Source organism: Curtobacterium sp. MMLR14_010, assembly GCF_001865015.1.
In the GTDB taxonomy this organism is placed as follows: Bacteria; Actinomycetota; Actinomycetes; order Actinomycetales; family Microbacteriaceae; genus Curtobacterium.
Genome location: NZ_MJGV01000046.1, coordinates 1 through 175,478 on the forward strand (window position 1 = coordinate 1; position 175,478 = coordinate 175,478).

Below are 175,478 nucleotides of genomic sequence, written 5' to 3' on the forward strand. Positions count from 1 at the left end.
CGCTGTCGTACGACCTCGACGGTGTCGCAACAGGCGGACGCAGCAGATGTGCGTGCATGTTCCGACACGACAGCCGACGAACGACTCGTGCGGTGTCGGACCATGCGGACGCGGGAGATGTGCCTGCATCGAGCGACACGGCGTGCGTCGTTCGACTCGTGCGGTGTCGGAACTTGCGTGCGCATGACTCGACCGACCCGCAACGACCCGACCTGACCCGCCCGCGCGACACCATCGAGGTCGTACGACATCGAGGTTGTCGCGCGAGCCACACGCGGTCGCGAGGGTCCTGCCGCGCCTGACTCGGAACGACATCGTCGCTGTCGTACGACCTCGACGGTGTCGCATCGAATCGGAAGCGGGCCACGACCCCGCCAGCCAGGCGCCCTACGGCAGCGTCGGCGCCGCCTCCACCAGGGCCCGCGTCAAGGGGTGCACCGGCGCATCGAGCAGGGACACCGGTCCGTGCTCGACGATGCGCCCGGCCGACATCACCGCGACGGTGTCGCACAGCCGCTGCACCACGCCGATGTCGTGCGACACGAGCACGATCGTCAGGCCGAGCTCCGACGCCAGCGACTGGAACAGCTCGATCACCCGCGCGCGCACGACCACGTCGAGGGCGCTCATCGGCTCGTCCCCGAACAGGATCCGCGGCCCGTGCACGATCGCCCGCGCGATCGCGATGCGCTGTCGCTGCCCGCCGGAGAACTCGTGCGGGTACCGGTCCACCGCGTCCGGGGGCAGGTCAACGCGCTCGAGTGCCGACGCAACGAGTGAAGGGTGCTGCCCAGGCACCCGCATCGCCCGCAGCGGCTCCTCGACGATCTGCCCGACGCGCATCCTCGGGTCGAGCGACGCGTAGGGATCCTGGAACACCACCCCGGTCTCCCGCCGGAACCACCGCATCGCGGCAGCGGAGGCGGACGCGACCACCGGACGACCGGCGGCGGTCACGGTGCCTGCGGTAGGGGCCTCCAGGCCGGCGAGGAGCCGGACCAGGGTCGACTTGCCGGACCCGGACTCCCCGATGACCCCGAGCCGGGAACCGGCCGGGACCACCAGGTCGACGCCGTCCACGGCGGTACGGACGGGCCCGGGCTCGAAGGGGCCGCGGCGGGGGAGTCGGTACGTCCGGTGCAGGCCGACGGCGGTGAGGGCGTCGGTCACGGGGTCCTCCTGGCGGTGGCGCGGGCTGCCTCGACGAGCGCCCGCGTGGTGGGGTGCTGCGGCCGGGCGAGCAGGTCGGCGACGGAACCGGCCTCGACCACGCGCCCGGCGTCGAGCACGACGACGGAGTCGGCGATCTGCGCGAGCACCGCCAGGTCGTGCGTGACGAACAGCAGCGACACGTCGAGGCCGCGGAGCAGGTCGAGGATCCGCGCCTCGGTCGTGACGTCGAGCGCCGTGGTGGGTTCGTCCGCGACGATGAGCTCCGGCGACCCGGCCATCGCCATCGCGATGCAGATCCGCTGCCGCTGCCCACCGGAGAGCTGATGCGGCCACTGGCGCAGCAGGGACTCCGGGTCGGGCAGCCCGACCGCCACGGCGAGCTCGAGCGCCGCCGCGTCCGCCGTCCGCCGGTCGAGTCCGCGGTGCAGCCGGAGCGGTTCCGCGATCTGCCGGCCGACACGGCGCAGGGGGTCGAGGGCCGTGCCCGGCTCCTGGAACACCATCCCGATGCGCGCCCCGCGGTACGCCGCGCGTGCCCGGTCCGGCAGTCCGAGCAGCTCCTCGCCGTCGAGTTGCACCGACCCCGTCACGTCGGCGCCGGTCGGTTCCAGCCCCATCAGGGCCAGGGAGGTCATCGACTTCCCGGAACCGGACGCGCCGATCACGCCGACACGACCGCCGGGAGGCACGGTGAACGTCACGTCGTCGAGGACCGTCCGCCCCGCGATCCGGACCGACAGGCCACGCACCTCGAGTCCGGTCGCTGCGGCGGTCATGCGGTCACCCCCGGCACGTCGGCGGTGCGCGCGGTGTCGCTCGCTCGGTCGCCGGTCGTCAGCCGCGGGTCGGAGGCGTCGCGGATGGCGTCCCCGAGCAGCGAGAGCGCCATCACGACCAGGGCGATCGCGGCGCCCGGCCAGGTCGCGCTCCACGGGTGCACGCCGATGTAGGTCTGCAGGTCGGACAGCAGGGTGCCCCACGACGCCGTGCCCGATCCCGCGCCGTAGCCGAGGTACGAGAGCCCCGCCTCGGCGAGGACCGCCGTGGCCATCGCGAGCGAGAGCTGCACGGTGAACAGCGGCGCCGCGTTCGGCACCAGGTGGCGCAGCAGCACCCCGCCGGGTCCGACGCCGGAGGCCCGGGCAGCGGTGACGTAGTCGCTCCTGGCGATGCGGCGGATCTCCCCGCGGGCGACCCGGGCGATGGTCACGCCGAACGCCAGCCCGACGGACACGATCACCACGCCGAGCGAACCGCCGAACACCGCGGTGAGGAGCATCGCCGTCAGCAGCGTGGGGAACGCGACGAGGATGTCGAGGAGCACGGCCGTGCCCTCGCGGACCCAGCGGGCGGTGAGCGACCCGATCGCGGTGAGCACGATGCCGACCACGCTCGCGATGACCCCGGAGCCGACCGCGACGAGCACCGTCGTCCTGGTGCCCGCGAGCAGGTAGCTGGCGATGTCGCGGCCGATGCCGTCGGTGCCGAACCAGTGCGCGGCGCTCGGCGGGTCCCACTGGTGGAACGGGTCGGCGCGGAACGGGTCCTGCGGTGTCCACACGAGCGACACGGCGGCGAGCACCACGAGGAGCCCGAGGACGACCACGGCGAAGACCCCGGTGGGGCGGCTGAGGAGTCGGCGGATGCTGGCTCCGGGCATCAGGTGGCCTCCCGCTGCCGGGGGTCGAGCGCGCGGTGCACGACGTCGACCGCGAAGCCGACGAGCAGCACGAGGCCGGTGAGCACGAGCAGCTCCGACTGCACCTTCGTGACGTCACGGCGGCCGACGTCGGTGACGAGCATCCGTCCGACCCCGGGCAGCGAGAACAGCTGCTCGACGACGACCGCGCCGACCAGGAGCCCGGCGATCTGCACACCGAGGACCGCGAGCACGGTCAACGCCACCGACCCGAGTCCGTGCCGGAGCAGCGCCTGGGTGCGCGTGAGCCCGACGGCGGCAGCGGTGCGGAGGTGGTCGGCGTCGAGCACGGAGAGCGTCGCCGACCGGGTGAAGCGGAGGATCACGGCACCCTCGACGGCGCCGATCGTCAGCGCCGGCAGCACGAGCGACGAGGCCGCCCGCCCGGGTTCCGACCAGCCGTCGAGCGGGAAGCCCTGCGTCGGCAGCCAGTGCAGCGTCACGGCGAACAGCGCGACGAGGAGCATGCCGGCCCAGACGACCGGGACCGCGGCGACGGCCTGGGCCACGAACGCGATGACCGCCCCGCCCGCACGGCGCCGGAGCACCGCGGCGAGGACCCCGAGCGGGACCCCGAGCACGAGCGCCGCGGCGAGCGACATGCCCGCGAGCGGCAGCGTCACACCGAGCTTCGCGGCGATCTCCGGGCCCACGGCACCGTTCGTCACGAGGGATCGGCCGAGGTCGCCGGTGACGACACCGCCGATCCAGTCGAGGTACTGCAGGACGACGGGGCGGTCGAGGCCGAGCTGCCGACGGAGCTCCTCGACCTGCGCCGGCGTCGACTGGGTGCCCGCGACGACCTGGGCGACGTCGCCGGGCAGCACGCGGAGCGTGGCGAAGATGATGACGCTCGCCACGAGCAGGCCGACGACGAGGAGCAGCACCCGCCCGATGAGGAACCGGGTCACGGCACCCGCGCTTCGTCGGGACGAGGGGACCGGGTCACGAGACGATGCTAGTTGCCCTGCGCCACGGCGAGCCCCGACAGGTCGAGCCGCGAGTTGCCGCCGTCGTACGGGAACCCGGTGACGCCCTTCCGGATCGCCGTGATCTCCGTCGCGGTGTACAGCCACTCGCCGGCCGCGTCCTCGCTGACGATCCGCGCGGCCTTCTTGAGCGCTGCCGCCTTCTCGGACGCGGACGTCGTCGCGACGGACTCGGCGTAGAGCGCCTGCACCCGGGCGTTGTCGTACCCGAAGTAGTAGTCCGGGTTCGCCCAGTTGCCGAAGTCGCGGGCCTCGACGTGGTCGACCATCGACAGGTCGAAGTCGCGGACGCCGGACTTCGGCGCCTGGAACACCGACGACAGCCAGGTGGCGAAGTCGACGCGCTTGACCGTCAGGGTGATGCCGACGTCGGCGAGCTGGGACTTCAGCACGTCGCCGATCGTCGCCGGGTAGACGTTCGCGTAGGTCAGGGTGAGCTTCAGGTCCGACGCGTCGGCCGCGGCGAGGAGCTTCTTCGCGTTCGACGGGTCGTACGCGTCGATGTCGGTGAGGTCCTCGTACCCGGGGTCGAGCTCCGGGATCGGGCCGCCCTGCTCGACGCCCGTGCCGCCGATGGCCTTGATGAGCGCCTTCGGGTCGATGGCCTGCCGGATCGCCTGGCGGACCCGCTTGTCGGTGAAGGGTGCCTTGGCGTCGTTGAACGCCAGCGTGTACTTGTCGGTCGTCTTGCCGGCGTGCAGCGCGATGTCCTGGTTGCCCTGCAACTGGCTCTTCAGCGTGCCGTCGACGGGGTTCAACACGTCGACGTCGCCGTTCGCCATGGCGTTGACGGCCGTGGACGGGTCGGTGATGTAGCGGAAGACGATCGTCTTGACCTTCGCCTTCGTGCCCCAGTAGTCCGCGTTCCGGGTGAACGTCAGCGAGTCGCCCTGCTTCCAGTTCGTGACCTCGAAGGGACCGGTGCCGTTCGCGCTGTCGGACAGGTCGTTCTTCGCGGCCTTCTCGAGCACGAGCCCGGCGCGACCGGTCAGGTTGAACAGCAGGTCGGAGTCCGGCTTCGCCAGTGTCAGCACGACGGTGTCGGACGACGGTGACGAGATGGCGCTGACGCCGGCGAGCTTGGCCGAGTCGACGTAGGAGTCGTTGCCCTTGACCTGCTCGAGCGACCAGACGACGTCGGCGGCGGTGACCGGCTTGCCGTCCTGGAACGTGATGCCCTTGCGCAGCGTGAACGTGTACGTCCGGCCGTCGTCGGAGACCTCGTGCTCCGCCGCCAGCACGTCGCGGATCCCGCCCGTCGGAGTCCGGCCGACGAGTCCCTGGTAGACGTTGTCGATCAGGACCTGGTCGAGCGCCGCCCCGGACTGCGTCCGGATGTCGAGGCTCGTCGGTTCGAGGACCAGCCCGACCCGAACGGTCGCGTCGGCGCCGCCCGTGGGCGTGGTCGAGCCGGTGCACCCGGCGAGGGCGATGGTCGCCGCCACGGCGATCGCGGTCGCGGCGAGGACCGAGCGACGGACGTGCTGCCGACCGACGCGGGGGAGGGAGGGGCGCATGGGTGGTGTGTTCCTTCCGGGCGCACGGGGAGCGACGGTCGTCGCGCGCGCTCGGAAGAATCTACCGGCGCTCCGAGCGCTGTTCGACGCCGTACAACAATTCGTTACGGACGCCCCATTCCCGGATGGCGGCCGCCAGGTCGAGCGGCGCCTGCGTCTGGACGGCGTGCCGTGCCTCCACCGTGACGATCGTCGCTGCCGGCAGCCGGTCGGCGAAGGTCGTGACGAGCCTCGGGGAGACGTAGCCACGGTCACCGCGGACGAGCAGGACCGGCACGTCGAGCGACTCCAGGTCCGGCCACGCGTCCGCGAAGCGTCCGACCGACGAGGTCCGTCCAGCAGGCAGGTGCGGGAAGTGGTGGCGGCGGACCAGTCGGCCGTCAGCGCCGAGCCGTGTGGTGTGCCGGGCCTCGCGCAGGAGGACCTGGCGGTCGTCCCCGACCCTGGCCTCGATCGCCCGGTCGACCACCTCGTCGAGGTCCTCGAACGGCGGTTCGGACTCCAGCGCCCGGGCGATCCGGTCCACGGCGCGCTGGGCGAAGTCCGGCGACATGTCGACCAGCACCAGGCCGGTCACGCGCTCCGGCGCCGTCGCCGCGATCCGGGCCGCCAGGATCGCGCCGAGCGAGTGCCCCACGAGCACGCCGGGCGGCACCGCCAGCGCGTCGAGCGCGGCGAGCACCGCCGGCGCGGTCGCGGACGCCGCGTAGTCGGCGTCGTCACGCCACGCCGACCGGCCGTGGCCGGGCAGGTCGAGCGCGACCGCGGGCTCGCCGACGGCGATCGCCGTCTGGTCGAAGCTGTGGGCGTCGATGCCGAGCCCGTGCAGGTAGACGACCCGGGCCTCCCGTCCGGTGTCCGTTGGGTCCTGCCAGCGGATCGCGGAGACGGCGCCGTGGCCGTCGGGTCCCGGCGTGGCCGGGATCTCCTGCCGGGAGGCTCGGAGCGGCTCCGCCACGCCGCTCGCGCGGGCCAGGTCGGCCAGGTCCCGGAACTCGTCGTCGTCCTCGTGCACGGGGTCAGTCTCGCACCGTTGGTTTCCCTGGTCGGCTTAGGTAAGGCATGCCATACTTCTCCTGTGGCAGCCCGGTACCGTGTGTTCTCCGTCCGCGTGGCAGCCGTGTCCTCGCTCACGCCCCACTTCGTCCGGGTGACGCTGACCGGCGACGAGCTCGGCGCGTTCTCCTCGGTCGGGCTCGACCAGCGGATCAAGGTCGTCCTGCCGATCCCCGGACACGGGTTCACCGACCTGCCCGACGGCGAGGACTGGTACGCCGCCTGGCGCGCGCTTCCCGACGACACGCGGAACCCGCTCCGCACCTACACCGTCCGGTCCTTCCGCCCCGACGCCCACGAGCTCGACATCGACTTCGTCGCCCACGGTGACACCGGCCCCGCGTCCCGCTGGGTCGCCGGGTGCCGCGTCGGCGACGAGCTCCGCATCGTCGGACCCGCCGTGCCGTCCTCCCCGGACGAACTGCCCTCGGGTGCTGCCGAGTTCGCCCCGGGTGCGGCGAACCGGATCCTGCTCGCCGGCGACGAGACCGCCGCGCCGGCCATCTGCGCCATCCTCGAGGCGCTCGACGTCACCACCGTCGGACACGTCTTCATCGAGGTCCCGACCGACGCCGACCGGCTGCCCGTGACCGCGCCCGCCGGGGTCGAGGTCCGTTGGATCGCCCGCAACGGTGCCTCGCACGGGGTCCGGATGACCGACCACGTGCACGCGTGGGCGTCGACCGCCGTGGCGCCCCTGTCGACGTCGGGTCTCGCGCCGGTCGCCGGGGCGGCGGTCGCCGGGGCGTCCGTCGCCGGGGTGGACGTCGCGGGGGCGTCAGTCGCCGGGGTGGACGTCGCCGACGTGGAGCTCGCGGACGTGGACGTCGACCACCAGACGCTCTGGGACGTCCCCACCGCCGATTCGCACCGCCCGGTGTACGCCTGGATCGCGGGCGAGGCCGCCTGCATCAAGGAGCTCCGCCGCCATCTGGTGCGCGGTGTCGGGCTCGACCGCAAGCAGGTCGCCTTCATGGGCTACTGGCGACACGGCAAGGCCGAGAACTAGCACGTGTCCGCTCCCGTCGCGCCCGCCGTCGGCGCCGTCCCCACGACGGCGCTCGGTGCCCGCGGCCTGACGCTCGCCTACGACGACCGCGTCGTGGTGCAGGGTCTCGACGTCGACGTGCCCGACGGGGAGCTCACCGTCATCGTCGGCCCGAACGCGTGCGGCAAGTCCACGCTGCTGAAGGCCTTCGCGCGCACGCTGAAGCCGAGCGCCGGCACCGTGTTCCTCGACGGCGCCCCGCTCGGGTCGTACCGCCCGAAGGCCGTCGCGCGCCGCGTGGCGATGCTCCCGCAGACGCCGATCGCCCCCGACGGCATCACCGTCCGCGACCTCGTGACCCGGGGACGCTTCCCGCACCAGGACCTGTTCCACCCGTCCTCAGGGTCCGACCGTGCCGCCGTGCAGCTGGCGTTGGCGCAGACCGACACGGTGGGGCTCGCGGACCGCGGCGTCGACGAGCTCTCCGGCGGGCAGCGGCAGCGCGTCTGGATCGCGATGGTCCTGGCGCAGGAGACCGACATCGTGCTGCTCGACGAGCCCACGACGTTCCTCGACATCGCGCACCAGTACGACGTGCTCGAACTCGCGGCAGCGCTGCACGCGGCCGGTCGCACGGTCGTCGCGGTCCTGCACGACCTGAACCAGGCAGCGCGGTACGCGACCCACGTCATCGCGATGCGCGAGGGCTCCATCGTGGCGCAGGGCCCGCCGGCCGCGGTGCTGACGGCCGACCTCGTCGAGGAGGTCTTCGGCCTGCCCTGCGTCGTCGTCCCCGACCCCGAGACCGGCACGCCCCTCGTGGTGCCTCGCCGCGCGCGCTGAGGTCGCGCCGGGCCCGCTGAGGTCGGGCCGGGCTCGACTGGTCACGACTCCCCGCTCACGTTCCGCGAGTGGTCGCGTTCCGTCGGCCGGGAGGCCGCCGGCCGACAGGCCGTGACCGGTCGGCGGTGCACCGTCGGGGTGTCGTGACCACTCGGCGGACGGGAGGCGCGGTGCGGGGCCGTGACGAGCCTCCAGTCCGGTGCGTGCGGTGAAGTCGCACTTGGCGTCGGGTCGGCTGGCGCCGAGCCGATACGAACTGCGACCTCACCGGGCCCGACTGGTCACGACTCCCCGCTCACGTTCGGTGAGTGGTCGCGTTCCGTCGGCCGGGAGGCCGCCGGCCGACGGTTCGTGGCCGGTCGGCGGTGCGCTGGCGGGGTATCGTGACCGCTCGGCGGACGGGAGGCGCGGAACGGCGGTGAGGTCACACCTCGTGTCGGGTCGGCTGGCGCGAGCCGACCCGAACTGCGACCTCACCGGGCCTGACTGGTCACGACTCCCCGCTCACGTTCCGCGAGTGGTCGCGTCCTGTCGGCCGGGAGGCCCCCGGCCGACGGGCCGTGGCCGGTCGGCGGTGCGCCGTCGGGGTGTCGTGACCAGTCGGCGGACGGGAGGCGCGGGGCGGGGCCGCCACGAGCCTCCAGTCCGACGGGTGGCGCGGAACGGCGGTGAAGTCGCACTTGGTGTCGGGTCGGGCGGCACCGAGCCGACACGAAGTGCGACCTCAGCGGTAGCCGCCGTCCTCGAGGCCGGCCTCGACCTCGAAGCGGTTGCGCAGGGGGTCCCGGCCGGCGGCGGCATAGAGCACGGGCATGAGCATGCCGTACCGCCGCCACTGCGCCACGTGCACCCGCTCGTGGCGGAGCACCCGGGGGCCGTCGTTGTCCCGTGTCAGGTAGACGGACCCGACGCAGGTGCCGCCGCGCCGGAACACCCAGCGCGGCAGCCCCGTGCAGACGATCAGCCCGTCGACGACCCGGACCGGGCCGGTGGACAGGGGCAGTCCGACGGCGAGGCCGACGAGCGTGCCGAACAGCCAACCGACCCGGGAGATGGGGGAGTCGAGCAGGGGGTTGCGCACCCGCTACTCCGGGCGGCCGTAGGTCTCGAGCAGTCGCAGCCAGATCTCGTTCATCGTCGGGTAGGCGGGGACGGCGTGCCACAGGCGGTCGATCGGGACCTCGCCGACGACGGCGATGGTCGCGCCCTGCAGCATCTCGGCGACGTCCTGGCCGACGAAGGTCATGCCGACGACGACCTTGCGGTCCTCGTCCACGACCATGTTCGCGCGGCCGACGTAGCCGTCCGCCTGCAGTGCGGCGCCGGCGATGCTGCCGAGTTCGTACTCGACGACGCGGACGTTGAGTCCCTGCTGCTTGGCCTTCTCCTCGGTGAGGCCGACGCTGGCGACCTCGGGGTCGGTGAAGGTGACCTGCGGGGCGGCGGCGTGGTCGGCGGTCGCGACGTGCGCGCCCCACGGCTCGGTGTGCAGCGGCGTGCCCTGGAAGCGGGCGGCGATGGCCTCACCGGCGGCGCGGGCCTGGTACTTGCCCTGGTGCGTGAGGAGGACGCGGTGGTTCACGTCACCGACGGCGTAGAGCCAGTCGGTGCCGGTGACGAGCATGGTGTCGTCGACGTCGAGCCAGTCGCCCGCGGTCAGTCCGACGGTGTCGAGGCCGAGGTCCTTCGTGTGGGCGGCGCGGCCGGTGGCGGCGAGGACCTCGCTCGTGATGACGGTGGTGCCGTCGTCGAGGGTCGTCGTGACCAGGCCGTGCTCGTCGCGGTCGACGCGGGTCGGGTTGACGCCGGTGCGGACGTCGATGCCGGCCTCGCGCATCGCGTCGGCGACGAGCTCCCCGGCGAACGGCTCCATGCCGCCGAGCAGGCCGTGGCGGGCCACGAGCGTGACCTTCGCGCCGAGCGAGGCCCAGGCGGTGGCGAGCTCGGAGCCGGCGACGCCGCCGCCGATGACCATGAGGCTCTCGGGGACCTGGCGGGCGCTGGTGCCCTCGCGGGTGCCCCACGGCTTCGCGTCGGCGAGGCCGTCGATGGGCGGCAGGGTGTGCAGCGAGCCGGTGACGACCGCGACGGCCGCGCGGGCGGTGTGGGTCTCGACCTGGCCGTCGGGGCCGGTGACCTCGAGCGTCTTCGGGCCGGTGATCCGGGCGTGGCCACGGAGCAGGGCGATGTCGGCGGACTCGAGCCAGGCGACCTGGCTGCTGTCGTCCCAGTCGCTCGTGAACGAGGTGCGACGGGCCAGCACGGCGGCGGCGTCGAGCGTCCCGGTCACGGCCTGCTTCGCGCCGTCGAGCCGCCGGGCCGCTGCCAGGGCGTGGCCACTGCGGAGGAGCGCCTTCGAGGGCATGCACGCCCAGTAGGAGCACTCGCCGCCGACGAGCTCCGCCTCCACCACGGCGACCGACAGGCCGCGCTTGTGGGCGTAGTCCGCCACGTTCTCGCCGACAGCGCCGGCTCCGATCACGATGAGGTCGTAGTCCGTCATGTCGCCGAGCGTACGCGGGCCGGCATGAGCCGCGCCGAGCGGTCTGTGCCCCGGTGGTGGTCAGAGGTGGGCAGGAGCAGGCAGGGGTGGTCAGGGGCAGGGAGGAGCGGGCTGGAGCCTCAGGACACGCGGGAGGCGGCCGACAGTGCGCCGACTGCCCGCAGGATGACGCCCATGTCGTCGACTGCTCGGTCCGGGTCGACCGGGGCGAAGCCGGTGATCGCCGCACCGACGAGCCGACGGCCGCGGGTCGCCGCGTGGATCCGCTCGACGAGCCCGGCGCCGTCGAGACCGAACGGCACGGGTTCGAGCAGGCCGTCGACCTCGGACGGGTCGAGGACGTCGAGGTCGGCGTGCACGTAGACGGAGTCCGCTCCGGTGGCCTCGACCGCCGCGGCGAGGGCCTCGGGGGTCGCGGCGTCGACGTCGAGGTGGCGGATCCCCGCGCGGGTGACGGCGTTCACCTCGGCGTCCTCGACCCCGCGGGTGCCGGCGAGGACGACCGACCCGGCGGCCACGGACGGCAGGTCGGGGAAGAGGTCGGCCGGGCGGTCGACCAGCAGCCGGAGCGCCGCGGTCTCGGCGGCGATGGGCTGCGCACGGTTGAGCGGACGGTACCCGCTGGAGCCGGAGATGCGCACGAAGGCGGTGCCCGGTCCGAGTGCGACGCTGCCGCCGAGGGCACTGGCGCCGTCCCCGCCGATGACGAGCACCGGCTCGGTGGCGATGGCGATCTCCTGCGCGACACGGTCCGCGACCTGCAGGACCGAGGTGTACCGGGCGACGGCGGTCTCGAGGCGGTCACCCGCTCCGACCGGGACGTCGACGACGGTGGTGGCGGCACGGGGGAGGTCGGCTGCGATCGCGGACGCGCCGTCGCCGAGGCGCATCGCACGCGACGACGCCGAACCCTGCCACTGACCGACGACGAGGAACTGCATGTCCTCATCCTGTCAGGCGGGTCCGGCGTCGTCGCGGATGTTGCGCTCAGACTGGCCGATCCGTCGAGATCGGCCGGCCGGTCTCGACTAGATCGTCGAGGAGCCGCCCGACTTCAGCGCGGCGAGACGGGCCTCGACCTCGGCGTCGCGGCCGACGTCCTCGAGGCTCTCGAACTGGGCGTCGAGGCTCGACGCCTGCAGCTCCTGCTGGCCGATGACCTTGGCCTCTTCGCGACGGACCTTCTCCTCGAAGCGTGCGAGGTCACTCGTCGGGTCGGTGACGTCGATGTTGCCGACGGCGTCGTTGACCTTGGACTGGGCCTCGGCGGTCTTGGCGCGCGCGACCAGGCTGTTGCGCTTGGCCTTGAGCTCCTCGAGCTTCTGCTCCATGCCGGCGAGGCCCTGCTTGAGCTTGTCGACCTGCTCGTTCTGCGTGGCGAGCGGTGACGCGTTGTCCTTGACCTCTTGCTCGGCGGCGATCTGCTTGCCGATGGCGATCTTGGCGAGGTTGTCGAACTTGTCGGCGTCGGCGGACTTGCCCTCGGCGCGGTACTTGTCGGCGGCGACGGACGCGTTCGCGGCCTTCTGGCCCCACTCCTGCGCCGCGCGGACGTCCTCCTCGTTGTCCTGCTCGAGCAGGCGGAGGTTGCCGATGGTCTGCGCGATGGCGCTCTTGGCGTCGGCGATGTTGTTCGTGTAGTCGCGCACGAGCTGGTCGAGCATCATCTGCGGGTCTTCCGCGTTGTCGATGAGCTGGTTGACGTTCGCCCGGACGAGTCCGGAGATGCGACCGAAGATGGACTGCTTTGCCATTGCTGTTCCCTTTCCTGGGGTGGTCTGCTGGGTGTTCGTGGGGGAGCCGGGGGAGCCGGGGGAGCCGGACGAGCGCTGCTGGGTCAGAACCGGCCGCCGCCGGAGAAGCCGCCGCCGCCCCCGCCGCCGCCACCTCCGCCGAAGCCTCCGCCCCCGCCGAAGCCGCCGCCGCCGCCGCCGAAGCCGCCCCCGCCGAACGAGCCGCCGCCGTAGCTGCCGCCGCGTCCTCCGAGGAGTCCGCCGAGCACGATGCCGGTGACGAGGCCGCCGAGCTGGGCGCCGTTGCCGCCGCCGCCCGCGCCGGGCCAGCCGCCCATGTCGTTGCCGGCTTCGTCCATGGCGGCGGCCGCGTACTGCTCCGCCGCACGGGCGGCCTGAAGGGCCTGTTGCGGGTCGTGGGTGGCGAGCTGCACGGCGTCGTCGAGCGCGCGCTCGGCCTCGGACAGGCGGGTGCGGGCCGTGGGACCGACACCGCCGCGGCGCAGCGAGATGAACTCGCGCGCCTGGCTGATCCGGGTGCGGGCGTCGCGGAGGGCGGCATTCAGGGCCTGCTGCGCGCGCTGCTGCTGCTCCTGCGCGGTGCGTGCGGACGCCAGGGCCGCGTCGATCTCGGTGTTCGCACGGGTGAGGGCATCGACCGCGGCGATCGGGTCCTTCGGGTCGAGGCGTTCGCGGAGGACCGTCTCGGCGGTCACCACCGCGGAGGCGAGCTCGGGGGTGGTCGTCCGCATGGCGCGTGCCGCGGCGACGTCGCCCTGGATGTCGAGGCGCATGGCCTCGACGCGGGCGGACGCTTCGCGGAAGGTGGTCTCGGCGCCGGTGGCGCTGGCCGTCAGCTGCTGGACCTGGGCCAGGGCGTGCTGGGCGTCGCGGACGGCGACCACGGCCTGGCCCTTGTCGCCGCTGGCGATCGCGGCGTCGGCGGCCTGGGAGCGTTCCGTGGCGAACGTCAGGACCTGGTGCGCCTGGTCCACGGCGTCGGCGACGGACGCCAGGGTGCGCCCGCCGTAGGCCGCGCGGACGCGGTCGAGGGCGGTGGCGGCAGCGGCGAGCTCGGCCGGGGCTGCCCGGACGGCGTCGCCGAGTGCCGACGCGGCGCCCTCGACGCCGTCCTCGAGCGAACGGAGCTGGTCGAACGACTCCGTCTGCTGCTCGATGGACGCGTGGGCCTGCTCGCAGATCTGGATGATCTGGTTCGACCACTCGGCACGCTGCTGCGGGGAGTCGGGGACCTCGTCGTCGAGCTGCTGCTGGAAGGTGAACGCCCGGCGGACGTCCTTCTTGGCGGCGGCGACGGCCTTCGCGAACGGTTCGGCAGCGTCGGCGCCGAACTGCGCGGTGGCGAAGCCGACCTCTTGCTCAGCGGTGCGGAGCTCGTCGTCGATGGTGACGAGTGCCCCGCCGGCGGTGCGTTCGAGGTCGGCGAGGGAGGCTTCCTGCGCCCGGGCTGCCTCGGCCCGGCGGCGGAGGTTCCGGCGGCGGATGACGAGCACCACGACGACGACCGCGACCACGAGGACGAGCAGCGCGATCCAGAGCCCCGTCAGGTCGGCCGGCTTCTGGCTGTCGTTGAGCCCGGTGGCGAACGCGGTGGCCGCACCGGCCCAGTCGTCGTTCCGCAGCTTCGGGATGAGGTCGTCGTTCACCGCGGACTGCACGTCCGAGGAGGTGATCGAGGTCTCGTTGGTCTGCTGGACGTCGTACGTGCGCGCCTGCGTCGCGATGGAGAGCAGGATGCCGTTCGAGTCGATCTGGTTCTGCGACATCGTCGCGTCGCCCCAGGCCGTGTGGTCGGTCGGGTCGGTGAACTCCGGCACGAACACGACGTAGAGCTGCGTGTCGGTCTGGTCGGCCAGGTCCCGGACCGCGCGTTCCACCGAGGCCTGTTGCGCTCCGGTCAGGGCGTCGGCATCGTCGAGGACGTAGGCGCCGCCGAGGTCGACCGGTGCGGTCGCCTGCGCTGCCGTCGCCGGTGCCACGACCAGGAACGCCGCGACGAGCGCCGCGGCGACGCGCGCCGCCCACCGCCCGGACGTCCCCCTGTCCGTGCTCGACCGCCTGGTGTCCGATCCACGTTGGACCGCTCGCATCCGTTCTCCGTCCGTCCGGCAGCGCCCGCGCCCGCGACCCGGGAGGCCCGGTGTGCCGCGGAGGGAGCGCCGTCGCCCGAAGTGTATCCAGGCAGCGCACGCGTTCCCCCAGAACCACCGCGACCTGTGGACAGACTGCACCGGGGGACGGGATCTGTCCCCCGACGAGGGGTACCATCGGCGCAAGTGACCGTTTCGACGACGAAAGGGGTCAGCAATGGAACGAACGATGAACACCGAGGTCGTCCCGCTGGAGGACGGCTTCCACCGGGTGTCGACACCGGCGAGCGGCGTGATCGGCTTCGTGCGTGAGCACAACGGCCGGTACGAGGTCCTGCGGGGACGTGTCCGTCAGGCCACGCGGTCCGAGGGCCAGTACTCCACGATGAACGTGGCACTGATCGCACTCACGCACGCCTGACGGACACCCACGGTGCACCCGAGGCACCGTGCCCGACACGAGGCGCCGCCAGCGATGGCGGCGCCTCGTGTGCGTCTGCGGACGAGACCGACCCCCTGCCCACGTACGCTGCAGGGATGGGTGAGCCGAGCCTCCAGGCCGTGACGGTGCGCCTCGCGCACCCTGGTGGGTCCCGTGCAGCTGACCGGGAGGCCCTCCTCGCCTCCGTCGCGGACGTCACCCGAGCGGACCCCGCCTCCACCGCCGTCGGCCGCCGGTGTGCGCACTGCGGCAGCGACGCGCACGGTCAGCCCTGGGCGACGGTGCACGCCGTCGCCGTCGGCGTCAGCCTGTCGCGGACTCTCGGGGTGCTCGCCCTCGCCGTGGGGCCCGTCGGCCTCGGCGTCGACGTCGAGCGCGTCAGCCGGGTGGCCGCGGCGCCGCTCGACGCGTCCACGCCGGGGGAACACGAGCGGTACGGCGCCGACCCCGCCCGACTCGCGGCGTGCTGGGCGGCGAAGGAGGCCGTGCTGAAGCGGGACGGCCGCGGGCTCCGTGTCGACCCGGCGTCCGTCGACGTCGACCTCGACGCGGGCACCGCCGTGCTCGACGGCGCCGTGCACCGGGTGCGGGTGCTGCACCTCGACGACGACCTCGTGCTGGCCGTGGCGACCGACACCGAGCGGATCGTGCTCGACGACCAGCGTCAGCGTCAGCGCTGGCGCGTCGGCAGTTCCGGGACGCCCGGCTCGTCGATCCAGGGCGCCAGCACGGCCGCGATCTCGGTCGCGCTGCGGTCGGCCGCGTCCGCGAAGGCGTCGTGCACGTCCTCGGGCGTGACCGTGCCGTGACGGTGCCGGTCGGTGACGGTACGGAGCCCGGCGAAGAAGGCGTCGTCGCCGACCGTCCGCCGGAGGGTGTGCAGGGCGAGGGCGCCGCGCTTGTAGACCCGGTCGTCGAACAGGTCCGCCGGGCCGGGGTCGGCGACGACGAGGTCCTCGGGCTGGTCGAGCAGGCCCGCTCGTGCCCGCGCTGCCAGGTCGTCCGCCGTGTCGCCGCCGCGGTGCTCCGACCACAGCCACTCGGCGTGGCAGGCGAAGCCCTCGTGCAGCCAGATGTCCCGCCAGCGCCCGAGCGTCACCGAGTTGCCGAACCACTGGTGCGCGAGCTCGTGGGCGATGAGCCGGTCGGTGCCGTGCTCGCCGTCGACGTGGTTGCGGCCGAAGACGGCGAGCCCGTGGGCCTCGAGGGGGATCTCGAGCTCGTCGTCGGTGACGACCACGCCGTACGCGGGGAACGGGTACGGGCCGAACCGGTCGGTGAACAGCGTGAGCATCTCCGGCACCTGGCCGAAGTCGGTCTTCGCGGCGGCGGTGAGGTCGGCGGGGTGGTGCACCGTGACGGGGACGTCGGCGCCGCGGAGCGTGTGGGTGCGGTAGCGGCCGATCTGCACGGTCGCCAGGTACGTCGCCATCGGGTCGGTCGTGGCGTACGTCCACCGGGTGCCGCGGCCGGCGCGCTCCTTGGCGAGCAGCTCGCCGTTCGCGACGACGTCGTAGCCGGACTCGCAGGTGATCTCGAAGCGGTAGGTGGCCTTGTCGTCCGGGCGGTCGTTGCACGGGAACCAGGACGGGGCGCCGGTGGGCTGGGACGCGACGATGACGCCGTCGGTGAGCTCCTCCCAGCCGATCTGGCCCCACGGGCTGCGGAGCGGACGCGGGGCGCCCTTGTACCGGACGTGCATCGTGAACTCGGCACCGGCGGCGATCGGCGTCGCCGGGGTGACCGTCAGCTTGTGCACGGCCGTCGACGCCTTGCGTGCCCGCTGCCCGTCGACGTCGACCCGGTCCACGCCGAGGCCGTGCAGGTCGAGCACGACCTTGTCGAGGGCGGTGACGGCGGTCGCGGTGATCGTCGCCTCGGCCTCGAGCCGGTTCGTCGCCACCCGGTAGTCCAGCCGGAGCTCGTAGTGCGAGGCCCGCCACCGTCGGTCGCCGTCGTGCGGGGTGTACGGGTCGGCGTCGGCGTGCTCGGTCGGTGCGGGGTTCATCGGCTTCACGGTGCCGGTCAGTCTGTCACGGGGTGCGGCACCGACCCGGCGGCGACCGGTTCCGCTGTCCGGGAGACGCCGTCCTCGGGCACGACCCACGGGGCGATCGGGTTGCCGGCCCACCGGGTGCCGCCGGGGACCTGCTCGCCGCGCATCACCAGGGACGCCGGAGCCACGGTCGCGCCGGCACCGATCCCGGCGGCCGGCAGGATGACGCTGTGCGGGCCGAGGGTGCCACCGCGCTCGAGTCGGACGTGGTCGAGCTGCATCACGCGGTCGTGGAACAGGTGCGTCTGCACGACGGTCCCGCGGGCGATCGTCGCACCGTCGCCGATGCTGACCAGGTCGGCCTCCGGCAGCCAGTACGTCTCGCACCACACCCCGCGGCCGATCCGCGCCCCGAGGCTCCGCAGCCAGGCGGCGAGCGCCGGCGTGGCGACGGCCTGCTCGGCGAACCACGGCCGCGCGACGGTCTCCACGAAGGTGTCCTGCACCTCGTTCCGCCAGACGAACGACGACCACAGCGGGTGCTCCCTGGCGGTGATGCGCCCGACGAACACCCACTTCGCCACCGTCGACACCAGGGCGGCGACCGCACCGGCGACGACGAGGACCACCGCGGCGAGGAGCACCGTCCAGCCGAGTCCGACCGACGACCACAGCGCCAGCAGGGTCCCGCCGACACCGAGGGCGATCGCGCCGGACACCATCGGGGCGACCAGGCGCAGCAGCTCCCAGCAGCCGCGGGCGACCCGCAGTCGACGCGGGGGCCGGAACGTGCGCTCCTCGTCGAAGGTCGTCGCCGCACGCCGCAGCCGCACCGGGGGCGACCCGAGCCACGACGACCCGCGCTTGGCCTTCCTCGGGACGGCGGACAGCACGGCGACCAGGGCCTCGCGCGGCACCGAGCGCCCGGCACCCGTCATCCCGCTGTTGCCGAGGAACGCCCGACGCCCGATCTTCGACCGACCGATCGTCATGCGTCCGCCACCGAGCTCGTACGTGGCGACCATCGTGTCGTCCGCCAGGAACGCCCCCGACGCGATCTGCGTCAGCGACGGCAGCAGCAGCACCGTGGAGATCTCCGTGTTCCGCCCGACCCGTGCCCCCAGCAGCCGGAGCCACAGCGGCGTCACCAGGCTCGCGTACAGCGGGAACAGCAGCGTCCTGGCCGCGTCGAGCACCCGTTCCGTGCACCAGGCCTGCCAGCCGATCCGGGAGCGCACCGGGTGCCGTCCCTCGTCGAGCGCGATGCCGAGCAGCCGGACCACGGCGACGACGAGCCCCGCGTACACGAGGCCGGCGACCAGGGTGGCGAGCGGCACCGACACGAGGGCCCGCACCAGCGCGGTGCCGAGCGTCGGCGCGCGCCCCACCAGCAGGACGCTCACGAGCAGCCCAGCCGCCACGCCTAGCACAGGCAGCCCGGCCACGGCGACGGAACCGGCCCCGTACGCGACGAGCCAGCGGCGCCGGGACGCGGGACGAGCCTCCCGGCCGTGCCGAGCCGAGCCCACGCGCTCCGCCGGTGACCCCGCCCAGCGCTCGCGGGGGACGACGACGCCGGTGACGGCGGAACCGGCCTCGACCTCGGCGCCGTCGCCGACCACGGCACCGGGCAGGAGCGTCGACCGGCTGTGCACCACGGCGTCCGCACCGATCGCGACGCGGCCGAGCCGGAAGACGTCACCGTCGACCCAGTGCCCGGCCAGGTCGACCTCCGGCTCGACGGAGGCCTGCTTGCCGATCGTCAGGAGCCCCGTCACCGGGGGCAGCGTGTGCAGGTCCACGTCACGACCGATCGTCGCACCGAGCGCCCTGGCGTAGTAGCTGATCCACGGGGCACCGGCCGTCGAGGGCCCGTCCACGGCCTCCGCGATCCGCTCCGCCAGCCAGACCCGCACGTGCACCGAACCACCACGGGGATGGTCACCCGGACGGACGCCGACGAGCACCAGCCGCACGAGCACCACCGTCAGCGCCATCTTCCCCACCGGGGTGACGAACACCAGCAGGGCCACCACGAGCGCCGGAACGGGCAGCACCGGCAGGAACGGCAGCGTCGTCGCGTGCAGGACCCCCGCCACGAGCGCCGTCCACGTCAGGACCCGCAGGCCCCGGAGCAGCTGCACGGGGAGGCCGAGCAGCGTCATCGCCAGCCCGGTCGTCCGCGGCGTCGGTCGCACGTCCCGCTCCGCCGCGTCCACCGGACCCGACGCGTCGAGGGCGTCCGCGAGCGCACCGATCCTCGGGTGGTCGTACACGTCCGCGACCGTCGTCGTCGGGTAGCGCTCCCGGATCGCCGACACCAGCTGCGCCGCCGTCAGGGACCCGCCCCCGTGCGCGAAGAAGTCGTCGTCCGGGCTCGCGACGGGCACGCCCAGGATCGCCGCCCACCGCTCCGCGATCCACGCCACCGTCGGCGGCAGCGCGGCACCGCCGTCCTCGGCCGCGAGCGGCCACGGCAGCGCCGCACGGTCGACTTTGCCCGACGTCCTGGTCGGGAGCTCGTCCACCACCGCGAGCAGGGGCACGAGCGCGGCCGGCAGCTCCTCGCGCAGCCGGGCGTTCGCCGCCTGCACGTCCACCGACGCCCCGGCGACCGGGGCCACGTAGCCCACGAGCACCTGGTTCCCCGCGGGCGTCCGCTGCACCACGGCCGCCCCACCGGCCACACCGTCGAGTGCCTGCAGCGCTGCGTCGACCTCCCCGAGCTCGATCCGCCGACCACCCAGCTTGACCTGGTCGTCCGCACGCCCCTGGAACACCAGCCCCTCGGGGTCGTACCGCACCAGGTCCCCGCTCCGGTACGCCCGCTCCCACCCGAGCTCCGGGAACGCCGCGTACTTCACCGCGTCCTTCGCAGGGTCGAGGTAGCGCCCCAGCCCCACACCCCCGATGACCAGCTCCCCGACCTCACCCGGCGCGACCCGCTGCCCCGCGGCGTCCACGACCGCCAGGTCCCACCCGTCGAGCGGCAGCCCGATCCGCACGGGAGCACTCCCGTCGAGGAGGGCCCCACACGCCACCACCGTCGCCTCGGTCGGCCCGTAGGTGTTCCACACCTCCCGGTCCCGACTCGCGATCCGCGCCGCGAGCTCCGGCGGGCACGCCTCACCGCCGAAGATCACCAACCGCACCTGCTCGAGTGCGTCGTCCGGCCACAGCGCCGCGAGCGTCGGCACCGTCGACACCACCGTGATCCCGCGCACGATCAACCACGGCCCCAGGTCCACCCCCGTCCGCACCAGCGACCGGGGCGCCGGCACCAGACACGCACCGTGCCCCCACGCCAGCCACATCTCCTCGCACGACGCGTCGAACGCGACGCTCAGCCCTGCCAGGACCCGGTCGCCGGGACCGATCGGCGCACCCCGCAGGAACATCCGCGCCTCGGCGTCCACGAACGCCGCCGCGGATCGGTGCGTCACCGCGACGCCCTTCGGCACCCCGGTGGAGCCGGACGTGAAGATCACCCACGCGTCGTCGTCCAGGGTCGGGAGGTCGGCGCTCGCCGCGGGGTCGACGACCGGGGACTCAGGGGCGTCCCCGCCCGTGTCGGTGTCGGCGGGGGTCCGCAGCACGCCGCCGGCGCCGATCACCCCGACGACCGCGGCCTCGCCGAACACCAGGGTCGCGCGCTCCTCGGGGTCGTCCGCGTCCACCGGGACGTACGCGGCGCCGGCCGCCAGCACGGCGAGGACCGACAGGTACAGGTCACGGCCGCCGGACGGGATGCGGATGCCGACCCGGTCGCCCCGACGGACGCCGCGGCGGGCGAGGTCGTCGGCCCGCCGGTGCACCTCGGTGAGCAGCGAGCGGTAGTCGAGGGCGCCGTCCGGGTCCTCGAGCGCGAGCGCGTCCGGGTGCATCGCGGCGGTGGCGGTGAGGACGTCGAGGAGGGTCCTGGCCGGGGGAGCGGCGTCCCCACGGGCCAGTTCCGACTGCGGGTTCCCGGTGGCGGTGGTCATCGAGTCCTCTTCCCGGTCGCGTGCAGGACGACCGGCCCGTGATCCTAGGGGGCCGAGGTGTCCTGCTCGGGAACAGCGGTGTCGAGCGCCGCCCGTGCCGCGTCGAGCGAGGCCGCGATCCCGATCGACACGTCGAGCCCGTGCACGGGGGAGTCCGTCCGCCCCTCCGCGACGTACTGGGTGAGCGCGGCCGCCTGCCACACGAGTCCCTGTCGCCCCTGCAGCCCGGTCGGTTCCTGCCAGTGGTCGGCCTCTGCCCCGTGGTGCACCGCGAACGACGCCGGGAACACGAAGTGGTCGGTGAACCGGACCGTCGCGGTGCTGCCCGCGATGGTGGCCAGCCCCGGCGTCCACGCGCGGATCGACGTGGTCGCGACCGCCTGCGCGCCGTCGGCGGACGTCGACACGGTGACGGACTGGAGGTCCACCCCACCACCCGAGACCACTCCCGTCGTGCGGCTGGTCACCGGGGCGCCGGTGGCGAAGCGGGCGAACCAGTGCGCGTAGACGCCGGCATCGAGGAGCGCGCCGCCGCCCTGCGCCGGGTCGAACATGCGGTCCGGAGCGGCGCCTGCGACGGGGAGCGGATGCGGCCAGCCGACGTCGACGGCCGCCAGGTGGACGGTCCCGAGGGCGCCGTCGGCGAGGAGCCGCGCGATGACCGTGGTGCCGGGCAGGTAGCGGGTCCACATGGCCTCCATCGCGAGGACGCCCGCGGCCCGGGCAGCGGACGCGAGGGTCCTGGTGTCGGCCTCGGAGGTGGTCATCGGCTTCTCGACGAGGACGTGCTTGCCGGCGGCGATCGCGAGCAGGGCGTGCTCGAGGTGCTGCGGGTGCGGTGAGGCGACGTAGACGACCTGCACGGCGGGGTCGGCGACGAGGGCTTCGTACGAGGCGTGCGCGGTGCCGATGCCGTGGCGTTCGGCGAAGGCGGCGGCGCGGTCAGCGGAGCGTGAGCCGACGGCGACGACGCGCTGGTCGGAGTTGGCGTGCAGGGTGCTCGTGAAGTCGTCGGCGATCTGCCCGGGCCCGACGACGCCCCACCCGAGCACCGGCCCCCCGCGCAGCGCCGCCACTTCCGGTTCCGGGAACGAGATCGTCATGCCCCGAAGCTACCGCTGTGGCACAACGGAACGCTCGCCGAAGACGGCACCACGGGGGATCAGTCGCGGCCTGCCGCGACATCGCGCGCTGCCGATCGAGCGCAGCGAGAACGTCAGCTTGCGCGGAAATGTCACTGTGCCCCCAGGAGGATTCGAACCTCCGCCCCTGCCTCCGGAGGGCAGTGCTCTATCCCCTGAGCTATGGGGGCCCTGGGTGACAACCACCGTAGCAGGTCCGGGAACGCCCTCGGCACATGCCGTCGGCTCAGCCGACTGGGGTCGCGCTCGGCGTCGAGGGCGTGGTCGCCCCCGGTGCGACGGCCTGGCGTGCGGCGTCGAGCACGGGTTGGGCGGACCCGGGTTCGGTGAACAGGGACGAGGACGCCGTGATCCAGTACGGGTCCGGGAAGGCGTCTGCGCGTCCGACGCCGTCCGTCAGCGCGAAGTACCCCTCCACCGTGTAGGTCGGCACCGAGCCGCCGCGCTCGAACAGGGCGTCCTTGAGCGTGGTGAGGGACTTCTCGGGCAGGTGCGCGACGGCGAGCGTGATGGTCACCGAGTGGTCCGCGACCTCCCGGAACACGCACACCCGGCCGCGCTGCTCGGCGATCGTCGCGGCGGCGGAGCGTGCTGCCGGTCGGGCGTCGGCGTCCAGCTCGAAGCGCTGCCCGTACACCGCCAGAGCGGACTCGGGGAGCAGCTCCGCGCAGCGTTGCTCGACGGGCGTGCCGATCGTGCCCGTGGTCGCGGTGGCACCGGGCGACCGCGTCGGGGAGTCGCCGCCACCACCGGCGCAGGCGGCGAGCACCAGGGCGGTCGGGACGGCGAGTGCGGCGACGATGATGGCCCGTGCGGATCGGCGGGAGGTCATGCGGCCATGATGCTGCATGCCGCCCGGTAGACTCGTCTGCCGTGACTCCTGCTGAACTCTCCGCCGCGTACCTGTCGATCCTGACCGGGATCGTCGAGCGACGAGGGGCCGCGGACACCGTGACCGTCGAGCAGTCGCACGTCGCGCTGGAACGCCCGAAGAACCGTGCCCACGGTGACTGGGCGTCGAACGCGGCCATGCAGCTCGCGAAGCGCCTCGGCACGAACCCGCGCGAGCTCGCGACGGAGATCGCCGGCGAGCTGACCGAGCTCGACGGCGTGGACTCCGTCGACATCGCGGGCCCCGGCTTCATCAACATCACGCTCGAGGCCGCCGCCGCCGGCGAGGTCGCGCGCACCATCGTCGAGTCCGGGGAGGCCTTCGGGCGCGGCGACCTCTACGACGGCGTGCGCATCGACCTCGAGTTCGTGTCGGCCAACCCCACGGGGCCGATCCACATGGGCGGCGTCCGCTGGGCAGCGGTCGGCGACAGCCTGGCCCGGGTGTTCCAGGCGCAGGGCGGCCTCGTCACCCGCGAGTACTACTTCAACGACCACGGCAGCCAGATCGACCGCTTCGCCCGGTCGCTCGTCGCCTCGGCACTCGGCGAGCCGACCCCCGAGGACGGCTACGGCGGCGCGTACATCCCCGAGATCGCGGCCCGCGTGCTCGCGACCTTCGACGGCGACGTGCACGACCTGCCGCGGGACGAGGCCCAGGAGCTCTTCCGCCGCGAGGGCGTGGACTTCATGTTCGCCGACATCAAGCAGTCGCTGCACGAGTTCGGCGTCGACTTCGACGTCTACTTCCACGAGAACGCGCTGCACGAGTCCAAGGCCGTCGAGCGCGCCATCGAACGGCTCCGCGAGAACGGCCACATGTACGAGGCCGAGGGCGCCGAGTGGCTCCGGACGACCGACTTCGGCGACGACCGCGACCGCGTCGTCATCAAGTCCGACGGCGAACCCGCGTACATCGCCGGCGACCTGGCGTACTACCTCGACAAGCGTGAGCGCGGGTACGAGCGCAACCTGATCATGCTCGGTGCCGACCACCACGGCTACGTCGGCCGGATGATGGCGATGTGCGCCGCCTTCGGTGACGAGCCGGGCACGAACCTCGAGATCCTCATCGGCCAGATGGTCAACCTCCTCAAGGACGGCGAGCCGATGCGCATGTCCAAGCGCGCCGGCACGATCGTCACGATGGAGGACCTCGTCGACGCCGTCGGGGTCGACGCCGGCCGGTACGCCCTCGTCCGGTTCGCCAGCGACACCGCGATCGACATCGACCTCGACCTGCTGACCAAGCGCACGAACGACAACCCCGTCTTCTACGTGCAGTACGCCCACGCCCGCACGCAGTCCGTCGCCCGGAATGCCGCCGCCTCCGGGGTCGACCGCTCCGTGTTCGACGCCTCGCTGCTCACCCACGACACCGAGGGCGCACTCCTCGGCGCGCTGGCCGAGTACCCGAGCGTCGTCCGCCGCGCCGCCGAACTGCGCGAGCCGCACCGCATCGCCCGGTTCATCGAGCAGCTCGCCGGGCTCTACCACCGCTGGTACGACGCCTGCCGCGTCACGCCCCTCGGCGACGAGACCGTGACGGACCTGCACCGCACGCGGCTCTGGCTCAACGACGCCACCGGCCAGGTCGTGCGCAACGGTCTCGGCCTGCTCGGGGTGAGCGCGCCCGAGCGCATGTAGCGAGAGCGCACGGAGCGCGATCCGCACCACGCGGCACAACTGGAATCGGCTCGGACCACGCACGTCCGTGGTCCGAGCCGATCTGCGTTGTGCGCCGCCGGTCTGAACCGCGCCACCTGCCGGACGCGCGCCGACCTGCCGGGCCGGCACCGAGCCTCTCCCCACCGGCACGGCCGGCCCGCCGCTGGCGCGCCGGTCCGGAACCGGCGGCGTGGGCCCAGGCAGGCCCTGGCAGGGTGGGACGCATGTCCACACCCGCCCCTGCCCCGAAGCAGCGACACCGCGGCCGCACCACGGCGATCGTCCTGGTCAGCGTCCTGGTGGTGCTCGCCGTGCTCGTGGTGGTCGCCGAGTTCGTCCTCCGCGGCGTCGTCGACCGGATGGTCGCGCAGCAGGTCGAGCAGTCGCTGCCCGACGGCACCACCGGCTCGGTCGAGGCCCACGCGAAGGGCGTCATCATCCCGCAGCTCATCGGCGGCTCCCTCGACGACGTCGACATCGCCTCGAAGCGGATCACCGTGGACGGCATCCCGCTCGCCGCCGACGTCACGGTGCACGACGTCCCGATCGACGGCGCCGGTGCGGTGCACGACGTCGACGGCACGGTCACCCTCGCCTCGTCGAGCATCAAGGACCTGGCGAAGTACAGCCCCCTGTTCGAACGGATGTCGCTGGTGAACGGCGGCGTGGAGCTCTCCGGCAAGACCGCCGTGCTCGGCTACCAGATCTCCTACCTGGCACGCGGGTCGGTCGTCGCACAGGGCGACGGCCGCGGCATCACGATCACGCCGAAGACCGTGCGGATCACGAACTCGGCGCTCGACCTGGACGTCGGCGCGATCCCCGGCGTCACGAACACGCCGGTCCCGGTCTGCACGGCACGGTTCCTGCCCCAGGACCTCCGCGTGCGGTCGCTCGACGTCACGAAGCAGCAGGCGACGGTGCGGATCGTCGCCGACGAGCTCCCGCTGAGCGAGCGCGGCCTGCAGACCACCGGCCGCTGCTGACGCGGGTTCTGCACACGTCGCGTCACACGAGCCGGGAGGCCCGGTGCGGCTCGGTAGGATCGGTCGCGTGAGCGAGAACCCCCTTGCCCCGCCGCGGCTGCGGTACCCGTCCGACGCCTCCGCGCTGACGGCCCGCATCTGGCCGGCCTCCGCCACCCGCACCGACGACGGCTCGCTGGCCGTCGGCGGCGTGACCGCCGCCGACCTGGTCGAGCAGTTCGGCACGCCGCTCTACGTCGTCGACGAGCGGGACGTGCAGTCCCGCGCCGTCCGCGTGCGCAACGCCTTCACCGAGGCCTTCGCGCGCATCGGCACCCGGGCGCACGTCTACTACGCCGCCAAGGCCTTCTTCACGACCCAGGTCGCCGCGTGGATGGCGGAAGCCGACCTGCGACTCGACGTCTGCACCGCCGGTGAGATCGCGGTGGCCCTGGCCGGCGGCGCGGACCCCGCGCTGATGGGCTTCCACGGCAACGACAAGTCCGACGCCGAGATCGCCCGCGCGGTCGAGATCGGGCTCGGCACGATCGTGCTCGACTCGCACGAGGAGATCGGGCGTGTCGCCCGGGCCGCGGCCGACGCCGGCACCGTGCAGCGCGTGCGCATCCGGATCAACAGCGGCGTGCACGCCTCGACGCACGAGTACCTGGCGACGGCGCGAGAGGACCAGAAGTTCGGCATCCCCCTGAACGAGGCCGTCCGGGCAGCCGAGGCAGTCCGTGCGGAGCCCTCGCTCGCGTTCGTCGGGCTGCACTCGCACATCGGCTCGCAGATCTTCGAGGAGTCCGGCTTCCGTGAAGCTGCCCGGCGGCTCATGGACGTGCACGCCACCCTCGTCGCCACCGGCCCGGTCCCCGAGCTCAACCTCGGCGGCGGCTGGGGCATCGACTACACGGAGAGCGACTCCGCCTTCGAGCCGGAAGACGTGGCCGACGCCCTCGCCGCCATCGTGGCCGAGGCCTGCGCGGAGCGGGACATCCCCGTCCCCGAGATCGCCGTGGAACCCGGGCGCTACATCGTCGGCCCGCCCGGCATGACGCTCTACCGCGTCGGCACGATCAAGCCGGTCTCCCTCGAGCTCGACGACGAGCACGCCCAGCCCGGCACCGGCGCCACCGCGACCCGCACGTACGTCTCCGTCGACGGCGGCATGAGCGACAACATCCGCCCGGCGCTCTACGGCGCCGACTACACGGCACGCCTGGCCCGCACGTCGGACGAGCCCGCCGTGCTCACGCGCGTCGTCGGCAAGCACTGCGAGAGCGGCGACGTCGTGGTGCAGGACGAGTACCTGCCCGGTGACGTCCAGCGCGGTGACCTGCTCGCCGTCGCGGCCACCGGTGCCTACTGCTGGAGCCTCGCGAGCAACTACAACCACGTCGGACGCCCGCCGGTCGTCGCGGTCGCGGACGGCACTGCCCGTATCCTCGTCCGGGGTGAGACGGTCGACGACCTGCTCGCTCGCGACACCGGGGTGTCGCCCGTGGCCGCAGCCGGTGCCGCGCGGTGAACCCCCGAGATCCCGGAGACACGCACCACATGATCGAATACCGCAACGTCCGCGTCGCGCTGCTGGGGGCCGGCTCGGTCGGGTCCCAGGTCGCCAGGCTCCTGCTCGAGCACGGCGACGAACTGGCCTCCCGTGCCGGTGCCGGCCTCGAGCTCGTCGGGATCGCCGTCCGTGACCTCGACGCCCAGCGTGACGTCGACCTGCCGCGTGAGCTCTTCACGACGGACGCCGGATCGCTCATCCTCGGCGCGGACATCGTCGTCGAGCTCATCGGCGGGATCGAGCCCGCACGCACCCTCGTGCTCCAGGCCCTGCAGTCCGGCGCCGACGTGGTCACCGGCAACAAGGCCCTCCTCGCCACGCACGGCCCCGAGCTCTTCGCAGCGGCGGAACAGGTCGGAGCGCAGCTCTACTACGAGGCCGCCGTGGCCGGGGCGATCCCGATCATCCGTCCGCTGCACGACTCCCTCGCCGGCGACCGCATCGTCCGGATCATGGGCATCGTCAACGGCACCACGAACTTCATCCTCGACCTGATGGACCGGGAGGGCGCCACGTTCGACGACGCCCTGGCGACAGCCACGGAGCTCGGGTACGCCGAGGCCGACCCGACCGCGGACATCGAGGGCTACGACGCCGCCCAGAAGGCCGCGATCCTGGCCTCGCTCGCGTTCCACACCTCGGTCCCGCTCGTCGCCGTGCACCGCGAGGGCATCACCTCGGTCACCATCGAGCAGGTCCGTGCCGCCCGCAAGGCCGGCTACGTCGTGAAGATCCTCGCCACGTGCGAGCGCCTGACGGACGAGAACGGCGTCGAGGGCGTCAGCGCACGGGTCTACCCGGCACTCGTGCCCGACACCCACCCGCTCGCCAGCGTGCACGGGGCGAAGAACGCCGTGTTCGTCGAGGCCGAGGCCGCCGGCGACCTGATGTTCTACGGCGCGGGGGCCGGCGGTGTCGAGACCGCGTCCGCCGTGCTCGGCGACCTCGTCTCCGCTGCCCGACGGCACGTCATCGGCGGTCCCGGGGTCGCGGAGTCGACCCAGTCGGCCCTGCCGGTGTTCCCGATCGGGGCCGTCCGGACGAGCTACCAGATCACCCTGCACGTGACGGACGCCCCCGGCGTGCTGTCGACCGTGGCCGGGGTCCTCGCCGCGCACGGTGTCAGCGTCGAGACCGTCGAGCAGTCGAGCGCCCACGGCGACGGCGGCACGGCGACCCTCGTCATCGGCACGCACGAAGCCCGCGAGGCCGACCTCGCCGACACGGTCGTCGCCCTCCGCGGTGACGACGTCGTGGCCGAGGTCGCGAGCGTCCTCCGCGTCGTCGGCGCCTGACCGCCCGCCCGCCGTCGCAGCACCGCGGCGGCATCCGAGACCACCGGTCCGCCGGCCCAGATCCCACCCGCCCCGAAGCACCAGACAGAGAGAGAACCCTGATGGCCCACCAGTGGCAGGGAGTCCTGCGCGAGTACGCCGACCGACTCGACGTGACCGAGGCGACGCCCATCGTCACGCTGGGCGAGGGCGGCACGCCGCTCATCCCGGCACGACGCCTCTCCGAGCGCACCGGCGCGGACGTCTACGTCAAGTTCGAGGGGATGAACCCGACCGGGTCGTTCAAGGACCGCGGCATGACGATGGCGATCTCCAAGGCTGTCGAGCACGGGGCCAAGGCCGTCATCTGCGCGTCGACGGGCAACACGAGCGCCTCGGCCGCCGCGTACGCCACGCACGCGGGCATCACCGCCGCCGTGCTCGTGCCCGAGGGCAAGATCGCGATGGGGAAGCTCAGCCAGGCCGTCGCCCACGACGCCCAGCTGCTGCAGGTCCAGGGCAACTTCGACGACTGCCTCGACATCGCGCGCGACCTCGCCGCGAACTACCCGGTGCACCTGGTGAACTCGGTCAACAACGACCGCATCGAGGGCCAGAAGACCGCCGCGTTCGAGGTCGTCGACGTCCTCGGTGACGCGCCGGACTTCCACTTCCTGCCCGTCGGCAACGCGGGCAACTACACCGCCTACTCCCGCGGCTACCGCGAGGACGTCGCCGCCGGCCGCTCCACCAAGCTCCCGCGCATGTTCGGGTTCCAGGCCGCCGGTGCCGCACCGATCGTGGGCGGCGCCGTCGTGCCGCACCCGGAGACCATCGCGTCCGCCATCCGCATCGGCAACCCGGCGTCGTGGAAGTACGCGCTCGAGGCGCGAGAGGAAACCGACGGCTACTTCGGCGCGATCAGCGACGCCGGCATCCTCGCCGCGCACCGCATCCTCTCCGCCGAGGTCGGCGTGTTCGTCGAGCCCGCGTCCGCCATCGGTGTCGCCGGGCTCCTCGAGCGGGCCGACGCCGGCGAGATCGCCAAGGGCGCCACGGTCGTCATCACGGTGACCGGCCACGGCCTCAAGGACCCGCAGTGGGCCCTCAAGACCGAGGACGGCGGCGACGTGACGCCGACGAGCGTCCCGGTCGACACCCGCGCGATCGCCGAGGTCCTCGGACTGGCCGGCGCCCGGTGACCCTCGACCGCTCGTCCGGGCCGGGGGAGGGCACCACTGCCCGCAACGCTGTACCGGCCGGACGGGCGGTCCGTGTGCGCGTCCCGGCGACGTCCGCCAACCTCGGACCGGGCTTCGACTCGCTCGGTCTCGCGCTCTCCTTGTACGACGAGGTCGACGTCCGCGTGCGTCAGGAGCCCGGCGCGACCGTGACGGTCGAGGGCGTCGGCGCGGGCGAGGTCCCGACCGACGACACCAACCTGGTCGTGCGTGCCGTCCGTCGTGGCCTCGAGCACGCCGGTGTCGAGCAGCCCGGCCTCGAGCTCCGCGCGGTGAACGCCATCCCGCACGGTCGGGGGATGGGCTCGTCGGCCGCGGCGATCGTCGCCGGGCTGATGGCCGTACGCGGTCTGCTCGAGGGCATCGTCGACCTCGACGCCTCGACGCTCCTCACCCTCGCCACCGAGATGGAGGGGCACCCCGACAACGTCGCGCCGGCGCTCTTCGGCGGGCTCACCATCGCCTGGATGACGGCCGACGGCCCGGCGTACAAGCGCCTGCTCGTGCACCGTGGTGTCGCACCCGTGGTCTTCGTGCCGACGTCGACGCTGTCCACGAAGCTCGCACGCTCCCTGCAGCCCGAGAGCGTCCCGCACGCCGACGCCGCGTTCAACGTCTCCCGCTCGGCGCTCCTCGTCGCCGCGCTCATCCAGAGCCCTGAGCTGCTCCTCGCGGCCACCGAGGACCGGCTCCACCAGACGTACCGGGCGAGTGCGATGCCCGAGACGGACGCCCTGATCCGCCTGCTGCGGCAGCACGGGCTCGCGGCCGTGGTGTCCGGCGCCGGGCCGAGCCTGCTCGTGCTCGGGTCGGACCCTGCCCAGCGTCTGACGGCCGCCGCGCTGCTGGAACGACACGCCGAATCGACCTGGCGACCCCTCATGCTGGCCGTCGATCTCGGTGGTGCTACAGTGAACGCGCACCCGGTGGACCACGTCGGACGCTCCTAGCGCGGCATCATGCCGACACGAACCGTGTCGACATGAACCCCAGCCAGCACGAGCTCCTGGTCCGCAGGTGTGATCTCCCTCAGATCACCGCTTCCCGGTCCGTCGTCTGAACGGCGGCCGTCGCACACCCGTGCCAGCGCTCACCAGCGCCAGCGCATCGCGTGGGAAGTCGGTGGAAACTCTCCGCGCTCTGCGGTTCGGAAGGAACGAACAACTTGGCCAACGTGAACAACTCCTCTTCGGTGGAGATCCCCAGCGACCTGCGTGCCCTGCGCCTCCCCGAGCTGCAGCGCATCGCCTCCTCCCTCGGCATCACGGGGCTCTCGAAGCTCCGCAAGGGCGACCTCATCGCCTCGATCGAGGACAAGCGCCCCGAGGGCCAGCCCGAGGCCCCGGCCGCCACCGCCGGTGCGACCACGACCGGCGCCGACGCCGCCGTGGTCTCCGCCGAGCTCCAGCCGGAGACGCCCACCCACCACGACGCCGGGTCCGAGGTGACCGACAGCGCCGACGTCGCACCGACGCTGCAGGCAGCACCGTCCCGTGCCCGTCGTTCCCGCCGTGCCACCTCCGGCGGCACCGTGACCACCGCGCCGACGACGGCCGCCGAGCACACGAACCACGGCCAGACCGGCACCGAAGACCTCCTCGCCGGCCTCGACCAGGTGCGCGCCGAGAAGGACGCCGAGGAAGCCGCGCAGACGAACGGCCAGCAGGCCGGCGGCCAGCAGACCGGCGGGCAGCAGTCCGGTGGCCAGCGCCGCCGCCGCGGGCAGAAGGCCGAGCAGCCGCAGGACGCCGAGCAGCCGCAGTCGGCCGCGCAGCCCCAGAGCGCCGAGCAGCCCCGCAGCGCCGACCAGCCCCAGAGCGCTGGGACCGACGAGCAGGGCACCGACGCCGCGCAGGGTCAGGACGACGACCAGAACGGTGACGGCGAGGGCGGTTCGCGCCGTGGCCGTCGCAGCCGTGGTCGCGGTCGTGGCCGCGGGCAGAACGGTGACCAGCAGAGCGGCGACCAGCAGGACGCCGAGCAGCAGGGGCGCCAGCAGAACGGTCGTCAGAATGGCCAGCAGGCCCGTGGCGACCAGAAGCAGGCCGACGAGAAGCAGGCCGACGACAAGCAGGCTGAGCCGAAGCAGGCCGACGCCAAGCAGGACCAGCAGAAGCAGGGCCAGAACGGCCAGCAGAAGCAGGCCCAGCAGCCCGCGCAGCAGAAGCAGAACGGCCAGCAGGCCCAGAACGGCCAGAGCCAGGCACAGCAGCAGCGTGACGACCAGCAGCGTCGTGACGAGGAGGCCGAGAACGGCCGCAGCCGTCGTCAGCGTGACCGCAAGCGCGGCCGCGGCGGCCAGAACGACGAGTTCGAGCCGGAGATCACCGAGGACGACGTCCTGATCCCGGTCGCCGGCATCCTCGACGTCCTCGACAACTACGCCTTCGTGCGCACGACCGGGTACCTGCCGGGACCGAGCGACGTCTACGTCTCCCTCGGCCAGGTGAAGAAGTACCACCTGCGCAAGGGCGACGCCGTCGTCGGCGCGATCAAGCAGCCGCGGGACAACGAGCAGCAGAGCCGCCAGAAGTACAACGCCCTGGTCAAGATCGACACGATCAACGGCCAGACCGCCGACGAGGCCGCGAGCCGCGTCGACTTCCAGGACCTCACCCCGCTGTACCCGAACGAGCGCCTGCGACTCGAGACCGAGCCGGCGAAGCTGTCGACGCGGATCATCGACCTGGTGTCCCCGATCGGCAAGGGCCAGCGCGGCCTGATCGTCTCGCCGCCCAAGGCCGGCAAGACCGTCGTGCTGCAGGCCATCGCGAACGCGGTCTCGAAGAACAACCCCGAGGCGCACCTCATGGTCGTGCTGGTGGACGAGCGGCCCGAAGAGGTCACCGACATGCAGCGCACGGTGAAGGGCGAGGTCATCGCCTCGACCTTCGACCGTCCCGCCGAGGACCACACCACGGTCGCCGAGCTCGCCATCGAGCGTGCGAAGCGCCTCGTCGAGCTGGGCCACGACGTCGTCGTGCTGCTCGACTCGATCACCCGCCTGGGCCGCGCCTACAACCAGGTGACCCCGCCCTCCGGCCGCGTGCTGTCCGGTGGCGTCGACGCCGCCGCGCTCTACCCGGCCAAGCGCTTCTTCGGCGCCGCCCGCAACATCGAGAACGGCGGCTCGCTGACCATCCTCGCCACGGCGCTCGTCGAGACCGGGTCGAAGATGGACGAGGTGATCTTCGAGGAGTTCAAGGGCACCGGCAACATGGAGCTCCGCCTCAACCGTCACCTGGCGGACAAGCGGATCTTCCCGGCCGTGGACGTCAACGCGTCCGGCACCCGTCGCGAGGAGCAGCTGCTCTCCGCCGACGAGGTCACGATCACCTGGCGGCTGCGCCGGGCCCTCGCCGGGCTCGACCCGCAGCAGGCCCTCGAGATCGTGCTGCGGAACCTCAAGGAGACGCAGTCGAACGTCGAGTTCCTGGTCCAGGTCCAGAAGTCCGTCCCGGCGACCGGGAACGGTCACCTCGGTCACCAGGAGTAACCGGTGTTCGAGTCGGTGGCCGGGCTGCTGGCGGAACACGAGGACCTGACACAGCAGCTGTCGGACCCCGCGCTCCACGCCGACGCTGCCCGCGCGAAGAAGGTCAACCGGCGCTTCGCCGAGCTGAACCGCGTCAAGTCCGCGTACGAGGCCTGGACGGCGGCGGGGGAGGACCTCGCCGCCGCCCGGGAGCTCGCCCGCGAGGACGAGGCCTTCGCGGAGGAGGTCCCCGGGCTCGAGGAACAGCTCGCGGAACGCCAGGAACGGCTCCGCCGCCTCCTCGTCCCGCGGGACCCCGACGACGGCCGTGACGTCATCATGGAGATCAAGGGCGGCGAGGGCGGCGAGGAGTCGGCGCTGTTCGCGGCCGACCTCCTGCGCATGTACACGCACTACGCGGAGTCCAAGGGCTGGAAGACGGAGCTCCTCGAGCGCACCGAGTCCGACCTCGGCGGCTACAAGGACGTCCAGGTCGCGATCAAGTCGAACTCCTCGGACCCGGCGCAGGGCGTCTGGGCGCACCTCAAGTACGAGGGCGGCGTGCACCGTGTCCAGCGGGTGCCGGCGACCGAGTCCCAGGGGCGCATCCACACCTCGACGACCGGCGTGCTGGTCTTCCCCGAGGTCGACGAGCCCGAAGAGGTCGAGATCAACCAGAACGACCTCAAGATCGACGTGTACCGGTCCTCCGGTCCCGGCGGTCAGTCGGTGAACACGACCGACTCCGCGGTCCGCATCACCCACCTGCCCACGGGCATCACGGTGGCGATGCAGAACGAGAAGTCGCAGCTGCAGAACAGGGAGGCCGGCATGCGCGTCCTGCGTGCCCGCATCCTCGCGAAGCGGCAGGAGGAGATCGACGCGCTCGCGTCGGACGCCCGTCGGTCGCAGATCCGCGGGATGGACCGCTCGGAGCGCATCCGCACGTACAACTTCCCGGAGAACCGGATCGCGGACCACCGCACCGGGTACAAGGCGTACGACCTCGACCGCGTCATGAACGGTGCGCTCGAGCCGGTCATCGAGTCCGCCATCCGCGCGGACGAAGAGGCCCAGTTGGCCGCCGTGGGCGACCAGGGCGCCTGACTGGAGGCCCGGATCACCTCCCACGAGCCCGTCACGTACGCGGCGGACCGCCTCCTCGACGAGGCGACCGCCGCGTTCGTCGCGCACGGCGTCCCCACCCCGCGCGTGGACGCGGAGCTCCTGCTCGCCTGGGCGACGGACACGTCGCGTGGGGCGGTGCAGGCCCGCGCCATGACCGGGGGGACGATCGCGGGGGAGCACGTCGAGCGCTTCCGACAGGCGGTCGCCCGACGCGCCACCCGGCTGCCGCTCCAGCACATCACCGGCGAGGCGCACTTCCGGGCGCTGACCCTGGCCGTCGGGCCCGGCGTCTTCGTGCCGCGCCCTGAGACCGAGGGCGTCGTGCAGTTCGGCATCGATGCGCTCCGAGCCACGGCCGTCCCCGAGCCGATCGCCGTCGACCTCGGCACCGGGAGCGGCGCCATCGCGATCGCCATGGACACCGAGGTGCCGAACGCCGTGGTGTACGCGGTGGAGCGGTCAGCCGAGGCGCTGCCGTGGACCCGTCGGAACGTGGCGACGTACGGCGACACGGTGCGGCTCGTCGAGGGCGACCTCGCCGACGCGTTCCCGGAGCTCGACGGCACGGTCTCGGTCGTGGTGTCGAACCCGCCGTACGTGCCGGACGACGCCGTCCCGGTCGACCCCGAGGTCCGTGACCACGACCCGGCGCTCGCGCTGTACGGCGGTCCGGACGGCCTCGACGCCGTGCGTGCCCTCGCCGAGACCGCGTGGCGGCTGCTCGTGCCGGGCGGCCTCCTCGTGGTCGAGCACGCCGAGCCGCAGGGCGCAGCCGTGCGCGAGGTCCTGGCGCGCCGGGGGTTCCGGTCCCCGGAGACGCATCAGGACCTGACGGGACGCGACCGCACGACCACCGCGACGCGCTAGCCGGAGCCGGGCAGAGCCTCCAGGCCGAGTCTCGGCCCACCGGGCAGTCCGCGCGCTCCGTCACCCGCAGGGTGTCCGCGGGGCCGAGTCTCGGCGGCGGGTCAGTCGACGCTGACGCCCGTGCGTGCCGCGACGAACGCGCGGACGGCGTCCCGCAGGTCGGTGTCGTGCTCGACCAGGACCGCGTGGATGCCGACGCTCCTGGCACCAGCGACGTTCTCGGGCATGTCGTCGGCGAAGAAGGTGTCCGACGCGGCGGCGCCGTGGTGCTCGAGCGCGCGGGTGAAGACCTCGGGTTCGGGCTTGCGCGCGCCGAAGTTGCTCGTGGTGTCGAGGTGGTCCCCGAACAGCGGCGGCAGGGACGGCGCCCACGCGTGGATCCAGCGACCGGCCAGCGGACCGTTGTTCGTGAGGAGGGCGACACGCCCGTGCTCGCTGGCGATGCGGACGGCCTCGATGCGCTCGGGCAGCTCGGTCATCGCCGAACCGCGGACGCGTGCCCACTCGGACTCCGGGACCGCGCAGCCCATGGCGTCCTGGAACGCGCTCAGGTACGCGTCGCCGTCGGGGAAGTGCCCGGCTTCTGCCCGCTGTTCGTGGCCGGACACCCACCAGCGCCGGCGGAGCTCCACGAGGTCGTGCCCGGTGAGCTCGGTGAGGCCCGCCATGCGGGTCTCCCAGTCGTAGCGGACCAGGACCTCGTCCATGTCGAAGAGGAACAGGAGGCGGGGCGCTGGGGTCTCGTTCACGATGCCGCCTATTCTGTCGCACTATCATCGTGCGAGTCATGGCATCCCGATACGACTGCACCGACCCCGACGGGCTCCTGACCGGGATGCGGCTCGCACGTGCCGCACTCGGACGGGGCGAACTCGTCGTGTTCCCCACCGACACCGTCTACGGCATCGCCGCGGACGCCTTCGACGCGGCCGCCGTGCAGCGGCTGCTCGACGCCAAGGGCCGCACGCGCCAGTCGCCGCCGCCCGTGCTCATCCCCGGGCCGGCGACGCTCGATGCGCTCGCGCGCGAGGTCCCGCAGCAGGTCCGCGACCTCGTGGACGAGTTCTGGCCGGGTGGCCTCACCGTGATCCTCGGCGCGCAGCCGTCCCTCGACTGGGACCTCGGCGAGACCCGGGGGACCGTGGCGCTCCGGATGCCGGACTCGCGGATCGCCCTCGAGCTCCTGCAGGAGGTGGGCCCGCTGGCGGTCTCCTCCGCGAACTCGACCGGGGACCCGGCCGCGATGGACGTCGACGCCGCCGAGGCCATGCTCGGCGACAGCGTCGCGGTGTACCTCGACGGTGGGTCGCTGGCACCGCACGAGGGCTTCGCGGCGTCCACCGGGTCGACGATCGTCGACGCCACGGGGCTCGCCACCGGCCACGGTCTCCGCATCGTGCGCCACGGGGTCGTCGCCGACGCCGAGATCGAACGGGTCGTCGGGGACGACCTCAGGACGTGAAGTACTACCTGCTCGCGGGGGCGATCTCGGCCGTCGTGAGCTTCGTCGTCAGCTTCCTGCTCTGGAAGCTCGGCGTGAAGTACAAGTGGTACCCCCAGGTCCGCGAACGCGACGTGCACCGCACGCCGGTGCCACGACTCGGCGGCATCGCGATGTTCCTCGGGGTCGTCGTCTCGCTGCTCTGCGCCTGGTTCGTGTTCCCCGAGATCCAGGGCATCGACTTCTTCCGGCTCGTGTTCGCGGAGCCGCAACGCGTGCTCGCCGTGCTGGCGGGGGCCACCATCATCGTGGTGCTCGGCGTCGCGGACGACATCTGGGACCTCGACTGGATGACGAAGCTCGCCGGGCAGATCATCGCCGCGGGGATCCTGGCGTGGCAGGGCGTGGCGATCGTCTCGCTGCCGATCGGCAACACGCTCGGTGTCGGGTCGTCGTACATGAGCCTGATCTTCACCGTGCTGGCGGTCGTGCTGGTGATGAACGCGGTGAACTTCATCGACGGGCTCGACGGCCTGGTCGCCGGCGTCGCCATCATCGCCGGCGGGGTGTTCTTCCTCTACACGTTCTTCATCAACCGCGTGGTCGTGCAGACCGAGTTCTTCTTCAACCTGCCGTCGCTGCTCACCGCGGTCCTGGTGGGGGCGTGCTGCGGCTTCCTCGTCCTGAACTGGCACCCCGCGAAGCTCTTCATGGGCGACGCCGGCGCACTGCTGGTCGGGTTCCTGATGGCTACGAGCGCGGTGTCCATCACGGGGAACATCGACCCGGCCGCCGTGCGCACGCGCACCGACCTGCTGCCGGCGTTCATCCCGATCCTGCTGCCGTTCGCCATCCTCATCGTGCCGATGCTCGACTTCGCCCTCGCGGTGTCCCGCCGGCTCAGCGCGGGGAAGTCGCCGTTCTCCGCCGACCGGAAGCACCTGCACCACCGGCTGCTCGACATGGGCCACTCGCACTTCCACGCGGTCCTGATCTTCTACGCGTGGACGGCCACCGTCGCGGTCGGCTGTCTGCTGTTCCTGTTCGTGGAGTGGTGGTGGGTCGTCGTCTTCGTGTCGGTCGGCTTCACCATCTGCGCCATCGCGACGTTCGCACCGCTCGGACGGAAACGCACGGAGATCGCCGCACAGACCGCCGCGGGAGCGGCACGCGTCGCCGGCGCCGTCGTCGACGCCAGCCTCGACCCGTTGGACCGCGCCGCTGCCGTCCGTGACCGCCCGACTCGTTCCCCCTCTGGAGACCCCTCGTGACCACGCCGAACGGCCTCGACCACATCACCCCGCTCTTCCGACGGATCCTCGTGCAGGGGGCCCTGCTGGCCGGCGCCCTGGCCGTCGTCGGGGGACTGGTCGGGTTCCTCCTCGCCGGGGGGCCCGGACTCGCCGGTGGGCTCATCGGCGCCGTGATGAGCGTCGTGTTCTGCGGGCTCACCGCCGTCAGCGTGCTGCTGGCGATCCGCTTCTCCGGCGGGCAGATGATCTCCGGTGCCTTCTTCGGCACGATCATGGGGATGTTCCTCGTGAAGTTCGTGCTGTTCATCGTCGTGCTGGTCCTGCTCAAGGACCGCGACTGGGTCGACACGCCCGTGCTCGCCGTGGCCATCATCGTCGGCGTGATCGGGTCCCTCGTGATCGACGTCACCGTCATCGCCAAGGGCCGCGTGCCGATCGACGTGCCGCTGCCCGGGGACGGGTCGACGGGATCGTCATCCGGACCCATGTCGAATGGGCCGTCGGCTGCCTCCGCGGAGCCTGGGAGCGAGGGCCCGCGGGTCTGAGAGCCCGGGAAGGCTCGCGCACCTGATAGGGTTTGACGAGTCCGCGTCCGGAGCATTGCTCGGGCGGGACGAGCCTCCACACAGTCCACCATCGCGTGCCATGACGTGCGCGCGCCGACACAGGAGACAGCGCTGCTATCCCACGCTCTTCCCCTGTCTCTCTCCGCTGCGGTCAACACCGTGGCGGCGGGGAGCAGCAAGGCCGCCGAGTTCCATGGCCCGTCGATCAACGAGTTCTTCCCGGACCCCATCTTCTTCGCCGGGACGCCCTTCGAGATCGATCGTGTCGTCATCATCCGCTTCATCGCGGTCGCAGTGCTGCTCGTCTTCGCCTTCGCGGGGACCCGGGCGCTCAAGCTGATCCCCAACCGGGGTCAGGCGTTCATCGAGTACGGCTTCGACGTCGTCCGACGCAACACCTTCGACAACCTCGGTGAGAAGGACGGCAAGCGGTTCCTGCCGCTGCTCGCGACGATCTTCTTCGGCGTGCTGTTCATGAACCTCACGGGTCTGATCCCCGGTCTGAACCTCGCCGGCACCAGCCGGATCGCGATGCCGATGATCCTCGCGATCGTCGCCTACGTCGCCTTCATCTACGCGGGGCTCCGCAAGCACCCGGGCACGTTCCTCCGGAACTCGCTCTTCCCGCCCGGGGTGCCGTGGTACCTCTACATCATCGTGACGCCGATCGAGCTCGTCTCGACGTTCGTCCTCCGCCCGGTCACGCTGACCCTGCGACTGCTGATGAACATGGTCGTCGGGCACCTGCTGCTCGTCCTGTTCTTCTCGGCCACGCAGTTCTTCTTCTTCGACGCGTCGCTCGGTTTCAAGGCCTTCGGCATCGGAACCATCGCGTTCGGCATCGCCTTCAGCTTCTTCGAGATCCTCGTCGCGCTGCTGCAGGCCTACGTCTTCATGCTCCTCACCGCCGTCTACATCCAGCTGGCGCTGGCCGACGAGCACTGATTCCTCACTGACCCCCTACGGGACCGGCATCCGTCGGACCCGCACCTCGAAAGGAAAACACGTGGACGCAACGACCGTTCTCGCGGAGATCAACGGCAACATCGCGACGGTTGGCTACGGCCTCGCTGCGATCGGCCCGGCCATCGGCGTCGGCATCGTCGTCGGCAAGACGATCGAGTCCGTGGCCCGCCAGCCTGAGCTCCAGGGCCGCCTGACGACCCTCATGTACATCGGTATCGCCTTCACCGAGGCCCTGGCCTTCATCGGCATCGCCACGTACTTCATCTTCACCAGCACCAACTGAGGTTCTCGATGAACACTGCACTCATCATCGCGGCGGAGGAAACGCACAATCCGCTGGTCCCACCGGTGTACGACATCGTGTGGTCGCTGGTTGCCTTCGTCATCATCTTCCTGGTGTTCTGGCGTGTCGTCACGCCGCGCATCACCAAGATGCTCGATGAGCGCACCGAGGCCATCGAGGGCGGCATCAAGAAGGCGGAGGCTGCCCAGCAGCAGGCCGCCGCGGCACTCGACGAGTACAACAAGCAGCTCGCCGACGCACGTGCCGAAGCCTCGCGGATCCGCGAGCAGGCCCGTGCCGACGCGACCGCCATCGGCAACGAGGTGCGCGAGCAGGCTTCGGCCGACGCGGCGCGCATCACGAGCAACGCCCAGGCGCAGATCGAGGCCGAGCGTCAGAGTGCGCTCCAGTCGCTCCGCACCGAGGTCGGCTCGCTGGCCCTCGACCTCGCGTCGGGTGTCATCGGCGAGTCCCTCAAGGACGACGCCAAGGCCACTGCGGTCGTCGACCGCTTCCTCGCCGACCTCGAGTCGTCGAAGAGCGTCGAGGCCTCGCAGGTCGAGACGGAGCGCTGAGCATGCGGAGCGCCACCCGATCTGCCATGACGTCCACGCAGGCGGTGCTCGCCGAGCTCGGTCAGACCGCCGACCTGGCGACGGGCGCTGAGGTCCTCGCCGCAGGGCGAGTGGTCGCCGGTGCGTCGCAGCTCCTCACGTTGCTGGCCGACCCGACCGCTGACGTGGTCGGCAAGAAGTCGGTCGTCGACCGGGTCTTCGCCGGACAGTCCGACGCCGCGCGCGCCGTGCTGACCGCGGTGGCCGGGTCGCGCTGGTCCTCGCAGCAGGACCTGCTCGCCGGCATCGAGGACGCGGGCATCCGCGCCGTCGCCGCCACCGCTGACCCGGGCACCCCGATCGAGGCCGAGCTGTTCGCCTTCGAGACCGCCGTCCGTTCGGACGCCGGCCTCGAGCTGGCACTCGGCACGAAGCTCGGCAGCCCGGAGCAGAAGGCAGCGCTCGTCGAGCGTCTCATCGGTCAGAAGTCGTCGCCGCAGACGGTGACGATCCTCTCGGCCCTGGTCCAGCAGCCCCGTGGCCGCCGGATCGGTGAGCTCGTCCGTGATGCCTCGCGCATCGTGGCCGACCAGGCCGACAAGGTCGTGGCGACGGTCATCACCGCCGTCCCGCTCTCCGACGGCCAGGCGGCTCGCGTCGCCCGCGGTCTCTCGGAGCGCTACGGCAGGGACATCATCGTCAACCACGTCGTCGACCCCCAGGTCGTCGGCGGGGTCCGGGTGCAGGTCGGCGGCGACGTCATCGACGGCACCGTGTCCACGCGCCTCGCCGACCTCCGGCTCCAGCTCGCCGGCTGAGCGTACGGTCGAACCCGTCACCCAAGTCCACAACGGGAACTGTCCCCACCGGGCAGCATCACCCTCTCGGAGCCGCATGGCCCCGGAAACCAACAAGGAAAATCCCATGGCAGACATCACCATCAGCCCCGATGAGATCCGTGATGCCCTGAAGGACTTCGTCTCGAACTACGAGCCGACGAAGGCCTCCACGGCCGAGATCGGGCACGTCACCGACGCCGGTGACGGCATCGCCCACGTCGAAGGCCTCCCCGGCGTCATGGCCAACGAGCTCATCCGCTTCGCGGACGGCACGCTCGGCCTCGCGCAGAACCTCGACGAGGACTCGATCGGTGCCATCGTGCTCGGCGAGTTCTCCGGCGTCGAAGAGGGCCAGGAAGTCACCCGTACCGGTGAGGTCCTCTCGGCCCCCGTCGGCGACGCCTTCCTCGGCCGTGTCGTCGACCCGCTCGGCGCCCCGATCGACGGGCTCGGCGAGATCGCAGCCGAGGGCCGTCGTGCCCTCGAGCTGCAGGCCCCCGGTGTCATGAGCCGCAAGTCGGTCCACGAGCCGCTGCAGACCGGCATCAAGGCCATCGACGCGATGATCCCCGTCGGCCGTGGCCAGCGTCAGCTGATCATCGGCGACCGCCAGACCGGCAAGACGGCGATCGCGATCGACACGATCATCAACCAGAAGGCCAACTGGGACTCGGGCGACGAGAACAAGCAGGTCCGCTGCATCTACGTCGCCATCGGTCAGAAGGGCTCCACGATCGCCTCCGTCAAGGGTGCGCTCGAGGACGCCGGCGCGATGGAGTACACCACCATCGTCGCCGCTCCGGCCTCCGACCCCGCTGGCTTCAAGTACCTCGCCCCGTACACCGGTTCGGCCATCGGCCAGCACTGGATGTACCAGGGCAAGCACGTCCTCATCGTGTTCGACGACCTGTCGAAGCAGGCCGAGGCCTACCGTGCCGTGTCGCTGCTGCTGCGTCGTCCGCCGGGGCGCGAGGCCTACCCGGGTGACGTCTTCTACCTGCACTCCCGTCTGCTGGAGCGTTGCGCGAAGCTGAACGACGAGCTCGGCGCCGGCTCGATGACGGGTCTCCCGATCATCGAGACCAAGGCGAACGACGTCTCGGCGTACATCCCGACCAACGTCATCTCCATCACCGACGGCCAGATCTTCCTGCAGTCGGACCTCTTCAACGCGAACCAGCGTCCGGCCGTCGACGTGGGCATCTCGGTGTCCCGCGTCGGCGGTGACGCCCAGGTGAAGTCGATCAAGAAGGTCTCCGGCACGCTGAAGCTCGAACTGGCGCAGTACCGCTCGCTCGAGGCCTTCGCGATGTTCGCGTCCGACCTCGACCAGACGTCGCGTCGCCAGCTCGACCGCGGTGCGCGTCTGACCGAGCTGCTCAAGCAGCCGCAGTACTCGCCGTACCCGGTGGAGGAGCAGGTCGTCTCGATCTGGGCCGGCACCAACGGCAAGCTCGACACGGTCCCCGTGAAGGACGTGCTGCGCTTCGAGTCCGAACTGCTCGACCACCTGCGTCGCAACTCCGACGTGCTCACGACGCTGCGCGAGACGAACCAGCTCAGCGACGACACCGTCGCCGAGATGGGCAAGCAGATCGACGAGTTCACGAAGAGCTTCCAGACGAGCGACGGCAAGACGCTCGGCTCGGAGCAGTTCGAGTCGGCTGACGCCGAGGACGTCGACCAGGAGCAGATCGTCAAGGGTCGTCGCTAGATGGCAGCGCAGGTCCGGGTCTACCGACAGCGAATCAAGTCCGCGAAGACCACGAAGAAGGTCACTCGCGCAATGGAGTTGATCTCGGCGTCGCGGATCCAGAAGGCGCAGGCCCGCATGGCCGCGTCCGGTCCGTACTCGCGTGCGGTGACCCGGGCCGTGTCGGCCGTGGCGACGTTCTCGAACGTCGACCACGTGCTGACGACCGAGCCCGAGTCGTCGACCCGTGCCGCCGTGGTGCTCTTCACGTCGGACCGCGGCCTGAACGGCGCGTTCAGCACGAACGTCCTCAAGCAGGGCGAGGAGCTGGCCTCCCTGCTCCGCAGCGAGGGCAAGGACGTCGTCTACTACCTGGTCGGCCGCAAGTCCGTCGGGTACTTCGCGTTCCGTGAGCGCCCGTCCGAGCAGCAGTGGGTCGGCAACACCGACCAGCCCGAGTTCTCGACGGCCAAGGAGATCGGCGACGCAGTCGTGTCGAAGTTCCTCCAGGACACGGCCGAGGGCGGCGTGGACGAGATCCACATCGTCTTCAACCGCTTCCTCAGCCTCGCCACGCAGGAGCCCCAGGTCGTGCGCCTGCTCCCGCTCGAGGTCGTGGACGGGGTCGACGAGCCCGTCGGCAACGACCCGCTCCCGCTCTACGAGTTCGAGCCGGACGCCGACGCGGTGCTCGACTCGCTGCTCCCGGTCTACATCGAGAGCCGCATCTTCAACGCCATGCTGCAGTCGGCTGCTTCCGAGCACGCCGCACGACAGAAGGCCATGAAGGCGGCCAGCGACAACGCCGACTCCTTGATCCGTGACTTCACCCGACTCGCGAACAACGCGCGTCAGGCCGAGATCACGCAGCAGATCTCCGAGATCGTCGGCGGCGCCGACGCCCTCTCGTCGAAGAAGAAGTAGTCCGCGTCGTTCGCGGACAGAACCCACCAGGAAGGCACCAGCCATGACCGACACCGCAACCACCGCGGTCGAGACGTCGTCGGCGCCCGGTGTCGGCCGGATCGCCCGTGTCACGGGTCCCGTCGTCGACATCGAGTTCCCGCATGACGCCATCCCCGAGATGTACAACCTCCTGTTCACGACCATCACCATCGGTGAGTCGTCGCAGGAGATCGGCCTCGAGGTCGCGCAGCACCTCGGTGACGACCTCGTCCGTGCCATCTCCCTGAAGCCGACCGACGGCCTCGTCCGTGGTCAGGAGGTCCGTGACTCGGGCGCCCCGATCTCGGTCCCCGTCGGCGACGTCACCAAGGGCAAGGTCTTCGACGTGCTGGGCAACGTGCTCAACACCGACGAGAAGCTCGAGATCACCGAGCGCTGGCCGATCCACCGCAAGGCCCCGGCCTTCGACCAGCTCGAGTCGAAGACCTCGATGTTCGAGACCGGCATCAAGTCCATCGACCTCCTCACCCCGTACGTGCAGGGTGGCAAGATCGGCCTCTTCGGTGGCGCGGGCGTCGGCAAGACCGTCCTCATCCAGGAGATGATCCAGCGCGTCGCGCAGGACCACGGCGGTGTGTCGGTGTTCGCCGGTGTCGGTGAGCGCACCCGTGAGGGCAACGACCTCATCGGTGAGATGGAAGAGGCGGGGGTCTTCGACAAGACGGCCCTCGTGTTCGGCCAGATGGACGAGCCGCCGGGGACGCGTCTCCGTGTGGCCCTGTCGGCGCTGACGATGGCGGAGTACTTCCGCGACGTGCAGAAGCAGGACGTGCTGCTCTTCATCGACAACATCTTCCGCTTCACGCAGGCCGGCTCCGAGGTCTCGACGCTGCTCGGTCGCATGCCGTCCGCCGTGGGCTACCAGCCCAACCTCGCCGACGAGATGGGTGTGCTCCAGGAGCGCATCACCTCGACGCGTGGTCACTCGATCACCTCGCTGCAGGCGATCTACGTGCCGGCTGACGACTACACCGACCCGGCTCCGGCCACGACGTTCGCGCACCTCGACGCCACGACCGAGCTCTCCCGCGAGATCGCGTCGCAGGGGCTCTACCCGGCCATCGACCCGCTGACCTCCACGTCGCGGATCATGGACCCCCGGTACCTGGGCGCCGACCACTACCAGACGGCCACGCGCGTCAAGCAGATCCTCCAGAAGAACAAGGAACTGCAGGAGATCATCGCCATCCTCGGTGTCGACGAGCTCTCCGAAGAGGACAAGATCACGGTGGAGCGCGCACGTCGCATCCAGCAGTTCCTCTCGCAGAACACGTACATGGCGAAGAAGTTCACGGGTGTCGAGGGCTCCACGGTGCCGCTCAAGGACACCATCGAGTCCTTCGCAGCCATCGCCGACGGCGAGTTCGACCACGTCGCGACCCAGGCGTTCTTCAACGTCGGTGGCATCAACGACGTGGAAGAGAAGTGGTCGCAGATCCAGAAGGAGAACCGCTGACATGGCGGGTCTCACCGTGAGTGTCGTCTCGGCCGACCGCGAGATCTGGTCGGGCGACACCTCCATGGTCGTCGCACGCACGACCGAGGGCCAGATCGGCATCCTCGTGGGGCACGAGCCGATGCTCGCGATCCTCGCGCAAGGCCAGGTCCGCATCACGCGTGCCGACGGCTCCACCGTCGCGGTCGACGCCGAGGACGGCTTCCTCTCCGTCGAGCACGACACGGTCACGATCGTGGCGCGGCAGGCCGCGCTGGCGTCCTGACCGGACTGACCGTCCTCCTCCCGCCGTCCGAGACGAAGCGGGAGGGCGGGGACACGGGTTCCACCCTCGACCTGGGTGGGCTCTCGTTCCCGGAACTGGTCCACGAACGGGCCGCGGTGATCACCGCGGCCCGTTCCGTCAGTTCCGAGGAGTCCTCTGCGCGGACGGCGCTCAAGCTCGGCCCGAAGTCGATCACCGAACGCTTCAGGAACCTGGCGTTGACGACGTCGCCGACGTTGCCGGCGATCGAGCGCTACACCGGTGTCCTCTACGACCCGCTCGACGTCCCGGCCGCATCCGCCGATGTCCGCGCCTGGTGGTCTCGACACGTGGTCGTGCAGTCCGCGATGTTCGGCCCCATCGGCGCCGGTGACCCCATCCCGGCGTACCGGCTCTCACACGACGCTCGACTCGGGTCGCTGCGGCTCGCGTCGCACTGGCCGGGTCCGTCGCGGTCCGTCCTCCGTGCCCGCTCCGACGGGCTCGTGCTCGACCTGCGCTCCGAGGGGTACCGCGCGCTCGGTCCGGTCGACGGCGCCGTCACGCTGCGCGTCGTGAGCGCGGACGGCTCCGGTCGACGCAAGGCCCTGAACCACTGGAACAAGACCGCCAAGGGCCGACTGGTGTCGCTGTTGGCCAGGACCGACGCAGCCGTCGAGTCGATGGACGACCTGGCCGACTGGGCGTCGCAGGCCGGCGTGGTGCTCGACCGCGTCGACGACGGGTGGGACCTGGTCGCCGAGAGCCTGCAGCCGGCTCCGGTCTGAGCGGACGATCCGTCCACAGGAACCGGGTCGGCCCGGTTCTCCACGGGGTCACGACCAGCCCCGGTCGGGAGGCCCGGATCGCGTCACGATGGCGCCATGAACGCCATCGCCCTCCGAAGTCCTGACTCCCTGATCGTCGGCCGGTCCCGTGAGATCGCTGCCGCAGTCACCCTGCCGGTCGCCGCCGCCGCGCTGGTCGCGGCCGGCACGGCGCCCCTCACCCCGCGCGGCAGCGCCGCGGTCTCCACCGCGTGCGTCGCCCTGGCCACGCGGATGGCCCTGATCCGGCACGTCGGTGCCCCGGCCGGTCGGACCCCCTCGGTCGTCCGGCCCTTCGACCCGTTCCACGACCCGACGCCGCTCGCCCTGCAGGGGACCGGCCCCGCACCGGACAGAGACCGGCTCCGGACCGCGGGGGACCGGTGCGTCCGGCTGTGGCAGGACTGGCGCCTGCAGGGGTGCCCCGACGACGAGCGACTCGGGGCTGCCGGGGCGCTCGCACTCGGCGCGTGGTGCTCCTGGGCGCTCGGGTCCCCGGAGCGCGCCAGGACCCGGGCCCGGCACGCGCTCGACACCGTCCCCGACGACGCCCTCGCCGGACTCGTGCTCCGGTCGGTCCGGGCGCGGACGGCTCCGGCGTGGTGGGGGTGATGCCGGGTGCACCGGATCGTCTACGGTGGTGACGACGAGGAGAGAGGCCCCTGGTGCACGACGACGGCGACGACATCGAGGACACGGTCCTCCGTCCGCGCCATCGTGCCGTCGGCACCGACCGTGCGTCCGACGCCGTCGAGGACACCGTCATCCGCGTCCCGCTGCGACCAGGGGGAGCCGTCGACGCACGGTCCGACCGTCTGATCGACCTCACGACACCGCCAGGGGTCCCTGCCAGCGCAGACGCAGCGCTGCCGGCCCCCGAGGACACGGCGGCGTCGGACCCCGAGGACACGGTGGTCCGGGCCCGCGGGGGCCGGACACCCGGAGGCCCGCCGCCCGGAGGCCAGACACTCGGAGGCCGGACACCCGCTGGGGCGACCGGTCTGCCGGGCGTCCCCCCGAGCCTCCCGGACGTCGTCGAGCCGCCGCGTGCGCGCGTGCCGTCGATCCGGGTCGCCGACCGGGTGATCCGACTCGACCGGCCGGTCGTGGTCGGACGACGACCGGCGCTCCCGCGCGTGGTCCGCGGACCGGAGCCCGAGCTCGTCGTCGTCCGTTCCCCGTCCGGGCAGGTGTCGTCCTCGCACGTGGCCTTCCACGCCGAGGGAGAGGCCGCCGTGGTGGACGACCTGCGCTCGACCAACGGCACGGTGGTCCGGCCCGCCGGAGCCGCTGCCTACCGGATGCCGTCCGGTGCGTCGATCGTGGCGTTGACCGGTACGGTAGTCGAGATCGGGGACGGCATCGGGATCGAGATCCTCTCGCCACACCTCCGCGTGACGCCACCGGCGGACGACTTCCCGACGTCCCCACCGCCACGCAGCACCACCCGTTGACCGGCACGCCCACGACCCCCCAGAGAGCGATCGAAGACCGTGACCGAACTCGGCCGAGCAGCCGCCTCCCACGCCATCGACGTCCCCGGAGCGGGCGGCGCCACCCTGACGCTCTCGTGGGGAGCGGCCACCGACATCGGCCGTCGGCGTGACCACAACGAGGACAGCTACATCGTCGAGGCCCCCTTCTTCGTCGTCGCCGACGGCATGGGCGGGCACCTCGCCGGCGACCGCGCGAGCGACGCGGTCGTGCGGCGCCTCGGGGACTCGGCCACCGGGCCGTTCGGGTCGCGGGAGACGATCCAGCACGCACTGCTGCTCGCGACCGCCGACATCGAGCGCGCGGCCGGCGGCAACGCGATCGGCGCCGGCACGACGGTCACCGGGCTCGCCCTCGTGCAGGCCGACGGCCAGCCCGCCGCCCTCGTGTTCAACGTCGGGGACTCGCGGACCTACCGTGCGGAGAACGGGGTCCTGCGACGGATCACGGTCGACCACTCCGTCGTCCAGGAGATGGTCGATGCTGGCGTCCTGCGCGCTGAGGACGCCGAGGCACACCCCGACAGCAACGTGATCACCCGGGCCGTCGGCTTCGGGGAACCGCCGGAGCCGGACTGGTGGACACTGCCGCTGCGCACCGGCGACCGCTACATCATCTGCTCGGACGGCCTGACGAAGGAGATCGGCGACGCCGGCATCGGCCGCATCGCCGCGAAGGTCGTCGACCCGCAGGAGCTCGCCGAGCGACTGGTCGGCGACGCCCTGGTGGCGGGCGGCCGGGACAACGTGACGGTCGTGGTGCTGCAGGTGGACGACGCCCCGGTCGACCGCGAACTCGAGGACACGCTCCCGCGCCGCTGACCCGACCCCCGAACTGGGGCGCGATCGGGGTTTCCCGCGCACGCGTGAGCAGATCAGCGACGGTCGGCATCCGTAGACTTGACCGCCTGGACCAGCAACAGGCCGCGTGGGCCGGAAGGAGGAGCCGTCATGGTGCGACGCCTGCCCTCCAGCCCGCCGGTCATCGCCGGCTTCAGCCCCGTCCACGTCCTCGGTTCCGGCGGCTTCGCGGACGTCTTCCTCTACGAACAGGACATGCCCAGACGGCAGGTCGCGGTCAAGGTCCTGCTCGACGAGGTCGTCGACGACCGCGTCCGGCAGATGTTCCAGGCCGAGGCGAACCTGATGGCGCGCCTCAGCACGCACCCGTCGATCCTCACGGTCTTCCAGGCGAGCGTCGCGTCCGACGGGCGGCCCTACCTCGTGATGGAGCTCTGCTCGTCTTCGCTGAGCGAGCGCTACCGCCGCGTCCCGGTGCCGGTGTCCGAGGTCCTCTCGATCGGCGTCCGGATCGGCTCCGCGCTCGAGACCGCCCACCGCGAGGGCGTGCTGCACCGGGACGTCAAGCCCTCCAACATCCTGCTCACCGCGTACGGCAACCCGGTGCTGTCGGACTTCGGGATCGCGGCCACCATCGGGCAGGCCGACCCCGACGAGCCGATCGGCATGTCGATCCCGTGGTCCGCTCCCGAGGTCCTCATCGACGAGTCCCGCGGCACGATCCAGTCCGAGGTCTACTCGTTGGCGGCCACCGTCTTCTCGCTCGTCGCCGGGCGCAGTCCCTTCGAGGTCCCCGGCGGCAAGAACGGCGCAGCGGACCTGATGGCTCGGATCGACAAGGGCGGTGTCAAGCCGACCGGTCGCACCGACGTGCCGCCGTCGCTCGAGCGCCTGCTCGCGACCGCGATGTCCCGGAAGACGCAGCTCCGCCCGGCCACGGTGATGGAGCTCGTCCGCGGCTTCCAGCAGGTGCAGGCGGAACTCGGGCTGCCGCAGACCCCCGCCGACGTCGCCGTCGAGTCCTGGGCCATCGCCACACCCATGCCCGACGGGGACCGGACGATGGTCCGAGAGCTCCAGCCGCCGAGCCGGGTCAGCCGACGACGACGCACACGACGCCCGGTGCAGGGCGGCCTGGCCGCGACGGGCTCGCGCAGCGTCGGCACGGTGCACCGGACCGGCTCCACCACGCGGGCGCGACGGTCGTCCCGGCGCACGGTCGCCTGGGCCGCGTCGCTCGCGGGCGTCGTGGTGGTCGCGGTCGCGGTGGCCGCGATCGTGGTGGTGGGTCGGGTCGGGTCCGGCGCGATCCCCACGGTCTCCGACATCCGCGCCACGACGACGGGCCAGTCCGTCACGTTCCGCTGGGACGACCCGGGCCTCGACGCCGGTGACACGTACGTCATCTCCTCGAACGGGTCGTCGAGCCAGCAGTCCGGCACCTCGTTCGTCGTCGCCGGTGACCGTGGTGACCAGGAGTGCATCTCCGTCGCCGTGAACCGGGACGGCAAGACCGGGGCAGCCAGTGCCGAGCGGTGCGCCACCGTCGGGAGCGGCTCGTGATCCGTCGCCTCGTCGCCCGGCACCGGTCAGCTGCGGTGACCGCCGGCGTCTCGGTGCTCGTCGGTGCGCTCGTGGCCGGAGCCGCGGTCGTGTCGAGCGGGTACCACACGCAACGGGTCGACCTCGGCGACGGCACGGTCTGGGTGCCCTCCGCGGAGTACGGCGCCGTCGGCCGCGCGAACACCGCGGTCCTCGAGCTCAACACGGCGATCGAGGCCTCGACCGACTCGCTCTCGGTGCTGCAGCGCGGCTCCACCGTCTACAGCGTCGACGAGACCAAAGGCACGGTCGCGAAGGTCGACGTCGCCGACGCCACGGTCGGTGACGCCGTCACGCTGCCGTCCGGGTCGCCGCAGGTCTTCTTCGCCGGGGACACGGCGGTGATCGGCAACGAGGACACCGGCGAGCTCTGGTCCACCCCCGCAGCGGACCTGGCCGACTTCGACGCCTCGACCAAGGCCGACCTGACCCTCGGCGCCGACGCCGTGTTCGACGCCGCCGACGACCACGTCGCCGTCTACTCGCCGCGCACCGGCACCGCGTCCCTCGTGCAGGTCGGCACCACGCTGTCGGTGTCCGAGCGGTGGGACGTCCGCATGGACCGCAAGGACGACTTCCAGGTCGCGGCCGTCGGCACCCACGTCGCCGTGCTCGACCGCACCTCGGGTCGTCTCTCGATCGACGGAGACACCGTGGACGTCGGTGCTCGGGTCGGCGGGTCGCCGGCACTGCAGACGTCCTCGGCCGACGGTGACGCGGTCGTCGTCGCCGGCGCTGCCGGACTCGTCCGCGTGACCCCCTCCGGCACGGCGACGCCCACCGCGCTGGCGGTCTCCGGTCGTGCCGCACGACCGTTCGTCGACGGCACTTGCACGTTCGGGGCGTGGAGCGGTGGCCAGGCAGTCGACACCTGCACCGGTCGTGCACTCCAGCGGCTGGACCGGATGCCGGGCGGCGCGGCGCTGCAGATCATGCACAACGGGGGCACCGTCGTCGCCAACGACCCGTCGACCGGACGCTCCTGGGCGATCGACCGCAGCGGCCAGCTCATCGACAACTGGGCCGACCTCATCACCCGCGACGACGACCAGCAGCAGGAGCAGGTCTCCGACGACGACCCGGAGGTCGAGAAGGACCAGAAGCCGCCGGTGGCGGTCGACGACGACCTGGGTGCCCGTCCGGGACGCACCACGAGCCTCCCGGTCCTGCTCAACGACCACGACCCGAACGGCGACCCGATCGTCGTCAGCGAGGTCAGTGACGTCAGCGGGTCCGGTGCGCGCGTCACCATCGTCGACGACGGCCAGCGGCTCCAGGTCGCGCTGTCCTCGCGCGCGTCGGGCACCGTGACGTTCCGGTACACGATCACCGACGGCAACGGCGGTTCGGACACGGCCACGGTCCGGGTGACGGTGCGGTCGCCGTCGCAGAACTCACCGCCGCGCCAGGTCCGGGACACCTCCGCCGACGTCGTGCAGAACGGGCACGTCTCGACCGACGTGCTCGGTGACTGGGTGGACCCGGACGGCGATCCGGTCTACCTGCGGCGTGCGACGGCGTCCGACCGTGACCGCGTGTCGACGACCCCGGACGGTCTCCTCGACTTCCGCAACGCCAGCGGCCGCACCGGTGACCGCAGCGTGCAGCTCGTCGTCAGCGACGGCACCGCCGACGGCCGCGGGTCGCTGACCGTCCACGTCGCCAAGCAGGGGAGCGTCCCGTTGCGGGCCGACGCGTTCCCCGTGCAGGGGTACGCGGGAAAGCCGTTCTCCGTCTCGCCGCTCGAGCACGTCCGCGGCGGCAACGGCACCGTGACCCTGACGAGTGTCTCCTCGACGAGCGGTGTGACGATCACGCCCAGCTACGACGCCGGCACCTTCCGCGTGCAGAGCAGTGCGGTCGGCGACCACCAGGTCGAGTACACCGTGACCGACGGCACCAAGACCGCGAGCGGGGTCGTGCGCATCACCGTGCTCGCGCCGCCGGACGCCTCGACCGCGCCGATCACCACGCCGAAGACCGTCTTCGTGAACACGCTGTCCACGAAGGACACCGACGTCACCGCGACCGACATCGACCCGGCGGGGGGCGTGCTGCTCGTGACCGCCCTCGACGGGCCGACGCGGGCGTCCGGTGTCCAGGCGAGCGTCCTCGACCAGCACACGGTGCGCGTCACGCTGACGGCCCCGCTCGACGGACCGGTGACCTTCGGCTACACCGAGACGAACGGCCTGGCGTCCTCGACCGGGTCGATCACGGTGGTGGAGATCCCGAAGCCCGACCGGATCCAGCCGCCGGTCGCGCAGCCCGACACCGCCACGGTCCGCGTCGGTGACGTCACGGACATCGACGTGCTGGCCAACGACACCCAGCCGGAGGGTGAGCCGCTCACGCTGCAGCCCGACCTCGTGCAGAACGTGCCGGGTGACGGCGGGCTGCTCTTCGCCTCCGGTGACCACCTGCGCTACCTGGCTCCGGAGACGCCGGGCAACTACACGGCGGTCTACCGGGTCGCCGGCCCGGACGGGCAGTCCGCGGACGCGGCCGTGTCGATCTCCGTCCGCGAGCAGGACAGCGCGACGAACAACCCGCCGGTGCCGCAGACGGTGACCGCCCGCGTGGTGGCCGGGCAGTCCGTCCGCGTGTCCGTGCCGTTGAACGGCATCGACCCGGACGGCGACTCGGTGCAGCTCGTCGGCGTGGCCTCGAACCCGGACAAGGGATCGGTCAGCGACGTCAGTTCCGACTCGCTCACCTACGACGCCGGCGACTACTCCGCCGGCACCGACGAGTTCACCTACACGGTGGTCGACGCCCTCGGGGCCCGTGCGACCGGGACAGTCCGCGTCGGCATCGCAGCGCGGGCCGAGCAGGCCTCGAACCCGATCGCCGAGGCCGACCACGTGACGATCCGGCCAGGCGGCTCGGTGACCGTCCGTGTCCTGCAGAACGACTCCGACCCCGAGGGCGGTCGACTCTCGGTCCGCAAGGCCGAGCCGACGGCCTCTGGCGTCACGGCGAAGGTGCTGCGCGGGCAGGAGATCCGCGTCCGCCCGCCGTCGTCCGCCACCCGAGGCGACTTCGCCGTGCTCTACACGGCGGCGAACCAGAGCGGCGGGTCGAGCACGGCGTTCCTCACGGTGACCGTCGACCGGGACGCCCGCCCACTCCGTCCCGAGGTCGACGACACCACCCTGGACCTGCAGGACATCCTCCGGCGGAAGACCGTCACCGTCGACGTGCTCCGGAACGTCTTCTTCGCGGAGGGCAGCACGTCCGACCTGCGCGTCGGCGTGGTCGACGGCTACGGTGCCGCGGCTCGGCCGACCGACGACGGGCGCATCGTGGTGACGCTCGCCGACGCTTCCCAGGTGATCCCGTTCTCGGTCGCCCGGGCGGACCACCCGGACATCGTGTCCTACGGGTTCATCCACGTGCCCGGGTTCGACGACGCCCTCCCGCAGGTGAACCGCAGCGCCGGCACCGTGACCGTGACGAGCGAGTCGACCGTCAGGATCCCGCTGTCGAAGTACGTCGTCACGGCGAACGGGGAGACCGCGCGGGTCACCGACCCTGGCACGGTCAAGGCGACGCACGCCGACGGCGGCAGGCTGACGGTCGACGCCTCGACGCTGCAGTTCCGGTCCGCGAAGCTCTACTACGGCAACGCGTCGATCTCGTTCGAGGTCACCGACGGCTCGAGCGCCAACGGCGGCAAGGGCCGCGTGGCGACGCTCGTGCTCCCGGTGAAGGTGACACCGCGCTCGAACCAGCCGCCGGTCTTCACCGGGTCGACGATCGACATGCAGCCCGGGGAGTCGCGCACGATCGACCTGTCGAAGCTGACCGACTACCCGTACCCGCAGGACCTCCCCGAGCTGAAGTACTCCGTCGTGAGCCGTCCGGCTGCCGGCACGACCGCGACGGTCTCGGGCCAGCAGCTCACCGTCCGGGTGGCCGACACCGCGAAGAAGGACACCACCGCGACCATCGGCGTCGGTGTCACCGACGCGGCGAACGCCGGACGATCCGGGCTCGTGACCGTCGACGTCGTCGGGTCGACCCGACCGCGCGTGCAGCCCGGCGCCGACACCGCCATCGCCAAGCGCGGACAGTCGACGACGATCGACGTGCTGGCGAACGACCAGCCGACCAACCCGTTCCCCGACGAGCGGCTCCGGGTCGTGGCGATCCGCGGGCTGTCCGGCGGGGTGCCGTCCGGCGTGACGATCACGCCGAGTGCCGACAACTCGCGGCTGCAGGTCAGCGTCGCTGCCTCGGCCAAGCCCGTCAACACGAACCTGCAGTACCAGGTGGCGGACGCGACCAACGACCCGGACCGGTACGTCTGGGGTGACGTGACGATCGCGGTGCAGGACGTCCCCGACGCCCCCGGCGCTCCGGTGCGGACGGGCGGTTTCGACGGCGGACAGGCGACGCTGACGTGGTCGACACCGCAGGCGAACAACTCCCCGATCACCGGCTACCGCGTCACGGGGACGAACGGCGTCGCGAAGGACTGCGGCACCGCGACGGTCTGCACGGTCACGGGCCTGGACCCGGCAGCGTCGTACCGGTTCTCGGTGAGCGCGGTGAACGCCGTGGGGCAGTCGGCACAGTCGGCGCAGTCGGCCCAGATGAGCGCGGACTTCGTGCCGGCAGCACCGTCGGGCATCACCGTCACGGCGGACAGGACCACCCCGAACCGCCTGGACGTCCGATGGAACGCCGTGCCGCGCCCGAACCGGGGCACACCGGTCGGGAACTACGTCGTCAAGATCGACGGGCCGAGCGCCTCGACGAGCAAGAACGTCGGCGCGACCACGTCGACGTCGTTCGACGGCCTGCAGAGCGGCGGGAGCTACACGGTCACCGTGTCGGCGCGGAACCAGGCGGACCGCGACGGGACCGTCGTCAAGTGGAACACCAGCAGCGGCAGCGGCACCGCGATCGGGAAGCCGGCGACCCCGACGATCACCGCGACCCCAGAGCGCCGTGACGGCCAGACGACGGTGTCCATCGCCGCCACCGAGACCGACTGGGCGGGTGGCAGCAGCTCGATCCGGATCGTCCGCTACCCGCCGGGGCGCGACATCCCGGGCGGCTGCTCGACGACCGGGTCGGACAAGTCCTGGTCGAGTGCGAGCGCCAGCGACTCCCTGGGCTCGAACGGCGACTTCCAGTACGTCGCCCTCGCTGACAACGGCCTGTTCTGTGTCCCGAGCGCGCCGACGACGGTGGAGGGGTACCAGGCCCCGGGGCAGCCGACGGCGCTGATCTCGGTCCGCCAGCAGGACCCGGACGCCGGGACCTTCGGCATCCGCATCACCGGCGCCACGGCGGTCCCGAGCGCGAACGGCACGGTCGACCACTACGCCTACTCGACGGACGGACAGAACTACACGACCATGTCCGACCGCTCGGACTGGGTCGCCGATCCGCGGTGGGGCGTGGTGACACGGGTCTCTGTCGTCGCCTGCGCGGACAGCACCAACAACTTCTGCGGTCCGCCGCTGGTGCAGGACGGCCTCCGACCGGTCCTGACCCGCGCGGCCATCCCTGACACCTACGACGCCGGCAGCCAGGTGACGGTCTCCGCGCCACCGCCGAACGCCGGAGCGGGCCCGCAGCAGTACCGCGTCACGACCTGCCCCGTGCTGAACGTCGGCCTCAACTGCACGACCGGCGTGTACACGCCGGACGCGCTCCCGACCGTGCCGGACCAGGGGTCCGTCACCGTCGCTGCGATCGTCGACGGCCACGAGGACGGCAACCCCCCGACCGCCACGGTCAACCCGGCGCCGGCCCCGCAACCCGACCCGCCGACCGATCCCGAGCCCGCCCCGTCCCAGCCCGAGGACCCGGCAGGATAGTGGCGGACCAGCCACCCTCCCGCTTCCGACCACGACACACGAGGACCCACATCGCATGACCATGACCCCGGAGCAGGCCACCTGGTTCGCCGACGTCGCCGGCCGCATCGTGACCAACGTCGAGCAGGTGCTCCTCGGGAAGACGTTCGTGATCCGCCTGGCGGTCACGGCGATGCTCAGCGAGGGCCACCTCCTCCTCGAGGACGTCCCCGGCACCGGCAAGACGAGCATGGCCAGGGCGCTGGCGCAGAGCGTGCAGGGGTCGACGAACCGCATCCAGTTCACGCCGGACCTGCTGCCGGGCGACATCACCGGCATCAGCGTCTACGACCAGCGTCGGCAGGAGTTCGAGTTCCACCGGGGCCCGGTGTTCTCCAACATCGTCCTCGCCGACGAGATCAACCGTGCGAGCCCGAAGACGCAGTCCGCCCTGCTCGAGGCGATGGAGGAGTCCGCGATCACCGTCGACGGCGTCACCCACCGGCTGGCAGCGCCGTTCATGGTCATCGCCACCCAGAACCCCATCGAGCAGGCCGGCACGTACCGCCTGCCCGAGGCGCAGCTCGACCGCTTCCTGATGAAGACCTCGATCGGGTACCCGGACCACGCCGCGACGGTGAAGATCCTCGAGACCTCCTCGGCCCCCGCGTCGTCGGTCCCGATCGCGAGCGTCGTGCCGGCGGCCACGATCACCGAGATGGCGGCCGTCGCGCGGACCGTGCACGTCGACCCCACGATCGCCGACTACGTCGCCCGCCTGGTCGACGCCACCCGGTCGGCCAGCGAGGTCCGGCTCGGCGTCAGCGTCCGCGGTGCGATGGGCCTGATGCGCGCCTCGCGGGTGTTCGCTGCCGTGAGCGGGCGGCACTACGTCACCCCCGACGACGTGAAGGCCCTGGCCGAACCCGTCCTGGCCCACCGGCTGGTCCTCGACGCCGAGGCCGAGTTCGACGGCGTGAGCCCGTCGAGCGTCATCTCGCAGCTCCTGGTCGAGACCGCACCACCCGCCGACCGAGCCGCCGCGTGACCGATCGCCGGCCAGTCTCCACGCGCTCGCGCCGTCCCTCGTCGACGCGGTCGCGTCGCTCGAGCACGGTCCACGAACGCACGGGGACGGTGGCCGGCGTCACCAACGTCCGCACCCGCCTGGTCGGCGACCGTGACGGGGTCGCCGCCGAGGCCGTGGTCGGGTTCGTCCGCCTGTGGCGCACGGCCAGGAGGCACCTCGCGCGTTCCTGGGACGAGGTCTCGTCCGTCGTCACCGGCCTGGGCTGGACGGTGGCGGTCCTCACGCTCGTCGCGTTCGTCGTCGGGTACCGCTTCGGTCTGCGTGAGGTCGTGGTCGTCGGCTTCGCCGGCGCCCTGCTCGTCGCGGTGGCGGCGATCGCACTGATCGGACGCTCACGCCTGCTCATCCGCATGAGCCGCCCGGTCCGCCGGGTCGCGGTGGGAGACGACGCCGCGGTCACCGTGACGGCGGAGAACCCCACGCGGTTCCCCTCGGTTCCCACCACGGTGGAGGTCCCCGTCGGCTCCGGGCTCGTCGACGTCGCGATCCCCTCGATCGCCCCGCACTCCACCTTCGAGCGCGCGGTCCCCGTCCCGACGCTCCGCCGCGGGGTGCTCGACGTCGGCCCGGTGACCGGCGTCCGCGCCGACCCCGTGGGGCTGGTCCGCCGGGAGCTCGTGTGGACCGATCGCGAGCAGGTCATCGTGCACCCGCGCACCGTCGCGATCCCGTCGACGAGCACCGGACTGGTCCGTGACCTCGAGGGGCAGGCCACGACCGACCTCTCCCCGGCGGACATCTCGTTCCACGCGATCCGCGAGTACATGCCCGGTGACGACCCCAGGACCGTGCACTGGAAGTCCACGGCGAAGACCGGCGCGCTCATGGTGCGCCAGTTCGAGGACACCCGACGGTCCCACCTCGTGGTCGCGCTCGGGCTGTCGCGCGCCGAGTTCGCGGACGAGGACGAGTTCGAGCTGGCCGTCAGCGCGGCGGCGTCCCTGGGCAGCCGGGCCGTCCGCGACGGCCGCGAGGTCACGGTCGTCGTCTCCGAACGCACCCCGGAGTTCGCCAAGCGCGCGGTGTACGCCGTGCACCGGCTGCCCACCGTCACCCCGACCCGGCTCCTCGACGCCTTCGCCTCGGTCGCCCTCGCCGACGCCACCCTGCCGGTGGCCGAGGTCGCGCGCATCGTCGGCACCGACACGGCCGGCATCTCCGTCGCGTTCCTCGTCGTCGGGTCCACGATCGGGCTGCCCGCGCTCCGCCTCGCCGCCACCCGGTTCCCGGTCGGCGTCGAGGTCGTCGCGGTCATCTGCGAGCCGGAGGCCATGCCGCGCTTCGTCCGAGTGCCCGGGCTCACGGTCATGACGATCGGCTACCTCGACGACCTCCGGCACGCCCTCCACCGGTCGGCCGCGGCATGAGCGCCCCCGCCAGCGTCCCCGGCAGCGCGCCGGCGCGGTCGCGCCGCGACGACCGCCGGGCTGACCGCCGGAACGCCCGCCGGGTCTCTGTCCCGAGGCTCATCGGCGGCACGCTCGTCGTCTGGCTGCTCCTCGCCGTGGCGAGCGTCGCCTGGTGGCCGATCCACCGGTCGGACGCCATGGTCGTCGCCGCGGTGACCGCCGTGGTCGGTGGCACCGTGGTCGCGCTGCTCGGCGCCGTGTACCGACTGCCCGCGGCCGCGGTGGCCGTCGCGACGGTCGCCCTCTTCGCCCTCACCGGCGTGCCGGCGGCGGTCCCCAGCCAGGCGAGGGGACTGCTGCCCACCGGCCAGGGCCTGCTCGACCTGTTCTCCGGCGTGGCCCTCGGCTGGAAGCGCCTGGTGACCATCAGCCTTCCCGTCGGCAGCTACGAGGCCCTGCTGGTGCCGTTCTTCGTGACGATCCTGCTGGCCACGGTGACGGCCGTGACGGTGGCGACCCGAGCCTCCCGGCAGGAGCTGGCGAGCATCCCGCCACTGGTGCTGCTCGCGGCCGGGATCGTCCTGGGGCCGAGCCGCCTCGACACCTCGATCGCCCTCGCGGTGGTGCTCACCGGCATCGCGCTGGTGTGGGCGCTCACGGTGCGCCACGCGCGCCGGGCCGTGGCCGTGGCGCGGACCATCGGGGCCCGCGTGGCGGTCCGCCGGTCCGTGCTGCGGCCGGCGCTCGTCGGTACCGGGACCATCGTGGCGGCCGCGGTCGTCGCGACCGGACTCGGGCTCGTCGCACCGCCCGCGACCTCGCGCACCGTCGCGCGGACCGACGTCGTCAAGCCGTTCGACCCCCGCGACTACGTCAGCCCGCTGAGTGGGTTCCGGGCCTACGAGGAAGCGGCGCAGGCGGACACGACCCAGCTGCGTGTGACCGGGCTGCCGCAGGGCGGCTTCGTCCGGATCGCCACGCTCGACACCTGGGACGGAGTCGCCTACCGGGTCGGTGGTCCGGACGGGTCGTCGGCCTCCGGCACGTTCGAGCGGGTGCCGACCACGGTCGACGTCCGCGGCGTCCGTGGGACGACCGTCGACGTGGGGGTGACGGTCGACGGGTACCGCGGTGTCTGGCTGCCGACCGTCGGCGACCTCGAGTCGGTGCGCTTCGCCGGCACGACGGGGGACCGTCAGCGCGCGTCGTTCTTCTACGACCGGGCCACCAGCACCGGCGCCGTCGTGGGCGGGATCGCTGACGGCACCCGGTACGACCTGTCCGCGGTCGTCCCCGACCAGCCGACGGAGCAGCAGCTCGCGCGCGCGCGCCCCGGGACGGCGTCGGTGCCGGCGCCCCGCAACGTGCCCGAGTCGGTCCGCGACACCGTCGACGCGACGACCGCCGACGCGGAGACGGACGGCGCGAAGCTCCTGGCGATGATCCGTGCGCTGCAGCGGAACGGGTACGTCAGTCACGGCGTCGGCGACGACCGTGCCAGTCGGTCCGGGCACGGGGCCGACCGCATCCAGGAACTCCTGACCGCGCCGCTGATGATCGGCGACCAGGAGCAGTACGCCGTGGCGGCGTCGCTGATGGCGCAGCAGATCGGCTTCCCGACGCGGGTGGTGCTCGGGTTCGCCTCCGGGGGTGACTCGGGCGCAGCACGACCAGGGGCCACCGTGTCCGGCGTGACGACCCTGCGCGGCTCCGACGTCACCGCCCGCATCGAGGTCGACACCGCGCAGTGGGGCTGGGTGACGATCAACCCGAACCCCGCCGTGCGCGAGATCCCCCGGAACGAGGACCAGACCCCGCAGCCGGTGACCCGTCCGGAGACCGTCGTGCCGCCGCCCCCTGCCGAGCAGCAGGACCAGGACCAGCAGGCACCGCCGCAGACCGACCGGGACACCCCCGACCAGCCGCCGCTGTGGCTGCAGATCCTGCTCGCCGCCCTGCCGTGGGTGCTCGGCACGCTCGGGTTCGTCGCCCTCGTGCTGCTGCCCTTCATCGTCATCGTGGCGGTCAAGCGCGCCCGTCGCCGTCGGCGTCGCCGCGGGCCGGACGCCCGGTCGCGCATCACCGGGGCGTGGGACGAGTACCGCGACGCCCTCCTCGACCACGGCCACCCGGTCCCCGCCGCCGCCACCCGCCGCGAGGTCGGCGTGGGTGCTCCCGGCACCGGCGGCACCGGTCTCGCCGCACTGGCCGACCGCGCGGTGTTCGGCCCCGCCGAGCCCGACGACCGCGCTGCCGACCGGATGTGGCAGGCGACGGAGACCGCGATCGGCACCCTGCAGGAGGGCCAGAACCGCCGTGCGCGGTTCCGCACGGCGGTCTCGCCGCGGTCGTTGCGCACGGACGCGGTCGCGGCACGCGTCCGGGACGCCGCGCGCACGCGGGCCCACAGCGCGGTGGTCGGTGGTCGCCGAGGACGCGGAGCCGACGGTGACTACGATGTCCGGAGGCCCGCCGAGCGTCGCAGCGGGCCGGACGAGGACAGAGGCAACCTGTGATCAGATGCGAACACTGCGGATCGGTGCTCCCCGACGGAGCGATCTTCTGCGGTGAGTGCGGGCGTGCGGTGAGCGCGGCTGCCAGCCGCCGGACCGTCGCTCCCGAGCCCGTCGATCGTGGCACCCCGCCGCCGCTCCAGCAGCCGGACGCCCACGGGCGCCGCCAGGACCCGGCCGCCGAGGCCTGGCTGCCGGAGTCGACGCTCGACCCGGCCACCCGCGCCTGGCTCACCGGCGCAGACCGCCGCGAGGAGCACCCGCCGGCGGTGCCGGTCAGCACGCCGGACTCCTTCGCGCCGCGCACTGCGCCCACCCACGTGCACGGGGCCGGCAGCGGCCTGGGCGAGTGGAACGGACGGCAGGAGGCTCCGGCCGTGCCCGGGGAACACGTCGCGCCCGCTGCCGAGCACGACCGCTCGGCGCCGCAGCACGGCGTCAGCGAGGACGACCCCGAGGTCACTCGGGTCGCGCCGCGGGCCCAGGCGCCCACGGCGGCACCGTCACCGAGCACGGCTCCGGCCGCCGGCCCGGTTGCTCCGGCGGGCGAGTCCGTCGACCAGGGCCCCTCGCCGGTCGTCGAGCCGGCCACGCCCTTCTGGGCACCGCCGCAGGAGCAGCAGGCACCCGCGGCTCCGAGCGCACCGTCGTGGTGGATCGGCCGTACCACCGACGACCGGGCGACCGCGGAACCGGACGACACGGGGACGGTCGCTGACACGTCGACGGTCGCCGGGACGGGTGCCGAGACGTCGACGGTCGCAGGCGCAGGGGCCGCTGACCACGCTCGGCCTGACGACGCTCGGCTCGACGAGGCGGCTGACGGTGCCGCCGCCGACGACACCGCCCGCTCTGGGGACACCGCCGTCGTCGAGCCGCTCGTCGACCGGCAGCCCCCGCGGCCCACCTCCCTGGTCCAGCCGGGAGCCCATCACCCGACCACCTGCCACGTGTGCGGGCACCAGCTCGAACCCGACGACATCTTCTGCAACGAGTGCGGCGCCGTCCGACCGGCGGTCACCGCGGCCTTCACCGGTCCCGTGATGCCGTTGCCGATGCTCCGGCCCGACTGGGCCGCGCGTGACCTCGACACGACGGACGGGGACGAGGCGACTCCGGCGGTCGACGACGAACCGGCCATGCCGGATGAGCCGGTCGTGGACGCCTCGGCGTCCCACGCGGGGGAGCACGAGGGCGCGCCGCTCGCGGCACCGCTCCCGCCGTTGCCCGGTGCGGCTCACGACGCCGGAGACCAGCACGGCCAGGAGGCTCAGGGCGCGTCCGTCACGGACGCTCCGCCTGTTGACGTGGTGTCGACGGGTGGCGTGGTCGAGGACGCACCTGCGGTCGACGAGGTCGACGCAGTCGCTGCGGACGTCGATGTCGCTCCGGACGACGAGGTCCCTGCGGACGTCCAGGTCGCTGCGGACGTCGATGTCGCTCCGGACGACGAGGACGTGGACGAGACGCGGATCGTCTCGAAGACGCCGACCCGGGCGCCGTTCGTCCTGCACTTCAGCACCGGCGAGCGGCTCGGCCTGCACGGCACGGCGTTGTTCGGGCGGCTTCCCCGCCCGGAGCCCGGCGAGCGGTTTGACGACCTGCTCACCATCCACGACCCGGGCAAGTCGGTGTCGAAGACGCACCTGGAACTCGGGCGGGACGGCGACGACCTCTGGGTCTCCGACCGGTTCTCGGGCAACGGATCGGTCATCCGCCACATCGACGGCTCGATCCGGCGCTGTGAGCCGGGCCGGCGCTACCGCGTCGAACGGGGCGCGCGCGTGGACGTCGGCGAGCAGTTCTTCCTCGTGCAGTAGTCCCGTGTGGTGGAGGGACACTCCTCCACAGCACGGACGACGGGCCGGTCCATCCACGGATGGACCGGCCCAGCCCGTTTCGTAAGTCGCCGTGCGGTGGACTCAGGACATGCGCGCATCGGTCGTCCGGCTCCTCGTCCTCGCCTCGGCGGTCCTCCTCGGCGCGGTCGCACTCGTTCACGGCGCGATCGCCGGTGTCGCCTGCGCCGCGTGTCTGTTGGTCGTCGCCGCGCTGGTGCGGGACCCCGTCGGCGTCGAGCACGAGCCGGAACTCCCTGCCGCGCACCTGCCGGTCGAGCTCGACGTCCCCGTCGTGGCACCCCTCGACGGGCTCACGGTGGGGACCGACCCCGACGGGCAGCTCGTCCGCCTCGACGCCACCGCGGGGATCGTCGTGATCGGCCACGGAGCCCTCGCCGTCGGCGTCTTCACGGCGCTCGCGGCGGCGCTGAGTGCAGCGGCGCGCGACACCGACGTGGTCCGCCTCGCCGCGGGGGAGGCCCTCGCCCTGCCGGCACCACGTGGGGGAGTGCCGGACGGCACGGCCGTCGCGGTCGTGCTCGACGAGTCGGGTGTCCGTCTCGCGTCCGTGGTGCTGGTCCCGGACCTCCGGACGGTTCCGCGTCGACCGGCGTCCACGGTCGAGGTCAGTCGGTACGGGTGCTCGGTGCGCGCCGACCCCGACGCGCCACGCAGCGTGGTCGTCGTGCCGGCACTGCCAGCGCTCGAGCCGCTAGGGCCGCTGGACCCCTTGGTGCCGACGACCGTGGCGGCTGCGGCTGCGGCTGCGGCGAGGGTGACGTGCTCGGTGTCGTCGTCAGCGTCGTCGGCGGGGTCGGTGTCGGCGCCGGACGGCACCGCGAGGACCGCCGCATGACGCGCGCCGTCAGCGTGACCCGGAGGTCAGCGCAGCCCGTCCCCGACCCGGACGGACCCGACGGGCACCCCACCACCGAGGACCTTCTCACCGGTGGCCGCGAGCACGTCAGCCACGCCGTCGGCCGGCACCAGGCCGTTGCGCTGCAGCAGGGTCAGCGCAGCGAGCGTCCCGGCGCGGAGCGCTCCGTCGAGGACCTTGACGACGACCGCTGCGCCGCCGGGCACCGCCATCACCATGACCCCCTCGGCACCGAGCTTGGCGACGAGGCCCAGGCGCTCGATCGTCACCGTGTTGGCCCGCCCGACCCCGTCGATGGCCCAGGCGTTCGCCAGCACCGCATCGGTGAGCGCGGCCGTGTCCGCGTCCGACCGCTGGACGAAGCCGGCGAGCCCCCGGGCCAGGCCGGTCAGCGTCAGGGGGAACACCGGGGCGCCGCAGCCGTCCGTGCCGACCAGGTCGACGACCTCGCCCGTGGCGTCCTCGACGGTGGACCGCACGAGCTGCTGCAGCGGGTGCTCCATGTCCAGGTAGGTGGCCTCGTCCCAGCCGTTCACACGGCAGGCAGCGAGCATGCCGGCGTGCTTGCCGGAACAGTTCATGGCGAGTCGTCGTGGACCGGTCATCGTCTGCGCCGTCGCTCGGTCGAACGGCATGTCCGGCGGGCACCCGAGGTCGTCCTCGACGTGGTCGAAGGACGCGAGCATGTGTTCGGCCAGTGCCTGGTGCGACGGCGTCCCGGCGTGGCTCGCGGTCGTCATGACGAGTTCCGGTCCGGAGAACAGCGCTCCGGCTCGGCGGACCGCCAGCGCCTGGAACGGCTTCATGGTGGACCTGGGGTAGATGCTCGCGGTCGGGTCACCGACCGCGTCGAGCACGACACCGCTCGCGTCCACCACGACCCCCGCGCCGACATGCCGGCTCTCGTCGAACCCGGAGCGCTCGAGCACCGCCAGCTCGACGGACCCCTCCGCGGTGAGAGGATGGCGGTCGGTGCGGACTTCGGTGCTCTCCGTCATACCGCGATGGTACCGAGCAGCAGCGTGCCCCAGCAGCAGCGGTACCCGGCAGCAGCGCCACGCACCAACAGAGCAGCAGCGCGACCGAGACGAGGAGCCACCGTGCAGGACCACAGCTACGAGGTCGCCGTCCGCTGGACCGGCGACCGGGGGACCGGCACGAGCGGGTACCGGGAGTACGGCCGCGACCACGTCATCAGTGCCGCGGGCAAGCCGGACGTCGACGGCTCGGCGGACCCGACGTTCCGCGGCGACCGCGACCGGTGGAACCCGGAGGAGCTCCTGACGGCCGCGCTCGCGCAGTGCCACATGCTCAGCTACCTGCACGTCGCCGTCACCCAGGGCTTCACGGTCCTGGCGTACGAGGACCGCGCGACCGCCAGCCTCGACCTCAACCGCGACGGCTCGGGGGAGCTCACCGGCGCGATCCTGCACCCGGTGGTCACCATCGCGGAACCGGACCGCGTGGCCGACGCCGAGGCCGCCCACGCCCAGGCGAACGCGCTCTGCTTCATCGCACGCTCCGTGGCCTTCCCGGTGCACCACGAGGCGACCACGCTCGTGGCCCCGCAGGTCGACGAGAGCGCACTCGGATCAGACTCATCGACTGCGTGAGGCAGACTGGGTCCTCGTGAAGCGTCTCCGCCTGCTCCCGATCGCCCTCGTGCCCGTCGTCCTCCTCGGCCTCGCCGCCTGCTCCGGCTCCGGATCCGGGGGTGCGTCGTCGTCGCCCTCCGCCTCCTCGAGTGCGACGCCGGCCGCGATCACCAGCTGCCCGAAGCCCGGCAAGTCCTCCGATGCGATCGACGTGTCCGGCGCCTTCGGCGGGAAGACCGCGCCGACGGTGAAGTTCGACAAGGGCCTCACGGCGTCCTCCCCGCAGGCCTCGACCGTCATCAAGGGCTCCGGCGACGACCTGAAGTCCGGCCAGTTCGCGCAGGTGGCCTACAGCGTCTACCAGGCGTCGAACGCCAAGAAGCTCGGCACGGTCGGCTTCGACCAGGGCAACCCCCAGGTGCTGACGGTCGGCGGCAGCGGCTTCGGCGCGCTCCTGGCCTGCTCGACCGTGGGTGACCGCATCGCCGCGATCGGCTCCTCCCCGGCGCTCGGTTTCACCACCGGTGGCGACATCGTGGTGGTCGCCGACGTCATCGCGAAGACGCCGACCAAGGCCACGGGCACCCCGCAGGACCAGAAGTCCGACCTGCCGACGGTCAAGGACAAGGCCGACGGCGAACCGGAAATCACCATCCCCGACGTCGCAGCACCGAAGACCACCACCGCCGAGGTCATCAAGCAGGGCGACGGCGACGCGGTGGCCGAGGGCGACACGGTGCTCGTGCAGTACAAGGGCGTCGTCTACGACGGCGGCAAGGAGTTCGACTCCTCGTGGTCGAAGGGCGCCCCGACGACGTTCACGATCGCCGAAGGCCAGCTCATCAAGGGCTTCGTCACCGGACTCGTCGGCCAGAAGATCGGTTCGCAGGTGATGATCGTCGTCACCCCCGAGGACGGCTACGGCGCGACCCCTCGTGAAGGATCTGGGATCCCGAAGAACGCCACGCTGGTCTTCGTGGTCGACCTCCTCGCCAAGGGCTGACCGACCGCGAGAGCCGTCACTGGGAACGAGAGAGGGGGCGACGCACTGGGCGTCGTCCCCTCTCTTTGCGCGGTGCGATCAGCGCGAGATCTTCACCACCGTCACCGGACGTGCCCATTCGATGTTCACGCCCGCGTTGTAGTTGTATGCAGCGCCGTTCGAAGCCGCGTAGCTCGTGCGGCGGTCGCCCGCGCCGACACGAATGATGTTCTTCCAAGTGCCGGACTTCGTACCGGTCCCGGTGTAGCCGTACGGGATACCCGTCGACGACCTCATGCACGCGCTGGTCGTCGTGCAGCCGGGACCAACGGAGACGAGCGCTCGCGCGGACGAGCGGAAGGCGGCCAGCGCTGCACCGGTGTCTGGATCGACGAGCGCTTGCACGTTGCCCCCGCCCTCGAGGATGGCTGCTGCCTCCGCCGGTGACTGGGTTTCCCGCAGAGCAGACAGGCGAGCGTGGACAGCTGCAGAAGCGGCCGTTGCGTCCGTTGCGAACGCGGCTTGAGGCGCAACGACGACCCCCGCAACCACCAGACCGGTCGCTGCAAGTGCAACGAGTTTCATCTTCATTGAGTTCTTCCTCTCGTGTGGACCGTGCGGTCGCCGCGAACCTAGCAGGAAGCGAAAGTGTGATGTACGTATATCGCGTAAGAAGCATGAAGAGGGATGCCGAGTAGCGTTAACAGCCATGGACACCACCCCGGCCCGTCGCCGCGTCGTCATCCTCGGCAGCACCGGCTCCATCGGCACCCAGGCCCTCGACGTCATCGCGCGGAACCCCGACCGTTTCGAGGTCGTCGGGCTCACCGCCGGCAGCAACGCCACCCTGCTCGCCGAGCAGGCCCGGGCGTTCGACGTCCGCGAGACCGCGCTCGGGGCAGCCGACGCCGAGCGCCTGGTCCGCAGCGTGGAGGCCGACGTCGTCCTGAACGGCATCACCGGTTCGGTCGGCCTCGGCCCGACGCTCGCGACGCTGGAGACCGGCGCGACGCTGGCCCTGGCGAACAAGGAGAGCCTCATCGTCGGCGGTCCGCTCGTGCAGGCCGCCGCTGCGCCCGGGCAGATCGTCCCCGTCGACAGCGAGCACTCCGCCATCGCCCAGGCCCTCCGCTCGGGCGCGGACACCGAGGTCCGTCGGCTGGTCCTCACCGCGAGCGGCGGTCCGTTCCGCGGACGAAGCCGCGAGGAGCTCCGCGACGTCACGCCCGCGCAGGCGCTCGCGCATCCGACCTGGGACATGGGCCTCGTCGTCACGACGAACTCCGCGACGCTGGTGAACAAGGGGCTCGAGGTCATCGAGGCCCACCTGCTCTTCGGCGTGCCCTACGACCGCATCGACGTCACCGTGCACGCGCAGTCGATCGTGCACTCGATGGTCGAGTTCGTCGACGGCTCCACCATCGCGCAGGCGTCGCCCCCGGACATGCGCCTGCCGATCGCGCTCGGCATGGCCTGGCCGCACCGGGTGCCGGAGGTCGGGGTGCCGCTCGACTGGACGACCGCCAGCACCTGGACCTTCGAACCGCTCGACACGGACGCGTTCGGTGCGGTCGTCCTCGCCAAGCGCGTCGGCGAGCTCGGCGGCACGTACCCGGCCGTCTTCAACGCCGCGAACGAGCAGGCGGTCGCCGCGTTCCACGCCGGCGCGATCGGCTTCCTCGACATCGTCGACACGGTCGAGCGCATCGTCGAGACGCACACGCCGGGGGAGTCCTCGCTCGAGGGCGTGCTCGCCGCGGAACGCTGGGCACGCGAGGCTGCGGACCGCGCGCTGGTGCGCTGACGCGCTGACCAGGCCGGGAGGCTCGACGCACCACCCAGCGCGCGCTCGGCTGGTTCTTCGAATCAGTCCCGTACGCTGCTCCGGTGACCGTCGGAACCGTGCTCCTGTTCGTCCTCGGCGTCGTCGTCTTCATCGTCGGCCTGCTGATCTCGATCGGGCTCCACGAGCTCGGTCACCTCGCGTTCGCCAAGCTCTTCGGGGTCAAGGTGACGCAGTACTCGCTCGGCTTCGGCAAGGCGATCTGGTCCTTCCGCCGCGGGGAGACCGAGTACGGCATCCGGCCGATCCTGCTCGGCGGCTACATCTCCATGGTCGGGATGCTCAAGCCGCGCGCGTCCGGCCGGGCGATCACGAACACGGGCATGTACAGCGCGTTCATCCAGGACGCCCGCCAGGCCAGCGCCGAGCAGATCGCGGAGTCCGGCGGGGACGACTCCCGGGCGTTCTACCGCCTCACCCCGTGGAAGCGCATCATCGTGATGGTGGCCGGCCCGGCGATGAACCTGGTGATCGGCGTCCTGCTCTTCGGCGTGCTGCTCGTCGGGTTCGGCGCGCCCACCACCACGTTCACCTCCCGGGTCGACTGTGTCCTGCCGACGACCGCGAGCACCAGCTGCTCCCCGGACGACGCCGTCTCCCCGGCCAAGCAGGCGGGGCTGCGGGCCGGCGACGTCGTCGTGGCGATCGACGGCAAGCAGGACCCCACGATCACGCAGGTCTCCGACGCCTTCCAGAAGTCGGCCGGCACGGCCGTCTCGGTCGTGGTGCAGCGCGACGGCGAACGCAAGACCGTCGAGGTCACCCCGACCCTCGCGACACGCGACGTCTACGACGCCGAGGGCAAGATCGTCGAGCGGGCCGACGGCACGGCGAAGACGCAACAGGTCGGCGTCGTCGGGGTCAGCATCGGGCAGACCCTCGTCCGGCAGTCGCCCGCCGCGGTGCTCCCGGCGACGGGCGCGCAGATCGGTGCCTCGGTGCACCTCATCGTCGACCTGCCGCAGCGCCTCGTCGCGGTGTGGAACGCGGCGTTCGGGTCCCAGGCCCGCTCGGCCGACAGTCCCGTGTCCGTGGTCGGCGTCGGTCGGGCGATCGGTACCGTCTCGTCGATGAGCGGCGTGCCCGTGGTCGACAAGATCTACACGATCCTCGGCCTGCTGGCCTCGCTCAACATCGGGCTCTTCGTGCTCAACATGGTGCCGCTGCTGCCCCTGGACGGCGGGCACATCGCCGGGGCGCTGTGGGAGGCCGTCAAGCGCCGCGCGTTCAAGCTCGTCGGCAAGGCGGACCCGGGTGCGATCGACCTCGCGAAGACGATGCCCCTCACGATGGTCGTCGTCGTGCTGCTGGCCGGCATGAGCGCCCTGCTCATCTACGCCGACATCGTCCGGCCGGTCAACCTCTTCGGCTAGCGGCTGTCCGGGGTCGTCGGGCAGCACTACGCTCTCCGCATGAGCACAGCGCCCGAGGTCCGCACGGTCGAGCGGCAGGGCATCGACGTCATCGCCGAGTCCGAACGGAAGGGCCGGCCCCGCGGGCTGTTCTGGCCGTGGTTCGCGGCCAACATCTCCGTCCTCGGGCTGAGCTACGGCTCCTTCGTGCTCGGGTTCGGCATCTCCGCCGCCCAGGCCACCATCGTGTCCGTCATCGGGGTGGCGTTCTCGTTCCTGCTCTGCGGCGTCGTCGCGATCGCGGGCAAGCGTGGGTCCGCACCGACGATGGTCCTCAGCCGGGCCGCGTTCGGTGTCCGCGGCAACCGGCTCCCGTCGTTCCTGAGCTGGATCCTCACCGTCGGGTGGGAGACCGCACTCGCGTCCCTCGCCGTCCTGGCGACCTCGACCGTGTTCCGTGAGCTCGGCTGGGACGACGGCGTGCTGACGAAGCTCGTCGCGCTCGTCGTCGTCGCCGCGCTGGTCATCGGCGCCGGGATCGCCGGCTTCGACGTGATCATGCGGCTGCAGACCTGGATCACCGTCATCACCGCCGTGCTGACGGTCGTGTACATCGTGCTCGCCGTCCCCTCGATCGACCTCGGCGCCCTCGCGGACCTGCCGTCGGGCAGCACCCAGAACGTCATCGGGGCGCTGGTGCTCGTCATGACGGGCTTCGGCCTCGGCTGGGTGAACGCCGCCGCCGACTACTCCCGCTACCTGCCGCGGTCGGCGTCGACCGGCGGCGTGGTGTGGTGGACGACGGTCGGTGGGGCCCTCGCGCCCGCGGTGCTCGTCGTCATCGGCGTGCTGCTCGCCGGGTCGTCGAAAGACCTCAGCGCGGCGATCGGGACCGACCCCATCGGTGCCCTGACCACCCTGCTGCCGGTGTGGTTCCTCATCCCGTTCGCCCTCGTCGCCGTGCTCGGCCTGGTCGGCGGCGCCGTGCTCGACATCTACTCGTCCGGGCTCGCGCTCCTCAGCGCCGGGGTCCGCATCCCGCGTCCGGCCGCCGCCGGTGTCGACGGCGTCCTCATGGTCGCCGGCGCGATCTACGTCGTCTTCTTCGCACATTCGTTCATCGAGCCGTTCCAGGCCTTCCTCGTCACCCTCGGTGTGCCGGTCGCGGCCTGGTGCGGCGTCTTCGTGGCCGACGTGCTGCTCCGCCGCCGGGCCTACGCCGAGGGCGAGCTCGACAGCGTCGGCGGCCGTTACGGCGACGTCCGGTGGGGTGCGATCGCCCTGGTCCTCGTCGGCACCGCGCTCGGCTGGGGTCTCGTCACGAACACGTACGGCGTGCCCTCGTGGCTGAACTGGCAGGGGTACCTGCTCGAGCCGTTCGGGCTCGGCGGGCGGACCGGGGCGTGGGCGTACGCGAACCTCGGCGTGCTGGTCGCCCTCGTGGTCGGCTTCGTCGGCACGCTCGCCACCGCACGAGGCGCCGTCCGACGACAGGAAGCGCAGCCGGTCACCGAGCCGATCGGCAGCGTGCCGGACGCCGAGCTGCAGCGATGAGCGTGACCGACGGGGACGCCTGGCTGGTGGTCATCGACATGCAGCGCGTCTTCACCGGGGACAGCGCCTGGGCCGCACCCGACTACGAGCGGGCGGCGGCGGGCATCGAGCGGCTCCTGCCGCGGTTCGTCGGCCGCACCGTCCGCACCCGGTTCGTCGCGCCGGAGCACCCGCAGGGTGCCTGGGTCGACTACTACCGCGACTGGCCCTTCGCCCTCGTGCCCGACGCCGACCCGCTGTACGAGCTGACCGAGCCGTTCGGGGCGGTGGACGGCCCCGTCGTCACCGAGCCGACGTTCGGCAAGTGGGGGACCAGCCTCCAGGCCGTCGTCGGCGACCACCCGCACCTGGTGCTCACCGGGGTGTCGACCGACTGCTGCGTGCTCGCGACGGCGCTGGCGGCGGCGGACGCCGGCGCCCGGGTGACCGTCGTGGCCGACGCCTGTGCCGGGGCGAGCGACGCCGACCACGAGCGCGCCCTCGATGCCATGCGGCTGTACGCGCCGCTCGTCACCGTCGTCGACACCCTCGACGCCTGACCCGGGACCCGCCCCGGGCTGGGGGCAGCCGTGTCGGTCGGAGCGCGTAGAGTCCATGTCGTGCCCGCTGTGAATCTCGGTATGCCCAAGGTCCCCGAAACCCTCGCCCCTCGCCGCAAGTCCCGTCAGATCCGGGTCGGCAAGGTGCTCGTGGGTGGCGACGCGCCCGTGTCCGTGCAGTCGATGACCACGACGCCGACCACGAACATCAACGCGACGCTCCAGCAGATCGCGGAGCTCACCGCCTCCGGCTGCGACATCGTCCGGGTCGCCGTGCCCACGCAGGACGACGCCGACGCGCTCGCGATCATCGCGAAGAAGTCGCAGATCCCCGTCATCGCGGACATCCACTTCCAGCCGAAGTACGTCTTCCAGGCGATCGACGCCGGCTGTGCTGCGGTCCGCGTGAACCCGGGCAACATCCGCAAGTTCGACGACCAGGTCGGCGCCATCGCCGCGGCGGCCAAGGCAGCCGACGTCAGCCTGCGCATCGGCGTCAACGCCGGGTCGCTCGAGCCGAGCCTCATGCAGAAGTACGGCAAGGCCACGCCAGAGGCACTGGTCGAGTCCGCCGTGTGGGAAGCCTCCCTGTTCGAGGAGCACGACTTCCACGACTTCAAGATCTCGGTCAAGCACAACGACCCCGTCATCATGGTCAAGGCCTACCGGCTGCTCGCCGAGCGCGGCGACTGGCCGCTGCACCTCGGTGTGACCGAGGCGGGCCCGGAGTTCCAGGGCACGATCAAGAGCGCCACGGCGTTCGGCATCCTGCTCGGCGAGGGCATCGGCGACACCATCCGCGTGTCCCTGTCGGCGCCCCCGGCGCAAGAGGTCAAGGTCGGCCTGCAGATCCTGCAGTCGCTCAACCTCCGCGAACGCAAGCTCGAGATCGTCTCCTGCCCGAGCTGCGGCCGCGCGCAGGTCGACGTCTACCAGCTCGCGAACGACGTCACCTCGGGGCTCGAGGGCATGACCGTCCCGCTCCGCGTCGCCGTCATGGGCTGCGTCGTGAACGGTCCGGGCGAAGCTCGCGAAGCCGACCTCGGCGTCGCGTCGGGCAACGGCAAGGGCCAGATCTTCGTGAAGGGCCAGGTCATCAAGACCGTCCCCGAGAACGAGATCGTCCAGACGCTCATCGACGAGGCCAACCGCCTCGCCGACGAGATGGGCCCGGCGGCCGGCTCGGGCAAGCCGCTCGTCGTCACGTCCTAGTCATCCACAGGCAGCGGGCCCGCACGATCGGGTCTGCTGCGCGCCGCTAGGCTTGCTGCGTGGTCACTCGGCTCTCGCATCTCTTCCTCCGTACGCTCCGCGACGACCCCTCCGACGCGGAGGTGACGAGCGCGAAGCTCCTCGTCCGCGCCGGGTACATCCGTCGCCAGGCTCCCGGCATCTTCGCCTGGCTGCCGCTCGGCCTCCGGGTCCGGGCGCGCATCGAGGGCATCATCCGCCAGGAGATGGAAGCGGCGGGTGCGCAGGAGGTCCTGCTGCCGGCCCTCGTCCCGCGTGAGCCGTACGAGGCCACCAACCGCTGGACCGAGTACGGCGACGGCATCTTCCGGCTCAAGGACCGCAAGGACGCCGACTACCTCCTCGCGCCCACGCACGAAGAGCTCTTCGCCCTGCTCGTGAAGGACCTGTACTCCTCGTACAAGGACCTCCCCGTCACGCTCTTCCAGATCCAGGACAAGTACCGCGACGAGGCCCGGCCGCGCGCCGGCCTGCTGCGTGGCCGTGAGTTCACGATGAAGGACGCCTACTCCTTCGACGTCACCGACGAGGGGCTCGACCGCAGCTACCAGACGATGCGCGACGCCTACGAGCGCATCTTCACCCGCCTCGGCCTCGAGTACGCCATCGTCAAGGCCGACGCCGGGGCGATGGGCGGCTCGAAGTCCGAGGAGTTCCTGCACCCGATCGCCGTCGGCGAGGACACCTACGTGCGGAGCGACGGCGGCTACGCGGCGAACGTCGAGGCCTACGTCACCGCCGTGCCCGACGCCCTGCCGATCGAGGGCCAGCCGGAGCCCGTGCTGCTCCCGCCCGCGGACACCCCCACGATCCAGACGCTCGTCGACCACGCGAACCAGGTCGCCCCGCGACAGGGCGCCCCGTGGACCGCGGCCGACACCCTGAAGAACGTCGTGCTCGCGCTCACGCAGCTCGACGGCACCCGCGAGCTCGTCGTCGTCGGGCTGCCCGGTGACCGCGACGTGGACCTCAAGCGCGCCGAGGTCGCCTTCGCCCCGGCCGAGGTCGAGGCCGCCGGCGACGACGACTTCCGGAAGCACCGCGGTCTCGTGAAGGGCTACATCGGCCCGCAGGTGCTCGGTGCCGACAGCGCGTCCGGCATCCGCTACGTGGTCGACCCGCGCGTGGTCGACGGCACCGCCTGGCTCACCGGCGCGAACGAGCGCGGCATCCACGTCGCCGGGCTCGTCGCCGGCCGCGACTTCGTTGCCGACGGTGTCGTCGAGATCTCCGACGTCCGCGCCGGCGATCCCGCACCCGACGGCTCCGGCCCGCTCGAGATCGCCCGCGGCATGGAGATCGGACACGTCTTCCAGCTCGGCCGGAAGTACGCCGAGGCGCTCGGCCTCAAGGTGCAGGACGAGAACGGCAAGCTCGCCACCGTCACGATGGGCTCGTACGGCATCGGCGTGACGCGCATCCTCGCCATCCTCGCCGAGGCCCACAACGACGAGAAGGGCCTCGCATGGCCCAAGCACGTCGCCCCGTTCGACGTGCACGTGGTCGCGACCGGCAGGGACACCACCGCCTACGAGCTCGCCGAGTCGGTCGTCGCCGAGCTCGAGGGCGACCGCTACGACGTCCTGTACGACGACCGTCCCAAGGTCTCCCCGGGCGTCAAGCTCCGCGACGCCGAGCTCCTCGGCATGCCGATCGTGGTCGTCGCGGGCCGCGGCGCAGCCGACGGCATCGTCGAGCTCTGGAACCGCGTGACCGGCGACCGCACCGAGGTGCCGGTCGCGCAGCTCCGCGAGGCCGTCAGCGCGATCTGAGACGGGGGCGTCTCGCCGAGACGCCGTCCCGTCAGCGAGACGCCGCCGGAAACGGCGGCGTCTCGCTGTTCCAGGACCGTCTCGCGGTGTCGGGACCGTCTCGCCCGCGTCTGAACCACGCACCGGACGGGAGGCTCGGCACCGGCTGGCACCGAGCCTCCCCACCGGCACGGCCGGGCCGCCGCTGACGCGCCGACCCGGAACCGGCGGCGTGGGCCCACGGGCTGCGGCGCAGGTCGGCGACCCGCAGTGCGCTAGTCTGGACGCCGACTTCTGCGCGGTTCCAGTGCGCCGGAGCGACTCATCTGAATACGGAGGCCCTCGGTGAAGATCGATCTCGCAGTCCTGCGACTCATGGAGCGTGAACGGGAGATCCCGTTCGAAGAACTCGTCCAGATCATCGAGTCGGCCATCCTCACGGCCTACCACAAGCACACCGACGAGAACGGCGAGCCGGCCGACGCGCAGTCCCGCGTCGAGCTCGACCGCAAGTCCGGTGAGGTCAGCGTCTTCGTGCCGGAGCGCGACGACGAGGGCACCGTCATCGGCGAAGCCGTCGACCAGCCGAGCGACTTCGGTCGCATCGCGGCGTTCGCGGCGAAGCAGGTCATCAACCAGCGCCTGCGCGACATCGGGGACGACAAGATCCTCGGCCAGTTCCGCGGGAAAGAGGGCGACATCGTCGCGGGTGTGGTCCAGCAGGGCCCGAACCCGAAGATGGTGCTCGTCGACCTCGGCACCGTCGAGGCGATCCTGCCGCCCGAGGAGCAGGTCCCGGGGGAGTCCTACACGCACGGCTCGCGCATCCGCGTGTACGTGACGAGCGTCGGTCGTGGCCACAAGGGCCCGCAGATCGTCGTGTCCCGCACCCACCCGGGTCTGGTGCGCAAGCTGTTCGCGCTCGAGGTCCCCGAGATCGCGTCCGGCGTGGTGGAGATCACCTCGCTCGCACGTGAGGCCGGCCACCGCACGAAGCTCGCCGTGAAGGCGAACGAGCCGGGCGTCAACGCCAAGGGCGCCTGCATCGGAGAGCTCGGCGCCCGCGTGCGTGCCGTGACCACCGAGCTCGGTGCCGAGAAGATCGACATCGTGGACTGGTCCTCGGACCTGGCGACCTTCGTGGCCAGCGCACTGTCGCCGGCCAAGGTGACGAGCGCCTTCGTGCTCGACGCCTCGACGAAGGCCGTCCGCGCGCTCGTGCCGGACTACCAGCTGTCGCTCGCGATCGGCAAGGAGGGCCAGAACGCCCGCCTCGCCGCCAAGCTGACCGGCGCGCGGATCGACATCCAGCCGGACTCGATCCTCGACGAGGACTGAGCATCGATCGGCACACGAACCGCACCAGGGCGGGTGTTTCGCTCGTGGCGCGACCCCATCGGGCGCGCCGGATCGCGGTCGTCGGAGGCAGGGAGTAGAGTGGTCGCCGTCAGAACGTGCATCGGCAGTCGCCGTCGCGCACCCCGATCCTCCCTCCTCCGAGTCGTCGCCCTGGGCGAAGACCTCGTGGTGGCGGATCCGAAGGCAGTCATGCCGGGCCGGGGGGCGTGGCTCACACCGACCGTCGAAGCGTACGAACTGGCCGTCAAGCGCCGGGCTTTCCGCCGGGCGCTGCGGCTGGGACGTGAACCGGACACGTCTGCGGTGCTCGAGTACCTGCGGCGACTGCCCGAAGTGGAACCCATCCACGAGCGGCAGATCGACGCGGACGAGCGCACGGACACGACAGAACAGGCTGAACGGCTTATGGACAACTGATGAGCGGCTCGAAATGAGACCCATCATCCAGTGAGTCCTGCCCCTTGACGGGGTGGGACCCGTGAAGGAGAACAGTGGCGAAACCACGCGTACACGAGATCGCAAGCGAGCTCGGCGTCGACAGCAAGACCGCACTCGAGAAGCTCAAGGAGCTTGGCGAATTCGTCAAGGGACCGAGCTCGAGCGTGGAACCCCCCGTAGCACGGAAGCTCCGTGCTGCCCTGCAGGCCGAGAGCGCAGCTGCGTCCTCGAAGCCCGCCGCAGCCCCCGCCCCCGCGGCGACCTCGGCTGCGCCCAAGCCCGGCGGCCCCAAGCCCGGACCCAAGCGTCCGGCGCCGGCCCCGGAGCCCGAAGCCCCCGTGCAGCAGCCCGAGGACACCGACGTGCCCGTCACGCCGGCGCCGAAGTCGGTCGCACAGCGTCAGGCCGAGGCCGAGGCTGCCCGCAAGGCGAAGGAAGCCGAGAAGGCCGCCGAGTCGACGGGTGATTCGTCGTCGACCGATGACGCCCCCAAGACCGACGCCGTCAAGCCGGGCAGCGCCAAGCCGTCCGCGGCCGGCCCCAAGCCGGGCGGCCCGAAGCCGGGTGCCCGTCCGGGCAACAACCCCTACGCGTCGAACCAGGGCATGGGCTCGCGCCCGCCGCGCCCCGGGAACAACCCCTTCGCATCGAACCAGGGCATGGGACAGCGTCCCGCCGGTGGTCCCGGTGCCGCTGGTGGCTCGGGCATCCCCCGTCCCCAGCCCCCGCGTCCGGGTGCACCCCGCCCGGGTGCTCCGCGTCCGGGTGGACCCGGCCAGGCCAACCGTCCCAACGGCTTCGGGCAGCGCCCGGGCCAGGGTGGCGGCGGTCGTGGCGGCCCCGGTGGCGCACGTCCGGGTGCCGGTGGCGGCGCTGGTGGCGGCTTCCCGCGTCCGGCGTTCAGCGGCCCGCGTCCCGCCGGTGGCGGCGGCCGTGGTCGTGGCCCCGGTGGCGGTACCGCTGGTGCCTTCGGTCGTGGTGGCGGCAAGAGCCGTGCCCGCAAGTCGAAGCGGACGAAGCGCGCCGAGTACGAGATGCGGCAGGCACCGTCGCTCGGCGGCGTGCAGGTCCCTCGTGGCGACGGCAACACGGTCGTCCGTCTCCGTCGTGGTGCGAGCATCTCGGACTTCGCGGACAAGATCGACGCGAGCCCCGGCAACCTGGTGACGGTGCTGTTCCACCTCGGTGAGATGGCCACCGCGACCGAGTCCCTGGACGAGGCCACCTTCGAGGTCCTCGGCGAGGAGCTCGGTTACCGCATCCAGGTCGTCTCGCCCGAGGACGAGGACCGCGAGCTCCTCGAGGGCTTCGACATCGACATCGACGCCGAGTACGCCGACGAGGACGACTCCGTCCTGCAGCAGCGTCCCCCGGTCGTCACCGTCATGGGTCACGTCGACCACGGCAAGACCCGCCTGCTCGACGCCATCCGCAACTCCAAGGTGGTCGAGGGCGAAGCCGGCGGCATCACGCAGCACATCGGTGCGTACCAGATCGTCGCGCAGCACGAGGGCATCGACCGTCCGATCACGTTCATCGACACCCCCGGTCACGAGGCCTTCACCGCCATGCGTGCCCGTGGTGCGCAGGTGACGGACATCGCGATCCTGGTGGTCGCGGCGGACGACGGCATCATGCCGCAGACGATCGAGGCCCTGAACCACGCGCAGTCGGCGAACGTGCCGATCGTCGTCGCGGTCAACAAGATCGACAAGGACGGCGCCAACCCGGCGAAGGTCCGCCAGCAGCTCACCGAGTACAACCTCGTGGCCGAGGAGTACGGCGGCGACGTCATGTTCGTCGACGTCTCCGCGCGGCAGAACATCGGCATCCAGGACCTCCTGGACGCCGTGCTGCTCACCGCCGACGCCGGGCTCGACCTGCGTGCGAACCCCGACAAGGACGCCCGCGGTGTCGCGATCGAAGCGCGCCTGGACAAGGGCCGCGGCGCCGTCGCGACCGTGCTCATCCAGTCCGGCACGCTCCACGTCGGTGACGCCATCGTGGCTGGCACGGCCTACGGCCGCGTCCGTGCGATGACCGACGAGGACGGCAACCCGGTCTCGGCTGCCACGCCGAGTCGTCCGGTGCAGGTCCAGGGTCTGTCCTCGGTGCCCCGCGCCGGTGACACCTTCCTGGTCACGGAGGAAGACCGTACGGCCCGTCAGATCGCTGAGAAGCGTGAAGCGGCCGAGCGCAACGCCCAGCTGGCCAAGGCCCGCAAGCGCATCTCGCTCGAGGACTTCACCCGTGCACTCGAAGAGGGCAAGGTCGACTCGCTCAACCTCATCATCAAGGGTGACGTCTCCGGTGCCGTCGAGGCACTCGAGCAGTCGCTCCTCGACATCGAGGTGGACGACAGCGTCCAGCTGCGCATCCTGCACCGCGGTGTGGGTGCGATCACCGAGTCGGACATCGACCTCGCCACGATCGACAACGCCATCGTCATCGGCTTCAACGTCCGTCCGGACGTCAAGGCCCGTGAGCGTGCGGCGCGTGAAGGCATCGACGTCCGGTTCTACTCGGTCATCTACAACGCACTCGAGGACATCGAGCAGTCCCTCAAGGGCATGCTCAAGCCCGAGTACGAAGAGGTGCAGTCCGGTGTCGCCGAGATCCGCGAGGTCTTCCGGTCCTCGAAGTTCGGCAACATCGCGGGTGTCATCGTCCGCTCCGGCACGATCACGCGCAACGCCAAGGCGCGCGTCATCCGTGACGGTGTGGTCCTGGCCGACGGACTGGCGATCGAGTCGCTCCGTCGTTTCAAGGACGACGTCACCGAGGTCCGTACGGACTACGAGGCCGGTATCGGTCTCGGCAAGTTCAACGACATCCAGCCCGGCGACGAGATCGAGACCACCGAGCTCGTCGAGAAGCCGCGCGACTGATCGTGTGACCACTCGAGCCCCGGCCTCCCTCACGGGGGGCCGGGGCTCACCCCGTTCGACCAGGAACCACCAGCGGGACGCTCCGTCCCGCCCCTGCCTCAGGAGGCACCCCATGGCTGACCCGCAGCGCGCACGCAAGATGGCCGACCGCATCAAGGAGGTGGTCGCACGCCGCATCGACAAGGGCCTGCGGGACCCGCGCCTCGGCTTCGTGACGATCACCGACGTCCGGGTCACCGGCGACCTGCAGCACGCCTCGATCTTCTACACGGTGTACGGCACCGACGAGGAGCGCGCCGACTCCGCCGCGGCGCTGAAGGCCGCCACCGGGCTGCTGCGCACCGAGGTCGGCAAGAACATCACGGCACGGCTCACCCCGTCGCTCGAGTTCATCGCCGACGCCCTGCCCGACACCTCCGCGCACCTCGAGGACCTGCTCGTGCAGGCCCAGATGCGCGACGAGCAGGTCCGCGCAGCAGCCGAGGGCGCCGCGTACGCCGGTGACGCCGACCCGTACAAGCACGACGACGAGGACGACGACACCGAGTCCGACGAGGACCCGGCGCGCGCCTGAGCCGTCGACGCGGCACGCGCCACATCGAGACCGACGTTGCGCGTCAGGACCGTCGTCGCGCGTCAGGACTGTGGGAGCCGGTAGCCGCTCGCGTCGTCGCCCTCTGCGAGTCCGTCGCGCAGGAGCGACGCGAGCGCCCGGTCCCGCTGTCCGACGTCCGGCCAGACCATCGCGATCTCGACCGGCGTGACCGGCACGTCGCTCGCCCGGAGCTCGGCCATGATGAGCCCTCGCACCTGGCGGTCGCTCCCCGCGAAGGCCGCCTGCCGCGGTGCCCGTGGGCCGTCGTGCTCCGGGTAGCCCGCCGCGCGCCAGGCGCACCGGTCCGCGATCGGGCAGGCGTCGCACGCGGGGGAGCGGGACACGCACACGAGCGCGCCGAGCTCCATCACCGCGGCGTTCGTCGCGGCCGCGTCGTCGCGGTCCGCGGGCAGGACCGAGGCCATCAGCGGCAGGTCCTTCTTCGCGTTCGCCGGGCCGGGCTGACCCTCGCCGAGCAGCGCCCGGGCGAGCACCCGACGGACGTTGACGTCCACGACGGGGTGCCGGTCCCCGTAGGCGAAGACCGCCACGGCCCTGGCCGTGTAGTCGCCGATGCCGGGCAGGGCCAGCAGCGCGTCGACGTCCCGCGGGACCACGTTGTCGTGCTGCTCGGCGATCACGGTCGCCGCCGCGTGCAGCGCGAGGGCACGCCGCGGGTAGCCGAGTCGGTCCCAGGCACGCACCGCGTCCGCCGGAGGCGAGTCCGCGAGGTCGCGCGGTGTCGGCCACCGGGTGAGCCACGCCTCCAGTCGGGGGACCACCCGCGCGACCTGCGTCTGCTGCAGCATGATCTCGCTGACGAGCGTGCCCCACGCCGGGAAGCCGGGGCGACGCCACGGCAGGTCGCGCGCCGCGGCGCGGAACCACGCGATCAGCGGGGCGGCGATGTCGGGGCGGGCGCCGTCCTGTGGACGGTCACCGCTGTCCACAACCGGGTGGGAGGCTCCGCTCGCGTTCACCACGACAGCCTACGGTGGGTGCATGGCACGCTGGGCACCTGAAGAGACCGACACGATGGCCGCGATCGCTGCTGAGGTGATCGCACAGGTCGGGACGAACCGCACCGTCGTCGGCATCGACGGCCAGGACGGCACCGACCTCGAGCACGTGGCCGCCGCACTCGTCGCGGGGTTCGAGCAGCACGGCATCTCCGCGATGGCCGCAGCTGCTCCCTCGTCCGACGTCGACGTGCTGCGCAGCGACCTCGTCACGCCGTTCCGCACGACCGGTGCCGGCGACGGCGTCCTCGTCGTGCACGGCCACGGGGTGCTCGGGCAGGGCGCTCGGGGCCTGTGGCGCTGGTCGATGTGGGTCGAGCAGGAGTCCGGCCGGCTCGAGCGTCGTGCCGACGTCAAGATCGCCGCGTCCGCGGTGCTCGACGTCACCGACCGCGAGCACCCTCGGCGTGAGTGGAACGACGCCTGCTGACCGGCGCTGCTACTCTCCTCGGGTGCTCGAAACCGCTGCAGACGGCATCCTCCTCGTCGACAAACCACAGGGGATCTCGAGTCACCGTGTGGTGTCCATCGCCCGGAGACGTCTCGACCTGAAGAAAATCGGGCACGCCGGCACGCTCGACCCGATGGCGACCGGGCTCCTGCTGCTCGGCGCCGGCCCGTCGACCCGGCTGCTGACCCACCTCGTCGGCCTCGAGAAGACCTACACGGCGACGATCCGTCTCGGGGTGGCGACCGACTCCGACGACGCTGACGGCACCCCGACCGCGGCGACCGGGGTCACCGACGCGGACGTGTCCGACGCCGCGATCGAGGCCGCCGTCGCCCTGCAGCGCGGACCGATCTCGCAGGTGCCGTCCACCGTCAGCGCGATCAAGGTCGACGGCCGTCGCGCCTACGACCTGGCGCGGAAGGGCGAGAGCGTCGAGCTGAAGGCCCGGTCCGTCACCATCTCCCGCTTCGACGTCACCGGCCGCAACGACGACGTCGTCACGTGCCTCGGAGCCGAGACCCACGTCGTGGACCTCGACGTGGTCGTCTCCTGCTCCTCCGGCACCTACGTCCGTGCCCTCGCGCGCGACATCGGGGCGACGCTCGGGACCGGAGCGCACCTCACGGCGCTGCGGCGCACGCTCGTCGGCCCGTTCTCCGTCGACGACGCCATCGACCTCGAGGACGACGCGGTCGACGTGCGCGCGGCCCTCGCCCGCCCGGCGGCCATCGCCCGCGAGCTCTTCCCGGTCGTCGCGCTCGACGCGATCGCCGCGAAGGACCTCTCCGACGGCAAGCGGGTCGGTGCCGACCACCCCGACACCGACGGGCCCGTCGCGGCGGTGTCCGCCCGTGACGACCGCCTCATCGGGCTCGTCTCGGTGCGTCGTGGACTGCTCCGCGTCATCACGAACTTCCCGACCCCGTCCGGAGCGAACGCATGATCGAGTGGTTCACGTGGGTGCAGGTCGTCCTCGCGGTCGTCGTAGGGCTGTTCGCCGTGGTGGTCGGGTTCATCGGGTGGAAGCCGAACGACGCCACCGTCGGCTCGCTCGCCCTCGTGGAGCTGCTGCTCGTGGCGCAGCTCGTCGTGTCCCTGGTGGCTCCCGCGGTCGGCAACCCACCGCAGGGCAACGTGCTCGAGTTCTGGGTGTACGCGGTGTCGGTGCTGCTCGTCCCGCCCGCGGCGATCGTCTGGGCGCTCATCGACCGAACCCGGTGGAGCACCGTCGTCCTCGGCGCCGGAGCCTTCACGGTCGCGGTGATGGTCTACCGGATGTACCAGATCTGGTTCGCGCTGAACTGACACGCACGGCGCCGGCGCACATCGTGCACGGTGCCCGGACGCGCACCGTGGCCGATGCCGTACTGGGGACGGCCCGCACGTCGGTAGAATCGGTCCAATGGCGACCAAGTCCTCCCTCGCGACCGGTGTCGGGCGCGTCCTCATCGCCGTCTACGGCATCCTCGCCCTCGCCGCGACCGGCCGCAGCGTCGTCCAGATCGGGGAGAAGTACGCGTTCGCGCCCTTCGCCTACACGCTCAGCGCGATCGCGGCCGTCGTGTACATCGTCGCGATGATCGCGCTGATCGTGCCCGGTCGGACCTGGTACCGCGTCGCCTGCGTCACCATCGTCTTCGAGATGACCGGGGTGCTGGTCATCGGCACCCTGTCGTTGCTCGACCGCCAGCTCTTCCCCGACGACACCATCTGGTCCTACTACGGCCTCGGCTACGCCTTCGCGCCGCTCGTGCTCCCGATCGCCGGGCTCTGGTGGCTGCGGAAGCACCACCGCACCGCGGGCGCGGTGGCCGGTCCCACCGACCAGTCGGTCGCGGCGGCCGGCGAGTGAACGGGGGAGCGATGCAGTTCTACGAGGACGCCGCAGACGTGGCGCAGGGCTTCGGACCGAGCGCCGTCACGATCGGCAAGTTCGACGGGGTCCACGTCGGGCACCGTGCCGTGATCGCGCACCTCGAGCGGGCCGCGGCCGAGCACGGGCTGGTCTCCACGGTGGTGACGTTCGACCGGCACCCGCTCAGCGTCATCGACCCCGCGAGCGTGCCGCCGGCGCTGACCAGCATCGCGCAGCGTCGTGAGCTCCTCGAGGCCGTCGGCGTGGACGCCACGCTCCTGCTCCGGTTCGACGACGAGCTGCAGTCCTGGTCGCCGGAGGCCTTCGTGTCGAAGATCCTGGTCGACACCCTGAACGCGAAGCTCCTCTTCGTCGGGAGCGACTTCCGCTTCGGCGCGAAGGGCGCCGGCGACGTCGCCCTGCTCCGGACGCTCGGCGCCGAGCACGGTTTCGCCGTCGAGCTCATCGACGACGTCGACCTGGTGGACGACGTCCGCCCGGACGGGGAACGTCGGGTCTCCTCCACGCGGATCCGGGAACTCCTCGGCCAGGGTCGGGTCGCCGAGGCCGCACGGCTGCTCGGCCGCGACCACGCCGTCCGCAGCACGGTCGTGCGCGGCAACCAGCGCGGACGCGCCATGGGCTACCCGACGGCGAACCTCGACCCGGCGTGCGAGGGCTTCGTCCCCGACGACGGCGTCTACGCCGCACGGGTGCTGTACGACGGCACGACCTACCCCGCAGCGGTGTCGGTCGGCAACAACCCGACGTTCGAGGGCGTCCCGGCGAAGCAGATCGAGGCCCACCTGCTCGACGTCGACATCGACCTGTACGACGAGACCATCTCGGTGCTCTTCGTGTCGTTCGTGCGGGGCATGGTGAAGTTCGGCTCGATGGACGAGCTCGCCGCCCAGATGCGCCAGGACGACCTCGACATCCGCCTGCTCCTCGGGATGTCCGCGCCGGTCTGAGCCGCGGTCCAGGCACGACGAGGCCCCCACGAGCTGGTCGCTCGCGGGGGCCTCGTCGTGTGACGGTCGGCGTTCAGCTGCCGAGGGCGTCCAGCCAGATCTTGCGGGCGTCAAGGGCTTCCTGGGCGTCCTTGATCCGGCGGGCGTCCCCGGAGGCCTTCGCCGACTCGAGCTCGCCCTCGAGCTTGCCGATGGCGTCCTCGAGCTGGCTCGCGAGGCCGGTCGTCCTGGCCTTGCGCTCCGGGTTCGACTCGCGCCAGTGCGCTTCCTCGAGCCCCTTGACGTGGTCCTCGATCGCGCGGATCCGGTCCTCGACACGGCGGACGTCGGCGCGGGGGACCCGGCCGACCTCGTCCCAGCGGCGCTGGATGTCGGTGAGGGTCTTCCGGGCGGCGACGCGGTCGCGCTGCTGGAGCAGCGGCTCGGCCTCGGTGAGGATGGCGAGCTTGGCCTCGAGGTTGGCGGAGTACTCCTCGTTCTCCGCACTGCTCTCGGCGTGGCGCTGCTCGAACAGGACGTCACCGGCGGCCTTGAAGCGTGCCCAGAGTGCGTCGTCGTGGCGCTTGCCGGCGCGGCCGGCCTGCTTCCAGTCGTCGAGCAGCTGGCGGTAGGCCGGGATGGCGTCCGAGCCGCGCGTCGCGAGCGCCTCGGCCTGCTGGACGAGCTCCTGCTTGCGAGTACGGGCGTCGCGGTGCTGCGCGTCGAGCTCCGAGTAGAAGGCGCGGCGGTGCTGGTCGACGGTGGAGCGGGCGGCGCGGAAGCGCTTCCACAGCTCGTTGGCGTCGTTCTTGGGGATGCGGGGGCCGTCGTGCTGGTGCTGCTGCCAGCGCGCGAACACGTCGTCGAGCTGCGCGGTGATCTGCTTCCACTGCGCACGCGCGGGGTCGACGGCCGCGAGTGCCTCGGCTTCCTCGACCAGGCCGGCACGGAAGGCCAGCGCCTCGGCCAGGGCCGCCTGGTTCTGCTCGGCCTGCTCCTTGGTGAGCGAGCCGAGCTGCTCGGCGAGCACGGCGACACGGTCCTCGAGCGACTTGAGGTCGCCGACGACGCGGGCTTCGGTGACCAGGGCGGTCAGGTGCTCGACGGTGCGGGCGACGTCGTTCGCCGAGGCCCCGCGCTGCACGCGCTGCTCGGCGATCTTCACCTGGCCCTCGAGGTCGGCGTACTTCCGCGCGAAGTAGGCGAGTGCTTCCTCGGCGGTCGCGTCGGGGTACTCACCCACGACACGTTCGGTGTCCTGGTACCGGACGTACACGGTGCCGGTCTCGTCGACCCGCCCCCAGGTCGTTGCTTCGTCAGATCCCACAGGTCTCGCCTCGATCGTGGTCGTGCATCACCGACGTCACCGTCGGCACGGTCAGGAAGCCACCCTATTGCACCGGCGGCCCCCGCGGCCCGCGGATGCGTCGTGCTGTGGACTACCGCTGCTCCGCGATGGTCGCACCGGTGATCGTGGTGGCCACCTCCGGCGTGCCGGTGCCGTCGCTGCCGGCGTCCTCGACGCCCTTCGACGTGATCTCGGACTCCAGGTCCGACAGGCCGCTCGTGACCTTGCCGACGACGGTGTACCCGCCGGTCGAGCCGTCGAGCGTGGTGTCGCCGTAGACGATGAAGAACTGGGTGGACTGCGAGTACGTGGAGGCGCTCCGCGCGATGGCGATCGTGCCCTCGTCGTAGCGGTCGTCCGACGGCGTGTTCTCGATGGGTCCGTACTGGAAGCCGGCGTCACCGGTGCCGTCGCCGTTCGCCGAGCCGCACTGCAGGAAGCGGAAGTCGGCGCTGGCCGCGAGCCGGTGGCACGTCGTGCCCTCGTAGAACTGCTTGCGGATCAGGTCGATCTCGACGCTCGCGGCCTGTGGTGCCCGCTTGCCGTCGAGCTCGATCCCCAGCCGCACGTCCTTGTTCAGGGTCAGCGAACCGGTCCAGGTGCGGCCCTTCGCGATCGACTTGCTCGGTACGTCGCCGGTGTTCGCCGGGGTGGCACTCGCGGACGGCGTCGGGGTGGCACTCGCGCTGGCCGATGCCGACGCGGACGGGGTCGGGTCCTGGCTGGCGTGTGATCCCGCGTACAGGAGCTGTGAGCCGGTCGCGAGGGCGGCGACCGCCACCAGGGCGACGGCGCCGACGACGTTGTCACGGACCCGACGGCGTCGCTGCCGGTCGTGCAGGCCCTGCCGTGCTTCGTAGAGTCGGAGCCGCTCGCGTGCCTCGCGGGTCTCGCGCGCCTGGTTCTTCGGTGCCACGGTGCTGGTCTGCCCTCTCGTCGCAGTGTGCGACGAGCGTATCGGACCCGTCCAGGTGGGATCCGGTGTCGGCGGACGCGCCTACCATTGCGGCATGGCATCGGATCGCTCGGGCATGAACGCGCCCACGACCGGGGGCCGCGTCGGCCTCGCACAGGGGTCCGTCCCGCTCGCGGTCCGGATGCGTCCCACCAGCCTGCAGGAGGTCGCCGGGCAGCAGCACCTGCTCGGACGCGGCTCGCCGTTGGTGCAGCTCGCCACCGGCACGCGGGACAACCCCGGCGGCGTCTCCGTGATCCTCTGGGGTCCGCCCGGCACCGGCAAGACCACCCTCGCGCAGGCCATCGCCCGGCAGTCCGGCCGGGAGTTCGTCGAGCTGTCCGCCGTCACCGCCGGCGTGAAGGACGTGCGCGAGGTCATGGAGAAGGCCCTCACGCACCGTGACCTCTACGGGTCCACGACCGTGCTGTTCCTCGACGAGATCCACCGCTTCAGCAAGGCGCAGCAGGACGCCCTGTTGCCCGGTGTCGAGAACGGCTGGGTGATCCTCATCGCCGCCACGACGGAGAACCCCTCGTTCTCGGTGATCTCCCCGCTGCTCTCCCGGTCGCTGCTGCTCACGCTCAAGCCCCTCACCGACTCCGACCTCGGCATGCTCGTCGACCGCGCGGTCGAGGACCCCCGCGGGCTCGGTGGCGGTGTGGTCCTCGGGGACGAAGCCCGTGCGGCGATCGTCCGGCTGGCGTCCGGCGACGCCCGCCGTGCCCTCACGGCGCTCGAGGCCGCGGCCGCGTCGGCCACCGCGGCGCAGGACGACGACGACGACACCGTCCCGGTCGTGGACGCCGACACCGTGGCGGCCGCCGTCGACCGGGCACTGCTCCGGTACGACCGTCAGGGCGACGAGCACTACGACGTCATCAGCGCGTTCATCAAGTCGGTCAGGGGGAGCGACGTCGACGCCGCGTTGCACTACCTGGCCCGGATGATCGAGGCCGGCGAGGACTCCCGCTTCATCGCCCGTCGCATCATCATCTCCGCGGCCGAGGACATCGGCATGGCCGACCCGCAGGCGCTCCCGATCGCCGTCGCCGCCGCGCAGGCCGTCCAGCTCATCGGCATGCCGGAGGGCCGCATCCCCCTCGCCGAGGCCGTCGTGTACCTGGCGACCGCCCCGAAGTCGAACGCGGCCTACAACGGCATCAACGCGGCGATGGCGGACGTCAAGGCCGGGCGCATGGGCGTGGTGCCGAACCACCTGCGGGACGCCCACTACGCCGGGGCGAAGCGCCTCGGGCACGGCAAGGGGTACGTGTACTCCCACGACGCCGAGCACGGGGTCGCCGAGCAGCAGTACCTGCCGGACGCGCTCGTCGGCACCGAGTACTACACGCCCACCACCAACGGGCACGAGCGCGAGGTCGGGCCGCGACTCGACCGACTCCGGAAGATCACCCGCGGCGCGTGAGTGCGGCGCTTCTGCGCCCGCTCGAACCCTGCTATCGTTGGCGGGCCTACGTCCTGGTTCCCGCGTGCGGCTGCGTCGGGGACAGAGTGCTGCTGTTGCAGCACGGGGGCAGAGGTTCGGACTGTAGCCGTCCGATCCCACAGGCTCATCCCTCTGGATCCCTTCACGGGGTCGTCGGTACGTGCGCGTGCCGGGACCCGTGTTCAGTTCAGTTCAGTACAGAGAAAAGGACCCTGTGTCTACCAAGTCACGCACCCGCAGCAAGACCCGCCTGTCGCGCGCGCTCGGCATCCCGCTGACGCCGAAGGCGGCCCGTTACCTCGAGAAGCGCCCCTACGGGCCCGGTGAGCACGGCCGTACGCGCCGTCGTGCGGACAGCGACTACGCCGTCCGCCTCCGTGAGAAGCAGCGTCTGCGCGCCCAGTACGGCATCCGCGAGAAGCAGCTCCGCATCGTCTTCGAAGAGGCCCGCAAGACCAACGGCCTGACCGGTGAGAACCTGGTCGAGCTGCTCGAGACCCGCCTCGACGCCCTCATCGTGCGTGCCGGCTTCGCCCGCACCACCTCGCAGGCCCGTCAGCTGATCGTGCACCGCCACATCCTCGTCGACGGCAAGCTCGTCGACCGCCCCTCCTTCCGCGTCAAGGAGGGCCAGCTGATGCACGTCAAGCCGCGCTCCGAGTCGCTCGAGCCCTTCCAGGTCGCCGCTGCCGGTGGCCACCTGGAAGTCCTCCCGAAGGTCCCGGGCTACCTCGAGGTCGAGATCGACAAGCTCCAGGCCCGCCTCGTGCGTCGCCCGAAGCGTGCCGAGGTCCCCGTGACCTGTGAAGTCCAGCTCGTCGTCGAGTACTACGCAGCTCGCTGATCCACAGCACCACACCGTCAACGGCGGGTCGTCCACAGCGGGCGGCCCGCCGTTCGGCGTTCCCGGGGCGGTGACTAAGCTGGTCGGACGTGCGCCACGGCGCCAGCGAGAGGGAGCCACCGTGAAGCAGCTGTTCTTCGTCGTCATCGGCGTCCTCATCGGGCTCGTCGTCGCGAACCGCGTCGGAGCGACCTCCGGCACCAGGTCCGGCGCTGGCACGTTCCTCGCGCAGGTCGACGCCCGCACGAAGGCCTTCACGGGAGCCGTCGCCGACGGGTACCGCTCGCGCGAAGCCGAGCTCCGCACCGACGACTGACCGACCCACGACTGACCGACCGACGACGCACCGTCGTCCCCAGCGTCACCTCACCACGCACCCGCCTCGTCCCACGTCATCAGGAAGCACCATGCAGACCGCAGAGATCCGCCGCCGTTGGCTCCAGTACTTCGGTGACCGCGGCCACACCGTCGTCCCGTCCGCCTCGCTCGTCTCGGACGACCCCTCGCTGCTCTTCACGGTCGCCGGCATGGTCCCGTTCATCCCGTACCTGACCGGGCTCGTCCCGTCGCCGTACCCCCGCGCCACGAGCGTCCAGAAGTGCATCCGCACGAACGACATCGAAGAGGTCGGCAAGACCCCGCGGCACGGCACGTTCTTCCAGATGAACGGCAACTTCTCCTTCGGTGACTACTTCAAGGAGCAGGCGATCCAGTACGCCTGGGAGTTCCTGACCTCCCCGGAGCCCGACGGCGGGCTCGGCTTCTCGGCCGACGACCTCTGGGTCACGGTGTACGAGGACGACGACGAGGCCATCGCCTTCTGGAAGCAGCACTCCACGCTGCCCGACGAGCGCATCCAGCGGCTCGGCAAGGACACCAACTACTGGTCGACCGGGCAGCCCGGTCCGGCTGGCCCCTGCTCGGAGATCTTCTTCGACCGCGGCCCCGCGTACGGCATCGACGGCGGCCCCGCCACCGACGACGACCGCTACGTCGAGATCTGGAACCTCGTGTTCATGCAGTACCAGATCGCGGACGTGCGCTCGAAGTACGACTTCGAGATCACCGGCGAGCTGCCGAACAAGAACATCGACACCGGCATGGGGCTCGAGCGCGTCGCCTTCATCAAGCAGGGCGTCGACAACATGTACGAGATCGACCAGGTCCGCCCGGTCCTCGACAAGGCCGCAGAGGTCTCCGGTCGCCGCTACGGCGCCGTGCACGAGGACGATGTCCGCATGCGCGTCATCGCCGACCACGTCCGGTCCGCGCTGATGCTCATCGCCGACGGCGTCTCCCCGTCGAACGAGGGCCGCGGCTACATCCTCCGACGCCTGCTGCGCCGCACCGTCCGCGCCATGCGCCTGCTCGGGGTCGAGGCCGCGACGTTCCCGTCGCTCTTCCCGGCCTCCCGCGACGCCATGAAGGACGCCTACCCCGAGGTCGCGTCCGACTACGACCGCATCGCGCGCATCGCCTACGCGGAAGAGGAGACCTTCCTCCGCACGCTCGCGCAGGGCACGACGATCCTCGACGTCGCGGTCGACCGCGCCAAGCAGGACGGCCGCCCCTCGATCGGCGGCGACACCGCGTTCCTGCTGCACGACACGTTCGGGTTCCCGATCGACCTGACGCTCGAGATGGCAGAAGAGGCGGGCGTCCACGTCGACCGCACCGCCTTCGACACGCTCATGTCGGAGCAGCGGTCGCGGGCCAAGGCCGACGCCAAGAGCAAGAAGACGGCGCTGGCCGACCTCAGCGTGTACAGCGCCTTCCGCGCCGCCGGCGAGACCACCTTCCTCGGCTACGACGCACTCCAGGCCGAGTCCCGCGTGCTCGGCATCATCGTGGGCGGCGTCAGCGTCGACCGTGCCGTCGTCGGGGACATCGCCGAGGTCGTCCTCAGCGAGACCAGCCTGTACGCCGAGTCCGGCGGCCAGGACGCCGACCAGGGCTCCATCATCGGCAACGGCTTCGACCTCGAGGTCCTCGACGTCCAGAAGCCCGTCACCGGGCTGTGGTCGCACACGGTGCAGGTCCGCTCCGGCGAGGTCGCGGTCGGCGCCCCCGCCACGACGGTCGTCGACGCCGAGTACCGCCGCGGTGCCACGCAGGCGCACTCGGCCACGCACCTCGTCAACGCCGCGCTGCGCGACGTCCTCGGCCCCGAGGCCCTGCAGGCCGGTTCGTACAACAAGTCCGGCTACATGCGCCTGGACTTCTCGTGGAGCCAGCCCGTCTCCCTCGAGACCCGCTCCGAGATCGAGGAGGTCGTCAACACGGCGATCCGCTCCGACCTCGAGGTCTCCACGCGCATCCTGCCGATCGACGACGCGAAGGCCCTCGGCGCCCAGGCGCTGTTCGGCGAGAAGTACGGTGCCGAGGTCCGCATGGTCGACATCGGTGGCCCGTGGTCCCGCGAGCTCTGCGGTGGCATCCACGTGGCCTCCAGCGCGCAGGTCGGCCTCGTCAACCTGGTCGGCGAGTCCAGCGTCGGGTCGACCAACCGTCGCGTCGAGGCCCTCGTCGGGCTCGAGGGCTTCCGGGAGCTCGCGGTCGAGCGCACGATCGTCTCCCAGCTGTCCAGCGCGCTGAAGGCCCCCCGCGGTGACCTGCCGGCCCGCGTGCAGTCCCTGATGGAGGACCTCCGCGTCGCGCAGAAGCGCATCGCGGAGTTCGAGTCCGCCGGGCTGCAGCAGCGCGTGCCCGCGATCGCCCGCCTGGCGACCACCATCGGCGCCGCCACCGTCGTCGCCGAGACCGTCGACGGGCTGAAGTCCGCCGACGAGCTCCGCTCGCTCGCCACGAGCGTGCGCGCCCAGCTCGGCACCGAGGCGGCCGTGGTCGTCCTCGGCGCGGTGGTGAACGGCAAGCCCGCGGTGATCGTGGCCACGAACGACGCCGCACGCAGCGCCGGTGTCCAGGCCGGTCCCCTCGCGAAGGAGGCCGCGGCCGTCCTCGGTGGTGGCGGCGGCGGCAAGCCGGACCTCGCCCAGGGCGGCGGTACCGACGTGGCAGCCCTGCCGGCGGCGCTGCGCGCGGTGACCGACCGGCTCGCGGCCTGACCGTGGCGATCCGGTCCGGGCGCCGACTCGGCATCGACGTCGGTCGCGCCCGGATCGGTGTCGCCGTGTGCGACCGCGACGGGCTCATCGCCACCCCCGTCGAGACCGTCCGACGCGACGACAAGCACGACCTGCGGCGCATCCTCGCGATCGCGGACGAGTACGACGTGCTCGAGATCGTGGTCGGCCTGCCGCTGTCGATGTCGGGCGGCGACACCCCGTCGACGACCGACGCCCGGACGTTCGCGGCCCGGATCGCCGAGCACCGCCCGGTCCGTCTGGTCGACGAACGCCTGTCGACCGTAACGGCCCAGCGAGGCATGCGCGCGGCCGGTCGGACCACGAAGAACTCCCGGGCCGTGATCGACCAAGCGGCCGCTGTTATCATTCTGCAACACGCGCTCGACCACGAGCGCTCGTCCGGCGCCCCTCCTGGGGCCACGCTCCCCGAGTAGGGCTGCCCCCGTCGTCATCGAAGCGGCGGAGCCCCGCGGAGTTCCCACCGAGAGATCGAGGACCGTTGGCAGACGACCTGGACTGGAACGCGATCATCGCGCCCGGCAACGACGCCGATCGACAGGGCCACCGCCCTCGCCGAGACGGCGCGTCAGATGACCGTACCGACAGCCCCGGTGGCGCGGATCCGTCCGCCGGTCGCCCGCTCTCCCGCCGGGAGGCCCGGGCCAGGGAAGCAGCGGCGGCTCGCGACGCGCAGACGGGCGGCTCGGCACCCCAGCAGCAGGCGCCGCAGCAGCAGGTACCCGAGCAGCCGGTACCGCAGCAGCCCGCAGCGCCGACGGCGCCCGACGACGACCTGGCGGCTGTGACCGCCCCGACCGCAGCACCCGTCCGGGACGTCGGTGACACCGACGGCGGGACCGGCAGCGGTGACGGAGCCGCGGGAGGCGGCGGAGGCGACGGCCGTGGCGGCGGCGGGGGAGCCTCCCGTCCGCCCCGTGGTCCCCACGAGCCGCACCGTCGCTCGCGGGGTGCGCTCATCGCGGGCATCCTCATCGTGGCGGTCGTCGTCGCCGCCGGTGTCGGCGCGTACGCGTTCGCGGCACCGAAGGTGCAGCAGGTCGTCGCGGCGTTCAGCGGGTCGAAGGAGCCGGACGACTACTCCGGCGACGGCACCTCGAAGGTGACCATCACGATCAAGCAGGGCGACATCGGCGAGGACGTCGCGAAGACGCTGCAGCGCAGCGGCGTCGTGAAGACGTCCGGGGTGTTCTACAAGCTCCTGCTCGCGAGCCCGAGCGTGCAGTTCCAGCCGGGGTCCTACGCGTTGAAGAAGAAGATGAGCTCGAAGGCGGCGCTGTCGGCGTTGCAGGACCGGGCGAACCGGGTGGAGGACGCCTCGATCGTCATCCCCGAGGGCACGGTCCTGGCGGACATCGAGGCCGGCATGGTGTCGAAGGCCGGCCTGACCAAGGCCGAGGTGACGGCCGCGGCGAAGGACGTGTCCGCGTACGGGCTGCCCTCCGGCGTGACCTCGCTCGAGGGCTGGCTGTTCCCGGCGACCTACCCGATCAACCCGGGCTGGACGGCGAAGCAGTACTTCCAGGCGATGGTCGACACGATGAAGCGGCACCTGGAGTCCGCCGGTGTCGCCGAGGCGGACCAGGAGAAGGTCCTCGTCTTCGCGTCGCTCGTGCAGAAGGAGGCCGGACTCGCGGCCGACTACCCGAAGGTCGCGCGGGTGTTCCAGAACCGGCTCGACCAGGGCATGCGGTTGCAGTCCGACGCCACGGTGGCGTACGGCACCGGCAACACGCACCGGGTCACGACGACCGATGCCGAGCGGAACGACGCCTCGAACGCGTACAACACGTACCAGCACGACGGGCTGCCGCCCGGGCCGATCTCGAACCCGGGTGACATCGCGCTGCAGGCCGTCACGCACCCGGCCGAGGGCAAGTGGCTCTACTTCGTGACGGTCGACCTCGAGTCGGGCGAGACGGCCTTCTCGGACACGTACGACCAGCACCTGCAGGCCGTCAAGCAGTTCCAGGCCTGGCTCCGCGCGCACCCCTCGTACCAGTAGCCGCACGGGACCGGGACGATCGCGTCCCGGTCCCGGCGGCTGTGGGAGGATGGGGCCATGCTTCGTTGGTTGACCGCTGGTGAGTCCCACGGACCCGAACTGATCGCGATGCTCGAGGGCCTGCCCGCTGGTGTCCCCGTGTCGTTCGAGTCCATCCGCACCGACCTCGCGCGGCGCAAGCTCGGCTACGGCCGCGGCTCCCGCATGAAGTTCGAGCAGGACGAGCTCCACGTCTCCGGCGGCGTCCGGCACGGGTACTCGATGGGCAGCCCCATCGCGATCCGCATCGGCAACACCGAGTGGCCGAAGTGGGTCGAGGTCATGAACCCCGAGCCCGTCGAGCAGACCGAGGCCTCGCGGGGGCGCAGCGCTCCGCTGACCCGCCCGCGGCCCGGGCACGCGGACCTCGTCGGGATGCAGAAGTACGGCTTCGACGAGGCCCGGCCGATCCTCGAGCGTGCCTCCGCCCGCGAGACCGCCGCCCGCGTCGCACTCGGTGCCGTGGCCAAGTCCTTCCTCGCCGAGCTCGGGATGCGCAGTGTCGCGCACACGCTGCAGGTCGGCAGCGTCCGCGTGCCCGACGGCTCGGCGCTGCCCGAGCCCGACGACGTCGACCGGCTCGACGACGACCAGCTCCGGTGCTTCGACGCCGACACCTCGGCCCGCATGGTGACCGAGGTCGAGGCCGCCAAGAAGGACGGCGACACCCTCGGCGGCGTCGTCGAGGTGCTGTTCTACGGCGTCCCGCCGGGGCTCGGCTCGCACGTGCAGTGGGACCGTCGCCTCGACGCCCGACTCGCCGCGGCGATCATGGGCATCCAGGCGATCAAGGGCGTCGAGGTCGGTGACGGCTTCCAGACCGCCGGCCGCCGCGGGTCCGAGGCCCACGACGAGCTGTACCGCGAGGACGGCGAGATCATCCGCACGAGCGACCGCGCCGGTGGCACCGAGGGCGGCATGTCCACGGGCACCGTGCTCCGCGTCCGTGCCGGCATGAAGCCGATCGCGACGATCCCGCACGCGCTCCACACAATCGACGTCACCACCGGTGAGGACGCCTCGGCGCACCACCAGCGGTCGGACGTCTGCGCGGTCCCGGCCGCCGGCGTCGTGGCCGAGGCCATGGTCGCGCTCGTGCTCGCCGACGCCGTGCTCGAGAAGTTCGGCGGGGACAACGTCGTCGAGACCAAGCGCAACCTGGAGTCGTACCTCGCGTCGATCCCGGAGACCCTGCGTTCCCGCCGCACCGAGCCGGCTGAGCCCTCCAGCACCTGGTGAGCGCCGGACCGGAGGCCGCTGACCACGACGGGCGCAGCACCGCGCCCGTCGTGGTGATCGGCCCGATGGGGGCCGGCAAGTCCACCGTCGGCAAGCGCGTCGCGAAGCGACTCGGCGTGCCCTTCACGGACACCGACCGGGTGATCGCGCGCGAGCACGGTCCGATCCCCACGATCTTCGCCGACCGGGGCGAGCCCGCGTTCCGGGCGCTCGAGGCCGACGCGGTCACCAGTGCGATGCGGACCGGCGGCGTCATCGCCGTCGGCGGCGGTGCCGTCACCCACGCGGACACCCGCCGGGCGATGGACGGCGCGCGCGTGGTGCTGCTGACCGTCTCGCCCGAGGCCGTCGCCGAGCGCATCGCCGGGTCCGACCGCCCGCTGCTGGCGTCCGGCGGCATCGACGCCTGGCAGACCATCCTCGACGACCGTGCGGCCACCTACGCCGAGCTCGCGCACGTGGTCGTCGACACCTCTCGTCGCCCCATGGCCCACGTCGTCGACGACGTCGTCGCCTGGCTGCGGAGCGACCACACCGAAGGAGCACCGTGACCGAGACGACCCTGCCAGCAGGCACCACCGAGATCCGCGTCGGCGGTGCGGACGGCTACGTCGTGGCGGTCGGCACCGGCCTGCTCGGGTCGCTGCCCGCGCTCCTCGGCCCCCGGGTCGCCAAGGTCCTGATCGTGCACGCCCCCACGCTCGGCGCCCGCGCCGAGGAACTCCGTGCCGGACTCGTCGAGGCCGGTTTCGAGGCCCTGATCGCCGAGGTGCCCGATGCCGAGGCCGCCAAGCGGGTCGAGGTCGCCGCGTTCTGCTGGCAGATCCTCGGGCAGTCCGACTTCACCAGGACCGACGCCGTGGTCGGTCTCGGCGGGGGAGCCGTCACCGACCTCGCCGGGTTCGTCGCGGCGACGTGGCTGCGCGGCGTGCCGTACTTCTCCGTCCCGACGAGCGTGCTCGGCATGGTCGACGCGAGCGTCGGCGGCAAGACCGGCATCAACACCAACGAGGGCAAGAACCTCGTCGGGACGTTCTCGGCGCCCAAGGCGGTCGTGGTCGACCTCGACCTGGTGCACACCCTGCCGCGCAACGACGTGCTGACCGGGTTCGCCGAGATCGTCAAGGCCGGGTTCATCGCCGTGCCCGAGATCCTCGACATCGTCGAAGCCGACGTCGACCGCGCCACCGACCCGTCCACGCCGGAGTTCCGCCGGGTCGTCGAACTCGCGATCGAGCTCAAGGCACAGGTGGTCTCCGAGGACTTCACCGAGCAGGGGCGCCGCGAGATCCTGAACTACGGGCACACGCTCGGGCACGCGATCGAGCACGCCGAGCGCTACCAGTGGCGGCACGGCGCGGCGGTGTCGGTCGGCATGGTCTTCGCGGCGGAGCTCGCACGGCTCACGGGGCACCTCGACGACGCGACCGTCGACCGGCACCGGTCGATCCTCGAGTCGCTGTCGTTGCCGACGAGCTACCCGCTCGGCCGGTGGCAGTCGCTCCTGGCCACCATGCGTCGCGACAAGAAGGCCCGAGCCGGCATGCTCCGGTTCATCGTGCTCGACGGCGTCGGCAAGCCCGTCACCCTCGAGGGGCCGGAGGACCACCTGCTCTTCACCGCCTACCAGGAGGTCGGCGTCTAGCCAGCCGCTACCGCAGCACCTGGAGGGTCCGCCGCCACCACCACTTCACGTGCATCGAGACAGTGATGACGTTGGTGCGTCGGAACTCTGCCCACTCTTCCGGGGTGGCGCCGTTCTCGAACGCTCGACGTTCGAGCGCGTCGGTGGGGACGACGAGCGGCTTGCGCTTCAGCATGGATGTGCTCCTTGGTTCGAGGTCTCTGCATCGTCGGTCGCGAGACGGTCCAGCAGTGACGCTGCGAGCGCGCGATCGTCCCGCGGTGCCCACCGTAGGTCTTTCATGCTGGTGAGGACATGTTCCGAAATGTCGTGTTCCGGTGCGTGCTCGCCGCTCACGGTCCACACGATCCGGTTCCACGCGTGGCTCCGGTCATTCGAGCGTCGTGCCTGCGTCGCGGCGAGCCAGGCCATCAGCGCAGCGAAGACGGCGGCGGCTGCGGCGATGACGGCGGCGATGAGTGCTGTCTCCATGGGACGACCGTGCCTGACCTCATGCGGCCACGGGACCGGGGCGGGCCGACCTGTGGAGGGCGCCCCCGAGCCTCCCGGCTGTGGAGGAGTCAGCCGGGGGCGCCCAGCCCGGGGGAGCATGCTGAACACGTGCCCACACCACCCCGTCTGAGCGACTTCGGCGCCCGGCCGGACGCCGACGCGGGAACGCTCCGCTCCCGCGCGCGCCGCTTCGCCGAACTGCTGTCCATCGCCCGCCGACACGGCCTCGTGCCGTTCCGGCGCCTCGACTTCTCGCGCGACCCGGAGACCTCGGAGAAGCGTCGTGACCAGGCCGAGCACCTGCGCCGTGCTCTGGAAGAGGCAGGTGGCGGCTTCGTGAAGATGGGGCAGCTGCTCTCGACCCGCGACGACCTGCTGCCGGACGAGTGGACCGAGGGACTCGCGTCCCTGCAGCGGGACGTCACCCCGGCGGACCCGCAGGCCGTGACCGAGCTGCTCACCGCGGACCTCGGCGCCCCGGTCTCCGAGGTGTTCCAGTCGTTCGACCCGAGGCCCGTCGCTGCGGCGTCCATCGCGCAGGTGCACCGAGCACGGCTGCACGACGGCACCGCGGTCGCCGTGAAGGTCCAGCGACCCGGCATCGACGCGGCCGTGCGGCAGGACGTCGACATCGCGTTGCGCGTGGTGCGCTTCCTCGCGCGGACCTCGGCCGAGGCCCGGCAGGTGGGCGTCATCGACGTCGCGACGCAGTACGGCGACGACCTGATCCGCCAGGTCGACTTCTCCTCCGAGCTCCGCAACCTCGAGGCGCTCCGTGCTGCCCAGGCCAGGAGCGCCCGGCCGGACGAGGTCCGCTTCCCGACCCCGTACCCGGAGCTCTCTGGGCGGCGGGTGCTGGTGATGGAGTTCCTCGAGGGGGACACGCTCAGCGCGATCCGCGCCTCCCGAGCCGACCGCGACCTCGACGAGCCGATGCGGGCGATCCTCCGGTCGTTCCTGCGGCAGGTCGTCTTCGACGGGATCTACCACGGCGACCTGCACCCGGGGAACGTCCTGCTGCTGCCCGACGGTCGCCCCGCCCTCATCGACTTCGGGTCGGTCGGCCGCCTCGACCCGACGTTGCGCGACACCGTGCAGGAGCTCGTCGCCGCGTACATCCAGGACGACACCTCGCGGATCGCAGACGCCGTGCTGCGGATGGCGCCGGTCCGTCGTGCCCAGGACGAGGCCGACTTCCGCCGGGACATCGCCCGCTTCGTGGCCGACGAGCTCGGCCCGGGGGCGCGCATCGGCGTCGAGACCGTCGACGACGCGGTCGAGGTCTTCGGCCGCTACCGGCTGAAGCCGCCGCCGGACTTCGTCGCAGCCGCCCGGGCACTGGCGATCTTCGAGGGGACCCTGCGCACGCTGCTGCCCTCGTTCGACCTGCTCGACGAGTCCCGCAACCTGGCCCGCGAGCAGATCCGTGACCAGCTCCGCCCGAGCGTCCTGCGGGACGTCGCCGCACGTGAGCTCTTCGGCCTGTTCTCCACCGTCCGACGCCTGCCGCGGCGGATCGACCGCATCAGCGAGGCGATCGAGGGCAACAAGCTGTCGGTGAACATCCGCCTGCTCGCCGACCAGCGCGACCGGAGGACCGTCTCCGGCATGATCCGTCGGATCCTGTTGGTGCTGCTCGGTGCCGGGGCCGGTGTGCTGGCGATCGTCTACCTGGCGGCGCCGGCGCGGCCCACCGCGGTGCTGAGCACCGGCGTGGCCGGTGGGCTCCTCGGCGGGACGGCCGTGGTGCTGCTCGTCTGGGCGGCGATCGACGCCTGGCTCGCACGACGGCGCGAGTGAGGCCGTCGGCCCGCACGTCGACGCGCGTGACCGGGCGCGACGGCCCGCGCGAGGCCGTCGGCTACACTCGTCCGGGGCCCCAGCGCCCGCAGGCCTTCACTCCTCAACACGAACGGGACATCGACTCTCATGGCCAGTACCACTGACATCAAGAACGGCGCCGTTCTCATCATCGACGGGCAGCTCTGGTCGGTCGTCGAGTTCCAGCACGTCAAGCCCGGCAAGGGTGGTGCGTTCGTCCGCACCAAGCTGAAGAACGTCGTCTCCGGCAAGGTCGTCGACCGCACCTTCAACGCGGGCGCGAAGATCGAGACCGCGACGGTCGACCGCCGCGACTACCAGTTCCTCTACGAGGACGGCGACTCCTACGTGTTCATGGACACCGACACCTACGACCAGGTCCCGGTCCCCGCAACCGTCGTCGGCGACGCCAAGAACTTCCTCCTCGAGTCCGCGATGGTCACCCTCGCGATGAACGAGGGCAACCCGCTCTACATCGAGCTCCCGACCTCGATCGTCACCGAGATCGAGACCGAGCCCGGCCTGCAGGGTGACCGTTCGTCCGGTGGCACCAAGCCCGCGACGATCAAGGCGACCGGATACCAGATCCAGGTCCCGCTGTACCTCGAGACCGACACCAAGGTGAAGATCGACACGCGTGACGGCAACTTCCTCGGCCGCGTCAACTAAGGCCGCCGGATGAGTGCTCGTTCGAAGGCCCGCAAGCGCGCCCTCGACATGCTGTACGTGGCCGAGGTGCGGGAGCTCCCGATCGCCGACGTCCTCGCCACGGAGACCGTCCGCCACCTCGACAACCCCGAGCGGGCGTCGAGCTGGGACTACGCACGCCAGGTGGTCACCGGGGTCGACGAGGCCCGTCGCGAGATCGACGACGTCATCATCGACCACGCCCAGGGCTGGTCGATCGCCCGGATGCCGGTCCTCGACCGCTGCATCCTCCGCATGGGTGTCTGGGAGATCCGCTTCAACCCCGAGGTGCCCGACGCCGTCGCCATCTCGGAGGCCGTCGAGCTCGCCCAGTCGCTGTCCACGGACGACTCCGCCGGCTTCGTGAACGGCGTCCTCGGCGCCGTCGCCGGGACCCGTGCACCGTCCGGTCGGACGGTCGCCGGAGACCAGGAGTCCCGCTAGGGTTGACCACGTCCGCATCCTTTAAATGCCGTCCTGAGAGGCGGGGAAGGAGGTCGGCGTGGGTACCCGCACGGTCCTGCAGCAGTCCGACATCACGCGTGCTCTGACACGCATCGCGCACGAGATCCTCGAGGCCAACCACGGCGCCTCGGACCTGGTGCTCCTCGGCATCCCGACCCGGGGAGCCGTCCTGGCCGACCGGCTCGGCGAGGTCCTCGCCGGCATCGAGCCCGACTGGGCCGACGGGCAGCAGCGCGTCGGCACGCTCGACGTCACGCTCCACCGCGACGACCTCGGCCACGGCATCGGCCGGGCCCCGCACCGCACGGTGATCCCGGCGAGCGGCATCGACGGCAAGGTCGTCGTGCTCGTCGACGACGTCCTGTACTCCGGCCGCACGGTCCGGGCAGCGCTCGACGCCCTGCAGAACATCGGCCGGCCGCGTGCGGTCCGGCTCGCCGTCCTGGTCGACCGGGGCCACCGCGAGCTGCCCATCCGCGCGGACCACGTCGGCAAGAACCTGCCGACCGCGTCCGACGAGCGGGTCACGCTCCGCCTGACCGAGACGGACGGCGTCGACGAGGTCGTCATCGAACAGCCGGACCGGGGGGCCGACGCATGAGGCACCTGCTCTCCACCGCCGACCTCTCCCGCACGGACGCCCTCGAGATCCTCGACGTCGCCGAGGAGATGGCCGAGGTCAACACGCGCGAGGTCAAGCGCCTGCCCGCCCTCCGCGGCAAGACCGTCGTGAACCTCTTCTTCGAGGACTCCACGCGCACCCGGATCTCCTTCGAGGCCGCCGCCAAGCGCCTCTCCGCCGACGTCATCAACTTCGCGGCGAAGGGCTCCAGCGTCTCGAAGGGCGAGTCCCTCAAGGACACCGTCCAGACCCTCGGCGCGATGGGCATCGACGGGATCGTGATGCGCCACGGGGCCTCCGGCGCCCCGCGGGTCCTGGCCGACGCCGACTGGATCGACGTCCCCGTGGTGAACGCGGGCGACGGCACCCACGAGCACCCGACCCAGGCGCTCCTCGACGCCTTCACGATGCGCCGGCGGCTCCACGGCAGCGCGTCCCGCGGCCAGGGGCTCGACGGCGTCCGGGTCCTCATCGTCGGTGACGTCCTGCACAGCCGCGTCGCCAGGAGCAACGCCTGGCTGCTCCGCACGCTCGGCGCGAGCGTCACCTTCGCCGCGCCGCCGACGCTGCTCCCCGCGACTGAGCGCCCGTTCGGCGCCGCGGTGCACCACGACCTCGACACCGCCCTCGCCGAGGACCCCGACGTCGTGATGACGCTCCGCATCCAGCAGGAGCGCATGAACGACGCCTTCTTCCCGAACCCCCGCGAGTACACCCGGCACTGGGGCCTCACCGCCGCCCGCTTCGCGCGGCTGTCGGAGCGCACGCTCGTGATGCACCCCGGTCCGATGAACCGCGGACTGGAGATCGCCGGCGTGGCCGCCGACTCGCCCGCCTCGACCATCGTCGAACAGGTCGAGCACGGCGTCTCCGTCCGCATGGCCGTCCTGTACCTGGCCCTGACGGGCGCAGGCACCCCGTCCGGCACCGACCAGAAGGAGTCCGTCGCATGACCGCTCACCTCATCCGCGGCGCCCAGCTGGTCGACGGGTCGCGGGCCGACATCAGACTGGAGGCCGGGCGCATCACCGCGGTCGGGTCCGGTCTCGACGCGGCCGGTGCCACCACCGTGGACGCGGACGGCCTGATCGCCCTGCCCGGTCTCGTGGACCTGCACACGCACCTCCGCGAGCCCGGTCACGAGGAGTCCGAGACGGTCCTGTCCGGCTCGCGGGCCGCGGCCGCCGGCGGCTTCACCGCCGTCAACGCGATGGCGAACTCCAGCCCGGTCGCGGACACCGCTGGCGTGGTCGAGCAGGTCCAGGCCCTCGGCGACGACGCCGGCTACGTCACGGTGCGCCCGATCGGCGCCGTGTCCCAGGGCCTGCAGGGCACGCACCTGTCCGAGATCGGCGCCATGGCGACCTCCCGCGCGAAGGTCCGCGTCTTCTCCGACGACGGCTCGTGCGTGGCCGACCCGTTGCTGATGCGTCGTGCGCTGGAGTACATCAAGGGCTTCGGCGGGGTCCTGGCGCAGCACGCGCAGGAGCCCCGCCTGACCATCGGCGCGCAGATGAACGAGGGCCGCCTGTCCTCGGAACTCGGGCTCGCCGGGTGGCCGGCCGTCGCGGAAGAGGCGATCATCGCCCGCGACGTCCTGCTCGCCGACCACGTCGGAGCGCGGCTGCACGTCTGCCACGTCTCGACCGCCGGCAGCGTCGAGGTGATCCGCTGGGCAAAGTCCCGCGGGATCGACGTCACCGCCGAGGTCACGCCGCACCACCTGGTGTTGACCGAGGACCTCATCGCCGGGGTCGACGGCGCCCCCGGCTACGACGCCCGCTACAAGGTGAACCCGCCGCTGCGCTCCCGCGAGGACGTCGACGCCCTGCGCGCCGCCCTGGCCGACGGCACCATCGACATCGTCGCCACCGACCACGCCCCGCACACCGCCGAGGCGAAGTGCTGCGAGTGGCCGGCCGCCGCGAACGGCATGGTCGGGCTCGAGTCCGCGCTGAGCGTGGTGCACGCGGCCGTGGTCGAGGACGGCCGCCTGGACTGGTCGGACGTCGCCCGCGTGCTCTCGAGCGCCCCGGCGCGCATCGGGCAGGTCGAGGGCCACGGGCACGCGATCGCCGAGGGTGCCCCGGCCGAGGTCACCCTGTACGACCCGAGCGCGGTCCGCGACTTCGCCGTCACCGACCTGGCGGGGCAGTCGCAGAACTCGCCGTACCTCGGCATGCGCCTGCCCGGACGGGTCGTCGCGACCTTCCACCACGGCACCCCGACGCTCCTCGACGGCGTGCTCGTCGACGCCGAGACGGTGGCCGCGGCAGCGCGGGCCACGCGGACGGCGGCCACCGCATGAGCGGCGACGCCGCGCGGTGGCTCCTCGGCGGGCTGATCCTGCTCGCGGTGGCCGCGTTGTTCGTGGCAATGGTGCGCACCTGGCGGACGCGGGTCAGGAAGCAGACCGACGCCGTGCCTCCCGTCGGTGTGCCGACCGACCTGTCACCGGCGGCCGGGTCCTGGGACGGCTTCACCGTCGCGACGACCCGCGCCGACCAGCCGCTGGAGCGCATCACGGCGGGCGGACTCGGCTTCCGGGGCCGCGGCGGCGTGACGGTCCACCAGGCCGGCGTCGTCCTGCACCTGGCGGGGGAGGCCGACCGCTGGATCGCCGCCGACCTGGTCCGCGGCGCCGACCGGGCGACCGCGGCGATCGACCGCGTGGTCGAGCCAGGGGGGCTGGTCCGTCTGCGATGGACGGCGACCGGCGCCGCTGGTGCGACGGACCTCGACACCTACTTCCGGTTCCCGGAGGGCGACGCAGCCCCGCTGCACGCACTCCAGGAGCTGGCGACGAAGCACAACCACCCGCAGACCGCGGGCGAAGGGACGAACTCATGACACGCGAACGGGCCGTGCTGGTCCTCGAGGACGGCACCCGACACGACGGATGGGCGTACGGCGCCCGCGGACGCAGCCTCGGTGAGGTGGTCTTCGCGACCGGGATGACCGGCTACCAGGAGACGCTCACCGACCCGTCCTACGCCGGGCAGATCGTGGTGCAGACCGCGCCGCACATCGGCAACACCGGCGTCAACGACGAGGACCCCGAGTCCCGTCGCATCTGGGTCGCCGGCTACGTCGTCCGCGACCCCAGCCGCGTGGTGTCGAACCACCGCGCCACGGCGTCGCTCGACGACCACCTGGAGCGCGACGGCATCGTCGGCATCTCCGGGGTCGACACCCGCGCACTGACCCGTCGCATCCGGGACGCCGGCGCGATGAAGGGCGGCGTCTTCAGCGGCCCCGACGCCGCGCTCTCGCCCGACGAGCAGCTGACGCTCGTGCGCGAGCAGGCCGACATGGCCGGGCAGAGCCTCTCCGCTGCGGTGTCGACCGACGCCGAGTACGTCGTCGACGCGGTCGGCGAGCAGATCGGCACGCTGGCCGTGCTCGACCTCGGCGTGAAGACGTCGACCACCCGCTACCTCGCCCAGCGCGGCTTCGAGGTGCACGTGCTGCCGCAGGACGTCACCGTCGAGCGGCTCCGCGAGCTCGACCCCGACGCGCTGTTCTACTCGAACGGGCCCGGCGACCCGGCGGCCTCCGACGCGCAGGTCACCCTGCTGCAGGAGAGCCTGCGGGACGGCCGCCCGTTCTTCGGGATCTGCTTCGGCAACCAGCTGCTCGGCCGTGCACTCGGCTTCGGCACGTACAAGCTGCCGTTCGGGCACCGCGGCATCAACCAGCCCGTGCTCGACACCACGACGGGCAAGGTCGAGATCACGAGCCAGAACCACGGCTTCGCGGTCGACGCCCCCGTCGGTCAGGTGCTCGAGTCCCCGGTCGGCTTCGGCCGGGTCGAGGTCTCGCACTACTCGCTCAACGACAACGTGGTCGAGGGCCTCCGCGCCCTCGACATCCCCGCGTTCAGCGTGCAGTACCACCCGGAGGCCGCCGCCGGACCGCACGACAGCATGTACCTGTTCGACCGGTTCCGCGACATGGTCGTGGCCCGTCGTGCCGGCGAGCCGCTCGACGCGGCGACCGCCGACGCCACGACGCCTGCCGCCGACATCACGAAGGAGGGCAACTGATGCCCAAGCGCCCCGACATCAGCTCCGTCCTGGTCATCGGCTCCGGCCCGATCGTCATCGGACAGGCCGCCGAGTTCGACTACTCCGGCACCCAGGCCTGCCGCGTGCTCCGCGCCGAGGGCATCCGCGTGATCCTCGTCAACCCGAACCCGGCGACGATCATGACGGACCCGGACTTCGCCGACGCGACGTACATCGAGCCGATCACGAACGCGTCGCTCGAGGAGATCATCCGCATCGAGCAGCCGGACGCCGTCCTGCCGACGCTCGGCGGCCAGACCGCCCTGAACGCGGCGATCGCCCTCGACGAGGCCGGGATCCTCGAGAAGCACGGCGTCGAGCTCATCGGCGCCAAGGTCGACGCGATCCAGCGCGGTGAGGACCGCCAGCTCTTCAAGGAGCTCGTCCTCGAGTCCGGCGCGGACGTGGCCCGCAGCCACATCGCCCACACCCTGGACGAGGCCAAGGAGTTCGCGAAGGACCTCGGCTACCCGCTCGTCGTCCGCCCGTCGTTCACCATGGGCGGCCTCGGCTCCGGCTTCGCCTACAACGAGGCCGAGCTCATCCGCTTCGTCGGGGACGGCCTGCAGTCGAGCCCCACGACAGAGGTCCTGCTCGAGGAGTCCATCCTCGGGTGGAAGGAGTACGAGCTCGAGCTCATGCGGGACAACGCCGACAACACGGTCGTCGTCTGCTCGATCGAGAACGTCGACCCGGTCGGCGTGCACACCGGCGACTCGATCACCGTCGCCCCCGCGCTGACGCTGACCGACCGCGAGTACCAGAACCTCCGCGACATCGGCATCGACATCATCCGCCGCGTCGGGGTCGACACCGGTGGGTGCAACATCCAGTTCGCCATCGACCCGGCGAACGGCCGCGTGATCGTCATCGAGATGAACCCGCGCGTGTCCCGGTCGAGCGCGCTGGCCTCGAAGGCGACGGGCTTCCCGATCGCGAAGATCGCCGCGAAGCTCGCCATCGGGTACCGCCTCGACGAGATCCAGAACGACATCACGCGGGTCACCCCGGCGAGCTTCGAGCCGACGCTCGACTACGTCGTCGTGAAGACCCCGCGCTTCGCGTTCGAGAAGTTCCCGGCCGCCGACGCGACGCTCACCACGACGATGAAGAGCGTCGGCGAGGCGATGGCCATCGGCCGGAACTTCGCCACGGCCATGCAGAAGTCGCTGCGCTCGCTCGAGAAGCGGGGGTCGAGCTTCCACTGGGACACCCCGGCCGCCGAGCTCGACAAGGACGCGCTGCTGGCGAAGTCCGCGATCCCGACCGACGGTCGCATCGTCACGGTGCAGCAGGCGCTCGTCGCCGGCGCCACCGCGGCCGAGGTCTTCGACGCCACGAAGATCGACCCGTGGTTCCTCGACCAGATCGTGCTCATCAACGAGGTCGCCGAGGAGATCCGCGCCGCCGACTCCCTCGACGCCGACACGATCCGCTGGGCCAAGGAGCACGGCTTCAGCGACATCCAGATCGCCTCGCTGCGCAGCACGTCCGACCAGCAGGTCACCGAGCAGCAGGTCCGCGACACGCGGCACGAACTGGGCATCCGCCCGGTCTTCAAGACCGTCGACACCTGCGCCGGCGAGTTCCCGGCCCTGACGCCGTACCACTACTCGTCCTACGACGTCGAGACCGAGGTCGCGCCGAGCGACCGCAAGAAGGTCGTCATCCTCGGCTCCGGCCCGAACCGCATCGGCCAGGGCGTCGAGTTCGACTACTCCTGCGTGCACGCGTCCTTCGCGCTGAGCGACGCCGGGTTCGAGACGATCATGATCAACTGCAACCCGGAGACGGTGTCGACGGACTACGACACCTCGGACCGCCTGTACTTCGAGCCGCTGACCACCGAGGACGTCCTCGAGGTCATCGAGGCCGAAGCCGCCTCCGGTGAGCTCGTCGGCGTCGTCGTGCAGCTCGGCGGGCAGACGGCCCTCGGGCTCGCAAAGCCCCTCGAGGCCGCGGGCATCCCGATCCTGGGCACCACCCCGACCGCGATCGACTCCGCCGAGGAGCGCGGGCAGTTCTCCGCGATCCTCGACAAGGCCGGCCTGCTCGCGCCGCGCAACGGCACCGCGCACGACCTGGCGAGCGCCACCGGGATCGCCGAGGAGATCGGCTACCCGGTGCTCGTCCGCCCGTCCTACGTGCTCGGCGGCCGCGGGATGGAGATCGTCTACGACTCCACCGCGATGGCCGACTACTTCGGTCGGATGGCCGACCAGGCGATCATCGGCCCGGACCTGCCGCTCCTGGTGGACCGGTTCCTCGACGACGCGGTGGAGATCGACGTCGACGCCCTGTTCGACGGCGAGCGGCTCTACATCGGCGGCATCATGGAGCACATCGAAGAGGCGGGGATCCACTCCGGCGACTCGTCCTGCACGCTCCCGCCGGTCGGCCTCGGCCGCGGCGAGATCCAGGCCGTCGTCGACGCCACCGAGAAGATCGCGCGGGGCGTCGGCGTGCGCGGCATGCTCAACGTGCAGTTCGCCATCGCCGCGGGCGTGCTCTACGTCCTCGAGGCCAACCCGCGCGCCAGCCGCACCGTCCCGTTCGTCTCGAAGGCGCTCGGCATCGCCCTGGCGAAGGCCGCCGCCCGGATCATGACGGGCACGTCGATCGCCGGCCTCGTCGAGGAGGGGCTCCTGCCCGCCCGTGACGGCGCGTTCGTCCCGGCGCAGGCACCGGTCGCCGTGAAGGAGGCCGTGCTGCCCTTCCGTCGCTTCCGCACCGCCGAGGGCCAGGTCGTCGACTCGGTCCTCAGCCCGGAGATGCGCTCCACCGGTGAGGTCATGGGCATCGACCGCGACTTCCCGCGGGCGTTCCTCAAGAGCCAGGAGGCCGCGTACGGCGGGCTGCCCACCAGCGGCACCGTGTTCGTGAGCGTCGCGGACACCGACAAGCGGGCGATCGTCCTGCCGGTGCACCGCCTGCAGCAGCTCGGCTTCACGATCACCGCGACCGAGGGCACCGCCGAGGTGCTCCGCCGCAACGGGATCATGGTCGACGTGGTCGGCAAGTACAGCCAGGGCGGCGAGAGCGTCGTCGACCTGCTCGCCCGCAACGAGGTCGACATCGTGATCAACACGCCGTCGGGTGCCTCCGGTCGCGCCGACGGCTACGAGATCCGCGCGGCCACGGTCGCCGCGGACAAGCCGCTGTTCACGACGATCGCCCAGCTCGGTGCCGCCGTCGCGGCCATCGAGACGATCGGCACGCCGCACAGCGTGCGCAGCCTGCAGGACTACGCGCTCGAGCGGGCGGGCTGGTGACGGACCGCCTCGACACCGCAGACCGGTCAGGAGGCTCGGAGCCGTTCGGCGTCCGGCTCGCGGCCGCCATCGGGTCGCGGTCCGCACTGTGCGTCGGGATCGACCCCCACGCCGCCACCCTGGCGGCGTGGGGGCTCGGCCGGGACGAAGCGGGACTGACCGCGTTCGGCCGCGTCCTGGTGGACGCGGCCGCCGGTCGCGCCGCCGTCGTGAAGCCGCAGGTCGCGTTCTTCGAGGCCGCGGGGGTCGCTGGCTACCGCGCACTCGACGCGACGATCCGTCGGGCACGTGATGCGGGCCTCCTGGTCGTCGCCGACGTCAAGCGCGGCGACATCGGGTCGACGGGGGACGACTACGCCACCGCGTGGATCGACGCCGCCGGCCCGTTCGCGGCCGACGCGATGACGGTGTCGCCGTACCTCGGGTACGGCTCCCTGCGCGGGACGGTCGACCTCGCCCGTCGGAACGGCGCCGGTGTGTTCGTGCTGGCGGCGACGAGCAACCCCGAGGCGCGCGTGCTGCAGACCGCGGTGCTCGCCGAGGGACCGCGTGCCGGGCGGAGCGTCGCTGCCGGTATCGTTCTCGACGTGGCAGACGACAACCCGGCCGTGGACGACCAGGCCATCGGCGACGTCGGGCTGGTGCTCGGCGCGACCCTCGACCTGACGGACTTCGGCATCGGTGCCGACGAGATCGGGAACGCGCCCGTGCTCGCCCCCGGGTTCGGTGCGCAGGGCGCCCGGATCGAGGATCTCCGCGCGCTGTACGGCTCGCGCGCCGAGCAGGTGCTCGTGAGCGAGTCCCGCGGGCTCCTGACCGACGGCCCGGACGGCGTCGCGGCGCTCGTGGCCGACCGTGCCGAGCGGATCCAGGCGGCCCTGGCATGAGCGACGACGGCCTGACCGACGACCCGGGCTCCCTGCCCGCACACCGCACGCCGCCCGAGGTGGACCGCGCCGCTGCTGCCCGCGCCGCCGTCGCCGCCCGCCGTGCCCGCGCCGCGGTGAAGGCCGCCGTCGCCACGGGGGACCGGTCGGCGCTCGACGTCGCCCGCGCCGCCTGGAGCGACGCCGAGGCACCGGCCGAGAAGTCCCTCCGCGTCCGTGACCTCCTGACCAGCCTGAACGGCATCGGACCGGCCCGCGCCGAGACGATCATGGGTTCGCTGCGGATCGCGCCGTCGAAGCGCCTCGGCGGCCTCGGCACCCGGCAGCGGTCGGCGCTCTCCGACTGGCTCGCCGCGCGCGGGCGGAAGCGTGGCGTGTCGAAGCTCGTCGTGCTCGCCGGCCCCACCGCCGTCGGCAAGGGGACCGTCAGCGCGTACATCCGCGAGCAGTACCCCGAGGTCAACCTCAGCGTCTCCGCGACCACCAGGAAGCCGCGGCCCGGCGAGGTCGACGGTGTGCACTACTACTTCGTGGACGACGCCGAGTTCGACCGGATGATCCGCGAGCGTGAACTGCTCGAGTGGGCCACCGTGCACAACTCCTACCGGTACGGCACCCCGCGCCCGCCCATCGACCGCGCGCTCGACGCCGGTGACAAGGTGATGCTCGAGATCGACCTGCAGGGCGCCCGCCAGGTCCGCGACGCCATGCCCGAGGCGGTCCTGGTGTTCCTGCTGCCGCCGACGTGGGACGAACTGGTCCGCCGGCTCATCGGCCGCGGCACCGAGTCGTCCGAGGAACAGGCCCGCCGACTCGAGACGGCGAAGGTCGAACTGGCCGCGCAGGACGAGTTCGACGTGCGGATCGTGAACTCGGATGTCGGCACGGCGGCACGTGAGGTCGTAGACTTGTTCACTGCGCCCTAGCCGGGAGCGCACCGTCCCGCTCGGGACGGGACATCGTGCCCGTCGGGCACGACACCACGTGGACTGGAGACACCATGGCCAACCCCCAGGGCATCATCGACCCGCCCATCGACGACCTGCTGTCCAAGGTGGAGTCGAAGTACGCGCTCGTCATCTTCGCCTCGAAGCGCGCCCGCCAGATCAACGACTACTACGCCGACCTGCACGAGGGCTCGCTCTTCGACAACGTCGGTCCGCTCGTCGACTCCACGATCGACGACAAGCCGCTGTCGGTGGCCCTCCACGAGATCAACGAGGACAAGCTCACCGTCACCAAGCAGCAGCCGCAGCCCACCGTCTGAGCCCGGTGACGTCCAGCACGCTGCGCCTCTTCACGTCCGAGTCGGTGACCGAGGGGCACCCCGACAAGATCTGTGACCAGATCTCGGACACGATCCTCGACGCCCTGCTCACGGTCGACCCGCACGCGCGGGTCGCCGTCGAGACGATGGTGACGACCGGTCTCGTGCACGTCGCCGGCGAGGTCACCACGTCGGGCTACGTCGAGATCCCCAAGCTCGTCCGTGACGTCATCACGGGCATCGGGTACAACTCGTCCGAGGTCTCCTTCGACGGCGCCACGTGCGGCGTCGAGGTCTCGATCGGTGCGCAGTCGCCCGACATCGCGCAGGGCGTCGACGAGTCGCTGGACTCCCGCTCCGGTGCCGGCGTCGACCCGCTGGACCGCCAGGGAGCCGGTGACCAGGGCATCATGTTCGGCTTCGCGACGAACGAGACGCCCGAGTACATGCCCGTCGCCATCTGGCTCGCGCACCGCCTCGCCGAGCGCCTGGCCGCCGTCCGGAAGTCCGGGGAGCTCACCTTCCTGCGACCCGACGGCAAGACCCAGGTCACGGTCGGGTACGACGGCGTCGTGCCGAAGAGCGTCGAGACCGTCGTCGTGTCGACGCAGCACTCGCCGAGCGTCACGCTCGACGAGCTGACCGCCGCGATCACGGAGCACGTCATCCGCCCGGTCCTCGACCAGGTGGAGCTCGACTCCGCCCACGTCGAGGTCATCGTGAACCCGACCGGCCGGTTCGAGATCGGCGGGCCCCAGGGCGACGCCGGGCTCACCGGCCGCAAGATCATCGTCGACACCTACGGCGGGGCCTCCCGGCACGGTGGTGGCGCGTTCAGCGGCAAGGACCCGTCCAAGGTCGACCGCTCGGCCGCGTACGCGCTGCGCTGGGTCGCGAAGAACGCCGTCGCTGCGGGGCTCGCCGACCGGCTCGAGGTCCAGGTCGCGTACGCGATCGGCCGCGCCAAGCCCGTCGGGCTCTACGTCGAGACCTTCGGCACGGGGCACGTGGACGACGCGGTCATCGAGGCCGCGATCCGGCAGGTGTTCGACCTGCGTCCGGCCGCGATCATCCGCGACCTCGACCTGCTCAAGCCGCGGTACGCGCAGACGGCGACCTACGGCCACTTCGGCCGTGAGCTCCCCGGATTCACCTGGGAGCAGCTCGACCGCGTCGACGCCCTCCGCCAGGCCGCAGGACTCGTCGCCGCCACCGTCTGAGTGACCGCGTGACCACCGTCGCGCGCGTCGTCCTCGACTCGCCGCTCCCGCAGCTCGACCGGCTGTTCGACTACCGGGTGCCGGCCGAGCACGAGGACGCGTGCGTGCCCGGCGTCCGCGTGAAGGTCCCGCTGCGGACCGGCGCGCGGATGTCCGACGCCTACGTCATCGAGGTCGTCGAGGACGGTCCAGGGGCGCCCGGTGGCGCGTTCCCGGGCGAGCTGAGCGCGATCGAGACGCTCGTCAGCCCGGTGCCGGTCCTCGCGCCGGAGATCTGGACGCTCGCGCGCGCCGTGGCCGACCGTGCCGCCGGCGTGGCGAGCGACGTGCTCCGGCTGGCGGTGCCGACGCGGCAGGTCCGGGTCGAGAAGGCCTGGCTCGCGCGGGACCCCGACCACGTTCCGCCGCCGGTCGAGGCCCCCGCGGTGACCGGGTACGCCTCAGGCGTCGTCGAGGGCATCCTCTCCGAGAACCAGCGTGCCGCGGTGGCCGCGATCCCGCACCCCGTGCAGCTCCCGACGGCGGCTCCGGACGGCGACGCCGAAGCCGCGGCCGACGCCGACCCCTCCGACACCGGCGCGCTGGCAGCCGCAGCCGCACCCGCACCCGCGCCCGTCGCCCCCGCCTGGGTTCCCGGCTGGGCACTCACCCTCGCCGAGGCCGCCGCCCGCACCCTGGCCACCGAGCGGTCCGCCGTCATCGCCGTGCCGGACTTCCGCGACCTCACCAACCTCGAGCGCGCCCTGCACGCCCTGGTCCCCGCGGAGCGTGTGGTCCGCTTCGACGCCAAGCAGACGAACGGCCAGCGCGCGAAGGCCCTGCTGCAGGCCCGCACGCACCCGGTGGTCGCGATCGGCAACCGCACGGCGATGTACGCACCCGCCAGCGACCTCGGCCTCATCGCCATGTGGGACGACGGCGACGCGTCCTTCATCGAGCCCCGCGCCCCCTACGTGCACACCCGCGACGTGGCCCTGGTGCGTGCGGCGCAGTCGGGTGCGGCGCTCCTGTTCCTCTCGCACGCGCGGAGCACCGACGTGCAGCGCCTGGTCGAGCTGCACTGGCTCGACGACGTGACGCCGCTCCGGGCCGCGGTGCCCAAGGTCGTCCCGACGGCGCAGCAGGTCAGCGCCGAGGGCTTCGCGGCACAGGCGCGGATCCCGAGCAGTGCCTGGCGCGCCGCACGCGAGGCCAGCCGGACCGGCCCCGTGCTCGTGCAGGTCGCCAACCCGGGCTTCGGCACCGGGCTCGTCTGCGCCGACTGCGGGGAGCGCGCCCACTGCCGGGTCTGCGGGGGACCCCTCGGCATCCCCACGCACGGTGCCGTTCCCCAGTGCCGGTTCTGCGGCGCCCTCGCGGCCGGGTACCGCTGCCCCACGTGCGGCGGCGGGAAGCTCAAGGCCGTCGGGCAGGGGGCGCAGCGCACGGCGGACGAGCTCGGCCGGGCGTTCCCGGGCACGCGCATCATCGTCGCGGACGGCTCCCGCCCGGTCGACGAGGTGCCGGCTCGTCCCGCGGTGGTCGTGGCCACGCGCGGCGCTGAACCGTCGACGCCCGGCGGCTACGCCTGCGTGCTGCTCCTCGACGGCGAGAAGATGCTCGGGCGCGAAGGCCTCCGGGTGCAGGAGGAAGTGCTGCGGTTCTGGACGAACGCCGCCGCGAAGGGCGCCCCCGGTGCCGAGGTCTACCTCGTCGGCATCGGCGGGTCACTGGCGACGGCGATGGCACTGTGGCGACTCGACACGCCCGCCCACGACGAACTCGTCGACCGCCGCGAGCTCATGTTCCCGCCAGCCGTCCGGGTCGCGACGCTCACCGGCACCGAAGAGGCGGTGACCGCGGCGGTCGAGGCCCTCGGGGAGGCGCCCGTCGGGCCGGTGCTCGGGCCGGTCCCGGTCGACGACCCCGTCCCCGGCACCGTCCGGGCGATCGTCCGGTTCCCGTACGCCCACGGCACCGAGGTCGCCGCGACGCTCAAGGCCGAGGTCATCCGCCGGTCGTCGACACGGCGGGTGCTCCCGGGTGGCAACCGCCGTCGAGCCGCGCCGACACTGCGGGCGCGGCTCGACGACGCGGAGCCGTTCGCCGAGGTCTGAGACGACCTCAGACGGTGGTGGCGCGGTCGCCGCGGTCGCTGCGCGGACGTCCGCCGACGCGCGGCAGGAAGACGCCGAGGGCGACCATGCCGCCGGCGAGCAGCAGGTGCAGCCAGTTGTCGGCCGTGTTCAGCGGGACGAAGTTCGCCGCGGACGCGTGGTCGGCCGTGAAGAGCCCGTAGACGAACAGCACCAGGTAGACGATGCCGCCGATGACGAGGTAGCTGCGCGAGCCGACGGCGCTGCGGGCGGCGACCAGCCCGACGATGCCGAAGAGCAGGTGCACGATGTTGTGCAGGACCGAGACCTGGAACAGTCCGAGGAGCATCGCCATCGAGCCGTGCCCGGCGCCGCCGAGGTCGCCGGTCGTGATCCCCGGCACGAAGCCGGCGAGCCCGACGACCAGGAACACGATGCCGACGACGAGCGTGGCCTTCTGGATGGTGGAACCGGCGTACCGGTTGGTGGAGGTGGTGATGTCTGCCATGAGCGGGACCGTACGCACATCGCTCCCGGCTGGTTCCCAGACCCGGCGCCCCTGCGCCGGACGGACAGCGGCGGGCAGCCCGGGGCGGTGCCGGCATGGGAGGATCGAACCCATGCGTCTCGTCGTCGCCGGCAGCCCCGCTGCGGCCGTCCCCACCCTCCGTCGGCTCGCGGCGTCCGACCACGAGATCGCCGCGGTGCTCACGCGTCCGCCGACCCCGCAGGGCCGCAAACGCGTCCTGACGCCGACGCCCGTCGCCGAGGCCGCCGAGGAGCTCGGGCTGCCCGTGCTCGAGGCCTCCCGTGTCGACGACGACGTCACCCGCCGCATCGCCGAGCTGGACGTCGACCTCGGCGTCATCGTCGCCTACGGCGCCCTGCTCCGCCGTGCGGCGCTCGACACCCCCCGCCACGGCTGGGTCAACCTGCACTTCTCCGACCTGCCGGCGTACCGCGGAGCCGCACCCGTGCAGCGCGCCGTGATGGCGGGCGACACCCGGACCGCCGCCACGGTGTTCCAGCTCGTGGAGGCGCTCGACGCCGGCCCCGTGTTCGCCAGCGAACCGTTCGACATCGACGCCGAGGCCACGGCCGGCGAGGTCCTGGCCGCCATGGCCGAGACCGGCGCGGAGGTCGTCGTCCGGGTCGTCGACGCCATCGCGGACGGCAGCGCCACCGCGACGGAGCAGGTCGGCGAGCCGACCACCGCCCCGAAGACCACCATCGAGGACGGTCGCGTCGACTTCGCCGCGCCGGCCGCCGCCGTCCACGCCCACATCCGGGGCGTGACACCGGAGCCGGGCGCCTTCGCGCACCTGGGGGCGACGCGCGTCAAGCTCCTCCGGTCCCACCGGATACCCCGGACAGGAGGCCCGGCGGACCCCGCCCCGTCCCTCGCCCCCGGCGCGTTGACGCTCCAGGGCGGCGCCCTCCTCCTCGGGACCGCCGACGAGCCGCTCGTGCTCGCCCGGGTGCAGCCCGCCGGCAAGACGGCGATGGACGCCGCCGCCTGGGCCCGTGGCCTCGGCACCCTCGACGGGAAGGTCCTCGCATGAGCCCCCACCAGCAGCGGCAGCACCGTCCCGACGCCCGCACCGTCCGCGGCCCGAGCGCCCGCCGGGTCGCCTTCGACGTGATCCGGGCCGTGCAGGTCGACGACGCCTACGCCAACCTCCTGCTCCCGACGCGCATCCGCCGCGCCGCGCTCTCGGCGCGGGACGCCGGCTTCGCGACCGAGCTCACCTACGGCACGATCCGGATGATCGGGCGGTACGACGCCGTCGTCGAGGCCGCCTCCGGTCGGAAGGTCGGCAACGTCGAGGCCGACGTGCTCGACGTCTTGCGCCTCGGGGTCCACCAGCTGCTCGCGATGCGCACGCCCACGCACGCTGCCGTCTCCGCCACCGTCGAGCTCACCCGCGAGGTCGGTGCCCACCGCGCCACCGGGTTCGTGAACGCCGTGATGCGCAAGGTCGCGGCGAGGACGCCCGAGGAGTGGGACACCGAGATCACCCGCGGTCTGTCGGGGGACGAGCTCCTCGCCACGCGCTGGTCGCACCCGGCGTGGGTCATCGCCTCGCTCCGGGACGCCCTGGCTGCCGAGCGCTCCCGCGACGAGCTCGTGGCGCTGCTCGCGGCGGACGACGTCGCTCCGCGCGTGCAGCTCGCCGCGCTGCCCGGTCTCGCGACGGACGACGACCTGCGCACCGCGACCACGGCCGTGGAGGCGGGCGACGCCGAGCCGCAGGGCGACGACGCGACCGGTGCCGAGCCTCCCGTCCCGGTGGAGGCCGCCGACGTCGTGGCCGAGGCCGACGCGCTGCCGGTGTCGCCCGTCGGCATCCGCGGCGTCACCGGCGACCCCGCCCGGGTGCCGGGCATCGCCGCCGGACGGCTCCGGGTGCAGGACGAGGGCTCGCAGCTCGCCGCCCTGGCGCTCAGCCGGTCCTCGGCGATCCAGCCGGGGGAGCGGTGGCTCGACCTCTGCGCCGGACCCGGGGGCAAGGCCGCCCTGCTCGCCGCCGAGGCCGCACAGGCCGGGGCGACCCTCGTCGCGAACGAGCTCGTGCCGGCGCGGGTCGGACTGGTCCGGAAGGCCCTCACGGGGTTCGGCGACACCGTCAGCGTCGTCGAGGGCGATGCCCGCCGGTACGGCCAGGACGGCTCCGGCGTGCGGTACGACCGCGTGCTCCTCGACGCCCCGTGCACCGGTCTCGGCGCCCTCCGCCGTCGGCCCGAGGCCCGCTGGCGCAAGGTGCCCGAGGACGTGCAGGAGCTCGCGGTGCTGCAGACCGAACTGCTCGACGCCGCGGTCCGCGTCCTCGCACCCGGCGGCACGCTGGCGTACGTCACGTGCTCGCCGCACCTCGCCGAGACCCGTGGACAGGTCGACGCGCTGATGCGCCGGCACGGGGACCTGCTCGAGCAGGTGGACACCGCGTCGGTGGTCCGCTCGGTCGCCGCGCGGGACCCGCAGGTGGCGGACGGCATGACGGCGCAGCTCTGGCCGCACCGGGTCGGCACGGACGCGATGTTCATCGCGCTGTTCCGCCGCGTCTGAGCCGCCCGATCCGGGCCGTCCCGTCCGGCGTCACTCCATCCGGAAGTCGAGTCCGTCCCGGCGTGCCAGGCGGGCGGCAGCACGGACGAAGCGCAGCCCCTTGCCCACGGTCCCGTCGAGGTTCGTGACGGTCTGCTCCTCGGCCTCGCGGATGCGCCAGGCGAGGTCCGTGCCACGGGCGTCGTAGGCGACCCGCTCCATCGTCTCGACCACCCGACGCTCGGCCTCGGCGCCGACCTGCCGCGCCGAGCGGACGGGCTCCTCGGCGCGTGCCGGGTCCTCCGTCGGCGCGGCGGCCTCGGCAGGGTCGCTCCGGGCGGCGGTCAGCAGCACCGACCCGGCGGCCGTCACGCCCGCGAGGGCGTCGGCGTGGGTCAGCCCGAGCCCGCCGGACATCACCAGCTCGATGTCGAGGGTCACCGGCGTGCCGTGGTCGAGCCGTGTCAGCCGGACCTGCCCGCGCCCCCCGCCGTTCTCCCACCGCACCACGTCGCCGTGCGTCAGGAAGAGCGCGAAGTCCATCACCTCGAGGACGTCCTCCAGGTCCCGGATCACGTCCGACAACGGTGCGCCGGGGTCGGGCGCGAAGGCGATCCGCACCAGGATGGACTCCGGTTGCACATCCGTCATGCTCGCAGCCTAAGTGGATGCGTCGAGCGCCGGTAGGCTTGCCCGGTGACGATCCGCATCTCGCCGAGCATCCTGTCCGCCGACTTCGCGAACCTCGAGCGCGAGCTCGGGCGCATCGCCACCGCCGACCTGGTGCACGTCGACGTGATGGACAACCACTTCGTCCCGAACCTGACGCTCGGGCTGCCGATCGTCGAGCGCCTGCAGCAGGTCTCGCCGGTGCCGCTCGACGTCCACCTGATGATCACGGACGCCGACACCGAGGCCCCGAAGTACGCCGAGCTCGGGGTGTCCAGCGTGACGTTCCACCTCGAAGCGGCGACCGACCCGGTGGCGACGGCCGCGGCGATCCGGTCGAACGGCGCCCGGGCCGCTGTCGCGGTGAAGCCCGGCACGCCGATCACGCCCGTGCTCGCGCACCTCGACGCCTACGACATGATCCTGCTCATGACGGTCGAACCCGGGTTCGGCGGCCAGTCCTTCATGCCCGAGGTGATGCCGAAGCTCGCCGACGCCCGCGCGGCCGTCGACGCCTCCGGGCTCGACGTCTGGCTCGAGGTCGACGGCGGCATCGCGGTCGACACCGTGCCCCAGGCCGTCCGGAGCGGGGCCGACACGCTGGTCGCCGGCTCCGCGGTCTACGGCGGCGACCCCGAGTCCCGCATCCGCGACCTCCGCGACGCGGCGCAGCGTGCCCTCGCGGGACGGTAGCCTGGTCCCGTGAAGACGTTCGACGAGCTGTTCGCGGAGCTGACCGAGAAGGCCGCATCGCGCCCCGAGGGCTCCGGCACCGTCGCCGAACTGGACGCCGGCGTGCACCAGATCGGCAAGAAGATCGTGGAAGAGGCCGCCGAGGTCTGGATGGCCGCCGAGTACGAGGGCGACGTCCGCACGGCCGAGGAGATCTCGCAGCTCGTGTACCACCTGCAGGTGCTCATGGTCGCGAAGGGCCTCACCCCGGCGGACGTCTGGCGACATCTGTGACTCGCTGACCAGTCGCCGACCTCCACCAGAAAGCAGACCACCTGATGCTGCGCATCGCCGTGCCCAACAAGGGCTCGCTCTCCGAGACCGCCTCCGAGATGCTGCGGGAGGCCGGCTACGCCGGTCGTCGTGACCCGAAGGCTCTCCACCTCATCGACGAGCGGAACGGCGTGGAGTTCTTCTTCCTCCGTCCGCGCGACATCGCGACCTACGTCGGCTCCGGGGCGCTCGACGTCGGCATCACCGGCCGCGACCTGCTCCTCGACTCCGGGTCTCTGGCGCACGAGGTCGACGCCCTCGGGTTCGCCGACTCGACCTTCCGCTTCGCGGGCACGCCCGGACGCTTCAGCTCGCTGCAGGACCTCGACGGGGTCCGCGTCGCGACGAGCTACCCCGGCCTCGTGGGGGAGTTCCTCGGTCGGCACGGCGTGACCGCCACCCTCGTCCAGCTCGACGGTGCCGTCGAGAGCGCCGTCCGGCTCGGCGTCGCGGACGCGGTCGCCGACGTCGTCTCGACCGGCAGCACCCTGCGCCAGGCGGGCCTGGAGATCTTCGGGCCGGTCATCCTCGAGTCCACCGCGTTGCTCGTCTCCACCGACGAGACCATCCCCGGCATCGACGTGCTGCGCCGTCGCCTGCAGGGCGTGCTCGTCGCCCGCGGCTACGTGATGCTCGACTACGACATCCCGACCGACCTGCTCGAGCAGGCGACCGCGATCGCGTCGGGCATCGAGTCCCCGACGGTCTCGCCGCTGCACGGGCGCGACTGGTCCGCCGTCCGCGTGATGATCCCGCGCGACGACGCCAACCTGATCATGGACGCGCTCTACGACCTCGGCGCCCGCGCCATCCTCGTGAGCCCCATCCACGCCGCACGACTGTGAGTCCCGCCGTGGGCGGCGCCCGTGGCGGCGTCGCGGTCCGCGTCGTCCCGTGCCTCGACGTGTCGGGCGGCCGGGTGGTCAAGGGCGTCAACTTCCTCGACCTGCAGGACGCCGGCGACCCCGTCGAGCTCGCTGCGCGCTACTACGAGCAGGGTGCCGACGAGCTGACCTTCCTCGACGTCGGCGCCACCGTCGAGAACCGGTCGACGATGTACGACACGGTGACCAGGACGGCCGAGCAGGTCTTCATCCCGCTCACCGTCGGCGGTGGCGTGCGCAGCGTCGACGACGTGTCGCGGTTGCAGCAGTGCGGCGCGGACAAGATCGGCGTGAACAGCGCGGCGATCGCCCGGCCCGACCTGGTCGGCGAGATCGCGGACCGGTTCGGCGCGCAGGCCGTCGTGCTCTCGCTCGACGTCAAGCGCTCCGACCGCACCGCCTCCGGGTTCGTCGTGACGACCCACGGCGGCCGCACCGAGACCGACGTCGACGCCGTCGCGTGGGCACGCGAGGCCGTCGAGCGGGGTGCCGGTGAGCTGCTCGTGAACTCGATCGACGCCGACGGCACGAAGAACGGCTTCGACCTCGATCTCGTGCGCGCCGTCCGCGCCGTGGCGACCGTGCCGGTGATCGCCTCGGGCGGTGCCGGGCGGGTCGAGCACTTCGCGCCGGCCGTCGACGCCGGCGCGGACGCCGTGCTCGCCGCCAGCGTGTTCCACCGCGCGGAGATGACCATCGGCGACGTCAAGGACGCCCTGCGGGAGTCCGGGCACGCCGTACGCTAGGAGCCTCATGACCGACAGCACCAGCACCAGCACCGAGGCGGTCCTCGACCGCGCGCGCTTCGGTGCGGACGGCCTGCTCCCGGCAGTCGTGCAAGAGGAGTCGTCGAAGGACGTCCTCATGCTCGGCTGGATGGACCGAGAAGCCCTCCGCCGCACCCTGACCGAGGGGCGCGTGACCTTCTGGTCCCGCTCGCGGCAGGAGTACTGGCGGAAGGGCGACACGTCCGGGCACGCCCAGTACGTGCGTGCGGCCGCGCTGGACTGCGACGACGACACCCTCCTCGTGACCGTCGAACAGGTCGGTGCCGCGTGCCACACGGGTGCGCACCGCTGCTTCGACGTCGACCCGCTCGACCCGGTGACCGCCTCGGCACCGGTCGACGCGACCGTCACCGACGTGACGGGGGCGACCCGATGACCACGATGACCACCCCGCCGTCCGCGACGGTCCCCGACAAGCCGCACACGACCTCCCGTCCGGAGTTCGACGCCCTGGTGGCGGACGGCCACCGCGTCGTCCCGGTGGTGCGCGCCCTCTACGCCGACAGCGAGACCCCGGTGGGCGTCTACCGGAAGCTCGCCGACGGCCGCCCCGGCTCCTTCCTGCTCGAGTCCGCCGGCCAGGGCGGCCTGTGGTCGCGCTGGTCCTTCATCGGCGTGCGGAGCTACGGCGTCCTGACCCAGGACGGCGACCGTGCCGCGTGGATCGACACCGGCATGAGCGTCGACCGTGCCGTCGGCTCGCTCGACGGCGCCCCGCTCGAGGTCCTCGCCCGGCTCCACGAGCGCTGGGCCACGCCCCGTGTCCCCGGCACCCCGCCGCTCGTCGGCGGGACCGTCGGGTTCATCGGGTGGGAGGCCGTCCGACAGCTCGAGCACCTGCCGAACGTGCCGCCGTCCGACTTCGAGGTGCCGGGGCAGTCCCTCGCCTTCGTCGCCGAACTCGCCGCCCTGGACCACCGCACCGGACTCGTCCTGCTCGTGGCGAGCGCCCTCAACGACGGCACCGACGACCCCGACGCGCTCTGGACCGGAGCGCAGGAGCGCCTCGACCGGATGCAGGCCGACCTCGTGCAGCCGAGTCCTGCCACCGTGGCCGAGGCCTTCGACATCGCCGAGCCCACGGCCAGGCACCGCACGACGCCGGACGACTACATGGCGTCCGTCGTGCGTTCGAAGGACTTCATCCGCGACGGCGACGTCTTCCAGGTCGTCATCTCGCAGCGCTTCGACCACGACGTCACGGCCGACCCGCTCGACGTCTACCGGGTCCTCCGCACGCTCAACCCGAGCCCGTACATGTACTTCCTCTCCATGGCGGACACCGCGGGCGAGCCGTTCTGGATCGTCGGCGCGTCCCCAGAGGCACTGGTCAAGGTGCAGGACGGCCGGGTCATCACGCACCCGATCGCCGGCTCCCGCCCGCGCGGGGCCACACCGGAAGAGGACGTGCGCCTCGGCGAGGACCTGCTCGCCGACCCCAAGGAGCGGGCCGAGCACCTCATGCTCGTGGACCTGTCCCGCAACGACCTGCAGAAGGTGTGCGAGCCCGGCACCGTCGCGGTGACCGAGTTCATGACGGTCGAGCGCTTCAGCCACATCATGCACCTGGTGTCGAGCGTCGAGGGCGTCGTGCGTCCCGGGCAGTCGGCCATCGACGTGTTCCGGGCGACGTTCCCGGCGGGCACGCTCTCCGGGGCGCCGAAGCCGCGCGCGCTGGAGATCATCGACGAGCTCGAGCCGGCCAAGCGCGGCGCGTACGCGGGGGTCGTCGGCTACTTCGACTTCGCCGGGGACGCCGACCTGGCGATCGCGATCCGGACGGCGCTCATCAAGGACGGCGTCGCACGCGTGCAGGCCGGAGCCGGGCTCGTCGCCGACTCCGACCCCGCGACCGAGCACGCCGAGGCCGTCAACAAGGCCGCGGCGCCGCTCCGGGCCGTCGCCACCGCGAACCGCATGCGCGAGGTCCGGTCGTGAAGCGCTCCCGCCCGCTCGTCGTCGTCCTCGGCCTGGCCGTCGCCGGCGTCGTGATGCTCTCGTGGACGCAGACCTGGTTCACGCTCCGCCTGGACGCCGACGCCGCCGTGACCTCGACCGTCGTGGCCGACGGTGCCGCGGCGGTCCCGCAGTTCACCGCGCTGGCGATCGCCCTGCTCGCACTGTTCCTCGCCATGACCATCGCCGGACGGGTCGTCCGGGTCGTCCTCGCCGGCATCGAGATCCTGCTCGGCCTCGGCATCGTCGTGTCCGGGGTGTCCGCGCTCCGTGACCCGGTGGCGGCGGCGCGCGGTGCCGTCGGCGACGTGGCCGGTGTCAGCGACCTGGCAGCGGTGCGCCGGATTGTGACGAGCGTCCACGTGTCCGCGTGGCCCGCCGTCGGCATCGCCGGCGGTGTCCTCGCGGCGCTGCTCGGCGTCCTCGTGCTCGTCGTGCAGCGGTCCTGGCCGGGACCGAGCCGCAAGTACGCCGCGACGCCCACCGCGACCGCGCCGAAGTCGGCTCCGGTCGAGCGTGACGCGATCGTGGACTGGGACGACCTCAGCGCCGGGCTCGACCCGACGGACCCCGCCGACCCGGTCACCATGACGGAGACGGACAGCCTCGGCACGGTAGGATCAGAGCCGCGTCGTACGACCGACGACGCCCACGACCACGAGGAGCACCGTGAGCACCACTGAGCCCGCAGATCTCGGCGAAGGCCACTCGCCGGCAGCCTGGACGTCCGTCATCATCATGCTGGCTGGCTTCGCGATCGGGACGCTGTGCTTCTGGTTCGACCTCGCCTGGGGCGTCTGGGCGTCCGCCGGCATCGTCGTGATCGGCCTGATCGTCGGCTGGGTCATGGGACGTGCCGGCTACGGCGTCAACGGTCCGAAGTACGTCGGCAAGCACCACAACGAGTAGGGCGAGCATGCCGAACGTGCTCGAGACCCTCGTCGCGGGCGCGCTCGAGGACGCCGCAGCCCGTCGCCTCGACCGTCCGTACGCCGACGTCGAACGCGACCTCGACCGTGTGACCTCCCCGCTCGACGCCCTCGAGTTCCTGGCACCGGGGGAGCACGTCAAGGTCCTCGCCGAGGTCAAGCGTGCCAGCCCCTCCCGCGGGGCGATGGCCCCGATCGAGGACCCGGCCGCACTCGCCGCCGACTACGAGCGTGGCGGTGCCTCGGCGATCAGCGTGCTGACCGAGGGCCGGAAGTTCCTCGGGTCGCTCGCCGACCTCGAGGCCGTCAAGGCCCGCGTGTCGGTGCCGGTGCTCCGCAAGGACTTCATCGCCGACCCGTACCAGGTCGTCGAGGCCCGGGGAGCGGGCGCGGACATCGTCCTGCTCATCGTCGCGGCCCTCGACCAGCGTCAGCTCACCGAGCTGCACGGCCTGGCCGAGGAGCTCGGCATGCGCGTCCTGGTCGAGGCCCACTCCGCCGATGAACTGTCCCGCGGGATCGACGCCGGCGCCCGGATCCTCGGCGTCAACGCCAGGGACCTCACCGACTTCTCGCTCGACCGCGACCTCTTCGGCTCGCTGGCGGACCGCATCCCCACCGGCGTCGTCCGCGTCGCCGAGTCCGCCGTGACGAGCCCCGCCGACGTCGCGCATTACCGGGCAGCCGGCGCCGACGTCGTCCTCGTCGGGGAGGCGCTGGTCACCGGCGCCGACCCGGCCGCAACCCTCGCGTCGTTCCTCGACGCCTGACCACCCCGTCCGCCTGGCGTCCGCGCCGGGCACCCCTGGAGCACCATCGTGACCTCACTCCGTGACCTCCACGGCCCGTACTTCGGCGACTTCGGCGGACGCTTCGTCCCCGAGTCGCTCGTGCTGGCCCTCGACGAACTCGAAGCCGCCTTCCGCGAGGCCTGGGCAGACCCGGCCTTCCACGAGGAACTCGACACCCTGCAGCGTGACTACACCGGCCGCCCGTCGATCATCACCGAGGTGCCGCGCTTCGCCAAGCACGCCGGTGGTGCCCGGGTGATCCTCAAGCGCGAGGACCTCAACCACACCGGCTCGCACAAGATCAACAACGTGCTCGGTCAGGCCCTCGTCGCCAAGCGGCTCGGCAAGACCCGCCTCATCGCGGAGACCGGTGCCGGCCAGCACGGCGTGGCCACCGCCACCGCCGCGGCGCTCTTCGGCATGGACTGCGTCGTCTACATGGGCGCCGTCGACACCGACCGCCAGGCGCTCAACGTCGCCAGGATGCGGCTGCTCGGCGCCGAGGTGATCCCCGTCGAGACGGGTTCGCGCACCCTGAAGGACGCCATCAACGACGCCCTCCGCGACTGGGTCGCCAACGTCGACTCGACGCACTACCTGCTCGGCACGGTCGCCGGCCCGCACCCCTTCCCGGAGATGGTCCGCGAGTTCCACAAGGTCATCGGCGTCGAGGCCCGCCAGCAGGTCCTCGACCTCGTCGGTCGCCTGCCCGACGCCGTCGCGGCATGTGTCGGCGGTGGCTCGAACGCCATGGGCATCTTCGAGGCCTTCCTCGACGACGAGTCCGTGCGCCTCCTCGGGTACGAGGCCGGCGGCGACGGCGTCGAGACCGGTCGTCACGCGGCCAGCATCACCCTGGGTCGCGAGGGCGTGCTGCAGGGCGCCAAGTCGTACCTCATGCAGGACGAGGACGGCCAGACCATCGAGAGCCACAGCATCTCCGCTGGCCTCGACTACCCGAGCGTCGGCCCCGAGCACGCCTACCTGGCGTCGATCGGCCGTGCGCAGTACGAGCCCATCACCGACACCGAGGCGATGGAGGCCTTCCGTCTGCTGAGCCAGACCGAGGGCATCATCCCGGCGATCGAGTCGTCCCACGCCCTGGCCGGGGTGATCAAGCTCGGCAAGGAGCTCGGCCCCGACGGCGTCATCCTGGTGAACCTCTCCGGGCGCGGCGACAAGGACGTGGCCTCGGCCAGCCGGTACTTCGGCATCCTCGACGAGAACGCGGAGCAGCTGTGACCAACCGGACCGTCGCCACCACGATCGACCAGGCCAACACCGACCGGGCCGGAGCGGTGGTCGGGTACCTGCCCGCCGGCTTCCCGACCCTCGAGACCAGCATCGACGCCGCCGTCGCCCTCGCCGAGAACGGCGTCGACGTCATCGAGCTCGGGCTGCCGTACTCGGACCCCGTGATGGACGGCCCCGTCATCCAGCGCGCAGCCGAGGAGTCCCTGGCGAACGGTTTCCGCGTCGCGCAGGTCTTCGACGCCGTGCACGCCATCACCGAGCGCGTCGACGTCCCCGTCCTCGTGATGACCTACTGGAACCCGGTGCTCCGGTACGGCGTCGAGCGCTTCGCCGACGACCTCGTGGAGTCCGGGGCCGCCGGCCTCATCACCCCCGACCTCATCCCCGACGAGGCCCGCGCGTGGATGGATGCCTCCGAGCGCACCGGTCTCGACCGCGTGTTCCTCGCCGCGCCGTCCTCCTCGGACGTCCGCATGCACCAGGCGGTCGAGGCCAGCCGCGGGTTCGTCTACGCCGTCTCGACGATGGGCGTGACCGGCGCCCGCCTCGGCGTCGACGTCGCGGCCCGCACGGTCGTCTCGCGACTCCGTGACGCGGGCGTCGCCCGCACCTGCGTCGGCCTCGGCATCTCGACCGCCAACCAGGTCGCCGAGGTGCTCGAGTACGCCGACGGCGCGATCGTCGGGTCGGCCTTCGTCCGCGCCCTCGCCGACCTCGGCGTCACCGGCGTCGGTCAGCGGGCCGCCGAGCTGACGGTGGGCGCGCAGCGCCGCTGACGACCAGCAGATCCAGACTGGAGGCCCGGTGCGGGTGAGCAGACCCGCTCACCCGCACCGGGCCTCCCGGCATCCTCGTTCCCACAGACAGCGCCGTCGGTTCCTGACCACCGGACCAGCCGCGCTACAGTGATCCGGGGTCGACGCGGGTCGACCCACCGCCCGGCCGCACCGGCTGCGCAGCAACGAAAGGCGAGAGCACCTCCATGCCCCTCCTGAGCATCCCGAGTCCCAGCACGGCCTGGCAGTACTTCGACCTGACCGCCTGGCTGCGCGACGTGTTCGGCTGGTCGCTGCCGCTCGACTTCCGCATCCACGCGTACGCGATCTGCATCCTGCTCGGGATCGTCGCCGCCGTGATCCTGACGAACCGCCGCCTGAACGCCCGTGGCGTCGAGCGCTGGATCATCATCGACATCGCCATCTGGGCGGTCCCGTTCGGCATCGTCGGCGGTCGGCTCTTCCACGTCCTGACGCACTTCAGCGACTACTTCGGACCCGGGCGCGACCCGTGGTCGTTCCTCTACATCTGGGAGGGCGGCCTGGCGATCTTCGGGGCGCTCATCCTCGGGTCGGTCGGCGCGTACTTCGGCTGCCGCCAGGTCGGGCTGCGCTTCACCGCGTTCCTCGACGCCGTCGCCCCGGCGATGCTGCTCGCGCAGGCCTTCGGCCGCCTCGGCAACTACTTCAACCACGAGCTCTTCGGCATGCCGACCAGCCTGCCGTGGGGGCTGCAGATCGAGTCCTCGAACGCCGCGTACCCGACCGGCCTGCCCGAGGGCACCCTGTTCCACCCGACGTTCCTCTACGAGATCATCTGGAACGTCGTCGGCGTCGCGGTGATCCTGCTCATCGACCGCCGGTTCCAGCTGCAGTGGGGCCGGGTCCTCGCGCTCTACCTCATCTGGTACGGCATCGGCCGCTCCGTCCTCGAGTCGATCCGCGTCGACACGAGCGAGACCTTCTTCGGCGTCCGCACCAACGTGTGGGTCGCGTTCGCCGCGATCCTGCTCGGCATCGTCATCTTCCTGGTGCAGTCCCGCCGGCACACCGGCAAGGAGCCGAGCCCCTACCTGCCGGGTCGCGAGCCGCGTGCGAAGTCCGTAGACTCGGACGACACCTACTCGGAGCACGACGACGACGTCCCCGTCGGCGCCGCCACCGGTCCGGTCGCCACCGCAGTCGATCGTTCCTGAGGGAGCGGCCTCCGCGCCGACTCCCGACCAGCACCATCCCGACGGGTCCGCCACAAGCGGACCGCATCCTCCGCACCGCGTCCGGGCACCCTCCCGCTGACGCCGGGCACGGGCACCAGTTCCGCCCACCTCGGGCGGAGCGCACCACCGGGCCACCGCTGTCCCTGTTCCACTTCCTCGTGAGGACGGTTCCCCATGGCGCTCCTGCCACCCCAGTCCACGGCATCGGCTGAGCTCCTGCCGGCGCACCAGCGTTTCTCGGCGGTGCCGAAGGCCACCGGGATGTACGACCCGGCGAACGAGAAGGACGCCTGCGGCCTCGCGATGGTCGCGACGCTCCGCGGCACGCCCGGACACGACATCGTCGACGCCGCGCTCGGCGCGCTCCGCAACCTCGAGCACCGCGGCGCCGTCGGGTCCGACGCGGGCACCGGTGACGGCGCAGGGATCCTCTGCCAGGTGCCGGACGCCTTCCTCCGTGACGCCGTGCCGTTCGCGCTGCCCGCCGCGGGGGAGTACGCCGTCGGCACCGCCTACCTGCCGCTGAACGCCGACGACCGTGCCGCCGTGAAGGCCGCGATCGAGGCCACCGCCGACGACGAGGGCCTCCGGGTCCTCGGGTGGCGCGAGGTTCCCGTCCGCCCGGAGGTCCTCGGCACGCTCGCCCGCGCCGCGATGCCGGCGTTCGAGCAGCTCTTCGTCGCGTCGACCCGCCACGACGACCAGGGCGCCGCGTGGAACGGCATCGCGCTGGACCGCCAGGCGTTCCGGATGCGCAAGCGCGTCGAGCGGGAGCGCGAGGTCTACTTCATGTCGCTGTCGGCCCGGACGATGGTCTACAAGGGCATGGTCACGACGCTGCAGCTCGAGCCCTTCTACCCCGACCTCAGCGACGAGCGCTTCGCCTCGAAGCTGGCGATCGTGCACTCGCGGTACTCGACGAACACGTTCCCGTCGTGGCCGCTCGCGCAGCCGTTCCGCACGCTGGCGCACAACGGCGAGATCAACACCGTCCGCGGCAACCGGAACTGGATGCGCGCGCGGCAGTCGCAGCTCGAGAGCGACCTGCTCGGCGACATGGCGCCGCTGCTGCCGATCGTCAGTCCCGGCGCGAGCGACTCGGCGTCCTTCGACGAGACCCTCGAGCTGCTGACCCTGTCCGGCCGCTCGCTCCCGCACGCGGTGTCGATGATGGTGCCGGAAGCGTGGGAGAACCAGCTCGACATGGACCCCGACCTGCGGGCGTTCTACGAGTACCACTCGATGCTCATGGAGCCGTGGGACGGCCCGGCGGCCATCACGTTCACCGACGGCTCGCTCGTCGGGGCAACGCTCGACCGCAACGGCCTGCGGCCCGGACGCTTCCTGGTGACCGACGACGGGCTCATCGTGATGGGCTCGGAGACCGGTGTCATCGACGTGCCCGCGTCGAAGGTCGTCCGCAAGGGCCGACTGCGCCCCGGTCGGCTGTTCCTCGTCGACACCGAGGCCGGTCGCATCATCGAGGACGACGAGGTCAAGCAGAGCCTGGCGTCGTCGGGTCCGTGGAGCGAGTGGCTCGAGGCCGGGCGCATCAACCTCCGCGACCTCCCCGAGCGCGAGCACATCGTGCACACCCCGGCGTCGGTGACCCGTCGCCAGCGGGCCTTCGGCTACACCGAGGAAGAGGTGCGCATCCTGCTGCGGCCGATGGCCCAGGCGGGTGCCGAGCCCCTCGGTGCCATGGGCTCGGACACGCCCATCGCGGTGCTCTCCGAGCGCCCCCGGCTGCTCTTCGACTACTTCACGCAGCAGTTCGCGCAGGTGACGAACCCGCCGCTCGACTCGATCCGCGAGCAGGTCATCACCTCGATGGGCCTCGGGCTCGGTCCCGAGCGCAACCTCCTCGACGCCGGACCCGAGCACGCGAAGCAGATCGTGCTCGACTTCCCGGTCATCGACAACGACCAGCTCGCCAAGGTGCAGCACTTCGAGAGCGACTCCGGCCGCCACCTCACCGTGACGATCAAGGGCCTGTACCGCGTCGACGCCGGCGAGCAGGCCATGGAGCAGCGCCTCCAGGCCGTGTGCGACGAGGTCGACGAGGCCATCGAGTCCGGCAAGCAGTTCATCGTGCTGTCCGACCGCGACGGCAACGCCGAGAACGCGCCGATCCCGAGCCTGCTGCTGCTCGCCGCCGTGCACCACCACCTGATCCGGACCGAGCAGCGGATGAAGGCCGGGCTGATCGTCGAGGCCGGCGACGTGCGCGAGGTCCACCACGTGGCCACGCTCATCGGGTACGGCGCCTCGGCGATCAACCCGTACCTCGCGATGGAGACCTGCGAGAACCTCGTCCGCTCCGGCATGATCAGCGGGATCACCCCCGAGCAGGCCGTGAAGAACGTCATCAAGGCGCTCGGCAAGGGCGTGCTGAAGATCATGTCGAAGATGGGCATCTCGACGGTGTCGAGCTACGCCGGCGCCCAGGCGTTCGAGGCCGTCGGGTTGAGCCAGGCGTTCGTCGACCGCTACTTCACCGGCACCTCCTCGATCCTCGGCGGCGTCGACATCGACGTCATCGCGAAGGAGAACGCCCAGCGGCACCAGCAGGCCTACCCGCTCGACGGCTCGGTCGTCGCGCACGAGCGCCTGCAGACCGGCGGCGAGTACCAGTGGCGCCGTCAGGGTCCGCCGCACCTGTTCAACCCGGACACGGTGTTCCGCCTGCAGCACGCCACGCGCTCGCGCCGGTACGACATCTTCCGCGAGTACTCCAAGGCGGTCGACGAGCAGGCCGAGGAGCTCATGACGCTCCGCGGGCTGTTCCGCTTCAAGCAGGGCGAGCGCACGCCGCTCTCGCTCGAGGACGTCGAGCCGATCGAGTCCATCGTCAAGCGGTTCAACACCGGCGCCATGTCGTACGGCTCCATCTCCAAGGAAGCCCACGAGACCCTGGCGATCGCGATGAACCGGCTCGGCGGCCGGTCGAACACGGGCGAGGGCGGCGAGGACGTCGACCGCCTGCTCGACCCCGAGCGCCGGAGCGCGATCAAGCAGGTCGCGTCCGGGCGGTTCGGCGTCACGAGCATGTACCTGACCCACGCGACGGACATCCAGCTGAAGATGGCCCAGGGCGCCAAGCCCGGCGAGGGCGGCCAGCTGCCCCCGCAGAAGGTCTACCCGTGGGTCGCGCGGACCCGGCACGCCACCGCTGGTGTCGGGCTCATCTCGCCGCCGCCGCACCACGACATCTACTCCATCGAGGACCTCAAGCAGCTGATCTTCGACGTCAAGCGCGCCAACCCCTCGGCGCGCGTCCACGTCAAGCTCGTCAGCCAGTCGGGCATCGGCGCGGTCGCGGCCGGCGTGACGAAGGCCCTGGCCGACGTCGTGCTCGTCTCCGGCCACGACGGCGGCACCGGGGCGTCCCCGCTGAACTCCCTGAAGCACGCCGGCACCCCGTGGGAGATCGGCCTCGCCGAGACGCAGCAGACCCTCATGCTGAACGGCATGCGCGACCGCGTGGTCGTGCAGGTCGACGGCCAGATGAAGACGGGCCGCGACGTCGTCGTGGCCGCGCTGCTCGGCGCCGAGGAGTACGGCTTCGCGACGGCACCGCTCGTCGTCGAGGGCTGCATCCTGATGCGCGTGTGCCACCTCGACACCTGCCCGGTCGGCGTCGCCACGCAGAACCCGGAGCTGCGCAAGCGCTTCTCCGGCAAGCCCGAGTTCGTCGTCAACTTCTTCGAGTTCATCGCACAGGAGGTCCGCGAGCTCCTCGCCGAGCTCGGCTTCCGCACCCTCGACGAGGCCATCGGTCAGGCCGACGCCCTCGACGTCGACCGTGCCGTGCACCACTGGAAGGCGTCCGGCCTCGACCTGGCGCCCGTGCTCGCCGGGCCGCAGTTCGCGCCCGACGAGCCCCGCCGACACCACCGCGAGCAGGACCACGAGCTCGAGCAGCACTTCGACGTGCAGCTCATCCACCGGGCGTCGGACGTGCTCGAGCACGGCGGGTCGCTCACGCTCGACCTGCCGATCCGGAACACGGAGCGCGCGGTCGGCACCATGCTCGGCCACGAGGTCACCCTGCGCCACGGCGAGAACGGGCTGCCCGCCGGGTCGATCGACATCACGCTGCGCGGGTCCGCCGGGCAGTCGCTCGGCGCGTTCCTGCCGGCGGGCATCACCCTGCGGCTCATCGGCGACAGCAACGACTACGTCGGCAAGGGCCTGTCGGGCGGCGACATCGTCGTGCGTCCGGCCGAGTCCAGCGGCTTCGAGCCGTCGGAGAACGTCATCGCCGGCAACGTCATCGGCTACGGCGCGACCCAGGGCAGCATGTTCATCCGCGGCATCGTGGGGGAGCGCTTCCTGGTCCGCAACTCCGGTGCCAGCGCCGTGGTCGAGGGCGTCGGCGACCACGCCCTCGAGTACATGACCGGCGGGCTCGCGGTCATCCTCGGCGAGACCGGCCGGAACCTCGGCGCCGGCATGTCCGGCGGCACCGCGTACGTCCGCGGCCTCCGGCGCGAGCACGTCAACACCGACGCACTCGCGAGCGGCGAGCTCCGGCTCGAGCCGCTCGACAGCGCCGACGTCGAGATCGTCACCGACCTGCTCCAGCGGCACGCCGACGAGACCGGGTCGACCCTGGCCGCCGGACTGCTGGAGTCCGGTGACCTCAGCGAGTTCGTGAAGGTGCTCCCGCGCGACTACGCGGCCGTGCTCGAGACCCGCAGACAGGCCGTCGACGAGGGGCTCGACCCCGACGGCGACATCGTGTGGAACAGGATCATGGAGGTGACCGCAGGTGGCTGACCCCAAGGGGTTCCTGAAGGTCCAGGAACGAGAACTGCCGCCCCGGCGGCCCGTGCCCGTGCGGCTCATGGACTGGAAAGAGGTCTACGAGCAGCAGGAGTCCGGCGCGCTCAAGCGCCAGGCCGGCCGCTGCATGGACTGCGGCGTGCCGTTCTGTCACCAGGGCTGCCCGCTCGGCAACCTGATCCCGGAGTGGAACGACCTGACGTGGCGGGGCGAGGGCCGCCAGGCGATCGAGCGGCTCCACGCGACGAACAACTTCCCGGAGTTCACCGGACGCCTCTGCCCGGCGCCCTGCGAGTCCTCGTGCGTGCTCGGCATCAACCAGCCGCCGGTGACCATCAAGCAGGTCGAGGTCTCGATCATCGACGAGGCCTACCAGCAGGGCTGGGTCACCCCGCACCCGCCCGAGCGCCTCACCGGCAAGACCGTCGCCGTCGTCGGCTCCGGCCCCGCAGGGCTGGCCGCCGCGCAGCAGCTCACCCGCGCAGGCCACACCGTCGCCGTGTACGAGCGTGACGACCGCATCGGCGGGCTGCTCCGCTACGGCATCCCGGACTTCAAGATGGAGAAGCGCCAGATCGACGCGCGCCTCGCCCAGATGCAGGCCGAGGGCACCCGCTTCCGCGCGGGCGTCGAGATCGGCCGCGACATCACCTGGGACGACCTGAAGTCACGCTACGACGCGGTCGTGGTCGCCACCGGCGCCACCGTCCCGCGTGAGCTGGCGATCCCGGGCCGTGACCTCGAGGGCGTGCACTTCGCGATGGAGTACCTCGTGCAGCAGAACCGCGCGGGTGCCGGCACCGTCGTCGACAACCAGGTCACCGCCGAGGGCAAGCACGTCGTCGTCATCGGCGGCGGCGACACCGGCGCGGACTGCATCGGCACCGCGCACCGACAGGGCGCCCTCAGCGTGACGAACCTGGCGATCGGCAAGCAGCCGCCCGTCGAGCGTCCGCAGGACCAGCCCTGGCCGATGTTCCCGACGCTGTACGAGGTCGCGAGCGCCCACGAGGAAGGCGGTGAGCGCACCTTCCTCGCGTCCACGGTCGAGTTCCTGGCCAACGACGCCGGCGAGGTCCGCGGCCTGCGGGTGGCGGAGACCGAGTACGTCGACGGCCGCCGCATCCCGAAGGCCGGCACCGAGCGCGAGATCCCCGCGGACCTCGTCCTCATCGCCATGGGCTTCACCGGCCCCGAGACCCACACGATCGAGCCGCAGCTCGGCCTGCCGGTGGACGCCTCGGGAGCCGTTGCGCGCCAGGCCGACTACACGACGAACGAGCCGGGCGTCTTCGTCGCCGGTGACGCCGGTCGCGGACAGTCCCTCATCGTCTGGGCCATCGCCGAGGGCCGTGCGGCCGCGGCGAAGGTCGACGAGTACCTCGAGGGCACGACGATGCTGCCGGCGCCGGTGAAGGCGACCGACCGGGCGATCTCCGTCTGATGCACACCACAGGGTGAGCGGGAGGCCACCAGCACTCGATAGGGTGCTGATGGCCTCCTCGTCATGCGAAGCCCCACGAGCACGACATGCCGCACGCCCCACCGTTCTCTCGCGAGAGAGACCCTCCACCACACGAAGGAATCCATTGCGACGCGCAAAGATCGTTTCGACCCTCGGACCGGCCACCTCGGACTACGAGACCGTCAAGGAGATCATCCAGGCCGGTGTCGACGTCGCCCGACTCAACCTGAGCCACGGTGACTACAGCGTCCACGAGGCCAACTACGTCAACGTCCGCCGTGCTGCCGAGGAGCTCGGCAAGCCGGTCGCGATCCTCGTCGACCTGCAGGGTCCGAAGATCCGCCTCGCCAAGTTCGCCGACGGCCCGCACGAGCTGGCCGTGGGCGACGTCTTCACGATCACGACCGAGGACGTCCCCGGGTCGAAGGAGATCTGCGGCACGACCTTCAAGGGCCTGCCGCAGGACGTCAAGCCCGGCGACCCCCTGCTCATCGACGACGGCCGGGTCCGCCTGCGCGTGCTCGACACCGACGGCGTCCGCGTCCGCACCGAGGTCGTCGTCGGCGGCACCGTGTCGAACAACAAGGGCATCAACCTGCCCGGCGTCGCCGTGAACGTCCCCGCGCTCAGCGAGAAGGACGAGGCCGACCTCCGCTGGGGCATCCGCCAGGGCGCCGACCTCATCGCGCTGTCCTTCGTCCGGAACGCCTCCGACGTCGACCGCGCCCACGAGATCATGGACGAGGAGGGCAAGCGCCTCCCGGTGATCGCGAAGATCGAGAAGCCGCAGGCCGTCGACGCCCTCGAGGAGATCATCGACGCCTTCGACTCGATCATGGTCGCCCGCGGTGACCTCGGCGTCGAGCTCCCGCTCGAGGCCGTCCCGATCGTGCAGAAGCGCGCCGTCGAGCTGGCCCGCCGCATGGCGAAGCCCGTCATCGTCGCGACGCAGATGCTCGAGTCGATGATCTCCTCGCCGATCCCGACCCGCGCCGAGACCTCCGACGTCGCGAACGCCGTGCTCGACGGCGCCGACGCCGTGATGCTCTCCGGTGAGACCAGCGTCGGTGAGTACCCGGTGCAGACGGTCCGCACGATGGCCCGCATCGTCGAGTCGACCGAGGACCACGGCCTGGAGCGCATCGCCCCGCTCGGCACCAAGCCCCGCACCCTCGGTGGCGCCATCACGCTGGCCGCCGTCGAGATCGCCGAGTTCACCGAGGCCTCGTACCTCTGCGTGTTCACCGAGTCCGGCGACTCCGCCCGACGCATGTCGCGCCTGCGCCACGGCCTGCCGATCATCGCCTTCACCCCGAACGAGGCCACCCGCCGGCGCATGGCGCTGACCTGGGGCGTCCGCTCCTTCCTCGTCGAGCGCAAGACCCACACCGACGAGCTCTTCTCGCAGGTGGACGACGTCCTCCTCGAGAACGGCCTCGCCGCCCCCGGCGACCGCGTCATCGTGACGGCCGGGTCGCCCCCCGGACTCGAGGGCTCGACGAACGACCTCCGCGTGCACCGCGTCGGCGACGCGCACGCCGAGGCCGCCCCGGCCTACGTCCGGGACTGATCCGCTCCACGGTCACCGCGCGACGGCGCGGACAGGAGGCCCGCCACAGCTCCAGCTGTCGGCCTCCGGTCCGCGCCGTCCTGCGTCCACCGCCCCATCCCGTCGACAGGAGACGACCGCGATGCGTGAACCGAGCCTCCCGTCCGGCACCGAGGCGCGTCGCCCAGGCGACGTGCGCCGTTGGCGGCGCTACCTGGCGGACGAACGCGCCGAGGCGGCCGTGTACCGGAACCTGGCGTCGCGACGTTCCGGGGAGGACCGCGACATCCTCGACGCCCTGGCCGAGGCCGAGGGCCGGCACGAACAGCACTGGGTGGACCTGCTCGGTGCCGACGTCGGTCGTCCGTTGCGGGGCAGCCTGCGCTCCCGGGTCCTCGCGACCCTGGCCAAGCGGTTCGGCTCGGTGTTCGTGCTCGCGCTCATGCAGCGCGCCGAGGACCGCTCGCCCTACGCCGACGACGCCGACGCCACCGCGCAGATGGCGGCCGACGAGCGCATCCACGGGGAGGTCGTCCGCGGGCTCGCGAACCGCGGTCGGATGCGCTTGTCCGGCACCTTCCGCGCCGCGGTCTTCGGCGCCAACGACGGCCTGGTGTCGAACCTGGCGCTCATCATCGGCATCAGTGCCTCCGGCGCGGACCGGCACTTCGTCCTGCTCAGCGGCATCGCGGGACTCCTGGCCGGCGCGCTGTCGATGGGGGCGGGGGAGTACGTCTCCGTCCGGTCGCAGCGGGAGCTCCTCGAGGCCTCGGCACCCCACCCCGAGGCGGGCAGCGCGGTGGCGGACCTCGACGTCGACGCCAACGAGCTCGCCCTGGTCTACCGGGCCAGGGGCATGCCGGAGGACGAGGCCGCCGCGCACGCCGCCGACGTCATCGCTGGTCTCGGCAGCGCGCCGGAGACCCGACCGACCCGGGTCCCCGACGACCACGAGGCCGTCGGCAACGGCATGAGTGCCGCGATCTCGAGCTTCTGCTTCTTCGCCTCCGGAGCGGTCATCCCGATCCTGCCGTACCTGTTCGGGCTTGACGGCTGGCCGGCCATCGGGGTCGCAGCCGCGCTCGTCGGCGTCGCCCTGCTCGGCACGGGTGCGGTCGTGGGCGTCCTGAGCGGAGCATCGCCGCTCCGTCGGGCACTGCGGCAGCTCGCGATCGGCTTCGGCGCCGCCGTGGTGACCTACCTGCTCGGGCTGCTCTTCGGGACCGGCGCCGCCTGACGCGCCCGGGCGCCCCGGTGCAGCGTCAGCGTCGGGCTGCCGCGCGCGGGGGCAGCAGCAGGAGCGCGCCGAGCCCCACCACGATGAGCGCGATGCCGGCGAGGACCGCGAAGACCGTCAGCGCCAGACCGGGAGCGAGCAGCACGGCCACGCCGCCGAGGAGCGACAGCACGCCGCTCACGACCGACGGCACGCGGGACGACCCCGGGTGCCCGACGGCGCCGCCGACGAGTGCCGCGACGCCCTCGACGAGGAACGCCACACCGGCGAGCACGGCGTAGACGACCAGCGGGATCGCCGGGTCGAGCAGCGCCACGAGCCCGGCGATCGCCACCAGCGTGCCGACGACGCCGGAGGTCCACCGCCAGAGCGGCGGGGTGCCGTGCCCGCGGACCGCAGCGAACACACGCAGCACGCCGGACACCACGAGGTACACGCCGAACACGAGGGCGACCACGACGAGGGACGGGCGCGGCAGGACGACGGCGACGACGCCGAGCACGACGGCGACCGCGGCCGTGATGACCACGAAGACCCGGAAGGTGCGGACGGCACGGGAATCCACAGGCACTCCTCCTGACTGGACTGCTTCAGCCCTCGACCGTACCCGGGGCGCATCGAGTCCGTCCGAGAGCACCCGGCCGTCGGTGGGGCGCGCTGCTGGTAGCCTGGGTGCCCTCGCGAGTGTGGTGGAATCGGCAGACACGGGGCACTCAAAATGCTCTGCCTCACGGCGTGCGGGTTCAAGTCCCGCCACTCGTACCGAACGCTCAGAGCGGCGTGCGGGGCTGTTCCGGCCCGCGGGTCCCGCCACTCGTACGACAACATGCACTGCCGTGCGACATGCGTGCTGACGGCGTCAGGTCTAGTAGGCTCTCCGTCGTGAGTGACACAGAAGCAACTGCAACAGCACCCCGTCGCGTCGTCGTCGCCGAGGACGAGTCGCTCATCCGCCTGGACATCGTCGAGATCCTCCGCGACAACGGGTTCGACGTCGTGGGTGAAGCGGGTGACGGTGAGACCGCGGTCCAGCTGGCCACCGACCTGCGCCCCGACCTCGTCATCATGGACGTCAAGATGCCGCAGCTCGACGGCATCTCCGCGGCCGAGAAGCTCTCCAAGAACCACATCGCACCGGTCGTCCTGCTCACGGCGTTCAGCCAGAAGGAACTGGTCGAGCGTGCGACCGAGGCCGGTGCGCTCGCGTACGTCGTGAAGCCCTTCACCCCGAACGACCTGCTCCCCGCGATCGAGATCGCCCTCTCGCGGTACCAGCAGATCATCACGCTCGAGGCCGAGGTCGCCGACCTGGTCGAGCGCTTCGAGACCCGCAAGCTCGTCGACCGCGCCAAGGGCCTGCTCAACGAGAAGATGGGCCTGACCGAGCCCGAGGCCTTCCGCTGGATCCAGAAGGCGTCGATGGACCGCCGCCTGACCATGCACGACGTCGCCAAGGCGATCATCGAGCAGCTCAGCGCCAAGAAGTAGTCACGCACCCACTGCTGCGGAAGCGCCGTCACCCGGTCCGGGTGGCGGCGCTTCCTCGTGCGGTGACCATCTGCGAAGGTGGAGGTGTGAACGACGTCGTGATCCGAGCCTCCCGTCCGTCCGACATGCCAGCGGTGGCCGACCTGCGGTGGCGGTGGAGCATCGAGGAGGGCGGCCAGACGCCGGTCCACACGGTCGAGGCCTACCGGTCGGCGATGACGGCGTTCGCCGAGGCGCACCCGGAGACCCACCGGTGCGTCGTCGCGGAACGCGACGGCCTGGTGCTCGGGATGGCGTGGCTCGGCCTGGTGGGCCGTCCGCCGACGCCGGACCGGCCCGACGGTCGGCTCACCGGCGACGTGCAGACCGTGTACGTGCACCCGGACCTGCGTGGGCTCGGTGTGGCCGGTCGGTTGGTCACCACACTGCTCGGCCTGGCCGATGACCTCGGCGTGGAGCGGGTGTCGGTGCACTCGAGCGTCGACGGCGAGCGGCTGTACCGACGCCTCGGCTTCGGTGACGCCCGGCTGCTGCTGCAGCGTCCGGCAGAGGACTGAGGGTCAGCGCCGCTCGCGGATCATGTTCGTGATGCGCACGGTCGAGCAGCGTCGGCCCTGGTCGTCGGTGAGCACGATCTCGTGGGTCGTGAGCGTGTTCCCGAGGTGGATCGCCGTGCACGTCCCCGTGACGATGCCGCTCGTCGCGCTCCGGGAGTGCGACGCGTTCAGCTCGATGCCGACCGCGTAGCGACCCAGACCCGCGTGGACGTTCGCGGCCATCGACCCGAGGCTCTCGGCGAGGACGACGTACGCCCCACCGTGCAGGAGCCCGACCGGCTGCCGGTTGCCCTCGACCGGGATGCTGCCGACCGCACGCTCGGCGGTCAGCTCCGTGATGACCATGCCCATCTTGGTGGCGAGTTCACCCATGCCCCGCTCGGCGAGACGCTCGTCGACGGGGCCGGTGGTGGTCGGTTCGTCGGTCACAGCGCTTGACTTCCGTGTCGGGGGGCGTCGGTAGGCTGTCCGGGTGTCGGACTCCGCAAAGCCTACCCTCATGGTCATCGACGGCCATTCGCTCGCCTTCCGGGCCTTCTACGCGCTGCCCGTGGACAGCTTCGTCAACCGCGACGGGCAGCACACGAACGCCATCCACGGCTTCATCTCGATGCTGTTGATGCTGCTGCAGCGCGAGAAGCCGACCCACCTCGCGGTGGCGTTCGACATCTCCCGGTTCTCGTTCCGCACCCGCGAGTACGCCGAGTACAAGGGAACCCGCTCCGAGACCCCGGCGGAGTTCAAGGGGCAGATCCCGCTGCTGCAGCAGGCGCTCGAGGCCATGGGCATCACCACGGTCACGAAGGAGGACTACGAGGCCGACGACATCCTCGCGACGCTCTCCTCGCAGGGGGCCGAGCAGGGCTTCCAGGTCTACGTGGTCTCCGGTGACCGTGATGCGATCCAGCTCGTCAACGACGACGTCACGCTGCTCTACCCGTCGGTCCGCGGGGTGTCCGAACTCACCCGCTACGACCGCGACAAGGTCTACGAGCGCTACGGCATCGAGCCCCACCAGTACCCGGACGTCGCCGCGCTCGTCGGGGAGACCAGCGACAACCTCATCGGCGTCGACAAGGTCGGCGAGAAGACCGCGGTCAAGTGGGTGACCCAGTACGGCTCGCTCGAGGGCGTCCTGGAACACGCCGACGAGATCAAGGGCGTCGTCGGCAACAACCTCCGCGAGCAGCAGGACCGGGCCGTCCGGAACCGCCGCCTCAACCGGCTGGTCACCGACGTGGAACTGCCCGTCGGGCCGGCCGACGTCGCGCTCCGCCCCCTCGACGAAGCCGCCGTCCGCGAGCTCTTCGCCACGCTGCAGTTCCGCACCCTGCTCGACCGCGTGTTCAAGGTCGCGGGCAACGGCGAGCCGAGCGACCAGACCGCGGTGGAGGGCGGCGTCGAGGACGACGGCATCACCCCGCCGCCGGTGAAGACGCTCATCGACGAAGAGCTCGGCTACTGGCTCGAGCGCAAGAACGCCGCCGACAGCGAGAACGGCTACGGCATCGCGGTGGAGGTCATCGACGGCCGTCTCAGCGCGATCGGCATCGCCACCCACGACGACGCCGTCCTGGTGCCCGGTGGCAGCGGCACGAAGGACTACGAGCAGCTCACCGCCTGGTTCGCCTCCGACGCCCCGAAGCACTTCCACGACGCCAAGGCCGCCGTCAAGGCGCTCGGCACCGCCGGGATCGCGGTCAACGGCATCGCCGGGGACGCCCGCATCATGGGCTGGCTGGCGAACCCCGGCAAGCAGGGCCAGCCGCTGACCGACCTGGTCTACCAGGAGCTCGGCGAGGAACTGCCGACCGCCGACCCGAACCAGCTCGTCCCGGAGACCGCCCCGGTGAACGTCGGCGTGCACGCCTGGTACGTCCTCCGCGTGACCACGGCGCTCCGTGCCCGGATCGACCCCGGTTCGCTCGGCGTGCTCGACGACATCGAGCTCCCGCTGGTGTCGGTGCTCGCGCAGATGGAGACCACCGGTGTGGGCATCGACCGACCGGTGCTGACCGGGCTGTCGAAGGAACTCGGCGAGCGTGCCGCCGAGCTCGCCCAGCAGGCCTTCGCGGAGATCGGCCACGAGGTCAACCTCGGGTCGCCGAAGCAGCTGCAGGAGGTCCTGTTCACCGAGCTCGCGATGCCGAAGACCCGCAAGACCAAGACGGGCTTCTCGACCGACGCCGCCAGCCTGACGGACCTGCAGGAGCAGCACCCGCACCCGTTCCTGGGCCTGCTGCTGCAGCACCGTGACGCGACGAAGCTCCGGCAGATCGTCGACACCCTCGACGCCGCCGTCGTCGACGGCCGCATCCACACCCGGTACGAGCAGACGGGCACGAGCACGGGGCGCGTCTCGTCGACCGATCCGAACCTGCAGAACATCCCCGTGAAGACCGCCGTCGGCCGTCGCATCCGCTCGGCGTTCGCCGTCGCCGAGCCGTACACGACGCTCCTGACGGCGGACTACTCGCAGATCGAGATGCGGATCATGGCGCACCTCTCCGGCGACCCCGGTCTCGTCCAGGCCTTCAAGGAGGGCGAGGACCTCCACCGGTTCGTCGGCGCGCGCGTGTTCGGCGTCGAGCCGGCGGACGTCAGCCCCGAGATGCGCACCAAGGTGAAGGCGATGTCGTACGGGCTCGCCTACGGGCTCAGCGCGTTCGGCCTGTCGAAGCAGCTGCGCATCGAGCAGAGCGAAGCCCGCACCCTGATGACCGAGTACTTCGCCCGCTTCGGTGCGGTGCGGGACTACCTCCGCAACGTCGTCGAGCAGGCACGCGAGGACGGCTACACGGAGACGATCTTCGGCCGCCGCCGCCCCTTCCCGGACCTCAAGAGCCCGAACCGGGTGCTGCGCGAGAACGCCGAGCGAGCTGCCCTGAACGCGCCGATCCAGGGGTCGGCCGCTGACATCATGAAGATCGCGATGCTCGGCGTCGCCTCAGACCTGCGCGACGGCGAGCTCGGCACGCGCCTGCTCCTCCAGGTGCACGACGAACTGATCCTCGAGGTCGCCCCCGGCGAGCAGGAGCGCGTCGAGGAGATCCTTCGAGCGCGCATGGGGTCCGCGGCGGACCTGACCGTGCCCCTCGACGTCCAGGTCGGCACCGGCGCCAACTGGGAGGTCGCCGCGCACTGATCTGCGCTCGGTAGGGTCGGAGCATGACCACAGAGCGTCCTGTCCGCCAGCCCTCCGCCGTCGACCGGGTCGCCGAGGACTGGGTGACCACCCTCGTCGACCTCGACCCGACCATCGCAACATACATCGGCGTCCCCGGGCGCACGGGGGAGTACGGCGACACCTCGCCCGCCGGGGCCGCAGCCTCCGCCGACGCAGCCCGCGCGGCCCGCCGTGCGCTCGACGCGGCCGAGCCCGTCGACGCCGTCGACCGTGTCACGAAGACCGACCTCGGCGCCGAGCTCGACCTGGTCGTCGAGTCGTACGACCGCAAGCTGCACCTGCGCGACCTGAACGTCATCGCCAGCCCGGCCCAGTCCCTGCGCGAGGTCATCGACCTGATGCCGACGGCGACCACGGCCGACTGGGAGGACGTCGCGAGCCGGGTCCGGGCACTGCCCGACGCGCTCGAGGGCTTCCGCGAGACCCTGCTCGAGGGCACCCGCGAGCAGGTCGTCCCCGCTCGTCGGCAGGTCGAGCTCGTCGCCGAGCAGATGGCGCGGAGCGGCGCCGACGACGGCTTCTTCCGGCAGCTCGCCACGACCGCGTCGCTCGACGACGGCGCGCCCGTCCCCGAGGCACTCCGCGCCGAGCTGGTCCGCGGTGGCGAGGTCGCCGCGGCCGCGTACCGCTCGTTCGGCCGGTTCCTCCAGCACGAGCTGATGCCCCTCGCGACACCGACCGACGCCGTGGGCCGCGACGCCTACGAGCTGCACTCCCGCCGGTTCCTCGGCGCGGTGGTCGACCTCGACGAGACGTACGAGTGGGGCATCGAGGAGCTCGCCCGGATGCGCGAGGAGCAGGAGCGCATCGCCGACCGGATCGAGCCCGGCGCGTCCGTGGCCCGGGCGATCGAGGTCCTCGACGCCGACCCCGCCCGGGTGCTGCACGGCACGGACGCCCTCCGGCAGTGGATGCAGGAGACCAGCGACGAGTCGATCCGCGCGATGGACGGCCGCTACTTCGACATCGCGGACCCGATCAAGCGCCTGGAGTGCCGCATCGCGCCCACGCAGGAGGGCGGGATCTACTACACGGGCCCGTCCGACGACTTCTCGCGCGCCGGCCGCATGTGGTGGTCCGTGCCGGAGGGCGTCACCGAGTTCGGCACCTGGCGCGAGAAGACCACGGTCTACCACGAGGGTGTGCCCGGTCACCACCTGCAGATCAGCCAGGCCGTGTTCAACCGCGGCGAGCTCAACACCTGGCGTCGGCAGCTGGCCGGCCCGTCCGGACACGTGGAGGGCTGGGCGTTGTACGCCGAGCGCCTGATGGAGCAGCTCGGGTTCCTCGACGACGACGGCGACCGCCTCGGGATGCTCGACGGCCAGCGGATGCGCGCCGCCCGCGTGGTGCTCGACATCGGTGTGCACCTGCAGAAGACCAACCCGGACGGCGGCGGCTGGACGTGGGAGTACGCCCTCGACTTCATGGGGCAGAACGTCAACATGGACCCGGCGTTCGTGCGCTTCGAGGTCGCACGGTACTTCGGATGGCCCGGACAGGCTCCGTCGTACAAGGTCGGCCAGCGCGTGTGGGAGTCCGTCCGCGACGAGGTCGCTGCTCGGGAGGGCGCGGACTTCGACCTCAAGGCGTTCCACCACCGGGCACTGGCACTCGGCGGGGTCGGCCTCGACACCCTCCGCTCGGCGCTGCTCGACTGACGTAGCAGCCCCTCGCGGTGGACCGCGACACGCGCGGTGCCCCGCTTGTGAGGGGTCGAGCGCACCGGTTAGACTTGTGCGGCGCAATCCGCGCCACCACAATCCACCGCCACGGCGGCAGCATGCGGGAACTGTCCCCGCGTCGCCCTGGCCTGACTCATGTCCGTTCGGAGCAATCTCTACATGACAACCACTACGACCAAGGCTCCTAAGCAGGTCGCCATCAACGACATCGGTTCGGCTGATGACTTCCTGGCCGAGGTCGAGAAGACCCTGAAGTTCTTCAACGACGGCGATCTCATCTCCGGCACCGTCGTGAAGATCGACCGCGACGAGGTCCTCCTCGACGTCGGGTACAAGACCGAGGGTGTCATCCCCTCGCGCGAGCTCTCGATCAAGCACGACGTCGACCCCAACGAGGTCGTCAACGTCGGTGACGAGGTCGAGGCCCTGGTCCTCCAGAAGGAGGACAAGGAAGGCCGCCTCATCCTGTCGAAGAAGCGCGCGCAGTACGAGCGTGCGTGGGGCGACGTCGAGAAGATCAAGGAGTCCGACGGGGTCGTCACCGGCACCGTCATCGAGGTCGTCAAGGGTGGCCTCATCGTGGACATCGGTCTCCGTGGCTTCCTCCCGGCATCGCTCATCGAACTCCGCCGCGTGCGCGACCTCACGCCGTACCTCGGTCAGGAGATCGAGGCCAAGATCCTCGAGCTCGACAAGAACCGCAACAACGTCGTGCTCTCGCGTCGTGCACTGCTCGAGCAGACGCAGTCCGAGTCGCGCACCACGTTCCTGAACAACCTCCACAAGGGCCAGGTCCGCAAGGGCGTCGTATCGTCGATCGTCAACTTCGGTGCGTTCGTCGACCTCGGCGGCGTCGACGGTCTCGTCCACGTGTCCGAGCTCAGCTGGAAGCACATCGAGCACGCCAGCGAGGTCGTCGAGGTCGGTCAGGAAGTCACCGTCGAGATCCTCGAGGTGGACCTGGACCGCGAGCGCGTGTCGCTCTCGCTCAAGGCCACGCAGGAAGACCCGTGGCAGGTCTTCGCCCGTACCCACGCGATCGGTCAGATCGCACCGGGCAAGGTCACGAAGCTCGTGCCGTTCGGTGCCTTCGTCCGCGTCGCGGACGGCATCGAGGGCCTCGTCCACATCTCGGAGCTCTCGAACAAGCACGTCGAGCTCGCCGAGCAGGTCGTGTCCGTCGGCGACGAGGTCTTCGTGAAGATCATCGACATCGACCTCGACCGTCGTCGCATCTCGCTCAGCCTCAAGCAGGCCAACGAGGGCGTCGACCCGGAGAGCGCCGAGTTCGACCCGGCCCTCTACGGCATGCCGACCGAGTACGACGACAAGGGTGACTACAAGTACCCCGAGGGCTTCGACCCGGAGACCAACGAGTGGCTCGAGGGCTACGACGCACAGCGCGAGGTCTGGGAAGGCCAGTATGCGGCCGCCCAGGGTCGTTGGGAGGCCCACAAGGCCCAGGTCGCCAAGTCCCTCACGGACGAGGCCACCGGTACCTTCGACCTCCCGGCCAGCGCGTCCTCGACGTTCACCACCGAGCAGGCCGGCCAGGGCACCCTGGCTGACGACGCCTCGCTCGCGGCGCTCCGCGAGAAGCTCAGCTCGACCAACTGATCGAGCTCAGCAGCAACTGAACGCACCGGAAGCCCGGCATCCCTCAGGGGGTGCCGGGCTTCCGGCGTTCGTGGGGGTCCACGCCTAGGCTGGTCGCCGTGCGCATCATCGGACTCACGGGCGGCATCGCCGCGGGGAAGTCGACCGTCTCGGGTCGTTGGGCAGAGCACGGCGCCGTCGTCGTCGACGCGGACCGCCTGGCGCGGGACGCCGTCGCCCCCGGCAGCCCCGGGCTCGAGCAGGTCGCGGAGCGCTTCGGTCCGTCGGTCATCGCGGCGGACGGGTCGCTCGACCGGCCGGCCCTCGGTGCGGTCGTGTTCTCCGACCCGGCGGCACGCAAGGACCTCGAGGCGATCACCCACCCCGAGGTCTGGCGACTGGCGCAGGCCGCGTTCGACGCCGCCGAGCAGGCCGACCCGGACGCGGTGGTGGTGTACGACGTGCCGCTCCTCGCCGAGGCCCGAGGGACCCGTCCGCTGCGGTTCGACGCGGTCGTCGTCGTCGACGCCCCGGCGGCGATGCGCATCGAGCGCCTGGTGGAGCACCGCGGGATGTCGCACGAGGAAGCGGAGCGTCGCGTCGGCGCCCAGGCGAGCGACGCTGACCGCCTCGCCCTGGCCGACCACGTCGTCGACGCCACCGGCACGCTCGAGGACACGATCCGCTCGGCCGACCAGGTCTGGAGCCTGGTCGCACCCGAGACCACGTGAAGCACCGGCTGCTGCTCGTCGTCGCCGCGGTCGTCCTCGTGGCGATCGGGCTCGGCACCCTCGTCGCCGCGAACGTGCTCGCCGGTCAGCGTGTGGCCGACCACGGCCGCGAACCAGCGCACGCCCACGAGCGCAGTGACGCGCGCGGACCCCGGGACGAGTTCCACCGCTTCCGGCTCGGTGCGATCGACGGTGAACGGCTCGAACCGAACCGGGACGACTTCGCCGCCAGGACCGCCGCTGACGGGCCACTGCTGCTGTTCCTGCCCGCGACGCGTGCACGACCGGCGGACTACCAGCGGTTCCTGACGACGGCCCTCGGTGACGGGTACCACGTGCTCGGGCTCGACTACTGGAACCTCGGCAAGACCCTCTCCGGGACGTGCGAGGCCGACCCGCACTGCTACGGCACCGTCCAGCGGAACCGGTTCGACGGCACCCGGCAGTCGGACTTCAGCGCGGTGTCGCCGGCGGGGTCGATCGTCTCGCGGTTCCGCGACGCGATCGCCCACCTCGACGACGTCGACCCGACGGGCGGGTGGGGGCGCTTCGTCGCGGCGGACGAGGACATCGCGTGGAGCGACATCGTCGTGGCCGGGCACTCGCAGGGCGGCGGTGAGGCGGCGTACATCGCGCACATCCGACCGGTCCTCGGCGCGCTGATGTTCGCGTCCCCGGTGGAGTCGCTCGGGCCCGTGCACGCCGCGTGGATGGACCGCCCCGGCGCGACCCCGGCGTCACGGATGTACGCCGTGGACGACGTCCGCGACGAGTTCGGGCCGCGGATCCGCGGGTCGTGGACGGCCCTCGGCCTCGACGTCCCCGCGACCGCGGGCGGACCGGCCGAACCGTGGCGCACGGACACCGCAGCCCCACCGGAGGGCTGGGAACCGCATGCGATCCTCACGGACATCCGCATCGGGACGCCGGCGCAGTCGCACTCCCGCATCATCAAGGACTCGACGCCGCTCGACGCCGAGGGGCAGCCTCGGCTCATCGCGCTGTGGCAGTGGTTGCTGCGACGCTTCCCGCTGCCCGCGCCGACCGGTCCCTGACACGCGGTCCCGGACAGCAGGTCCCTGACGGAAGGTCATAGCATTCGGGATTAGCGTGGCGGAGTGCAGCCAGACCGCGACCCCGAAGCCCGCGACCCCGACGCGCCGACCCCCGGTGGTCTCCGCGCACTGATCCGCCAGCGCGCCGCCGAGGACCCCGACCGCGTGTACCTCGAGGACGCCCGCTCCGACCGGGTGCTCCGTCACCGCGACCTCGAGACCGCGGTGACCGCGTGGTCCTCCACCTTCGACGTGATCGGCGTGCCCGACTCCGGCGCCGTGCTGGTCGACGTCGGGGACCCGATCGCGTTCGCCGTCGTGCACCTCGCGGCGGTCGCGAGCGGGCGCCGCGCGGTCCCCGTCGACACCGGTCAGCCGACGACCGAGCCGGCACGGCTCGCCGACCTGCTCGGCGGCGCCTCGATCGTGGTGTCCGACCGGCTCGAGGACGCGACCATCCCGGGGACGCCGGCCGCCCGCGTGGACCCGGCCACGGGCCTCCCGTCCGACGTCCGTGACGGTGACGTGCCCACCGAGACGCCGGACGCACCCGGTGAGGGGTCCGTCGTGCTGTTCACCTCGGGCTCGACCGGCACGCCCAAGGGCGTCGAGCTGCCGGAGTCGCAGCTGCTGTTCGTCGCCCGGGCCGTGGCCGAGCACAACGGGCTGACCCGGGACGACCGCGGGTTCAACTCGTTGCCGCTGTTCCACGTCAACGCCGAGGTCGTCGGGCTGCTGTCGACGCTCGTCGCCGGCGCCACGCTGGTGCTCGACCGACGCTTCCGACGGACCGGCTTCTGGGAGCTGCTCGCCGACCGCCGGGTGACCTGGCTGAACGCGGTGCCGGCGATCCTGGCGGTGCTCGCGAAGACCGGTCCGCTCGACGTCCCGGAGGGCCTGCGGTTCGTTCGGAGTGCCTCCGCGCCGCTGCCCGATCCCGTGCGAGCCGCACTGGGCGACGTCCCGCTCGTCGTGAGCTGGGGCATGACCGAGGGCGCGAGCCAGATCACCGCCACGCCGCTCGGCGCGCCCGCCCGCGTCGGCACGGTCGGCGTGCCGGTGGGCTGCTCCGTGCAGGTGCGCGACGAGGACGGCACCGTGCTGCCCGCCGGTGCGACCGGGGCGCTGTGGGTCCGCGGGCCGGGCATCGTCCGCTCCTACCTCCACGGACGCGCCGCAGAACGCTTCGACGCGGAGGGCTGGCTCGCCACCGGCGACGTCGGCTCCGTCGCGGAGGACGGCTGGGTGTCGCTCGCCGGCCGCTCCGACGACGTCATCAACCGCGGGGGCGAGAAGGTCTGGCCCGCCGAGGTCGAGGACGTCCTGCTCGGCGACCCGCGGGTGCTCGAAGCCGTGGTGGTCGCCCGGCCGGACGACGTCCTCGGCAGCGTGCCGGTGGCGTACGTCATCCAGCAGCCACGGGACGACGACCGCGACGCCGCCGACGGCCGCGACCCGCACGCTGCGGCCGACCGCGACGCGGCCCGCGCCGCCGCGGAGGCCGCCGCGGACGCCGCCGCCCTCGTCGCCGACCTCACCGCCCGCGCCGAACGCTCCCTGACCCGCTTCCGCCGCCCGGTCGAGATCATCGTCGTCCCCGACCTGCCCCGCGCCCCGACCGGCAAGGTCCAGCGCGCCCGCGTGCGCGGCATGGCGGAGACCCCGTGAGCACGACGACGGCGCAGGGCACCGGCGTCCGGACGCCGACCCGCACCGCCGAGGGCCGCCCCCGGCACCTCTACGAGATCGACGTCCTCCGCATCCTGACGTTCGCGTGCGTGATCGGCGTGCACACGACGAGCCACACGATGGCGTCGGACGACCTCGGGCTGGCCGGGCTCCTCGCGCTGCTGCACTTCACCCGGCTGGTGTTCTTCACCCTGACCGCGTTCGTGCTCGTCTACAGCTGGTCGATCCGCCCGAAGCCGATGTCGGTGTTCTGGCCGAAGCGCTTCCTGCTGGTCGGGGTGCCGTACCTGGCGTGGTCGTTCGTGTACGTCGCCTCCGCGTGGCTGCTCGACTCGGGCCAGCGCGGGGACGTCCCGGCGCTCGTCGAGACCTACGCCACCGGGATCGTCACGGGCACGGCGAAGTACCACCTGTACTTCCTGCTCGTGACGATGCAGGTGTACCTGTTGCTCCCGGCGATCATGTGGCTCGTCCGGACCACGCGCCGCCACCACGTCACGGTGCTCGTCGTCAGCCTGCTCGTGCAGCTCGGCGTCTTCGCCGGCTACAAGTACTTCCCCTCGACCGACGCCTGGATGCACGGCTACCAGAAGCAGTTCTTCTTCTCGTACGTCTTCTTCATCGTCTCGGGGGCGATCGCGGCCGACCACGCCGAGGGGTTCCTCGGGTTCGTGCGCACGCACCGACGGGCGATCGGGTGGGCGTTCCTCGGCGGCGCGGTGCTGACGCTCGTCGTGTTCGTGGTCCAGATGGCGCTCGGCGACTCGGCCTACAAGGCCGGCACCCCGCTGCAGCCCGTCGAGGTGGTCTGGAGCACGCTCGTCTTCCTCGGCTTCCTCGCCGCGGGGGCGGCCTGGGCCGACCGTCGTGTCGCCGGCAGTCGCCTGGCGAAGGTCGTCGACTACGCCTCGGACCGCTCGTTCGGCATCTTCCTGAGCCACCCGCTGGTGATCTGGCTGCTCCTGTACGGCTCGAGCCCGCTCGAGGCACTCGTGCCGAAGCCCTGGCTGACCCTCGTGACGTACCTGCTCGTCGTGGTGCTCGCCGTCGCCGTCACCGAGGCCTTCCGCTGGACCCCGCTCAGCGTGCCGTTGACGGGGCGGCCGTCGCTCGCCGCGCGGGCGGCCCGCCAGGCGCGGGCCGCGAATCGCGCCCGCTAGGAACCTCCGGACCAACCGCCGGACTGGAGGCTCCTGGCGGCGCCGCCACGAGCCTCCCGTCCGTCCTGTGGTCAGGCCGAGCGCTGCTCGGCCTGCGGGATGCCGATCTCCAGCACGCCGTCGGTGGAGGTGAGCCGCTGCGGCTTCATGAACCACGCGACGACGGCCGCTGCGCCCAGCAGCGCGCAGGACAGCGCGAACGGCAGCTGCCAGCCCGATGCGTCGACGAGCACGCCGAAGACGATCGGCGAGAGGACGCCGGCGACGCCGAAGCCGGTGTTCATGAAGCCCGACGCCGTCCCGGACCACTGCGGGGCGACGTCCATCGGGATCGCCCAGAGGTTGGCGTTGCAGAGCTCGAGGAAGAAGAACGAGAGGGCGAGCGAGATCGTCGCCACGAGCAGCCCCTGCCCGATCACGAGCGGCACCAGGCAGACGAGCGACCCCCCGAGCCCGACGACGAGGATGGCCCGGCGGGCGGTCCGGGTGTCGCCGCCGCGGTGGATGATGCGGTCACTGAGCATGCCGCCGACGGTGTCACCGACGACGCCCGCGAGCAGGATGAGCGTGGTGAAGAGGGCGAAGTCGCCGATCTCCAGGCCGTACGTCGAGCTGAGGAACGTCGGCAGCCAGGTGAGGAACACCCAGAGGGTCCAGCCGTAGCCGAAGTCCACGAAGGTGACGGGCAGGATCTGCTTCGCCATCTGGCGCCACGGCACGGGCGGCCGGGTCGCGCGGGTCTCGACCGGCGGGAGCTCGTCGAGTTCGACCTGCGTGATGCCCTTCGCGGACTCGGGCTTGTCCCGGAACAGGAACCACCAGGCGATCGCCCAGGCGAAGGACAGCACGGCGGTGGCGAAGAACGCCAGACGCCAGCCACTGATCGCGATGAAGTACGCGACGACGAGGGGCGCGAGGGCGTTGCCGAGCCGTGCTGCGGAGTGCACGACGCCCTGGGCGAAGCCGTTGCGGTCGCGGGGGATCCAGCGGCTCATCGCCTGCGTGGCGGTGGGGAACGCGGCCGCCTCGCTCAGGCCGAGCAGCGCGCGGGCGGCGAACAGCGTCCAGAAGCCCACGGCGAACCCGGTCCAGAGCGTCGCGACGCCCCAGATGACCGTGATGACGAAGAGCGCTTTACGGGGGCCGAACTTCTCGCTGATCGTCCCGCCGAACACCTGGAGCAGGGCGTACGGCAGCGAGAACGCAGCGACGATGACGCCCGCGGTGGTCTCGGTGAAGCCGAACTCCTCGGTGATGTGGGGGAGCGCGGTCGAGATGTTGGTGCGGTCGATGTACGAGATCGCGTACATGAAGCACAGCAGCAGGAGCACGCGGCCACGGATGCGTCCGCGGAACGGGGTCGCCTTGGCTGGTGCGGCGGGGGTCGCCGTCGTCATGGGTGAGTGCCTCTTCGGGGAATGCGGTCGAGCCGGGTCGCTGAACAGACGGAACGGTAGGAGTGATCCCTATCAGCGTCCTTGGAGGGCGCTCTCCGCGGACGATACGCCCGGGCTGCTGTCGGTGGGCGCGCATAGCATTGACGCATGGCAGTTGCAGTCAAACCGGTCCGATCGGTCCGTCCGTTCGAGGTGATCAGCGAGTACTCGCCGAGCGGTGACCAGCCCGCCGCGATCGCCGAGCTCGCGGGGCGCATCAACGCGGGTGAGACCGACGTGGTGCTCCTCGGCGCGACCGGTACGGGCAAGTCGGCGACGACCGCCTGGCTCATCGAGCAGGTGCAGCGCCCGACGCTCGTGCTCGCGCACAACAAGACCCTCGCGGCGCAGCTCGCGACGGAGTTCCGCAGCCTGCTGCCGGAGAACGCGATCGAGTACTTCGTCTCGTACTACGACTACTACCAGCCAGAGGCCTACGTCCCGCAGACGGACACCTTCATCGAGAAGGACTCCTCGGTCAACGCCGAGGTCGAGCGCCTCCGGCACTCCACGACGAACTCGCTGCTCAGCCGGCGCGACGTCGTCGTGGTCTCGACCGTCTCCTGCATCTACGGTCTCGGCACGCCCGAGCAGTACATGAACGCGTCGGTGGCGCTGTCGGTCGGGCAGGAGATCTCCCGAGACCAGCTCGTCCGCCGCTTCGTCGCCATGCAGTACCAGCGCAACGACGTCGACTTCGCCCGCGGCACCTTCCGGGTACGCGGCGACACCATCGAGATCATCCCGATGTACGAAGAGCACGCGATCCGCATCGAGATGTTCGGTGACGAGATCGAGGCCCTCAGCTCGCTGCACCCCCTGACCGGCAACGTCATCGACGACCTCCCCGCGGTGTCGATCTTCCCTGCGTCGCACTACGTCGCTGACACCGACGTCATGCACCGGGCGATCGGCACCATCAAGGAGGAGTTGGCCGAGCGCCTCGCCGAGCTCGAAGGTCAGGGCAAGCTGCTCGAGGCCCAGCGACTCCGGATGCGCACCACGTTCGACATCGAGATGATGGAGCAGATCGGCTTCTGCTCGGGCATCGAGAACTACTCCCGGCACGTCGACGGCCGGATGCCCGGGGAGGCCCCCCACTGCCTCCTCGACTACTTCGCCGACGACTTCCTCATCGTGATCGACGAGTCCCACGTGACCGTGCCGCAGATCGGCGCGATGTACGAGGGCGACGCCTCCCGCAAGCGCACCCTGGTCGAGCACGGCTTCCGGCTCCCCAGCGCGATGGACAACCGCCCGCTCAAGTGGGAGGAGTTCCTCGAGCGCGCCGGGCAGAAGGTCTTCCTGTCGGCGACCCCCGGCAAGTACGAGCTCGGCATCACCGACAGCGTCGTCGAGCAGATCATCCGCCCGACGGGCCTGATCGACCCCGAGATCGTGGTGAAGCCGTCCGACGGCCAGATCGACGACCTGCTCGAGGAGATCCGGCAGCGCGTCGAGAAGGACGAGCGCGTCCTCGTCACGACGCTGACCAAGCGCATGGCCGAGGAGCTGACCGACTTCCTCGGCAACGCCGGGGTCCGGGTCCGGTACCTGCACTCCGACGTCGACACGCTGAAGCGCGTCGAGCTCCTGACGGAGCTTCGTCAGGGCGTCTACGACGTGCTCGTCGGCATCAACCTGCTCCGAGAGGGCCTCGACCTGCCCGAGGTCTCCCTCGTGGCGATCCTCGACGCCGACAAGGAGGGCTTCCTGCGCTCGGCCACGTCGCTCATCCAGACCATCGGCCGTGCGGCGCGCAACGTCTCCGGTCAGGTGCTCATGTACGCCGACAAGATGACCGCCTCGATGGCCCAGGCGATCGAGGAGACCGACCGCCGCCGCGAGAAGCAGGTGGCGTACAACCTCGAGCACGGCATCGACCCGCAGCCCCTCCGGAAGAAGATCGGCGACATCACCGAGCAGCTCAACCGGGAGAACGAGGACACCCAAGAGCTCCTCGAGCGCCGCGGTGGCGGCGTGCGCGACGGTCGTCGAGCGCCCACGCCGAACCTCAAGCGCACGGGCATCGCCGGCGAGGGCGCCACCCAGCTCGAGGCCACGATCGCGGACCTCAACGACCAGATGCTGCAGGCCGCGGCCGAGCTGAAGTTCGAGCTGGCGGGCCGGCTGCGCGACGAGGTCCAGGACCTCAAGAAGGCGCTCCGGCAGATGGAGTCGGCGGGGCATGTCAACTGAGGACGCCCCGGCCACGGCCGGGCTGGGCAGCCCGGCGGCGGCCGGCCTGGGCACCGCGGCCAAGACCGTCGTCGTCACGGGCGCGAGCGCTGGTCTCGGGTACCACGCGGCCGAGCAGCTGGCGCGGGCCGGGCACCGCGTCGTGCTCGCGACCCGCAGCCCCGAGCGGGCGGCAGCGGCGGAGCGCAGCATCCGGCAGCACGTGCCAGCGGCCGACCTCACGCAGCTGCACGTCGACCTCGCGGACCTCGACAGCGTCCGCACGGCCGCCGACCAGCTCCAGGCCCTGGGGCCGATCGACGCGCTGGTGAACAACGCGGGCGTCGTGGGGTCGAGCACCGAGCGCCGCACCGCACAGGGCGTGGAGCTGCAGGTCGGGACGAACCACCTCGGGCACTTCGCCCTCACCGGCCTCGTCCTGCCGCTGCTCGAGCGCACCGCGGGCCGGGTCGTGCACCTCGGGTCCATCGCCCACCGCTGGGCATCGCTCGACCACCGCGACCCGCTGGGCGTCGGGCACTACTCCAGCTACCGGCAGTACGGCCGCAGCAAGCTCGCGGTGATGCTGTTCGGCTTCGAGCTGGCGGAACGACTGGCCGACGCCGGTTCCGCGGTGTCGAGCGTCGTCGCGCACCCGGGCCTGGCGCTCGAGGCCCTCTCGCCGGCCCGCCCCGACGTCGCACCGGCGCGGAGCGAACCCGGCTGGACCCGCCCCGGGCAGCGGCTGTACGCCCAGGGCAAGGACGACGGCGCGCTGCCCCTCGTCCACGCGGCCGTCGGCGACGACGTCCGCTCGGGGGAGTACTGGGGTCCGAACGGTGCGTTCCAGCTGCGCGGTCCCGCGACCGTCGTCCGAGCGGAACCTCGGGCCCACGACCGCACCGAGGCAGCACGGCTCTGGCACGCCAGCGAGCAGGTCTCCGGGGTGGCGTTCGCTCTCGACGCATTCGTGTGAGGCCCTCGGGTCGGCGAATGTCGGAGCCGGTTCGTACAATCGTCGGTGATGACCATCACTTCTGACCGCGACTCCGCGACCTCCGGCCGGAACGCCTTCGGCGACTCCGCGGACCTCGAGCCTGCAGACCTGCACCTCCCCGGCGGCACCGCTCCGCACAGCACGTCGACGCTCAGCGTCCGTGGTGCGCGCGTGCACAACCTGCGTGACGTGGACCTCGAGATCCCACGCGACTCGCTCGTCGTGTTCACGGGCCTGTCCGGCTCGGGGAAGTCCTCGCTGGCGTTCGACACCATCTTCGCCGAGGGGCAGCGGCGCTACGTCGAGTCCCTCTCCGCCTACGCGCGCCAGTTCCTCGGGCAGGTCGACCGCCCGGACGTCGACTTCATCGAGGGCCTGTCGCCTGCGGTGTCGATCGACCAGAAGTCGACGAACCGCAACCCGCGCTCGACCGTCGGCACGATCACCGAGGTCTACGACTACATGCGCCTGCTCTGGGCGCGCATCGGCATCCCGCACTGCCCTGTCTGCGGAGAGGTCATCAGCAAGCAGAGCGTGCAGCAGATCGCCGACCAGCTGATGACGCAGGAGACCGGCACCCGGTTCCAGGTCCTCGCGCCGATCGTCTCGAAGAAGAAGGGCGAGTTCGTCGACCTCTTCCAGGAGCTCGCCGCGTCCGGCTACTCCCGTGCGATCGTCGACGGCGAGCGGATCCAGCTGAACAGCCCGCCCACGCTCAAGAAGCAGGTCAAGCACGACATCTCGGTCATCATCGACCGCCTGGTGGCGAGCGACGACATCCTCGGGCGGCTGACGGACTCCCTCGAGACCGCGCTGCGCCTGACCAACGGGACGGTGGCGATCGACCTGGTGGACCACGAGGGGCCCGGCGCCGTCCGGACCTACTCCGAGAACCTCTCCTGCCCGAACAACCACCCCCTCGCGCTCACCGAGATCGAGCCCCGCACCTTCTCGTTCAACGCGCCGTTCGGTGCCTGCCCGGAGTGCTCCGGCCTCGGCACGCGCATGTCGGTCGACCCCGACCTGGTGCTCGGTGACCCCGAGGCCACGCTGTCCGGCGGCGTCCTGCTGCCCTGGACCGGCACGAGCGGGCTGTACTCCTACTTCGAGAAGCTGCTCGGCGGCCTCGGCAAGGAGCTCGGCTTCAAGCTCGACACCCCGTGGAACCAGCTGGACCCGACGGTGCAGGCCGCGATCCTCACCGGCAAGGACTTCGAGGTCTCGGTGTCCTGGCGCAACCGCTTCGGCCGTGAGATGCGCTACACCAGCGGGTTCGAGGGCGTCATGCCCTACATCGAACGCAAGTTCGCCGAGGCCGAGTCGGACTCGCAGCGGCAGCGCTTCCAGGGCTACCTGCGCGAGGTCCCCTGCCCCGTGTGTGACGGCACCCGCCTGAAGCCCGAGGTCCTCGGCGTCACCGTCGCCGACCACAGCATCGCCGACGTCACCCAGCTCAGCCTCGACGACGCCTACGCGTTCATGGACACCCTGTCGCTCACCGACCGCGAAGCCCACATCGCGGCGGCGGTCCTCCGGGAGATCCGCGCCCGACTCGAGTTCCTGCTCGAGGTCGGCCTGAACTACCTCACCCTGTCCCGCGGCGCGGGCTCGCTCTCCGGTGGTGAGGCCCAGCGCATCCGCCTGGCCACCCAGATCGGCTCCGGCCTGACCGGCGTGCTCTACGTCCTCGACGAGCCGAGCATCGGGCTGCACCAGCGCGACAACCGTCGCCTCATCGACACCCTCGTCAAGCTCAAGAACCTCGGCAACACGCTCATCGTCGTCGAGCACGACGAGGACACCATCCGCACGGCGGACTGGGTCGTCGACATCGGCCCCGGCGCCGGCGTGAACGGCGGCAACGTCGTGCACTCGGGCTCGTACGCCGACATGATCGAGAACCGCGAGTCGATCACCGGGGACTACCTCGCCGGTCGGCGCGCGATCGAGATGCCCGCGTCGCGCCGCAAGGTCAACCGCAAGCGGGTCATCAGCGTGCAGGGGGCCCGCGCCAACAACCTGCAGGAGGTCGACGCCGACTTCCCGCTCGGCGTGTTCACCGCGGTGACGGGCGTCAGCGGATCGGGCAAGTCGACCCTGGTCAACGACATCCTCTACAAGGTGCTCGCCAACCAGCTCAATGGTGCCCGACACATCGCCGGCAAGCACACCCGCGTCAAGGGCCTCGACCAGCTCGACAAGGTCGTGCACGTCGACCAGGCCCCGATCGGTCGCACCCCGCGCTCGAACCCGGCGACCTACACCGGCGTCTTCGACCGCATCCGCGGGCTCTTCGCCGAGACGACCGAGGCCAAGGCGCGCGGGTACCTGCCCGGCCGCTTCAGCTTCAACGTCAAGGGCGGCCGCTGCGAGAACTGCTCCGGTGACGGCACCATCAAGATCGAGATGAACTTCCTGCCCGACGTCTACGTCGCGTGCGAGGTCTGCGGCGGTGCGCGCTACAACCGTGAGACGCTGCAGGTCCACTACAAGGGCAAGGACATCTCCGAGGTCCTCGACATGCCCATCAGCGAGGCCGCCGAGTTCTTCGAACCGATCTCCGCGATCCACCGCTACATGGCGACCCTCGTCGACGTGGGGCTCGGGTACGTCCGCCTCGGGCAGAGCGCCACGACGCTCTCCGGCGGCGAGGCCCAGCGCGTCAAGCTCGCGACCGAGCTCCAGCGCCGCTCGAACGGCCGCACCGTGTACGTGCTCGACGAGCCGACGACGGGGCTGCACTTCGAGGACGTCCGCAAGCTGCTCCTCGTGCTGCAGAGCCTGGTCGACAAGGGCAACACCGTCATCACGATCGAGCACAACCTCGACGTCATCAAGTCCGCGGACTGGGTCATCGACATGGGGCCGGAGGGCGGCTCCGGCGGCGGCACGGTCCTCGCCGTGGGAACGCCCGAGCACATCGCCGAGGTCCCCGAGAGCCACACGGGGGTGTTCCTCCGCGAGATCCTCGAAGCCCAGGACGCCCGCGTCGGCAAGGAGCGCTCCGTCGGCGCCCGCACCGTCGACGAGTCGAAGTTGGGCTCGCTCAAGCGCGGCAGTGCCGCCGACAAGCAGAAGGCGGGTGCTCGGTAGGTGGCGGACACCGTCTCGTGGCGTCCGAAGGCGGGGGAGATCCCGACCGACCCGGGCGTCTACCGCTGGCGTGACGGCAACGGTCGGGTGCTCTACGTCGGCAAGGCGAAGAACCTCCGCGCCCGCCTGAGCAACTACTTCGCCCCGCTGCCCACGCTCCACGAACGCACCCGGCGGATGGTCCTCACCGCTCGCAGCGTCGAGTGGACGACGGTCGGCTCGGACATCGAGGCCCTGCAGCTCGAGTACACCTGGATCAAGGAGTTCGACCCGCCCTTCAACGTCAAGTTCCGGGACGACAAGTCGTACCCGTACATGGCGATCACGCTCGGGGACGAAGCCCCGCGGGTCATGGTCACGCGCAACCGGAAGATCCGGGGCGCGAAGTACTTCGGTCCCTACCCGAAGATCTGGGCCGTGCACGACACCATCGACCTGATGATCAAGGTGTTCCCGATCCGCACGTGCTCGGACTCCTCGTACAAGCGCGCCATGCAGACGGGCAAGCCCTGCTTCCCCGGGCAGATCGGCAAGTGCGGTGGGCCGTGCTCGCAGCGGGTCACGATCGCCGAGCACCGCGCGATGGTCGAGGAGTTCGTCCGCTTCATGGGCAGCTACGACCGCCGCATCATCACGCAGCTGCGGCAGCGGATGGGAGCATCCGCCGACGCGATGCAGTACGAGCAGGCCGCAAGGTTCCGCGACCAGGTCGAGGCCCTCGAGGCCGTGCTCGAGAAGTCCGCCGTGGTGCTCAAGGACTCGGTCGACCTCGACCTGTTCGGCATCGCCGAGGACGAGCTCGCAGCCGCGGTCCAGCTGTTCTCCGTCCGCGGCGGCCGCATCCGCGGTGTGCGGGGCTGGGTCGTCGACAAGGAGCTCGACATCAGCACCGGCGACCTCGTCGAGCAGATCGTCCAGGGCGTCTACGCCGACGGCGAGCTGGCGCCCCAGACCGCCGGGGCACTGACCAGTCCGAGCATGGAGGAGCCCCCGCGCGAGGTCGTCGTGCCCGAGCTCCCCGAGGACGCCGACGCCCTGCAGCAGTGGCTCAGCGACCGCCGAGGTGGGCGTGGCACGAAGCTCAGCACCGCGCAGCGCGGTGACCGAGCCGGGCTCGCCCGTACGGCTTCGCAGAACGCGCAGCAGGCCCTCATGCTCTACAAGACGAAGCGCTCTGCCGACTACACCACCCGCGCTGCGGCCCTGGCCGACATCCAGGAGGCCCTGGGCATGTCCGAGGCGCCGCTGCGCATGGAGTGCTACGACATCTCGCACCTGCAGGGCACCAACGTGGTCGCCTCGATGGTGGTGTTCGAGGACGGCCTGCCGCGCAAGGACCAGTACCGTCGCTACTCGATCGCCGAGACCCGCGACGACACCGACAGCATGCACCAGGTGCTGACCCGTCGGCTCGCGCGGCTCGACGAGGACGCCGAGCTGCCGGACCAGCCCGACCACAACGCGGACGGCGTCGTGGCGGTCGAGAAGCCGACCAAGCGGTTCGCGTACCGCCCGCAGCTGCTCATCGTCGACGGCGGCCAGCCCCAGGTGGCGGCCGCCAAGCGTGCGATGGACGAGGCTGGCGTCACCGACATCGCGCTCGTCGGCATCGCCAAGCGGCTCGAGGAGCTCTGGTTGCCGGACGACGACTTCCCGGTGATCCTGCCGCGCAACTCCGAGGCGCTGTTCCTCATCCAACGCATCCGCGACGAGGCCCACCGCTTCGCGATCACGCACCAGCGCGGCCGCCGCAAGCGCGACGTCCGCACGCAGCTGTCCGAGATCCCGGGCCTCGGCCCGAGCCGGGTCAGCGCGCTGCTGAAGCACTTCGGCTCGGTGGCGCGGCTCCGCGGTGCCACCGCTGAGGAGATCGGCGTGGTGCCCGGCATCGGCCCCGCCACGGCCGCCGCGGTCGTCCGCAAGCTGCAGACCGTCCCGACGAGCACGCCGACGGGGGAGTCCCCGGCCGAGCCGACCAGCGCGACCGGTCCGACGAGCGCCGGGGACGCAGACGCGTCCGCCTCCGCAGAGTCGACGGACGACCGGACGGGAGGCCCGGTGCGGGTCCCCGAGGTGACCAGCGACGGTCCGATGCTGCCGTCGTGACGCCACCACGAGCCTCCAGACCGGCCGGTCCGCTCGCCCGTGCCGGACGGTAGCCTTGACGCCGAGCCACCAGACCCCGGCCCGCTCTGCGGGCCACCGGACCACTCGGGCGACGCGCCCGGGCAGCGACGACGGAGCACATCTCCCAGATGACGGACACCGAACCGAAGCCCCAGCACGACGTCCTCATCGTCACCGGGATGTCGGGCGCCGGTCGCTCGACGGTCGGCAAGGCGCTCGAGGACCTCGACTGGTACGTCGTCGACAACCTGCCGACGCAGATGCTCGGACCGCTCACCGACCTGGCCGACCGCGCCGGGGAGAAGATCCCGAAGCTCGCCGCGGTGGTGGACGTCCGCGGTGGGCGGTACTTCACCGCACCGGAGCACGCCGTCGAGCAGCTCCGCGCGAGCACCTCGGCGCGGGTCCGCGTGCTGTTCCTCGAAGCGACCGACCAGGTCCTCGTGCGACGGTTCGAGCAGGTGCGCCGACCCCACCCGCTCCAGGGCGAGGACACCCTCCTCGACGGCATCGCGCGCGAGCGCACCCGGCTGCTCGGGCTGCGCGAGGCCTCCGACGTGATCATCGACACGTCCGACCTGAACATCCACCAACTCGCGAACACCATCACCGAGAAGTTCGCCGAGGACCGCTTCACCGGTGTCCAGGTGACGCTGATGAGCTTCGGCTTCAAGTACGGGCTGCCGACGGACGCCGACATGGTCGCCGACGTGCGTTTCATCCCGAACCCCTACTGGGTGCCGGAACTGCGTGAGCACACCGGTCTCGACGAGCCGGTCTCGGAGTACGTGCTGGCCCAGTCGGGCGCCCGGGTGTTCGTCGACCGGTACGCGTCCGTGCTCGAGCCCGTGCTCGCCGGATACCAGCGCGAGAACAAAAGACACGCTACGATCGCCATCGGCTGTACCGGCGGGAAGCACCGCTCGGTCGCCATCGTCGCCGAGTTGGCGAGCGTCCTCCGCGGGATGCCCAACGTCGCCGTGCGTGTGAAGAACCGAGATCTCGGCCGGGAGTGACCGTCCCACCGGCCGCTGCACACGGGTGCGCCAACGGGACCGACGAGCCCCACCACCAGAAACGTTAGGAATGATGCTGTGCCGTTGACTGCCGAGGTCAAGGACGAACTGGCCAGGGTCGTCGTGGGCCGCAACACGGTCCGTGCCGCCGAACTCGCGACGATCCTCCGGTTCGCGGGTGGCCTGCACGTCATCTCCGGCAGGATCGCCGTCGAGGTCGAGCTCGACACCCGGATCATCGTGCACCGCGTGCGCAAGGACCTCGCCGAGCTCTACGGCGTGCGGAGCGAGGCCTCGGTCGGCTCGACCGCCTCGGCTCGTCGCGGCACCCGCTACCTGGTCCGCGTGCTCGAGGCGGGGGAGACCCTCGCCCGGCAGACCGGCCTGATGGACGCCCGTCGTCGTCCCGTGCGTGGGCTCCCGAACCGCCTCACCACGGGCAACCGCGAGGACCTGGCCGCCATCTGGCGCGGCGCGTTCCTCGCCGCCGGCACCCTGACCGACCCGGGCCGAGCCGCTGCGCTCGAGGTCACCTGCCCGGGCAACGAGGCGGCGATGGCCCTGGTGGGAGCCGCGTCACGTCTCGGCATCGCCGCGAAGGGCCGCGAGGTCCGCGGGGTGCACCGCGTCGTCATCCGCGACGGCGAGGCCATCGGGCAGATGCTCACCGTGATGGGGGCTGCGCGCACCACCTCCGAGTGGGAGGAGATGCGCCAGCGCCGCGAGGTCCGTGCCACCGCCAACCGCCTGGTGAACTTCGACGACGCCAACCTCCGTCGCTCCGCGCAGGCCGCCGTCGCCGCGTGCGCCCGGGTCGAGCGCGCGCTCGAGATCCTCGGCGACGAGGTCCCCGACCACCTGCAGTACGCCGGTTCGCTCCGCCTGCAGCACCGTGACGCCTCGCTCGACGAGCTCGGTCAGCACGCGGACCCGCCCATGACGAAGGACGCCATCGCCGGCCGCATCCGCCGGCTCCTGGCGATGGCCGACAAGCGCGCCGTTGAGCTCGACATCCCGGGCACCGAGGCCAGCGTGCCGGAGGAGCTCGAGGGCGTCTGACGTCCGCTGCACGGTCGACGTCGTCCAGGCGGCGTGTGGGGCTCTGACTGCTAGGCTCGTTTCGGTGGCGTTACGGGGCGTATCGTCAGCCACCCGCGTGCCCGTCACGGGTGCGTGACTCCCGAAAGCAGCGTCCTCTGGGCGCTCCACACCCCACAGGAGATCCTTTGACCGTCAAGATCGGTATCAACGGCTTCGGCCGGATCGGCCGCAACTTCTTCCGGGCCGCCCTGGCCAAGGGCAGCGACCTCGAGATCGTGGCGGTGAACGACCTCACCGACAACGCCGCACTCGCGAACCTGCTCAAGTTCGACTCGATCACGGGTCGTCTCGGCGTCTCCGTCGAGCTGGACGGCGACAACATCGTCGTCGACGGCAAGCCGATCAAGGTCCTCGCGGAGCGCGACCCCGCGAACCTCCCCTGGGGCGAGCTGGGCGTCGACATCGTCATCGAGTCGACCGGCTTCTTCACCAAGGCCGCCGATGCGCAGAAGCACATCGACGCCGGCGCCAAGAAGGTCATCATCTCCGCTCCGGCCACGGGTGACGACGTCACCATCGTGCTCGGTGTGAACGAAGACCAGTACGACGCCGCGAACCACCACATCATCTCGAACGCGTCGTGCACCACGAACAGCCTCGCGCCGCTCGCCAAGGTGTTCCACGACAAGTTCGGCATCGAACGCGGTCTCATGACCACGGTCCACGCGTACACCGCCGACCAGAACCTGCAGGACGGCCCGCACAAGGACCCGCGTCGTGCCCGTGCCGCCGCGCTGAACATCGTCCCGACCTCGACCGGTGCCGCCAAGGCCATCGGCCTGGTCATGCCCGAGCTCGCCGGCAAGCTCGACGGCTTCGCGCTGCGCGTCCCGGTCCCCACCGGCTCGATCACCGACCTCACCCTCGAGACCAAGTCCGAGGTCACCGTCGACGAGATCAACGCCGCGTACAAGGAGGCCGCCGAGGGCCCGATGAAGGGCATCCTGCTCTACAGCGAGGACCCGCTGGTGTCGACCGACATCACCACGGACCCGCACTCCTCGATCTACGACTCCGGCCTGACCAAGGTCATCGGCGGGCTCGTGAAGATCACCTCGTGGTACGACAACGAGTGGGGCTACTCGAACCGCCTCGTCGACCTCACCGAGTACGTCGGGGAGCGGCTGTAACACATGGCCCTCCGAACCCTCGAGGACCTCGGCGACCTCGCCGGCAAGCGCGTCGTCGTCCGCTGTGACCTGAACGTCCCACTGAAGGACGGCACGATCACGGACGACGGCCGCGTGCGGGCGTCGCTCACCACGTTGAACACGTTGATCACCGCCGGCGCGCGGGTCATCGTGGTCTCCCACCTCGGTCGACCCGACGGCGAACCCAAGCCCGAGTTCTCACTCGCGCCGGTCGCCCAGCGGCTCTCGGAGCTGCTCGGGAAGCCGGTGACCTTCGTCGGCGAGACCGTCGGCGACGAGGCCACCGCGGCCGCCGAGGACCTCGAGGACGGCGACGTCCTGCTGCTCGAGAACCTCCGCTTCAACCCGGAGGAGACCTCGAAGGACGCCGCCGAGCGCCAGGCCTTCGCGGAGCGCATCGCCGCACTCGGTGACGCGTTCGTGTCCGACGGCTTCGGTGTCGTGCACCGCAAGCAGGCCTCCGTGTACGAGCTCGCCTCCGCCCTGCCGTCCGCGGCCGGGCAGCTCATCGAGCAGGAGCTCACCGTGCTCGAGCGGCTGACCAAGGACCCCGAGCGCCCCTACACGGTGGTGCTCGGCGGCTCGAAGGTCAGCGACAAGCTCGGCGTCATCGACCACATCCTGCCGAAGGTCGACACGCTCTGCATCGGCGGCGGCATGCTCTTCACCTTCCTGGCTGCCGAAGGCCACGGAGTGGCGAAGTCGCTCCTCGAGCAGGACCAGCTCGACGTCGTCCGCGAGTACGTCTCGCGGGCGAAAGAGCTCGGCGTCACCATCGACCTGCCGACCGACGTCGTGGTGGCCTCCGGGTTCGCCGCCGACGCCGACCACGAGACGGTCCCGGCCGACGCGATCGAGTCCTCCTCGTTCGGCGCGGACGGCATCGGCCTCGACATCGGCCCGGAGACCGCGGCGCGGTTCGCCAAGGCCGTGTCCGGTTCGAAGACCGTGTTCTGGAACGGCCCGATGGGCGTGTTCGAGTTCCGGGCGTTCGCCGCCGGTACGAAGACCGTCGCGCAGGCGCTGACCGAGGTCGACGGCCTCGGCGTCGTCGGCGGTGGTGACTCGGCCGCAGCTGTCCGGTCCCTCGGCTTCACGGACGACCAGTTCGGGCACATCTCGACCGGTGGCGGTGCGAGCCTCGAGTTCCTCGAGGGCAAGTCGCTCCCCGGCCTCGAAGCCCTGGGGTGGACCGCATGAGCCGCACACCGCTGATCGCCGGCAACTGGAAGATGCACCTGGACCACCTCCAGGCCATCGCGACCGTCCAGAAGCTCGCCTGGACGCTGAAGGACGCTCGCCACGACTTCGACGACGTCGAGGTCGCGGTGTTCCCGCCCTTCACGGACCTCCGCAGCGTGCAGACGCTCATCTCCGCCGACAAGCTCCCGATCCGCTTCGGCGCCCAGGACCTGTCCCAGCACGACTCCGGTGCATACACCGGTGACGTGTCCGGTGCGTTCCTGGCTGCGCTCGACGCCGCCTACGTGATCGTCGGCCACTCCGAGCGCCGCACCATGCACGGGGAGACCGACCAGGTCGTCGCCGCGAAGACCGCAGCCGCCGTGAAGCACGGTCTCGTGCCGATCGTCTGCGTCGGCGAGACCGGGGAGCAGCGCGACGAGCGCGGTCCCGGGGTCGTCCCGGTCGAGCAGCTGCAGGTCGTCCTCGACGCCGTGCCCGCATCCGAGATCGTCGTCGCCTACGAGCCGGTCTGGGCCATCGGCTCCGGCCAGGCCGCCACGGCCGAGCAGGCCCAGGACGAGTGCGCCGCACTCCGTCGTGGGATCGCTGCGACGTGGGGCGACGAGGCAGCCGCGGCGACACGGGTGCTCTACGGCGGCTCGGTCAAGTCCGGCAACATCGCGGGGTTCCTCCGCGAGCCCGACGTCGACGGCGCGCTCGTCGGCGGGGCGTCCCTCGACGTGCAGGAGTTCGCCGCGATCGCGCGGTTCCGCCAGCACGTCGGGCTCTGACGCAGCTCCTGGAGCACCTGCTCCCGCACCACTCCCGTGCCGGTACCGGCCGAGCCCTGCTCGGCCGGTACACTGGTACGGCTGACTGACACGAAAGGTACGTCGTGGCGATACTCTCCGTCGTGCTGCAGGTCCTGCTCGCAATCACGAGCCTCCTGCTCACGCTCCTCATCCTGCTGCACAAGGGCCGCGGTGGCGGCCTCTCCGACATGTTCGGCGGTGGCGTGACGAGCAACCTCGGGGCGTCCGGCGTGGCCGAGCGCAACCTGAACCGCATCACGGTGATCCTCGGACTCCTGTGGATCACGAGCATCATCGTGCTCGGTCTCATCAACAAGTTCACAGCGGGGAGCTGAGCCATGGCATCCGGAGGCAGTGCAATCCGAGGGTCTCGCGTCGGCGCGGGCCCGATGGGGGAGCAGGACCGCGGGGTCCAGGCAGAACGTGTGGCGATCTCGTACTGGGACGCCCTCGGGAACGAGGTCGTGCGGTACTTCTCCGCGACCCTCCCCGACGAGGAGATCCCCGAGACGGTCGACTCGCCGTCCAGCGGGCTCCCGGCCGGCCGCGACAAGGAGAACCCGCCCGTGGTCTCCAAGACCGAGCCGTACAAGACGCACCTCGCGTACGTGAAGGAGCGCCGCACCGAGGAAGAGGCAGCCCAGCTCCTCGAGGACGCGCTGCAGCAGCTCCGCCAGCGTCGCGGTACCGCGAAGTAGGCACCTGGTCCACACGAAGGCCCCCGCACCGTTGGTGCGGGGGCCTTCGTCGTTCGCGCAGTGTCGTGCCGAGGTGCCACCTGCCGTGCCGAGGGGCGAGCGGTCACGACACCCCGAGTGCGGTCGCCGAACGGTCACAGACCGTCGTTGACGCGGCGTCGGAGCGACGGTCATCGACCGCTCCCAGGACGTGAGCGGTGAGTCGTGACCACTCGGGCACGGGAGGTGCGTGGCCAGACGTCTGGAGACGCGCGGCGGTCGCGGAGTGACCACAGACGGACGGGAGGCCCGGTGCCAGCTGGCACCGGGCCTCCCGTCCGTGGGGTGCGTCAGTAGGTCGACGCGATGAGGTTCTCCGGCACGTCGCGGGCGGCGTCCTGGTCCACGAAGAAGACGGTGCGCTTGCGTCCCTGGACGCCACCGACGGGGACCTCGTCGACGGAAGCACCCGCGAGGGCCAGCCCGAGGACCGAGGCCTTCTCGGCACCGGACAGGATGACCCACACGCGCTGCGACGCGTTGATCGCCGGGTAGGTCAGGGTCAGGCGCTGCGGCGGCGGCTTGGGGGAGTCGTCGACGGGCACCACGACGCGGTCAGTCACTGTGAGCTGCGGGAACTCCGGGAACAGCGACGCGGTGTGGCCGTCCGGGCCGACACCGAGCAGGGTGATGTCGAACTTCGGCGCGATCGCGGAGTCGGGCGCAGCGGCCTGGAGCTCACGCTCGTACTGCGCGGCGGCCTCGTCGATGCTGAGTCCGGCGTCGGACGCGGCCATCGGGTGGATGTTCGCGGCCGGGATGCCGACGTGGTCGAAGAAGTCGGACTGCGTGCCCGTGATGTTGCGGTCCGCGTCACCCTCTGGTACCCAGCGCTCGTCGACCCACCAGACGTGCACCTTCGACCAGTCGACGCTCTCACGAGCCTGCGACTGACCGATGGCGGCGAGCACCAGCGTGGACACCGAGCCACCGCTGATGGCGATGTCGGCGCGCTCCTGCTCGTCCAGCACGTCGATGATCTTCGTGATGAAGCGTGCGGCGACCGACGCGCCGAGGGCCTGCTTGTCCGGGTGCACGAGCACCCGCCGTTCGTTGGTCACGTGACTCCCGTGTTCGTGGAGCGGCCAGGGGATGTGGTCGCGGTCGGCCCGTCCGGTCCGCCCCTGCCGTGACGACAGGGGCGGGACGGTCGGACCGCGGTGGTGCTGGTCAGCTGGCGATCGAGTCGCGGAGCTGCGCCACGCCGTGCTTGACGACGTCTCCGAAGAGGACGTCGGGGTCGAGTCTACGGAGTTCCTCGGCGAGGCAGTCGCGCAGGTTCCGGCGTGGCAGCGACAGGTCGTGCACCGGCTGGCCCGGCATCGACAGCGTGGCCACGTCGACGAGGGAGCGTTCGAGCTCGATGTCGCCGGACTCGCGGGACAGCGTGACGCCGTGGATGCCGCTCGAGCCCGTGGCGCGGGGCGACGTGACGACCGACACGGGCACCTGGAGCTGCAGCTGCAGCCAGGCGGCGAGGAGGAACGTCGACGGGCTGTCGCTGGCGCCCGAGACCTCGACGCCGGTGACCGGCTCGTACGGCGGCTGGTCGAGCGCCGCGGCGAGCTGGTTCCGCCACAGGGTCAGACGCGTCCACGCGAAGTCGGTGTCGCCGGGCACGTAGGACTCGCCCAGGGCGGTGATCGCCGTGTTCGGGTCACGCTGTGCGGCGGCGTCGGTGATCCGTCGCTGGGCGATGCGCCCGAGCGAGGACTCCGCCGGCTTCGCCGGAGCGATCCCGGGCCACCAGGCCACGACCGGCGCGTCGGGCAGGAGCAGGCCGGTGACGAGGCTCTCCTCGTCGGTGGCCGTCTCGCCGTAGGCACGCAGGACGATGACCTCGCTGGCGCCGGCGTCGCTCCCCACGCGGATCTGCGCGTCGAGACGCCCGGGCGACGCGTTGTCACCGTCGTTCTTCGACACGATGATCACGCGCATCGGGTGCTCGCGGGACGCCTCGTTCGCGGCCGCGATCGCCTCTTCCTCGTGGCCGAGGGCCGTCGAGATGATCAGCGTGAGGACACGGCCGAGTGCGACCGCGCCCCCTTCCTCGCGGATGTGGACGAGGGTCTTCTGGATCTTCGAGACCGTGGTGTTGGGCAGGTCGATCTTCATGGACGCCTCCAGGTCCGGCCGTCGCGGGCGAGGAGTTCGTCGGCCGAAGCCGGACCCCACGTGCCGGGACGGTACTGCTCGGGCTGGCCCTGCGTGGCCCAGAACTCCTCGATCGGGTCGAGGATCTTCCAGGACAGCTCGACCTCCTGGTGCCGCGGGAACAGCGGCGGGTCACCGAGGAGCACGTCGAGGATGAGTCGCTCGTAGGCCTCGGGGGATGCCTCGGTGAACGCGTGGCCGTAGCCGAAGTCCATCGTCACGTCGCGCACCTGCGTGCCGACGCCGGGGACCTTCGAGCCGAAGCGGAGCGTGACGCCCTCGTCCGGCTGGACCCGGACGACGAGCGCGTTCTGGCCGAGCGGCGACTGCGGGATGCCGAACACGGCCTCCGGGACGCGCTTGAACACGATCGCGATCTCGGTCACGCGGCGGCCGAGACGCTTGCCGGCGCGCAGGTAGAACGGCACGCCCTGCCAGCGACGGGTCGCGATGTTGAGCTTGACGGCAGCGAAGGTCTCGGTCGTGGACTCGGGGTTCATGCCCGCCTCGTCCAGGAACCCGAGGACCTTCTCGCCGCCCTGCCAGCCGCCCGAGTACTGGCCGCGGGCGGTGGCGGTGGACAGGTCCTCCGGCAGCTCGACCGCGGAGAGCACCTTCTCCTTCTCGGCGCGGAGGTGTCCGGCCTTGAACGAGACGGGCTCCTCCATGGCTGTGAGGGCCAGGAGCTGCAGCAGGTGGTTCTGGATGACGTCGCGCGCCGCCCCGATGCCGTCGTAGTACGCGGCACGACCAGCGACGCCGATGTCCTCGGCCATCGTGATCTGCACGTGGTCCACGTAGTTCGAGTTCCAGATGGGTTCGTACATCTGGTTCGCGAACCGCAGCGTCAGGAGGTTCTGGACCGTCTCCTTGCCGAGGTAGTGGTCGATGCGGAAGACGTCGTCGGGCGCGAAGACGCTCTCGACGATCGCGTTGAGCTCGCGTGCGGTGCGGAGGTCGGACCCGAAGGGCTTCTCCACGACGACACGGCTCCACGAGCCCTCCGGCTTGTCCGTCAGGCCGGACAGCTTGAGCTGCTCGGTGACGACCGGGAACATCTTCGGCGGGATGGACAGGTAGAACGCGTGGTTCCCCAGAGTGCCCCGCTCGGCGTCGAGGGCGTCGACCGTCTCCTTGAGCTGGACGAAGGCCTCGGGGTCGTCGAACGACCCCTGGACGAAGCGGATGCCCTGTTCGAGCTGTCGCCAGACGTCCTCGTCGAAGGGGGTCCTGGAGTGTTCCTTGACCGCGTCGTGGACGAGCTGGGAGAAGTCCTGGTCCTCCCAGTCGCGCCGAGCGAACCCGACCAGCGCGAACCCCGGGGGCAGGAGCCCTCGGTTCGCGAGGTCGTAGACCGCGGGCATCAGCTTCTTGCGGGACAGGTCGCCTGTCACGCCGAAGATGATGAGGGTGCTCGGACCCGCGATCCTGTTCAGTCGACGGTCCGTGGGCAACCGGAGCGGGTTGTGCTCCGGGGTGATCGCCACCGGTGACATGTGTCGGTGAACTCCTTTGGTGTCAGGAAGTGGGTGTGGGCCCCTGGACCGCGGCGGTGACGACGTCTGCCAGGGCGGGGAGGTCCCCGGACGACAGCGTCAGCACCGGGCGGCCGTGCTGCGCGAGGACGCTGGCGTCCCCGGCTGCCTGGGCCCGGATGAGCTGGCCGAACGTGAAGGGCCGCCCGGGGATCGGCAGGTCGCCTGCGTCGTCCGCGAGGATCTGCAGGAACACCCCCGTCGCGGGTCCGCCCTTGTGGTACTGGCCGGTGGAGTGCAGGAAGCGCGGGCCGTAGCCGAACGTGACCGGTCGGCCGATGCGCTCGGCGACGATGTCGCGGAGCACCGCGAGTTCGCGGTTGACGCCGCGGTCCACGTACGCCTGGATGGCCACGTAGCCGTCGGGGCCGACACCGGCCAGGAGGCTCGTCACGGCCTGCGCGATGCTGCCGCCGGTCTCGAGACCGGTCGCGGACACCGCGATGCCGGATTCCCGGAACGCCGGCTCGGTCAGCGCGGACGCCGGCTGGTCGCCGTCGTCCTCGAGCAGGGCCCGGGTGGCGACCTTGGCGGCCTCCACGTCAGGCTGGTCGAACGGGTCGATGCCGAGCAGGCGCCCGGCGACGGCCACGGCGTACTCCCAGACGAGGAACTGGCCACCGAGCGTGCCGGTGATCTCGACCTCGTGGTCGGCGACGTGGCGTTCCTCGTTGGCGGAGCCGACGAGCCGGACGACCTGCAGGTCGGGCAGGTCGGCGGTGAGCTCGGGCGCGTCCACGTCGAGGACGACGGGGAGCAGACCGCGCCCGGACTTGCCCGTGGACTCGGCGATCAGCTGCTCGGCCCAGTCGGCGAACCCGATGATGTGGGTGCCGTCCGCGACGATGCCGATCTTGTCGCGCAGGGGATCGGTGCCGGCGAGGACCGCGCCGAGCACGAGCCCGGGGTTCTCGTCGATGTCGACCGCCAGGAGCGCCGAGATCGCGTCGGCCTCGTCGAGCAGCTCCTCGATGTCCGCGCCGGCGAGCCCCGACGGCACGAGGCCGAACGCGGTCAGTGCCGACCAGCGGCCGCCCACGGTGGGGTCGGCCGTGAAGACGCGGTAGCCAGCCTCGGTCGCCGCGGCCTCGAGCGGGGAGCCCGGGTCGGTGACGACGACGATGCGGCCGGTCGGGTCGATGCCGGCGTCCTGGAACGCCTGCGCGTACGCACGGCGCTGCGAGTCGGTCTCCAGGGTGGAGCCGGACTTCGACGACACGACGAGCACGGTGCGCTCGAGGCGGTCGGTCAGCGCTGCGGTGACCTGGGCGGGGTCGGTCGAGTCGAGCACCGTGAGGGGGACGCCCGCGGTGCGGGTGATGACCTCGGGTGCCAGCGACGAGCCGCCCATGCCGGCGAGGACGACGTGGTCGATCCCCTCAGCGAGGAGCTGCTCGCGCAGGTCGACGATCTGCGGGACGAGCGGCCGCGAGGTGGCGACGGCTTCGACCCACCCGAGGCGCGAGGCGGCCTCGGTCTCCGCCGCGGGGCCCCAGAGGTCGGGGTCCTGGGCGGTGATGCCCGACGCCACCAGGTCGGTGACGAGGCGCGGGACCACCTGTTCGATGGCCCGCGCCGCGTCACCCCTGGCGGCGATGGAGACAGTCACTACTTCTTGGCGTTCTCGAGTGCCGTCTTGACGGTCTCGACGAGCTCACCCCAGGAGACGTTGAACTTGTCCACGCCCTCCTTCTCGAGGAGCCCGACGACGTCGTCGTAGTCGACGCCAGCGGCAGCCAGCTGGTCCATGAACTCGTTGGCCGAGTCGAACGTGCCGGCGATCGCGTCACCGTGGACCTGGCCGTGGTCGAACGTGGCCTCGAGCGTCTTGCCGGGCATCGTGTTGACGGTGTTCGGCGCGGCGAGCTCGGTCACGTAGAGCGTGTCGGAGAGCGACGGGTCCTTGACGCCGGTCGAGGCCCAGAGCGGACGCTGCGTGTTGGCGCCGGACTCGAGCAGGCCGAGGGCGCGCTCCGAGGCGAAGGCCTGGGTCCACACCTGGTAGGCGAGCTGCGCGTTGGCGATGCCGGCCTTCGACTTGAGGGCCTTGGCCTCGTCGGTGCCGACGGCGTCGAGGCGCTTGTCGATCTCGGAGTCGACGCGCGACACGAAGAAGGACGCGACCGAGTGGATCTTCGAGAGGTCGTGGCCGGCGGCCTTGGCCTTCTCGAGCCCACCGAGGTAGGCGTCGATGACGGCGCGGTAGCGCTCGAGCGAGAAGATCAGGGTGACGTTGACCGAGATGCCGGCGCCGATGACCTCGGTGATGGCCTCGAGGCCCTCGAGCGTCGCGGGGATCTTGATGAGGACGTTCTCGCGGCCGACCTTCTCGAACAGGAACTTGGCCTGCTCGATGGTCTTGGCGGTGTCGTGGGCGAGGCCCGGCTCGACCTCGATCGAGACACGGCCGTCGAAGCCCTTGGTCTCGTCGTAGATCGGCTTGAAGACGTCGGACGCGTTGGCGACGTCCTGCGTGGTGATCGCGAAGATCGCGTCCGTCACGTCGGTGTCGGCAGCGGCGAGCTCCTTGACCTGGTCGTCGTAGCGCTCGCCCTTGGCGAGGGCCGACGCGAAGATCGTCGGGTTGGTCGTCACGCCGACGACGTTGCGGTCCTTGATGAGGTTCTCGAGACGCCCGGTCTCGAGGAGCTCACGGGACAGGTCGTCGAGCCAGATGCTCACGCCGACGGCGGAGAGGGCTTCGGTGGGGGTGGTGTCAGTCATGTGTTTCTCTTCTTTCGTCGACGTGCGCTCGCTCTGAGCGGTGAGTCGGGGTCTGTGGGGTGAGCGTCTGAGGAGGGGAGGCCCGGTGCGGGGCCGCAGCGGGCCTCCCGTCGGAAGGGCCGGGTCCGTGATCCGGACCCGGCCCTCGTGACTCAGGACGCTGCTGCGATGGTTTCCTTCGCGGCGGCGAGGACGTGCTCCGTGGTGAAGCCGAACTCGTCGTACAGCTTCTGGTAGTCGGCCGAGGCACCGAAGTGCTCGATCGACACGCTGCGGCCGGCGTCGCCGACGACGTCGCGCCAGCTCATGCCGATGCCGGCCTCGACCGAGACGCGGGCCTTGATCGAGGCGGGGAGGACCGACTCGCGGTAGGCCTCGTCCTGCGCGAAGAACCACTCGAGCGACGGAGCCGACACGACGCGGGCGTTGATGCCCTCGCCCTTGAGCTGCTCGCGGGCGTCGAGCGCGATCTGGACCTCGGAGCCGGAGCCGATGAGGATGACGTCCGGGGTGCCGTTCGGCGCCTCGGCGAGCACGTACGCGCCCTTCGCGACGTTCGCGGCGGACGCGAGCGTCTCACCGGAGGCGTCGCCCTCGCCACGCTCGAACACCGGGAGGTTCTGGCGGCTGAGCGCCAGACCGGCCGGGCGGTCGGTGTGCTTGAGGATGGTCAGCCAGGCGTGCGCGACCTCGTTGGCGTCGGCCGGACGGACGACGTCGAGACCCGGGATCGCACGGAGGGCCGTGAGCTGCTCGATCGGCTGGTGCGTCGGGCCGTCCTCGCCGAGGGCGATGGAGTCGTGGGTCCAGACGTAGATCGCCGGCGCCTTCATGAGGGCGGCGAGACGGACTGCCGGACGCATGTAGTCGCTGAAGATCAGGAAGGTGCCACCGAACGGACGGGTGTTGCCGTGCAGCACGATGCCGTTGAGGATCGCGCCCATCGCGTGCTCGCGGATGCCGAAGTGCAGCACGCGGCCGAACGGGTCGGTGCTCCAGGTCGACGTCGAGGCCTCGGCCGGACCGAAGGACTTGGCGCCCTCGATCGTGGTGAGGTTCGACTCGGCGAGGTCGGCGGACCCACCCCAGAACTCGGGCATGTGCGGCGCGATGGCGTTGATGACCTTGCCGGAGGCGGCGCGGGTCGAGACGGCCTTCTCGGTGCTGAACACCGGCAGCGCTGCCTCGAGGCCCTCGGGGAGCTCCTTGGCGTTCATCCGGTCGAACAGCGCCTTCTTGTCGGCGTTGGCCGCGGCCCACGCGTCGAAGGACTTCTGCCACTCGGCGTGCTGGGCCTGGCCCTTGGCGACGGCGCCACGGGTGTACTCGAGGACCTCGGGGGCGACCTCGAAGGTCTTCTCGGTGTCGAAGCCGAGGACCTCCTTCAGGCCCTTGATCTCCTCGGCGCCGAGCGCGGAGCCGTGGATCTTGCCGGAGTTCTGCTTGGTCGGCGACGGCCAGCCGATGATCGTCTTCAGGACGATGAGCGACGGCTGGTCGGTGACCTGCTGGGCGGCCTCGACGGCGGCGTGGAGTGCCTCGACGTCCTCGGAGTACTCGCCGGTCTTCTTCCAGTCGACGGTCTGGACGTGCCAGCCGAGCGCCTCGTAGCGGTCGGCGACGCTCTCCGAGAAGGCGATGTCGGTGTTGTCCTCGATCGAGATCTGGTTCGAGTCGTAGAACGCGATGAGGTTGCCGAGCTGCTGACGCCCGGCGAGCGATGCGGCCTCGTTCGTCACGCCCTCCTGCATGTCGCCGTCGCCGGCGATCACGTAGGTGAAGTGGTCGAAGGGGGACTGGCCGGCCGGGGTCTCCGGGTCGAACAGGCCACGCTCGAAGCGCTGCGCGTAGGCGAAGCCGACCGAGGACGCGAAGCCCTGGCCGAGCGGACCGGTGGTGATCTCCACGCCGTCCGTGTGGCCGTACTCCGGGTGACCCGGCGTCTTCGAGCCCCACTTGCGGAGCTGCTGGAGGTCCTCGATCTCGAGGCCGTAGCCGTGCAGGTAGAACTGCACGTACTGGAGGATGGACGCGTGACCCGCGGAGAGGATGAAGCGGTCGCGGCCGATCCAGGTGGAGTCGCTCGGGTCGCGGTGCATCACCTTCTGGAACAGCAGGTGTGCGAGCGGGGCGAGGCTCATCGCGGTGCCGGGGTGACCGTTGCCGGCCGCCTCGACGGAGTCGGCGGCGAGTACGCGCGCCGTGTCGACGGCCTTCTTGTCGATGGCGTCCCAGGTGAATTCAGCCACTTGGATGTTGACCCTTCTTGATGCGACGTGTGCGAGGGCTCGTGCCACCGCACGGACATGGTGGCCACCCGGCGCCCCGTCAGGTCGCCGGTCAACGGCGGCCGACCGGCTCGTTCGCGGGCCGACGTCTTCGGGGCACACTGCGGATGGCCCCTCCAGCATAGTGAACCGGCACTCAGAAGGTGTCCAGGTCACCCCGACTGTTCACAACTCGGGCCGGAGGACGTCGCCGTGTCGGTCCGGTTCACCGCTCCGTCGGTGGCATCGCGTAAAGTGGGTCGCGACCCGTGGACATTCCGGGTCAGCGCACGCCCGGACGCCGAGGACGCCGTCCACCGAGTGTGCGAGCTGAAGCGACACAGACTGAGGTCCCCTTGCCGACTGCCACCGTGACCAGGCCCGACATCGAGCGACGCTCGACGCTGTCCCGCAAGGTCCGGGCGTACGTCTCGCTGACGAAGCCGCGCGTCATGGAACTGCTGCTCGTCACGACCGCCCCGACGATGTTCCTCGCCCAGCGCGGGGTGCCTGACCTGTGGCTCGTGTTCTGGACGCTCCTCGGCGGTGCGATGTCGGCGGGTTCCGCGTCGGCCTTCAACTGCTACATCGACCGCGACATCGACCGCCTGATGAAGCGCACCAGCACGCGCCCCCTCGTCACCGGGGAGCTCACGGACCGCCAGGCCCTGGTGTTCTCGTGGATCCTCGCCATCGGGTCCACGGCCGTCCTCGGCTTCCTGGTGAACTGGCTCGCCGCCGCGCTCAGCGTCGCCGCGATCCTCATCTACGTCTTCGTCTACACGCTGTGGCTCAAGCGCCGAACCCCGCAGAACATCGTCTGGGGCGGGTCCGCCGGCTGCATGCCCGTGCTCATCGGCTGGGCCGCCGTCACCGGGTCGCTGACCTGGGCGCCGGTCATCCTCTTCATGGTGATCTTCCTCTGGACGCCGCCGCACTACTGGCCGCTGTCGATGAAGTACCGCGACGACTACGACGCCGCCGCCGTGCCGATGCTGGCCGTCGTCCGGGGCCGCACGGTCGTGGGGCTCCAGGTCGTGCTGTACGCCTGGGCGACGCTCGTCTGCTCGCTGCTGCTCATCCCCGTCGCCCACATGGGGCCGCTCTACACGGTGGTCGCCCTGGCTGGGGGCATCTGGTTCGTCGTCGAGTCGCACAAGCTCTACACGCGGGCCATCCAGCACGTCGAGCACGTGCAGCCGATGCGCGTCTTCCACAGCTCGATCACGTACCTGACGCTGCTGTTCATCGCCGTGGGCATCGACCCGCTGCTGCCGCAGGTGTTCAGCTTCTAGGCCGCTGGTCGGGCGGGCGGCGCGGCTCGCCTTCACGACTCAGAACGACAAGGTCGACGTCGTACGACGTCGACTTTGTCGTTTCCGGAGTGCGGGGCACCGGCGCCCCTTCCGGACGGGAGGCTCATGTCGGGCCCGCCCCGAGCCTCCCGTCCGGCAGGTGGTGGCGTTGCGGACCTCGTGGTGGTGCGGTGTGCGTCGGCGAGACGCCGGTGTCTCAGTGAGGCGCCGGTGTCTCGTCGGGACGTCGGGTCGGTGTCGTCCGAGACGCCGGCGTCTCGTTGAAACGCCTCGTAGATGATGTGCGAGACGCCGGTGTCTCGTCGGTACGCGGGATGGCTGTCATGCGAGACGCCGGTGTCTCGTTGAAACGCCTCGTCGATGGTGTGCGAGACGCCGGTGTGTTGTCGAAACGCCTCGTGCAGCTCGAGACGCCGCCGAAAACGGCGTCGTCTCGGCCGCTCGGCGGTGTCTCGCGCAGACAGGGGTGTCTCGCGGGGAAGGCGTGGCGGTGTCTC

The 175,478-nt window shown here is 71.6% G+C and carries 147 protein-coding genes, 2 tRNA genes and 1 pseudogene; 115 read left to right on the forward strand and 35 right to left on the reverse strand.

Annotation, left to right across the window (positions count from 1 at the left end):
- Positions 1-387 precede the first annotated feature (387 nt).
- The 6 genes from BIU98_RS08590 to BIU98_RS08615 all read right to left on the reverse strand — a co-directional run bounded on the left by BIU98_RS08590 (position 388) and on the right by BIU98_RS08615 (position 6,393).
- Positions 388-1,170 carry an ABC transporter ATP-binding protein gene (locus BIU98_RS08590; RefSeq protein ID WP_083393117.1) on the reverse strand — a complete coding sequence of 261 codons (783 nt, stop codon included), beginning with the start codon at positions 1,168-1,170 and terminating at the stop codon, positions 388-390.
- Entirely contained in the window at positions 1,167-1,949 is a 783-nt protein-coding gene (locus BIU98_RS08595) for an ABC transporter ATP-binding protein (protein WP_071274832.1), read from the reverse strand. Before BIU98_RS08595 ends, BIU98_RS08590 begins: the two co-directional genes overlap by 4 nt.
- A complete protein-coding gene (locus BIU98_RS08600) occupies positions 1,946-2,833 on the reverse strand; it encodes an ABC transporter permease (protein ID WP_071274835.1) in 888 nt (295 codons plus the stop codon). The genes BIU98_RS08595 and BIU98_RS08600 overlap by 4 nt, the downstream gene beginning before the upstream one ends.
- Positions 2,833-3,783 carry an ABC transporter permease gene (locus BIU98_RS08605; protein WP_071274838.1) on the reverse strand — a complete coding sequence of 317 codons (951 nt, stop codon included), beginning with the start codon at positions 3,781-3,783 and terminating at the stop codon, positions 2,833-2,835. The genes BIU98_RS08600 and BIU98_RS08605 overlap by 1 nt, the downstream gene beginning before the upstream one ends.
- 47 nt (positions 3,784-3,830) lie before the next feature.
- Positions 3,831-5,378, reverse strand: a complete 1,548-nt coding sequence (locus BIU98_RS08610; RefSeq protein ID WP_071274841.1) for an ABC transporter substrate-binding protein — start codon at positions 5,376-5,378, stop codon at positions 3,831-3,833.
- A gap of 61 nt (positions 5,379-5,439) precedes the next feature.
- Positions 5,440-6,393, reverse strand: a complete 954-nt coding sequence (locus tag BIU98_RS08615) for an alpha/beta fold hydrolase (protein ID WP_071274844.1) — start codon at positions 6,391-6,393, stop codon at positions 5,440-5,442.
- A 63-nt stretch (positions 6,394-6,456) separates the two neighbouring features.
- On the opposite strand from BIU98_RS08615, the gene BIU98_RS08620 reads away from it, so the two are divergent.
- Both BIU98_RS08620 and BIU98_RS08625 read left to right on the forward strand, forming a co-directional pair.
- Complete coding sequence (locus BIU98_RS08620; RefSeq protein WP_254787833.1) at positions 6,457-7,443, forward strand: siderophore-interacting protein; 987 nt, start codon at positions 6,457-6,459, stop codon at positions 7,441-7,443.
- 3 nt (positions 7,444-7,446) lie between these two features.
- The gene (locus tag BIU98_RS08625) at positions 7,447-8,265 is read left to right on the forward strand and encodes an ABC transporter ATP-binding protein (RefSeq protein WP_071274847.1); all 819 of its coding nucleotides are present in this window, start codon (positions 7,447-7,449) and stop codon (positions 8,263-8,265) included.
- A 724-nt stretch (positions 8,266-8,989) separates the two neighbouring features.
- Here the strand turns inward: BIU98_RS08625 and BIU98_RS08630 are convergent.
- From BIU98_RS08630 to BIU98_RS19980, 5 genes are all read right to left on the reverse strand, one after another.
- A complete protein-coding gene (locus BIU98_RS08630) occupies positions 8,990-9,346 on the reverse strand; it encodes a Fe-S oxidoreductase (RefSeq protein WP_071274866.1) in 357 nt (118 codons plus the stop codon).
- A gap of 3 nt (positions 9,347-9,349) precedes the next feature.
- Entirely contained in the window at positions 9,350-10,768 is a 1,419-nt protein-coding gene (locus tag BIU98_RS08635; RefSeq protein WP_071274869.1) for an NAD(P)/FAD-dependent oxidoreductase, read from the reverse strand.
- Positions 10,769-10,887: 119 nt separating this feature from the next.
- Complete coding sequence (locus BIU98_RS08640) at positions 10,888-11,709, reverse strand: arginase family protein (protein ID WP_071274872.1); 822 nt, start codon at positions 11,707-11,709, stop codon at positions 10,888-10,890.
- A gap of 87 nt (positions 11,710-11,796) precedes the next feature.
- Positions 11,797-12,522, reverse strand: coding sequence for a PspA/IM30 family protein (locus tag BIU98_RS08645; RefSeq protein WP_071274875.1), 726 nt, complete (start codon positions 12,520-12,522; stop codon positions 11,797-11,799).
- A gap of 83 nt (positions 12,523-12,605) precedes the next feature.
- Entirely contained in the window at positions 12,606-14,612 is a 2,007-nt protein-coding gene (locus BIU98_RS19980) for a YgcG family protein (protein ID WP_071274878.1), read from the reverse strand.
- Positions 14,613-14,829: 217 nt separating this feature from the next.
- Here BIU98_RS19980 and BIU98_RS08655 point away from each other — a divergent pair, with 217 nt between their 5' ends.
- Positions 14,830-15,033, forward strand: coding sequence for a hypothetical protein (locus BIU98_RS08655; protein ID WP_071274881.1), 204 nt, complete (start codon positions 14,830-14,832; stop codon positions 15,031-15,033).
- A gap of 116 nt (positions 15,034-15,149) precedes the next feature.
- Positions 15,150-15,605 (forward strand): annotated as a pseudogene (locus tag BIU98_RS19855) (4'-phosphopantetheinyl transferase superfamily protein); the annotation flags it as partial.
- A 119-nt stretch (positions 15,606-15,724) separates the two neighbouring features.
- Here the strand turns inward: BIU98_RS19855 and BIU98_RS08660 are convergent.
- The 5 genes from BIU98_RS08660 to BIU98_RS08680 form a co-directional block, all read right to left on the reverse strand.
- Positions 15,725-17,062 (reverse strand): M1 family metallopeptidase, encoded by a 1,338-nt coding sequence (locus tag BIU98_RS08660; protein ID WP_071276350.1) that lies wholly within the window; start codon positions 17,060-17,062, stop codon positions 15,725-15,727.
- Between the two features lie 17 nt (positions 17,063-17,079).
- On the reverse strand, positions 17,080-21,033 hold the full coding sequence (locus tag BIU98_RS08665) for a Pls/PosA family non-ribosomal peptide synthetase (protein ID WP_083393119.1): 3,954 nt from the start codon (positions 21,031-21,033) through the stop codon (positions 17,080-17,082).
- A 44-nt stretch (positions 21,034-21,077) separates the two neighbouring features.
- Positions 21,078-22,136 (reverse strand): Gfo/Idh/MocA family protein, encoded by a 1,059-nt coding sequence (locus BIU98_RS08670; RefSeq protein ID WP_071274886.1) that lies wholly within the window; start codon positions 22,134-22,136, stop codon positions 21,078-21,080.
- A gap of 137 nt (positions 22,137-22,273) precedes the next feature.
- Positions 22,274-22,345: transfer RNA gene (locus tag BIU98_RS08675), tRNA-Arg, on the reverse strand.
- A 56-nt stretch (positions 22,346-22,401) separates the two neighbouring features.
- Positions 22,402-23,007 carry a hypothetical protein gene (locus tag BIU98_RS08680; RefSeq protein WP_071274890.1) on the reverse strand — a complete coding sequence of 202 codons (606 nt, stop codon included), beginning with the start codon at positions 23,005-23,007 and terminating at the stop codon, positions 22,402-22,404.
- A gap of 41 nt (positions 23,008-23,048) precedes the next feature.
- Between BIU98_RS08680 and argS the strand changes: the two genes are divergently transcribed.
- The 9 genes from argS (at position 23,049) to prmC (ending at position 35,257) form a co-directional block, all read left to right on the forward strand.
- Positions 23,049-24,713, forward strand: a complete 1,665-nt coding sequence (gene argS / locus BIU98_RS08685; protein WP_071274893.1) for an arginine--tRNA ligase — start codon at positions 23,049-23,051, stop codon at positions 24,711-24,713.
- A 245-nt stretch (positions 24,714-24,958) separates the two neighbouring features.
- A complete protein-coding gene (locus BIU98_RS08690; protein ID WP_071274896.1) occupies positions 24,959-25,720 on the forward strand; it encodes an LmeA family phospholipid-binding protein in 762 nt (253 codons plus the stop codon).
- A 67-nt stretch (positions 25,721-25,787) separates the two neighbouring features.
- Positions 25,788-27,230 carry a diaminopimelate decarboxylase gene (lysA, locus tag BIU98_RS08695; RefSeq protein ID WP_071274899.1) on the forward strand — a complete coding sequence of 481 codons (1,443 nt, stop codon included), beginning with the start codon at positions 25,788-25,790 and terminating at the stop codon, positions 27,228-27,230.
- Between the two features lie 29 nt (positions 27,231-27,259).
- On the forward strand, positions 27,260-28,567 hold the full coding sequence (locus BIU98_RS08700) for a homoserine dehydrogenase (protein ID WP_071274902.1): 1,308 nt from the start codon (positions 27,260-27,262) through the stop codon (positions 28,565-28,567).
- A 101-nt stretch (positions 28,568-28,668) separates the two neighbouring features.
- Positions 28,669-29,748, forward strand: a complete 1,080-nt coding sequence (thrC, locus tag BIU98_RS08705) for a threonine synthase (protein WP_071274905.1) — start codon at positions 28,669-28,671, stop codon at positions 29,746-29,748.
- 74 nt (positions 29,749-29,822) lie between these two features.
- A complete protein-coding gene (gene thrB / locus BIU98_RS08710) occupies positions 29,823-30,737 on the forward strand; it encodes a homoserine kinase (RefSeq protein ID WP_071276352.1) in 915 nt (304 codons plus the stop codon).
- A gap of 215 nt (positions 30,738-30,952) precedes the next feature.
- On the forward strand, positions 30,953-33,283 hold the full coding sequence (gene rho / locus BIU98_RS08715; RefSeq protein WP_071274908.1) for a transcription termination factor Rho: 2,331 nt from the start codon (positions 30,953-30,955) through the stop codon (positions 33,281-33,283).
- Positions 33,284-33,286: 3 nt separating this feature from the next.
- Entirely contained in the window at positions 33,287-34,369 is a 1,083-nt protein-coding gene (prfA, locus tag BIU98_RS08720) for a peptide chain release factor 1 (protein ID WP_071274911.1), read from the forward strand.
- A gap of 12 nt (positions 34,370-34,381) precedes the next feature.
- Positions 34,382-35,257 carry a peptide chain release factor N(5)-glutamine methyltransferase gene (gene prmC / locus BIU98_RS08725; protein WP_071274915.1) on the forward strand — a complete coding sequence of 292 codons (876 nt, stop codon included), beginning with the start codon at positions 34,382-34,384 and terminating at the stop codon, positions 35,255-35,257.
- A 101-nt stretch (positions 35,258-35,358) separates the two neighbouring features.
- Here the strand turns inward: prmC and BIU98_RS08730 are convergent, their stop codons facing one another.
- Positions 35,359-36,006, reverse strand: coding sequence for an HAD family phosphatase (locus BIU98_RS08730; RefSeq protein ID WP_254787834.1), 648 nt, complete (start codon positions 36,004-36,006; stop codon positions 35,359-35,361).
- Positions 36,007-36,044: 38 nt separating this feature from the next.
- On the opposite strand from BIU98_RS08730, the gene BIU98_RS08735 reads away from it, so the two are divergent.
- From BIU98_RS08735 to BIU98_RS08840, 22 genes are all read left to right on the forward strand, one after another.
- A complete protein-coding gene (locus tag BIU98_RS08735) occupies positions 36,045-36,719 on the forward strand; it encodes an L-threonylcarbamoyladenylate synthase (protein ID WP_071274918.1) in 675 nt (224 codons plus the stop codon).
- Positions 36,716-37,969, forward strand: coding sequence for an MraY family glycosyltransferase (locus BIU98_RS08740; RefSeq protein ID WP_071274921.1), 1,254 nt, complete (start codon positions 36,716-36,718; stop codon positions 37,967-37,969). Before BIU98_RS08735 ends, BIU98_RS08740 begins: the two co-directional genes overlap by 4 nt.
- Positions 37,966-38,496, forward strand: a complete 531-nt coding sequence (locus tag BIU98_RS08745; protein WP_071274924.1) for a hypothetical protein — start codon at positions 37,966-37,968, stop codon at positions 38,494-38,496. The genes BIU98_RS08740 and BIU98_RS08745 overlap by 4 nt, the downstream gene beginning before the upstream one ends.
- A 180-nt stretch (positions 38,497-38,676) precedes the next feature.
- The gene (gene atpB, locus BIU98_RS08750; RefSeq protein WP_139200640.1) at positions 38,677-39,462 is read left to right on the forward strand and encodes a F0F1 ATP synthase subunit A; all 786 of its coding nucleotides are present in this window, start codon (positions 38,677-38,679) and stop codon (positions 39,460-39,462) included.
- Between the two features lie 61 nt (positions 39,463-39,523).
- Positions 39,524-39,766, forward strand: a complete 243-nt coding sequence (atpE, locus tag BIU98_RS08755; RefSeq protein ID WP_071274929.1) for an ATP synthase F0 subunit C — start codon at positions 39,524-39,526, stop codon at positions 39,764-39,766.
- Positions 39,767-39,774: 8 nt separating this feature from the next.
- Complete coding sequence (locus BIU98_RS08760; protein WP_071274933.1) at positions 39,775-40,341, forward strand: F0F1 ATP synthase subunit B; 567 nt, start codon at positions 39,775-39,777, stop codon at positions 40,339-40,341.
- Positions 40,342-40,343: 2 nt separating this feature from the next.
- Positions 40,344-41,138, forward strand: a complete 795-nt coding sequence (locus BIU98_RS08765; RefSeq protein WP_071274936.1) for a F0F1 ATP synthase subunit delta — start codon at positions 40,344-40,346, stop codon at positions 41,136-41,138.
- Positions 41,139-41,244: 106 nt separating this feature from the next.
- Positions 41,245-42,873, forward strand: a complete 1,629-nt coding sequence (atpA, locus tag BIU98_RS08770; RefSeq protein WP_071274939.1) for a F0F1 ATP synthase subunit alpha — start codon at positions 41,245-41,247, stop codon at positions 42,871-42,873.
- Positions 42,874-43,776: a F0F1 ATP synthase subunit gamma gene (locus tag BIU98_RS08775; protein WP_071274942.1), complete on the forward strand. Its 903-nt coding sequence runs from the start codon at positions 42,874-42,876 to the stop codon at positions 43,774-43,776.
- 43 nt (positions 43,777-43,819) lie between these two features.
- Positions 43,820-45,274 (forward strand): F0F1 ATP synthase subunit beta, encoded by a 1,455-nt coding sequence (gene atpD / locus BIU98_RS08780; RefSeq protein WP_071274944.1) that lies wholly within the window; start codon positions 43,820-43,822, stop codon positions 45,272-45,274.
- Between the two features lies 1 nt (position 45,275).
- Positions 45,276-45,539, forward strand: coding sequence for a F0F1 ATP synthase subunit epsilon (locus BIU98_RS08785; protein ID WP_071274948.1), 264 nt, complete (start codon positions 45,276-45,278; stop codon positions 45,537-45,539).
- 5 nt (positions 45,540-45,544) lie between these two features.
- A complete protein-coding gene (locus tag BIU98_RS08790) occupies positions 45,545-46,306 on the forward strand; it encodes a YaaA family protein (protein WP_071274951.1) in 762 nt (253 codons plus the stop codon).
- Positions 46,307-46,402: 96 nt separating this feature from the next.
- A complete protein-coding gene (locus tag BIU98_RS08795; RefSeq protein ID WP_071274954.1) occupies positions 46,403-46,957 on the forward strand; it encodes a hypothetical protein in 555 nt (184 codons plus the stop codon).
- Between the two features lie 53 nt (positions 46,958-47,010).
- Entirely contained in the window at positions 47,011-47,799 is a 789-nt protein-coding gene (locus tag BIU98_RS08800; RefSeq protein WP_071274957.1) for an FHA domain-containing protein, read from the forward strand.
- Between the two features lie 39 nt (positions 47,800-47,838).
- Positions 47,839-48,660 carry a PP2C family serine/threonine-protein phosphatase gene (locus BIU98_RS08805; protein WP_071274960.1) on the forward strand — a complete coding sequence of 274 codons (822 nt, stop codon included), beginning with the start codon at positions 47,839-47,841 and terminating at the stop codon, positions 48,658-48,660.
- Between the two features lie 129 nt (positions 48,661-48,789).
- Positions 48,790-50,202 carry a serine/threonine-protein kinase gene (locus tag BIU98_RS08810; protein ID WP_071274964.1) on the forward strand — a complete coding sequence of 471 codons (1,413 nt, stop codon included), beginning with the start codon at positions 48,790-48,792 and terminating at the stop codon, positions 50,200-50,202.
- Complete coding sequence (locus BIU98_RS08815) at positions 50,199-56,075, forward strand: Ig-like domain-containing protein (protein WP_139200641.1); 5,877 nt, start codon at positions 50,199-50,201, stop codon at positions 56,073-56,075. Before BIU98_RS08810 ends, BIU98_RS08815 begins: the two co-directional genes overlap by 4 nt.
- A 55-nt stretch (positions 56,076-56,130) precedes the next feature.
- A complete protein-coding gene (locus BIU98_RS08820) occupies positions 56,131-57,102 on the forward strand; it encodes a MoxR family ATPase (RefSeq protein ID WP_071274970.1) in 972 nt (323 codons plus the stop codon).
- A gap of 89 nt (positions 57,103-57,191) precedes the next feature.
- On the forward strand, positions 57,192-58,511 hold the full coding sequence (locus BIU98_RS08825; protein ID WP_071274973.1) for a DUF58 domain-containing protein: 1,320 nt from the start codon (positions 57,192-57,194) through the stop codon (positions 58,509-58,511).
- The gene (locus BIU98_RS08830) at positions 58,508-61,009 is read left to right on the forward strand and encodes a transglutaminaseTgpA domain-containing protein (RefSeq protein WP_071274976.1); all 2,502 of its coding nucleotides are present in this window, start codon (positions 58,508-58,510) and stop codon (positions 61,007-61,009) included. Before BIU98_RS08825 ends, BIU98_RS08830 begins: the two co-directional genes overlap by 4 nt.
- Before the next feature lie 23 nt (positions 61,010-61,032).
- Positions 61,033-62,826 (forward strand): hypothetical protein, encoded by a 1,794-nt coding sequence (locus BIU98_RS08835; protein WP_071274979.1) that lies wholly within the window; start codon positions 61,033-61,035, stop codon positions 62,824-62,826.
- Between the two features lie 109 nt (positions 62,827-62,935).
- Positions 62,936-63,703: a hypothetical protein gene (locus BIU98_RS08840; RefSeq protein ID WP_071274982.1), complete on the forward strand. Its 768-nt coding sequence runs from the start codon at positions 62,936-62,938 to the stop codon at positions 63,701-63,703.
- Positions 63,704-63,729: 26 nt separating this feature from the next.
- On the opposite strand, the gene BIU98_RS08845 is transcribed toward BIU98_RS08840, so the two are convergent.
- Entirely contained in the window at positions 63,730-64,722 is a 993-nt protein-coding gene (locus BIU98_RS08845; protein WP_071274985.1) for an asparaginase, read from the reverse strand.
- Positions 64,723-64,824: 102 nt separating this feature from the next.
- Here BIU98_RS08845 and BIU98_RS08850 point away from each other — a divergent pair, with 102 nt between their 5' ends.
- Both BIU98_RS08850 and BIU98_RS08855 read left to right on the forward strand, forming a co-directional pair.
- Positions 64,825-65,337, forward strand: a complete 513-nt coding sequence (locus BIU98_RS08850; RefSeq protein WP_071274988.1) for an OsmC family protein — start codon at positions 64,825-64,827, stop codon at positions 65,335-65,337.
- A 16-nt stretch (positions 65,338-65,353) separates the two neighbouring features.
- Positions 65,354-66,322: an FKBP-type peptidyl-prolyl cis-trans isomerase gene (locus BIU98_RS08855; RefSeq protein ID WP_071274991.1), complete on the forward strand. Its 969-nt coding sequence runs from the start codon at positions 65,354-65,356 to the stop codon at positions 66,320-66,322.
- Positions 66,323-66,400: 78 nt separating this feature from the next.
- Here BIU98_RS08855 and BIU98_RS18930 read toward each other — a convergent pair whose 3' ends face one another.
- Positions 66,401-66,892: a hypothetical protein gene (locus tag BIU98_RS18930; RefSeq protein WP_139200643.1), complete on the reverse strand. Its 492-nt coding sequence runs from the start codon at positions 66,890-66,892 to the stop codon at positions 66,401-66,403.
- 118 nt (positions 66,893-67,010) lie between these two features.
- Here BIU98_RS18930 and dxr point away from each other — a divergent pair, with 118 nt between their 5' ends.
- The 10 genes from dxr to rbfA all read left to right on the forward strand — a co-directional run bounded on the left by dxr (position 67,011) and on the right by rbfA (position 79,850).
- Positions 67,011-68,105 carry a 1-deoxy-D-xylulose-5-phosphate reductoisomerase gene (gene dxr / locus BIU98_RS08865; RefSeq protein ID WP_071275005.1) on the forward strand — a complete coding sequence of 365 codons (1,095 nt, stop codon included), beginning with the start codon at positions 67,011-67,013 and terminating at the stop codon, positions 68,103-68,105.
- An 83-nt stretch (positions 68,106-68,188) separates the two neighbouring features.
- Positions 68,189-69,517, forward strand: a complete 1,329-nt coding sequence (locus tag BIU98_RS08870; RefSeq protein ID WP_175481326.1) for an RIP metalloprotease — start codon at positions 68,189-68,191, stop codon at positions 69,515-69,517.
- Positions 69,518-69,556: 39 nt separating this feature from the next.
- Complete coding sequence (locus BIU98_RS08875) at positions 69,557-71,050, forward strand: cytosine permease (RefSeq protein ID WP_071275008.1); 1,494 nt, start codon at positions 69,557-69,559, stop codon at positions 71,048-71,050.
- Positions 71,047-71,589: a cysteine hydrolase family protein gene (locus tag BIU98_RS08880; protein WP_083393123.1), complete on the forward strand. Its 543-nt coding sequence runs from the start codon at positions 71,047-71,049 to the stop codon at positions 71,587-71,589. The genes BIU98_RS08875 and BIU98_RS08880 overlap by 4 nt, the downstream gene beginning before the upstream one ends.
- An 81-nt stretch (positions 71,590-71,670) precedes the next feature.
- On the forward strand, positions 71,671-72,801 hold the full coding sequence (ispG, locus tag BIU98_RS08885; protein WP_071275011.1) for a flavodoxin-dependent (E)-4-hydroxy-3-methylbut-2-enyl-diphosphate synthase: 1,131 nt from the start codon (positions 71,671-71,673) through the stop codon (positions 72,799-72,801).
- A gap of 59 nt (positions 72,802-72,860) precedes the next feature.
- Positions 72,861-74,612, forward strand: a complete 1,752-nt coding sequence (locus BIU98_RS08890; RefSeq protein WP_071275014.1) for a proline--tRNA ligase — start codon at positions 72,861-72,863, stop codon at positions 74,610-74,612.
- Positions 74,613-74,936: 324 nt separating this feature from the next.
- Entirely contained in the window at positions 74,937-75,929 is a 993-nt protein-coding gene (gene nusA / locus BIU98_RS08895) for a transcription termination factor NusA (RefSeq protein ID WP_071275017.1), read from the forward strand.
- A 99-nt stretch (positions 75,930-76,028) separates the two neighbouring features.
- A complete protein-coding gene (locus tag BIU98_RS08900) occupies positions 76,029-76,367 on the forward strand; it encodes a YlxR family protein (protein ID WP_083393124.1) in 339 nt (112 codons plus the stop codon).
- Positions 76,368-76,441: 74 nt separating this feature from the next.
- Positions 76,442-79,276 carry a translation initiation factor IF-2 gene (infB, locus tag BIU98_RS08905; RefSeq protein WP_071275023.1) on the forward strand — a complete coding sequence of 945 codons (2,835 nt, stop codon included), beginning with the start codon at positions 76,442-76,444 and terminating at the stop codon, positions 79,274-79,276.
- A gap of 112 nt (positions 79,277-79,388) precedes the next feature.
- The gene (gene rbfA / locus BIU98_RS08910; RefSeq protein ID WP_071275026.1) at positions 79,389-79,850 is read left to right on the forward strand and encodes a 30S ribosome-binding factor RbfA; all 462 of its coding nucleotides are present in this window, start codon (positions 79,389-79,391) and stop codon (positions 79,848-79,850) included.
- A gap of 62 nt (positions 79,851-79,912) precedes the next feature.
- Here the strand turns inward: rbfA and BIU98_RS08915 are convergent, their stop codons facing one another.
- Entirely contained in the window at positions 79,913-80,767 is an 855-nt protein-coding gene (locus BIU98_RS08915; RefSeq protein ID WP_302847971.1) for an A/G-specific adenine glycosylase, read from the reverse strand.
- A 106-nt stretch (positions 80,768-80,873) separates the two neighbouring features.
- On the opposite strand from BIU98_RS08915, the gene BIU98_RS08920 reads away from it, so the two are divergent.
- The 5 genes from BIU98_RS08920 to BIU98_RS08940 all read left to right on the forward strand — a co-directional run bounded on the left by BIU98_RS08920 (position 80,874) and on the right by BIU98_RS08940 (position 84,167).
- Entirely contained in the window at positions 80,874-81,320 is a 447-nt protein-coding gene (locus BIU98_RS08920; RefSeq protein WP_071275033.1) for a hypothetical protein, read from the forward strand.
- 22 nt (positions 81,321-81,342) lie between these two features.
- Positions 81,343-82,284 carry a tRNA pseudouridine(55) synthase TruB gene (truB, locus tag BIU98_RS08925; protein ID WP_071275036.1) on the forward strand — a complete coding sequence of 314 codons (942 nt, stop codon included), beginning with the start codon at positions 81,343-81,345 and terminating at the stop codon, positions 82,282-82,284.
- Positions 82,281-82,646 (forward strand): hypothetical protein, encoded by a 366-nt coding sequence (locus BIU98_RS08930; protein ID WP_071275039.1) that lies wholly within the window; start codon positions 82,281-82,283, stop codon positions 82,644-82,646. Before truB ends, BIU98_RS08930 begins: the two co-directional genes overlap by 4 nt.
- Before the next feature lie 97 nt (positions 82,647-82,743).
- A complete protein-coding gene (locus BIU98_RS08935) occupies positions 82,744-83,193 on the forward strand; it encodes a hypothetical protein (protein WP_071275043.1) in 450 nt (149 codons plus the stop codon).
- Positions 83,194-83,204: 11 nt separating this feature from the next.
- Entirely contained in the window at positions 83,205-84,167 is a 963-nt protein-coding gene (locus tag BIU98_RS08940; RefSeq protein WP_071276362.1) for a bifunctional riboflavin kinase/FAD synthetase, read from the forward strand.
- A gap of 73 nt (positions 84,168-84,240) precedes the next feature.
- On the opposite strand, the gene BIU98_RS08945 is transcribed toward BIU98_RS08940, so the two are convergent.
- Both BIU98_RS08945 and BIU98_RS08950 read right to left on the reverse strand, forming a co-directional pair.
- Positions 84,241-85,473 (reverse strand): DUF349 domain-containing protein, encoded by a 1,233-nt coding sequence (locus BIU98_RS08945; RefSeq protein WP_139200644.1) that lies wholly within the window; start codon positions 85,471-85,473, stop codon positions 84,241-84,243.
- A 112-nt stretch (positions 85,474-85,585) separates the two neighbouring features.
- Positions 85,586-86,410, reverse strand: coding sequence for a peptidylprolyl isomerase (locus BIU98_RS08950; RefSeq protein ID WP_071275046.1), 825 nt, complete (start codon positions 86,408-86,410; stop codon positions 85,586-85,588).
- A gap of 115 nt (positions 86,411-86,525) precedes the next feature.
- Between BIU98_RS08950 and BIU98_RS08955 the strand changes: the two genes are divergently transcribed.
- From BIU98_RS08955 to aroB, 9 genes are all read left to right on the forward strand, one after another.
- On the forward strand, positions 86,526-87,878 hold the full coding sequence (locus BIU98_RS08955; protein ID WP_071275049.1) for a replication-associated recombination protein A: 1,353 nt from the start codon (positions 86,526-86,528) through the stop codon (positions 87,876-87,878).
- Between the two features lie 235 nt (positions 87,879-88,113).
- Positions 88,114-88,743 carry a 30S ribosomal protein S4 gene (rpsD, locus tag BIU98_RS08960; protein ID WP_071275052.1) on the forward strand — a complete coding sequence of 210 codons (630 nt, stop codon included), beginning with the start codon at positions 88,114-88,116 and terminating at the stop codon, positions 88,741-88,743.
- A gap of 121 nt (positions 88,744-88,864) precedes the next feature.
- Positions 88,865-89,059, forward strand: a complete 195-nt coding sequence (locus BIU98_RS08965; RefSeq protein WP_071275055.1) for a hypothetical protein — start codon at positions 88,865-88,867, stop codon at positions 89,057-89,059.
- Between the two features lie 91 nt (positions 89,060-89,150).
- A complete protein-coding gene (gene alaS, locus BIU98_RS08970) occupies positions 89,151-91,808 on the forward strand; it encodes an alanine--tRNA ligase (protein WP_071275058.1) in 2,658 nt (885 codons plus the stop codon).
- An 8-nt stretch (positions 91,809-91,816) separates the two neighbouring features.
- Positions 91,817-92,263, forward strand: coding sequence for a Holliday junction resolvase RuvX (ruvX, locus tag BIU98_RS08975; protein ID WP_071276366.1), 447 nt, complete (start codon positions 91,817-91,819; stop codon positions 92,261-92,263).
- A 65-nt stretch (positions 92,264-92,328) separates the two neighbouring features.
- The gene (gene mltG, locus BIU98_RS18505; RefSeq protein WP_083393126.1) at positions 92,329-93,852 is read left to right on the forward strand and encodes an endolytic transglycosylase MltG; all 1,524 of its coding nucleotides are present in this window, start codon (positions 92,329-92,331) and stop codon (positions 93,850-93,852) included.
- 57 nt (positions 93,853-93,909) lie between these two features.
- Entirely contained in the window at positions 93,910-95,130 is a 1,221-nt protein-coding gene (aroC, locus tag BIU98_RS08985) for a chorismate synthase (RefSeq protein ID WP_071275061.1), read from the forward strand.
- Positions 95,127-95,681, forward strand: coding sequence for a shikimate kinase (locus BIU98_RS08990; RefSeq protein WP_302847964.1), 555 nt, complete (start codon positions 95,127-95,129; stop codon positions 95,679-95,681). The genes aroC and BIU98_RS08990 overlap by 4 nt, the downstream gene beginning before the upstream one ends.
- Complete coding sequence (aroB, locus tag BIU98_RS08995; RefSeq protein ID WP_175481327.1) at positions 95,678-96,775, forward strand: 3-dehydroquinate synthase; 1,098 nt, start codon at positions 95,678-95,680, stop codon at positions 96,773-96,775. Before BIU98_RS08990 ends, aroB begins: the two co-directional genes overlap by 4 nt.
- A 7-nt stretch (positions 96,776-96,782) precedes the next feature.
- Here the strand turns inward: aroB and BIU98_RS19410 are convergent, their stop codons facing one another.
- Both BIU98_RS19410 and BIU98_RS19415 read right to left on the reverse strand, forming a co-directional pair.
- Positions 96,783-96,950 carry a hypothetical protein gene (locus tag BIU98_RS19410; RefSeq protein ID WP_175481328.1) on the reverse strand — a complete coding sequence of 56 codons (168 nt, stop codon included), beginning with the start codon at positions 96,948-96,950 and terminating at the stop codon, positions 96,783-96,785.
- Positions 96,944-97,246, reverse strand: coding sequence for a hypothetical protein (locus BIU98_RS19415; protein WP_071275064.1), 303 nt, complete (start codon positions 97,244-97,246; stop codon positions 96,944-96,946). Before BIU98_RS19415 ends, BIU98_RS19410 begins: the two co-directional genes overlap by 7 nt.
- A 129-nt stretch (positions 97,247-97,375) precedes the next feature.
- Here BIU98_RS19415 and BIU98_RS09005 point away from each other — a divergent pair, with 129 nt between their 5' ends.
- From BIU98_RS09005 to BIU98_RS09070, 14 genes are all read left to right on the forward strand, one after another.
- Positions 97,376-99,067 (forward strand): AarF/ABC1/UbiB kinase family protein, encoded by a 1,692-nt coding sequence (locus BIU98_RS09005; RefSeq protein ID WP_071275067.1) that lies wholly within the window; start codon positions 97,376-97,378, stop codon positions 99,065-99,067.
- Between the two features lie 129 nt (positions 99,068-99,196).
- Positions 99,197-99,757 carry an elongation factor P gene (efp, locus tag BIU98_RS09010; protein WP_071275071.1) on the forward strand — a complete coding sequence of 187 codons (561 nt, stop codon included), beginning with the start codon at positions 99,197-99,199 and terminating at the stop codon, positions 99,755-99,757.
- 9 nt (positions 99,758-99,766) lie between these two features.
- Entirely contained in the window at positions 99,767-100,219 is a 453-nt protein-coding gene (gene nusB / locus BIU98_RS09015) for a transcription antitermination factor NusB (protein ID WP_071275074.1), read from the forward strand.
- A 58-nt stretch (positions 100,220-100,277) separates the two neighbouring features.
- Entirely contained in the window at positions 100,278-100,841 is a 564-nt protein-coding gene (gene pyrR / locus BIU98_RS09020; RefSeq protein WP_071275077.1) for a bifunctional pyr operon transcriptional regulator/uracil phosphoribosyltransferase PyrR, read from the forward strand.
- Positions 100,838-101,815 carry an aspartate carbamoyltransferase catalytic subunit gene (locus BIU98_RS09025; RefSeq protein ID WP_071275080.1) on the forward strand — a complete coding sequence of 326 codons (978 nt, stop codon included), beginning with the start codon at positions 100,838-100,840 and terminating at the stop codon, positions 101,813-101,815. The genes pyrR and BIU98_RS09025 overlap by 4 nt, the downstream gene beginning before the upstream one ends.
- Positions 101,812-103,170, forward strand: a complete 1,359-nt coding sequence (locus BIU98_RS09030) for a dihydroorotase (protein ID WP_071275083.1) — start codon at positions 101,812-101,814, stop codon at positions 103,168-103,170. The genes BIU98_RS09025 and BIU98_RS09030 overlap by 4 nt, the downstream gene beginning before the upstream one ends.
- The gene (locus tag BIU98_RS09035; protein ID WP_071275086.1) at positions 103,167-103,712 is read left to right on the forward strand and encodes a hypothetical protein; all 546 of its coding nucleotides are present in this window, start codon (positions 103,167-103,169) and stop codon (positions 103,710-103,712) included. The genes BIU98_RS09030 and BIU98_RS09035 overlap by 4 nt, the downstream gene beginning before the upstream one ends.
- Positions 103,709-104,908: a glutamine-hydrolyzing carbamoyl-phosphate synthase small subunit gene (gene carA, locus BIU98_RS09040; protein ID WP_071275089.1), complete on the forward strand. Its 1,200-nt coding sequence runs from the start codon at positions 103,709-103,711 to the stop codon at positions 104,906-104,908. Before BIU98_RS09035 ends, carA begins: the two co-directional genes overlap by 4 nt.
- Positions 104,908-108,201: a carbamoyl-phosphate synthase large subunit gene (gene carB / locus BIU98_RS09045; RefSeq protein WP_071275092.1), complete on the forward strand. Its 3,294-nt coding sequence runs from the start codon at positions 104,908-104,910 to the stop codon at positions 108,199-108,201. Before carA ends, carB begins: the two co-directional genes overlap by 1 nt.
- Positions 108,198-109,088, forward strand: coding sequence for an orotidine-5'-phosphate decarboxylase (gene pyrF, locus BIU98_RS09050; protein WP_083393128.1), 891 nt, complete (start codon positions 108,198-108,200; stop codon positions 109,086-109,088). Before carB ends, pyrF begins: the two co-directional genes overlap by 4 nt.
- Positions 109,085-110,014 carry a guanylate kinase gene (gmk, locus tag BIU98_RS09055; RefSeq protein WP_071275095.1) on the forward strand — a complete coding sequence of 310 codons (930 nt, stop codon included), beginning with the start codon at positions 109,085-109,087 and terminating at the stop codon, positions 110,012-110,014. Before pyrF ends, gmk begins: the two co-directional genes overlap by 4 nt.
- Positions 110,015-110,088: 74 nt before the next feature.
- Positions 110,089-110,355: a DNA-directed RNA polymerase subunit omega gene (rpoZ, locus tag BIU98_RS09060; protein WP_056124209.1), complete on the forward strand. Its 267-nt coding sequence runs from the start codon at positions 110,089-110,091 to the stop codon at positions 110,353-110,355.
- A 5-nt stretch (positions 110,356-110,360) separates the two neighbouring features.
- A complete protein-coding gene (metK, locus tag BIU98_RS09065; protein WP_071275098.1) occupies positions 110,361-111,575 on the forward strand; it encodes a methionine adenosyltransferase in 1,215 nt (404 codons plus the stop codon).
- 8 nt (positions 111,576-111,583) lie between these two features.
- Positions 111,584-113,671 (forward strand): hypothetical protein, encoded by a 2,088-nt coding sequence (locus BIU98_RS09070; RefSeq protein ID WP_071275101.1) that lies wholly within the window; start codon positions 111,584-111,586, stop codon positions 113,669-113,671.
- Between the two features lie 7 nt (positions 113,672-113,678).
- Here BIU98_RS09070 and BIU98_RS09075 read toward each other — a convergent pair whose 3' ends face one another.
- Complete coding sequence (locus BIU98_RS09075; protein ID WP_139200645.1) at positions 113,679-114,158, reverse strand: DUF4383 domain-containing protein; 480 nt, start codon at positions 114,156-114,158, stop codon at positions 113,679-113,681.
- A gap of 112 nt (positions 114,159-114,270) precedes the next feature.
- Between BIU98_RS09075 and BIU98_RS09080 the strand changes: the two genes are divergently transcribed.
- Entirely contained in the window at positions 114,271-115,212 is a 942-nt protein-coding gene (locus BIU98_RS09080) for a methionyl-tRNA formyltransferase (protein ID WP_071275104.1), read from the forward strand.
- Positions 115,209-116,717: an RsmB/NOP family class I SAM-dependent RNA methyltransferase gene (locus tag BIU98_RS09085; RefSeq protein WP_071275107.1), complete on the forward strand. Its 1,509-nt coding sequence runs from the start codon at positions 115,209-115,211 to the stop codon at positions 116,715-116,717. The genes BIU98_RS09080 and BIU98_RS09085 overlap by 4 nt, the downstream gene beginning before the upstream one ends.
- A gap of 30 nt (positions 116,718-116,747) precedes the next feature.
- Here the strand turns inward: BIU98_RS09085 and BIU98_RS09090 are convergent, their stop codons facing one another.
- Positions 116,748-117,347 carry a hypothetical protein gene (locus BIU98_RS09090; RefSeq protein ID WP_071275110.1) on the reverse strand — a complete coding sequence of 200 codons (600 nt, stop codon included), beginning with the start codon at positions 117,345-117,347 and terminating at the stop codon, positions 116,748-116,750.
- 45 nt (positions 117,348-117,392) lie between these two features.
- Between BIU98_RS09090 and rpe the strand changes: the two genes are divergently transcribed.
- From rpe to BIU98_RS09170, 16 genes are all read left to right on the forward strand, one after another.
- Complete coding sequence (gene rpe, locus BIU98_RS09095) at positions 117,393-118,058, forward strand: ribulose-phosphate 3-epimerase (protein ID WP_071275113.1); 666 nt, start codon at positions 117,393-117,395, stop codon at positions 118,056-118,058.
- A 9-nt stretch (positions 118,059-118,067) separates the two neighbouring features.
- The gene (locus BIU98_RS09100) at positions 118,068-118,331 is read left to right on the forward strand and encodes a phosphoribosyl-ATP diphosphatase (RefSeq protein WP_071275117.1); all 264 of its coding nucleotides are present in this window, start codon (positions 118,068-118,070) and stop codon (positions 118,329-118,331) included.
- A gap of 44 nt (positions 118,332-118,375) precedes the next feature.
- The gene (gene hisG, locus BIU98_RS09105) at positions 118,376-119,215 is read left to right on the forward strand and encodes an ATP phosphoribosyltransferase (RefSeq protein WP_071275120.1); all 840 of its coding nucleotides are present in this window, start codon (positions 118,376-118,378) and stop codon (positions 119,213-119,215) included.
- An 8-nt stretch (positions 119,216-119,223) separates the two neighbouring features.
- Complete coding sequence (gene hisF, locus BIU98_RS09110) at positions 119,224-120,000, forward strand: imidazole glycerol phosphate synthase subunit HisF (protein ID WP_071275123.1); 777 nt, start codon at positions 119,224-119,226, stop codon at positions 119,998-120,000.
- Between the two features lie 7 nt (positions 120,001-120,007).
- The gene (hisI, locus tag BIU98_RS09115) at positions 120,008-120,418 is read left to right on the forward strand and encodes a phosphoribosyl-AMP cyclohydrolase (protein ID WP_071275126.1); all 411 of its coding nucleotides are present in this window, start codon (positions 120,008-120,010) and stop codon (positions 120,416-120,418) included.
- A complete protein-coding gene (locus BIU98_RS09120) occupies positions 120,415-121,980 on the forward strand; it encodes an anthranilate synthase component I (RefSeq protein WP_071275129.1) in 1,566 nt (521 codons plus the stop codon). The genes hisI and BIU98_RS09120 overlap by 4 nt, the downstream gene beginning before the upstream one ends.
- Positions 121,977-122,681 (forward strand): Trp biosynthesis-associated membrane protein, encoded by a 705-nt coding sequence (locus BIU98_RS09125; RefSeq protein WP_071275132.1) that lies wholly within the window; start codon positions 121,977-121,979, stop codon positions 122,679-122,681. The genes BIU98_RS09120 and BIU98_RS09125 overlap by 4 nt, the downstream gene beginning before the upstream one ends.
- On the forward strand, positions 122,668-122,907 hold the full coding sequence (locus BIU98_RS09130) for a DUF6704 family protein (RefSeq protein WP_071275135.1): 240 nt from the start codon (positions 122,668-122,670) through the stop codon (positions 122,905-122,907). Before BIU98_RS09125 ends, BIU98_RS09130 begins: the two co-directional genes overlap by 14 nt.
- Positions 122,908-122,923: 16 nt before the next feature.
- Positions 122,924-123,697, forward strand: a complete 774-nt coding sequence (gene trpC, locus BIU98_RS09135; protein WP_071276378.1) for an indole-3-glycerol phosphate synthase TrpC — start codon at positions 122,924-122,926, stop codon at positions 123,695-123,697.
- 48 nt (positions 123,698-123,745) lie between these two features.
- A complete protein-coding gene (gene trpB / locus BIU98_RS09140) occupies positions 123,746-124,960 on the forward strand; it encodes a tryptophan synthase subunit beta (protein ID WP_071275139.1) in 1,215 nt (404 codons plus the stop codon).
- Positions 124,957-125,748: a tryptophan synthase subunit alpha gene (gene trpA / locus BIU98_RS09145; RefSeq protein WP_071275142.1), complete on the forward strand. Its 792-nt coding sequence runs from the start codon at positions 124,957-124,959 to the stop codon at positions 125,746-125,748. Before trpB ends, trpA begins: the two co-directional genes overlap by 4 nt.
- A 206-nt stretch (positions 125,749-125,954) precedes the next feature.
- The gene (gene lgt, locus BIU98_RS09150) at positions 125,955-126,944 is read left to right on the forward strand and encodes a prolipoprotein diacylglyceryl transferase (protein WP_083393129.1); all 990 of its coding nucleotides are present in this window, start codon (positions 125,955-125,957) and stop codon (positions 126,942-126,944) included.
- Positions 126,945-127,226: 282 nt separating this feature from the next.
- Positions 127,227-131,747 carry a glutamate synthase large subunit gene (gltB, locus tag BIU98_RS09155; protein ID WP_071276382.1) on the forward strand — a complete coding sequence of 1,507 codons (4,521 nt, stop codon included), beginning with the start codon at positions 127,227-127,229 and terminating at the stop codon, positions 131,745-131,747.
- Positions 131,740-133,197: a glutamate synthase subunit beta gene (locus BIU98_RS09160; protein WP_071275145.1), complete on the forward strand. Its 1,458-nt coding sequence runs from the start codon at positions 131,740-131,742 to the stop codon at positions 133,195-133,197. The genes gltB and BIU98_RS09160 overlap by 8 nt, the downstream gene beginning before the upstream one ends.
- Positions 133,198-133,342: 145 nt before the next feature.
- Positions 133,343-134,788 carry a pyruvate kinase gene (gene pyk, locus BIU98_RS09165; protein ID WP_071275148.1) on the forward strand — a complete coding sequence of 482 codons (1,446 nt, stop codon included), beginning with the start codon at positions 133,343-133,345 and terminating at the stop codon, positions 134,786-134,788.
- A 121-nt stretch (positions 134,789-134,909) separates the two neighbouring features.
- Entirely contained in the window at positions 134,910-136,004 is a 1,095-nt protein-coding gene (locus BIU98_RS09170; RefSeq protein WP_071275151.1) for a VIT1/CCC1 transporter family protein, read from the forward strand.
- A 25-nt stretch (positions 136,005-136,029) separates the two neighbouring features.
- Here the strand turns inward: BIU98_RS09170 and BIU98_RS09175 are convergent, their stop codons facing one another.
- Positions 136,030-136,569, reverse strand: a complete 540-nt coding sequence (locus tag BIU98_RS09175) for an HdeD family acid-resistance protein (protein ID WP_071275154.1) — start codon at positions 136,567-136,569, stop codon at positions 136,030-136,032.
- Positions 136,570-136,684: 115 nt separating this feature from the next.
- Here BIU98_RS09175 and BIU98_RS09180 point away from each other — a divergent pair.
- The 3 genes from BIU98_RS09180 to BIU98_RS09190 all read left to right on the forward strand — a co-directional run bounded on the left by BIU98_RS09180 (position 136,685) and on the right by BIU98_RS09190 (position 138,049).
- Positions 136,685-136,766 (forward strand) — tRNA-Leu (locus tag BIU98_RS09180).
- Positions 136,767-136,886: 120 nt separating this feature from the next.
- The gene (locus BIU98_RS09185) at positions 136,887-137,492 is read left to right on the forward strand and encodes an ANTAR domain-containing response regulator (protein ID WP_071275157.1); all 606 of its coding nucleotides are present in this window, start codon (positions 136,887-136,889) and stop codon (positions 137,490-137,492) included.
- Between the two features lie 86 nt (positions 137,493-137,578).
- The gene (locus BIU98_RS09190; RefSeq protein ID WP_071275160.1) at positions 137,579-138,049 is read left to right on the forward strand and encodes a GNAT family N-acetyltransferase; all 471 of its coding nucleotides are present in this window, start codon (positions 137,579-137,581) and stop codon (positions 138,047-138,049) included.
- Between the two features lie 3 nt (positions 138,050-138,052).
- Here the strand turns inward: BIU98_RS09190 and BIU98_RS09195 are convergent, their stop codons facing one another.
- Positions 138,053-138,421 (reverse strand): PaaI family thioesterase, encoded by a 369-nt coding sequence (locus BIU98_RS09195; protein WP_071276385.1) that lies wholly within the window; start codon positions 138,419-138,421, stop codon positions 138,053-138,055.
- A gap of 127 nt (positions 138,422-138,548) precedes the next feature.
- On the opposite strand from BIU98_RS09195, the gene polA reads away from it, so the two are divergent.
- The 7 genes from polA (at position 138,549) to BIU98_RS09230 (ending at position 149,152) form a co-directional block, all read left to right on the forward strand.
- The gene (polA, locus tag BIU98_RS09200; protein WP_254787836.1) at positions 138,549-141,194 is read left to right on the forward strand and encodes a DNA polymerase I; all 2,646 of its coding nucleotides are present in this window, start codon (positions 138,549-138,551) and stop codon (positions 141,192-141,194) included.
- Positions 141,195-141,217: 23 nt separating this feature from the next.
- Positions 141,218-142,897, forward strand: a complete 1,680-nt coding sequence (locus BIU98_RS09205; RefSeq protein ID WP_071275166.1) for a DUF885 domain-containing protein — start codon at positions 141,218-141,220, stop codon at positions 142,895-142,897.
- A gap of 183 nt (positions 142,898-143,080) precedes the next feature.
- Positions 143,081-144,538 (forward strand): 30S ribosomal protein S1, encoded by a 1,458-nt coding sequence (gene rpsA / locus BIU98_RS09210; RefSeq protein WP_071275169.1) that lies wholly within the window; start codon positions 143,081-143,083, stop codon positions 144,536-144,538.
- 98 nt (positions 144,539-144,636) lie between these two features.
- Positions 144,637-145,248, forward strand: a complete 612-nt coding sequence (gene coaE, locus BIU98_RS09215; RefSeq protein WP_071275172.1) for a dephospho-CoA kinase — start codon at positions 144,637-144,639, stop codon at positions 145,246-145,248.
- Positions 145,245-146,303 (forward strand): hypothetical protein, encoded by a 1,059-nt coding sequence (locus tag BIU98_RS09220; RefSeq protein WP_071275175.1) that lies wholly within the window; start codon positions 145,245-145,247, stop codon positions 146,301-146,303. Before coaE ends, BIU98_RS09220 begins: the two co-directional genes overlap by 4 nt.
- A gap of 63 nt (positions 146,304-146,366) precedes the next feature.
- On the forward strand, positions 146,367-147,971 hold the full coding sequence (locus BIU98_RS09225; protein ID WP_071275179.1) for a class I adenylate-forming enzyme family protein: 1,605 nt from the start codon (positions 146,367-146,369) through the stop codon (positions 147,969-147,971).
- Positions 147,968-149,152, forward strand: coding sequence for an acyltransferase (locus BIU98_RS09230; protein WP_071275182.1), 1,185 nt, complete (start codon positions 147,968-147,970; stop codon positions 149,150-149,152). The genes BIU98_RS09225 and BIU98_RS09230 overlap by 4 nt, the downstream gene beginning before the upstream one ends.
- Before the next feature lie 71 nt (positions 149,153-149,223).
- On the opposite strand, the gene BIU98_RS09235 is transcribed toward BIU98_RS09230, so the two are convergent.
- Positions 149,224-150,549, reverse strand: a complete 1,326-nt coding sequence (locus BIU98_RS09235) for an MFS transporter (protein WP_083393131.1) — start codon at positions 150,547-150,549, stop codon at positions 149,224-149,226.
- A 147-nt stretch (positions 150,550-150,696) separates the two neighbouring features.
- Here BIU98_RS09235 and uvrB point away from each other — a divergent pair, with 147 nt between their 5' ends.
- From uvrB to BIU98_RS09290, 11 genes are all read left to right on the forward strand, one after another.
- Complete coding sequence (gene uvrB, locus BIU98_RS09240; RefSeq protein ID WP_071275189.1) at positions 150,697-152,787, forward strand: excinuclease ABC subunit UvrB; 2,091 nt, start codon at positions 150,697-150,699, stop codon at positions 152,785-152,787.
- Positions 152,777-153,742 carry an SDR family NAD(P)-dependent oxidoreductase gene (locus tag BIU98_RS09245; protein WP_083393132.1) on the forward strand — a complete coding sequence of 322 codons (966 nt, stop codon included), beginning with the start codon at positions 152,777-152,779 and terminating at the stop codon, positions 153,740-153,742. The genes uvrB and BIU98_RS09245 overlap by 11 nt, the downstream gene beginning before the upstream one ends.
- Before the next feature lie 48 nt (positions 153,743-153,790).
- A complete protein-coding gene (gene uvrA, locus BIU98_RS09250) occupies positions 153,791-156,856 on the forward strand; it encodes an excinuclease ABC subunit UvrA (RefSeq protein WP_071275193.1) in 3,066 nt (1,021 codons plus the stop codon).
- Positions 156,857-158,962, forward strand: coding sequence for an excinuclease ABC subunit UvrC (uvrC, locus tag BIU98_RS09255; protein ID WP_071275196.1), 2,106 nt, complete (start codon positions 156,857-156,859; stop codon positions 158,960-158,962).
- Positions 158,963-159,111: 149 nt separating this feature from the next.
- Positions 159,112-159,999, forward strand: coding sequence for an RNase adapter RapZ (gene rapZ / locus BIU98_RS09260; protein ID WP_071275199.1), 888 nt, complete (start codon positions 159,112-159,114; stop codon positions 159,997-159,999).
- Positions 160,000-160,077: 78 nt separating this feature from the next.
- On the forward strand, positions 160,078-161,058 hold the full coding sequence (gene whiA, locus BIU98_RS09265; RefSeq protein ID WP_071275202.1) for a DNA-binding protein WhiA: 981 nt from the start codon (positions 160,078-160,080) through the stop codon (positions 161,056-161,058).
- 167 nt (positions 161,059-161,225) lie between these two features.
- On the forward strand, positions 161,226-162,230 hold the full coding sequence (gene gap / locus BIU98_RS09270; RefSeq protein WP_071275205.1) for a type I glyceraldehyde-3-phosphate dehydrogenase: 1,005 nt from the start codon (positions 161,226-161,228) through the stop codon (positions 162,228-162,230).
- Between the two features lie 3 nt (positions 162,231-162,233).
- Positions 162,234-163,451 (forward strand): phosphoglycerate kinase, encoded by a 1,218-nt coding sequence (gene pgk / locus BIU98_RS09275; RefSeq protein WP_071275208.1) that lies wholly within the window; start codon positions 162,234-162,236, stop codon positions 163,449-163,451.
- Entirely contained in the window at positions 163,448-164,227 is a 780-nt protein-coding gene (gene tpiA, locus BIU98_RS09280) for a triose-phosphate isomerase (protein ID WP_071276389.1), read from the forward strand. Before pgk ends, tpiA begins: the two co-directional genes overlap by 4 nt.
- Positions 164,228-164,331: 104 nt before the next feature.
- Entirely contained in the window at positions 164,332-164,583 is a 252-nt protein-coding gene (gene secG / locus BIU98_RS09285) for a preprotein translocase subunit SecG (RefSeq protein WP_071275211.1), read from the forward strand.
- Positions 164,584-164,586: 3 nt separating this feature from the next.
- Positions 164,587-164,946 (forward strand): RNA polymerase-binding protein RbpA, encoded by a 360-nt coding sequence (locus BIU98_RS09290; protein ID WP_071275214.1) that lies wholly within the window; start codon positions 164,587-164,589, stop codon positions 164,944-164,946.
- 329 nt (positions 164,947-165,275) lie between these two features.
- Here the strand turns inward: BIU98_RS09290 and pgl are convergent, their stop codons facing one another.
- From pgl to tkt, 6 genes are all read right to left on the reverse strand, one after another.
- Complete coding sequence (gene pgl, locus BIU98_RS09295; protein ID WP_071275217.1) at positions 165,276-166,046, reverse strand: 6-phosphogluconolactonase; 771 nt, start codon at positions 166,044-166,046, stop codon at positions 165,276-165,278.
- A 109-nt stretch (positions 166,047-166,155) separates the two neighbouring features.
- On the reverse strand, positions 166,156-167,100 hold the full coding sequence (locus BIU98_RS09300; RefSeq protein WP_071275220.1) for a glucose-6-phosphate dehydrogenase assembly protein OpcA: 945 nt from the start codon (positions 167,098-167,100) through the stop codon (positions 166,156-166,158).
- Positions 167,097-168,635 (reverse strand): glucose-6-phosphate dehydrogenase, encoded by a 1,539-nt coding sequence (gene zwf / locus BIU98_RS09305; protein WP_071275223.1) that lies wholly within the window; start codon positions 168,633-168,635, stop codon positions 167,097-167,099. The genes BIU98_RS09300 and zwf overlap by 4 nt, the downstream gene beginning before the upstream one ends.
- Before the next feature lie 22 nt (positions 168,636-168,657).
- Complete coding sequence (locus BIU98_RS09310) at positions 168,658-170,283, reverse strand: glucose-6-phosphate isomerase (RefSeq protein ID WP_071275226.1); 1,626 nt, start codon at positions 170,281-170,283, stop codon at positions 168,658-168,660.
- Positions 170,283-171,398: a transaldolase gene (gene tal, locus BIU98_RS09315; RefSeq protein WP_071275229.1), complete on the reverse strand. Its 1,116-nt coding sequence runs from the start codon at positions 171,396-171,398 to the stop codon at positions 170,283-170,285. Before tal ends, BIU98_RS09310 begins: the two co-directional genes overlap by 1 nt.
- A 152-nt stretch (positions 171,399-171,550) precedes the next feature.
- Entirely contained in the window at positions 171,551-173,647 is a 2,097-nt protein-coding gene (gene tkt, locus BIU98_RS09320; RefSeq protein ID WP_071275232.1) for a transketolase, read from the reverse strand.
- Positions 173,648-174,036: 389 nt separating this feature from the next.
- Here tkt and BIU98_RS09325 point away from each other — a divergent pair, with 389 nt between their 5' ends.
- A complete protein-coding gene (locus BIU98_RS09325; RefSeq protein ID WP_139200646.1) occupies positions 174,037-174,960 on the forward strand; it encodes a heme o synthase in 924 nt (307 codons plus the stop codon).
- The last annotated feature ends 518 nt before the right edge of the window (positions 174,961-175,478 follow it).

Excerpts from the sequence above, each read along its gene's own strand:
- BIU98_RS08595 (WP_071274832.1), bottom strand. The coding sequence starts at position 1,949 with ATGACCGCCGCAGCGACCGGACTCGAGGTGCGTGGCCTGTCGGTCCGG.
- BIU98_RS08600 (WP_071274835.1), bottom strand. The coding sequence starts at position 2,833 with ATGCCCGGAGCCAGCATCCGCCGACTCCTCAGCCGCCCCACCGGGGTC.
- BIU98_RS08610 (WP_071274841.1), bottom strand. The coding sequence starts at position 5,378 with ATGCGCCCCTCCCTCCCCCGCGTCGGTCGGCAGCACGTCCGTCGCTCG.
- BIU98_RS08635 (WP_071274869.1), bottom strand. The coding sequence starts at position 10,768 with ATGACGGACTACGACCTCATCGTGATCGGAGCCGGCGCTGTCGGCGAG.
- BIU98_RS08640 (WP_071274872.1), bottom strand. The coding sequence starts at position 11,709 with ATGCAGTTCCTCGTCGTCGGTCAGTGGCAGGGTTCGGCGTCGTCGCGT.
- BIU98_RS08645 (WP_071274875.1), bottom strand. The coding sequence starts at position 12,522 with ATGGCAAAGCAGTCCATCTTCGGTCGCATCTCCGGACTCGTCCGGGCG.
- BIU98_RS19980 (WP_071274878.1), bottom strand. The coding sequence starts at position 14,612 with ATGCGAGCGGTCCAACGTGGATCGGACACCAGGCGGTCGAGCACGGAC.
- BIU98_RS08655 (WP_071274881.1), top strand. The coding sequence starts at position 14,830 with ATGGAACGAACGATGAACACCGAGGTCGTCCCGCTGGAGGACGGCTTC.
- BIU98_RS08660 (WP_071276350.1), bottom strand. The coding sequence starts at position 17,062 with ATGAACCCCGCACCGACCGAGCACGCCGACGCCGACCCGTACACCCCG.
- BIU98_RS08665 (WP_083393119.1), bottom strand. The coding sequence starts at position 21,033 with ATGACCACCGCCACCGGGAACCCGCAGTCGGAACTGGCCCGTGGGGAC.
- BIU98_RS08670 (WP_071274886.1), bottom strand. The coding sequence starts at position 22,136 with ATGACGATCTCGTTCCCGGAACCGGAAGTGGCGGCGCTGCGCGGGGGG.
- BIU98_RS08680 (WP_071274890.1), bottom strand. The coding sequence starts at position 23,007 with ATGACCTCCCGCCGATCCGCACGGGCCATCATCGTCGCCGCACTCGCC.
- BIU98_RS08690 (WP_071274896.1), top strand. The coding sequence starts at position 24,959 with ATGTCCACACCCGCCCCTGCCCCGAAGCAGCGACACCGCGGCCGCACC.
- BIU98_RS08700 (WP_071274902.1), top strand. The coding sequence starts at position 27,260 with ATGATCGAATACCGCAACGTCCGCGTCGCGCTGCTGGGGGCCGGCTCG.
- thrC (WP_071274905.1), top strand. The coding sequence starts at position 28,669 with ATGGCCCACCAGTGGCAGGGAGTCCTGCGCGAGTACGCCGACCGACTC.
- BIU98_RS08735 (WP_071274918.1), top strand. The coding sequence starts at position 36,045 with ATGGCATCCCGATACGACTGCACCGACCCCGACGGGCTCCTGACCGGG.
- BIU98_RS08760 (WP_071274933.1), top strand. The coding sequence starts at position 39,775 with ATGAACACTGCACTCATCATCGCGGCGGAGGAAACGCACAATCCGCTG.
- BIU98_RS08765 (WP_071274936.1), top strand. The coding sequence starts at position 40,344 with ATGCGGAGCGCCACCCGATCTGCCATGACGTCCACGCAGGCGGTGCTC.
- atpA (WP_071274939.1), top strand. The coding sequence starts at position 41,245 with ATGGCAGACATCACCATCAGCCCCGATGAGATCCGTGATGCCCTGAAG.
- BIU98_RS08775 (WP_071274942.1), top strand. The coding sequence starts at position 42,874 with ATGGCAGCGCAGGTCCGGGTCTACCGACAGCGAATCAAGTCCGCGAAG.
- atpD (WP_071274944.1), top strand. The coding sequence starts at position 43,820 with ATGACCGACACCGCAACCACCGCGGTCGAGACGTCGTCGGCGCCCGGT.
- BIU98_RS08785 (WP_071274948.1), top strand. The coding sequence starts at position 45,276 with ATGGCGGGTCTCACCGTGAGTGTCGTCTCGGCCGACCGCGAGATCTGG.
- BIU98_RS08795 (WP_071274954.1), top strand. The coding sequence starts at position 46,403 with ATGAACGCCATCGCCCTCCGAAGTCCTGACTCCCTGATCGTCGGCCGG.
- BIU98_RS08810 (WP_071274964.1), top strand. The coding sequence starts at position 48,790 with ATGGTGCGACGCCTGCCCTCCAGCCCGCCGGTCATCGCCGGCTTCAGC.
- BIU98_RS08820 (WP_071274970.1), top strand. The coding sequence starts at position 56,131 with ATGACCATGACCCCGGAGCAGGCCACCTGGTTCGCCGACGTCGCCGGC.
- BIU98_RS08830 (WP_071274976.1), top strand. The coding sequence starts at position 58,508 with ATGAGCGCCCCCGCCAGCGTCCCCGGCAGCGCGCCGGCGCGGTCGCGC.
- BIU98_RS08840 (WP_071274982.1), top strand. The coding sequence starts at position 62,936 with ATGCGCGCATCGGTCGTCCGGCTCCTCGTCCTCGCCTCGGCGGTCCTC.
- BIU98_RS08845 (WP_071274985.1), bottom strand. The coding sequence starts at position 64,722 with ATGACGGAGAGCACCGAAGTCCGCACCGACCGCCATCCTCTCACCGCG.
- BIU98_RS18930 (WP_139200643.1), bottom strand. The coding sequence starts at position 66,892 with ATGAAGATGAAACTCGTTGCACTTGCAGCGACCGGTCTGGTGGTTGCG.
- dxr (WP_071275005.1), top strand. The coding sequence starts at position 67,011 with ATGGACACCACCCCGGCCCGTCGCCGCGTCGTCATCCTCGGCAGCACC.
- BIU98_RS08875 (WP_071275008.1), top strand. The coding sequence starts at position 69,557 with ATGAGCACAGCGCCCGAGGTCCGCACGGTCGAGCGGCAGGGCATCGAC.
- BIU98_RS08880 (WP_083393123.1), top strand. The coding sequence starts at position 71,047 with ATGAGCGTGACCGACGGGGACGCCTGGCTGGTGGTCATCGACATGCAG.
- ispG (WP_071275011.1), top strand. The coding sequence starts at position 71,671 with ATGCCCAAGGTCCCCGAAACCCTCGCCCCTCGCCGCAAGTCCCGTCAG.
- rbfA (WP_071275026.1), top strand. The coding sequence starts at position 79,389 with ATGGCTGACCCGCAGCGCGCACGCAAGATGGCCGACCGCATCAAGGAG.
- BIU98_RS08920 (WP_071275033.1), top strand. The coding sequence starts at position 80,874 with ATGGCACGCTGGGCACCTGAAGAGACCGACACGATGGCCGCGATCGCT.
- BIU98_RS08930 (WP_071275039.1), top strand. The coding sequence starts at position 82,281 with ATGATCGAGTGGTTCACGTGGGTGCAGGTCGTCCTCGCGGTCGTCGTA.
- BIU98_RS08935 (WP_071275043.1), top strand. The coding sequence starts at position 82,744 with ATGGCGACCAAGTCCTCCCTCGCGACCGGTGTCGGGCGCGTCCTCATC.
- BIU98_RS08940 (WP_071276362.1), top strand. The coding sequence starts at position 83,205 with ATGCAGTTCTACGAGGACGCCGCAGACGTGGCGCAGGGCTTCGGACCG.
- BIU98_RS08955 (WP_071275049.1), top strand. The coding sequence starts at position 86,526 with ATGAACGCGCCCACGACCGGGGGCCGCGTCGGCCTCGCACAGGGGTCC.
- alaS (WP_071275058.1), top strand. The coding sequence starts at position 89,151 with ATGCAGACCGCAGAGATCCGCCGCCGTTGGCTCCAGTACTTCGGTGAC.
- aroC (WP_071275061.1), top strand. The coding sequence starts at position 93,910 with ATGCTTCGTTGGTTGACCGCTGGTGAGTCCCACGGACCCGAACTGATC.
- BIU98_RS19410 (WP_175481328.1), bottom strand. The coding sequence starts at position 96,950 with ATGCTGAAGCGCAAGCCGCTCGTCGTCCCCACCGACGCGCTCGAACGT.
- BIU98_RS19415 (WP_071275064.1), bottom strand. The coding sequence starts at position 97,246 with ATGGAGACAGCACTCATCGCCGCCGTCATCGCCGCAGCCGCCGCCGTC.
- efp (WP_071275071.1), top strand. The coding sequence starts at position 99,197 with ATGGCCAGTACCACTGACATCAAGAACGGCGCCGTTCTCATCATCGAC.
- nusB (WP_071275074.1), top strand. The coding sequence starts at position 99,767 with ATGAGTGCTCGTTCGAAGGCCCGCAAGCGCGCCCTCGACATGCTGTAC.
- BIU98_RS09025 (WP_071275080.1), top strand. The coding sequence starts at position 100,838 with ATGAGGCACCTGCTCTCCACCGCCGACCTCTCCCGCACGGACGCCCTC.
- BIU98_RS09030 (WP_071275083.1), top strand. The coding sequence starts at position 101,812 with ATGACCGCTCACCTCATCCGCGGCGCCCAGCTGGTCGACGGGTCGCGG.
- BIU98_RS09035 (WP_071275086.1), top strand. The coding sequence starts at position 103,167 with ATGAGCGGCGACGCCGCGCGGTGGCTCCTCGGCGGGCTGATCCTGCTC.
- carA (WP_071275089.1), top strand. The coding sequence starts at position 103,709 with ATGACACGCGAACGGGCCGTGCTGGTCCTCGAGGACGGCACCCGACAC.
- carB (WP_071275092.1), top strand. The coding sequence starts at position 104,908 with ATGCCCAAGCGCCCCGACATCAGCTCCGTCCTGGTCATCGGCTCCGGC.
- gmk (WP_071275095.1), top strand. The coding sequence starts at position 109,085 with ATGAGCGACGACGGCCTGACCGACGACCCGGGCTCCCTGCCCGCACAC.
- rpoZ (WP_056124209.1), top strand. The coding sequence starts at position 110,089 with ATGGCCAACCCCCAGGGCATCATCGACCCGCCCATCGACGACCTGCTG.
- BIU98_RS09075 (WP_139200645.1), bottom strand. The coding sequence starts at position 114,158 with ATGGCAGACATCACCACCTCCACCAACCGGTACGCCGGTTCCACCATC.
- BIU98_RS09080 (WP_071275104.1), top strand. The coding sequence starts at position 114,271 with ATGCGTCTCGTCGTCGCCGGCAGCCCCGCTGCGGCCGTCCCCACCCTC.
- BIU98_RS09085 (WP_071275107.1), top strand. The coding sequence starts at position 115,209 with ATGAGCCCCCACCAGCAGCGGCAGCACCGTCCCGACGCCCGCACCGTC.
- BIU98_RS09090 (WP_071275110.1), bottom strand. The coding sequence starts at position 117,347 with ATGACGGATGTGCAACCGGAGTCCATCCTGGTGCGGATCGCCTTCGCG.
- hisG (WP_071275120.1), top strand. The coding sequence starts at position 118,376 with ATGCTGCGCATCGCCGTGCCCAACAAGGGCTCGCTCTCCGAGACCGCC.
- hisI (WP_071275126.1), top strand. The coding sequence starts at position 120,008 with ATGACCGACAGCACCAGCACCAGCACCGAGGCGGTCCTCGACCGCGCG.
- BIU98_RS09120 (WP_071275129.1), top strand. The coding sequence starts at position 120,415 with ATGACCACGATGACCACCCCGCCGTCCGCGACGGTCCCCGACAAGCCG.
- lgt (WP_083393129.1), top strand. The coding sequence starts at position 125,955 with ATGCCCCTCCTGAGCATCCCGAGTCCCAGCACGGCCTGGCAGTACTTC.
- gltB (WP_071276382.1), top strand. The coding sequence starts at position 127,227 with ATGTACGACCCGGCGAACGAGAAGGACGCCTGCGGCCTCGCGATGGTC.
- BIU98_RS09170 (WP_071275151.1), top strand. The coding sequence starts at position 134,910 with ATGCGTGAACCGAGCCTCCCGTCCGGCACCGAGGCGCGTCGCCCAGGC.
- BIU98_RS09195 (WP_071276385.1), bottom strand. The coding sequence starts at position 138,421 with ATGGGTGAACTCGCCACCAAGATGGGCATGGTCATCACGGAGCTGACC.
- polA (WP_254787836.1), top strand. The coding sequence starts at position 138,549 with ATGGTCATCGACGGCCATTCGCTCGCCTTCCGGGCCTTCTACGCGCTG.
- BIU98_RS09205 (WP_071275166.1), top strand. The coding sequence starts at position 141,218 with ATGACCACAGAGCGTCCTGTCCGCCAGCCCTCCGCCGTCGACCGGGTC.
- rpsA (WP_071275169.1), top strand. The coding sequence starts at position 143,081 with ATGACAACCACTACGACCAAGGCTCCTAAGCAGGTCGCCATCAACGAC.
- BIU98_RS09235 (WP_083393131.1), bottom strand. The coding sequence starts at position 150,549 with ATGACGACGGCGACCCCCGCCGCACCAGCCAAGGCGACCCCGTTCCGC.
- uvrB (WP_071275189.1), top strand. The coding sequence starts at position 150,697 with ATGGCAGTTGCAGTCAAACCGGTCCGATCGGTCCGTCCGTTCGAGGTG.
- BIU98_RS09245 (WP_083393132.1), top strand. The coding sequence starts at position 152,777 with ATGTCAACTGAGGACGCCCCGGCCACGGCCGGGCTGGGCAGCCCGGCG.
- uvrA (WP_071275193.1), top strand. The coding sequence starts at position 153,791 with ATGACCATCACTTCTGACCGCGACTCCGCGACCTCCGGCCGGAACGCC.
- rapZ (WP_071275199.1), top strand. The coding sequence starts at position 159,112 with ATGACGGACACCGAACCGAAGCCCCAGCACGACGTCCTCATCGTCACC.
- pgk (WP_071275208.1), top strand. The coding sequence starts at position 162,234 with ATGGCCCTCCGAACCCTCGAGGACCTCGGCGACCTCGCCGGCAAGCGC.
- tpiA (WP_071276389.1), top strand. The coding sequence starts at position 163,448 with ATGAGCCGCACACCGCTGATCGCCGGCAACTGGAAGATGCACCTGGAC.
- BIU98_RS09290 (WP_071275214.1), top strand. The coding sequence starts at position 164,587 with ATGGCATCCGGAGGCAGTGCAATCCGAGGGTCTCGCGTCGGCGCGGGC.
- BIU98_RS09300 (WP_071275220.1), bottom strand. The coding sequence starts at position 167,100 with ATGAAGATCGACCTGCCCAACACCACGGTCTCGAAGATCCAGAAGACC.
- zwf (WP_071275223.1), bottom strand. The coding sequence starts at position 168,635 with ATGTCACCGGTGGCGATCACCCCGGAGCACAACCCGCTCCGGTTGCCC.
- tal (WP_071275229.1), bottom strand. The coding sequence starts at position 171,398 with ATGACTGACACCACCCCCACCGAAGCCCTCTCCGCCGTCGGCGTGAGC.